General features: G+C 64.9%; 229 protein-coding genes, 6 tRNA genes, 1 pseudogene and 2 riboswitches (2 of these 238 running past the window's edge). Of the genes and pseudogenes, 130 read left to right on the top strand and 106 right to left on the bottom strand.

Features of this window, described 5'->3' with window-relative positions; all coding sequences use genetic code 11:
* The 4 genes in view from VF34_RS23110 to VF34_RS23095 are tightly spaced (at most 9 nt apart) and all read left to right on the top strand, a layout consistent with a single transcriptional unit that may run on beyond the window.
* Window positions 1-771, top strand: the 3' portion of a protein-coding gene (locus VF34_RS23110; RefSeq protein ID WP_027495855.1) for a cytochrome ubiquinol oxidase subunit I. The gene continues 699 nt to the left of window position 1, outside the view; 771 of the gene's 1470 nt are visible here — the last part of the coding sequence; its start codon lies beyond the left edge, outside the window; it ends in the stop codon at window positions 769-771.
* A gap of 9 nt (window positions 772-780) precedes the next feature.
* Window positions 781-1818 (top strand): cytochrome d ubiquinol oxidase subunit II, encoded by a 1038-nt coding sequence (gene cydB, locus VF34_RS23105; protein ID WP_032367493.1) that lies wholly within the window; start codon window positions 781-783, stop codon window positions 1816-1818.
* Window positions 1815-3515 (top strand): thiol reductant ABC exporter subunit CydD, encoded by a 1701-nt coding sequence (gene cydD, locus VF34_RS23100; protein WP_032373758.1) that lies wholly within the window; start codon window positions 1815-1817, stop codon window positions 3513-3515. Before cydB ends, cydD begins: the two co-directional genes overlap by 4 nt.
* A complete protein-coding gene (locus VF34_RS23095; protein ID WP_032373757.1) occupies window positions 3508-5139 on the top strand; it encodes an ATP-binding cassette domain-containing protein in 1632 nt (543 codons plus the stop codon). The genes cydD and VF34_RS23095 overlap by 8 nt, the downstream gene beginning before the upstream one ends.
* Before the next feature lie 193 nt (window positions 5140-5332).
* Here VF34_RS23095 and VF34_RS23090 read toward each other — a convergent pair whose 3' ends face one another.
* Window positions 5333-5998, bottom strand: coding sequence for a heme-binding beta-barrel domain-containing protein (locus VF34_RS23090; protein WP_027495859.1), 666 nt, complete (start codon window positions 5996-5998; stop codon window positions 5333-5335).
* Window positions 5999-6374: 376 nt separating this feature from the next.
* On the opposite strand from VF34_RS23090, the gene VF34_RS23080 reads away from it, so the two are divergent.
* Complete coding sequence (locus tag VF34_RS23080) at window positions 6375-7904, top strand: cutinase family protein (protein ID WP_032373756.1); 1530 nt, start codon at window positions 6375-6377, stop codon at window positions 7902-7904.
* Window positions 7905-7971: 67 nt separating this feature from the next.
* Here the strand turns inward: VF34_RS23080 and VF34_RS23075 are convergent, their stop codons facing one another.
* From VF34_RS23075 to VF34_RS23055, 5 genes are all read right to left on the bottom strand, one after another.
* Window positions 7972-8277 carry a DUF1416 domain-containing protein gene (locus VF34_RS23075; protein ID WP_008719402.1) on the bottom strand — a complete coding sequence of 102 codons (306 nt, stop codon included), beginning with the start codon at window positions 8275-8277 and terminating at the stop codon, window positions 7972-7974.
* Between the two features lies 1 nt (window position 8278).
* Complete coding sequence (locus tag VF34_RS23070; protein WP_027495862.1) at window positions 8279-9115, bottom strand: sulfurtransferase; 837 nt, start codon at window positions 9113-9115, stop codon at window positions 8279-8281.
* 42 nt (window positions 9116-9157) lie between these two features.
* On the bottom strand, window positions 9158-9634 hold the full coding sequence (locus tag VF34_RS23065; RefSeq protein WP_027495863.1) for a DUF4395 domain-containing protein: 477 nt from the start codon (window positions 9632-9634) through the stop codon (window positions 9158-9160).
* 254 nt (window positions 9635-9888) lie between these two features.
* On the bottom strand, window positions 9889-10302 hold the full coding sequence (locus tag VF34_RS23060; RefSeq protein ID WP_032367498.1) for a thioredoxin family protein: 414 nt from the start codon (window positions 10300-10302) through the stop codon (window positions 9889-9891).
* Window positions 10299-11078: an LmeA family phospholipid-binding protein gene (locus VF34_RS23055; RefSeq protein WP_027495865.1), complete on the bottom strand. Its 780-nt coding sequence runs from the start codon at window positions 11076-11078 to the stop codon at window positions 10299-10301. Before VF34_RS23055 ends, VF34_RS23060 begins: the two co-directional genes overlap by 4 nt.
* 130 nt (window positions 11079-11208) lie before the next feature.
* On the opposite strand from VF34_RS23055, the gene VF34_RS23050 reads away from it, so the two are divergent.
* The 6 genes from VF34_RS23050 (at window position 11209) to pstB (ending at window position 17056) form a co-directional block, all read left to right on the top strand.
* Complete coding sequence (locus tag VF34_RS23050; RefSeq protein WP_027495866.1) at window positions 11209-11967, top strand: winged helix-turn-helix transcriptional regulator; 759 nt, start codon at window positions 11209-11211, stop codon at window positions 11965-11967.
* Window positions 11968-12906 carry a mycothiol synthase gene (mshD, locus tag VF34_RS23045; RefSeq protein ID WP_032373755.1) on the top strand — a complete coding sequence of 313 codons (939 nt, stop codon included), beginning with the start codon at window positions 11968-11970 and terminating at the stop codon, window positions 12904-12906. It begins immediately after the preceding gene.
* Window positions 12907-13105: 199 nt separating this feature from the next.
* Entirely contained in the window at window positions 13106-14206 is a 1101-nt protein-coding gene (pstS, locus tag VF34_RS23040) for a phosphate ABC transporter substrate-binding protein PstS (RefSeq protein ID WP_032367500.1), read from the top strand.
* Between the two features lie 87 nt (window positions 14207-14293).
* A complete protein-coding gene (gene pstC, locus VF34_RS23035) occupies window positions 14294-15331 on the top strand; it encodes a phosphate ABC transporter permease subunit PstC (RefSeq protein ID WP_027495869.1) in 1038 nt (345 codons plus the stop codon).
* Between the two features lie 3 nt (window positions 15332-15334).
* Window positions 15335-16243: a phosphate ABC transporter permease PstA gene (gene pstA / locus VF34_RS23030; RefSeq protein ID WP_027495870.1), complete on the top strand. Its 909-nt coding sequence runs from the start codon at window positions 15335-15337 to the stop codon at window positions 16241-16243.
* A gap of 36 nt (window positions 16244-16279) precedes the next feature.
* Complete coding sequence (gene pstB, locus VF34_RS23025; RefSeq protein WP_027495871.1) at window positions 16280-17056, top strand: phosphate ABC transporter ATP-binding protein PstB; 777 nt, start codon at window positions 16280-16282, stop codon at window positions 17054-17056.
* 127 nt (window positions 17057-17183) lie between these two features.
* Here pstB and phoU read toward each other — a convergent pair whose 3' ends face one another.
* From phoU to VF34_RS22995, 6 genes are all read right to left on the bottom strand, one after another.
* Window positions 17184-17858 carry a phosphate signaling complex protein PhoU gene (gene phoU, locus VF34_RS23020; protein WP_027495872.1) on the bottom strand — a complete coding sequence of 225 codons (675 nt, stop codon included), beginning with the start codon at window positions 17856-17858 and terminating at the stop codon, window positions 17184-17186.
* A gap of 66 nt (window positions 17859-17924) precedes the next feature.
* A complete protein-coding gene (locus tag VF34_RS23015) occupies window positions 17925-19901 on the bottom strand; it encodes an LCP family protein (protein ID WP_032373753.1) in 1977 nt (658 codons plus the stop codon).
* Between the two features lie 118 nt (window positions 19902-20019).
* On the bottom strand, window positions 20020-21159 hold the full coding sequence (gene dusB, locus VF34_RS23010) for a tRNA dihydrouridine synthase DusB (RefSeq protein WP_027495874.1): 1140 nt from the start codon (window positions 21157-21159) through the stop codon (window positions 20020-20022).
* Between the two features lie 94 nt (window positions 21160-21253).
* Window positions 21254-22210: an acyl-ACP desaturase gene (locus VF34_RS23005; RefSeq protein WP_045842053.1), complete on the bottom strand. Its 957-nt coding sequence runs from the start codon at window positions 22208-22210 to the stop codon at window positions 21254-21256.
* Window positions 22211-22445: 235 nt separating this feature from the next.
* Window positions 22446-22521 (bottom strand) — tRNA-Lys (locus VF34_RS23000).
* 68 nt (window positions 22522-22589) lie between these two features.
* Window positions 22590-23813 carry a lipase family protein gene (locus VF34_RS22995; RefSeq protein ID WP_032373750.1) on the bottom strand — a complete coding sequence of 408 codons (1224 nt, stop codon included), beginning with the start codon at window positions 23811-23813 and terminating at the stop codon, window positions 22590-22592.
* 622 nt (window positions 23814-24435) lie between these two features.
* On the opposite strand from VF34_RS22995, the gene VF34_RS22985 reads away from it, so the two are divergent.
* From VF34_RS22985 to VF34_RS22960, 6 genes are all read left to right on the top strand, one after another.
* The gene (locus VF34_RS22985; RefSeq protein WP_027495877.1) at window positions 24436-25104 is read left to right on the top strand and encodes a TetR/AcrR family transcriptional regulator; all 669 of its coding nucleotides are present in this window, start codon (window positions 24436-24438) and stop codon (window positions 25102-25104) included.
* Window positions 25105-25183: 79 nt separating this feature from the next.
* Window positions 25184-25256: transfer RNA gene (locus tag VF34_RS22980), tRNA-Glu, on the top strand.
* 123 nt (window positions 25257-25379) lie between these two features.
* Window positions 25380-25453, top strand: a tRNA-Asp gene (locus tag VF34_RS22975).
* A gap of 56 nt (window positions 25454-25509) precedes the next feature.
* Window positions 25510-25586 (top strand) — tRNA-Phe (locus VF34_RS22970).
* 119 nt (window positions 25587-25705) lie between these two features.
* The gene (locus VF34_RS22965; RefSeq protein WP_032373747.1) at window positions 25706-26278 is read left to right on the top strand and encodes a DUF6584 family protein; all 573 of its coding nucleotides are present in this window, start codon (window positions 25706-25708) and stop codon (window positions 26276-26278) included.
* Between the two features lie 101 nt (window positions 26279-26379).
* Window positions 26380-26676: a hypothetical protein gene (locus tag VF34_RS22960; protein WP_045842052.1), complete on the top strand. Its 297-nt coding sequence runs from the start codon at window positions 26380-26382 to the stop codon at window positions 26674-26676.
* Between the two features lie 12 nt (window positions 26677-26688).
* Here VF34_RS22960 and VF34_RS22955 read toward each other — a convergent pair whose 3' ends face one another.
* Window positions 26689-26988, bottom strand: a complete 300-nt coding sequence (locus VF34_RS22955) for an ANTAR domain-containing protein (RefSeq protein WP_045842143.1) — start codon at window positions 26986-26988, stop codon at window positions 26689-26691.
* A gap of 88 nt (window positions 26989-27076) precedes the next feature.
* On the bottom strand, window positions 27077-27661 hold the full coding sequence (locus tag VF34_RS22950) for a helix-turn-helix domain-containing protein (RefSeq protein ID WP_045842051.1): 585 nt from the start codon (window positions 27659-27661) through the stop codon (window positions 27077-27079).
* A 111-nt stretch (window positions 27662-27772) separates the two neighbouring features.
* Between VF34_RS22950 and VF34_RS22945 the strand changes: the two genes are divergently transcribed.
* Window positions 27773-28897, top strand: coding sequence for a hypothetical protein (locus tag VF34_RS22945; protein WP_230593516.1), 1125 nt, complete (start codon window positions 27773-27775; stop codon window positions 28895-28897).
* On the opposite strand, the gene VF34_RS22940 is transcribed toward VF34_RS22945, so the two are convergent.
* The 5 genes from VF34_RS22940 to VF34_RS22920 form a co-directional block, all read right to left on the bottom strand.
* Entirely contained in the window at window positions 28827-29741 is a 915-nt protein-coding gene (locus VF34_RS22940) for a pseudouridine synthase (protein ID WP_045842050.1), read from the bottom strand. The genes VF34_RS22945 and VF34_RS22940 overlap by 71 nt on opposite strands.
* 92 nt (window positions 29742-29833) lie before the next feature.
* A complete protein-coding gene (locus VF34_RS22935) occupies window positions 29834-30829 on the bottom strand; it encodes an NADP-dependent oxidoreductase (RefSeq protein ID WP_032365871.1) in 996 nt (331 codons plus the stop codon).
* A gap of 11 nt (window positions 30830-30840) precedes the next feature.
* Window positions 30841-31266: an organic hydroperoxide resistance protein gene (locus VF34_RS22930; protein WP_032365872.1), complete on the bottom strand. Its 426-nt coding sequence runs from the start codon at window positions 31264-31266 to the stop codon at window positions 30841-30843.
* Window positions 31263-31721: a MarR family winged helix-turn-helix transcriptional regulator gene (locus tag VF34_RS22925; protein ID WP_032373743.1), complete on the bottom strand. Its 459-nt coding sequence runs from the start codon at window positions 31719-31721 to the stop codon at window positions 31263-31265. The genes VF34_RS22930 and VF34_RS22925 overlap by 4 nt, the downstream gene beginning before the upstream one ends.
* Window positions 31722-31818: 97 nt before the next feature.
* Window positions 31819-32871: an iron-siderophore ABC transporter substrate-binding protein gene (locus tag VF34_RS22920; protein WP_032373769.1), complete on the bottom strand. Its 1053-nt coding sequence runs from the start codon at window positions 32869-32871 to the stop codon at window positions 31819-31821.
* 182 nt (window positions 32872-33053) lie between these two features.
* Here VF34_RS22920 and VF34_RS22915 point away from each other — a divergent pair, with 182 nt between their 5' ends.
* Window positions 33054-34253 carry a DDE-type integrase/transposase/recombinase gene (locus tag VF34_RS22915; RefSeq protein WP_231578261.1) on the top strand — a complete coding sequence of 400 codons (1200 nt, stop codon included), beginning with the start codon at window positions 33054-33056 and terminating at the stop codon, window positions 34251-34253.
* A gap of 89 nt (window positions 34254-34342) precedes the next feature.
* Here VF34_RS22915 and metE read toward each other — a convergent pair whose 3' ends face one another.
* Window positions 34343-36610 (bottom strand): 5-methyltetrahydropteroyltriglutamate--homocysteine S-methyltransferase, encoded by a 2268-nt coding sequence (gene metE / locus VF34_RS22910; RefSeq protein WP_032372965.1) that lies wholly within the window; start codon window positions 36608-36610, stop codon window positions 34343-34345.
* Between the two features lie 130 nt (window positions 36611-36740).
* Window positions 36741-36950, bottom strand: a riboswitch (cobalamin riboswitch).
* Between the two features lie 238 nt (window positions 36951-37188).
* Between metE and VF34_RS22905 the strand changes: the two genes are divergently transcribed.
* Entirely contained in the window at window positions 37189-38280 is a 1092-nt protein-coding gene (locus tag VF34_RS22905) for a 3-deoxy-7-phosphoheptulonate synthase (protein ID WP_032372964.1), read from the top strand.
* An 11-nt stretch (window positions 38281-38291) separates the two neighbouring features.
* Here VF34_RS22905 and VF34_RS22900 read toward each other — a convergent pair whose 3' ends face one another.
* Entirely contained in the window at window positions 38292-38912 is a 621-nt protein-coding gene (locus VF34_RS22900) for an alpha-ketoglutarate-dependent dioxygenase AlkB (protein ID WP_027495887.1), read from the bottom strand.
* 58 nt (window positions 38913-38970) lie between these two features.
* Between VF34_RS22900 and VF34_RS22895 the strand changes: the two genes are divergently transcribed.
* On the top strand, window positions 38971-39396 hold the full coding sequence (locus VF34_RS22895; protein WP_032372963.1) for a VOC family protein: 426 nt from the start codon (window positions 38971-38973) through the stop codon (window positions 39394-39396).
* A gap of 12 nt (window positions 39397-39408) precedes the next feature.
* Here the strand turns inward: VF34_RS22895 and VF34_RS22890 are convergent, their stop codons facing one another.
* Together VF34_RS22890 and VF34_RS22885 are read right to left on the bottom strand one after the other, a co-directional pair.
* Window positions 39409-40428, bottom strand: a complete 1020-nt coding sequence (locus VF34_RS22890; RefSeq protein WP_027495889.1) for an AraC family transcriptional regulator — start codon at window positions 40426-40428, stop codon at window positions 39409-39411.
* Complete coding sequence (locus VF34_RS22885; protein WP_032372973.1) at window positions 40425-41597, bottom strand: pyridoxal phosphate-dependent aminotransferase; 1173 nt, start codon at window positions 41595-41597, stop codon at window positions 40425-40427. The genes VF34_RS22890 and VF34_RS22885 overlap by 4 nt, the downstream gene beginning before the upstream one ends.
* Window positions 41598-41659: 62 nt before the next feature.
* Here VF34_RS22885 and VF34_RS22880 point away from each other — a divergent pair, with 62 nt between their 5' ends.
* Complete coding sequence (locus VF34_RS22880; RefSeq protein ID WP_027495891.1) at window positions 41660-42646, top strand: LLM class F420-dependent oxidoreductase; 987 nt, start codon at window positions 41660-41662, stop codon at window positions 42644-42646.
* Here VF34_RS22880 and VF34_RS22875 read toward each other — a convergent pair.
* The 3 genes from VF34_RS22875 to VF34_RS22865 form a co-directional block, all read right to left on the bottom strand.
* Window positions 42627-43352 (bottom strand): DUF3239 domain-containing protein, encoded by a 726-nt coding sequence (locus tag VF34_RS22875; RefSeq protein WP_169879424.1) that lies wholly within the window; start codon window positions 43350-43352, stop codon window positions 42627-42629. The genes VF34_RS22880 and VF34_RS22875 overlap by 20 nt on opposite strands.
* 40 nt (window positions 43353-43392) lie before the next feature.
* Window positions 43393-45048 carry a DNA repair helicase XPB gene (locus VF34_RS22870; protein WP_027495892.1) on the bottom strand — a complete coding sequence of 552 codons (1656 nt, stop codon included), beginning with the start codon at window positions 45046-45048 and terminating at the stop codon, window positions 43393-43395.
* An 89-nt stretch (window positions 45049-45137) separates the two neighbouring features.
* Window positions 45138-47429, bottom strand: coding sequence for a helicase-associated domain-containing protein (locus VF34_RS22865; RefSeq protein WP_032372962.1), 2292 nt, complete (start codon window positions 47427-47429; stop codon window positions 45138-45140).
* Between the two features lie 61 nt (window positions 47430-47490).
* On the opposite strand from VF34_RS22865, the gene VF34_RS22860 reads away from it, so the two are divergent.
* The gene (locus VF34_RS22860; RefSeq protein WP_008719333.1) at window positions 47491-47679 is read left to right on the top strand and encodes a hypothetical protein; all 189 of its coding nucleotides are present in this window, start codon (window positions 47491-47493) and stop codon (window positions 47677-47679) included.
* Window positions 47680-47756: 77 nt separating this feature from the next.
* On the opposite strand, the gene VF34_RS22855 is transcribed toward VF34_RS22860, so the two are convergent.
* The 3 genes from VF34_RS22855 to VF34_RS22845 all read right to left on the bottom strand — a co-directional run bounded on the left by VF34_RS22855 (window position 47757) and on the right by VF34_RS22845 (window position 49452).
* Window positions 47757-48368 (bottom strand): transglycosylase family protein, encoded by a 612-nt coding sequence (locus VF34_RS22855; protein ID WP_027495894.1) that lies wholly within the window; start codon window positions 48366-48368, stop codon window positions 47757-47759.
* A gap of 8 nt (window positions 48369-48376) precedes the next feature.
* A riboswitch (cyclic di-AMP (ydaO/yuaA leader) is annotated at window positions 48377-48585 on the bottom strand.
* A 270-nt stretch (window positions 48586-48855) separates the two neighbouring features.
* Window positions 48856-49230, bottom strand: a complete 375-nt coding sequence (locus VF34_RS22850) for a YccF domain-containing protein (RefSeq protein WP_027495895.1) — start codon at window positions 49228-49230, stop codon at window positions 48856-48858.
* A 3-nt stretch (window positions 49231-49233) separates the two neighbouring features.
* Window positions 49234-49452: a hypothetical protein gene (locus tag VF34_RS22845; protein WP_027495896.1), complete on the bottom strand. Its 219-nt coding sequence runs from the start codon at window positions 49450-49452 to the stop codon at window positions 49234-49236.
* 190 nt (window positions 49453-49642) lie between these two features.
* Between VF34_RS22845 and VF34_RS22840 the strand changes: the two genes are divergently transcribed.
* Window positions 49643-50059 (top strand): cold-shock protein, encoded by a 417-nt coding sequence (locus VF34_RS22840; RefSeq protein ID WP_167327283.1) that lies wholly within the window; start codon window positions 49643-49645, stop codon window positions 50057-50059.
* 3 nt (window positions 50060-50062) lie between these two features.
* Here VF34_RS22840 and VF34_RS22835 read toward each other — a convergent pair whose 3' ends face one another.
* Genes VF34_RS22835 through VF34_RS22825 form a run of 3 tightly spaced genes read right to left on the bottom strand, consistent with a single transcriptional unit; the run spans window position 50063 to window position 53143 of the window.
* Entirely contained in the window at window positions 50063-50575 is a 513-nt protein-coding gene (locus VF34_RS22835) for a DUF2771 domain-containing protein (RefSeq protein WP_032372961.1), read from the bottom strand.
* Window positions 50572-52290 carry an MFS transporter gene (locus tag VF34_RS22830; protein WP_196249508.1) on the bottom strand — a complete coding sequence of 573 codons (1719 nt, stop codon included), beginning with the start codon at window positions 52288-52290 and terminating at the stop codon, window positions 50572-50574. Before VF34_RS22830 ends, VF34_RS22835 begins: the two co-directional genes overlap by 4 nt.
* 4 nt (window positions 52291-52294) lie before the next feature.
* Complete coding sequence (locus VF34_RS22825; protein WP_032372960.1) at window positions 52295-53143, bottom strand: glutaminyl-peptide cyclotransferase; 849 nt, start codon at window positions 53141-53143, stop codon at window positions 52295-52297.
* Window positions 53144-53184: 41 nt separating this feature from the next.
* Between VF34_RS22825 and VF34_RS22820 the strand changes: the two genes are divergently transcribed.
* From VF34_RS22820 to VF34_RS22810, 3 genes are read left to right on the top strand one after another with little or no spacing between them, the layout of a single operon-like run.
* Complete coding sequence (locus tag VF34_RS22820; protein WP_080733191.1) at window positions 53185-54318, top strand: DUF3027 domain-containing protein; 1134 nt, start codon at window positions 53185-53187, stop codon at window positions 54316-54318.
* Window positions 54315-57041: a sacsin N-terminal ATP-binding-like domain-containing protein gene (locus VF34_RS22815; RefSeq protein WP_032372959.1), complete on the top strand. Its 2727-nt coding sequence runs from the start codon at window positions 54315-54317 to the stop codon at window positions 57039-57041. Before VF34_RS22820 ends, VF34_RS22815 begins: the two co-directional genes overlap by 4 nt.
* Window positions 57031-57582, top strand: a complete 552-nt coding sequence (locus VF34_RS22810) for a phosphatase PAP2 family protein (protein ID WP_230591092.1) — start codon at window positions 57031-57033, stop codon at window positions 57580-57582. The genes VF34_RS22815 and VF34_RS22810 overlap by 11 nt, the downstream gene beginning before the upstream one ends.
* Here the strand turns inward: VF34_RS22810 and VF34_RS25390 are convergent.
* Together VF34_RS25390 and VF34_RS22805 are read right to left on the bottom strand one after the other, a co-directional pair.
* On the bottom strand, window positions 57551-57694 hold the full coding sequence (locus VF34_RS25390; protein WP_167327272.1) for a hypothetical protein: 144 nt from the start codon (window positions 57692-57694) through the stop codon (window positions 57551-57553). The genes VF34_RS22810 and VF34_RS25390 overlap by 32 nt on opposite strands.
* A 141-nt stretch (window positions 57695-57835) precedes the next feature.
* On the bottom strand, window positions 57836-58075 hold the full coding sequence (locus tag VF34_RS22805; protein WP_027495903.1) for a DUF2530 domain-containing protein: 240 nt from the start codon (window positions 58073-58075) through the stop codon (window positions 57836-57838).
* A gap of 59 nt (window positions 58076-58134) precedes the next feature.
* Here VF34_RS22805 and VF34_RS22800 point away from each other — a divergent pair, with 59 nt between their 5' ends.
* The 3 genes and pseudogenes from VF34_RS22800 (at window position 58135) to VF34_RS22790 (ending at window position 61397) form a co-directional block, all read left to right on the top strand.
* Window positions 58135-59586, top strand: coding sequence for an NCS2 family permease (locus VF34_RS22800; protein ID WP_027495904.1), 1452 nt, complete (start codon window positions 58135-58137; stop codon window positions 59584-59586).
* Window positions 59587-59638: 52 nt separating this feature from the next.
* The gene (locus VF34_RS22795) at window positions 59639-60067 is read left to right on the top strand and encodes an Rv0880 family HTH-type transcriptional regulator (RefSeq protein WP_027495905.1); all 429 of its coding nucleotides are present in this window, start codon (window positions 59639-59641) and stop codon (window positions 60065-60067) included.
* Between the two features lie 57 nt (window positions 60068-60124).
* Window positions 60125-61397 (top strand): annotated as a pseudogene (locus VF34_RS22790) (MFS transporter).
* A gap of 6 nt (window positions 61398-61403) precedes the next feature.
* Here VF34_RS22790 and VF34_RS22785 read toward each other — a convergent pair.
* From VF34_RS22785 to VF34_RS22765, 5 genes are read right to left on the bottom strand one after another with little or no spacing between them, the layout of a single operon-like run.
* Window positions 61404-62009, bottom strand: coding sequence for a response regulator transcription factor (locus VF34_RS22785; RefSeq protein WP_027495906.1), 606 nt, complete (start codon window positions 62007-62009; stop codon window positions 61404-61406).
* Window positions 62006-63142 (bottom strand): sensor histidine kinase, encoded by a 1137-nt coding sequence (locus VF34_RS22780; RefSeq protein WP_045842048.1) that lies wholly within the window; start codon window positions 63140-63142, stop codon window positions 62006-62008. The genes VF34_RS22785 and VF34_RS22780 overlap by 4 nt, the downstream gene beginning before the upstream one ends.
* A 36-nt stretch (window positions 63143-63178) precedes the next feature.
* Complete coding sequence (locus tag VF34_RS22775; RefSeq protein ID WP_032372958.1) at window positions 63179-63952, bottom strand: ABC transporter permease; 774 nt, start codon at window positions 63950-63952, stop codon at window positions 63179-63181.
* Window positions 63949-64899, bottom strand: a complete 951-nt coding sequence (locus VF34_RS22770; protein WP_032372957.1) for an ABC transporter ATP-binding protein — start codon at window positions 64897-64899, stop codon at window positions 63949-63951. The genes VF34_RS22775 and VF34_RS22770 overlap by 4 nt, the downstream gene beginning before the upstream one ends.
* Entirely contained in the window at window positions 64896-65123 is a 228-nt protein-coding gene (locus VF34_RS22765; protein WP_176457023.1) for a hypothetical protein, read from the bottom strand. Before VF34_RS22765 ends, VF34_RS22770 begins: the two co-directional genes overlap by 4 nt.
* Before the next feature lie 167 nt (window positions 65124-65290).
* On the opposite strand from VF34_RS22765, the gene VF34_RS22760 reads away from it, so the two are divergent.
* From VF34_RS22760 to VF34_RS22750, 3 genes are read left to right on the top strand one after another with little or no spacing between them, the layout of a single operon-like run.
* Window positions 65291-65845, top strand: coding sequence for a CcdC protein domain-containing protein (locus VF34_RS22760; RefSeq protein ID WP_027495911.1), 555 nt, complete (start codon window positions 65291-65293; stop codon window positions 65843-65845).
* Window positions 65842-66960 carry a sensor histidine kinase gene (locus tag VF34_RS22755; protein ID WP_080733190.1) on the top strand — a complete coding sequence of 373 codons (1119 nt, stop codon included), beginning with the start codon at window positions 65842-65844 and terminating at the stop codon, window positions 66958-66960. The genes VF34_RS22760 and VF34_RS22755 overlap by 4 nt, the downstream gene beginning before the upstream one ends.
* Before the next feature lie 21 nt (window positions 66961-66981).
* Window positions 66982-67629 (top strand): response regulator transcription factor, encoded by a 648-nt coding sequence (locus VF34_RS22750; RefSeq protein ID WP_032372956.1) that lies wholly within the window; start codon window positions 66982-66984, stop codon window positions 67627-67629.
* Between the two features lie 5 nt (window positions 67630-67634).
* Here VF34_RS22750 and VF34_RS22745 read toward each other — a convergent pair whose 3' ends face one another.
* Window positions 67635-68834: a GNAT family N-acetyltransferase gene (locus tag VF34_RS22745; RefSeq protein ID WP_032372955.1), complete on the bottom strand. Its 1200-nt coding sequence runs from the start codon at window positions 68832-68834 to the stop codon at window positions 67635-67637.
* Window positions 68835-68909: 75 nt separating this feature from the next.
* On the opposite strand from VF34_RS22745, the gene VF34_RS22740 reads away from it, so the two are divergent.
* On the top strand, window positions 68910-69713 hold the full coding sequence (locus tag VF34_RS22740) for a TrmH family RNA methyltransferase (RefSeq protein WP_032372954.1): 804 nt from the start codon (window positions 68910-68912) through the stop codon (window positions 69711-69713).
* Complete coding sequence (locus VF34_RS22735; protein ID WP_027495916.1) at window positions 69710-69973, top strand: DUF2537 domain-containing protein; 264 nt, start codon at window positions 69710-69712, stop codon at window positions 69971-69973. Before VF34_RS22740 ends, VF34_RS22735 begins: the two co-directional genes overlap by 4 nt.
* Before the next feature lie 95 nt (window positions 69974-70068).
* On the opposite strand, the gene VF34_RS22730 is transcribed toward VF34_RS22735, so the two are convergent.
* From VF34_RS22730 to VF34_RS22710, 5 genes are all read right to left on the bottom strand, one after another.
* On the bottom strand, window positions 70069-70776 hold the full coding sequence (locus tag VF34_RS22730; protein ID WP_442970699.1) for a DUF6928 family protein: 708 nt from the start codon (window positions 70774-70776) through the stop codon (window positions 70069-70071).
* A gap of 123 nt (window positions 70777-70899) precedes the next feature.
* Window positions 70900-71799, bottom strand: a complete 900-nt coding sequence (gene sepH, locus VF34_RS22725; RefSeq protein ID WP_032372953.1) for a septation protein SepH — start codon at window positions 71797-71799, stop codon at window positions 70900-70902.
* A 111-nt stretch (window positions 71800-71910) separates the two neighbouring features.
* Window positions 71911-72582: a rhomboid-like protein gene (locus tag VF34_RS22720; protein WP_032372952.1), complete on the bottom strand. Its 672-nt coding sequence runs from the start codon at window positions 72580-72582 to the stop codon at window positions 71911-71913.
* Between the two features lie 91 nt (window positions 72583-72673).
* Window positions 72674-73795, bottom strand: a complete 1122-nt coding sequence (serC, locus tag VF34_RS22715) for a phosphoserine transaminase (RefSeq protein WP_027495920.1) — start codon at window positions 73793-73795, stop codon at window positions 72674-72676.
* 69 nt (window positions 73796-73864) lie between these two features.
* A complete protein-coding gene (locus VF34_RS22710; RefSeq protein WP_032371300.1) occupies window positions 73865-74983 on the bottom strand; it encodes a citrate synthase 2 in 1119 nt (372 codons plus the stop codon).
* 134 nt (window positions 74984-75117) lie between these two features.
* Here VF34_RS22710 and pdxH point away from each other — a divergent pair, with 134 nt between their 5' ends.
* From pdxH to VF34_RS22685, 5 genes are all read left to right on the top strand, one after another.
* The gene (gene pdxH, locus VF34_RS22705) at window positions 75118-75735 is read left to right on the top strand and encodes a pyridoxamine 5'-phosphate oxidase (protein WP_032372951.1); all 618 of its coding nucleotides are present in this window, start codon (window positions 75118-75120) and stop codon (window positions 75733-75735) included.
* A gap of 5 nt (window positions 75736-75740) precedes the next feature.
* Window positions 75741-77063, top strand: coding sequence for an MFS transporter (locus tag VF34_RS22700; RefSeq protein WP_045842142.1), 1323 nt, complete (start codon window positions 75741-75743; stop codon window positions 77061-77063).
* Window positions 77047-77976: an aldose 1-epimerase family protein gene (locus VF34_RS22695; RefSeq protein ID WP_045842141.1), complete on the top strand. Its 930-nt coding sequence runs from the start codon at window positions 77047-77049 to the stop codon at window positions 77974-77976. The genes VF34_RS22700 and VF34_RS22695 overlap by 17 nt, the downstream gene beginning before the upstream one ends.
* On the top strand, window positions 77973-78944 hold the full coding sequence (locus tag VF34_RS22690; RefSeq protein ID WP_032372950.1) for a carbohydrate kinase family protein: 972 nt from the start codon (window positions 77973-77975) through the stop codon (window positions 78942-78944). The genes VF34_RS22695 and VF34_RS22690 overlap by 4 nt, the downstream gene beginning before the upstream one ends.
* Before the next feature lie 70 nt (window positions 78945-79014).
* Window positions 79015-80313, top strand: a complete 1299-nt coding sequence (locus VF34_RS22685; RefSeq protein ID WP_027495925.1) for a citrate synthase — start codon at window positions 79015-79017, stop codon at window positions 80311-80313.
* A 198-nt stretch (window positions 80314-80511) separates the two neighbouring features.
* Here the strand turns inward: VF34_RS22685 and VF34_RS22680 are convergent, their stop codons facing one another.
* A complete protein-coding gene (locus VF34_RS22680) occupies window positions 80512-81129 on the bottom strand; it encodes a TetR/AcrR family transcriptional regulator (protein WP_032372949.1) in 618 nt (205 codons plus the stop codon).
* A 38-nt stretch (window positions 81130-81167) separates the two neighbouring features.
* Between VF34_RS22680 and VF34_RS22675 the strand changes: the two genes are divergently transcribed.
* On the top strand, window positions 81168-82004 hold the full coding sequence (locus VF34_RS22675; protein ID WP_322544514.1) for an alpha/beta fold hydrolase: 837 nt from the start codon (window positions 81168-81170) through the stop codon (window positions 82002-82004).
* A gap of 61 nt (window positions 82005-82065) precedes the next feature.
* Here VF34_RS22675 and VF34_RS22670 read toward each other — a convergent pair whose 3' ends face one another.
* Window positions 82066-82866 carry a carbon-nitrogen hydrolase family protein gene (locus tag VF34_RS22670; RefSeq protein ID WP_027495928.1) on the bottom strand — a complete coding sequence of 267 codons (801 nt, stop codon included), beginning with the start codon at window positions 82864-82866 and terminating at the stop codon, window positions 82066-82068.
* A 46-nt stretch (window positions 82867-82912) separates the two neighbouring features.
* Here VF34_RS22670 and VF34_RS22665 point away from each other — a divergent pair, with 46 nt between their 5' ends.
* On the top strand, window positions 82913-83554 hold the full coding sequence (locus VF34_RS22665) for a GntR family transcriptional regulator (RefSeq protein ID WP_032365894.1): 642 nt from the start codon (window positions 82913-82915) through the stop codon (window positions 83552-83554).
* On the opposite strand, the gene VF34_RS22660 is transcribed toward VF34_RS22665, so the two are convergent.
* Complete coding sequence (locus VF34_RS22660; RefSeq protein ID WP_032372947.1) at window positions 83526-84875, bottom strand: MFS transporter; 1350 nt, start codon at window positions 84873-84875, stop codon at window positions 83526-83528. The genes VF34_RS22665 and VF34_RS22660 overlap by 29 nt on opposite strands.
* A gap of 130 nt (window positions 84876-85005) precedes the next feature.
* Here VF34_RS22660 and VF34_RS22655 point away from each other — a divergent pair, with 130 nt between their 5' ends.
* Both VF34_RS22655 and VF34_RS22650 read left to right on the top strand, forming a co-directional pair.
* Window positions 85006-85680 (top strand): DUF2848 domain-containing protein, encoded by a 675-nt coding sequence (locus VF34_RS22655; RefSeq protein WP_032372946.1) that lies wholly within the window; start codon window positions 85006-85008, stop codon window positions 85678-85680.
* A gap of 84 nt (window positions 85681-85764) precedes the next feature.
* Entirely contained in the window at window positions 85765-86124 is a 360-nt protein-coding gene (locus tag VF34_RS22650) for an FKBP-type peptidyl-prolyl cis-trans isomerase (RefSeq protein ID WP_027495932.1), read from the top strand.
* An 11-nt stretch (window positions 86125-86135) separates the two neighbouring features.
* On the opposite strand, the gene VF34_RS22645 is transcribed toward VF34_RS22650, so the two are convergent.
* From VF34_RS22645 to VF34_RS22635, 3 genes are read right to left on the bottom strand one after another with little or no spacing between them, the layout of a single operon-like run.
* Window positions 86136-87437 (bottom strand): sensor histidine kinase, encoded by a 1302-nt coding sequence (locus VF34_RS22645; RefSeq protein WP_032372945.1) that lies wholly within the window; start codon window positions 87435-87437, stop codon window positions 86136-86138.
* Entirely contained in the window at window positions 87434-88162 is a 729-nt protein-coding gene (locus VF34_RS22640) for a response regulator transcription factor (protein ID WP_032372944.1), read from the bottom strand. Before VF34_RS22640 ends, VF34_RS22645 begins: the two co-directional genes overlap by 4 nt.
* 9 nt (window positions 88163-88171) lie before the next feature.
* Entirely contained in the window at window positions 88172-88378 is a 207-nt protein-coding gene (locus VF34_RS22635; protein ID WP_032365896.1) for a hypothetical protein, read from the bottom strand.
* A gap of 151 nt (window positions 88379-88529) precedes the next feature.
* On the opposite strand from VF34_RS22635, the gene VF34_RS22630 reads away from it, so the two are divergent.
* Window positions 88530-89858, top strand: a complete 1329-nt coding sequence (locus tag VF34_RS22630; protein WP_032372943.1) for a cryptochrome/photolyase family protein — start codon at window positions 88530-88532, stop codon at window positions 89856-89858.
* Window positions 89859-89864: 6 nt separating this feature from the next.
* Here the strand turns inward: VF34_RS22630 and VF34_RS22625 are convergent, their stop codons facing one another.
* On the bottom strand, window positions 89865-90767 hold the full coding sequence (locus tag VF34_RS22625; RefSeq protein ID WP_032372942.1) for a DMT family transporter: 903 nt from the start codon (window positions 90765-90767) through the stop codon (window positions 89865-89867).
* Window positions 90768-90837: 70 nt separating this feature from the next.
* Window positions 90838-92694 carry a propionyl-CoA synthetase gene (locus tag VF34_RS22620; protein WP_032372941.1) on the bottom strand — a complete coding sequence of 619 codons (1857 nt, stop codon included), beginning with the start codon at window positions 92692-92694 and terminating at the stop codon, window positions 90838-90840.
* Between the two features lie 192 nt (window positions 92695-92886).
* Between VF34_RS22620 and VF34_RS25925 the strand changes: the two genes are divergently transcribed.
* The gene (locus VF34_RS25925; RefSeq protein ID WP_032372940.1) at window positions 92887-93318 is read left to right on the top strand and encodes a hypothetical protein; all 432 of its coding nucleotides are present in this window, start codon (window positions 92887-92889) and stop codon (window positions 93316-93318) included.
* An 18-nt stretch (window positions 93319-93336) separates the two neighbouring features.
* On the opposite strand, the gene VF34_RS22610 is transcribed toward VF34_RS25925, so the two are convergent.
* The 6 genes from VF34_RS22610 to VF34_RS22585 form a co-directional block, all read right to left on the bottom strand.
* Entirely contained in the window at window positions 93337-94830 is a 1494-nt protein-coding gene (locus VF34_RS22610) for a carboxyl transferase domain-containing protein (protein ID WP_032372939.1), read from the bottom strand.
* Between the two features lie 10 nt (window positions 94831-94840).
* Window positions 94841-96040: an ABC transporter permease gene (locus VF34_RS22605; protein ID WP_032372938.1), complete on the bottom strand. Its 1200-nt coding sequence runs from the start codon at window positions 96038-96040 to the stop codon at window positions 94841-94843.
* Complete coding sequence (locus VF34_RS22600) at window positions 96037-96930, bottom strand: ABC transporter ATP-binding protein (protein WP_032371290.1); 894 nt, start codon at window positions 96928-96930, stop codon at window positions 96037-96039. Before VF34_RS22600 ends, VF34_RS22605 begins: the two co-directional genes overlap by 4 nt.
* Before the next feature lie 16 nt (window positions 96931-96946).
* Window positions 96947-97501, bottom strand: a complete 555-nt coding sequence (locus tag VF34_RS22595; RefSeq protein WP_032372937.1) for a hypothetical protein — start codon at window positions 97499-97501, stop codon at window positions 96947-96949.
* Window positions 97498-97770 (bottom strand): helix-turn-helix transcriptional regulator, encoded by a 273-nt coding sequence (locus tag VF34_RS22590; RefSeq protein ID WP_032372936.1) that lies wholly within the window; start codon window positions 97768-97770, stop codon window positions 97498-97500. The genes VF34_RS22595 and VF34_RS22590 overlap by 4 nt, the downstream gene beginning before the upstream one ends.
* A 64-nt stretch (window positions 97771-97834) precedes the next feature.
* On the bottom strand, window positions 97835-98290 hold the full coding sequence (locus VF34_RS22585) for a MarR family winged helix-turn-helix transcriptional regulator (protein ID WP_032372935.1): 456 nt from the start codon (window positions 98288-98290) through the stop codon (window positions 97835-97837).
* Window positions 98291-98369: 79 nt separating this feature from the next.
* Between VF34_RS22585 and VF34_RS22580 the strand changes: the two genes are divergently transcribed.
* Window positions 98370-99200 carry an alpha/beta fold hydrolase gene (locus VF34_RS22580; protein ID WP_032372934.1) on the top strand — a complete coding sequence of 277 codons (831 nt, stop codon included), beginning with the start codon at window positions 98370-98372 and terminating at the stop codon, window positions 99198-99200.
* 51 nt (window positions 99201-99251) lie between these two features.
* Here the strand turns inward: VF34_RS22580 and VF34_RS22575 are convergent, their stop codons facing one another.
* Window positions 99252-100916, bottom strand: a complete 1665-nt coding sequence (locus VF34_RS22575; protein ID WP_032372933.1) for an ABC-F family ATP-binding cassette domain-containing protein — start codon at window positions 100914-100916, stop codon at window positions 99252-99254.
* Between the two features lie 57 nt (window positions 100917-100973).
* Here VF34_RS22575 and VF34_RS22570 point away from each other — a divergent pair, with 57 nt between their 5' ends.
* Window positions 100974-101822 (top strand): aldo/keto reductase, encoded by an 849-nt coding sequence (locus VF34_RS22570; RefSeq protein ID WP_032372932.1) that lies wholly within the window; start codon window positions 100974-100976, stop codon window positions 101820-101822.
* A gap of 26 nt (window positions 101823-101848) precedes the next feature.
* Here the strand turns inward: VF34_RS22570 and VF34_RS22565 are convergent, their stop codons facing one another.
* Entirely contained in the window at window positions 101849-102907 is a 1059-nt protein-coding gene (locus VF34_RS22565; protein WP_032375837.1) for an IS110 family RNA-guided transposase, read from the bottom strand.
* A 320-nt stretch (window positions 102908-103227) separates the two neighbouring features.
* On the opposite strand from VF34_RS22565, the gene VF34_RS22560 reads away from it, so the two are divergent.
* On the top strand, window positions 103228-104049 hold the full coding sequence (locus VF34_RS22560; RefSeq protein WP_032375363.1) for a uroporphyrinogen-III synthase: 822 nt from the start codon (window positions 103228-103230) through the stop codon (window positions 104047-104049).
* Here the strand turns inward: VF34_RS22560 and VF34_RS22555 are convergent.
* On the bottom strand, window positions 104046-105119 hold the full coding sequence (locus tag VF34_RS22555; RefSeq protein ID WP_032371564.1) for an NAD(P)-binding domain-containing protein: 1074 nt from the start codon (window positions 105117-105119) through the stop codon (window positions 104046-104048). The genes VF34_RS22560 and VF34_RS22555 overlap by 4 nt on opposite strands.
* Window positions 105120-105174: 55 nt before the next feature.
* Here VF34_RS22555 and VF34_RS22550 point away from each other — a divergent pair, with 55 nt between their 5' ends.
* The 3 genes from VF34_RS22550 (at window position 105175) to VF34_RS22540 (ending at window position 108104) form a co-directional block, all read left to right on the top strand.
* On the top strand, window positions 105175-105906 hold the full coding sequence (locus VF34_RS22550; RefSeq protein ID WP_032371283.1) for an enoyl-CoA hydratase: 732 nt from the start codon (window positions 105175-105177) through the stop codon (window positions 105904-105906).
* Entirely contained in the window at window positions 105903-107237 is a 1335-nt protein-coding gene (locus tag VF34_RS22545) for an ammonium transporter (protein WP_032375364.1), read from the top strand. Before VF34_RS22550 ends, VF34_RS22545 begins: the two co-directional genes overlap by 4 nt.
* A gap of 192 nt (window positions 107238-107429) precedes the next feature.
* Window positions 107430-108104, top strand: a complete 675-nt coding sequence (locus tag VF34_RS22540) for a DUF8020 domain-containing protein (protein WP_027495954.1) — start codon at window positions 107430-107432, stop codon at window positions 108102-108104.
* 67 nt (window positions 108105-108171) lie between these two features.
* Here VF34_RS22540 and VF34_RS22535 read toward each other — a convergent pair whose 3' ends face one another.
* Window positions 108172-109119, bottom strand: coding sequence for an alpha/beta fold hydrolase (locus VF34_RS22535; protein WP_032365970.1), 948 nt, complete (start codon window positions 109117-109119; stop codon window positions 108172-108174).
* Between the two features lie 196 nt (window positions 109120-109315).
* Between VF34_RS22535 and shbA the strand changes: the two genes are divergently transcribed.
* Complete coding sequence (shbA, locus tag VF34_RS22530) at window positions 109316-109897, top strand: RNA polymerase sigma factor ShbA (protein WP_045842047.1); 582 nt, start codon at window positions 109316-109318, stop codon at window positions 109895-109897.
* Window positions 109898-110010: 113 nt separating this feature from the next.
* Complete coding sequence (locus VF34_RS22525) at window positions 110011-111657, top strand: purine-cytosine permease family protein (RefSeq protein WP_032375366.1); 1647 nt, start codon at window positions 110011-110013, stop codon at window positions 111655-111657.
* 63 nt (window positions 111658-111720) lie between these two features.
* Here the strand turns inward: VF34_RS22525 and htpG are convergent, their stop codons facing one another.
* Window positions 111721-113646, bottom strand: coding sequence for a molecular chaperone HtpG (gene htpG / locus VF34_RS22520; protein ID WP_032373086.1), 1926 nt, complete (start codon window positions 113644-113646; stop codon window positions 111721-111723).
* 94 nt (window positions 113647-113740) lie between these two features.
* On the opposite strand from htpG, the gene VF34_RS22515 reads away from it, so the two are divergent.
* The 14 genes from VF34_RS22515 to VF34_RS22450 all read left to right on the top strand — a co-directional run bounded on the left by VF34_RS22515 (window position 113741) and on the right by VF34_RS22450 (window position 130600).
* Window positions 113741-114856 carry an MBL fold metallo-hydrolase gene (locus VF34_RS22515; RefSeq protein ID WP_032373140.1) on the top strand — a complete coding sequence of 372 codons (1116 nt, stop codon included), beginning with the start codon at window positions 113741-113743 and terminating at the stop codon, window positions 114854-114856.
* 54 nt (window positions 114857-114910) lie between these two features.
* A complete protein-coding gene (locus tag VF34_RS22510; RefSeq protein WP_032373085.1) occupies window positions 114911-117307 on the top strand; it encodes an HAD-IC family P-type ATPase in 2397 nt (798 codons plus the stop codon).
* A gap of 41 nt (window positions 117308-117348) precedes the next feature.
* Window positions 117349-117537, top strand: a complete 189-nt coding sequence (locus VF34_RS22505; RefSeq protein WP_032373084.1) for an antitoxin — start codon at window positions 117349-117351, stop codon at window positions 117535-117537.
* Between the two features lie 76 nt (window positions 117538-117613).
* A complete protein-coding gene (locus VF34_RS22500) occupies window positions 117614-119239 on the top strand; it encodes a Na+/H+ antiporter (protein ID WP_032373083.1) in 1626 nt (541 codons plus the stop codon).
* A gap of 29 nt (window positions 119240-119268) precedes the next feature.
* On the top strand, window positions 119269-120450 hold the full coding sequence (locus tag VF34_RS22495; protein WP_032373082.1) for an alpha/beta hydrolase family protein: 1182 nt from the start codon (window positions 119269-119271) through the stop codon (window positions 120448-120450).
* Window positions 120447-121619: a sensor histidine kinase gene (locus VF34_RS22490; RefSeq protein ID WP_032373081.1), complete on the top strand. Its 1173-nt coding sequence runs from the start codon at window positions 120447-120449 to the stop codon at window positions 121617-121619. The genes VF34_RS22495 and VF34_RS22490 overlap by 4 nt, the downstream gene beginning before the upstream one ends.
* A complete protein-coding gene (locus VF34_RS22485) occupies window positions 121616-122419 on the top strand; it encodes a LytR/AlgR family response regulator transcription factor (RefSeq protein WP_032373080.1) in 804 nt (267 codons plus the stop codon). Before VF34_RS22490 ends, VF34_RS22485 begins: the two co-directional genes overlap by 4 nt.
* A gap of 13 nt (window positions 122420-122432) precedes the next feature.
* Window positions 122433-122792: a hypothetical protein gene (locus tag VF34_RS22480; protein ID WP_027495968.1), complete on the top strand. Its 360-nt coding sequence runs from the start codon at window positions 122433-122435 to the stop codon at window positions 122790-122792.
* 6 nt (window positions 122793-122798) lie between these two features.
* Complete coding sequence (locus VF34_RS22475; RefSeq protein WP_032373079.1) at window positions 122799-124541, top strand: sodium/solute symporter; 1743 nt, start codon at window positions 122799-122801, stop codon at window positions 124539-124541.
* 201 nt (window positions 124542-124742) lie between these two features.
* On the top strand, window positions 124743-125042 hold the full coding sequence (locus VF34_RS22470) for a DUF485 domain-containing protein (RefSeq protein WP_032373139.1): 300 nt from the start codon (window positions 124743-124745) through the stop codon (window positions 125040-125042).
* Window positions 125039-126673 (top strand): solute symporter family protein, encoded by a 1635-nt coding sequence (locus VF34_RS22465; protein ID WP_032373078.1) that lies wholly within the window; start codon window positions 125039-125041, stop codon window positions 126671-126673. The genes VF34_RS22470 and VF34_RS22465 overlap by 4 nt, the downstream gene beginning before the upstream one ends.
* Before the next feature lie 84 nt (window positions 126674-126757).
* Window positions 126758-127189, top strand: coding sequence for a type II toxin-antitoxin system Rv0910 family toxin (locus tag VF34_RS22460; RefSeq protein WP_027495972.1), 432 nt, complete (start codon window positions 126758-126760; stop codon window positions 127187-127189).
* Between the two features lie 20 nt (window positions 127190-127209).
* Window positions 127210-128841, top strand: coding sequence for a VWA domain-containing protein (locus tag VF34_RS22455; RefSeq protein ID WP_032373077.1), 1632 nt, complete (start codon window positions 127210-127212; stop codon window positions 128839-128841).
* 103 nt (window positions 128842-128944) lie between these two features.
* Entirely contained in the window at window positions 128945-130600 is a 1656-nt protein-coding gene (locus tag VF34_RS22450; RefSeq protein WP_032373076.1) for a VWA domain-containing protein, read from the top strand.
* A 1-nt stretch (window position 130601) separates the two neighbouring features.
* Here the strand turns inward: VF34_RS22450 and VF34_RS22445 are convergent, their stop codons facing one another.
* Entirely contained in the window at window positions 130602-131339 is a 738-nt protein-coding gene (locus tag VF34_RS22445) for an energy-coupling factor transporter transmembrane component T family protein (RefSeq protein ID WP_032373075.1), read from the bottom strand.
* On the bottom strand, window positions 131336-133366 hold the full coding sequence (locus VF34_RS22440) for an ABC transporter ATP-binding protein (RefSeq protein ID WP_196249513.1): 2031 nt from the start codon (window positions 133364-133366) through the stop codon (window positions 131336-131338). The genes VF34_RS22445 and VF34_RS22440 overlap by 4 nt, the downstream gene beginning before the upstream one ends.
* Before the next feature lie 39 nt (window positions 133367-133405).
* On the opposite strand from VF34_RS22440, the gene VF34_RS22435 reads away from it, so the two are divergent.
* Complete coding sequence (locus tag VF34_RS22435) at window positions 133406-134662, top strand: MFS transporter (RefSeq protein ID WP_032373074.1); 1257 nt, start codon at window positions 133406-133408, stop codon at window positions 134660-134662.
* A 29-nt stretch (window positions 134663-134691) separates the two neighbouring features.
* Here the strand turns inward: VF34_RS22435 and VF34_RS22430 are convergent, their stop codons facing one another.
* From VF34_RS22430 to VF34_RS22400, 7 genes are all read right to left on the bottom strand, one after another.
* Window positions 134692-136074 (bottom strand): DEAD/DEAH box helicase, encoded by a 1383-nt coding sequence (locus tag VF34_RS22430; RefSeq protein WP_027495978.1) that lies wholly within the window; start codon window positions 136072-136074, stop codon window positions 134692-134694.
* A gap of 223 nt (window positions 136075-136297) precedes the next feature.
* Window positions 136298-137653 (bottom strand): HNH endonuclease, encoded by a 1356-nt coding sequence (locus tag VF34_RS22425; RefSeq protein ID WP_080733204.1) that lies wholly within the window; start codon window positions 137651-137653, stop codon window positions 136298-136300.
* Window positions 137654-137759: 106 nt separating this feature from the next.
* Window positions 137760-137835, bottom strand: a tRNA-Arg gene (locus VF34_RS22420).
* A 115-nt stretch (window positions 137836-137950) separates the two neighbouring features.
* Complete coding sequence (locus VF34_RS22415; protein ID WP_161631794.1) at window positions 137951-138577, bottom strand: isochorismatase family protein; 627 nt, start codon at window positions 138575-138577, stop codon at window positions 137951-137953.
* Window positions 138578-138729: 152 nt separating this feature from the next.
* Window positions 138730-141201, bottom strand: a complete 2472-nt coding sequence (locus VF34_RS22410) for an ABC transporter permease (protein WP_032373073.1) — start codon at window positions 141199-141201, stop codon at window positions 138730-138732.
* Entirely contained in the window at window positions 141198-141902 is a 705-nt protein-coding gene (locus tag VF34_RS22405; RefSeq protein ID WP_176456678.1) for an ABC transporter ATP-binding protein, read from the bottom strand. Before VF34_RS22405 ends, VF34_RS22410 begins: the two co-directional genes overlap by 4 nt.
* 74 nt (window positions 141903-141976) lie before the next feature.
* Window positions 141977-143209, bottom strand: coding sequence for a PucR family transcriptional regulator (locus VF34_RS22400; protein WP_027495984.1), 1233 nt, complete (start codon window positions 143207-143209; stop codon window positions 141977-141979).
* A 334-nt stretch (window positions 143210-143543) separates the two neighbouring features.
* On the opposite strand from VF34_RS22400, the gene VF34_RS22395 reads away from it, so the two are divergent.
* Window positions 143544-144449 (top strand): acyl-ACP desaturase, encoded by a 906-nt coding sequence (locus VF34_RS22395; protein ID WP_032373072.1) that lies wholly within the window; start codon window positions 143544-143546, stop codon window positions 144447-144449.
* Between the two features lie 103 nt (window positions 144450-144552).
* Window positions 144553-145413 (top strand): universal stress protein, encoded by an 861-nt coding sequence (locus tag VF34_RS22390; RefSeq protein WP_032373071.1) that lies wholly within the window; start codon window positions 144553-144555, stop codon window positions 145411-145413.
* Here VF34_RS22390 and VF34_RS22385 read toward each other — a convergent pair.
* Genes VF34_RS22385 through VF34_RS22375 form a run of 3 tightly spaced genes read right to left on the bottom strand, consistent with a single transcriptional unit; the run spans window position 145406 to window position 147093 of the window.
* Complete coding sequence (locus VF34_RS22385; RefSeq protein WP_027495987.1) at window positions 145406-145732, bottom strand: cupin domain-containing protein; 327 nt, start codon at window positions 145730-145732, stop codon at window positions 145406-145408. The two genes, VF34_RS22390 and VF34_RS22385, sit on opposite strands and share 8 nt — an antisense overlap.
* Window positions 145733-145786: 54 nt before the next feature.
* Window positions 145787-146296, bottom strand: a complete 510-nt coding sequence (locus tag VF34_RS22380; protein ID WP_032373070.1) for a dihydrofolate reductase — start codon at window positions 146294-146296, stop codon at window positions 145787-145789.
* The gene (locus VF34_RS22375; RefSeq protein ID WP_032373134.1) at window positions 146293-147093 is read right to left on the bottom strand and encodes a thymidylate synthase; all 801 of its coding nucleotides are present in this window, start codon (window positions 147091-147093) and stop codon (window positions 146293-146295) included. The genes VF34_RS22380 and VF34_RS22375 overlap by 4 nt, the downstream gene beginning before the upstream one ends.
* A gap of 29 nt (window positions 147094-147122) precedes the next feature.
* Here VF34_RS22375 and VF34_RS22370 point away from each other — a divergent pair, with 29 nt between their 5' ends.
* A complete protein-coding gene (locus tag VF34_RS22370) occupies window positions 147123-147989 on the top strand; it encodes a DNA-formamidopyrimidine glycosylase family protein (protein ID WP_032373069.1) in 867 nt (288 codons plus the stop codon).
* On the opposite strand, the gene VF34_RS22365 is transcribed toward VF34_RS22370, so the two are convergent.
* Window positions 147982-149526, bottom strand: coding sequence for a carboxylesterase/lipase family protein (locus tag VF34_RS22365; RefSeq protein ID WP_032373068.1), 1545 nt, complete (start codon window positions 149524-149526; stop codon window positions 147982-147984). The genes VF34_RS22370 and VF34_RS22365 overlap by 8 nt on opposite strands.
* A gap of 74 nt (window positions 149527-149600) precedes the next feature.
* Between VF34_RS22365 and VF34_RS22360 the strand changes: the two genes are divergently transcribed.
* From VF34_RS22360 to VF34_RS22340, 5 genes are all read left to right on the top strand, one after another.
* A complete protein-coding gene (locus VF34_RS22360; RefSeq protein WP_045842046.1) occupies window positions 149601-150161 on the top strand; it encodes a molybdenum cofactor biosysynthesis protein in 561 nt (186 codons plus the stop codon).
* Between the two features lie 125 nt (window positions 150162-150286).
* Window positions 150287-151678, top strand: a complete 1392-nt coding sequence (locus VF34_RS22355; RefSeq protein WP_032371557.1) for a GntP family permease — start codon at window positions 150287-150289, stop codon at window positions 151676-151678.
* Between the two features lie 29 nt (window positions 151679-151707).
* Complete coding sequence (locus VF34_RS22350) at window positions 151708-152919, top strand: CaiB/BaiF CoA transferase family protein (protein WP_032365946.1); 1212 nt, start codon at window positions 151708-151710, stop codon at window positions 152917-152919.
* Window positions 152920-153843 (top strand): beta/alpha barrel domain-containing protein, encoded by a 924-nt coding sequence (locus VF34_RS22345; protein WP_032365945.1) that lies wholly within the window; start codon window positions 152920-152922, stop codon window positions 153841-153843.
* Complete coding sequence (locus VF34_RS22340) at window positions 153840-154829, top strand: 2-hydroxyacid dehydrogenase (RefSeq protein WP_032373066.1); 990 nt, start codon at window positions 153840-153842, stop codon at window positions 154827-154829. Before VF34_RS22345 ends, VF34_RS22340 begins: the two co-directional genes overlap by 4 nt.
* On the opposite strand, the gene VF34_RS22335 is transcribed toward VF34_RS22340, so the two are convergent.
* Both VF34_RS22335 and VF34_RS22330 read right to left on the bottom strand, forming a co-directional pair.
* Entirely contained in the window at window positions 154817-155590 is a 774-nt protein-coding gene (locus VF34_RS22335) for an IclR family transcriptional regulator (protein ID WP_080733203.1), read from the bottom strand. The two genes, VF34_RS22340 and VF34_RS22335, sit on opposite strands and share 13 nt — an antisense overlap.
* Window positions 155587-156195 carry a TMEM175 family protein gene (locus VF34_RS22330; protein WP_027495998.1) on the bottom strand — a complete coding sequence of 203 codons (609 nt, stop codon included), beginning with the start codon at window positions 156193-156195 and terminating at the stop codon, window positions 155587-155589. The genes VF34_RS22335 and VF34_RS22330 overlap by 4 nt, the downstream gene beginning before the upstream one ends.
* Window positions 156196-156255: 60 nt before the next feature.
* Here VF34_RS22330 and VF34_RS22325 point away from each other — a divergent pair, with 60 nt between their 5' ends.
* A complete protein-coding gene (locus tag VF34_RS22325; RefSeq protein WP_032373064.1) occupies window positions 156256-157662 on the top strand; it encodes an APC family permease in 1407 nt (468 codons plus the stop codon).
* A 5-nt stretch (window positions 157663-157667) separates the two neighbouring features.
* Here the strand turns inward: VF34_RS22325 and VF34_RS22320 are convergent, their stop codons facing one another.
* The gene (locus tag VF34_RS22320) at window positions 157668-159098 is read right to left on the bottom strand and encodes a dihydrolipoyl dehydrogenase family protein (protein WP_032373063.1); all 1431 of its coding nucleotides are present in this window, start codon (window positions 159096-159098) and stop codon (window positions 157668-157670) included.
* 29 nt (window positions 159099-159127) lie between these two features.
* Between VF34_RS22320 and VF34_RS22315 the strand changes: the two genes are divergently transcribed.
* Window positions 159128-159886, top strand: coding sequence for an SDR family oxidoreductase (locus tag VF34_RS22315; RefSeq protein WP_032373062.1), 759 nt, complete (start codon window positions 159128-159130; stop codon window positions 159884-159886).
* 101 nt (window positions 159887-159987) lie between these two features.
* On the opposite strand, the gene VF34_RS22310 is transcribed toward VF34_RS22315, so the two are convergent.
* From VF34_RS22310 to VF34_RS22300, 3 genes are read right to left on the bottom strand one after another with little or no spacing between them, the layout of a single operon-like run.
* Window positions 159988-160233 carry a DUF2630 family protein gene (locus VF34_RS22310; protein WP_027496002.1) on the bottom strand — a complete coding sequence of 82 codons (246 nt, stop codon included), beginning with the start codon at window positions 160231-160233 and terminating at the stop codon, window positions 159988-159990.
* A gap of 16 nt (window positions 160234-160249) precedes the next feature.
* Complete coding sequence (locus tag VF34_RS22305; protein WP_032373061.1) at window positions 160250-161506, bottom strand: hypothetical protein; 1257 nt, start codon at window positions 161504-161506, stop codon at window positions 160250-160252.
* Window positions 161503-162267 (bottom strand): crotonase/enoyl-CoA hydratase family protein, encoded by a 765-nt coding sequence (locus VF34_RS22300; RefSeq protein ID WP_027496004.1) that lies wholly within the window; start codon window positions 162265-162267, stop codon window positions 161503-161505. Before VF34_RS22300 ends, VF34_RS22305 begins: the two co-directional genes overlap by 4 nt.
* A gap of 60 nt (window positions 162268-162327) precedes the next feature.
* Between VF34_RS22300 and VF34_RS22295 the strand changes: the two genes are divergently transcribed.
* Entirely contained in the window at window positions 162328-162930 is a 603-nt protein-coding gene (locus tag VF34_RS22295) for a TetR/AcrR family transcriptional regulator (protein WP_027496005.1), read from the top strand.
* Window positions 162917-164533, top strand: a complete 1617-nt coding sequence (locus VF34_RS22290) for an acyl-CoA dehydrogenase family protein (protein WP_032373060.1) — start codon at window positions 162917-162919, stop codon at window positions 164531-164533. The genes VF34_RS22295 and VF34_RS22290 overlap by 14 nt, the downstream gene beginning before the upstream one ends.
* Window positions 164534-164598: 65 nt before the next feature.
* On the opposite strand, the gene VF34_RS22285 is transcribed toward VF34_RS22290, so the two are convergent.
* Window positions 164599-165567: a type IV toxin-antitoxin system AbiEi family antitoxin domain-containing protein gene (locus tag VF34_RS22285; protein WP_032365934.1), complete on the bottom strand. Its 969-nt coding sequence runs from the start codon at window positions 165565-165567 to the stop codon at window positions 164599-164601.
* Window positions 165568-165721: 154 nt separating this feature from the next.
* On the bottom strand, window positions 165722-167371 hold the full coding sequence (gene pgi / locus VF34_RS22280; protein ID WP_045842045.1) for a glucose-6-phosphate isomerase: 1650 nt from the start codon (window positions 167369-167371) through the stop codon (window positions 165722-165724).
* An 83-nt stretch (window positions 167372-167454) separates the two neighbouring features.
* Here pgi and VF34_RS22275 point away from each other — a divergent pair, with 83 nt between their 5' ends.
* Window positions 167455-168906: an NAD-dependent succinate-semialdehyde dehydrogenase gene (locus tag VF34_RS22275; protein ID WP_032371555.1), complete on the top strand. Its 1452-nt coding sequence runs from the start codon at window positions 167455-167457 to the stop codon at window positions 168904-168906.
* Between the two features lie 44 nt (window positions 168907-168950).
* On the opposite strand, the gene VF34_RS22270 is transcribed toward VF34_RS22275, so the two are convergent.
* A complete protein-coding gene (locus VF34_RS22270) occupies window positions 168951-169241 on the bottom strand; it encodes a chorismate mutase (RefSeq protein WP_027496010.1) in 291 nt (96 codons plus the stop codon).
* Between the two features lie 328 nt (window positions 169242-169569).
* Here VF34_RS22270 and pcrA point away from each other — a divergent pair, with 328 nt between their 5' ends.
* On the top strand, window positions 169570-172059 hold the full coding sequence (gene pcrA, locus VF34_RS22265; protein ID WP_032371252.1) for a DNA helicase PcrA: 2490 nt from the start codon (window positions 169570-169572) through the stop codon (window positions 172057-172059).
* A 73-nt stretch (window positions 172060-172132) separates the two neighbouring features.
* On the opposite strand, the gene VF34_RS22260 is transcribed toward pcrA, so the two are convergent.
* Window positions 172133-173137 (bottom strand): M23 family metallopeptidase, encoded by a 1005-nt coding sequence (locus VF34_RS22260; RefSeq protein ID WP_032365931.1) that lies wholly within the window; start codon window positions 173135-173137, stop codon window positions 172133-172135.
* 232 nt (window positions 173138-173369) lie between these two features.
* Here VF34_RS22260 and VF34_RS22255 point away from each other — a divergent pair, with 232 nt between their 5' ends.
* The 3 genes from VF34_RS22255 to sucD all read left to right on the top strand — a co-directional run bounded on the left by VF34_RS22255 (window position 173370) and on the right by sucD (window position 177462).
* Window positions 173370-175232: a TrbL/VirB6 family protein gene (locus VF34_RS22255; protein ID WP_156158551.1), complete on the top strand. Its 1863-nt coding sequence runs from the start codon at window positions 173370-173372 to the stop codon at window positions 175230-175232.
* Between the two features lie 146 nt (window positions 175233-175378).
* Window positions 175379-176542: an ADP-forming succinate--CoA ligase subunit beta gene (gene sucC / locus VF34_RS22250; RefSeq protein WP_027496014.1), complete on the top strand. Its 1164-nt coding sequence runs from the start codon at window positions 175379-175381 to the stop codon at window positions 176540-176542.
* Window positions 176543-176550: 8 nt separating this feature from the next.
* Window positions 176551-177462, top strand: coding sequence for a succinate--CoA ligase subunit alpha (gene sucD, locus VF34_RS22245; protein ID WP_027496015.1), 912 nt, complete (start codon window positions 176551-176553; stop codon window positions 177460-177462).
* Window positions 177463-177580: 118 nt separating this feature from the next.
* Here sucD and VF34_RS25130 read toward each other — a convergent pair whose 3' ends face one another.
* Window positions 177581-177754, bottom strand: coding sequence for a hypothetical protein (locus VF34_RS25130; RefSeq protein WP_155288490.1), 174 nt, complete (start codon window positions 177752-177754; stop codon window positions 177581-177583).
* Window positions 177755-177909: 155 nt separating this feature from the next.
* On the opposite strand from VF34_RS25130, the gene VF34_RS22240 reads away from it, so the two are divergent.
* The 8 genes from VF34_RS22240 to purH all read left to right on the top strand — a co-directional run bounded on the left by VF34_RS22240 (window position 177910) and on the right by purH (window position 186371).
* Window positions 177910-178398, top strand: coding sequence for a hypothetical protein (locus VF34_RS22240; protein ID WP_045842044.1), 489 nt, complete (start codon window positions 177910-177912; stop codon window positions 178396-178398).
* Window positions 178399-178407: 9 nt separating this feature from the next.
* Window positions 178408-178749, top strand: a complete 342-nt coding sequence (locus VF34_RS22235) for a DUF2200 domain-containing protein (protein WP_045842043.1) — start codon at window positions 178408-178410, stop codon at window positions 178747-178749.
* Window positions 178750-178814: 65 nt separating this feature from the next.
* The gene (locus VF34_RS22230; RefSeq protein WP_045842042.1) at window positions 178815-180038 is read left to right on the top strand and encodes an acyl-CoA dehydrogenase family protein; all 1224 of its coding nucleotides are present in this window, start codon (window positions 178815-178817) and stop codon (window positions 180036-180038) included.
* Between the two features lie 108 nt (window positions 180039-180146).
* Complete coding sequence (gene sfnG, locus VF34_RS22225; RefSeq protein ID WP_027496019.1) at window positions 180147-181271, top strand: dimethylsulfone monooxygenase SfnG; 1125 nt, start codon at window positions 180147-180149, stop codon at window positions 181269-181271.
* Between the two features lie 93 nt (window positions 181272-181364).
* The gene (locus VF34_RS22220; protein WP_052718707.1) at window positions 181365-182573 is read left to right on the top strand and encodes a DUF5336 domain-containing protein; all 1209 of its coding nucleotides are present in this window, start codon (window positions 181365-181367) and stop codon (window positions 182571-182573) included.
* 171 nt (window positions 182574-182744) lie between these two features.
* Window positions 182745-184124, top strand: a complete 1380-nt coding sequence (locus tag VF34_RS22215; RefSeq protein ID WP_045842134.1) for a cell division protein PerM — start codon at window positions 182745-182747, stop codon at window positions 184122-184124.
* 79 nt (window positions 184125-184203) lie between these two features.
* Entirely contained in the window at window positions 184204-184818 is a 615-nt protein-coding gene (gene purN / locus VF34_RS22210; RefSeq protein WP_032365923.1) for a phosphoribosylglycinamide formyltransferase, read from the top strand.
* Complete coding sequence (gene purH, locus VF34_RS22205; RefSeq protein ID WP_032365922.1) at window positions 184815-186371, top strand: bifunctional phosphoribosylaminoimidazolecarboxamide formyltransferase/IMP cyclohydrolase; 1557 nt, start codon at window positions 184815-184817, stop codon at window positions 186369-186371. The genes purN and purH overlap by 4 nt, the downstream gene beginning before the upstream one ends.
* A gap of 67 nt (window positions 186372-186438) precedes the next feature.
* On the opposite strand, the gene VF34_RS22200 is transcribed toward purH, so the two are convergent.
* Window positions 186439-187302, bottom strand: coding sequence for a DUF559 domain-containing protein (locus VF34_RS22200; protein WP_032373053.1), 864 nt, complete (start codon window positions 187300-187302; stop codon window positions 186439-186441).
* A gap of 227 nt (window positions 187303-187529) precedes the next feature.
* Here VF34_RS22200 and VF34_RS22195 point away from each other — a divergent pair, with 227 nt between their 5' ends.
* Entirely contained in the window at window positions 187530-188915 is a 1386-nt protein-coding gene (locus VF34_RS22195; protein WP_032373052.1) for a sigma 54-interacting transcriptional regulator, read from the top strand.
* Window positions 188915-190861: a vWA domain-containing protein gene (locus VF34_RS22190; protein ID WP_032388655.1), complete on the top strand. Its 1947-nt coding sequence runs from the start codon at window positions 188915-188917 to the stop codon at window positions 190859-190861. The genes VF34_RS22195 and VF34_RS22190 overlap by 1 nt, the downstream gene beginning before the upstream one ends.
* Here VF34_RS22190 and VF34_RS22185 read toward each other — a convergent pair whose 3' ends face one another.
* The 7 genes from VF34_RS22185 to rpmB all read right to left on the bottom strand — a co-directional run bounded on the left by VF34_RS22185 (window position 190862) and on the right by rpmB (window position 193959).
* A complete protein-coding gene (locus VF34_RS22185; RefSeq protein WP_032407587.1) occupies window positions 190862-191434 on the bottom strand; it encodes a DUF1707 SHOCT-like domain-containing protein in 573 nt (190 codons plus the stop codon).
* A 25-nt stretch (window positions 191435-191459) separates the two neighbouring features.
* Window positions 191460-191924: a hypothetical protein gene (locus tag VF34_RS22180; protein WP_027496026.1), complete on the bottom strand. Its 465-nt coding sequence runs from the start codon at window positions 191922-191924 to the stop codon at window positions 191460-191462.
* 46 nt (window positions 191925-191970) lie between these two features.
* Window positions 191971-192897: an AEC family transporter gene (locus tag VF34_RS22175; RefSeq protein WP_032373049.1), complete on the bottom strand. Its 927-nt coding sequence runs from the start codon at window positions 192895-192897 to the stop codon at window positions 191971-191973.
* An 80-nt stretch (window positions 192898-192977) separates the two neighbouring features.
* Window positions 192978-193232 carry a 30S ribosomal protein S18 gene (rpsR, locus tag VF34_RS22170; protein WP_008719028.1) on the bottom strand — a complete coding sequence of 85 codons (255 nt, stop codon included), beginning with the start codon at window positions 193230-193232 and terminating at the stop codon, window positions 192978-192980.
* 14 nt (window positions 193233-193246) lie between these two features.
* Window positions 193247-193552, bottom strand: a complete 306-nt coding sequence (gene rpsN / locus VF34_RS22165; RefSeq protein ID WP_027496028.1) for a 30S ribosomal protein S14 — start codon at window positions 193550-193552, stop codon at window positions 193247-193249.
* 3 nt (window positions 193553-193555) lie between these two features.
* On the bottom strand, window positions 193556-193726 hold the full coding sequence (gene rpmG, locus VF34_RS22160) for a 50S ribosomal protein L33 (protein WP_170944568.1): 171 nt from the start codon (window positions 193724-193726) through the stop codon (window positions 193556-193558).
* Complete coding sequence (gene rpmB, locus VF34_RS22155) at window positions 193723-193959, bottom strand: 50S ribosomal protein L28 (protein ID WP_032365915.1); 237 nt, start codon at window positions 193957-193959, stop codon at window positions 193723-193725. Before rpmB ends, rpmG begins: the two co-directional genes overlap by 4 nt.
* Window positions 193960-194096: 137 nt before the next feature.
* Between rpmB and mrf the strand changes: the two genes are divergently transcribed.
* From mrf to VF34_RS22135, 5 genes are all read left to right on the top strand, one after another.
* Window positions 194097-195329, top strand: coding sequence for a ribosome hibernation factor-recruiting GTPase MRF (gene mrf, locus VF34_RS22150; protein WP_032373129.1), 1233 nt, complete (start codon window positions 194097-194099; stop codon window positions 195327-195329).
* A complete protein-coding gene (locus VF34_RS22145) occupies window positions 195326-195586 on the top strand; it encodes a type B 50S ribosomal protein L31 (protein WP_032365913.1) in 261 nt (86 codons plus the stop codon). The genes mrf and VF34_RS22145 overlap by 4 nt, the downstream gene beginning before the upstream one ends.
* Window positions 195587-195589: 3 nt before the next feature.
* Window positions 195590-195757, top strand: a complete 168-nt coding sequence (gene rpmF, locus VF34_RS24800) for a 50S ribosomal protein L32 (protein WP_027496033.1) — start codon at window positions 195590-195592, stop codon at window positions 195755-195757.
* A gap of 77 nt (window positions 195758-195834) precedes the next feature.
* Window positions 195835-196899 (top strand): VIT1/CCC1 transporter family protein, encoded by a 1065-nt coding sequence (locus tag VF34_RS22140; RefSeq protein WP_032373048.1) that lies wholly within the window; start codon window positions 195835-195837, stop codon window positions 196897-196899.
* Between the two features lie 315 nt (window positions 196900-197214).
* Window positions 197215-198396: an RtcB family protein gene (locus VF34_RS22135; RefSeq protein WP_032373047.1), complete on the top strand. Its 1182-nt coding sequence runs from the start codon at window positions 197215-197217 to the stop codon at window positions 198394-198396.
* An 88-nt stretch (window positions 198397-198484) separates the two neighbouring features.
* On the opposite strand, the gene VF34_RS22130 is transcribed toward VF34_RS22135, so the two are convergent.
* Window positions 198485-198781, bottom strand: a complete 297-nt coding sequence (locus tag VF34_RS22130) for a hypothetical protein (RefSeq protein ID WP_032373046.1) — start codon at window positions 198779-198781, stop codon at window positions 198485-198487.
* A gap of 444 nt (window positions 198782-199225) precedes the next feature.
* Here VF34_RS22130 and VF34_RS22125 point away from each other — a divergent pair, with 444 nt between their 5' ends.
* Complete coding sequence (locus VF34_RS22125) at window positions 199226-200944, top strand: metallophosphoesterase (RefSeq protein WP_032373045.1); 1719 nt, start codon at window positions 199226-199228, stop codon at window positions 200942-200944.
* Between the two features lie 64 nt (window positions 200945-201008).
* Here VF34_RS22125 and VF34_RS22120 read toward each other — a convergent pair whose 3' ends face one another.
* Window positions 201009-202025, bottom strand: coding sequence for a magnesium and cobalt transport protein CorA (locus VF34_RS22120; RefSeq protein ID WP_027496037.1), 1017 nt, complete (start codon window positions 202023-202025; stop codon window positions 201009-201011).
* A gap of 78 nt (window positions 202026-202103) precedes the next feature.
* On the opposite strand from VF34_RS22120, the gene VF34_RS22115 reads away from it, so the two are divergent.
* Complete coding sequence (locus tag VF34_RS22115) at window positions 202104-202532, top strand: VOC family protein (RefSeq protein ID WP_032373044.1); 429 nt, start codon at window positions 202104-202106, stop codon at window positions 202530-202532.
* Here the strand turns inward: VF34_RS22115 and VF34_RS22110 are convergent.
* Window positions 202529-202810 carry a PASTA domain-containing protein gene (locus VF34_RS22110; protein ID WP_032373043.1) on the bottom strand — a complete coding sequence of 94 codons (282 nt, stop codon included), beginning with the start codon at window positions 202808-202810 and terminating at the stop codon, window positions 202529-202531. The genes VF34_RS22115 and VF34_RS22110 overlap by 4 nt on opposite strands.
* Before the next feature lie 114 nt (window positions 202811-202924).
* Here VF34_RS22110 and VF34_RS22105 point away from each other — a divergent pair, with 114 nt between their 5' ends.
* The 7 genes from VF34_RS22105 to VF34_RS22070 all read left to right on the top strand — a co-directional run bounded on the left by VF34_RS22105 (window position 202925) and on the right by VF34_RS22070 (window position 210096).
* Entirely contained in the window at window positions 202925-203539 is a 615-nt protein-coding gene (locus VF34_RS22105) for a trimeric intracellular cation channel family protein (RefSeq protein ID WP_032373042.1), read from the top strand.
* Window positions 203540-203615: 76 nt separating this feature from the next.
* Window positions 203616-204302 (top strand): response regulator transcription factor, encoded by a 687-nt coding sequence (locus tag VF34_RS22100; RefSeq protein WP_027496041.1) that lies wholly within the window; start codon window positions 203616-203618, stop codon window positions 204300-204302.
* A gap of 56 nt (window positions 204303-204358) precedes the next feature.
* The gene (locus tag VF34_RS22095) at window positions 204359-205753 is read left to right on the top strand and encodes a HAMP domain-containing sensor histidine kinase (protein ID WP_230595145.1); all 1395 of its coding nucleotides are present in this window, start codon (window positions 204359-204361) and stop codon (window positions 205751-205753) included.
* Window positions 205754-205853: 100 nt separating this feature from the next.
* A complete protein-coding gene (locus tag VF34_RS22090; protein WP_080733202.1) occupies window positions 205854-207377 on the top strand; it encodes a trypsin-like peptidase domain-containing protein in 1524 nt (507 codons plus the stop codon).
* 89 nt (window positions 207378-207466) lie between these two features.
* The gene (locus tag VF34_RS22085) at window positions 207467-207964 is read left to right on the top strand and encodes a MogA/MoaB family molybdenum cofactor biosynthesis protein (RefSeq protein WP_197077495.1); all 498 of its coding nucleotides are present in this window, start codon (window positions 207467-207469) and stop codon (window positions 207962-207964) included.
* A gap of 764 nt (window positions 207965-208728) precedes the next feature.
* Window positions 208729-209526, top strand: a complete 798-nt coding sequence (locus VF34_RS22075) for an MspA family porin (RefSeq protein ID WP_032373040.1) — start codon at window positions 208729-208731, stop codon at window positions 209524-209526.
* A 120-nt stretch (window positions 209527-209646) separates the two neighbouring features.
* Window positions 209647-210096, top strand: coding sequence for a hypothetical protein (locus VF34_RS22070; RefSeq protein ID WP_032373039.1), 450 nt, complete (start codon window positions 209647-209649; stop codon window positions 210094-210096).
* A 109-nt stretch (window positions 210097-210205) separates the two neighbouring features.
* Here VF34_RS22070 and mscL read toward each other — a convergent pair whose 3' ends face one another.
* From mscL to VF34_RS22050, 4 genes are all read right to left on the bottom strand, one after another.
* Window positions 210206-210685, bottom strand: a complete 480-nt coding sequence (gene mscL, locus VF34_RS22065; RefSeq protein WP_032371230.1) for a large conductance mechanosensitive channel protein MscL — start codon at window positions 210683-210685, stop codon at window positions 210206-210208.
* A gap of 94 nt (window positions 210686-210779) precedes the next feature.
* A complete protein-coding gene (locus tag VF34_RS22060) occupies window positions 210780-211442 on the bottom strand; it encodes an RcpC/CpaB family pilus assembly protein (protein WP_032373038.1) in 663 nt (220 codons plus the stop codon).
* 89 nt (window positions 211443-211531) lie between these two features.
* A complete protein-coding gene (locus VF34_RS22055) occupies window positions 211532-211876 on the bottom strand; it encodes an FmdB family zinc ribbon protein (protein ID WP_032373126.1) in 345 nt (114 codons plus the stop codon).
* A gap of 143 nt (window positions 211877-212019) precedes the next feature.
* Entirely contained in the window at window positions 212020-212616 is a 597-nt protein-coding gene (locus VF34_RS22050; protein WP_045842041.1) for a 5-formyltetrahydrofolate cyclo-ligase, read from the bottom strand.
* 106 nt (window positions 212617-212722) lie between these two features.
* On the opposite strand from VF34_RS22050, the gene VF34_RS22045 reads away from it, so the two are divergent.
* From VF34_RS22045 to VF34_RS21980, 15 genes are all read left to right on the top strand, one after another.
* A complete protein-coding gene (locus tag VF34_RS22045; RefSeq protein ID WP_027496052.1) occupies window positions 212723-213676 on the top strand; it encodes a UTP--glucose-1-phosphate uridylyltransferase in 954 nt (317 codons plus the stop codon).
* A gap of 33 nt (window positions 213677-213709) precedes the next feature.
* Window positions 213710-214969, top strand: coding sequence for a molybdotransferase-like divisome protein Glp (gene glp, locus VF34_RS22040; protein ID WP_027496053.1), 1260 nt, complete (start codon window positions 213710-213712; stop codon window positions 214967-214969).
* A gap of 37 nt (window positions 214970-215006) precedes the next feature.
* Window positions 215007-215654 (top strand): GNAT family N-acetyltransferase, encoded by a 648-nt coding sequence (locus VF34_RS22035; RefSeq protein WP_032364078.1) that lies wholly within the window; start codon window positions 215007-215009, stop codon window positions 215652-215654.
* Between the two features lie 149 nt (window positions 215655-215803).
* Window positions 215804-216676 (top strand): divisome protein SepX/GlpR, encoded by an 873-nt coding sequence (gene sepX / locus VF34_RS22030; RefSeq protein WP_032373037.1) that lies wholly within the window; start codon window positions 215804-215806, stop codon window positions 216674-216676.
* 56 nt (window positions 216677-216732) lie between these two features.
* Window positions 216733-216805: transfer RNA gene (locus VF34_RS22025), tRNA-Ala, on the top strand.
* Between the two features lie 111 nt (window positions 216806-216916).
* Window positions 216917-218050, top strand: coding sequence for a hypothetical protein (locus VF34_RS22020; protein WP_196249511.1), 1134 nt, complete (start codon window positions 216917-216919; stop codon window positions 218048-218050).
* Window positions 218051-218311: 261 nt separating this feature from the next.
* Window positions 218312-219154, top strand: a complete 843-nt coding sequence (locus tag VF34_RS22015) for a glycosyltransferase family 2 protein (RefSeq protein WP_052718706.1) — start codon at window positions 218312-218314, stop codon at window positions 219152-219154.
* 65 nt (window positions 219155-219219) lie between these two features.
* Window positions 219220-219771 (top strand): acyltransferase, encoded by a 552-nt coding sequence (locus tag VF34_RS22010; protein ID WP_045842040.1) that lies wholly within the window; start codon window positions 219220-219222, stop codon window positions 219769-219771.
* 167 nt (window positions 219772-219938) lie between these two features.
* Entirely contained in the window at window positions 219939-220823 is an 885-nt protein-coding gene (locus VF34_RS22005) for a glycosyltransferase family 2 protein (protein WP_196249510.1), read from the top strand.
* A gap of 221 nt (window positions 220824-221044) precedes the next feature.
* Entirely contained in the window at window positions 221045-221917 is an 873-nt protein-coding gene (locus VF34_RS22000) for an SGNH/GDSL hydrolase family protein (protein ID WP_052062882.1), read from the top strand.
* Between the two features lie 163 nt (window positions 221918-222080).
* Window positions 222081-222533, top strand: a complete 453-nt coding sequence (locus VF34_RS21995) for an effector binding domain-containing protein (RefSeq protein ID WP_032373036.1) — start codon at window positions 222081-222083, stop codon at window positions 222531-222533.
* A gap of 116 nt (window positions 222534-222649) precedes the next feature.
* Window positions 222650-222967: a GyrI-like domain-containing protein gene (locus VF34_RS21990; protein ID WP_230595142.1), complete on the top strand. Its 318-nt coding sequence runs from the start codon at window positions 222650-222652 to the stop codon at window positions 222965-222967.
* A 190-nt stretch (window positions 222968-223157) separates the two neighbouring features.
* Window positions 223158-223832 (top strand): ScbR family autoregulator-binding transcription factor, encoded by a 675-nt coding sequence (locus VF34_RS21985; RefSeq protein ID WP_027496059.1) that lies wholly within the window; start codon window positions 223158-223160, stop codon window positions 223830-223832.
* Window positions 223833-223889: 57 nt separating this feature from the next.
* The gene (locus tag VF34_RS25385; RefSeq protein WP_167329154.1) at window positions 223890-224045 is read left to right on the top strand and encodes a hypothetical protein; all 156 of its coding nucleotides are present in this window, start codon (window positions 223890-223892) and stop codon (window positions 224043-224045) included.
* A 74-nt stretch (window positions 224046-224119) separates the two neighbouring features.
* Entirely contained in the window at window positions 224120-225022 is a 903-nt protein-coding gene (locus VF34_RS21980) for an SDR family oxidoreductase (RefSeq protein WP_032407705.1), read from the top strand.
* On the opposite strand, the gene soxR is transcribed toward VF34_RS21980, so the two are convergent.
* Entirely contained in the window at window positions 224938-225438 is a 501-nt protein-coding gene (soxR, locus tag VF34_RS21975; RefSeq protein WP_027496060.1) for a redox-sensitive transcriptional activator SoxR, read from the bottom strand. The two genes, VF34_RS21980 and soxR, sit on opposite strands and share 85 nt — an antisense overlap.
* Window positions 225439-225502: 64 nt before the next feature.
* Between soxR and VF34_RS21970 the strand changes: the two genes are divergently transcribed.
* Window positions 225503-226741: an arginine deiminase gene (locus VF34_RS21970; protein ID WP_032373118.1), complete on the top strand. Its 1239-nt coding sequence runs from the start codon at window positions 225503-225505 to the stop codon at window positions 226739-226741.
* A gap of 13 nt (window positions 226742-226754) precedes the next feature.
* On the opposite strand, the gene arsC is transcribed toward VF34_RS21970, so the two are convergent.
* The gene (gene arsC, locus VF34_RS21965; RefSeq protein WP_027496062.1) at window positions 226755-227102 is read right to left on the bottom strand and encodes an arsenate reductase (glutaredoxin); all 348 of its coding nucleotides are present in this window, start codon (window positions 227100-227102) and stop codon (window positions 226755-226757) included.
* 63 nt (window positions 227103-227165) lie between these two features.
* On the opposite strand from arsC, the gene VF34_RS21960 reads away from it, so the two are divergent.
* The 3 genes from VF34_RS21960 (at window position 227166) to VF34_RS21950 (ending at window position 228702) form a co-directional block, all read left to right on the top strand.
* Window positions 227166-227834 (top strand): SDR family oxidoreductase, encoded by a 669-nt coding sequence (locus VF34_RS21960; RefSeq protein ID WP_027496063.1) that lies wholly within the window; start codon window positions 227166-227168, stop codon window positions 227832-227834.
* 7 nt (window positions 227835-227841) lie between these two features.
* The gene (locus tag VF34_RS21955; protein WP_027496064.1) at window positions 227842-228210 is read left to right on the top strand and encodes a GntR family transcriptional regulator; all 369 of its coding nucleotides are present in this window, start codon (window positions 227842-227844) and stop codon (window positions 228208-228210) included.
* Between the two features lie 69 nt (window positions 228211-228279).
* A complete protein-coding gene (locus VF34_RS21950; RefSeq protein ID WP_027496065.1) occupies window positions 228280-228702 on the top strand; it encodes a DoxX family protein in 423 nt (140 codons plus the stop codon).
* A gap of 24 nt (window positions 228703-228726) precedes the next feature.
* Here the strand turns inward: VF34_RS21950 and VF34_RS21945 are convergent, their stop codons facing one another.
* Complete coding sequence (locus tag VF34_RS21945; RefSeq protein ID WP_032371542.1) at window positions 228727-230238, bottom strand: dolichyl-phosphate-mannose--protein mannosyltransferase; 1512 nt, start codon at window positions 230236-230238, stop codon at window positions 228727-228729.
* Window positions 230239-230345: 107 nt separating this feature from the next.
* Here VF34_RS21945 and rsmI point away from each other — a divergent pair, with 107 nt between their 5' ends.
* Window positions 230346-230686 carry the 5' portion of a 16S rRNA (cytidine(1402)-2'-O)-methyltransferase gene (rsmI, locus tag VF34_RS21940; protein WP_230593395.1) on the top strand. Its footprint extends 484 nt past the window's final position, so the window shows 341 of its 825 coding nt (coding positions 1-341); the start codon lies at window positions 230346-230348; its stop codon lies beyond the right edge, outside the window.

The following is a 230686-nucleotide window of genomic DNA, read 5'->3' as shown; positions in this document are numbered from 1 at the left end:
TTCATCGTCATGATTGTCGCGGGTGGGGCGCTCGCCATCACCGGAGACATTCAGGGCAAGCTCATGTTCGAGCAGCAGCCGATGAAGATGGCCTCCGCAGAATCGTTGTGCGACACCGAAACCGGAGCCAGCTTCTCGCTCCTGACCGTGGGTACCCACAACAACTGCGAATCCGTGGTGCACCTCATTGCGATCCCCGGCCTCACCTCGTTCCTGGCGGAGAACGACTTCGGTGCCACTGTGCAGGGCGTCAACCAACTACAGGATCAGTACGAGCAGCAGTTCGGACCGGGCAATTACAAGCCCAACCTGTTCGTCACCTACTGGGCCTTCCGAATGATGATCGGTCTGGCCGCAGGCTCGGCGCTGCTCGCTGTCGCGGGACTGTGGGTCACCCGAGGTGGCCGGATTCCCGACCAGAAGTGGTTCTCCTGGCTGTCACTGCTGGCCATTCCGACGCCGTTCCTGGCCAACAGCGCCGGCTGGATCTTCACCGAAATGGGGCGTCAGCCATGGGTTGTCGCGCCCAACCTCTCGGGAGTCGATCAGATCCGGCTCACCGTCGACCAAGGCGTCTCCGACCATCCCGTCGGCCTCGTCGTCGCCTCGCTGGTGACGTTCACACTGCTGTACGCCGCTCTCGGAGGTGTCTGGTTCTATCTGCTTCGGCGCTACGTCATCGAAGGACCTCTCGACCACGACGCGCACCCGCACGTCGACCCACCGGAATCGGAAGACGATGAGCCCAAGCAGCTCTCGTTCGCGTACTAGGGGATAGCAATGTCACTGCCCGAATTCTGGTTTTTCATCATCGCTTTCTTCTTCGTCGGCTACTTCGTGCTCGAAGGCTTCGACTTCGGCGTCGGCATGCTCATGCCCATTCTGGGTAGGCACCCCGACCCCGTGACGGGGGAGAAGCGTCGTCGCGCAGTTCTCAACACCATCGGCCCGGTCTGGGACGGCAACGAAGTCTGGCTCATCACGGCAGGCGGTGCCCTGTTCGCGGCGTTTCCCGAGTGGTACGCCACGTTGTTCTCGGGCTTCTACCTGCCGTTGCTGTTGATCCTGGTGGCGCTCATCCTGCGCATCTGCGCCATCGAATGGCGCGGCAAGATCGACGACCCGGTGTGGCGTCGACGCTGCGACATCGGCATCGGCATCGGCTCGTGGGTTCCGGCTGTGCTGTGGGGCGTCGCGTTCGCCAACATCGTCCGCGGAGTCGCGATCGACGAGAACAAGAAGGTCACCGCAGGGTTCTTCGACCTCCTCAACCCGTACGCACTACTCGGCGGAGTAACGATGGCCGTGGTGTTCGCACTGCACGGTGCCGTGTTCATCGCGCTCAAGACCTCAGGCGACGTCCACGAGGACTCGGTGAAAATGGCAGCGTGGCTGTCGGTTCCGGCAGTGCTCGTCGGTGGTGCCTTCGCGCTGTGGACCCAACTCGCGTACGGGAAAACCTGGACGTGGGTACTGGTCGCGGTGGCAGCAGTGGCCCTGCTGCTCGTCGTCGCGCTGACGGCGAAAGTACGTGAAGGCTGGGCCTTCGTCTTCACCTGCATTGCCATCGTCGCCGTCGTCGTGCTGCTGTTCGCGTCCCTGTTCCCCAACGTGATGCCGTCCAGCACCGACGCCGCCTTCGATCTCACCATCGCCAACGCGTCGTCCAGCCCGTACACGTTGACGGTGATGACGTGGGCTGCGGCCTTCGCTGCACCCGTCGTCCTCGGCTACCAGGCGTGGACGTATTGGGTCTTCCGGCAACGTATTTCGAGCGCCCAGATCCCCGACTCGATCGGGCTGTCGGTGAAGTCGTGACCGCACCCACCACTTCGCGGACACGGCCGAAGGGCCCGGTCGATCCGCGACTGTGGAAGTACTCGCGCTCCGCCCGCGGCTACGTGCTCGTCACGGTCGCGCTGTCGACCGTGGTCACCCTGTGCATCATCGTGAGTGCACTGGCAATCGGACGCGTGCTGGCCGGCGTCATCACCGACCCGTCGGCCAGATCGTTGTCCGCATGGACGACGGAACTGGTCGTCCTGGCCGGTGCAACAGTGGTTCGGGTGCTCGCGACCGGAGCTCAGTCTCGTTACGCACACCGGTCGGCGTCGCGGGTCGTCGCCGAGCTGGAGATCGAAGTACTCACGACGGCAACGCGATTCGAGCCTCGCGAGCTGGACGCCGAGCGCGAGGAACTGGCCGTCGTCGTGACCCGCGCCATCGGCGGACTACGGGCGTACCTGACCGGCTATTTGCCGGCGCTGGTGCTGGCCGTCATCGTCACCCCGTTGGTCCTGATCGTCATCCTCACACAGGATCTGACGTCGGCCGCCATCATCGCCGTGACCCTGCCGCTCATCCCCGTCTTCATGATCCTGATCGGCTTGCTGACCAAGGGCCGGGCGGCCGCCACGCTCACCACGATGACCAGGTTGTCTGCGCAACTGCTCGATCTGTTGGCAGGCTTGCCGACTCTGCGCGCGCTCGGGCGCGAGCACGGACCGGCCGCTCGTGTTCGTGCATTGGGCGACGCCCATCGTCGAACGACCATGCGCGCACTGAAGATTGCGTTCCTGTCGTCGATGGTGCTCGAGTTGCTCGCGACGCTGTGTGTAGCGCTGGTTGCCGTCGGCATCGGGCTGCGGCTGGTGTTCGGCGAGATGACACTCGAAGCCGGCATCATCGCGCTCGTCCTCGCGCCCGAGGTGTACTTTCCACTGCGCGCGGTCGGCACCCAGTTTCATGCGGCCGAGGACGGCGTCGAGGCAGCCGATCGTGCATTCCGGGTGTTGGACCGGCGAACAGCGCGGCCGACCGGTGGCCGCACCGTCGACACGACAGCCGTCGACATCGAGCTGGACGGGCTCGGCGTTGCAAGTCGGGACGGAGCGGCACCAGCGGAGCTGAGTGCGCTGTGCCGGGCGGGCACCGTCACGGTCCTGACCGGACCGAACGGCGCAGGTAAAACGACTGCGCTGCACGCGATCCTGGGGTTGACTCCGCCGTCGACCGGCGCGGTGAGCGTCGGGGGAGTGCCGATCGCCGAACTCGATCTCGAACAGTGGTGGGCGCAGGTGGCCTGGCTCCCGCAGCGGCCGGTGTTGGTGCCGGGCACGCTCTACGACAACGTGACCCTGCACGGAATCCCCGACTCGGCTGCACTGGAACTCGCCTGCCGCGCAGCCGGATTCGACGAGGTGCTTCGAGAACACCCCGAGGGCTGGGACACCCGCGTCGGGCAGGGTGGGGTGGGGCTTTCGCTCGGCGAGCTACAGCGCCTCGCACTGACACGTACCTTCGTGTCCGATGCTCCGGTGATGCTGTTGGACGAGCCGACGGCACACCTGGATCCGGTGAGTGAAGCGACTGTGCTGCAGGCGGTTCGAGATGCCGCCGACCGCGGCGTCACCGTGGTGATGGTCGGTCATCGGCGTTCGGTGCTGCATGCCGCCGACCGCATCGTCGAGGTCCGCAGCGACTCGACCACGAAGCGGGAGTTCGAGCATGTCTGATCTGCGACGAGCGCTGGCGCTGCTCGAGCTGTCTCCGCGCAGAGTCGTACTGGCCGTGTTGGCCGGAGTGGCGACGCTGGGCAGTGCGCTCGCCCTGGCGGCACTGTCGGCGTGGTTGATCACCCGGGCGTGGCAGATGCCACCGGTGCTGGACCTGTCGGTTGCCGTCGTAGCCGTTCGGGCGCTGGGTATCTCGCGCGGGGTGTTTCGGTATCTCGAACGCTTGACCACCCATGATGTGGCGCTGCGCGGAACGACGGCGGCCCGCACGAGGATCTACGAGAGACTGGCGAACGGGAACGGCGCGGTCGCTCTGCGACGGGGTGACGTTCTGGCGCGCACCGGTGCGGACGTGGACGTTATCGGTGACGTCGTCATCCGGGCCGTCGTTCCCATCTGTGTGAGCGTGCTGATGATGCTCGCGGCCGTGGGCCTGCTCGCGGGAATCGCACCTGCCGCCGCATCGGTTCTGGCGGTGGCATTGCTGATCGCCGGCGTGGGTGCACCGATACTCGCGGCCCGGTCGGCGAGGATCGCCGAGGAAGCCGGTGCCGAAGCCGACGTGCGCTTCGCCGAGACAGCGGTCCGCGCACTCGACCATGCGGCGGAACTGCGAGTCGCCCGTCGTCTGGACGCGACACTCGCCGAAGCCGAGGGCGCAGCACACGACTCGGTGGTTGCCCGAGATCGTGCGGCGCGTCCGTCGGCACTCGCGGATGCCGCGCAGCCCTTGGCGATCGGAGCTTCGGTGATCGGGTCGTTGCTGATCGGCATCGCGCTGTACGGCCCGGACGGAGGCACGGCGGGCGGTATGACGCCGATGGCGTTGGCGATCATCGTGTTGGTTCCACTGGCCGCATTCGAGGCGACCGCAGCTCTGCCCGCAGCGGCAATCGCACTGATGCGCGGCCGAATCGCGGCCACCCGAATCATGACCATGCTCGATGCGGCTCCCCATGTGAGTGGCAGCCTGAACGGGTCGTTCCGCGGGCTCCACTCCTGCCCGACCCCTGCTACGAACTTCCGCGCACATGCGCGGAGCGCAATCATCGGGCCCAGTGGATCGGGAAAGACGACGATGCTGCGCGCGCTCGCCGTCGAATTCGGCTCGGATGCAGCGCTGTTCGCCGAAGACGCGCACCTGTTCGACACCTCGATTCTGGAGAACCTGCGAGTGGTGCGCGGCGACGTGGACGAAGACCAGGCAACGCAGGCATTGCGACGAGTGGGTCTCGGACCGTGGCTCGACGCGTTGCCCCAGGGCGTTCACACGACACTGATCGGTGGGGCGCAGGCGGTCTCGGGTGGCGAGCGTCGTCGACTCCTTCTCGCACGCGCACTGCTGAGCACCGCGCCCGTCGTGCTGCTGGACGAGCCGACCGAACATCTCGACAGAATCTCCGGCGAACGGATTCTGCGCGAGCTGCTCACCACCGACGACGGGCTGTTCGGTGCCGAGCGAACGGTGGTCGTCGTCACTCACCAACTGCCCGAGAACACCGACGCCGACCAGGTGATCGACCTCGGAGACCGGACTGCGAAAAAACCCTTTGCCGACTCCCGATCGCGGGCGTACGTTGGGAGTACACGAGAGAGGAGGTGGTCTGAAGTTGATGAACTCTAGGACGCGTGAGGTGGCTGTCAGCTAGCCGCAATCGCTGACGGATTCACTGCGAAGACCGCGCGAGCGGCAGGCGAATCCCAGGCAGCTACCCGGCCCCCGAGCCCCCGACCTGTCCGGTCGGGACCTGACATCAGGTATGGCTCGGGGGCCGTTCGCATGCGAACGGCCCCCGAGATCCGAAAAAGATTCTGCGTCAGCCGATGTAGCGGGTGAGGCGGGCCGACAGACGCGGTGCGAGCGGGCCGTCGGCGACGACACGTTCCTCGACGTACGCCAGATCCCCGCCCTCGACGATTCCGTACAGGCGGCGAGCTCCGCCTACCAGTGCACCCGAGGTGCTGCGGATGACGACGTCGGTGGCAAGTTCCCAGGACGACTGGGTCAGGGCGTGACCGTAATACAGTTCGACGACGCCGGTGCTGTGCGTCAGCAGCAGCTCGACGACTTCTTCGTCCTTGGACCCCTTGACTCCGTCGCCGCCGCTGATGCGCCAGAACCCGGTCTCCCGAAGGTCGGGGTGCGCGTAATTGCCGTCGGAATCGAGTCTCCAGGAGCGCGATTCCCAGCTGAGGTAGCTGCCGCCGTCATGGGAAACGACGATCTGCTGACCGAAGGGATAGTCGGTGTCCGTTTCGGGATCGTGCCCCTCGCCTTGACCACGCCACACGCCGACGAGTGGCAGCAGCGCCAGCATCGACGGGTGCAGATCGGGGCCGAGCCGCAGGTTTGCGGTGTCGTCCGGGTGAGGGATGTCGGGCAGCACCGGGATGTTGCGCGCCGACGCCTCGGCGAACTTCTGCTCGGCAGCCGAAATGGCTTGGTCACCGCTGGTGATAGGGGTGCCCAGTCCGTCGTCGATGCTGTCGGGGTTGCCCGCGCCCGGTTCCGTCACGACTCGTCGTTGACCAGTCGGTAGACGACATAGAGCGAGAACGCGATGATGGCTACTGCCGCAAGCGCCAGCAATACCTCGAAGAAGATGACCACGGAACCGAGTTTAACCCGCGGCGAGACCGGTCGACGACAACGGTCCGTTTCCGCGCTGTGGCATTGGTGACACACCATCATTTTTGCGGCCCACAGTGCCCTGGATCACTCGTAGTGATGGCGAAACCGACGCGAGCAGGTACCTTCTTCCCGGGGGCGTCGGGCTCTCGACTTCGAGAGCGCCGACGAATTCACTATGTGTGTCGAAAAGGCTGTTGTCTTGTAAGGCTGGGGAGGTCTCTGCAGAAATGCTGCGTCGTAAGCGTGTTCTGACATCGTCGTTCGGTTCCGTATTGGTTCGATCGGCGGTTGTCACAGTGGCGTTGGCCCTTGCAGCTCCCGCTGCTGCGCTGGCCGCGCCCGACTCGGGATCGTCCGATTCGGGTTCGGCAGAGTCGGGTTCGGCCGACTTCGGTTCGTCTCAGGGCCCGAATATCGATCCGAACAACTACGCGCAGGACTGCCCGGACGTACTGCTGTTGGCGGTGTCCGGAGCCACCGACTCGGACTCCGATCGCAATCCGCTCAACGAAGAAGCGCAGACGATCGCGTCGAACTGGGTCGGCAACGTCACCGTTCCGGTCGGTGAGGCGAACGCGGACAGCCCCGGCACCGTCGGCTGGCTCTACGTCCCGTATTCCTCCACCTACGGCTTCGACGTACTCGACAACGTGCCGACCTACCAGGAGTCGATCGCCGACGGCATCGCGTCGACCAATCGGTTGATGGACGAGTACAAGACCAAGTGCGGTGAGAAGACCAAGTTCGCGCTGCTCGGGTACAGCGTCGGCGGCGAAATTCTCGATCGCGTGACGATGGAACTCGGCCACCGTGATCCCAATGCTCTCGTCACGTCCGACGACGTCGTCGGTGTCGTCATGGTGGGGTCGCCCTACCGCCCGGCCGGCGTGCCTAATTTCGGTGACGAGGTGGGCCAGTCCCTCGGCGGCTTCATGGATCAGTCGCCGCGGGACTACGGGTCGATGACGGACAAGGTCACCTGGTCGTGTCGTCCCTACGATCTGGCCTGCGACTCGCCGGACAAGATCGAACTGCTGCAGCTGGCGCTCGGTGTACTCGGTCAAATGCGGTTGACGCTGCTCAACCCGGTGCAGACCGTCTCCGACTTCGGTCGGACGGTTGCCTCCATTGCCACCCGCGCGATCATCGATATCGCCACGAACAAGTCGTGGCTCGAGTCGGACGAGACGCTCCTGCAGGTTCTCGTCAAAGTCTCCGACCGGCAGTATCAGGTGGACGACGCAAAGGCTGCAGCAGCGCTGTCGCCCGATCAACTACTTGCCGATCTCAACTGGGCCCTCGGTCCGGGTGCCGAAACGGTGAAGGCGAAGTTGCGTGCCGAGGGCGAGGGCCTGGTGGAGAACAACAAGGGCATCGTCGACGTCGTCCTCGGCCCCTACCTGGCGATCGGCTTTCTGCAGCACCTGTCCTACTGGTACAACGACCCCAACGACGGGGTCGAGTGGGAAAGCGAAAAGATGGTCGCGTGGGTGACCGATCTCGCCCGAACCGAACGCGAGAAGAAGAACGCGCCTCCCGCGGTCGACCCGGCCACCCCCGAGACCCAGGCACCCCAGACCCAGCTGCCCGAGACGCCCGCGCCCGCCCCGGAATCCCGGGTGCTGCCGGAGCCGGGGACGCAGACTCGCGTCAGCGACCTCGGAGCCTTCCTCGAATCCCAGGGCATCCCGGTACCTCCCGGCATGTTCCCGCCGCAGTACTCCACGGTCCCCGAGCCGGCGCGACAGGTCGGCTAGAGCAACGAAAAGAACCCCGCACCTGGTTGCCAGGTGCGGGGTTCTTCTATGTGATCGAGTCGGTGACTCAGACTCCGACGGTGACGTCGGCCGAGTGCACGCCCGCGCCCTCGGGCGTGATGACGGTGTCGCCGTTGCCCGATGCGGACAACGCCCGCAGCGTCCACTGTCCGGGGGCAGCGAAGAAGCGGAAATCGCCGGTTCCCGACGCGACGACCTCGGCGGTGAATTCGCCGGTGCCGTCGAGGAGACGGACGAATGCGCCCGCTACCGGCTCACCGTCGCCGGCGAGGACACGGCCGGTGATGACCGTTTCCTTCTCGACGTCGACGCCTGCGGGGATGGTCTGACCCTGTACGGGTGCTCCACACATATCAGTGAACCTCCAATTCGATGGGTGCTCCGACGAGGGAGCCGTATTCGACCCAGCTGCCGTCGTAGTTCTTGACGTCTTCCTTGCCGAGGAGTTCCTTGAGCACGAACCAGGTGTGGCTCGAGCGCTCACCGATGCGGCAGTAGGCGATGGTGGCCTTGCTGTCGTCGTAGCCCTTGGTCTTGTACAGCTCTTCGAGTGCCTCGTCGGACTTGAACGTGCCGTCCTCGTTGGCGGTGGTGCTCCACGGGATGTTGATCGCGGACGGGACGTGGCCACGCTGCTGAGCCTGCTCCTGCGGGAGGTGTGCCGGCGCGAGGATCTTGCCGGAGAACTCGTCGGGGGAGCGCACGTCGATCAGGTTCTTGTTGCCGATGGCGTCGATGACCTCGTCGCGGAACGCGCGGATCGACAGATCCGGTGCCTCGGCGCGGTACTGCGTGTTCTCCCGGCTGACGACGTCCTTCGACAGCGGGCGGCCGTCGAGCTCCCACTTCTTGCGGCCGCCGTCGATCAGCTTGACGTCCTTGTGGCCGTACAGCTTGAAGTACCAGTAGGCGTAGGCGGCGAACCAGTTGTTGTTTCCGCCGTAGAGCACGACGGTGTCGTCGTTGCTGATGCCCTTGGCCGAGAGCAAGCCGGAGAACTGCTCCTGATCGAGGAAGTCGCGGCGAACCGGGTCCTGCAGGTCCTTGCGCCAGTCGAGCTTGACCGCACCTTCGATGTGTCCGCCGTCGTAGGCGCTGGCGTCTTCGTCGACCTCGACGAAGACGATCTTCGGTGCGTTCAGGTTCTGCTCGGCCCAGTCGGCAGAGACCAGGACGTCGGAGCGAGCCATGGTGTTCCTTTCGGTCTTTCTTGTCGGATCAGGGGGTAGTTGTCACGCTGCGGTGCGCGAGTTGCCGCGCAATCGAGCTGCGAGGGGGTAGATCATGCAGCCCAGGCACACTGCGAACGCTGCGTTGAGAAACGCCGCGAAGAGCGCGAAGCCTGTCGCTACGGTGCCGACGACGGGAGCGCCGAGAGCGAATCCGAGGACTCCGACGGCGGCGAACACGAAGCCCACCAGTTGGGCGAACTTCAACGGGGCCACCGGCTCACGTTCTGTGGTCGGTGAGCGCCGCGGCGCGACGAATGTCGCGTAGATCGTGCCGTACGGACTGTGCTTGGGTCCGCGGACGGCTCCGATTCCGAACACGATCGCCTGGAGCCCCAGCAGGATTGCCGCTGCGGGAACCGAGACCGTGCTCGCGAGGAGGACGACGACCAGAACTGCAGTGGTGATCCACGCGGCGAAGCGCGGACCACGGACGTCGACCTGGTCGATCGTGGTGGTGTGGGTGTCGGATGTCGACATCGAGAGGTACTCCTGTGCGAGGCCGGGGCACGGCTTGTCGCCGGTGCTCGGATGTGGATTTCGATCATCGGGCCGGCATCACGCATGGGCGTGGCGGCAGACGGAAATCAGCAGCAGCGACAGCAACAACCGCCCAGTCGGCACAGATCAACCGTGCGTCGACTGGTGAGCATGAGCTCGCGGCGGGAGAACACGAAGTGCATCCTACCCGTTACCAGGGGCGCGTCGTACCGCCCACCTGAGTAGCTCTTGCCCTACAGCGCGTCGAGAGCCTCGCGCAGGGCTGCGGCCGACGGCACGCCGGCAATTCTCGAACGCCGACGCAGTTCTCCGTCGAGGACGAAGGTCGTCGGCAGCGAGAGCACTCCGAGTTCACGGGCGAGAACAGGCTGAGCATCGATGTCGAGTTCGACTTCGCGTGCGTCGGTGCGGTCGGCGAGAACCTGATGCACCACACGACGCACGGCAGCGCACGGACCACACCAGTCCGCCGAGAAGTGCAAAATCGTCGGAGTTCCCGAGGTGACGCCCGCATCGACGAGCAGCGGGAGAAGGTCGTCGGAATCGGTGGACGCGATGGTGCGTACGGCACCGGAACGACGACGCAGAATCAGTCCGACAGCAACGGCAAGGACCGCCACGACAACCAGAACTGTGATCCCTGTCATGGCTTTTCGATCTCGTTGAGGTCGATGTTCACGTTCTCTCCCGACCCTTCGACGACGATCTGTGAACCCTCCGCGTAGACGTCCGTCGGCAGCAGTCCGAACGGCAGGCTCTGGCGTTCGATGGTCTTGGTGAACAGGCCGAGAACTGTGGGCTTGGCGAAATCGGGAATCGTGAAGTCGGCCTGCCCCTCCGGTCCGAAGTAGAAGTCCGATGCCACGATGGCGACACTGTCACCTTCGAGCAGAAGGTCGGCCTGCACGCTGACGGTGGTCTGCAGCGGTCCCACCGGAACCGTTCCCGTCAGTACGACGCCACCGGCGGTGGTCTTGCCCGACCCGCCGGAGCCGCCCGTGCCGTCGGACTTGTCGGCCGGAGGTGCGGAAACCTGCAGGTCGACGATGCCGAGGAACCGTCCGAGATCGGTTGCCTCGATGCGGACGCGGCCGTCGAGCTCGTCCACCGGGATGTCGCGGACGTTGTTGTCGATCAGGTCGGACAGGGCGATGTGGACGCCGCGCAGATTGGCTTCGATGGTCGTCGAGCCGACGTATTCGGTCGGGACGTCCTGGGCCCGGATCTCGATGTTCTGATAGCGGCCGTCGGCGGCCTGGGTGAGGAACGGAAAACCGTGCACAATCACCTGGGGGTCCGAGGTGAGTTCGCCGCCGTCGCGGATGGCGCGCGAGACGCGATATTCGGAGTAGGCCGCGGCCCCGAAATCGACGACGAGCGCGAGGGCCAACAGGCTGACGAGTCCGATGAGAAGTGTGCGCACCGGTCCATTGTGACCGAAGCATCGCGTACTGCCCGCTTCGACCGGTTGTACGGACAAGCTAGTCTGTGTCCTTGACGATCACTCGATTCCAGCGTCGGCTGGACCGGCCAGCGGTAAGAACGGAGACGCAGTGGAGCTCCTGTTACTGACCTCCGATCCCAATCCGGAGGGCGTACTCCCGTCTCTCGCGTTGCTGGCCCACCACATCCGGCCGGTACCGACCGAGGTGTCTTCTCTTCTCGAAGCCGGTTCCGCCGACATCGCGCTGGTGGATGCACGTACCGATCTGGCTGCTGCTCGCGGTCTGTGTCGGCTGCTCGGTAGTACCGGCTCGGCCATCCCCGTGGTCGCGGTCCTGACCGAAGGCGGCCTGGTCGCAGTCAATTCCGACTGGGGGCTCGACGACATCCTGCTGCCCGGCACAGGTCCCGCGGAACTGGACGCTCGGCTACGTCTGTTAGTCGGCCGGAGCGGCGGGGTTGCGAGTCCCGAGACGTCGGGCAAGATCACGCTCGGTGAGTTGGTCATCGACGAGGGCACGTACACCGCCCGGTTGCGCGGTCGCCCACTCGATCTGACCTACAAGGAATTCGAGTTGCTGAAGTACCTGGCTCAACATGCGGGCCGCGTCTTCACGCGTGCCCAGTTGCTGCAGGAAGTGTGGGGCTACGACTTCTTCGGTGGCACTCGCACCGTCGACGTCCATGTTCGACGCCTCCGCGCCAAGCTCGGTACCGAGTACGAGTCGCTGATCGGAACGGTGCGGAACGTGGGCTACAAGGCCGTGCGTCCGTCGCGTAACTCCAAGGGCGGTACGGCTCCGGACGCCATGGCCGGCGATTCCGACGATGCGGATTTCGAGTTCGAGCAAGAGAGTACGCTCTCGTAGATGAATTCGGATACTGCGTTCGACGTCCACCCCCTCGACGGCGACGCACCGTCCTCGCGCGTCAGCGACGAGATTCACCGGATCCTTTCGCGTGCAACCGAAGTCGACGGTACTGCGCCGCTCTCGGAGCAGGCCGTCAAGGCCGTCGACGCGGGTGAGAGCGTCGTTCGATTCGTTGCCACCGACGGAGATCGAGTCGTCGGGTACGTCGGCGCCGCCGACGGTATGGCCGAGGCAGTGGTCGATCCGGGGTATCGCGGTCGCGGCATAGGTCGGCGATTGGTCAGCAGCGCACTCGATCTCGGCTCCGGCACGCGGATCTGGGCGCACGGAAATCTGCCCGCAGCACAGTCCGTGGCGCGTGCGCTCGGGCTGACGGTGGCCCGGGAACTGCTGCAGATGCGACGGGCCGCGGCAGAGCCCGAACTGCCCGATGTGGTTGTACCACAAGGTATTTCGCTGCGAACCTATCGCGGGCACCAGGACGATGCCGAATTGTTGAGGGTGAACAACGCGGCATTCTCCTGGCATCCCGAGCAGGGCGGCTGGACCGACCGCGACATCGCGTCGCGGCGAGACGAGCCGTGGTTCGATCCCGCGGGTCTCTTCCTGGCCTTCGAGGAAGGCAGCGACCACCTGCTCGGATTCCACTGGACGAAAGTTCACGCCGCTGAGGATCGGGTCGTTCCGCAGGCTCCACTCCCTGGGGGCAACGACCCGGCCATCGGTGAGGTGTACGTGGTCGGTATCGATCCGCAGTCGCAGGGTCGCGGTCTCGGACGGGTACTGACCCTGGCCGGGCTGCATTATCTGCGCGGTCGCGAACTGGACCAGATCATGCTGTACGTCGAGGCCGACAACACCGCGGCGGTGCACACGTACACCAAGCTCGGGTTCGCGAATTACCACGTCGACGCCGCGTACGCGCGGACCGCGTAATCGGACATTTCCAGCACGGTGTTCATCTTCCGTTCACCCACGCGGGGGTAAACGTCTACCACCTGCCTTTACCTTTCTCTCTGGGCGGCAACCTACGCTGCCTGGTGCGAGGGTTCTTCTGAGCCGGCACCTTCACAGTCGCAGCGCGAACCTCGAGTTCGCGCCGCGATCACGGCCCAAGATTCCTCGGAGGAAACAGGTGAACCTCAAGCGCAACGGTGCTCTCATGAGTGCAGTGGCAGTCAGTGCCATGTTGCTGGCCGCATGCGGTAGCGACGCGAACGTCGCCACCACGGACGGTGCATCGCAGTCCTCGGCTTCGTGCGAAGGCAAGTCCCCGTTGACCGGTGAAGGCTCGTCCGCACAGCAGAACGCCATGTCCAACTTCACCTCGATCTACTCCGGCGTTTGCGCGGGCAAGGCCGTCGAGTACACCACCAGTGGTTCGGGTAACGGCCGCACGCAGTTCGTCGCGGGCCTCGTCGACTTCGCCGGCTCCGACTCGTCCATCAAGGACGACCAGGCCGCACAGGCCGCCGTGCGCTGCGCCAACAACCCGGCGTGGAACCTGCCGCTGGTCTTCGGCCCGGTCGCAGTGGCCTACAACGTCGACGGTGTCGACAACCTGGTGCTGAACCCCGACGTCATCGCGCAGATCTTCACCGGCAAGATCACCACCTGGAACGACCCGGCCATCGCCGCACTCAACGAGGGCGCAACGCTCCCGTCGACCGCGATCACCCCGGTCTACCGCTCCGACTCGTCGGGCACCAGCGACAACTTCCAGCGCTTCCTCGCCGCATCCGCTCCCGAGGCGTGGACGCTGAACCACAGCTCCGATTGGGCCGGCGGCGTCGGCGAAGGTGCCAACGGATCCTCGGGCGTCGCCCAGGCCGTCGCCGCCACCCCCGGTGCCATCACCTACGTCGAGAAGGGCTTCGCCGACCAGGAGTCGCTGGGCAAGGCCGCTGTCGACTTCGGTAACGGACCGGTCGAGCTGAGCAGCGAGACCGCAGGCAAGGCAATCGACGCCGCGAAGTTCAAGGGCGAGGGCAACGACCTCGTCATCGACATCGACGGCCTCTACGCCAGCGACGCAGCGGACACCTACCCGCTGGTCCTCGCGACCTACGAGATCGTCTGCTCGAAGGGCTACGACGCCGACACCACGGCAGCAGTCAAGTCCTTCCTGCTCAGTGCAGCCAACGAGGGCCAGCAGGGCCTCGAAGAAGCCGGCTACGTGCCGCTGCCCGACGCATTCAAGGAACGCCTGGTCACCGCCATCGAAGCGATCGCCTGATCCTCGATAAACCCGGTTTCGCCTTCGGCTCGCGGTGACGCGGGCCGAAGGCGGACCACCCTGCATCGACACGAGACAGTGAGCGGTATGAGCGACACCCACTCGATCACCGGCATCCCCTCGGCGGCTACCGTGCCTACCACAGGTGCCGCCCACGAACCGGAAGAACCACAATTGTCAGACTCGAAAACATCGGGGACGGTCACCCGTCCCGGTGACAGGATCTTCTCCGGCCTGGCCAAGGGCTCGGGCATCTTCATCATCGCCCTGATCGCTGCGGTCGGCATCTTCCTGCTCTGGCGAGCGATTCCCTCACTGTCCAACAACACGGTCAACTTCCTGACCTACAACGGCGCGTGGGACACCTCGAACACCTCGGCAATGGTGTTCGGTGTACTCGACCTGTTTCTGGTCACCGTCACCGTGTCGTTGTTCGCTCTGATCCTGGCGATGCCCGTCGCGCTCGGTATCGCGATCTACCTGACGAACTACGCACCCAAGCGTGTTGCCGGACCGCTCGGCTACGTCATCGACCTCCTCGCCGCCGTCCCGTCGATCGTCTTCGGCCTCTGGGGCCTGTACGTCCTGGCCCCGGCGATCAGCCCGTTCGCCGAATGGCTGAACTCGTCGCTGAGCTGGTTCCCGCTGTTCAGCACCGGCTCGGTATCGATCGCAGGCGGCGGCACCATCTTCACCGGCGGCATCGTGCTCGCCGTGATGATCCTGCCGATCATTGCCGCCGTGACCCGTGAGGTGTTCGTCCAGACGCCCAAGGGCCAGGTCGAGGCGGCTCTCGCGCTCGGAGCCACTCGCTGGGAAGTTGTTCGCACCACGGTCATTCCGTTCGGCAAGTCCGGCTTCGTCAGCGGTTCGATGCTCGGCCTCGGACGCGCACTCGGTGAGACCATCGCGCTCTACATCATCATCCGCAGCACCCAGGCGACCTTCGGCGGAACGTTGTTCGACGGCGGTTCCACATTCGCGACCAAGATCGCGCTGGCAGCAGGCGAGTTCAACAACCCGCTGCAGGCCGGTGCCTACATCGCCGCCGGTCTGGTGCTGTTCGTCCTGACCTTCGTCGTCAACGCCGGTGCCCGCGCCGCCATCGCCGGAAAGAAGGACTGACCCATGACCGCAACCATGGACAAGCCCGTCAAGGAGCCCACGTTCCAGGGCGTCAGCGCCCGGCGCAAGGCGTCGAACCTCGCGGCGACGATTCTCGTCAGCCTGTCGGTGCTCGTCGCCCTCGTACCACTGATCTGGGTGCTCTACACGGTGATCTCACGTGGACTGTCCGCTGTGGTCGCACCGGCCTGGTGGCAGAACTCGCAGGCCGGAATCACCCAGTTCATCGCCGGCGGTGGTGCGTACCACGCGATCGTGGGAACCCTCCTGCAAGGACTGTTCTGCGCCGTCATCTCCATCCCGATCGGCATCTTCGTCGCCATCTACCTCGTCGAGTACGGCGCAGGGACCAAACTGGCCAAGGTCACGACGTTCATGGTCGACATCCTCACCGGTGTTCCGTCGATCGTCGCGGCCCTGTTCATCTACGCGCTGTGGATCGCCACCTTCGGGTTCCAGCGCTCCGGTGTCGCCGTTGCTTTCGCCCTCGTGCTGCTGATGATTCCGGTCATCGTGCGGTCGGCCGAGGAGATGCTGCGCATCGTTCCGCAGGACCTGCGTGAGGCGTCCTACGCACTGGGCGTGCCGAAGTGGAAGACCATCGCCAAGATCGTCATCCCCACCGCGCTCTCCGGCATCGTCACCGGCATCATGCTGGCGCTGGCCCGCGTCATGGGTGAGACGGCTCCGGTGCTGATCCTGGTCGGCTCGGCCACCGCCATCAACTTCAACATTTTCGAGGGGCCGCAGACGTCACTGCCGCTCATGATGGTCGACCTGCAGAAAGCAGGAACCGGCGTGCTCACCGCGGAGCGCATGTGGGGAGCAGCCCTGACGCTGATCCTGATCGTCGCAATACTCAACATCGGCGCGAAGTTGGTCTCGAAGTTCTTCTCGCCCAAGAACTTCTGACCCACCCGACTCCAGAGAATCCTAAGGAATCAGAACATGGCAAAGCGTCTCGATCTCAAGGACGTCAACATCTACTACGGCAAGTTCCATGCCGTCTCCGACGTCACTCTGGCAGTCCCGCCGCGCAGCGTCACCGCGTTCATCGGACCGTCCGGCTGCGGTAAGTCGACCGTCCTGCGTTCGCTCAACCGTATGCACGAGGTCACGCCCGGCGCTCGCGTCGAAGGTTCGGTGCTGCTCGACGGCGAGGACATCTACGGCAGTGGCGTCGACCCCGTCGGTGTGCGACGCACCATCGGCATGGTCTTCCAGCGACCCAACCCGTTCCCGACCATGTCCATCAAGGACAACGTCGTCGCCGGGCTGAAGCTGCAGGGTGGCCGCGGCAAGAAGGAGCTCGACGAGATCGCCGAGCGTTCGCTCAAGGGTGCCAACCTGTGGACCGAGGTCAAGGATCGCCTCGACAAGCCCGGTGGCGGACTCTCCGGTGGTCAGCAGCAGCGTCTGTGCATCGCCCGCGCCATTGCCGTCTCTCCCGACGTGTTGCTGATGGACGAGCCGTGCTCGGCCCTGGACCCCATCTCGACACTGGCGATCGAGGACCTGATTCAGGAACTCAAGCAGGACTTCACGATCGTGATCGTCACGCACAACATGCAGCAGGCCGCGCGCGTGAGCGATCAGACCGGCTTCTTCAACCTCGAGGCAACGGGCAAGCCCGGCAAGCTGATCGAGATCGACGACACCGAGAAGATCTTCTCCAATCCGACGCAGAAGGCCACCGAGGACTACATCTCCGGCCGCTTCGGATAACCGCACACCGCACAGAGAACCCCCGCCGAGCGAAAGCTCGACGGGGGTTCTTTTTGTGCGCCTGCCCTGGGGCCGAGATCGAGTAGCGTTGTCGCGCAGCGCTACTCGACCTCGAGCGAAGTGGGTGCTACGAGCTGGGAATGTTCTGCTGGTGGAGGTCGGCGGGAAGCTGGCCGGTGACGAGGAAGATGACTCGGCGGCCGACCTCGACGGCGTGATCGGCGAAGCGTTCGTAGAAGCGGCCCAGCAGGGTCACGTCCACCGCGGCGGCGACGCCGTGGCTCCACTCACGGTCCATCAGCACCGTGAAGAGGTGACGGTGCAGATCGTCCATCGCCTCGTCCTCTTCCTGCAGCTTCGCAGCGCGCTCGGGATCGCGGGTCTCGAGCACCTCACGGGCCGACGCACCGATCTGCACGGCGAGGCGTCCCATCTCGGCGAAGTAGCCGTTGACGACCTCGGGGAGGGCATGGTTCGGGTGCCTGCGACGGGTGATCTTGGCGACGTGGAGTGCGAGTGCGCCCATTCGGTCGATGTCGGCGACGATCTGGATGCCGGCCACCACCGAACGGAGATCGCCCGCGACCGGAGCCTGCAGCGCAAGAAGCGTGAATGCCTTCTCCTCGCAGATCGCGCTGAGCTCGGTGATCTTGTCGTGCTCGGAAATGACCTGCTCGGCGAGAACCAGGTCTGCTTGGAGGAGAGACTGCGTGGCCTTTTCCATGGCCGCACCAGCCAGGCTCGCCATTTCTCCGAGGAGATCGGCGAGCTCGTTCATCTGTTCGTTGTAGGCGACGCGCATGAGCGCAGTTTAGTAGGTCACACCGACCAGTTCTCTGTCCCGAGGGTTAACGGGGAATGAATGGAGTCAGGCGCACGTGTCGTCGGCCGCGTTGGTGAACGACAGATCCTCGGGCAACTGTGCACTTTCGGTCGTTCCCTCCACCTGGGTGGGGTCGATCTGCGCACCGACCTCGGCCGGGTACTGGGTGTAGCCCGGGTAGTTGGAACCGAGGACCACTTCCACGACGTTGTTCAGGCTCGGAGCCAGTTCGATGGCAGCACCGGGTATCGCCGACGCCACCGTCGCCGCAGCGGCTTCCTGATCCTGGGAGTACCGAACGACGGTCTGAGCGGCGGAGCCGGAGAAGTTGCCGACCGTGAGGATCTGGAACCCGTACGTCGCCAGCTGATCGGATGCGGTCTGTGCCATTCCCGCGATGTCCGACGCGTTGGACACCTGCAGCGACACGGTGCCCGGATCGACGGCCAGCAGCGGGGCGTCGGGAGCGGCGGGCGGCGGGGTCGGTTCCGGTGTCACCGGTTCGGCCCGTTCTTCGCCGGGCAGGGGTAGGTCGTCGATGATCGCCTGGAAGATGGCACCGATGGAGTCTTCGTTGGGGATCTCGTTGCCGTAGTCGTTGGTTCCGGTGGTGGGAATGGTCAGGAAGGTCACCGCGCCGGCGTCGACGTTCTGCAACGATCGGCCGAGTGTCACCAGATCCTGGGTCTTGACGTTCTCGACGAAGGTGTCGGAGGTGAACGCGTTGACGAATCCGTTCAGTTTGCCCGGGTCGAGAAGCACCTTGTTCGACAACGCCGATCGCAACAGCGACGACAGGAAGCGCTGCTGGCGCTTGATCCGGCCGTAGTCGCCGTTGCCCTCCGATTCGATGTTCCGGGCTCGGACGTAGTTCAGTGCGGTGCGTCCGTCGATGCGTTGGGTACCGGCGTTGGGCAGCACGTCTCCGAGTTCGTAGTCGACGAGAGGCTGAGCGGTACACACCTCGACACCGCCGACCTCGTCGACCATGGACTCGAAACCGGCGAAGTCCATGCCGACGAAGTGTCCGATCCGCAGTCCTGAGATCTTCTGAATGGTCTTGACCAGGCATTTCGGGCCGCCGAGGGCGTAGGTGGCGTTCAGCTTGTCGCCGTACGCCTCCGGGAACATCTCGCCCGTGTAGGTATTGGTGACGTTGTCGAACTGCTCGCACTCGGGTCGGGTCACGTCCAGGTCGCGAGGAAACGACACGGCGACGACGCGGCTGCGGTCGGCTGGAATGTTGACGAGCATGACGGTGTCCGATCGAGATCCCTCGGCATCGGCAACGGTTCCTGCGCCCACCTGCCCACTGGCACCGGCGCGCGTATCGGTGCCGACGATCAGGTAGGTCTCGTCTCCGTACTGGCCTGCGGCGTCGACGACGTCGGTCGAATCGGGGTCGAGCGCGGCGACTTGGAGGAATCCCTGATCGGTGTTGCGTAGATAGCCCCACACCACTCCGGTGAGTGCCACGGCGAGGATGGCGACGATCGAGACCAGACTTCGGCCGATCATGCGTATCCGTCGTCGTCTCCGTACTCGGCTCATCGCCAGACGCGTCAGTGCCGGCCGGTCGGCGGCGGGTGCTCCGACGGGTTCGGGGGCAGCGTGCGGCGGCGGGGTGGGCATCGGACGGTTCGCCCGAGCCGGCGGGGGAGTGGAGTCGGTGATCGGTGAGATGACCTCGGTGGGCTCTTCGACGTCCGGCCGTTCGGGGGGATCACGTCGGGTGGCACCCGAACGAGACATCTTGTCGACCAGCTCGGCGACCGACACCGTGTCCGCGTTGCGCGGGGAGCGTTTACCCAGTCGGCCGCTGTCACCCGGCTTCGGTGGAGAATCGGAGTCTGTCGAGTCGGGTTCCGAACCAGAGGGGTCGGGTGTGGCGGGGTCGTCGGACCGAGGAGGACGTTGTCCGGAACGTCCGCCTGCGCCGGTTCGTCCGATAGAGGACAGCGGGCGCTCCCATGGGGCGCGACCCTCGGGCACAGACGGGCCCGACTCTCGATCGTCTCCCACGAATTCGAACCTGGCCTTCCATCACACGCATGTGCCGTCTACTCGGCAATCCAAGCCATAGTACTGACTCGAGCGGCGCGGTCCACTTCGTGCGAGACGGGCCCTGGTGAGGGGTCGATCAGCCGCCGGAATGCATCAGATCTGCACCGGCGGGGACACACAGGTCCTCCGGATCGTCGAGCCATCCGTCGGGCAGCGACACTGCGCCGGGCGAGCCCTGCCGGCCGCGGGGACCTTCGGCGTCCTTGGGAAACGGAACGGTTGGATCCAGTTGCGCCAGAAGGTCGTCCAGTTCGGCGAGGGTCGACACCAGTGCCATCGACACCCGAAGATCCGAGCCGGCGGGAAAGCCGCGCAGGTACCAGGACACGTGCTTGCGCAACTCTCGGAGGCCTTTGCCCTCACCGTGGTGCTGCGCGAGCAACTCGGCATGGCGCGCGATGATAGTGGCCACCTCACCCAGGGTCGGCGGCGTCGGCTCTGGCCGCCCGTTCAGGCGGGCACTGAGCTCGGCGAACAGCCATGGACGACCGAGGCAGCCACGCCCGACGACGACGCCGTCGCATCCGGTTTCCGCCATCATGCGGACGGCGTCGGACGCCGAGAAGATATCGCCGTTGCCCAGGACGGGAATCCCGGTGACGTGCTCCTTGAGTCGAGCGATCTCGTTCCAGTCGGCGGTGCCGGAGTACCGCTGCGAGGCAGTGCGGGCGTGCAACGCCACGGCCGCTGCACCCTCGTCGGCGGCGATCCGGCCGGCATCGAGATGGGTGTGATGGTTCTCGTCGATTCCGACACGGAACTTGACCGTGACGGGGATGTCGGTGCCCTCGGTGGCCTTGACCGCCGCAGCCACGATGCGGCCGAACAGGTTTCGCTTGTACGGCAATGCGGCACCGCCGCCCTTGCGGGTGACTTTCGGGACCGGGCAGCCGAAGTTCATGTCGATGTGATCGGCCAAGTTGTCGTCGACGATCATTTTCGCCGCGGCGTACGTGGTGTCCGGATCGACCGTGTAGAGCTGCAAGGACCGGGGGGTTTCGGTGGGCCCGAACGTCGTCATGTGCATCGTGGCGGGTTGCCGTTCGACGAGAGCGCGTGCGGTGACCATCTCGCAGACGTACAGACCGGACGTGCTGCCCGCGCGCTCGAGTTCCTGCTCACGGCACAACGTGCGGAACGCCACATTGGTGACGCCGGCCATCGGTGCGAGGACGACGGGGCTGCGCAACTCCAGGGAGCCGATCTGCAATGTCATGGAAAACAAGCCTTTGGAACGAAGGGAGAACTTTCAGGAGAAAAGGCAGTGCCCGGCACCGAAGTCGGTACCGGGCACACCAGTCGATCGAAACTCAGGACGCGCGTGCTTCGGCCTTGGCGCGTTCGCGGGCCAGCGAGCGATCTCGCATCTCCTCGAACTTGGTGGCCTGACGTTCGAGGTCTTCGAGGAACGCGGCGAGTTCTTCGCGCTTGTTCTCACCGCGGGCGGTGAAGTCGTTGCGCTCGAAGACGCTCCACTTGCGCAGCACGGGCCAGACGACGTCTTCGAGGTGCTGACGCAGGTCGTAGATGCCGTGCTTGGCCATCAACACACCGTTGCGGCGGAAGTTCGGCATGCCGGCACCGGGCATGACGAAGTTCGTCACGATGTCGGAGACCGCGTCGAGGGTCTGGTCGGGTGCGATGTCCATCGCTGCGCCGGTGATGTTGCGGTAGAAGATCATGTGCAGGTTCTCGTCGGCGGCGATGCGCTGGAGCATGCGGTCGGCGATCGGGTCGTCACAGACCTTGCCGGTGTTGCGGTGCGAGACGCGGGTCGCGAGTTCCTGGAACGTCACGTACGCCACCGAGTGGAGCAATCCGGTCTGCGAACCTGCGGGCGAGGCGAAGCCGTTGGTCATATGGATCATGCGGGCTTCTTCGAGGGCGACGGGGTCGACGCCTCGGGTGACGACGAGGTAGTCGCGCATGACGATGCCGTGACGGTTCTCTTCGGCGGTCCACCGGCCGACCCAGGTTCCCCAGGCACCGTCCTGGGAGAAGTTCTCGGCGATCTCACGGTGGTAGGACGGCAGATTGTCCTCGGTGAGCAGGTTGGTGATCATCGCGGCCTGCGCGACGTCGGAGAGCTTGGACTGCCCCGGGTCGTAGTCCGTACCGCCGAGGGCGGCGAAGTTACGGCCTTCGTCCCACGGCACGTAGTCGTGGGGATGCCATTCGCGCGCCATCGAAATGTGACGGTTCACGTTGTCCTCGGCAGTGGGCACCAGCTCTTGCAGAAGCTCGAGCTGTGTCAGATCCCTCGCCATTAGATCGCCTCCATAGATTGCGTACGACCGGTCCAGCTTACGGCACCGTAGGTTCGGTGTGAACCGTGTCGCGGCTGTTCACTTGCTGTTCGAGCAGTCGTGACGACCGACATCGGCCGATGTGGGGATCTTCGCGACTGCTGCAGTTCTCCCTGCACGTCGCTGCGGACGGGCCGATCGTTACCCCGAGTGTACGGACCGGGTGCCGCCGAATGCAGTTCGGCGGAAGGGTGTGTGGTGCCCCCAGTAGGACTCGAACCTACGACCTGCGGATTAAAAGTCCGTAGCTCTACCAACTGAGCTATAGGGGCGCGGATCGAAAGTGTAATGGGCAGTGCAGCCGTGTCGGTCATGCACCCCCGGCACCGCGTTTCGGGGGTCAGCGCCCGAAACTGCTGCAGCCTTGCGGCGCGGGGATACCGGCCAGGCGGTCGTCGATCCAGGAGTACGCACCGGGAATGCCGCTGATCGCGACGACGAGGTGTTCACCGAAGTACTCCTCGAGGCGTACGTCGGCACCGTGTGCGCACCACTCGTCGTACAGCGTTTCCGCACCTTCCCGGGGGATCCAGAATTCCTGACGGCCTTGGTAGATCATCGTGGGCACGGTGGGGGCGAGATCACCGCCCATCCGGGTCGCGGCGATGATGCGTTCGGCGATCTCGGTCCGGTCGACGTTCGGCACGTCCGAGAGGGCCTGGGCCGGTATCGGTGCCACCAGTCCGCCGGGAGCGAGCAGTGTGATGCAGAGATCTTTGGCCACGGTCGCCAGACGCAGTCCGTTGGCGTTCATCAGGGAGAACAGCTCGGGATACTCGCGGGCAACTCCGAGCGCTGCGGACAGGAACAGCGTCGACGCGACGTTGCCGTTCATCGACGTCAGCAGAATCCGGTAGTCGGTCGGTGGACCGCCGAAGGCCGCGCCCACCAGATTGACCTCCGGCGCGTACGACGGGGCGAGTTGAGCGGCCCATCCGGTGGCGATCGCCCCGCCCGAATAGCCTGTGACGGCAATCGGGGAGGACGCGGGCAACCCGAGTTCGGGGAGGCGCACCATCGCGCGCAACGCGTCGAGCACCGCATGGCCGGCCATGCGCCCGGCCGCGTACGCCTGCCGAGGACCCTCGTGATCGGTGACGACCACTGCATAATTCTTGGCGAGGAACGCCTGCACCGCTGGAATCTCGCGGGCAATACCTCGGGGCAGGGTCCACGACGGTGCACAGGTGTTACCCAGTGAGTTGATGGCCATGTTGTACGCGACGACGGGACGCGTGCCGGGACCGGCCCAGGGCGCGTCGGGCACGATGACGGTCGTCGCCGCTGCGACGGGTCGGTCTTTGGAATCGCTTGTGCGGTATAGGATCTGGGTCGATATGACCGGGGTGAACAGCGGCCCGACGCGCACGCGTCGGGTGCCGAGAACCGATCCGGGCGGGAGCTCCTCGAATCCTGCCGGCGGGTCGAAGAACGGCTCGCCGAGTGGGGTCGGCAGGTAGAGGGCGGGATCGGCGACGGGATCGAGGAAGTTCGTCAGTGGGTCGGCGGCGACGGTGTGCGCGGTCGACAACGTCAAGGCCGCCGACACGAGTAGTGCTGTCATCGAACGACATACGCGGATCGATAGATTCATGGCGTGCACCCGTCCCCGATCGGCCGAAGCAACATGTGTGATGCGCATCACGCTATGCCCGAGGTGGTCTACGTCTTCGGCTATTCCGAGAATGTGTCGAAACCGTTACCGTTTCGCCGCTGATATCGATTATGAGACAGTGCTTTTGGTGACCTCACGGAGCGGGTTTGCCGTATTCGATTGATCAGCAACAGTTTTCATGCGCTAAGGAGCGGTGCAAACGAAGGTGCCTCGAGAGATGCTCGTGCAGAATGTAATTCGATATTCAACTGCTTTCCGGCTCTGGGAGACCGGCGGCCATTCGGCGGAATTCGTACGCATGCTCGGTATCGGCGTTGTGGCTCGAACGGCGGTGCCGACCTGGCCCGAGCGGACGTACGTGAGCGGCTCGAGTGCGCACCCCCTGCAGCGCACTCGAGCCGGGTGAACAATACCATTCGGCTTGTTTCAGTTACCCAACCGAATTTTCTGTCGGCTGCACGCGTCGTAGCGGACCGCAGGTGAGTCGAGTCGCATGTCGTTCGGGTGAAGTACTCTCTACTTGTACTACCTGTGGATATGCAGGGCGCTTGGGCTCGGAGGCACGGAGTAAATGGCACAACAGGAGCGCGCACGGCGGACCCGGGCGGCAATCGTCGAGGCAGCGGCGGCGGAATTCGCCAAGCGCGGATATGCGGCTGCGTCCGTCAACACCATCTTGGAAGGATCGAACGCCACCAAGGGGGCGATGTACTTCCATTTTCAGTCCAAGGAAGACCTGGCCCGAGCGGTGCTCGCGGCCGGACTCGACCGTTATGTCGCAATCTCCGAGAAATGGGCGGATTCGACCGCGCATCCCTTTTACGTCATCAAGGGAATCGTCGACGACATCGCGCAGAACTTTCAGAACGATGTGATCGTGCGTGCAGAATTCCGGCTGATCGTCGAGCCCGAGTTCTACGCGGAGGTGCACTCCGGTGGTGGCCGGGTGTGGGGCGCTCAGGGGTACGCGCAGGCCGAGAGAGCGCTGGCGATGGGAGACCTCAAGCCGCAGTTCGACGCGGCCAAGTTCGTGCGGGTACTCGCCGCGTCGATGGCGGGTCAGCGTTACATGTCGGATCTGGTGGCCGACAACGCAGATCTACGCGAGCGGTTCGAGGAGTCCGTCGAGATCGTGCTCCTTGCCATGGCGTCGGATAGTTGGTTGGCCGAGTTCGAACTTCACGGGTGGGAGCAGTTCGGCGAAAACGAGGCAAAAACTGCCTCTGACCTGCCGGTTTGAGATTTACAGCGAAAGTGTCCTAAGCTATCCCAGCTCCCAACGGAACGCCGTTGAGGGTAGCGTCGAAGCAATTCGGCGGGCCCCCTTCGTCTAGCGGCCTAGGACGCCGCCCTTTCAAGGCGGTAGCGCGGGTTCGAATCCCGTAGGGGGTACGCAGGAAAGCATCGGATTGACAATCCGATGTGCAGTACAGCATTCTTCATCTCGCTCCGGCGAGAAGCAGATTTGCAGTTCGGAGAGTTGGTGCGCTAGAAATAGCGCGGCAACAACAGCAAGGCCCTGTGGCGCAGTTGGTTAGCGCGCCGCCCTGTCACGGCGGAGGTCGCGGGTTCGAGTCCCGTCAGGGTCGCAGAATCGGTGTGAAAGCGCCGAAATTGCGATGGCATTGTTTCACCGGTGCCGCCCGGCCAGGTAGCTCAGTTGGTACGAGCGTCCGCCTGAAAAGCGGAAGGTCGCCGGTTCGATCCCGGCCCTGGCCACCACGGTTGTGATCGACAAGCACTGACAAAGCCCCTCTCGACTTCGGTCGAGAGGGGCTTTGTCGTCTGCGGAGTATTCATTGTCCCGTGACGGCGCTCGATTGCAACGTTAGGCTCGACAGGTGGATGTGATCGCTCGCGCGCAAGCCGATCTCGCACGTGGAGACACCAACGCCGCACGAAACGGGCTCCTCGACGCCTTGCCGCGCAACCCGTCGTCGCCGGCGGTTCTGGAACTGCTCGCGTACACATATCTCCTTCTCGGTGATCGTGCGGCGGCCGGTGCCGTGTGGTTTCTGACCGACAAGGCAGACGACGATCCGACGGCGTCGGCTGCGTTCGCGGCACTGCAGAAGCAGTACCGGTCGCCGCTGATGCTCGCCCGAGCGCTCCCCATCCATGCGCCCTCGGATTGGTATCCGGTGCGGGCTCAGATGCGCCTGGAGCGACTGGGAGCCGCAATCGCAGCCAATGGGCAGAGCTGGATCCCACCGCGCGATGTCGTGTATTTCGACGAGGACGGAGTCGACTCCGACGACTTCTATGCCGCGCGTACCGCCGACGAGGACGATGCCGACGACGGGTTGAAGACGTCTGGTTACCGCACCGTCCGGCAACGTGCGATCGCAGCAACCATTGTCCTTGCCATCGTTGCCACCTCTGCGTCGGTGGTGTTGGCACTCGTCTTCGGGTGATGGCGATTCTCGGAGGGGCGGTTCTCGAACGGGTCGCTCGAATCCGAGCGTAGAGTTCGTCGGAGGATATCGAGGCCGACGACCGAGGGCGACTTCATTTCATGGGCACAGCGAACGGCGCACCGTTACCGCGCGACGACAATTACGACGTCAATCTTGCCCAGGCGAGAGTGTTCGCGCGAGGACTGGCCGAACACATTCGGACGTGTTCGGCGGCCATCGAAATAGCGCAATCCAAAGCATTTCGGGCTCGCGCCGATCGTGCCGAATCTCGCGCGAGGCAATTCGAGTCCGAGGCATCCACTCTCCGCACCGAGCTCTACGAGATGTATCGGCACATCGACGCGATGACGGCTCGATTCCCGGAACTGCGGACCGACCCGGCAGTCCGCGGATAGCGAGCGCCCGAATCAGACTGCGGCGGAACCGGTGACCAAGCCGAACGTGGTCTCGGCTCCACGCCGGCCCAGCGCCGAACCCCACACCGAGTACACCGCGTCAGTCGTCGTGGACTGCTCGACGTCGCGCCCCTCGGCGACAGTGATCAGCGTGCGGGAGAGCTCGAACAGACTTACCCGGTGATTCTTCGCCGTGGTGAACAACTCGTCGATGGCGTCGGCCACCGAGCCGCCGTGGATCCCGATGAGCACTCCGGTCGCGATGTCGACGTCGGTACGAGAGGCGGGTGAATCGGGCAGTCTGTCGGTCATCTTTTTCCTCGAGATGGTGTTGTCGGTGCGGATGACCGAGTGGATTCTGCGTCGAGCGGGCTTCACTGTCTCACACCGACATGACTTTTCATACAGTCGGTTTCGCGCGGACGTGCATGCGCTCGCCCTGAGGTCCGAACAGGCTCAGCAGCTCGACCGGTCGGTTACCGACAGCGCCGAACCAGTGCGGTACCCGGGTGTCGAATTCGGCGGCCTCACCGGCCTTCATCGTCAGATCGTGTTCGCCGAGAATAAGTCTCAGGGTGCCGTCGAGAACGTAGAACCACTCGTACCCCTCGTGCACCCGCGGGCGCGGCTCCTTGTCGTCCGGACGAATCAGCAGTTTGAAGGCCTGCAGTCCGCCGGGGCGGAGCGTCAGCGGAAGGATGGTGACGTTCTCGCGCACGGTGGCTGTGGTGCGTACCCGGGGATCGGCGACGGGGGGAGTCGTCACCAGATCGTCGAGCGCCATCTGATGCGCGCGGGCGATCGGCCACAGCAGTTCGAGACTGGGTTTGCGGTCACCGGATTCGAGCCGTGAGAGCGTGCTGATCGAAATTCCGGTGGTGTCGGACAGCGCGGCGAGGGTGGTGTTCTTTTCCATCCGGATGCGCTTGAGGCGGGGGCCGAGGCCGGCGATGAGCTCGTCGAGGGTGGTTTCTGCGTCCGTCATCGATCCATTGCAGTTTCGGCAAACGAATTTGTCAAGTCGCCCCATGTGGCGCGCGGGAATGCAGAGGCGAAAACAGCCCGGAGGCGACGGCGGGAAGCTCATACTCGGTTCATGATCGCTCGTCCGGGGCACCCGCAACGTACCGGCGTGGTCCGCGATGCCTACGGCAGTTCCGCGTCCGAGGCCTTCATGGTGGTGGCCATTGCCACGATTCTGGTCACCAGGGCGTATTTGGAACTCACTCACTACCCGCAGGTCGGTGGCAAGTCGCTGCACATCGCGCACGCCCTGTACGGCGGGGCGGCGATGATGCTGGCTCTGCTGATCGGGTGGATGTTCATCGGGTTCGGCGTTCGGGTCTTCACCGTGGTGCTCGGCGGAATCGGGTTCGGGTTGTTTCTCGACGAGGTCGGCAAGTTCGTCACCAAGGACAACGATTACTTCTACGGCCCGTCGTCGGAGATCATGTACGTCCTGGTGGTGCTGCTGTTGGTGTTCAGCAGGATCGTGCGGGAGTTCCGCAGGCCGTCGCGGGACGAGTCGCTGGCGAATGCGGCCGCGATCGCCGCGGATGGCGTCGCGCACGGTCTTCCCGAGCATCGGCGCGACTGGGCGCTGCGGATGGTTGCGCGAGCGGAGTCGGACGGAGCCGACCCGGACACCGTAGCCGGAATCAGATTGTTGCTCGGCACCTGCCGCCGGTCGACATCGCGTACCCACTCGATGCGCCAGTTCGTTCCACGGCTGATTCCCGCGTTCTTCACCAGTCCCCGTTGGGTTCCCGTCGTCGGCTGGGGACTGGTCCTGATCTCCGGGGCGGGAGTCGTGTTCGGGATCGTCGAGCTCGTCCTGGGTGACCTGCTCATCGATCGCCGAGACCTGACGATCGACGTCGACAGGATGGGCATCGCCAGCGGCATCCTGTTCGTCAGTGCCTGCATCACTTTCGCCACGGCGCTGCCGGCGATGCTGCGGTTGCGAACGGACGGTCCCGTGTGGCCGTTGCGCACTCTCCGCGTGTCCGCACTGGTGTTCACGTTGCTCAACGCGCTCGTGGATTTCGCCCAGGAGGGGTTCGCTGCGCTGGGAAATGTAGCGGTCGGTCTGTTCGCGCTCGCGGTCATCTCGCACCGCATCACCGTCCGAGCCGACGAAATAGCCGGTACTACGGAATCGGTTGCGCTGCAGGAGGATCGAGACTCCGATTGCTCTCGAACCGTCGAACCACGCCGCTGAGCGGATCGACGAACTCGATGGAGCGAGCAAGTAGGCGGAGCGGATCGGAGTAGTCGTCGTCGGCGACCTCGCGGAACGACGGATAGAAGTTGTCGCCCACGATCGGGATTCCCAACGAGCACAGATGAACCCGAAGTTGATGCGTCTTCCCCGTGCGCGGGTGCAGCCGATATCGACCGTACGACCCGAGAGTGTCGACCAGTTCGATGCGTGTCTCGGCATTGGGCTCGCCCGGTACCTCCCGTGCCTGAAGAACGCCGCGTTCCTTGACGATTCGACTGTGCACTGTCAGTGGGAAGTCGACATTCTGGGACAGTGGGGCAATTGCCTCGTACTGCTTGGTGACCGTGCGCTGAGCGAACATCTCCTGATACGGCCGGCGCGCCTGCCGCTGCACGGTGAACACCAGGACACCCGCGGTGAGTCGATCCAGTCGGTGAGCAGGGCTCAACTCGGGGAGATCGAATTGTCGTCGCAGCAGAACCAACGCCGAGCGTGCGATGTACGCGCCTCGCGGCGTCGTGGCGAGGAAGTGCGGCTTGTCCACCACGAGCAGGTTCTCGTCGCGGTGCAGCACATCGAGGGAGAACGGCACGGCCGATTCCACCGGCGGGTCACGGTAGAGGTAGATGTCCGCACGCGGGCCGGCGATCGTCGACGGGTCGATCGGTACGCCCGCTGCATCGACGACCTCCCCGCCGGACACCTTCTCGGTCAGCCTGGCCGCATCATGCGGGAAGCGGGCACACAGATATTCGAGCACCGTTGCGCCGGTCGCGACGTCGGGCATCCGCACCCTGGTGGGGTCGAGGCCGTCGCGCAACGGAAGTGGGGCGGCAGGCATGCAACGACTGTAATCGGTGCACGCATGGAAACACCCCGGTCGGAATTCCCGACCGGGGTGTGGACTGCGGTGACGCGCCGTGCCGGCCCGACCTAGATGGTGACGACCATCTTGCCGGTGTTCTCGCCCTTCATCAGTCCGATGAAGGCGGCCGGGGCATTGTCGAGGCCTTCGACGATCGTTTCGTCGAATTCGATTGCGCCGCTGGCGAGCCAATCCGTCATCTTCGCGCGGAATTCCTCGGTGAGGTGCGCGTACGAGCCGACGATGAATCCCTTCAACGTCAGCTCCTTGCCGATGGCGAGGGCGAGGTTGCGCGGGGCCGGGGTCGGTTCGGTCGAGTTGTACTGAGCGATGGCTCCGCACATGGCGATTCGGCCGTGCTTGTTCATCGACCCGATAGCAGCTTCGAGATGGTCACCGCCGACGTTGTCGAAGTACACGTCGATGCCGTCGGGAGCTGCCTGTCGGAGCTGTTCGGCGACAGGGCCGTCGTGGTAGTCGAATGCCGCGTCGAACCCGAGCTCGAGCAAGCGCGCAACCTTGGCGGGGGATCCGGCGCTACCGATGACGCGAGATGCGCCGAGCGCCTTGGCGATCTGTCCGACGAGCGAGCCGACGGCTCCGGCGGCGCCGGAGACGAACACGACGTCGCCCTTCTGGAACGACGCCACGGCCGTCAGGCCCGCATACGCTGTGGTGCCGGTCATTCCGAGTGCGCTCAGGTATGCCGATGCCTTGGCTGCGCCGAGGTCGACCTTGCTGGCTCCCTGTGCCGGGACGATGGCGAGATCGCGCCATCCCTTGCCGTGCACAACAGCGTCGCCGACTGCGAAACCGTCGGCCTTGGACTCGACGACCTCGCCCACGGCACCGCCGTCGAGCGGCGCATCGATCTGGAACGGCGGGACGTACGACTTCACGTCGTTCATCCGGCCACGCATGTACGGATCCACCGACATCACGATGTTGCGAACGAGGATCTGCCCGTCCTGCAGTTCGGGGAGGTCGACGACCTCCGCGCGAAAGTTGTCTTCGGTCGGCCAGCCTTCTGGGCGGGACGCGAGGTGAATTTCGTGTGCCTTCATGGTGTTTCCTCTTACTCGTCTTCGGTGACGGTGACGGTGACGTCGATGTTGCCGCGGGTGGCGTTGGAGTACGGGCAGACCTGATGTGCCTTGTCGGCCAGTGCCTGTGCGTTCTCGCGGCTGAGGTTCGGCAGAGTCACCTCGAGGGTGACTGCGAGCTGGAAGCCGCCTTGGTCGTTCGGGCCGATGTCGACGCGAGCGCCGACAGCCGAGTCGGTGACGTCGGCCTTGTCCTGACGCGCCACCATCTGCAGTGCGGAGTGGAAGCACGCGGCGTAGCCGGCTGCGAACAGCTGCTCGGGGTTGGTGCCGTTTCCGCTGCCGCCCATGGCCTCCGGGATGGCGAGATCGAGGTCGAGACGTCCGTCGGAGGTGCGGGCGTGGCCGTTACGGCCTTCGCCGGTGGCGAGTGCCTCTGCGGTGTAGATGGTTTTCATGATTCTCCTTCTGTCGTGCTCGAATCGGTGTGATGCAAAGCGCTCGTCAACGCGTCGAGCGATTCCTTGAGCTTGACGAGATCGCCGACGTCCATGCCGGTCTTCTCGGCCAGCTTGCGCGGGATGTCGAGTGCCTCAGCGCGTAAGTCGCTTCCGGTCTCGGTGAGATGGATCTCGACGCGGCGCTCGTCGCTGCTCAGGCGTCGACGCTCGATGAAGCCGAGCCCTTCGAGTCGCTTGAGCATCGGCGAGAGCGTGCCGGTGTCGAGATCGAGTTCGGCACAGATGTCCTTGACGCCGCGCCCGTCCTTCTCCCACAGCACCAGCAGAACCAGGTACTGCGGGTACGTGACGCCCAACTTGTCGAGCATCGGGCGATACACCGCGGTGGTAGCCCGCGAAGCGGAGTACAGCGCGAAGCACACCTGACGATCGAGTGCGAGTTCGTTGGTCACGAGAAGAACAGTAGTGCACGTTTAAGTTGTGCGCAACCTATCCGCCCGATGTGAGTGGAACTTCGTAGCCTGCTACGAAGTGCCACTCACATGGGGGTCAGCTTTGCAGAGCGTTTCTCAGGCCGTCGAGCACGATGGTCGCCGCCGTGGGGCCGGCGTTGAGGTACCACGGGTCGTCGTCGACGCGCACGATGTGGTTCTGCGTTGCCGCGCTCATCCCGGTCCACAATGGATTGGTGGTGTACGACGCAGCGCTCGAATCGGCTTCCGCGTCCTGGCTGGAGACGAATACCCAGTCGGCGTTCGCCAACTGGATCTCTTCCTCGCTGAAGTCCTGCGAGGTCTTGTCGAATTGCTGGCTGGGCGGGCGCGCCAGCCCAGCGTCCGAGGCGATGAATCCAGCGAACGACGCGACGCCGAACACGCGTGCCCGGTCTGCGGTGAAGCGGACGAACGACACCGTCGGAGCGCCCCCGGATCCGCCGCCGTTGGAGACCGAATCACCCAGTGCGCGAGCGTCGGACGCGAATGTGTCCAGGAACCCTTGCGCCTGCTCGGTGCGTCCCAGTGCATCCGCGAGAAGAAGGAAGTCCTGCTTCCAGTTCACGCCGGTGCCCTCGGTCAATACGGTCGGCGCGATGGCCGACAGCGTCGGGTAGATGTCTTCCGAGCCGGTCTTGTTGGCCAGGATGAGGTCGGGTTCGGCGGCGGCGACGGCCTCGATGTCGACGCTCTGGCGGTTGCCCAGATCTGCCATCTGCGTCAGTTGGTCCGCGTACTGGGGGAACGAGAAGCTGATGTAGTCGGGCACCAGATCGGCTCCGTCGCCGTAGGCGGCACCGGTGGGGGTCACGCCCAGGGTCAATGCGGCGTCGAGCTGGCCGGTGGCGATCACCACGATCTTCTTCGGCTCGGCGGGGATGTCGGTGGATCCGCCGAAATGCCCGACGGTGCGCGGGAACTCGCCGTCGGCGGCACCCGAACCCATTCCGTCGGGAATGCCGGTGGGGCCCGGTGAGTCCGATGCGGCGTCGGTGTTGGAGGTGGGAGAGGTGGCGGTGCTCGGTGCCTGCTCGCCGCTGTCGCCGCACGCGACGGTGGTCAGAGCTGCGACTGCGACGAGGGCAGTGACGACGAGCAGACGTTTCACTTCGATCTCTTTCACCGAGCGGGCATGGATAGGTAACCCTAGCCTGGCGACCACGTGAGCGGAACTTCGTAGCAGGGGTCGTGTTCAGTCCGGGGACATATGAGACACGAGATGTCCACGGACATGTGACACACGGGCTGTGATGATGCTGCGGGGCACTGTGACCGGCTATGGAGTAATCCATGGCCAGATCGGATGCCCGGATGAACCTGCTCGACGCCACCTTGACCGCATGGATCATCGAGGGAGCCGACGTCTTCGACGAACGAGGCCTGTCAGGCTTCTGCGCCGACCACGGGCTCTCCCGCAGTACCGCCAACCGTCACGCCGCCCGGATCCGAGAACGGGGCCGGTGGGAACTCGACTCCCGCCGGCCCCGCTCGAGCCCGACACGCACCCCCGACACCATCGAAGCCCGCATCATCGCGCTCCGCGGCAAATTGGGCCGCGACAACGGTGCCGACAACATCCGCTACGAGCTGACCAAGATTGCCGCCGAACATGATTGGGCCGGCAAAGGCTGGAAGGTCCCGGCCCGATCGACCATCAACAACATCCTCACCCGCCACGGCCTGGTGACCCCGGAACCCAAGAAGCGACCCAAATCGTCCTACCGCCGGTTCCAATACGCCCGGCCCCGTGACTGCTATCAGATCGACGCCACCGAAGTCGTACTCTCCGGCGGCGGGAAAGCCACCGTCTTCGAAGTTCTCGACGACTGCACCCGCACCCTCGTCGCGACGTACGTCTGCCACGCCGAGACCACCGCCGGAGCCATCACCGCCATCGGCAGAGCGTTCACCGACTACGGAGTACCGGCAATCGTGTTGTCCGACAACGGAATGGCATTCTGCGCGACCGCGTCGAAGGGCCGCTCGAAGTTCGGCGCGTTCGTCACCGGGTCCGGTGCCAGGCTCATTCACTCGAGCCCGTACCACCCTCAGACCAACGGCAAAGTCGAACGCCACCACCGCACCTTCAAACAGTGGCTCACCGACCAACCCACCCGGCCCGCCACCACCGCCGAGTTGCAGACATCGTGCAACCGCTACCAGAAGTTCTACAACAACGACCGCCGCCACAGTGCCGTGAACATGCCCCCGCAGCAGGCATGGAACCGCGCTGCAACCCTGGGCGGCCCGCAGCACCTACCCACCCAGGTCGACGCCACAGTCGGCACCCACTCCGTCTCCGGCTCCGGCGTGATCTCCGTCGGCGACCACACGATCTCGGTCGGACGGCCCCACGCACACACTCGCGTGACCGTCCTGCGCGACGGCAACCACATCACCACCTACACGGCCAGCGGAGAAGTCCTCGGCCACTTGCACCTGAACACCGACAAGCGCTACCAAGGACAACTCCACCGCCCCGCAGCCTAGAATCGTGTCTCACATGTATCGAGACACCCGTGTCCCACATGTATCAAGACAGCACACGTAGCAGGGGTCGAAGTTCCGCTCACATGGGGTCAGCGCAGCGCTGCCGCGGCCAGGACCATGTTTCTCAACGACTGCTCGACCTCGGCCGGGCCTCGTGTCTTCAGTCCGCAGTCCGGATTGACCCAGAGCCGTTCGAGGGGAACTGCCTCGGCCGCCGCGCGGAGCGACTCGGTGATCTCGGCAACCGTCGGAACTCGCGGCGAATGGATGTCGTAGACACCGGGTCCCACGTCGAGTGCGAAGCCGACCGCAGTGAGGTCGTCGAGCACCTCCATGCGCGAGCGTGCGGCCTCGATGGACGTCACGTCGGCGTCCAGGGCGACGATGGCGTCGATGACCTCACCGAACTCGGAGTAGCACAGGTGCGTGTGGATCTGTGTCGCGTCGTCGACGCCGGACGTCGCGATCCGGAACGAGCGGACGGCCCAATCCAGATACGCTGCAGTGTCTTTCGAGCGCAGCGGTAGCAGTTCGCGGAGCGCGGGCTCGTCCACCTGGACGATGCGGATCCCCGCCGACTCCAGGTCGATCGTCTCGTCTCGAATCGCCGAGGCGATCTGAGCTGCCGACTCGGCCGCCGGGATGTCGTCTCGGACGAACGACCACGCGAGAATGGTCACCGGACCGGTCAGCATGCCCTTGACCGGTTTGTCGGTCAGTGACTGCGCGTACGTCGCCCATTCCACCGTCATCGGTGCCGGGCGGGAGACGTCGCCGTACAGGATCGGTGGTCGCACGCACCGTGACCCGTACGACTGCACCCAGCCGTTGGCGGTCACGACGAAACCGTCGAGTTGCTCGGCGAAGTACTGCACCATGTCGTTTCGTTCGGGCTCGCCGTGGACGAGCACGTCCAACCCCAGACGCTCCTGCAGTGCAACGACATCGGCGATCTCCGCGCGCATCTGCCGCACGTACTCCGGCTCGTCGACGGTGCCGCTGCGCAGCGCCGCCCGCGCGCGGCGGATCGTGCTCGTCTGTGGGAAGGAGCCGATGGTCGTCGTCGGCAGAACAGGGAGCGAGAGATGCTCGGCCTGCACGACGCGGCGGACGTCTCCTGGGCTGCGGTCACGGCCGGCAGCGCTGTTCACACGCGCACGGATTGTCGGATCGTGCAGTCGTGCATCGTGTCTCCGCGAATCCAGAGCCGCGCGGGCCGACTCGAATCGGCCCGACACGAATCGATCGGTTTCCCCGGCTGTTCCGCCCTGGAGTGCGCGCGCGAGCACCGAGACCTCGGTGATCTTCTCGTTCCCGAACGCCAGCCACGACCGCAGTGTCGGTTCGAGCTGAGGTTCGGCGTCCAACGAATAGGGAACGTGGAGCAGCGAGCACGACGACGACACCGCCACTGCGCGCGCATGTCTGCCGACCTCGTACAGTGTCTCGAGCGCGGCGTCGAGATCGGTGCGCCAGACATTGCGTCCGTCGACGACGCCGGCCACGACGAGCATCGTCGAGGTAGCGCGAGTAGCTGCAAGTTGCTCGGCCACACCAGGAACGGTCAGATCGACGGCCAGGCCCTCGATCCCGGTGGACGCCACTGCGGGCAGCGCGTCGCCCAGGTCGCCGAAGTAGGACGCCAGCAGAATGGCCGGGCGGGTCTGCGAGGCTGCGAGTTGCTCGAAGCATCGGGTCGCCGCTGCGACGGTCTCGTCGTCGAGATCGCGCACCAGCGCCGGTTCGTCGATCTGGACCCACTCGGCTCCGGCTGCGGCGAGGAGTTCGAGCAGACGGTCGTAGAGCGGTATCAGTTCGTCCACCCGTCCCAGCAGCGAATCGGAGGAGCCGACGGACTTGGACAGCAACAGGAAGGTGACCGGTCCGATGATCACCGGACGTGCCGGGATCCCCAGTGCACGAGCCTCGTTCACCTCGCCGAGCACCTTGTCCGGGTGCAGGGAGAACGTGGTCTCCGGCGAGATCTCGGGCACGAGGTAGTGGTAATTGGTGTCGAACCATTTGGTCATTTCGAGCGGGACGATGGTCTCGGTGCCGCGGGCGGCGGCGAAGTACCGATCGAGTTCACCTTCGACCGCCTCGACTCGCGGTGGCAACGCTCCGAGGAGGGCCGCAGTGTCGAGCATCTGGTCGTAGTACGAAAAGGTGTTCACCGGAACGGAATCGAGCCTGGCTGCGAGTGTGTGCCAATCGTTCTCGCGAAGATTCTTCGCGACCGATTCGAGGGCCTCGGCGTCGATCTTTCCGGCCCAATAGGATTCGACGGCTTTTTTCAGTTCTCGGTTGGGTCCGATGCGAGCCGAACCGAGCACGGTGGCGGTGAAATCGTTGTTCACAGTTGATCTCCAGGGTGACTACACGTGGGTGGTGCACCGTCTTCACGGGCGCGCAGATCCCGGTGAGCCCTGACTACAGCCGTACCAGGGTTACGCGCCCATTCCACGAGGCGGTGAACCGCTGCACACGGCGTGCACAGCACAGAGGGCAGGTATTCGGACTTGCAGGCGCGCGGACGAAGAGCCCACTCCTACTGGCCGTCGCTTCCCGAAGAGGCTTCTTCAGTGCGTGATGACGGCGGTCGTTCCTGCATACCGCTGCGGGACAGTCCCGGATTCTCACCGGGTTCCCTCTCGCGATGCGCCGTGACTGCACGCACCGCTCGACGCCGAGGTGAACTTCGGGGCTCCTCATGACCACCTGGCGAACCGACTGCAGGGACGAGCATAGATGCATCACGGGAGAGTCTGTTACGGTGCTCTTCATGCAGCGCACGTATTTCTGGTTTAGCAGGCCGGCCCCGGGTGGGTCAGCCAGCGACGCCATGCGCTGACCCTCCACCCCACGAGCCGGATACAGACCGGCTCGAAGTGCGCGTGGAGCATGCGGAGCCGGCCTGGGAACAGGAAACCCTCTCATGACGCTCTCCCTCGACACCCCGTCACTCGACGATCAGCGCACGATCAGCATCAGTCCGCTGGTCGCGCCGTCGGTCGTACGCCGCGAGCACGCGGTGGACGACGCGATCTCGGCGAGTGTTCGTACCGGACGCTCCGGTGTCGTCGACATTCTCGACGGCCGTGACGACCGACTGATCGTCGTGGTCGGCCCGTGTTCGGTGCACGACACCGACGCTGCCCTCGATTACGCCCGACGCCTCGCCGCCACGGCAGCCGAGCTGGGCGATCGACTGCACATCGTCATGCGGGTCTACTTCGAGAAGCCGCGGACGACGCTCGGCTGGAAGGGTCTGATCAACGATCCGCACCTCGACGGCAGCTTCGACATCAACGAAGGTCTTCGAGTGGGACGCCAGCTGCTGCTGGACATCTCGGCGCTCGGCCTGCCCGTCGGCTGCGAATTCCTCGACCCGATCACCCCGCAGTACATTGCGGACCTGGTCAGCTACGGTGCCATCGGAGCACGGACCGCAGCCAGCCAGGTGCACCGGCAGCTGTGCAGCGCCTTGTCGATGCCGGTCGGCATCAAGAACTCGACCGAAGGTGACATCCAGGTCGCCGTGGACGGAACCCGCGCCGCCGCGGCGAGCCACGTCTTCCCCGGAACCGATCTCGACGGCAAGGCGGCCTTGATCAGGACCGTCGGAAACCCCGATTGCCACGTCATCCTGCGCGGCGGCGTCGACGGACCGAACTACGACGCCGAGTCCGTGGCCGATACCGTTGCCCGCCTGCGTAAGTCGGGGTTGCCGGAGCGAGTTGTCATCGATGCCAGCCACGGCAACAGCCGTAAGGACCACAACAAGCAGGTGGACGTCGTCACCGACGTGGCCACCAGGGTCGCGGCCGGCGAGCACGGAATTGTCGGGCTGATGCTCGAGAGTTTCCTCGTCGCAGGGCGTCAGGACCTCGAAATCGGCCACCGCGACGAGCTCGTGTACGGCCAGTCCATCACCGATGCATGCCTCGACTGGGACACGACGGCAACGCAATTGGCCACTCTCGCGGCGGCCGTCGAGACGCGTCGGGCCTCGAACGCCGCGCGCTGACGCGTCGTGCGTTACCGAACCCCGCGCGGTCGAAATTGCACGCTGATGCGTGGGCCGACCGCGCGGGTCGATTTGGGAATTGCATGCTCCCAGGTCCGTTGACAGGACCCGCCCATCACCACCAGGTCGCCGTGACCGAGGGTGAATTTCAGAGAGGTCCCGCCGCCGCGGGGACGGAGCATGAGTTGTCTTGTAGCACCGAGCGATACGATCGCCACCATCGTGTCCTCGGTGGCGCTGCGGCCGATGTTGTCGCCGTGCCAGGCGACGCTGTCGGACCCGTCGCGGTAGTAACACAGTCCCGCGGTGGCGAACGACTCCCCGAGCTCGCTTCGGTAGTGGTCGTCCAGTGCATCGCGGGCCTCGTACAGTGCCGCATGCGGCCAGTGCTCCCGCTCGGCGTAGTACCGAACCAGGCGCGGCACATCGACCACGCGGTCGTACATCTGCCTGCGTTCGGCGCGCCAGTCGACGTCGGTGACCAGCGAATCGAAGAGGTCGCTGTCGGACAACCAGCCCGGCCGCACATCGACCCAGGCACCGAGCGTCAGCTCGCGGCGGGTGACGGACTGCAGCGACCCGACGCCACCGTCGTCGTCACCGAACAGCGAACCTTGCATCGCGAGCGACATGACTCGACTGTATCGAACAGGTGTTCCCATTGCCAGCTCCCGGCGGTATCGTTCTCGCATGGGTTACCGATTTCAGGTCGTCGTGGACAGCGTCGACCCGCATGCGCTCGCGGCATGGTGGGCACAGACTCTCGGCTGGCAGGTCGAACCCAGCAACGAGGAGTTCATTCGCGAGATGGTTGCGGCAGGCCACGCCCGAGAGGAGGACACAACCGTGTTCGACGGCGTTCTGGTGTGGCGAGCAGGCCAGGGCATCACCGATCCGGAATCTCCGGGCACCCCGCGGGTGCTTTTTCAGGCGGTACCCGAATCGAAGTCCGTGAAGAACCGACTCCATCTCGACGTTCGTGTCGGTGACGGACGCGAGGCGGTGGTGACCGCACTCGAAGGTCGAGGCGCGTCGGTACTGCATCGCGGGCAGCAAGGGCCCAGCACCTGGATCACCATGACCGATCTCGAGGGCAACGAGTTCTGCGTCAGCTGATCGCGCTGAGCTCTATCGATACGCGCCGGGAGTTTGGCCGGTCCAGCGCTTGAAGGCTCGGCGGAATGCGCTCGGTTCGGAGAAGCCCAGGCGGGCCGAGATGTCGTCCACGCTGTCGCCGCGGCTCAACCCCGAGATGGCCGCGTCGCGCAGAACCTCCTCGCGGAGCTGATTGATGGAAGTGCCTTCCTGGCGAAGAACGCGGCGCAGATGCGGCGGGCTGATGTTGAGCATGGCCGCAATCTCTTCGGTAGCCGGCGTACCGCCTCTGAATCCGGTCTCCAGGGCTCTTCGGACCTGACTCGACGCAGTGCTGTCGTAGTCCCTCGACGAGAACAGCAGGTTGGGTGACTCCGCGAGGTACTCGGCCAGTGTCGCCTCGGTCTGCACTATCGGGGCGCGCATGAGCGCGGTGTCGAATTCCAGTGCGGCGCGGTCGGATCCGAACTGCACATGAGTTCCGAATATGGTGTCGTACATCTTCCCGGCCTCGGGCCCGGGCAGTGCATAGGGCAACTGAACCGACAGGAGTTTGACCCGGTTACCGATCAGCCACGCCGCGAACCGATGCAGCAGAATCAACAGGAAGTCGGTCAGCAATCGCTCGGCGAGCTCGTTCGCTTCGGGGCTGAGGTCGGTCGTGGCTTCGACGTGCACCGTCAGGACCGTCGACTGCTCCGTTCGATCCAGCGTCATCGGTTTCACCGGAATGAGCACGCGCATGGTCTCGGACATTCGAATCAGCGCTGCCCACAGGTTCTCCGTGTGTATCAACGTCTGACACACCACCCGAAAACTGCCGCGCCGCACGGGAACTGCGGCGAGTCCGAAGAGTTCGTCGCCGGTCATCGCCCAGACGGCCTGGGTGAACGCGGTGACCTGTCGGGTGGTGAGCCGCTCCGCCGGGTCGTCGAGAATGGTGGTTCCGATCCCGGCCATCGACAACGGGTACGTCAGGTCCACTCCGCCGTTGGCCGCGAGGTCGACGGCTTGCCTGACGAAGTACGCCGGAATCGTCGGTTGCGCAGTCACAATCGCCGTAACCTCTCGGCGGCATCGGCGAGCACGTGGTCCTGCTTGCAGAAAGCGAAGCGCACCAACGAATTCCACGGCGCGGGCTCGTCGACGAAGGCAGTCACCGGTACCGCGGCGACGCCCACGAGATCGGGCAGGGAGCGACAGAACTCGTACGCATCACCGCGGCCGATCGGTGCGATATCGGCGCACACGAAATACGTTCCGGCGCTGTGCTTGACGTCCGCACCCGCCTCGGTCAACGCCGCGGACAGCGTGTCTCGCTTGTGCTGCAGACCGTCGCGCATGGCGGCGATCCACGCCTGCTCGTGACCGAGTGCGTACGCGACGGCGGGCTGGAACGGGGTGCCGCCGACGAAACTCATGAACTGCTTGGCGGCGCGCACCGCATCGATCAGCTCTTTCGGTCCGAGCGCCCACCCGGTTTTCCAGCCGGTGGCGTTGAACGTCTTCGCGGCACTGGACACGGTGACGGTTCGCTCGAACATGCCCGGCAGCGTCGCGATCGGGGTGTGCACACCGTCGTCGAAGATCAGATGCTCGTACACCTCGTCGGTGAGCACGAGCAGGTCGTGGGCGATCGCGATCTCGGAGATACGGATCATCGTCTCGCGATCGAACACGGTGCCGGTGGGATTGTGCGGCGAGTTGACGATCAGCATGCGCGTTCGCGGCCCTACGGCGCGTTCGAGGGCGTCGGTGTCGACGGTCCATCCGTTGCTGTCGGTGACCAGGGGTACGGCCGTGCGAGTGGCTCCGGCCAACGCCACAGCGGCCGCATAGGAGTCGTAGAACGGCTCGATCAACAGCACGTCGTCGCCCGCCTCGATCAAGCCGAGCAGCGTCGCCGAGATGGCCTCGGTGGCACCCACGGTCACGAGAATCTGCGAATCGGGGTCGTACCGAAGTCCGAACCGGGCGAGCCGGTCATCGGAGATGGCTGCGCGCAGCACCGGCATCCCCGGGCCGGGGGAGTACTGGTTGAGACCGTTCGCGATGGCGTCACGCGCGGCCTCGAGCATGGCCGACGGTCCGTCCGTGTCCGGGAATCCCTGCCCCAGATTGACGGCGTTCTTCGCCACCGCGAGCGCGGTCATCTCGGCGAAAATGGTCGATGCGAACGGGCGCAACCGGGTCACTGTGCGCGACGGCAACATCTCGGACATTCCTGCAGCGTAGTTCACACAGCCGGCGCGAGCGTCGGACCTGCGTCTGTACTGTGCCTGTCATGCGATTCGGAATGTTCGTGCCTCAGGGTTGGCGGCTGGATCTGGTCGGGATCGATCCGGCCCAGCAGTGGAGTGTGCTGCGCGAGCATGCCGTTGCCGCCGAAGCCGGACCGTGGGAATCACTGTGGGTCTACGACCACTTCCACACCGTTCCCGTCGCGACGGACGAGGCGACGCACGAGGCCTGGTCGCTGATGTCCGCACTGGCCGCGTCCACCTCGCGTATCCGACTGGGTCAGATGTGCACTGCGATGTCCTACCGCAACCCCGCCTATCTGGCGAAAGTTGCTGCGACAGTGGACATCATCTCCGGCGGTCGGGTCGAGATGGGTATCGGCGGCGGTTGGCACGAGCACGAGTTCCGCGCCTACGGCTACGGATTTCCCTCTGCCGGTGAACGATTGGGCCGCCTCGACGAGGGCGTACAGATCTTCAAACAAGCGTGGACCACCGGCGAGGTGTATCTCGACGGCAAGCACTACGAGATCGACGGTGCCGTGGTGCGCCCACTGCCCCTGCAGGAGGGCGGCATCCCACTGTGGATCGCCGGTGGCGGCGAAAAAGTGACACTGAAGATCGCAGCGAAATACGCGAACTACACCAACTTCGATGGAACCCCTACCGGTTTCGCCGCCAAATCGGCTCTGCTGCGCGATCATTGCGCAACCGTCGGCACGGACTTCGACGCCATCGTCCGCTCGGCCAACTACAACGTGGCCATCGGCTCCACGGAGGCCGAGGTGCAGGAGCGGTTACGCGCTCTCGAGGCTCGACTGACCGAACACGTCGGAGCCGAGAAGGCACACGAGGCATTGGGCGCATACCGCGGAATGCCCGCCGTCGGAACACCCGAGCAGATCGTCGAGAACCTCACCGAACTGCAGCAGCAGGGCATGACGTACGGAATCTTCTACTTCCCGGAAGCCGCCTACGACCGCTCCGGCATCGAACTCTTCGAGCGCGAGGTCATCCCGGCTCTTCGGTAGGTCGTTCCGCAGGCTCCACTCCCGGCTCTTCGGTAGGCCGCGTCAGGTCCTCGGGCAGATCGGCGGGGTCGACGAGCAGCTGCTGGTTCTTGGCCTTGCGTACCTTCTCCGACAGTCCGATGTTGGCGTGCAGCAGTGCCCATTCGCCCTCGGTGATCTCGGCGGCGGCGCGTGCCAGGACGGCCGCGTCGGTGGTGCCCCAGGCGATCGGCATCGCCGACACCAGCTGCCAGGTGCGTCCACCGGTGTTACGGCCGCGATCGGCGAGCACCGACACCGCAGGCACCTCGGCACCGCGTTCGACGGCGTGGCCGGGCAGCGCACGGACGACGCGCGTGATCAGGACGTAGTGCGGCTCGTCGACTCCTGGTTTCGCGACATCGACCAGCGACAGCAACGTCGCGCCGCTCGGCATCGTCTCGGCCACCACCGCCGGAACCAGATCGCCCCGGGTGTAGAGCGATTCGATGGACCCCATCTTCTTCGGTGCCCACACCATGACCCACAGGGACGTCGCCGCCCCGATGCAGAACACGCCGCCGAGGATGTACGACCACGGCGTCGCGATCCAGAAGAACCAGATCCCCAGTGCCAGCAGGACCGCTGCCGTGAGCGCCGCGGACATCCGCAGCCGGCGAAGTTCGGTGAACGTCTCGTTGACCGACTTCGCGTGGGCTACGTCTACAGGGAACTCGAATCGGCGCACACTGCTATTCCTAGCATGCCGCCGATCCCGACACGAAGCGTCAGATTGCCGGGCCGAGCAGGTCGTCGGCGTCGGTGATGCGGTACGCGTATCCCTGTTCGGCGAGGAACCGCTGCCGATGCGCGGCGTATTCGGCGTCGAGGGTGTCGCGCGAGACCACCGAGTAGAAGTGCGCCTGACCACCGTCGTGTTTCGGCCGAAGCAATCGGCCCAGTCGCTGGGCTTCTTCCTGCCGGGAGCCGAACGTTCCCGAAACCTGGACTGCCACCGACGCTTCGGGAAGGTCGATCGAGAAGTTCGCCACCTTGCTCACCACCAGAGTCTGGATCTCACCCTTGCGGAAGGCGTCGAACAGCACCTCGCGTTCCTTGTTCTTGGTCGAGCCCTGGATCACCGGCGCGTTCAGGGCTTCACCGAGTTCGTTCAGCTGATCGAGGTACGCGCCGATCACCAACGTTGGAGCATCTTGGTGTTTCGCCAGAATGGACTTCACGACGGCGATCTTGGTGTGCGCCGTCGAGCAGAGCTTGTAGCGCTCCTCGGGTTCGGCGACCGCGTACGACATGCGCTCGGCGTCGGTGAGGGTGACGCGCACCTCGATGCACTCGGCCGGTGCGATCCACCCCTGCGCCTCGATGTCCTTCCAGGGCGCGTCGTAGCGCTTCGGCCCGATCAGCGAGAAGACGTCGCCCTCGCGTCCGTCCTCGCGGACGAGCGTGGCCGTCAAGCCGAGTCGACGCCGTGACTGCAGGTCGGCTGTCATGCGGAACACCGGTGCGGGAAGCAGGTGTACCTCGTCGTAGATCACCAATCCCCAGTCGCGGGAATCGAACAGCTCCAGGTGCTTGTACTCACCCTTGGTTCGACGGGTGATGACCTGGTACGTGGCGATTGTCACAGGGCGGATCTCTTTGCGCTCGCCCGAATACTCGCCGATTTCCTCCTCGGTGAGCGACGTGCGAGCGATGAGCTCGCGCTTCCACTGCCTGCCGGCGACGGTGTTGGTGACCAGGATCAGCGTGGTGGCCTTGGCTCTGGCCATCGCCGCCGCACCGACCATGGTCTTACCCGCACCACACGGCAGCACGACGACGCCGGAGCCGCCGGCCCAGAACGAATCCGCGGCCATCTCCTGGTAGTCGCGCAGCGTCCACTTGCCACCCTCGGTATCGAGCTCGATCGGGTGCGCTTCGCCGTCGACGTAGCCGGCGAGGTCCTCGGCGGGCCAGCCGATCTTGAGCAACATCTGCTTCACGTGGCCGCGTTCGCTCGGATGCACGATGACCGTGTCCTCGTCCACCATCGCGCCGAGCATGGGCGCAATCTTCTTGTGCCGCATCACTTCGGTGAGCACGGCGCGGTCCAGGCTGATCAGCACTAGACCGTGGACCGGGCTCTTGACCAACTGCAACCGGCCGTATCGGGCCATCGTGTCGACGATGTCGACCAGCAACGGCTGCGGTACCGCATAGCGCGAGAAGTTGACCAACGCGTCGACCACCTGCTCGGCATCGTGACCGGCAGCGCGCGCGTTCCACAGCGCCAGCGGGGTGATGCGGTAGGTGTGCACGTGCTCGGGCGCACGTTCGAGCTCGGCGAACGGTGCGATCGCCGCCCGCGCTGCGCCCGCGAGTTCGTGATCGACCTCGAGCAACAGCGTTTTGTCGGACTGGACGATCAGCGGGCCGTCGGTCACGGTTCCTCCTAGAGACTTCTGCTGCGCCCGAAAGAGCGCAACTTCTCCATTGTCCACAGGTAGGGGCCCGCGTGCACGTGAGCAGTGACTCAGTCCACCAAGGCGACGGAGGTGATGCGGTGCAGAGTGAACCGCCGCACGCCCCCGGTGGCGGGGTCGAATGCGTCGAGTTGACCGCCACCGATGCTGATCGGATCGACGATGCGGTGGGTCGCGACGCCCTGTGCGTCGACGTACCCGATGCTGACGCTGCGCTTGACCTTCGCTGCTGTCTGCAGCAGCGTCATCGTCGCGGTGCTGCTCGCGCGAGATCCGTCGGCGCGCACCACCGCACCGCCGTTGCCCGCAGCGCGGTCGGCGGCTCGCATTCCGCGTACCAACGACCCGAGCTGCTCGTCGGTGGGAACGGCCGGGGTACGGAAGGTCTGGCGCGGCCGCCGCGCCGACACCCGGGAGCCGCGGGCTCGAAGATCGACGATGGTGCCGGACGAGTCTTCACCCGCGGGCGCGAATCCGGCCCCGGCGAGTACCGACAGCACCTCGGCCAGCGGTGCCTGGGAGATCGCGACGGTCGGGGCAAGGGCGCGCAGGGCCAGCGACTCGGCGGCCGGAGAGGCCATCACCTCGGCGAGCAACGCCGGGTCCTCGCACCGGACGAACGACGCGGCCACGCCGGCGCGTAGCCGGCCGTGACGCCTGGCCACGTCGTCGATCAGATACGTCAGGGCCTGCGGAACCGGAGTGCGGGAATGGGTCGCGAACAACGAATGCAACTCCGAGGCCGTCAGGCCCACGTCGAGGGCCCGGCGCAGGCTCGTGTCGCTGATGCGATACATCGTCGCGGCACCCGCCGACTCGACGTCGGCGACGAGCGCGATCCGATCCTGCAGATCCGGTTCGAGCGGTCCCGGTGCCACCAGCGTCAGGTCGGCCTGCACCAACACGTAGTCGATCGGCTCGGGGAGTGCCGCGCGCATGTCGGCCTCGGCATTACCGTCGTGCAGCAGCGAGCGTCCCGGCGTCGACATCGCGCCGCGCGCGACCACTCCCAACGCGGTCGCCTCGGCGATCACGTGCCCGACGGGTGTCACGCCGAACCGTCCGGACCACCGGGGTCGACGCCACGTCAGTGTGCGGGTGAGGTCGGTGGGCGTCGCGGCGTGTCCACTGCCGAGCTCGGCGAGCAGCTCCAGGATCATGCGACGGTCGCGGGGCGCGGCAGGCGAGCGGACTTCGTCGGACAACGCGGCGATGGGCTTGTCGTTGGGGTCACGCATGCCGATCACCCACGGGGCTCGCGGCGTCTCGAGCCAGGCGGAGGCGAGGGTGTGCCACCGGGCGGCCGGGGCCGCGGCGAGCCACGCGTCGACGGCGGGCGTCGGTGCCCAGTAGTCGTCGCCGGTGTCGGCAGAGGGGACAGGGTCCGGGGTTCCGCTGGAGATCAGATGGGCGGCGGCGAGCAGTTCGACGAGGATGCTCACGCGGTCGTCGTCGAGTCCGGTGGCCTTGGTGATCTTGCGCAGCTCGCGCACTCCGAGCCCGCCGGCCTTGAGGGCGGGAGCCGGCGACGCGGACAGCGCCTCGATGATGGCCACACAGTGCCGCCCGAGCTCCAGTGCCTCGCCCGCCGCAGCAGCGTCGACGTCGGCGAGCGCATGTGCAGTGGTCGTCAGCTTCGGCTCGGCGAGTGAGCGGGGATCCGTCATGGGCTCGCCGCGCAATATCTGACCGACCTGGACGGGGAGTTCGACGGTTTGCTCGTCCAACCAGATCAGCAGGCCTGCGGCGAGCAGTTTCTGCACGGGCCGATCGGGTGGGGTGCCCGGCGCGGCGTCTCGGGTACGGCCGGTGGGCGAAGACCTGGCCAGGGTGTCGAGAAGATTGCGTTCGCCGTCTTCGAGTGCGGCCAGCGCTGTGGTGATGTGGGTTTCGGTGAGGGTGTCCACCGGGTCGAGAGCGCGGCCGATGCGCCACGGCACGGCGTCCGCAGCGGTTGCGCTGATCCGGAACCCAGCGGCGTCGCCCCAGACGAGAAAGCGTTCGCGCAGTTGGGACAGCGCTCTGTCCACGGCTTTGGCCGGGGCGCGCTTGGCGATGACGGACAGCAGCGTGGCCCTGGTGACCGGACGCTCGTAGGCCTCTTCGATGGCCAGGATCTCGAGCACGGTCAGGGCCAGGGTGTCGAGGGTGTCCGCAGTGTGCAGGATCGACCGGCGTTGCTCTGCCCGGCCGGCCAGCACTGCCAGCGAGGCGGGCGGCGGCGCAGTCAGATCCGGACGCAACGACATGGCCTTGATCAGCTCCGCGTCTGTGCGAGCTGCGATCCACTGAGGCAGATCGGGAGGCATGTCGGTGTGTCGGGGCGCAGTCGTGTCGGTCATCGTCTATCAGATTAGAGACCTGGGCTGGTGCTCGCCGCAGGGCAGGTGTCAAAATGGGCCCATGGTGAACAAGTCGAAGAAGCCCTATGTCGATCCAGGCTGGCCGGAAACCGCTCGCGGTGACCACGCGGTGACCGAACTCTCGTCCGCTCGATCGGGTGGCTTGTCGCCCTTCGGTGAGGACACCGAGTTCCCGCTGCCCGTCGAAGACCTGCCCTACGCCCATCCGGTGACCGTCGTCAATCGCTGACAACGGCGCCCGAACACGAGAAAGCCCCCGACATCTTCGCGATGTCGGGGGCTTTTCTCGTATAGCGGCGGTTCTTGCTACTGGGGCAGGAACGCCTTGTTCGCCTGGTAGAAGCTGACGACCTGCGGATCGAGCTGGATGCCCTGAGCGGCGTTCTGGACGAACGACGCGATCTGGGGATCGTTGGTGATGTTCTGGACGGCGGTGACGATGCCGTTGACGACCTCGGCCGACGCATCGATCGACGGGATCGACGTCAGATCGGGGAGGGCGGGAACTTCCGGTGCCTTGGGAGTGGCCGGAACGCTGCGCTCGGTGGGTGCGCTGCTCAGACCGAGGCTCGAGGAGCAGGAGGGCCATGCGCCCCAGCCCTGCGAGTCGAGGACCTTCTCGGCGACTGCGATCTGCTCTTCACGGCTGGCCTGGTTGGCCGTTGCCGCGTACTGCTGTCCACCGTGTGCGTTCCAGGTGCTGGGGGAGAACTGCAATCCGCCCTGGAAGCCGTTGCCGGTGTTGATGCCCCAGTTGCCGCCTGCTTCACACTGCGCAAGGCGATCCCAGTCGGAATCCGGTGCCGCGTTGGCGGTACCGGTGAAGGCGATGCCCGCGGTGCCCATGATGGCACCGGTGACGGCGACCTTTGCGACGGTCTTGCCAGTGGTGCTCGGCTTGCGATGACGTCCGCTCATACGAGTTGAAATCCTCTCCACACGCGCCTGCGAGGTCAGCTGTCGGGTTCGGGCTGAGAGGTAGCCCGGCCTTCTTGCTCTTCCATATCGGATGAGCAATTGGGCTTCACCCCAAGGGAACTCGGTGCGGCTTCGTGAGTCGCTACAAGTTCCCGGTTGTCCGTGGAGGACGTGGGTCCCCCGTCCTCGTCCCCTGGGTGATCGTCGAGGGTTGTTCCGGTTCCCGCGGGACGAGGTTTGGCGCTGCGGGCCGGAATTCGGCCGAACTTTCCGGCCGCTGCTGACCGTACTGAAATTCCCGGGTTACGTCACTATTTGGTAACTGTCGATTTTTTCGTGTGTCAGCGACCGTCCCGACGGTCTGATTCCGGTCGCTCGAATAGGCCCAGCTAGTGGCTGTTCTCGGTGATCGACCCCGTGCTGTTGCCGGTCTGTTACCGAAGCGTGATGTGACGGAAGTCACATCACGCGAGGGGGCCTCGAAAGGTCACCGAACCGCAACGATGTCTTTCCCCAGCGGCATGAGCGAGACCGGAATCAACTTGAGGTTCGCGATCGCGAGCGGAATACCGATGATCGTGATGGCCATCGCGATCGCCGTGACGACGTGTGTCAGCGCCAGCCACCACCCGGCGAGGACGAGCCAGAGCACGTTGCCCACGAGGGCACCCGAACCCGCGCCGGGCTTGTCGACGATCGTCGACCCGAACGGCCACAGGGCGTAGACGCCGATGCGGAACGACGCGATCCCGAACGGAATGGTCACGATCAGGATGCACAGCAGGAGTCCCGCGAAGAAGTAGCCGAGTGCGAGCCACAGTCCACCGAACACGAGCCAGATGACGTTCAGGAGCAGTCGCATGATCTATCGCGCCCGTCGGCCGGAGAGCAGCGCGTACACCAGAGCGAGCACGAATCCGGCGGGTGCCGAGAACATCGCCGTCAGGTACAGGCCCAGCGGCGGCTTGGCGTCGGAGAAGACCGGGAAGAACAGGATCGCGACGATGGCAACGAGGCCGATCGCGAACAGCACCAGCGCGATGCGCAGCAGTGCAGTACTTCGCTTGCGAGTAGATGAGTCCACACCACCACGGTAGTGCGCGGCGGTGCGTCGTGCGAAAAACCGGAATGCCCTATTCGGGGCCTGCGCGCTAGACTGGCGTATTCGCGTCCTGCGTTTTCGTGGGGCGCGAAACTTGTGCACACCGCAGGGTCCCGACATCGGGCGTGCGGATACGAAACCAACGACAGCAACAGATGAACGGGTGAGCTCAGTGCCGACCGGCAAGGTGAAGTGGTACGACGTCGACAAGGGATTCGGATTCCTCTCGCAGGAGGAAGGCGAGGACGTGTATGTGCGTTCGTCAGCGCTGCCCGAAGGCGTCGACGGCCTCAAAGCCGGCCAGCGCGTCGAATTCGGCATGGCCGCGGGCCGTCGTGGCCCGCAGGCACTGAGCCTGAAGGTTCTTGAGCCTGCCCCGTCGATTCGCCAGAACAGCGGCAGCACCCGCCGCGAGCCCGTCGAGCGCAAGCACACACCCGACGAACTGCACGGCATGGTCGAGGACATGATCACGCTGCTCGAAGCGACGGTGCAGCCGGAACTCCGCAAGGGCAAGTACCCGGACCGCAAGATCGCTCAGCGCATCTCCGAGGTGGTCCGCGCCGTCGCTCGCGAGCTCGACAGCTGATCGTTACGGACGCGTGCCGATGGACCAGATCGCGTGGCTGACGAAGCTCTCGGTATTGGTGTCGGTGTCGATGATTCCCGTGGGTAGCCGAACCTCGATTCCGAGCAGGGTTCGGCCGCCGTCGTCCGTCGTCGGGACGGTGACGCTCAGCCGGGTTCCCGGCTGATTGAACTGGCTGCTCTCGACGACCGCCCCGGTGTCGTCGCCGTAGACCAATGCCAGTTCCCACGGCGCGGAGTAGACGGCCTCGGGCATCGACAACTGCACCGTCGGGGCAGATCCCACCTGGATCTCGGCGGTCTCGCCGACGTTGGTGCACAGCGGGTCGCTCACGGCGCAGTACAGGTAGGGCTCGACTTGTACGGCTCGACCGTTGGAGTACGCCGTGACGACCGGTTCCTTGTCGGGGGCATTGCCGATCAGGACGGCGAGTACCCCGACGAACGCGACCGCGATCACGAACAGGCCGGCGGCGATCAGCGACGCGATCTTCTTGGTGCGGGGAGCCAGGTTCACTTGGTCACGTTTTCGCCGTAGGAGCTGTCGGATACTTCTTGTTCGACATGGTCGGGCCGGTTGCCACCGAACCCGGGTAGCAATGATCGACCGCGGTAGGTCAGGAAGGTCTGCACGAGGCCGATCGTAAGCAACACCGACACGACCGTGAAACCGAGCCAGTACTCGGTGGGAAGCAACACCCCGAGCGTTCCGCCGAGAACCCAGCACAGCTGCATGACGGTTTCCGAGCGGCCGAACCCGGATGCAATGGACTCCGGAGGCAGGTCGGACTGCAGAGACGCGTCGAGCGAGACCTTGGCCAGTGCGCTCGCGCTCGACGCGACCAGGGCGGCCACGGCGGCGGTGAGCAAACTGTCCGTGACAGCTGCGACGACGGCGACGACCGTCACCGCGACCGTGCACCGCAGGACGACCACCGATGGTCGGCCGAGCTTGATCCTGGCACCGAGTGCGTTGCCGGCGAAGTTGCCGAGACCGGCGGCGGCTCCGACCAGTCCGAGCATTGCGGCCTGCTGCAGCGGCTCGTGTTCGGTGCGGGATTTTGCGACGAACGCGATGTACAGCGTGAGGAAGCCGGTAAGAATTCTGATCGTGCCGTTGCCCCAGAGTCCGACGATCACCGCACGGCCCAGTGGCTGCCTGCGGTTCTTGGCGGCGGTGGCAGGCGGTGGGGTGCGCTTCAGCTTCTCGGTCGGGGCACCGCTGCCGGGGTAATCGCTGCTGTGATGCTGGTCGGCGTGGTAGCCGAGGGTGGCCGGAACTTCGCCCTCGGTCACTTCCACCCAGGACGGGATGCGCATGCTCAGGTATGCGCCGAGCACGGTGATCGCGGCGACGAACCACAGTGCGCCGGGCGAATCGGCGACGAAGGCGATACCGCCGGCGACAGCGCCTGCGGCGATGGTGCCCCCGAGCAGTCCGAAGACGGTGAGCCTCGAGTTGACGCGGACGAGGTCGATCTCCGGTGGCAGTACCCGCGGCGTCACCGCACTCTTGAGTACCGCAAACGATTTGCTCAGGACGAGCATGCCCAGCGCCGCTGGATAGAGCACCCAACTGTCGAAGTTGAACACCAACACCACCGCCAGCACGGTACGCAGGCCGAACGAGGTGGCCAGCGCGATGCGTCGGCCGTGCTGCAACCGGTCGAGCAACGGGCCGATCAGCGGCGCGATCAGCGCGAACGGAGCGATGGTGATCACCAGGTACAGCGCAACCTTCGTCTTGTCCTCACCGGTCGCCGCGGAGAAGAACAGCGTGTTGGCCAGTGCAATCGCCAGGGCAGCGTCCGATGCGAAGTTCGCCATCGTCGCGTAGGTCAGCGCGGTCAGCCCGGACTTGTCCGCCCCATCGGCTTTCGCAGCCCGCTGGAACGACGCGATTCCTTTGCCGGTCAGCTCGCGCCCACGCATCGCCGCGACGCGGGTGACGGTGAGCTTCTTGGGCATCGGTGGTGGCTTACGGCCGCCGGTTCGGCCGCGCGCGGCAGTGATCTGCTGCGTGCGCGCCGGGTGCAGCGGCGGCAACGGTTGGCGGCGGCTCGGAACGTGGCCGCCGGCACCGGATTGGACAGCACGGGGGTCGGCCGGTGGATAGTTGACGAAACCGGGATGCTCCGAGCTCTGTTCGTCAGCAGTGGAGTGACCGGTTTCGTTGCCAGCGCCCGAGTTTTCCGCACCTGGCGTGGGGTGGGGGAGTCGCGGATCGGTCACGTGATCAATTCTGTCCTACGGCCGCGGGATCGGTGAATCGCACCTCGAAGATCTTTGGCCAGAATTTGCCGGTCACGAGGAATCTGTCGGTCCCGGGGATCTGGGCGATGCCGTTCAAGACGTCGGCTCCGTTTCGCTCGGTGGCCGACATCGAATCCCACATCGGCTTGCCGTCGACGACGGCGGTGACGCGGCCGGTGGTGGGGTCGATGCGCATGATGTCGAAGGTCTGCCAGACGTTGGCGTAGATCGAGCCGTCCTCGGCACATTCGAGTTCGTTGAGCCGTTCCACCGGATTGCCGTCGAGTGTGACGTCGACGGTGTTCACGGCGTCGAAGGATGTGGGGTCACGGAAGGTCAGGGTGGACGTGCCGTCGCTCATGACCAGTCGGTCGTCCGGGGTTCCTTCACCCTGCGTGCACAGCCCCCATCCCTCGCCGTCGTAGTCCACTCGGCGCTGTTCGGCCAGGGTGTCTCGGTCGCGGGCGATGGCGACTCCGTCTTGCCAGGTGATCTGCCACAGGGTGTCGCCGTCGACGGTGATGCCCTCGCCGAACAGGTCGGACGGCAGATCGACCCGCCCCAGCTCGGTCATGTTCTCGAGCGACGTGCGGCGGACGAAGGAGGAGCCCTCCAGCCCGGTGCCCTCGTAGAGCACATCACCGTCGATCTCGAACCCCTGAGTGAAGGCGTCGTCGGCGCGATCGTAGGAACGCAGAACCTCGGCGCCCAGCGTGGGTACCGAGTCCGACGTGATGGGGGCCGAGTCGCCTGGACCCGACGTCGAAGAGCAGGCGGTGACGGTCAACAGGGACGTCACGAGTGCAGCGAAGGTGCGAGCGCGGACGGTCATTGCATCCATGATGGCAGCCCGAACTGGGCGTCACCGAGTTGATGCGGCAAACTGAATGTGTGAGTGTCGTATCTTCTCCAGAGCTCGGATCCATCCGCCCCGTCTTGGCCGATGCCGTGGATCTCGCGCGGCAGGCTCTGCTCGAGCTGGGAGAGGGCGGTGTCGGCGAGTACCTCGGCGTGACCGTGGAGGACGACAGTGCTGCCACCCACCGCTTCGCCAGCGATCTGGACGGCTATCGCGGATGGCAGTGGGCCGTTGTCGTCGCTGCTCCCGACGACGCCGATCACGCCACCGTCAGCGAACTCGTGCTGCTACCCGGTCCCGATGCTCTCGTGGCACCGTCCTGGGTGCCCTGGGACGAGCGCATCCGACCCGGTGATCTCGGGCCGGGCGATCTGCTCTCTCCACGTCGAGACGACCCGCGACTGGTGCCGGGATACGTCGCGTCCGGTGACCCCGCCATCGACGAGGTGGCCGGCGAGATCGGGCTCGGCCGCACTCAGGTCACCAGCCTCGAAGGACGGCTCGATGCCGCCGAACGATGGCACGACGGCGACTTCGGCCCGGACAGCGAGATGGCCAAGGCCGCGCCGTCCACGTGCGGACTCTGCGGTTTTTACCTACCCCTCGCGGGATCGCTCTCCGCAGCGTTCGGAGTGTGCGGCAACGAGTTCGCCGCCGACGGTCATGTGGTGCACGTCGAATACGGTTGCGGCGCGCACTCCGATACCGAGCTGCCCACCGGAGCGGGCTCGCCGCAGTTCGAGCCGTACGACGACGCAGCACTCGACGTCACTCCGTCGCCGACCGGTGCCGCACAGTCGAACGAGCCTACCGCGAACGACGCTGTTGCAGAAGATGATTCGGAAGCGATCGTCTCGTCGGCCGAGACGGTAGCGGTAGCGGAGTCCGAGGTGCCCCAGCCCGACGCGGCAGCACCTGAATCGGCAGCACCCGAGTCGGCAGACTCCGCACCGGCAGAGCCCGAGGTGGTCGAGACCGGGAACGATGCCACTGACGCAGCCTCTTTGGCCGGCGACGCTTCTCCGGCCGACGACGCTTCGTCCGCAGTCGCAACCGAGACGCCGGCTGTCGGTACCGGTGTCGATCTCGTCGCCGATTCCAGTGTCGACGATGGTGTGCAGCATGAGGATTCGGCATCGCCGAGCTGATCGATCCTTTCGGTACCGGGTCGCTTCGCGAGTCCATTCTCGCGTCCTGGGGTTCCTCGCCCACGCGGCTGCGGGAAGATTCGGCATCCGAGGTAGATCTGGTGCGCGGGGGATACCGCGATCGTTTGTCGACCGAGTTGGCGCAGAACGCGGCTGATGCTGCGCAGCGAGCCGGCGTCCCGGGTCGGCTCTCGGTGTGGACCGACGAGGCGGGTGCACTGCATGTCGCCAACACCGGTGCTGCGCTGGATGTGTCGGGTGTACACGCTCTCACCGCGCTGCGGGCGTCGGCGAAGGCTGCGGCCGATCCGGGTGTCGGACAGTTCGGGGTCGGCTTCACCGCGGTGCGATCGGCGTCCGACGAGATCGAGGTCCGCTCGCGCGGTGGCGGGGTGATCTTCAGCGCCGAGCGCACTCTGACCGCGTTGCGCGAGCGGGACATGACAGTGCCGGAGTCGGGTGTGCCGGTGCTTCGGTTGGCGTGGCCTACTTCCACACCGCCCGCTGCCGGGTTCGATACCGAGATCGTGTTGACGCCGCGACCCGATGTGCAAGCGGAATCCTTTGCCGGGGGGTTCCTCGACGAGGCCGTCGACTTGTTGCTCGAGCTCGACGCGTTGGATTCCATCGAGATCGATGGTGTCGTCGTCGACTGTGTGAGAACGGAACTCGACGATGCACGCGTCGAGATCGCCATCGGTTCGCGAACGTGGCTGCAGTACACCACCTCGGCTGCGCGGTGGATCGTTCCGATGGTCGACGGTCTACCCGTTCCCGCAGCGCCGGATGTGTTGCGGGCCCCGACGCGGTCGGACGAGCTGTTGTCGTTGCCCGCGTTGGTCGTTGCCGATGTACCCATGCAGCCGGATCGTCGACGAGTGTTGCCCGGCGTCTCTGTCGCCGAGGTGGCCCACGGTTATCCCGATTTCGTGGCGTCGTTGCCTGCGTCCGCGCGAGTGTCGTTCGTACCCGAGGTCGGGTTCGCGCGCAGTGCGATCGACGGAGAGCTACGTGAGCTGATCTTTCGCCGATTGTCCACCGCACCATGGCTTCCCGCTGCCGATGGGCCCGATCTCGTACCCGAACGTGCCCATGTTCTGGCCGATGCCACCGAGGAACTCGCCGCGGTGTTGCTCGATGTGGTCCCGAATCTGGTGGACGCCACTCTGTCGGGCGCGCGGCACGCGTCGGCGTTGTCGGCGGTGGGAGTGCACCGCATCGGGTTGGCGCGGTTGGCCGAGATGCTCGGCGGGCAGGCCCGTGAGCCGGCCTGGTGGCGGCGACTCTACGACGCGTTGACTCCGCTCGTCGTCGACGGGGTCGCAGCGGAAGAACTTGCTGCGCTGCCGGTTCCGCTTGCGGACGGTCGTACGGTCACCGGTCCACGGACTACCGTCGTCGGGTCGGACGCGTCGGCCGAGGTCACGTGGGTACGCCTGGTGCATCCGGATGCGGTGAGTCCGTTGTTGATTCGGCTGGGTGCGCGGGAGGCCACTGCGGCCGAGCTGTTGTCGGATCCCGCCCTCGAAGCGGCCCTCGACGATCTCGATTGGGACGGCGACGAGGTGGATGGCCTGGTGTCTGCAGTGCTGGCGCTGGCGGGGGAGGCGGGAGCGCTTCCGGGGTGGCTCGGGAGTCTGCCACTCGAAGACGACGAGGGCGAATTGCGCAGTGCGGACGAACTGTTGCTGCCCGGTGCACCGTTGGCGAGGCTGTTGGTTCGGGATTCGCCGTTCGGTGTTCTGTCGGCGGCCTCCGTGGCCAGGTTCGGGAAGCGGGCCCTGCGCGCGGTGGGCGTCGGCTGGGGGTTCTCGGTGGTGCGCGACGAGTGTCCGACGGGGCCGGATCACGACCTGGACGACGAGCCCGCCTGGTGGTCGAGTCTGGCCACGGAGCCGGAAACCCTTGTTGCGGTTCGTGATCTCGACCTGGTCCGGTCGGATGCCTGGGCCGAAGCTCTGACGATTCTGCTCGACGAACCGAGTACCCGTGCAGCCTTGACCGACCGGGACGGCTACACGGCATGGTGGCTGCGACGTCATGCGCTGATCGACAACCGCTCGCCCATCACGTTCCGGGCGCCGTCGGACGAGACGTTCGCCGGTCTGCTCGATCCGTTGGATCATCCGCGCGCCGACGAACTGCACGCGGTGCTCGCCGCGTCGACCTGTGAGAGCGTCGAGAGCGCGCGGGTGTTGTTGCGTGCACTCGAGGACCCGCAGCGACATCCGACGGCGGCGGTGATCGCGCGCACGCACACGCTGATCGCCAGTGCCGTCCTGGATCGACGCATCGACGTGGCGGATCTCGATCCACCGGATCGCGTGCGCACTCTCGGCGGCACCGTGGCCGATGCGTCGGACGGGTTGGTCGTCGATGCGCCGTGGCTGGCACCGGTCGTGCCACCGGAGGTGGCGGTGCTCTCGGACATGACCACGGCAGCCGCGCTGGCCGACGTCCTCGACATCAGGCGGGCGTCGGAGGCCATCACCGGCGAGGTTCGCGGAGTCGGGCGCGTCAGTTCGTGGGATCGAGAGCCCGGGGCCGTGCTGGCCTGTGCGGTGCTCGGGCTACCGCTGCCGACAGGTTCGGTGGTGGTGCACCGCGAACTGGTGGTGCGGTTGTCGGGAGCTGTCAGCGGTGACCGCGCTGTGCCGTGGTGGGTGACACCGGACGGAACAGTGCATTGTGTGGAAAGTTGGGAGCGACCTCGTGGGGCCTGACCATGCCGTGTTGGAGTGGATGGTCGAGCATCGAGTCGGCTGGGTCACGACGATGTTCTGGATCATCACCACGGTGGGGAACACCTTCATGATGTTCGTGTTGTCCGCGGGGGCGTGGGGCGCGTTGCTGACGTCCAAGAGGACTGTCGACGCGTGGATGGTCGCGGGTTCGATGCTCACCGGGTGGGGGCTGATGAATGCGCTGAAGTTCGCGTTCGCGCGGGAACGTCCACCGATTCCCGAACGGCTGGTGGAGATTTCGAGCCATTCGTTTCCGTCCGGCCACGCGACGATGTCGATGTTGCTTGCCACGGTGGCGATCGCGGTGATGCTGCGATCGTCCACTCCGTGGCTGCATCGGCCGGTGCTACTGACGTTGCCTGTGGTCGCGGCCCTGCTGATCGGATTCTCTCGGATCTATCTGGGTGCGCACTGGACGACGGACGTGCTGGCCGGCTGGGTGTTCGGTGCCCTGTGGGGGCTGGGTTGGATCTACGCCGAAAAAGCGATCAGCGCGAGAAATCCGAGCGCTGCGCGATGACGAGGAGCTCGTCACGCATGGCCGGGCTGGAGACAGCGTTGGCGCGTGCGTAAAGGGCGCGGAGCGAGCGGACGTGGTTGCGGCGGTTGCGGTACTGAGCGACGAACTTCATGGCCTGTGCTTTCGTGGATCAAAGGTTATCGAAACTGACATAACCTATGCTCCACGTTAACTCTGTGTTACTCAACCGGCTGAGGGGTTAGTTTGCCCACGTCAGAAGGGTTTTCGTGATCGGGCTAACGTGATCCTGATCTCAATCGAGGCCGCGTTGGGCGGTTCTGCTGCCGCGTCGTGACGCGGCTCTCTGCGCCAGGAACAGAGCGAACCCGACAGCGCCGACCGCGATGCCGGACCAACACGTCGCCACCGCGTCGTCGCTGCGGTCGCCGGTGGCGGTGAACACGACCAGCGCAACGATCCAACCGAGGATGCCGATCGTCAACACCGGCACCGGATCGGTGAGGCGGGGCGGGATCTGCGGGACGTCGGCCACGAATTCACGCTACGCCACCATATTTCGCCAACCCTCGCGGTGTGCTTTATCTTTCACTCATGCCTATGTCGTCGCGATTACTCGACAACTACTTCAAGATCACCGAGCGCGGCTCGACTGTGGGTTCCGAGGTTCGCGGCGGTGTCGTCACTTTCGTGGCGATGGCCTACATCGTCGTGCTCAACCCGCTCATCCTCGGTAGCTTCTCCGCCGACGACGCGGCTGCCAAGACCGACGTGCTCGGCAACATCCTGCCCGTCGCCCAGGTTGCCGCCGTGACGGCACTGGTCGCCGGCTTCATGAGCATCGCGTTCGGCATCATCGCGAACTACCCCTTCGGTATCGCGGCCGGCCTCGGCATCAACACTCTCCTGGCCGTCACCATCGCTCCTCAGGTCAGTTGGCCCGAGGCCATGGGCCTGGTCGTCATCGACGGCATCATCATCGTTCTGTTGGCCGTCACCGGCTTCCGGACGGCGGTGTTCAACGCGATTCCGCCCGAACTGAAGGCCGCGATCGCCGCAGGCATCGGTGCCTTCATCGCGTTCATCGGCTTGGTCGATTCCGGCTTCGTACGCCGGATCCCCGACGCCGCAGGCACGACGGTTCCCGTCGGCCTCGGCATCGACGGGTCCATCGCGTCGTGGCCGACGGTGATCTTCGTGTTCGGGTTGTTGCTGATGGGTGTGCTCGTGGTGCGCAAGGTCCGCGGCGGTCTGCTGATCGGCATCGTGGTCACGACGGTGTTGGCGGCCATCATCGAGGCGGTCACCGACGTGGGGCCGTCGAACGGCGTCGACCCCAAGGGCTGGAACCTGTCCGTGCCGCAGCTGCCCAGCGTTCTCGTACAGTCGCCGGACCTGTCGCTGGTGGGCAACGTCGACCTGTTCGGTGCGTTCACCCGCATCGGTGTGCTGGCCGCGAGTCTGTTGGTGTTCACGCTCGTCCTCGCGAACTTCTTCGACGCGATGGGAACGATGACGGGTCTGGGTAAAGAAGCGAATCTCGACAAGGACGGCACGCTGCCCAACATCGGCAAGGCGTTGGTCGTCGAAGGTGCCGGAGCCATTGCGGGCGGCGGCGCGTCCGCATCGTCGAACACGGTGTTCGTCGAGTCGGCCTCGGGAATCGCGGAAGGCGCACGCACCGGACTGGCCAACGTCGTCACCGGCCTGCTGTTCCTGCTGGCGATGTTCTTCACCCCGCTCACGGCTGTCGTGCCCATCGAGGCGGCTGCTCCGGCGCTGGTGGTGGTGGGTGCCCTGATGATCGGTCAGGTTCTCCACATCGACTTCAAGCGCTTCGATTACGCGCTGCCGGCCTTCCTCACCATCCTGGTGATGCCGTTCACTTACTCCATCGCGAACGGTATCGGCGTCGGTTTCATCACGTGGGTCGTGCTCGCCGTCGGTTCGGGCCGAGCGAAGACGGTACATCCCCTGTTATGGGTCGTCGCGTTGCTGTTCGTGGCGTTTTTCGCAGTCGGTCCCATCACGGATGCGGTTACCTGATGCTGGGTCGGTACCAGGGCGTATTCTCTGCGCTGTGACGTCGGGAAACAGTGTGAAAGACAATCGGGAATTGGCAAGCGACCTGTCGCTTGCGGTGGTGAGGTTGACTCGCCACCTTCGAGGTAGGCGAGTGGACTCGCAAGTGTCGCTCACTCAGCTGTCGGCTCTGGCCACGCTGAGTAGGGAGGGCGACATGACGCCTGGCGCGTTGGCGGCTCGGGAGCGGGTTCAACCCCCGTCAATGACGCGGGTGATCGCGTCGTTGGCCGAGCTGGGTCTGGTGGAGCGCACGCCGCATCCCACCGATGGCCGTCAGGTGATCGTGTCGTTGTCGGCGGCCGGCAAGGAACTGATCGCGGACGAGGCGAGTGCTCGCGAGGCGTGGATGACCGCACAGCTGGCAGGCCTCGGACCCGAGCAGCTCGCGACGCTGCGAGATGCGGTGAGCATCATCAGCGCATTGGTCAGCGACTCCGAGTAGTTACCTAGGTTTATTATTTGACCTGTGGCTCCAGTTTCACGTACGTCCGGCGCGACGATGTTCGCTGCTCTGAAGACTCGCAACTACCGATTGTGGGCGTCGGGGCAGATCGTCTCGCTGGTCGGAACGTGGATGCAGCGGGTGGCCCAGGACTGGCTCGTGCTGACGCTCTCCGGCGGCAACGGCTTTGCCGTCGGAATCGTCATGGCCCTGCAATTCGGGCCGACGCTGTTTCTGTCGGTGTGGGGCGGAGTACTCGCAGACCGGTACGACAAGCGCAAACTCCTCATGATCACCCAGGTGTTCGCCGCAGTCTGCGGTCTGGTGCTGGGTGTGCTCGATGTCGGCAACATGGTCGAGCTCTGGCACGTCTATGTCATCGCCTTCATCCTCGGCTGCTCGTCTGCCATCGACGCGCCGGTGCGGCAATCGTTCACCATCGAGATGGTGGGCAAGGAAACTCTGTCCAACGCGATCGCGTTGAACTCGATGACGTTCAACATGGCGCGGATCGTCGGGCCTGCGGTGTCGGGAGTGCTCATCACCCTCGTCGGTACCGGCTGGGTGTTCCTGATCAACGCGGTGTCGTTCGCCGCGGTGTTCGGTGCCCTCTTTGGCGATGAACGTCGGTCAACTCTTCCGTGTCGAACCGGCACCGCGCGCCAAAGGGCAGGTACGGGAGGGCTTTCGCTACGTCTGGGGGCGGGGAGACCTACGAGTGTTGCTGGCGACGGTGTTCATGGTCTCGACGTTCGGTCTCAATTTTCCGCTGAGTCTGTCGGTGCTGGCGCGCAACACGTTCGGCAGCGGAGCCGACGCATACGGGTTGCTGTCGACCACCCTCGCGGTCGGCACGCTCGCGGGAGCGACCCTGGCGGCCCGGCGCGCCACCGCCCCTCGATTGCGGCTCTTCATCGGTGCGGTCATCGCGTTCGGTCTGTTCGAGTTACTCGTGGGATTGATGCCCAATTACGTTCTCGTGGCAGTGCTGTTGGTGCCCACCGGCGCATTGACGCTGACGTTCACGACGTCGGCGATGAACATTCTGCAGATGTCGGTGCCGTCCGACATGCGCGGCCGCGTGATGGGCATCTACATGCTGTGCTTCCTGGGCGGAACTCCGCTGGGCAGCCCGGTGCTCGGCTGGCTCGCCGACGCCCTCGATCCACGCGCACCGCTGTTGTTCGGCGGTGTCATCTCATTGGCGACGGGACTCTTCGCTGCCGTGTATCTGCTGCGGCACAACAACTTGCGGATCACCGTGGTACCGCCCGCCGACGGTCACCGGCTGCCCACCCTCGACACGGTGGCCGCAGCCGCCAAGGTCTGACGCTCCTCAGATCCACCCGTGGCGTCGGGCCAGTGCGCAGGCCTCGTGCCGGTTCGCCGCCCCGAGTTTCGCGGCCGCCGCAGACAGATAGTTGCGGGTGGTCCCGGGTGACAGATGCGCGCGCTGCGCGATCTCCGCGATCGATGCGCCGTCGGCGGCGAACTCGAGCACATCGGCTTCCCGCGGTGTGAGCGGTGAGTCCCCGGCCCCGATGGCTTCCGCGGCGAGCGTCGGGTCGACGTACCGCCCGCCGCCGTGCACGGTGCGCACCACCTCGGCCAGGGTGGCGGCCGAGGTGGTCTTGGGGAGGAACCCGCGCACGCCGGCCTCGAGCGCCTTCTTCAGGTAGCCCGGCCGACCGTGGCTGGTGACGATGATCGACGCGCAGGTGGGCAGTGTCTCGGCAATTTTCTGCGCCGTCTCGATGCCGTCGATCCCGCCCATCTGCAGGTCCAGCACTGCCACATCGGGTGCCAGGGCCGCGGCAACCGTCAGGGCCTTCTCGCCCGAATCGGCCTGTCCGACGATCTCGATGTCGTCCTCCAGATCGAGCATGGTCGCCAGCGCAGATCGAATGAGGTTCTCGTCGTCGGCCAGTAGAACTCGAATCATGGTGTGGTCCTCGGGTTCTGGGGCGATGTGGGCAACACTGCGATGAGGGTGAATTTCTCGGTTGTCTGCTCCGTGCGCAGTTCCCCTCCGACCGCGACCAAGCGTTCCCGTAGGCCGCTCAGACCCGTGCCGTCGTTGCGGCCGTTCGGCGCACCGGGGTGGTCGTTGGTCAGTCGAATACTGCTGTCGGTCAGTTCGATTCGGCAATAGGTGGCCGCGGAGTGACGCAGTATGTTCGTCACGCCTTCACGAACCACCCAGGCGGCCGCCTCGGCCCCCCGCTCGGACAGTGCCGAGGTCTCACCGGTGAGCTCGGTGGATATCCCGGCCGCCGACAGGAGCGAGCGGGCACCGTCGAGTTCGCCTGCGACATCCACCGATCGATAGCCGCGCACCAGCTTTCGGGCGTCGGTCATCGATTCCTGCGCCAACGCGCGCACCTCGTCCATCTGCGTCGCGGCGCGGTCGTCACCCCTGCGGGCCAGCGTCGCGGCAAGTTCGCTCTTGACCGCGATGGCCGAGAGTGCGCGCCCGACGACGTCGTGCAGATCGCGCGAGAACCTCAGGCGCTCCTCTGCGACGGAGAGAGCTGCGGCTGCGTCGCGGGTGGCGTCGAGTTCGGTCACGATGCGCAGCAGCCACGCCGACAGTTGCACGGTGAAGGCCATGAAAGCGATGAAGACGCCGAGTATTACCGTTTCCAGCGCCGGGGTTCCCACGGCCGCGGCAATCGCGGCGGCGGCCACGGCTGCCGCGAGAGACCAGCGCAATCGAATCAGGGTCGCGACCGCGGTGGTCACGAGTACGGCGGCCCAGAGCGCGTTGCTCGTCGTCCCTCCGGCAACCAGCACCACAGCGGCGACGGACATGATCGCCAACGGGATTCGAGGGTTGGCCGTCGACTCGCCGCCGAGTGCCGGGGTGCGCTGAACGACCACGAAAGCGGCGGCGGCACACACCGCTGCCGCCACCGTCGATCGATAGTCGTCGTACTGAAGCGTCGTCAGCATCGCGCCGACAGCGACACCGACGGTGATCAGCAGGAACGATTGGCGGGTGTAGACGCGTACCTTCTCCACTGCACTGCTGTCGTTCCAGCCGTGCAGTGGATTGAGGTACTCGTACAGCTTCATGATCTCCAGCCTTGCAGACGGACGACGACAGTGTGATCAGGACCGCGGTTCCCAGCGGAAGTGGGTGCGGGCGATCAGCAGGCTGCCGAGAATCCAGGCCAGCATCACCGCCACCGGCATGGCGGCCTCGCCGAAGGTGGCGGCGAACCCGACCGACGCGTCGCCGGGGGTGGTGGTACCGAACCAGCCCAGATTCAACAGGTCCGACACCGCGGCCATGGGAGTCAGCTCGACGACTCGGCTCAGTGAATCCGGGAGAACGTCGCGCAGCATGGCCGAGCCGGCCATGGCGATCAGAATGACCGGCAGACTGGTGATCTGCGCTGCTTCCGCATTACGGGTGAAGGCAGACGTGATCAACGCCAGTGCGGCGAACAGTGCCGCGCCGCCGAGGAGGGCAACAGCGACGAGCAGGACGTTGGTGGGAATGGGCCCACCGAAGGCCAGCACTACAGCTCCGACGATCAAGCCCAGTACGACGGTGAGGACGAACGAGGGGACCGCCGGCCCCAGCAGAATCTGAATGTCCGAGCTTTCGCCGGTGCGAAGTCGCTTGAGTACCAACTCGTCTCGACGTGTGGCGTAGATCGAGAGCATGTTGTAGTAGACCATGAACACCAGCAGGAACAGCGCGAAGAACTCGAGTGCCGCTCCCACGCCCACGTCGGTCAATCCGTCGTCGCCCCGACTGCTGATGATCAGCATGACCACCGGTAGCACGAGAGGTATGACGGTCGCGTTGAACAGTAGTACTCGGTTGCGTCCGAGCAGTGTGAATTCTGCTCGCGACAGGGCGGTCATTGTGCTCATGCGCTCATCACCTCGGTCTTGTCATCGGCTGGTTCGTCGATAGGGGAATTGTCGAATTCGTCTGCGATGGAGAGGAACACGGTTTCGAGCGATGCCGCGCGGGCGTCCAGTCCGTGCAGGGTCACCCCGTTGTTCCGAGCCCACAGCAGCAGATCGGTCAACGTCTCCTGAACCGAGGACGTCTGGATCGAGACCGTCTCTCCCGAGACGTCCATGGATGTGCCCGGCAGCGACGGCAGTGCCGTTCCAGGGGCCTTCAGTTCGATCTTCGCCGGATGGTCGGCGACCACCTCGTCCACCGTGCCGCTCCGAACGACTCTGCCGCGGTGCATGATCGCGAGTCGATCGCACAGTGACTCGGCCTCGTCGAGGTAGTGCGTCGTCAACATGATCGTGACGCCGGAGTTCTTCAGTTCCTGGATCAACCGCCATGTGTTGCGGCGACTTTCGGGATCGAGACCGGTGGTCGGCTCGTCCAGGAACAAGACGCGCGGACGGCTGATGATCGCGCATGCCAGGTCCAGCCTGCGCTGCTCGCCGCCGGACAGGAATTTGACCCGCGTATCGGCACGGTCGGCCAGGTCCACGCGACCGAGTACCTCCGCCACCGGCAGTGGATGGCTGCAGGTGCCCGCCCACATCCGAAGACTCTCGGCGGTGGTCAGATCCTGAGGCAGGCCGCCCTTCTGCAGCATGATTCCCAGAGCAGGTCGGACCTTACGGCGATCGGCCACCGGATCCATTCCCATGATCCGCACCGTGCCCTTGCTGGGTCGCGAAAGGCCCTGAATCACTTCGAGAGTGGATGTCTTGCCCGCACCGTTGGTGCCCAGTAGGCCGAACAGTTCACCCTCCGCGACATGGAGATCGAGAGCCTGGACGGCCTCGTAGGCGTTCTTGCCCGATCCGTAACGGCGCGTCATCCCGTCGACGTCGATGATGGTCATGATTGCGTCCCCCAATGGCGCAGTCCGATGACGAACCGGACACCCATGAAGGCGACGATGACGCCCAGTGCGACGAACGCCGGAAGGGACGGGCCGACAATCGCGAACAGCACGGCGATGATCGCGATGCTGATGACGATGACGACGATCTCACGCGCCATCGTCGGAGCAGGCCCGAGCTCCATCAGATCGGTGAACAGATTTCCTTCGTCTGGTTGCTTCATGACTACGATCCTGCTGCGCGTCGAGCCCCGAAAACAGTGCAGCGCATCATGACCTGAGGTGACACCGTCACGGTCCAGCCATGACAAACGTCATGCGCGCGTGTCTCCACCCGATCTCCACCCGTGGGTCGATGTGCCCCCACCGCGATCTTCGTAGCGTTGCTGCCATGAACATTGCAACGATTGCTCTCGTAGTCCTTCTGGTCGGGTACCTGCTGGTGCGGCGCATGACCGGCCAGCTCATGGAAGCTCGGCGCATGCTGGTGCTTCCGGCGATCCTCGCCGTCGCCGGACTGGCGTCACTGAATTCGACGGCGCTCTCGGCCACGGCGATCGGGTTCTTGCTCCTCGGCTGTGTCGTCGGAGCCGTGTTCGGGGTGGTCCGTGGCTACACCGTCCGGATCGCCGAGCGGGACGGAGCGGCATGGATGCGTTACTCGTTGGCGTCGGTCGGCCTGTGGGTGGCCGCGATCGCGGTGCGCCTCCTCCTCGTGCCGGTGGAGAATGTCGTGGATCCGGCAGCAGCGTCGGTCGCCGGCCAGGCCACCATGTTGGCCGTGGGGGTCGGATTCCTCGCCGAGTCGGTCGTGGTGCTCTATCGAGCCATGCATTCCGAGGCCACCATCGTGTGGCGAGCCGACAAGTCCGGCAACCACACGTTGTCGCCTACGCTGGCCGACATGCACAGTCGGGTTCGCGAAGGACGGGCGAAGATTCGGTGACGTCGGCACCCACGCCGGACGTACGGTTACCCGCACTCGACAGCTTCCGGCTGTCGAGTCGGCCGTATGTCACGGCCGTCGTCGTCGTGGCGGCGTTCGCGACGTCGGACCTGCACGATCCGCTCGTGCTCACGCTGCTCGTCGTCAACAGTCTCGTACTGGCGGCCTCGACGGTGTCGCGACGGTCGACCGGTCTCCGGCTCTCGCTCGCCGGGGCCGGCATCGCACTGGTCGCCTCCGCCGCGATTCTTCCTCTGGGCGGAACCGGGGTCGCAGCAGCGTTTCCGTTCCTGTTCGCCGGACATGCCGGGTGGCGGTTCAAGCCGTCGATTGCGTTTCCGTATGCGGTGTCGCTCAGCGTGGCGTGCGCGTGCGCGCTGTGGATCGCCGATCACCATGGTGTCGACGGGTGGCCATGGGCCGCCGGTCTTTTCGCCGGGTGGCCGGTACTGATCGGGTATTCACGACGCAGTCGTCTGGACGCACTGCGCAATGCCCGGCGCGCCACCGACGCCGAATTGCGCGAGCATGCCCTGGCCGAGCGGGCCCGTATCGCACGCGACATCCACGACGTTCTTGCGCATTCGCTGTCCGGGGTCAACATGCAGCTCGAAGTCGCCGACGCGTTGCTCGACGCCGGTCGCGCCGACGAGGCCAGAGCCGCGGTGAGCAAGGCGCAGAGCCTCGTTCGCGAGGGCCTCACCGAAACCCGCAGGGCCGTGCAGACTTTGCGTCAGGACGTGCTGCCCCTGGTGCCGACGATGGCCGCGTTGGTGGACGCGGACGGGAACTTCCGGGTCGAGGGCGAGGCTGTCGATCTCGATACGCCGCAGTCGCAGTTCCTTGTTCGGTGCGCGCAGGAGGCGCTGACCAATGCCCGTACTCATGCTCCCGGAGCGGCAGTCGACGTAGTGCTTCGCTTCGCGGCAGAACAGGTGGAGCTCTCCGTGACCAACGGCCCGGCTCCGTCGCCGCCGAAACCGGTCGACAGTACCGGAATGGGTTTGGTCGGCATGCGCGAGCGCGCCGCACTGGTCGGCGGGTCGATCGCGGCGGGTCCGGACGGGCGGGGTTGGACGGTCCGTGCCACAGTTGCTGTGCCGCAACCACACTGAAGACAACACGAAGGTGAGGTTATGAGCATTCGGATAGTGATCGCCGACGATCAGGCGTCGGTGCGCGAGGCGCTGGCGACGATGCTCGATCTGATCGACGACATCACCGTCGTCTCGACCGCGACGGACGGCGACAGCGCGGTCGCCGAAGTGCAGGCCGCGATGAGTACCGAATCCCTCGATGTCGTGCTGATGGACCTGCGGATGCCGGGTACCGACGGGATAGAGGCGACCCGAATCCTGAAGGGGCTCTTCCCCGATCTACCCGTGGTGGTGTTGACGACCTTCTCCGACGAACGCTCGATACTCGATGCACTCGGTGCGGGCGCACGCGGATATCTCACCAAGGACGCCGGAAGGGTCGAGATAGCGGCGGCATTGCGGGCGGCGGCAGCCGGGCAGTCCGTACTGAACCCGGAGGTACAGGCGCGGCTGCTCGGAGCCGTCGAGCACTCCCGTCCGCCCGAGATCCCAGCTGGTTTGACCCCGCGTGAGGTCGAGGTCCTACGCGCGATCGCCGCCGGCCTGTCGAACCGCGAGATCGCTCGGCAGATGTTCGTCAGCGAGGCAACGGTCAAGACACATATCAACCATCTGTTCGCGAAAGCCCGACTGCGAGATCGAGCGCAGGCCGTGCACTTCGCCTTCACGCACGGGCTGGCGGGATAGTCGCGTCAGAAACCCCAACCCATGACGGCGGGACGCGCTGTTCCGAACGTCAGATCGAGTGCGTGCAGTGATTCTTCGTTGCGGGCGGTGAGGCGATTGGCCGCGGCGAACAATCGGGCTCGGTGGGTACCGAAGTAGATGCTGGCGAGTACGTCGATGTCGAGTTCGATGTCCGGTTCGGATTCCACCCGGGTGCAGGTGGCTTTGCCGTCGGTGACCGTCAGCGAGTAGGTACCGCCTGCGTCGAGGAGGGGGTCGCGGACGGCGATGATCAGTGATGTGTCGAGGGCATAGGTGCGCGCCTCGAGGGCAGCCTCGACATGCATGATCCGGGCCCACAGAGCGTCGTGGTGAGCCGTGACCTTCGGCAGCCGGTTGTTGGTCAGCAGGAACGGCAATGCCTCGTCCCGTGCCTGCCGTACCTCGATGGTGTCGACCAGGTCCACGCCGACGAGGATCTGCCACAGCGCGGCGTAGGCGTCGTCGGTCACCGCGATGAATTCCTCCACCACGACCCGGCTCGGGTTGCGTCCGCGTCGGTAAGCGACGTAGCCGTCGGGATGTACGACGAAGAACAGTGCGGTCAGTCCGCCGCGTCGGTTCTCGCGATCGGCGAAGAAGCGCTCCCAGCGGATCGGCGGCTTGGGCTGCGCGCCTGCGGTCTGCTGCTGCCACCGGTGGTAGATGTCCGGGAGCAGTTCGGTGGCCTCGGCCGATTCGATCAGCCGCACACCCGTCGCCGGGGGAGCGTCCTTGCGGAACTGAGCGAACCGACGGTCGATCGAGACGCTGATCTCCTCGGTCACCGGCCCGTACCCGAAGCGTCCGTAGATCGTCGCCTCGCTGGCCGTCAGCAGAGACAGCGGCGCACCCGCGTCGTTCAGAGCGCGGTGCTGCTGGGTGAACATCGATCGCAGAATGCCGCGTCGGCGATGTGTCGGCGCGACGGACACCCAGGACACTCCCGATGCCTCGACCTGAGCTCCGCCGGGAACGGTCACCGACATCGGGAAGTGCATGGCCACACCGACCGGGGTCTCGCCGTCCCACGCCAGGTAGACGTGCTCGGACTTCGTCAGGATCTGCGTCTCGGCCAGGTCCTCGGCGTTCTGGTGCTCGCCGAACGCATGGGCGTCGAGCAGCGCGACGGCATCCCAGTCGTCGTCGGTGGCGGTACGGATGGTGATCGATTCGTCGGTAGTCATCGCTCACAACTTTTCCATACCGGGGTGGTGGTTCGCCGAGGGACTGCCAGAAATGCCGGGTGAGAAGATGAGCAGGTGGTGCATGTAATCGACATCGACGATCCCCTCGACCCGCGGCTCGACGACTTCCGCGACCTCAATTCCTCGGACAGGCGCCCCGATCTACCCGAGGGCAAAGGGTTGGTGATCGCGGAGGGCGTGCTCGTCGCGCAGCGCCTGCTGAGCTCGCGTTTTCCGATGATCAGCCTGCTGGGTGTGGATCGACGGCTCGACGCGTTGCGCGAGGACCTCGCCGATTCGGACGTTCCGTTCTATCGGACGTCGGCCGAGGTGATGGCCGAGGTCGTCGGCTTCCACCTCAACCGTGGTGTGTTGGCGGCGGCGAACAGGCCGCCGGCCCTCGATCTGGACGAGGTGCTGGCGGGCGCGAGCACGGTCGCGATTCTGGAAGGCGTCAACGATCACGAGAATCTCGGGTCCATGTTCCGCAATGCGGCCGGTCTCGGGGTGGACGCGGTGTTGTTCGGGGCCGCCTGCGCCGATCCCCTGTACCGACGGTCTGTCCGGGTGTCGATGGGGCATGTGCTCCGAGTGCCGTTCGCGAAGGTGCCCGAGTGGCCTCGTGGCCTCGATCGGGTGCGGCGGCACGGTTTTCAGCTGATCTCGCTGACGCCGAACCCGGAGGCGGTGTCTCTGGCGACGGCGATGACGGGGGAGAAGGTCGCGTTGCTGCTCGGTGCCGAGGGGCCGGGTCTGACCGAACACGCCATGCGCGCCACCGACATTCGCGCTCGTATTCCGATGGCGCCCGGTACCGATTCACTCAATGTCGCGACGGCCGCGGCGATGGGCTTCTACGAACGGGTGCGTCTGACGTGAAGGATCCGGACGTTCGCTGGACCGGTGTCCCGGTTGCCGTGATCGCGGCGATCCTCGTCGCGGTGGCACTGACGGCGTTCGGCCTGGAACTGGCCAGAGTTCATCCGCTGCTCGCGATCGGCCTCAACCTCGTCGTCGTGGCAGGCGCAGCCCCGACGGTAATGCGGTGGTTCGGCGTTCCGGTATGGCGTTGGGCCGTGTACGGAGCGAGCGCCGGTGCGCTTCTGAGTTTCGTGGCACTGGCGGCTCTGGCGTTCTGACCGACCGGCCCGGACAGGGGTGCGCACTACCGGCGACGATCGGCGGAATCCCGTCGGCCGGCGGTCGTTGTGTGCAACGGTGCCCACCCGAGCCACTATTTGCGGGAGAACCAGCGCTTCTTCGGTCGCGGTGCGGGCTCGGCCGAGTCCGCTGCGGGCGCATTCTGGACCGGAACGTTCTGGGGCTGCGGCTCTTGGCCCGGCACGTACATGGTGAAACCGCAGACAGGCAGCGCATTCGGGTCGAGCTCGCCGGGCTTCGGGCCACCGGTGTAGCGGAAGCCGAGCCATTCGGCGTTTGCGGCTTCGGCGAATTCCTGGGGGTGGAACGGCAGTGACTGCGGATCCGGCATCACTCCGGGCGGATAGATCAGCGGGTGGTCACCGGCCCAGAACGGACGCTCCCACACCAGAGGCAGCCCCACGTCCTCGTAGATGTAGACGGGGGTGGCGCTGAACGAGCGTCGGAATTCACCGCGCTCCCAGTAGGCGAACGCACCCCAGGCATGCTCGGGGTCCGAGGCGACGAGGTAGGTGTGCTCGGAGGCCAGTGGGCGGGTGACGGATTCGGGAAGGGTCGACGGCGTGGGCACCGACAAGTTGGATCCGCAGACGACGGTGACGCCGGGGTAGCACCCGATGAACACGTGATCGTCGTCCACACCCGCCGAGGTCGAGATGGGACCCTGCTCGAGAGGGACGGCCGTGAGATGGGGGTAGAGCCGTCCGACGAGCGCACTGGCGGCGTTCCAGTCGGAGGTGGTGGCTTCTCGCAGTACCGATATGGGATCCGGTGCGTCCACGTACCAGATCGTTGATGCTTTGGCCCCCACTACCGGCACCTCTCTCTCCGTGACTTCCATCGAAGCCTACGGTGTGGGTGTCGACACTCCGACATCGCGCGGCACATCGGTCACACGAATAACTCAGTTGTGACCGCTGCTGCGCACACCGAGCAGGACGTCTTCCCACGATGGCATGGCCGGCTTGCCGCGCTTGTCCTTGCCGCTGGTGTGACCGGCGGCAGGCTTGGGTGCGGGCCTGGGCTCCCTCGCCACAGGTTCGCGCGGCTGCTCGGGCTCGGGAGTCGGCGCATCGTCCACCTCGACGTCGATGGTCTCGGCGTCGATCTCGCTGTCGGCGGTGGTGCCGTAGTACTCGTCGAAACTCTGCTGCGAGGTCTCGTCGTCGGAGTCCTCGGCGGAGGCAAGTGCACGTACCGGGGCCAGGCCGCGAAGTTGACGTCCGAAGTCCGGGTCGATCAGTTCGCGTGCGGTGTCGTCGAGTGGAGCGATGGTGCCGCCGTGACCGTCGGGCAAGAACTGCCAGTGCGCTTTGTTCGTGGTGCGCCCTGCCTGCCACTTCAGCTGGGCGACCCACTTGTTGTCCTCGTCGCGCCAGGCGTCCCAGGCCGCGTCGTCGAGGTTGTGTCCGCGAGCGCGGAAGGCGAGGGTGACGATGTCGAGCAGGGTCTGCACAGCCGGGCCGTCGTGCCGCAGCGGATGTCCGGCCTGGGCCATCGACGCTGCCTGCGAACGCTCGAGCAGTACGGGGTGCGCGAACACCTCGACTCGGCTGATGGCCATTCCGGAATCTGCGGCGACCTGTTCGATGGTCGCGCCGCTGCGGATACGGGCCTGGATTTCCTTCGGCCGGAGCAAACTGTCCATTTCGATCTCAATCTGTCCTAGTCGAGCGATGTCTCCGCGTGAGGCTGCGCGGAGTTTGTCGTCGGCTGGAAGCCGGAATCTGTCGCCGGTTTTGGGATCTGCGCACACGACGAACTTTCCGTCGGCCTCGAGACCCACCACACGTAAGTCTCGCACCTTGACCTCCTCATCGCGCCGGCTCGCGATACCGTCGAATTCGAGCCTAGTTCACCTACCGTATTCGGCGGGTGTCCGACACGCCTCGCGGCGGTGGCGTCGGTTTCTTTCTCAGAGAGTAGACAGCTGCGCGCTCGGTTGCACCCGATCGGCCGAAGTCGAGTCGATTCGATTGCGCGACAACGGCATTGAATCTCGACGAAGAAAGAATACGCCGAGTCCGAGCCCGATGATCAGCGCCAGTGCGTGGCCGGCAGCGGTGAACGAGGGATCGGTGATGGCTCCGGCGGCGACAACGGCGATCCACAATGCGCCCCACACTGCGCGCCACGGCATCGTCAGGTATCGAATCAAGGACCCCGCCACCGCAGCTGCGGCATAACTGACCCCGACGTCGACGGCTACGGCCAACGAGTCGGCAAACCAGTCGACGTGGATGCCGACGAACAACCCGACAGCCACCAGTGCCGTCGCGCCGATGTGCCCGGCGGAGAACGTGAGCAGAAACCGGCGCCACCCCGAGACCCACTCGGCGACGGCGAACAGGATGGCGACCGAGGCGAGCCACCACCAATCGGGCCGGCCTTCGGTGAGGAAGGCGCTGGTGACGAGCGTGGCGAGATGACCGTCCGTGAGATTATGCAGGTTGGTGCTCGCGGCGTGCAGCACATGCCAACGATCGTGCGGCCCGATCTGCCCGAGAGTGACGGTTCCTGCGGCTGTGAGCAGGCAGAACGCGAGAGTCACCCGCAGTCGTAGAACGACGGACAGGAGCCTGGACATACGAACGCTCCCTCCGAGGTCGTTACGCTTGCGTAATTGATAGCAAGTGTAGGCCTCGAAGGGAGCGCTGTAGCTGTGAGTTGGCTGCCGACTAGCTCAGCGTGGAGACGACCCAGTCGATGCTCTTGGTCAGTGCGGTGATGTCGTCCGGCTCGATGGCCGGGAACATACCGACACGCAGCTGGTTGCGGCCGAGCTTGCGGTACGGCTCGGTGTCGACGACGCCGTTGGCGCGCAGGATCTTCGCAACCTGGGCCGCGTCGACCTTCTCGTCGAAATCGATGGTTCCGACGACCTGGCTGCGGTGATCCGGGTTCGTCACGAACGGCGTTGCGAATTCACTGTTCTCGGCCCAGTCGTACAGGCGTGAGGACGAGTCCGCAGTCCGCTTCGTGGCCCAATCCAGGCCGCCCTTGCTGTTGAGCCACTCGATCTGGTCTGCGAAGAGCAGAAGCGTCGCCACTGCGGGGGTGTTGTAGGTCTGGTCCTTGCTGCTGTTGTCGACGGCGATCGGCAACGACAGGAAGTCCGGAACCCACCGGCCACTGGAGGCGATCTCGTCGACGCGGGCGAGAGCGGCCGGGCTCATCAGCGCGACCCACAGGCCGCCGTCGGCGGCGAAGCACTTCTGCGGAGCGAAGTAGTAGACGTCGGAATCGGCGACGTTCACCGGCAGTCCGCCGGCACCGGAGGTGGCGTCGATCGCGATGAGGGCGTTCTCCGAGCCGGCCGGACGGCTGACCGGGATGGCCACGCCCGTCGAGGTCTCGTTGTGGGCCCAACCGATGAGGTCCACGGACGGATCCGACGTGGGCTCGGGCGCGCTGCCGGGCTCTGCCTTGACGACGATCGGATCGCCGATGAACGGGTTGTTCTTGGCCACCGAGGCGAACTTCGAGCTGAACTCACCGTTGGTCAGGTGCAGCGACTTCTCCCGGATGAGACCGAACGCAGCGGCATCCCAGAACGCGGTGGTACCACCGTTGCCGAGGACGACCTCGTAGCCCTCGGGGAGCGAGAACAGGTCTTTCAGACCACTGCGCACGCGTCCGACGACGTCCTTGACGGGCTTCTGCCGGTGGCTGGTGCCGAACACGGACGCACCGACGTCGACCAGGGACTGCAGCTGCTCGGGGCGAACCTTGGACGGGCCGCAACCGAAGCGTCCGTCGGCGGGAAGAAGATCGGCGGGAATGATCGGCAAATCGGCCATGGAGTAGCGCGTCCTAGCGTCGATGGAATATGGCCTCCACAGGCTAGTCGGGTGTCATGACACCGTCGACTACCGGATCAGCTCCCAGCCGTCGACGGAGTCGGGGGTGCGCGGTTCGGGGCCGGTGTAAAGGGCTGCCGGGCGCACCAACTTGCCCAGGCGTTTCTGCTCGAGAATGTGAGCGCACCAGCCGGCGGTGCGTCCGCAGGTGAACATCGCGGGCATCATGTGCGCGGGTACCTCGGCGAAGTCGAGGATCACGGCGGCCCAGAACTCGACGTTGGTCTCGATGGCACGATCGGGGCGGCGTTCGCGCAGTTCCGTCAACGCGGCTTGTTCGAGCGCGGCGGCAACCTCGTAGCGCGGAGCGTTCAGGCGCTTGGCGGTGGCGCGCAGGACGCGGGCTCGGGGGTCCTCGGCGCGGTAGACGCGGTGCCCGAAGCCCATGAGCTTTTCCTTGCGGTCGAGGATTCCGGTGATCAGCGCGCGGGCGTCGCCGGTCTTCTCGACTTCTTCGATCATGGGCAGTACGCGGGCCGGCGCGCCGCCGTGCAGTGGGCCGGACATCGCGCCGATGGCTCCGGAGAGGCATGCTGCGACGTCTGCTCCGGTGGAGGCGATGACGCGGGCGGTGAACGTCGATGCATTCATGCCGTGTTCGGCGGCCGACACCCAGTAGGCGTCGATGGCGGCGACGTGGGCGGGGTCGGGCTCGCCCTTCCAGCGGACCATGAAGCGCTCGGTCACGGTGGCCGCCTGATCGATGCGGCTCTGGGGCACAGCGGGCTGGTAGATCCCGCGAGCGGACTGCGCGACGTAGGACAGCGCCATCACCGAGGCGCGGGCCAGGTTGTCGCGGGCGGTGCTGTCGTCGATGTCGAGTACCGGCTGATACCCCCAGATCGGAGCGAGCATCGCCAGGCCTGCTTGCACGTCGACGCGGACGTCACCGGTGTGGATGGGCAGGGGGAACGGCTCGGCCGGTGGCAGGCCGCGGCCGAATTCCCCGTCGACCAACAGCGCCCACACATCGCCGAAGGTGACGCCCTGTGCAACCAGTTCCTCGATGTCGACTCCGCGGTAACGCAGTGCGCCGCCGTCCTTGTCGGGCTCGGCGATGTCGGAGGTGAAGGCGACCACACCTTCGAGACCGGGAACGAAATCTTCGGGAACGTGTTGAACAGCCATGGTCTGTGGACTCCCTCGTCGCGACTGCGCCCGGCTCTGCGCCGCATCCGGGCGTGCTTGCGGAAACCATAGCGAGCTTTTACGCGGGAGTAGCGTCTGGGTTCGTGTCTGCAGACGAACAGCGCCTGGCCACCATGCGAGTGGACTACGGCGAGCCCAAGGATCTCGACGTCGACGCCCTGAGCGACGGCTGGTTGCCACTGGCCCGGCAGTGGCTCTCGGACGCCGTTGTTGCGAATCTGCCCGAGCCCAACGCGATCGTGCTCGGGACGGTCGACGCTGCCGGTAGGCCCGCGACCCGCACCGTCCTGTGCAAGGACCTCGACGCCGAGGGCGTGGTGTTCTACACCAACTACGACTCGGACAAGGGCCGCGCATTGGCGTCGACGCCGTACGCGTCCATCACCTTTCCGTGGATCGGCATCGCCCGTCAGCTCACCGTCCGCGGACCGGTCATTAGAGTCGACCGCGACACCACCGAGGCGTACTGGCGGACGCGACCGCGCGGCTCGCAGCTGGGCGCATGGGCGTCGGAGCAATCGCGAACCGTCGTGTCTCGCGACGCTCTCGCCGCGCAACTGGCCGAGGTCACCGCGACGTTCGACGGACGCGAGGTGCCGGTACCGCCGAACTGGGGCGGCATCCGCGTCGAACCGGAGATCGTCGAATTCTGGCAGGGTCGAACCAGCCGGATGCACAACAGAATTCGAGTGATGCCGGCGAGCGGTGTGATCGAGCGACTGCAACCGTGAGCGGGCTGCGCGGCATCCTGGCCGACACGACCCCGCTGAAGACTCCCGCATATCGCCGCCTGTGGCTGGCGAACATCGTCACCGTCATCGGCGCGCAGCTCTCGATCGTCGCTGTGCCGCAACAGGTTTATCAGATCACCTTGAGCTCGGCCTACGTCGGCTTGACGGGCGTGTTCGCCCTGGTGCCCCTCATCGTGTTCGGGCTGTGGGGCGGGGCGCTCGCCGACGTGATGGACCGCCGAACCTTGTTGATGATCACCACGTTCGGTTTGATCGGAACATCGGCCCTGTTCTGGTTGCAGGCGTTCCTGGAACTGAACAACGTGTGGGTCGTGTTGGTGCTGTTGGCAATTCAACAGGCCTTCTTCGCCGTCAATCAGCCGACCCGCAGTGCGGTACTGCCGCGAATCCTGCCCGCGGGGCAGCTGCCCGCCGCGAACTCTCTGAACATGACGGTGATGAACTTCGGCGCCATCGCCGGTCCGCTCAGTGCAGGCATCCTCATCTACTACATCGGACTGGAGACGCTCTACCTGATCGACACCATCGCACTGTTCGCCACGCTGTGGGCGGTGATCAGGCTGCCGGGCATTCCGCCGGCCAAGTCCGGTCAACGCGCCGGATTACGTTCGGTGTTCGAGGGTTTCGCGTATCTCGCGACCCAGAAGGTGCTGCTGGCGTCCTTCGTCGTCGACATCATCGCCATGGTGTTCGGAATGCCCCGGGCGCTGTTCCCGCAGATCGCCCACGACAGTTTCGGGGACCCGGCCTCGGGTGGGCCCGTGCTCGGCATGCTGTTCGCGGCGATGTCCGCGGGAGCGGTGCTCGGTGGAGTGTTCTCCGGTTGGCTACCGCGCGTGCGGCGTCAAGGCCTTGCGGTGTTGATCTGCATCGTCGTCTGGGGCGTGGCGATGATCGGATTCGGGCTCGCCGTCGGTGCGGCGACCGACGGAGCGACGACGGTTGCCCTGTGGTTCGCACTGGCGTTTCTGGCGCTCGGTGGTGGTGCCGACATGATCTCGGCGGCGTTCCGCAGCACGATGCTGCAGACGGTGGCGACCGACGAGATGCGCGGCCGACTGCAAGGCGTCTTCATCGTCGTCGTCGCGGGAGGGCCCCGGATCGGCGATGTTCTGCACGGCGCGGCAGCGGCCTCGGTGGGGACGGCCGCGGCCGCCGCAGGAGGCGGTGTGCTGGTGGTCATCGGTGTCTCGATCGCGGCCCTCGCGCTACCGGCATTCATTCGCTACCGAGTGGGCGCAATCGTCGGTAGCAAGACGGTGGACGACACCGTGGTGGACAATGGCTCGCATGGCTCCCACAGCTGAGGCGCAGACGTATTCGTTGACGAGCGGCAAGTATCGCGCCGACGTTGCTGCTGTCGGAGCGGGCCTGCGGGTCCTCGAGTACGACGGCTCACCGCTCACCGAAACGTGGGAGGCGGGCACCAAGCCGCCGCTGTCGGCGGGACTGGTGTTGGCCCCGTGGCCCAATCGAACGGCCGACGGAACGTTCACGTTCGAAGGCGTCGAACATCGGTTGGAGATCACCGAACCGGCCCGCAACAACGCGAGCCACGGTTTCGTCCGACGGGTGGAGTGGACTCTCGACGAGCACACCGAGTCTCGCGTCGAGCAGAGCGTGGACATCGGTACGCACGAGGGTTGGCCGTTCTCGTTGCGATTGACGGTGGCACACGAGCTGTCCGACGACGGTCTGACGGTGACCGCGTCGGCGACGAACACGGGCGAATCGGCTGCGCCGTACGGAATGGGATTCCATACCTACGTGCGTGTGGGGGACGTACCCCTCGACGAATGCACGCTCGAACTGTCCGCGGGTACGCGGCTGCCGCTCGATCCGGTACGCAATCTGCCCGTAGGGCTTTCGGTGCCGACGGCCGATACCGAGTACGACTTTCGGCAGCCTCGGAACCTCGAGGGCGTGCAGCTCGACACTCCGTTCAGTGCCGCGGTGCCGGACGTAGACGGACGCGCGAAGCACACACTGCGTGGTCCCGACGGCACCGCGACGGTGCTGTGGACCGACAGCAACTTCGGGTGGGTGCAGGTGTTCACCGCCGATCCCGCCAACGATCAGGCGTACCCGGATCGGGGACGCGCGTTGGCCATCGAACCGATGACGTGTCCGCCCGATGCGTTGAACTCCGAGATCGATCTGGTCGTGCTCGAGCCGGGGCAAACCTGGTCGGGCACCTGGGGAATGAGGTACGAGAAGTGACGATTCTGGTGTGCGGCGAGGCCCTGGTCGATCTGGTCCCGGTGCACGAGGGGCCGCTGCTCTCGCCCAAGCTCGGCGGTGGACCGTTCAACGTCGCGATCTCGATCGGTCGGTTGGGTTCGCCCGTGGCGTATCTTTCGCGCATCTCGCGCGACCCCTTCGGTGAGCAGATCCTGGCGAGTCTGCGCGACGCAGGCGTCGACATCTCGTGGGTGCAGCGCGGCGACGAGCCGACGACGCTGGCGATGACCACTCTCGCCGAGGACGGCAGCGCCGAGTATTCGTTCTATGCCGACGGCACCGCCGATCGCCTCGTCGCCGATCCCGGTGATCTGCCGGACGAGATCAGTGTTCTCTCGTTCGGCACGTTGTCTCTGCTCTACGAGCCCGGCGCGTCGATGTACGCGGGCTTGCTGCACCGGGCGCGGGCGGCGGGCAAGCTCACGATGCTCGACCCCAACATTCGGCCGGCCGCCATCGACAGCACCAGTGGAGATATCACTGCCGACGGCTTCCGTGACCGCTTCCGTTCGTGGCTGCCGAGCATCGACATTCTCAAGGTGTCCGAGGACGACTCGTACTGGTTGGGGCTCGGAACCCAGGGGACAACCGTCGACGACTGGCTCGCGGCTGGAGTCACCGCGGTGGTCATGACCCGCGGCGGCGACGGCATCTCCGTGTTCACCGCACCCGAGGAGGCCCCGGCGTCTGGGGTTGTCGCAGCCGACGAAATCTCGGTGCCTGGAGTGGCCGTCGACGTCGTCGACACGATCGGCGCTGGTGACACCGTGCACGGCGCACTGTTGAGCTACCTGGAAAAAGAGACCATTATCACATCGAAAGCGGTACAGGAGATGACCGGGGAGGATTGGCGGCAAGCTCTTTCGTTCGCTGCCACGGCAGCCGCGATCACGGTTTCACGACCCGGTGCCGACCCTCCCTGGGCGTCCGAGGCACCGAGAGACTAGTTTCACTAGCGACGTTAGAACTGTCCGTTTTAAGTACGTGTCCGTTACACGAGTTCGAGAGGGACCATTCGTGCCCGCTGAGAATGATGCCAAAGCCACCCTCACCTACCCCGGTGGCGAATATTCCATGTCGATTGCCGAGGCCAGTGAAGGCAACAACGGTATCGAGCTGGGAAAGCTGCTGGCGACCACCGGCTACACGACGCTGGACGGCGGGTTCGTCAACACCGCGTCCACCAAGTCGGCCATCACGTACATCGACGGTGACGCGGGGATCCTGCGCTACCGCGGTTACCCGATCGAACAGCTTGCGGGCAAGTCGTCGTTCATCGAGGTCAGCTACCTGTTGATCTACGGGGAGCTGCCGTCCGAGGACGAGCTCGAGACGTTCACCGACCGCATCCGTCGCCACACGTTGCTGCACGAGGACCTCAAGCGTTTCTTCGACGGCTTCCCGCGCAACGCCCACCCGATGCCGGTGCTGTCGAGCGCGGTCAACGCACTGTCGGCGTACTACCAGGATTCGCTCGAGCCGAACGATCCCGAGCAGGTCGAGCTCTCCACCATCCGTCTGCTGGCCAAGCTGCCGACCATCGCGGCTTACGCCTACAAGAAGTCGGTCGGTCAGCCGTTCCTCTACCCGGACAACTCGAAGAGCCTGGTCGAGAACTTTTTGCGCATGACGTTCGGCTTCCCCGCCGAGCCGTACGAGGTCGATCCCGAGATCGTCAAAGCACTCGACATGCTGCTCATCCTGCACGCCGACCACGAGCAGAACTGCTCGACGTCGACGGTCCGCCTCGTCGGATCCTCGCAGGCCAACCTCTTCACCTCGATCTCCGGCGGCATCAACGCGCTGTGGGGCCCGCTGCACGGCGGTGCCAACCAGGCCGTGCTCGAGATGCTCGACAAGATCAAGGCCGAGGGCGGCGACGCCACCGACTTCCTGCGTCGAGTGAAGAACAAGGAAGACGGCGTCAAGCTCATGGGCTTCGGACACCGGGTGTACAAGAACTTCGATCCGCGCGCGACGCTGGTCAAGGAAACCGCACACACGATCCTGGGCAAGCTGGGCAACGGCGACGAACTGCTCGAGATTGCACTCAAGCTCGAAGAGACCGCGCTCACCGACGACTACTTCGTCGAGCGCAAGCTGTACCCCAACGTCGACTTCTACACCGGCCTGATCTACCGCGCGATGGGCTTCCCGCCGCGCATGTTCACGGTGTTGTTCGCGATGGGCCGTCTCCCGGGCTGGATCGCGCACTGGCGCGAGCAGAACGAGGACACCACGGGCAAGATCGGCCGTCCGCGCCAGATCTACACCGGCTACACCGAGCGCGACTACCAGGACGTCAGCTCCCGCTAGTTCTTGCTGCACGACAACGCCGCCGACTCCCTCGGGAGCCGGCGGCGTTGTCGTTGTCGGCCTGCGTATCCCGCCGAGTTCGCAGTTACGCAGGCGATATGGGCTGTTTCGTCGACACAACTGCGAACTCGGCGCGTGACGGGGCTTGGTGTCCCGGCGAACTCGAAGTTATGGACGAGATTCGGCCGGAATTCGTCCCTAACTTCGAGTTCGCGGCCGCAATTCTGTCCGAGCGTGTGCGATGAACCACTGCTCCCATTGCTCGGAGGTCCATCCGCGCTCGCGGGTCAATCTCAGCCACACCGAGCGAGCCGTGAGCAACCACATGGCGTCGACGACGATGTCCGGCGGAGGACCGTCGAGAATCAGCCCTGCTGCCCAACGGTTCTCGTCCCATCGCGTTTTCTCTCGGACCGAGAGCCGCTGCGCAGCAACTGGATCCACTACTGCGGCCTCGTCCAGCACGTGTTGTATGGCCGCGGATCGCTCATGTGCCCCGCGGAGCCACGCCGCGCCGGCGACGAGTCGTTCCTCGAACGTTCCGGTGCCCATCTTCTCGTAGTCCGGCAACTGGCGGACGGGCGAGTCCAGGCCGTTCGAGAGCGCACTGTCGATGCATCCGTCCAGTAACGCGAGCTTGCCGTCGAATTGTTGGTAGACGGTCTGCCGGGTCAGACCGGCCTCCGACGCGACGTTGGCCATGGTGGTGGCGACCCATCCTCGACTCAAGAACATCGCATGTGCGGCGTCGATCACTGCGGCGCGGTTGAGTCGAGCGCGCTCGGTGCGCAGGTCCGACGAGTAAGTCCTGGCCATGAGATGCAGTCTAGACATAATTGAGATTACGCTGTGTAATGTTAAATATGAACGAATACCACTTTCCTACTCGACTCGGTCGGTTAACCGTCCGAGTGACGGGCACGGGACCGCCGGTTGTGCTGTGGCACAGCATGTTCGTCGACTCCTCGAGCTGGGATCGCGTCCTGTCGGAGCTGGCTGCAACTCGGACTGTGCACCTGGTCGACGCCCCATCCTGTGGTTCGAGCGACCCGTTGAGCGAAGCCGCCGATATCTCGGCGTGTGCCGATGCCGCTGTCGAACTACTCGAAGAGATGCAGCGCCGATGGGGATTCGGCAGCGTCGATTGGGTCGGAAATGCCTGGGGTGGTCATGTCGGTATGGAGGTAGCCGCGCGACGACCGGATCTGATCTCGACCCTCGTTGCGATCAGTGCGCCGACGCATCCCATCGACGAGGCGTTGCGTCGCAAGGTCCGCATGCTGCTGCCGCTGTATCGCCTTGTCGGGCTTCGTGGCCCGGTGCGATCGGCCATCGAGGAAACCATTTTCACCGATCATTCCCGAGCTCACGACCCCGAGGCGGTGCAGTTGCTGCGCGACACAATCGGGCGGGCGGGCCGTCGGGCGACCATCCTGGCCATCAAAACGGCGATTCTGAATCGAACGGACTTGAATTGGGCTGCACAGGCCTTGACGTGTCCGACGCTGTTCGTCACCACCGACGATCGTGGTGAATGGACGCCGGAGGAGGCCCGCGCCGTGGTCGCCACGATGGTCGATGCGCGCGAGGCCACCGTCAGCGGCGCGCGGGTGATACCGGCGTTGGAGCAGCCGGATCGATTGGCCGAGGTGGTCGACGAGTTCTGGTCCAGGCGCGCAGATCCTCGCTGAACTCGAGGTTATGGACGGATTTGGGCCAGAATTCGTCCATAACTTCGAGTTCGCGGCGCGCTCAGGCGTCGAAGTGCTTGCGGTTCTTCAGCACTGGCAGGTTCTTGCGCACGGCGTCGACCAGCTCGGTATGGATGTCGATCGTCAGCATGCCGGGTGTCGCGTCGAGTTGGCCGAGGATCTCGCCGGTGGGGGAGCAGACGATGCTGTGGCCGACGCCCAGTGGGGCATTGCCTTCGGCGGCAGCAGGTTCGGCTTGATCGCAGGCCGCGATGAAAGTGGTCGAGTCCAGGGCGCGTGCGCGGGCGAGCAGGGTCCACTGCTCCACTTTGCCGTCACCCGATCCCCAGGACGCCGGTACCACGACGAGTTCGGCACCGAGGTCGCCGAGTTTCTGGAACAGGGCAGGGAAGCGAATGTCGTAGCAGGTCGCGAAGCCGACGCGGACTCCCGCGATGTCGAGCACGAGCGGGTCGGAACCCGGTGCGACGGTATCGGATTCGGCGAATCCGAACGCGTCGAACAGATGAATCTTGTCGTAGCTCGCCTCGACGCCCGGGCCGGTGACGAGCAGTGTGTTGGTCACTCTGTCGTCGGGCGCGGGAGTGAACATTCCGGCGACGACGGTGATGCCGGCGTCGGACGCGATCCGACGAACGGTCTGTGCCCATTCGCCGTCCAGTGGCTGCGCGAACTTTCGGATGGGTCCGCCGAAGCAGCGCATCATCGCCTCCGGGAACACGACGAGGTCCGAGCCTGCGTGCGCCGCGGCGCGGGTGTGGGTCTCGATGAGTTCGAGGTTCTCGGTGGGGTTTTCGCCACTGGTGATCTGGGCCAGGCTGATGCGGATAGTCGAGCTCACGGTGTGACTCCTGGTTTCGTCGGGGGAAGACAGGTATACATATCGTATGCAACCACTGTCGGGGAGGGACAAGGCGTACCAGTTCGTCCGTGATCAGGTGTTGTCGTCACCGGCCGCCACCGGCACTTTTCTGAACGAACAGGAACTTGCGACTCGAATCGGCGTATCGCGCACGCCGGTCCGTGAGGCGTTGCTGATGCTGCAGTCCGAGGGTCTGGTCGAGATGGTGCCCAAGCGCGGTGCTCATGTGCCGGCGATGTCCGGACGGCAGATCGCCGAATTGATGGATCTGCGAGGCGTTCTGGAACGGCACGCGGCGTCGCGGGCGCTGCGTGCCGGTGACGCTCCGATCGCGGCGATGCAGCATGCGTTGCATCAGCAGGAGCTGCTGATGAATTCCGACAGCACCGACGCTCCCAAGGAATTCATCGACTGGGACGGGACGTTCCATCAGAGTTTGATCGATTCGGCGGGCAGTGATCTGCTCTCGCGCACGTATGCCGGTTTGCGGGCGCGTCAGCTCCGAGTGGGCTTGAGTGCGTTGTTCACCGCCGCCAACCGGCAACACCGAGTGTGCGCCGAGCACCAGGCCATCATCGACGCACTGAGTGCCGGCGACGAGGGCCTGGTGCACGAGAAGATCGACGCTCACCTCGAGGTCACGCTTCAGACTCTGTTGCGCGCGTAGCATTTTCGTGCTGCTGGCCCAGCAGCACGTAGTGCTCGTCCTCGGTGGGGTCCGGGTTGCGTCCGAGGGCGAGGCCGACGAGTGTCACGGCGCCGACAACGACGATGTACCCGGCGATCGGCACCCAGCTGTCCGTCTTGTCCAACAGGTAGACGAAGATCAGCGGAGCCATCGCACCACCGAAGACACCGGCGATCGTGTACGCCAACGAGCTGCCGGTCGAGCGCAATCGAACGCTGAACTGCTCGGTGACGAATGCTGCCTGTGGCCCGTACATGAACGAGTGGAACGCCAGGCCCACCACCACACCCAGGATCAGCAGCGGTAGCGATCCTCCGCCGATGACGAGGAAGAAGATCGCACTCCACGCGACACCGCCCACGGCTGCGACGCCGTAGACGAGGCGTCGGTTGATGCGGTCGGACACTGCTCCGGCGAGCGGGATCAGGCCGAGTTGGCATGCCGACCCGATCAGAATGGCGGTCAGTACCTCACTGCGCTCGAAGCCCAACTTCTGTGTGCCGTAGGTGATCGAGAAGACGGTGAACAGTGCGTAGATGACGTCCGGCGCGACACGAGACATGATGCCTGCCACCAGGGGTCGCAGTTCGGTCTTGAACACTTCGCTGATCGGTGCCTCGGAACGTTCGCCGCTTTCCTGCAGCGCCTTGAACACCGGGGTGTCCTCGAGCTTCAACCGGATCCACAGACCGAATCCGACGAGTACCGCGGAGAACAGGAACGCCACGCGCCATCCCCAGGACTCGAACTGCTGGTCGGTCAATGTCAGCGTCAGAACGGCAAGTGCACCGTTGGCGAGCAGGTTGCCCGCGGGTGGTCCGATCTGTGCTGCGGAAGACCAGAATCCGCGTTTGCGGGGATCGCCGTATTCGCTCGACAGGAGAACGGCTCCGCCCCATTCGCCGCCGACGGCAACGCCCTGACAGAAGCGCATCGTGACGAGAATGATCGGTGCCGCGATGCCGATGGAGTCGTATCCGGGGATCAGACCGATGGCGAAGGTCGTGACGCCGATCAACATCAGGGTGATGACGAGGAGCTGTTTTCGTCCGATGACGTCGCCGAGCCGGCCGAAGACGAACCCTCCGACCGGACGGGCGACGTACCCGACCGCGTATGTCGAGAAAGCCAGCAGAGTCCCGGTCAGTGGGTCGCTGTCCGGGAAGAAGACCAGCGGAAGCACCAGAGCTGCGGCGGCCGAGTAGACCGCGAAGTCGTACCACTCCAATGCCGTTCCGGTGAGGCTGGCCGCAAAGGCCTTGGCCAGGCCTTTTCTATCTACCGAAACAGGTTCGGTCATGACGACTCCTTCGTGTGCCTGGGATCACTCTATCCGTTGTACGTGCTCCATACTTGCTGTATACAAGACGTATGCGCAAGCCTTTGTGCGCATCGGAAACAGAAAATTTACGAGGAGAGGGTCCTTACTGATGCTCACATTCACGCTGCCCGACGGCACCTCCGAATCGGTCGAGGTGAACGCGTTGCTCAACGCCGGGTACGCCGGACGCAACCAGGAGGAGGTGGCGTCGCACATCGCGGAGCTGGCCGAACTGGGCGTTCCGGCTCCGACGGTGACCCCGGCGCTGTATCCCATTTCGCCGTACCTGGCGCAGCAGACGGACGCCGTTGCCGTCCAGCACGGCCGTACGTCGGGCGAGGCCGAGTGGGCGCTGGTGATCCTGGGCGACACGATCGACGACGTGCTGCTGACGGTCGCCTGCGATCACACCGACCGTGACCTGGAGGTGCACAGTGTCGCGTGGAGCAAGAACGCGGCTCCCGATGTGCTCGGCACCGGCGCGTGGCGTCTGTCGGAGGTCGCCGATCGGCTGGACGAGATCACCTTGACCGCGTGGGCGGACGGCGTCGCAATTCAGACCGGAACACTCGGTGATCTTCTCGCTCCGCACTACTGGCTCGACGTGCTCGCCGACCGTGGACTGTTCACCCGTGGAACCGTGTTGATCTCCGGCACCATCTCGATGCACCCCGGTGTGAACCAGTTCGCCGACACCTGGAAGGTCGAGATGGCCGACCCCGCAACCGGCAATACGCTGACCTGCGAATACAAGACGATGTCGATGCCAGCTCCGATCGGCTGACCGTGACGACGTAAAATCGGTGCCGACCATGCCCAGAACACCGCAGTCGGCGTCGGCGGGCCGGCACAACCGCAGGAGACTTCAGTGACGAAGCCAGTGATCGAATTTCAAGCCGGACCGGCACCGTTGGATCTGGTGACGGTCGACCTCGTCGAAGGTGACGGCGCAGAGGCAGTACCGGGCGGAAACGTAGAGGTGCACTACGTCGGCGTCGAGTTCGACACCGGCGAGGAGTTCGACTCGTCCTGGAACCGCGGCGAGTCCATCCAGTTCCCGCTCCGAGGCCTCATTCAGGGCTGGCAGGACGGCATCCCCGGGATGAAGGTCGGCGGACGCCGCCAGCTCACCATCCCGCCGGAGCTCGCATACGGCCCCGCCGGCGCAGGTCACCGTCTGTCCGGCAAGACGCTCGTCTTCGTCATCGATCTGCTCGACGTCAAGTAGCAGATCTCTCGTCAGCGGTCCTGTAGCTCGAGCACCAATCGGGCACCCCCGAGGGGGCTGTCTGCCAGATATGCGCGGCCACCGTGCAATTCGGCCTGCTGGGCCACCAGCGCGAGACCGAGGCCGGAGCCGCCCTTCGCGGCTCCGGCTCCACGCTCGAAGCGTCCGAACACCGACTCGCGTTCGTCCACCGGAACGCCGGATCCGTTGTCGTCGATCAGGATTCGGACCAGCGCGTCCGCGCGCTCGACGCGAATGACGACGGTGCTCGCCCCGCCGTGCCGGACGGCGTTGCCGATCCCGTTGTCCACCGCGAGTCGAACTCCGGTGGGGAGTGCGCGAATCGTGATCTCGCACTCCGGTTCCGACTCCACCCGAACGTCCAGACCCGGGTGCTGACGCTGCGCATCCTGCGCGGCGACGTCGCAGATGTCGATGATGTCGGTCTCGACCCGGTCGCCCTCGCTGGACAATTCACCCGATGCCAATCGTTCGAGCGCGGTCAGGGTCGTCTCGACTCGGCCCTGAGTGCGCTCGAGGTCGGTCAGAATTTCCTGTTGCTGCGCGCGTTCGAGATCGAGGGTGCGCAACACTTCGATGTCGGTACGCATCGCAGTCAACGGGGTGCGCAACTCGTGGGCCGACACGGCCGCAAAATCGCGCGCCGTGTCCAGGGCGGCATTGGTGCGTTCCTGTGCCTCGTTCAGTCGAGTGAGCATGCCCCCGATCGCGACCGCGAGCTCGTCGGCCTCGGTGACTCCGGTTCGGGTCTGCGGCGCCGACGGAGGCTGAGCGCTGACCTGCCGCGTCAGCGTCACCAGCGGTCTGACGGCACGTCCTCCGAACAGCCAACCCAGGCCCGTCGACACGGCGACCGCAGCCAGCCCCAGCAGGATCACCTGTCTCTGTTGCTCGTCGGTCACCTGCTGCGCCTCGATGGCCGGGACACCGATGGAGATGGACACGGACGAGACCACGGTCGAGGTCGCGGTGTAGACCCGAAACCGCTGACCGTCCACATCCACTGTCTGAGAACCGGTGTCGAGGGCGGGCAACCGCGTAGGAGTCGAGGCGACGACGATGTCTCCGCTGCGAATGGTGACAGCGAACGCTCCGGACAGCTGATCGATGAAGGCTTCCAGCGTCGACGAGTTCGGGACCAGCACCTGCGATGCCGTCGTCAGACGCTCGTCGAGCTGGTTGACGTTGTTGCGGGAAATGGCCACCGACGTCACCACGGCCAGGGCCGCCACGACAAGGGTGGCACCGAGGGCCGTCGCCGCCGCGACCCGGGCGCGAAGCGAGAAACTCATACCGACTCCCGCACGACGAAGCCCACACCGCGGACGGTGTGCAGGATGCGCGGCGAGCCGTCGCTCTCGAGTTTGCGGCGTAGATAGCCGACGAACACGTCGACGACGTTGGTGTCGGCGACGAAGTCGTAGCCCCAGACCAATTCGAGGAGTCGCTCACGCGTCAGTACGACGCCCTTGTTGCGAGCAAGAATGGCCAGCAACTCGAACTCGCGCTTCGTGAGATCGATGTCGACGCCGCCGCGGTGCACTCGGTACCCCGCGATATCGACAACCAAAGTGCCCACGGCGACAGCCGAATTGGGGATACCGGGATCGGCTGCCGGAAGGACAGGACTGGTGCCGCGCCGTCGGAGCATGGCCCTGATGCGGGCCACCAGCTCGGCGAGCACGAACGGTTTGGTGAGGTAATCGTCGGCACCGGATTCGAGACCCGCGATGCGATCGTCCACAGAGCTGCGGGCGCTGAGAACACAGATCGGAATGTCGTTCCCCATGGCGCGCAATGCAGTCACGACGCTTGCGCCGTCGAGCACCGGCATGTTGATGTCCAGCACGATCGCGTCGGGCGAGGTGCGCGACACGACGCCGAGCGCCTCGGCCCCGTCCGACGCCGTGATGACCGTGAAGCCGGACAGGCGTAGGCCGCGCTGCAACGACGACAACACATCGGTGTCATCGTCGACGACGAGGACGGTGGCGGGGGTGCTCGGCGATTCGGTCACCTCCCAATGCTAGGCAACCCAGCTGTCGACGGTGGTACGCCGCTCCTCGGGCGTCTTGGCAAAGAATTCTTCCAGGGCCGTGCGGCGATCGACGTCGGCGTCGAGGGTCCAGGCGAGGGCGGGTGCCTTGGCATAGAGCTGCTCGTAGTACTTCTCGAACGTGCAGGTGCTCTCGACGAGGGAGAGGGCACCGGGGAAGGGGCGGATGTTCGTCATGATGTTCTCTCCTCTGCTCGCGGCTGATCGGCGTATTTCCCAAGGTAGGGGCCGATGTTGCGGCGGCGGTGAGCATGGATTGGCGATTCTCTGAGAATCCCCGAAACAGCGATGGGGGTTGCTCGTAGCCGGGTTGGGTAAGACTGACGGCATGTCGCTCGTTTGGTTTCGCCGTGATCTCCGACTGGGGGATCTGCCCACCCTCACCGCCGCTGCCGAGTCCGGGGATCCGGTACTGGGGCTCTTCGTACTGGACGACCGTTTGCTGAAGCCCTCCGGCGGGCCGCGCAAGGACTTCCTGTTCCGGTCGCTCGAGGCACTGAACGAGCAGCTCGACGGCAGGCTGATGGTGGTGCACGGCGACCCCGAGACGGTGGTGCCGAAAGTGGCGAAGGCGATCGACGCCGACGAGGTCCACATCAGCGCCGATTACGGTCCGTACGGCCGGGAGCGGGACCAGCGCGTCGGCGAGAAGGTGACGCTGGTCGAGACCGGGTCGCCGTATGCCGTTGCGCCCGGACGGATCACCAAGAACGACGGTGAGCCGTACAAGGTGTTCACGCCGTACTCACGGCAGTGGATGGAACACGGTTGGCGCGGACCGGCCGATACGTCCGCGAAAACCGTGACGTGGATCGACCCCGACCACGTGAAAGGCGTGAAGAGGGCGAAAGTTCCGAGCGAGAACGAGACCTCCGACGCCGATGCAGGCGAGCAAGCCGCACGGGCGCAGTGGAAGGATTTTCTAGACGACGTCTCGAAGTACGACGACGAACGCAACCGCCCCGACCTCGATTCGACGAGCCGGATGTCGGTGCATCTGAAGTACGGCACCATTCATCCGCGAACCATGCTGGCCGACCTGGGCAAGCTCCGCAACGAGGGTGCCGCTGCGTATCGGAGGCAGATCTGCTGGCGAGACTTCTACGCCGACATCCTGTTTCAGCGCCCCGACAGTGCGCGCGAGAACTACGTCAAGAAGTTCGACAAGATCGAACTGGACTCGGGCAAGCACGCCGACGAGCTGTTCGAGGCCTGGTGTAAGGGCGAGACCGGCTTTCCGATCGTCGATGCCGGTATGCGGCAATTGAACTCGGAGAAGTGGATGCACAACCGAGTCCGTATGATCGTCGCGTCGTTCCTCGTCAAAGACCTGCACCTGCCGTGGTGGCGAGGTGCCCGCTATTTCATGCAGCATCTCGTCGACGGCGATCTGGCCAACAATCAGCACGGCTGGCAGTGGACCGCGGGCACCGGTACCGACGCCTCGCCGTACTTTCGAGTGTTCAACCCGATCACCCAAGGTGAGAAATTCGATCCGACGGGCGATTACGTACGGCGCTGGGTGCCGGAGCTACGCGGTGAGGAGGGAAAAGCCGTGCACACGTTGAAGTTCGGCCGACCCAAGGAGTACGTGGATCCGATCGTCGACCACAAGCACGAGCGTGAGGTTGCTATCGCTCGGTTCAAGGCCCTGTGACGGCTGCTATCTCCTGCGGGACAATCCGACACCCACGAGGCAGATGACACCGCCGACGACGGCGAGAATGTGCGGTATCTCGCCGAGCAACAACCAGGCCAGAGTGATGGTGATCGGCGGCACCGCATACGTGGTGATGCCGAGCTTGCCTGCGTTCATGCGCGTCAGCGCATAGGCCCAGGTGCTGAACGCCAGCGCGGTGGGAACCAGGCCGAGGTAGAGCAGTCCGCCGGTGGCTCCGGCCGAGGCGGTGGACAGGTCGTCGAGCAGAGCAGGCGCGAACGGGAGTGTGCAGACCGCCCCGATGGTGCAGGCCATCCAGGTGACCTGCAGGCCGGGGACCGTGCGCAGTACCGGCTTCTGGCTGAGTACTCCGATCGCATAGGTCACTGCGGATACGAGACACAGTGCGATGCCGAGGAAGTCGGCGTCCGTCCTGGTGGTCGAGGTGGTGGTGACGGCGGTGACGACGCCGACCATGACGGCACCGGCGAACGCGATACCGGCACCGATCACCAACCACTTCGGAAAGCCCTCGCCCAGAAGCAGACCGGCGAACAGCGCCACCAGGATGGGGCCGATCTGAATGATCATCGACGTCGTTCCGGCGTCGACACGTTGCTCGGCGGCGTTGAGGGCGACGTTGTAGACGCCGAACCAGAACACGCCGACGCTGGCGATCTGTAACCACTGCGTGCGGTTCGGCTTGACCCACTGTCTCCTGACCAGCACGATCGCGCCGAGGGCGCACGATCCGATGAGGAGCCGGCCCAGAGCGAGTGGGCCGGCACCGAACGACTCGCCGACGCCGCGGATGGCGACGAAGGCCGAGGCCCACGAGATCACCGTGACGGTGACCGCACCGAGTGCGAGCCAGTCGACGGCGGGGCGGGTGTCGAGATCTGTCATGCCGAGGACGCTATCGTGCGGGAGTGCCCCATGGCGCGCGGGTTTCGGCCATGGTTGCTTCGGTTTCCGCCTATCTGCCGAGTAGCTTCTCCAGTGCATCGAGGACTGCGGGATCCTCAATGGTCGACGGCACGCCGTATTCCTCGCCTGCGACGATCTGACGCATCGTCTTCCGCAGGATCTTGCCCGATCGGGTCTTCGGCAGCGCTCCGACGATCGTCACGTCGCGGAACGTTGCGAGCGCACCGATCTGATCGCGAACCATGGCCACCAATTCGGTGCGCAGCTGTTCCTCGGTGATGTTCTCGCCGGCCTTGAGCACTACATAGCCGCTGGGACGCTGTCCTTTGAGGTCGTCGTGAATACCGATGACGGCGCACTCGGCGACGGCCGGATGGCCGGCGAGTACCGCCTCCATCGATCCGGTGGACAGACGGTGTCCGGCGACGTTGATGACGTCGTCGCTGCGACCGAGTACGTAGACGTACCCGTCGGCGTCGATGTAACCGGAGTCGCCGGTGAGGTAGTAACCGGGGAAAGTATCGAGATACGAACGCTGGAAACGTGATTCGTCGTTCCACAGTCCGACCAGTGCACCGGGCGGCAGTGGCAGCTGCACGACGATGTTGCCCTCCGAGCCTGCGTCCACGGGATTACCGGACGCGTCGAGGATACCGACCTGAAATCCCGGTACCGGCACGGTCGGCGATCCGGGTTTGATCGGAAGTGGTTCCAGCCCGCGAAGGTTGGCGCAGATGGCCCACCCGGTCTCGGTCTGCCACCAATGGTCGACGACGGGTCGATCGAGGGTGCGTGAAATCCACTCGTACGTATCGGGATCGAGGCGTTCACCGGCGACGAACAGTGTCTCGAGCGAGGACGTGTCGTATTTCTCGAGCTCGGCGGCGTGCGGATCGACCTTGCGAATGGCGCGTAGCGCGGTCGGTGCGGTGAACAGGGCCCGCACACTGTGGTCCTGAATCACCCGCCAGAACGCGCCTGCATCGGGAGTCCCGACAGGCTTGCCCTCGTAGAGAACCGTTGTGGCACCGGCGAACAGCGGGCCGTAGACGATGTACGAGTGTCCCACCACCCACCCGACGTCGGAGGCCGTCCACATCACCTGACCGGCATTCACGTCGTAGATGTTGCGCATCGACCACGTCAACGCGACGGCATGACCGCCGTTGTCGCGCACCACGCCCTTGGGCTTGCCCGTCGTACCAGACGTGTAGAGGATGTACAGCGGATCCGTCGCCGCCATCGAAACCGGTTGTGCGGCGGATGCGTCGGCGATGAGGGTGTCCCAATCCAGCCACTCGTGTTCGCCGGGAATGCCCTCTCGTGATTTTACGATCACGGCCGGTGTGTTCGCGGTCGTGAGCGTCAGGGCGCGCTGCACCAAGGGGAGGTATTCGATGACGCGACCCGGCTCGAACCCACCGCTCGCGGTGATCAGCAGCACCGGCTCGGCGTCGTCGATTCTCGCTGCGAGCTCCTTGGCCGCGAAGCCGCCGAACACCACCGAGTGCACCGCACCGAGTCGCGCACACGCGAGCATCGCGATGACGGCCTCGGGAATCATCGGCAGATAGATGACCACGCGGTCGCCCGGTCCGACGCCCTGCGCGCGCAGCACCCCGGCGAAGCGCGCGACCTGGTCGAGAAGTTCGGCGTAGGTGTAGCTCCGGGTGAGCCCGAGCATCGCCGAGTCGTAGATCAGTGCGGTCCGATCCCCGTGGCCGGCGTCGACGTGCCGATCCAGGGCGTTGACGCACGTGTTGAGACGGGCTCCGGGAAACCACTGCGAACCGTCGAACGCCGTGGTGGGAGGGGTGTCCCAGTCGACTCCCGACGCGGCCGCCAGCCAGAAATCCTCGCGGTTCTCGATGCTGCTGTCGAATGCCTGCCGATACTCGCCACTCATGTCTGCGAGCGTAGTTCGAGGTGGGGTGGTCCGGGCCGGGTTGCGCACTACCGGCGACGACCGGCGGAATCCCGTCGACCGGCGGTCGTTGTGTGCACTGGTGCCCACACGCCGTCAAGATTCACGGCCGAGGCGTCAAGATTGCGTCAACACCCCTGTTCGACGCCACCGCCCGGCGCAAGACTTCTTCTCATGACTCTTGTGGACATTCTTCCGTCTCTCGGTGCCGCCTATGTGTCGCGGTGCGATCCAGCGCTCTGGCCAGAGGACACTCACTGTGTGTGCGGCCGCATCACCGTCGACGGCGTCGCGCTCGAGGATGTGGCCGATGCCGAGGGCACTCCGGTGCAGTGGGGTCGGATTCTGATCACTCGCGTGCGGTCGGTCATCGCCGGCGAGGTGGGCGTCGATGCGGAGTTCGGTGATCTTCAGCAGGCAGTAGTGGTCAACCGGCACTCGGTGGGCCCGGTGGTCAAGGTCGACGTGCACGGTCCGGGGCGCAGTTGCGTCAGTCCGGTCGAGTTGCCAGCCGACCTGCGTGCGGGCGACGTAGTAGCGCTCGTGACCTCGCACGTGCACGGCGGAGCCTGCGGTCGTTCCGCAGGCTCCACTCCGGTCTCGTAGCAGGGGTCGAGTTTCCACTCACAAGGCGACCCCGAGAGTGCGGTAGCGGCCGAGTCTCGCACTCGTCCGAGCTGCCGCTTCGAGGGTCGACAGCTCGCGTAGTTCGCGGACAATGGCATCGGCGATGCGACCGGAGAACGCGGCCGGTTCGTCGGCTGCATCGGGGAGTTCGGGAACGATGGCGTCGACGATGCCGTCGCGCAGTAGGTCGACCGACCGAATGCCCTGAGCCTCGGCCATGTCCGGTGCATGGGCGGTATCGCGGTGCACGATGGCGCTGGCTCCCTCGGGTGGAAGTGGTGCGAGCCAGGCATTCTGGGCACACAGGACGCGGTCCGCGGGCAGCAGTGCGAGTGCTCCGCCGCCGGTGCCCTGGCCCAGTAGTACCGACACCGTCGGGGTGTTCACGGTGACCAGGTCGGAGATCGACCGCGCGATCTCGGGAGCGAGACCACCCTCCTCGGCTTCCTTGGACAGTGCTGCGCCGAATGTGTCGATGACGAGCACCAGAGGTAGCCGGAGTTCCTCGGCCAGGCGCACGCCGCGGCGAGCTTCTCGTAGTGCTGCCGGACCCATCGTTGCCGTGGCGGTGCTGCTGCTTCGGTCGTTGCCGAACAGCACGCAGGAGACACCGCGAATGCGGCACAGGGACAACAGGATCGAGGTGTCGGCCTCGCCCTGGCCGGTGCCGCTGAGCGGAACATGTTCGGCCGCAGCATGTTCGATGATCTGCCGAATCCCTGGACGATCGGCGCGGCGCGACGACTGCACCAAGTGCCAGGCCGATTGCTGGGGAATGCTCGTACGTTCGACTTCGGGAACGTCCGTCCACACGGATGCGTCGACGATCACTCGCAGCGTGCGGATCAGCAAGTGACGCAATTGCTCGACCGGCACCACACCGTCGATGACACCGTGCTGGTACAAATTCTCGGCGGTCTGGACGCCATCGGGAAATGGCTTGTCGTACAAAGCCTGATACACCCGCGGGCCGAGGAACCCGATGAGGGCCTCGGGTTCGGCGACGGTGACGTGGGCCAGTGAACCCCAGGATGCGAAAACGCCTCCCGTCGTCGGATTGCGGAGATACACCACATACGGCAGGTGCGCCGCTTTGTGTGCGGTGACGGCGGAGGCGATCTTGACCATCTGCACGAAGGCCAACGTTCCCTCCTGCATGCGCGTGCCGCCGGAGGTGGGGGAGGCAATGAGTGGCAGGCCCTCTGCAGTGGCGCGCTCGATGGCGGAGGTGATGCGCTCGGCCGCCGCGACTCCGATCGATCCGGCGAGAAACGCGAACTCGCAGGCGATGATCGCGACGCGTCGGCGGTCGATGGTGCCCTCGCCGGTCAACACCGATTCGTCGACGCCACTCTTCTCGCGAGCCTTGGCCAGATCCTTCAGATAGGACTCCCCAGGATGGACGTCCACGGGCGTGGAGTCCCACGACACGAACGATCCGCCGTCGAGAACGGAATCGAGAATCTCGGCGGCGGATGTCCGTGGGCTCATGGCGCGAACTCTATCGAGCGAATGCTTCCTTCCACGAGACGGTCTTGCCGATTCGGAGAATGGAACGCTGGTAGATCTTTGCCGCGCCCATGGCCAGAATCGCGGTGGTGACGATCATCAGGACCGCCGAGCCGACGATCTGCACCGGCGAGGTCACGCCGGCCGCAATCCGCAGCGGCATCATGATCGCGGAGAACGGAGGAATCCAGCTCAGCGTGTTGGCGAGAGTGCTCTCCGGATCGCTGACGGAATAGAAGGCCGCGAAGAACATGGCCATGATCAGGATCAGCAGTGGCATGGTCGTCGAGTTCACGTCCTCCTGCCGCGAGACCATGGATCCGCCCGCTGCGTACAGCACCGCGAAGAACGCGAAGCCGAGAATGAACCACGCGAGTGTGGCCGCGAAGACACTCACCGCGGCACCGGTGACGGTGAGTACGCCTGTGCCCAATCCTGCTCCCACACCGGCGATTCCGTACAGAGCGAGCTGCAGGATGCCGACCGCACCGATGCCCAGAATCTTGCCCCAGAGCAACTGCAGGGGGCGAACGGTGGAGAGCAGCAGTTCGACCACGCGCGAAGACTTTTCTTCGACGACGCCCATCGCGACGTACATGCCGAAGCCGATGATCTGTGCGTACAACAGGAACACGGCCGACAGGGCCAGGGCTGTCCGCTGACCGGCCTCGGGGTCGGGCGGATCGATCGCGTCGACGGTGACCGTCGCGGCACTCGTCGCTGCCCCGAGCTCGTTCTGGTCGACACCCTGTTGCGCCAGTGCAGCATTCGTGGCCTGCGTCGCGACACTGCCTTCGACGACGGCGCGCAACGTGCCGGTCAGATCGGACTCGGTGACGGCGGTGTACGCGCCCGCAGTGCCGTCGGGAACCAGCGCCACATCGAGATCCCCGGATTCGACGCCACTGCGCGCGGCCGCCGCGTCGGCAACGTCACGGACTTCGACGGGACTTCCGACGGCGTCGCCGGTCGCCTCCAATACAGCCGCGATCGACTGATCTCCGGCGACGCCGATCACGTCGCGTTCCTCGTCGCCGCTGCCGGAGAAGATCGAGAACGCGATGATGCCGCCGACGATGACGGCCAGGATGATCACGTTGCTGATGACGAAGCTCTTCTTCATCACCTGAACGGTGAACTCGCGCTTGGCTATCAAGGACACTGCGCTGAAGGAGTTCAGTTGGGAGCTCATGCCACTACCGCCTCTCGGAACAGGTCGCTCAGGGAAGGTTTCTGGATGGAGAATTCGTGTACCGGTCCGGTCGCGAGCGCGGCCCGCAGGACTTCTTGATCATCGGCTCCCGGTGCCAGCCCGAGAACGGTGATGCCGTCGCTGTGCCCGAGTGTGCTCACTCCGGCGATGCCCGACGCCCATCCGGGCGCAGCGTTCGGTGCGTGGACGTGCAGGTGCGAATCTCCTGATCCGCGTAGTTCGTCGACGGTACCGACGGCTTTCATCGAGCCGGCGGCGATGATGCCGACGCGGTCGCACAGGCGTTGCACCAGATCGAGTTGGTGGCTCGAGAACACCACCGGCACTCCGGCAGCGGCCTTTTCGCGGAGAACTTCGCTCATGACGTCGACGGCGATCGGGTCGAGGCCGGAGAACGGTTCGTCCAGCACGAGCACTGCGGGGTCGTGCACCAGCGCTGCTGCCAACTGCACGCGCTGCTGATTTCCCAGGCTCAATGCGTCGACGGTGTCGTTGACGCGCTCGTCGATGCCGAGGCGTTCGGTCCAGCGAATCACTGCGGCTTTGGCATCCTTCGACGAGAGGCCGTGCAGCTCGGCCATGTACGCCAGTTGCGGGCCGACCTTCATCTTCGGGTACAGCCCGCGTTCCTCCGGCATGTAACCGATGGTGCGGCGGACATCGAGGTCGACGGGCTTGCCGCCCAACAGAACCTGGCCGGAATCTGCCGACAGCACTCCGAGCGCGATGCGCATCGTGGTGGTCTTGCCCGCGCCGTTGCTGCCGACGAAGCCGAACAGCTCGCCCGGCCGGACGTCGAAACTCAGGTTGTCGAGGGCGATCTTGTCGCCGTATCTCTTGGAGACGGAGTCGATCGTGAGGGTGCTCATGGTGCCCTTTCGGTCGTTACTGCTGGTCGAACTCTTCGGTGTCTTCTGGTTCGGGGTCGGGGGTGATCCACGCGAGAATCAATGCGGGGGAGCAAATGCCGGTCATCAGTGCGGCGAGAGTCCATCCGCCACCTGCGTAGGCCAGGCGCGGCATCTCGTCGTTCGCCGTGGACAGGAAGATGGACGCGAACGCCGCCGCCATCACCAGGGTCTGCGTGACGGTGAGGCCGATGGATCGAGCTTCGTTGCGCTGCTGCACTTCCCACTCGTCGAGTGCTCCTACCGGTGCGTCTCCGTGCCGGCCCGAGACCGTCTGGAGAACAGTCCACACCGGTATGAACACCAGGGCCGCCGGTATCCATCCGATCGCGAACCACTTCGAGAACAGGCTGCCGATACTGACGACGAAAAATGTGAAGAGGAGTACAGCCACAGCGACAACGAGGATTCGGCGTCGATGCTGGGTTCGCCAGGCGGGTAGCCAATGCCGTGTTCTGGCGTCGTTCTCGAGAAACCGCCGGGTGCGATACGCCTGATAGCGGGTGAGGATGTCGGAGCCGGGCGTGGTCATCGATCCTTCTCCCTTCGGAAGAGTTCTGCCGACAGTGGTCCGAGTTCGGTGCGCGAGAACACTGCTTCGATCGGCAGATCGAAGACGTCGCAGATGCGCATCGCGAGGTCGAGGCTCGGGTAGTGGTCTCCTCGTTCGAGGGCACCCACTGTCTGGGGATTCACTTCGACGAGTTCGGCCAGTTGCGCGCGGCTCATCTTTCGTTCTGCCCGCAGAACACCCACCCTGTTGAAGATCGGGAGCGCGGTACCGCGCTTGACGGGGCTCATGACAATGAAGTGTTGTATAAACCCAACGATGTGTCAACCGTTAATAACAAAACTGCTGATTTGTCTACGGTGTCTGCTGCTCCCGAGCGGAGGCGACGATGGCGCGCATCGTGGTCAGAAACTCATCGATCGTTGCCCGCTGCTCTGGCGTGAAGCGGGCGAGCTCGTCGACGGCCTGGCCGATGACGGGGCCGAAGAACGTTGTCCCGAGTTGCGACGCGTGCGCAGTCACGCGCAGCAGTACTCGCCTGCGGTCGGACGGGTCGGGTTCGCGTAACACCAGTTCACGCTTGGTCATTCGATCGATCAGGGCCGTGACCGACGCGGATTCCAGGCCCAGCTGGGTTCCTAGCCAACCGGGGGTAGCGCGCGTTCCGGCTCGGTCCGCGTCGAGGAGGCAGATCAGCGCCCGGATATCCGTCGGGTGGAGCGCATGTCTCTGCGCGAATTCTGCGCCCAGAAGATCGAGGTCGACCGTCAGTGCACGTAGTTGGTGGACGGCAGAGATGGGCTCGGTCATGTGCTGGTCCCTCGGGAGATGCTGGACGAGAAGTCTCTCTATTGTCTACTATCTCGATCATCGAGAGATAGGGGCACCAGTGACGCTCGCCGGATTCTTCACCGCCTACGACCGGGTGCTGCGGAAGTGGCCGGTACCAGCCCAGGCCATCGACGTGAACACGGTGCACGGCTCCACACGAATCAACGCCTGCGGACCCGTCGACGGTCCGGCATTGGTGTTGCTGCCGGGTGCGGGTGCGACGTCGACCGTCTGGTTCGCCAATATCAACGCGCTTTCGCAGCACTATCGGGTCTACGCGGTCGACCTCATGGGCGACGTCGGACGGAGTGTTCCCAGTGAGCAGTCCGTCGACTCCGTGGACGAGCTGCTGAACTGGGTGACGGCGGTGCTGGATGAACTGGGCCTTCGAGCTGTGGCACTGTGCGGCCATTCCTACGGCGCGATGATCGCTCTGGCGTACGCCTTGCGCAACGAGAGCCGCGTCGATGCGCTGACGCTACTCGATCCCAACGCATGCTTCGGCTCCATGAGTCCGCGCTACCTGCTGCACGCCCTACCGATACTGCTGTCTCCCAACGAGAAACGGCAGCGTGCTTTCGTCCGATGGGAAACCGATGACGCGCAGTTGGATTCGGATTGGCTCGACACTCTCGCTCTGGGGGCCGCGCACGCCCCGACCACAAAAACCATTGTTCCGAAACGGCCGAAACCTGCTGCGTTCGCGAACTTCGGTGTAGCGACAACCGTGGTACTGGCAGGGAATGGCAAGGTGCACAATGCCGCTCGGATCGAATCGGCGGTCCGAACCGTCCTGCCTGCAGCGCGGACCGTGATACTCGACGGAGCCACGCATCACACGTTGCCGATGCTTCCCGCCGCCGAGGTGAACGAAATTCTTCTCAGTTGACGAAAATCGGGTGCAGCTAGCCGCGCTCAGCTGCACCCGATTCAGCGCGACCTACTTCTCGCTCAGCTGCCCATCGTTCATCGTCCAGTGACGAGTGCTGCGAACGGTGTCGAGCATGCGGCGATCGTGCGTCACCAGCAGCAGGGTGCCCTCGAAGTTTTCCATCGCGCGTTCGAGTTGTTCGATGGCGGGCAGGTCGAGGTGGTTGGTGGGCTCGTCCAGCACCAGCAGGTTCACGCCGCGGGCCTGTAGCAATGCGAGTGCCGCACGGGTTCGCTCACCGGGCGAGAGGGATGACGCCGGCCGGAGTGCGTCGTCGCCGCGTAGTCCGAACTTGGCCAGCAGTGTGCGGACCTCGGCGTCGGGCCACTCGGGAACTGCTGCACTCAAGGCGTCGGACACTGTTCCGTCGCCGACGAAATATGCTCGTGCCTGGTCTATTTCGCCGATCGCCACACCCGAACCCAGTGATGCCGTTCCCTCGTCCGGCGTCAACCGACCCAGCAGTACCGAGAGCAACGTCGTCTTGCCGGAGCCGTTGGGTCCGGTGATGAGGATGCGATCGCCCCAGTCGATCTGCGTCGTCACCGGACCGAAGGTGAACTCCGATCGGCGAACGACGGCTCCGCCCAACACCGCGACAACGGTCCCGCTGCGAGGAGCCGCCGCAATCTCCATTCGCAGCTCCCATTCCTTACGGGGTTCCTCGACCACCTCGAGTCGCTCGATGCGGCGCTGTGTCTGTCGAGCTTTCGCGGCTTGCTTTTCGGTCGACTCGGCGCGGGTCTTGCGGGCGATCTTGTCGTTGTCGGTGGCCTTGCGTCGCGCATTACGGACGCCCGATTCCATCCAGTTCCGCTGCATCTGAGCGCGAGACTCCAACGCCGACTTGGTGTCTGCGAACTCGTCGTACTTCTCCCGTGCATGCTGTCGCGCAATTTCCCGTTCCGCGAGATAGGACTGGTAGCTGCCGTCGTACACATCGATGCGACGCTGCGCTCGATCGAGCTCGACTACACCGGTCACCGTCCGCGCCAGAAACTCGCGATCGTGACTGACGACGACGATGGCCGCCCGCGTCGCGACGACGAATTGTTCGAGTTGCTCGAGGCCCGCGAGGTCCAGGTCGTTGGTGGGCTCGTCGAGCAGCAGAATGTCGTAGCGAGCGAGGAGAATCGCGGCCAGCCCGGCGCGGGCGGCTTGCCCACCGGACAGCGCCGTCATGAGCGCAGACCCGTCGACATCGAGGCCCAGATCCGCGAGTACCTTCGCCGTCCGCTCCGCCAGGTCGGCACCGCCGAGCGCCAGCCACTTCTCGAGCGCAGGGGTGTAGAGGTCCTCGTCGGCAGGAGCGGAGCCTGCGGAGTGACCGGAGTCGCTGCCACCCAACGCCTCGGCGGCTGCGTTCATGGAAGCTTCGGCCGAAGTGACCCCGGTCCGCCGGCCGAGGAAATCCAACACAGTCTCCCCGGCGATGCGCTCGGGCTCCTGCGCCAGATACCCGACGGTCGCGTCGGGCGGGCTGGTGTAGATCTCACCCTCGTGATCGGCCGTTCCCACGCCCGCCAGCAGCGTCAACAGCGTCGATTTACCGGCACCGTTCGCACCGACCAACCCGATCACATCGCCCTCGGCCACCGTCAGATCGAGGCCGGAGAACAGGGTTCGATCGCCGTGAAAGGCGGCCAGATCGTCGATGCGGAGCGTGGCAGTCACCGGACCAGTATCCCCGGGACCGGGAACAGATTCACCGCGCCGTCCGTTGGCATTCGTATGACGTATTCAGCCGAGACCAGTACTGTCCCGACCATCGTGCTCAACGACGGCACGTCGATTCCCCAGCTCGGGTTCGGTGTGTGGCAGGTTCCCGACGACGGTGCCCAGGCCGCCGTGTCCGAGGCGCTGAAGGTCGGATACCGCAGCATCGATACCGCCAAGGTGTACGAGAACGAGGCCGGCACCGGCAAGGCCATCGCCGAGTCCGGCATCGCGCGCGACGAGCTGTTCGTCACCACCAAGCTGTGGAACGACGATCAGGGCTACGACTCCACCTTGAAGGCCTTCGACGCCAGCATGGATCGTCTGGGCCTCGAGTACCTCGACCTGTACCTGATTCACTGGCAGCAGCTCGATCGCGACAAGTACATCGACACGTTCAAGGCGTTCCAGAAGCTGAAGTCGGACGGCCGCATCGGTTCGATCGGCGTCTCCAACTTCACCATCCCCACGCTCGAGAAGCTGATGGACGCCGTCGGTGAGGTCCCGTCGGTCAATCAGATCGAGCTGCATCCGCGCTTCATCCAGGAAGAACTGCGCGCTTTTCACACCTCGAAGGGCATCGCCACCGAGGCGTGGAGCCCGCTCGGTTCCGGTACCGTGCTGGAGGACCCGGCCTTCGCGCCCATCGCCGAGGCACATGGCGTCACCCCGGCGCAGGTGATTCTGCGCTGGCACATCCAGCTCGGCAACGTCGTGATCCCCAAGTCGGTCACCCCGGAGCGGATCGCGAGCAACTTCGACGTGTTCGGCTTCGAGCTGAGCAACGACGAGATTCAGCAGATCAACGCTCTGGACACCGCCGACGGCCGCACCGGCCCGGACCCGGACAAGTTCAGCAGCTGACCCGCCATGTGATGCTCCTATGAGTGTCAAGTGGCAGTTTTCTGGGTGAGAAGTTGGAACATTTCGCGGGCGACGGCTCGTTTGAGGCAGCGGATTATGTCGCGTTTGCTCTTGCCTTCAGCGAGTCGCCGGTCGCGGTATTGCTGGGTGCGGGTGTCGTATTTGAGGCGGGCCATGACGATGACGTGCAACGCTCGGTTGGCCTGCCGGTTGCCGCCGCGGTTGAGTCGATGGCGAGTGGTTTTGCCCGAGGACGCGGGTAGGGGTGCGACACCGCAGAGGCTGGCGAATGCTGCTTCGGAGCTGACGCGGTGGGGGTTGTCACCGACGGTGATCAGCAACTGTGCTGCTGTTTCGTAGCCCACCCCGAACCGGCCGACGAGGTCTTCGGCGGCATCGTCGATGAGCACTGCGAGATTTTTGTCCAGTGCTTTGATGTCGGCGTCGAGGAGCTGGATCCGTCGCGCCACCGACCGCAGTGCAGTCTTGATCGCCGCGGTCAGTGCACCTGGAGTGACGGCGGTCGGCCGCAGTGCTGCGCATGCGTCGATCAATGCGACTGTTGTCAGACCCCGGAGCTGTTCTCGAATCGGTTCGGGCGCGTTGACGACGGCAGATTTGAGACCTGTGATCGCCTCGGCGCGAGCTTTCACCGCGGAGCGACGAGCGTTGTGCAGGAACCGAATCGCCTCGACGTCCCCGTCGTGGGTCTTCGGAATCGTGCGAGCCAGCCCGGCCGCAGCGATGCGAGCAGCACTGTAAGCATCGAGCGGATCGGACTTGCCGTGAAAGCGCCGCGAGCGGCGGTCGGTGCGGTCGACATCGACGACCTCGAGGCCCGCTGCGAGCAGGACCGTGGTCAGCGCGGAGCCGTAGCTTCCGGTGCCTTCGATTCCGACTCGGACGACGATGCCGGTCCCGATCAACCATGCCAGCAGTGCGCGGTAGCCGGCGCCGGTTGCCGGGAACTCTCGGTCGCAGATTTTGCGGCCGAGGTGGTCGATGATCGCCGCGTGGTGGGTGTCTTTGTGAGTATCGATGCCTGCAATGACGGCGAGGCTGACATCGGGTGGGTTTTCGGTCATGCTGGACACTGGTTATCCCTTCGACAGGTGACCACGCACCGGCCGGGACGGCGGACAACACAGTGACGGGACTCTTTGGTCAGGCTCCTATCAAGTCACTCCGCCCACCGGTCGCGTGTGAACGATGTCCGTCGAGGCGAAGGCCGACACATCACATGAAAGACAGCCATCGGCGTCAGAGCGGAAACGAGTCATACCTTCCACCTCGACGAACAACTCCAGTATCACTGAGTGGAACTTCGTAGTGGACTACGACGTCCGGAGTGGAGCCTGCGGAACGACCGCGGGCACAGCGCGCACATGGGGCCTAGTCTGTATCCATGTCGGAACCGCTCGCAGGCAAGACCGTTGCCCTCACCGCCGAGCGGCGTGCAGACGAATTGGCCACCATGCTCGAACGCCGCGGCGCGAACATCGTTCACGCCGCGGCGATTCACGTTCTACCCCTGATCGACGACTCGGAGCTGAAGTCGGCTACCGAAGGCATTGTCGATCGTCCCCCGAAGATCGTGGTGATCAGCACCGGTATCGGCTTCCGTGGCTGGCTCGACGCGGCGGCCGAATGGGGTGTGCGCGACGACCTCCTGGCAGCGCTCGGGCACACGCGAATCATTGCGCGTGGCCCCAAAGCGCGTGGTGCGATCCGGGGTGCCGGGCTGCGTGATGAATGGTCGCCCGCCACCGAAGCATCGCAGGAAGTCGCCGATCATCTTGCTGCCCAGGGTATTTCCGGTGCCGACATCGCCGTGCAACTGCACGGCGTCATCACCGAATGGGAACCGACGATTCACCTGAGCGATGCTCTGAGCGAACTCGGCGCGCATGTACGCCCGATCCCCGTGTACCGCTGGATCCGCCCCGTCGATCAGGCCCCGCTCATGGACTTGTTGGCACAGATCATCGAGCATCGAGTGGACGCAGTGACGTTCACGAGCGCTCCCGCCGTCGCCTCCCTGCTGTCGACGGCCAAGGACAACGGCATGCTCGACGCCTTCCTCGCCGCACTTCGAGGCCCCGTCGCCGCGATCTGCGTGGGGCCGGTGACGTCGGCCCCGTTGGATGCGTTGGGCGTTCCGACGTCGATGCCGGACCGTGCGCGTCTCGGCTCCCTGGCCAAGTTCGTCGTCGAGCAGCTGGGTTAACCCAGAGTCTCGAGCAACTCCGTCACCGCTGCTCGCCCGGCCCGGTTCGCCCCGATCGTGCTCGCGGACGGGCCGTACCCCAGCAGGTGGACGCGATGGTTCGCGGCCACCCGGGTGGTCAGCCTGCCGTCCATGACGATTCCGCCGCCGTGCCCGCGCAGTCGCAGCGGGGCAAGGTGATCGAGGGCGCTGCGGAATCCGGTGGCCCACAGGATCACGTCGGCGTGCTGGGTCGAACCGTCCTCCCAGACAACGGAATCGGCGGTGATCGAGGAGAACATCGGCTTGCGTTCGAGAGCGCCACGTTCGCGGGCGGCAGCCAGCGACGGGGTGAGCAACAGGCCGGTCACCGAGACGACCGAGCCCGGCGGCAGGCCCGCACGCACCCGCTCCTCGACCATGGCGACGGCTTTGCGTCCGGCGTCGTGGTCGAACTGGCTGTCCCGGAACACCGGTGGTCGACGCGTCACCCATGTTGTTGTGGTGACCTGCGAGATCTCGTCGAGTAGCTGCACGGCCGAGATTCCGCCGCCGACCACGACGACGTGTTTGCCGACGAACTCGTCCGCGGTTCGGTAGTCCTTGGTGTGCAGTTGTCTACCGGTGAAGGTCTCGGCTCCGTCGTAGTGCGGAACGAATGGCTTCTCCCACGTTCCGGTCGCATTGATGAGGCCCTCGGCCATGACGACCGTGTCCCCGGCCTCGACCCGAAAGAGTGGTTCGCGGTCGCACACGACCGTCACCGTGACGGGGCGTCGGACATTCAGTTCGAACCGTTTCTCGTACGCGCGGTAGTAGCGGGGAACCGCGTCGGCTGCCGCGATGGATTCGGGTGGCTCGTCTCCCAGCGTGTCGGCGAACGGCATCCCGGGCAGATCGTGCACTCCGTTGACGGTGCTGAGCGTCAGCGACGGCCACCGGAACTGCCAGGCACCGCCAGGTCCGGGGGAGCGGTCGAGCATGACGAAGCCCGCACCTGCGGCAAGTCCGGCCCGCCTGAGGTGGTAGCCGGCCGAGAGCCCGGCCTGGCCGGCACCGATGACAGCAACCCGAGTGTCGATCACGAGTATCAGTAGATCAGGCCCCGCCCTGTGACCGCCGCTACCAGCCGGTAACCTGCTCGGCGTGATCGGACACACTCGTGACGGCGATGTCGTCATCCTGGAATTGCAGCGACCGGACAAGCGCAATGCGCTGAGCACGGATCTCTGTGTCGCGCTACGACGCGAAGTCGAGCAGGCGGATGCCGACGGCGCGCGGGTCGTGGTGATCACCGGGCAGGGCAGTAGCTTCTGCGCCGGTGCCGACCTGACCGGAGATGCGTTTCCTGACGCATTCGGCGAGACGCTGGAAGGCATGCTCACCGCCATCGAGAGAGTGTCCGTTCCAGTCGTGGCGGCGATCAACGGGCCTGCCGTCGGAGCCGGGACGCAACTGGCCATTGCCTGCGACCTGCGGGTGGTCGCACCCGAGGCATTCTTCGAGATTCCCTCCACGCGTCTCGGAATCGCAGTGAGCAACTGGACGATCAAGCGGCTGGCGGCATTGGCCGGCGGCGGCGTGGCGCGCACGATCCTGCTCGGCGGCGAACGGGTGCACGCCGATCAGGCCTATACATGCGGTCTGGCCAACAAGCTCGGCGATCGCGATGTTGCCGTGCAGTGGGCGCACTCGATCACTGCCCTTGCACCCCTGGCGCTGCGACACCTCAAGCTGGTGTTCAACGACGACGGCGCGCACGACGATCCGACGCCCGCACAGCGCGCGGCATTCGAGGCCGCGTGGAGCAGTGCGGACATGAAGGAAGCGCGCCGCGCGCGAGCCGAGAAGCGCGCACCGAAATTTGTGGGCAAGTGATCAACGGAGCGCCCGACGCGGGCGACACGGCCTGGTTGCTGGCGAGCACCGCGCTGGTCTTGCTGATGACGCCAGGCCTGGCCTTCTTCTACGGCGGCATGGTGCGCTCGAAGAGCGTGCTGAACATGATGATGATGAGCCTGTCGGCCATCGCCGTCGTGTGGTTGCTGTGGTTGGTGTTCGGGTTCTCGATGGTGTTCGGCGACAACGTGATCGGCGGCTGGATCGGAAACCCGTTGCAGTACGCCGGTTTCGAGGGTTTGCTCGGCGGCGTGTACACCTCGGCGGCGGGCACGGTGTCGATTCCGTTGGTGGGAACCGTCCCTGCGTTGGTGTTCGCAGCGTTCCAAGCGGGATTCGCCATGGTGACGGTCGCGCTGATCTCCGGTGCCGTCGCAGACCGGATGCGCTTCGTGCCGTGGGTGCTGTTCGCGGCCCTGTGGTCCACGCTGGTGTATTTCCCTGTGGCGCACTGGGTTTTCTCGCTCGACGGGCTCACCAGTGAGTTCGGCGGGTGGATCACCAACAGGCTCGGCGCGATCGACTTCGCCGGTGGCACGGCCGTGGAGATCAACGCGGGTGTGGCCGGGCTGGTGCTGGCCCTCGTGGTCGGCAAGCGGAGCGGGTGGCCGCGAGATCCCATGCGTCCGCACAATCTTCCGGCCGTCATGCTCGGAGCCGGACTGCTCTGGTTCGGCTGGTTCGGTTTCAACGCGGGCTCGTCGTTGGCGGCCGACGGCGTCGCCGCAGTGGCGCTGGTGAACACGATGGGCGCGGGCGCGCTGTCGATGGCGGCGTGGCTCGTCGTCGAGAAATGGCGGGACGGGCACGCGACGTCGTTCGGCGCGGCGTCCGGAGTGGTGGCCGGACTCGTCGCGATCACGCCGTCGTGTACTGCCGTCACACCGATCGGTGCAGCCGCGATCGGCATCGTCTCGGGTGCGTTGTGCGCGTTGGCGATCGGCCTCAAATATCGCTTCGGCTACGACGATTCACTCGACGTCGTCGGTGTGCATCTCGTCGGCGGTGTCGTCGGAACGCTGATGATCGGACTCGTCGCCAGTGCGCAGATGCCGGCGGGCAAGGACGGTTTGTTGTACGGCGGCGGTCTGCATCAACTCTGGGTGCAAGCCATCGCCGTCGTGGCGGTGTTCGCGTACACGGCAGTCGTCACCACCGCTATCGCGTTCGCAATCAAGGCCGTCATGGGCGTGCGCGCCGACGCGCAGCACGAGGCCGACGGCCTGGACGAGCACGAGCACGCCGAGTCCGCCTACGACTTCGGAGTGGGCCACGGAGGCAGCAACAAGCCTGGTCTTTTCGGTAAGTAGGCGCAAACCCTGCGCGTCCTTTACGAACCGATCAGTCGCTGAAAGTCGTTCTGTCCCTTTCGCGTTGATGCGATCGATCGTTGTTCGGTTCGACCCCTCTCGTTCATCTTCGGTTCGCTCTTCACGCTCGTTGTGCCCATAGCTTTTCGCTGCTCGGTATCGAGAGATGGACACGACGAAAGACTGAGGAACATGAAGCTGACTCGATTCGCGGCAACGTCCGCATTGGTCATTGCAGCGATGACGACCGCCATGGGCACCGCCTATGCGGATCCGGCCCCGGCTCCCGCCGCTGCCGTCGGGTGGAACGTCACCCAGGCCGGCAACCAGGTCCTCGTCGACACGACGGCCGGCACCCTGAGCAACGAAGACAACCACCTGGTCGTCCGTGACGCCAACGGCGCACTCGTCGACTCCGTACCGCTCGCCATCGCCGCCGACGGATTCTCGCACCCCGTCGCTGCCGACATCGACGGCAACCACGCCACTCTGACCGCTGATGTCTCGCCTGCCGCGGCAACCCCGGTCTCTACCTCCCTTCCCGGCCTGCAGCAGGTCGACCTGCCCGCCGCAGTCGCAGGCGTCAAGGACAACCTCAGCCTCACCGCCTCCGTCGGTGGATTCCTCGGTGCTGCAACCGGAATCGTCGGCGGATGCATCCTCGGAATCATCACCGGAGTCGTCGTGACCGCACCGGTCGCGACTCTTCTCGGAGCAGGCCCCATCGGCGGCTGCGTCATCGGCGCAATCGCCCTCGGTGCCATCGGATCGCTCGCCGGCACCTCTGCCGGTGGCCTCGGCGCAGTCATCGGTAACGCCGGACAGTTCATCCAGCTGCTCAACGCTCCTCCCGCAGTGAAGAAGTAACACCGCCTCGACAACAGTGCTGTGGCCCGCATCGGATATCCGGTGCGGGCCACAGTCGTCGAAAGGTCTAGCGAGCCAAGGCGAGATCCCCCACGTGAGCTCGCCGAGCTGCCGTCACGAGTTCGACGATGGCGTCCGCCACCTCGTGTGCTCGTTCGAGAATCACCATGTGTCCGGCCTGCGCGATACGTACTAACCGTGCATCGGGCAGGTGGGATGCAAGGGTTTCCGAGTGTCGCATCGGCGTCATCAGGTCGTCCGAACCGCACAGCACCAGCGTGGGAATCGAGGCCAGCGCGGCCAGACCGGCCACTTCGTCGAGTCCGCGGAACGCGCCGAGGAAGCCGGCCATCGTCACGATGGACGTGTCGCCGAGCATCGCCGTCGCCAGAGTGACCACCCGCGGGCTGACTTTGTGGGAGCCGCATCCCGCCGTCCTGACGATGGGCGCGCAGACCCCGCGACTGAGCCTCTTGGCACCCGACATCAGTCGAGGGGCCCGTCGAACAGCTGCTTGAAACGCCGACACGGCCGGATGCGCGAGGCAGCGACCGAGCCCGTCGTCGGTGATCCCGCCTGCGGATGTCGCGATCAACCCGACCCCGACGAGGCGCGAGCCGACGGCATCCGGGTACTGACGCGCGTAGGAGAGCGCCGTCATGCCGCCCATCGAGTGTCCGATCAGAACGAACGGCCCGACCGGTACGACAGCGCGGATCACGTCGGCCAGGTCCTCGCCGAGCTGATCGATGGTGCAGCTGTCGGGCGTTGCGGCACCGGATTCGCCGTGGCCGCGGTGGTCGTACAGAACGATTCGCGTGTTCTCGCCCCAGACATCCTCGACGTGGGTGCGCAGCTCGGTCCACGACTGCATCCGCAGGCAGTGTCCATGGACGAACACCACGGTCAGAGCCGCATCGGGCCGTCCGAACTCGCGCACTGCGAGCGTGGTGCCGTCCCCTGCGGCGACGGTGCTCCGGCGACCGACCAGGTGGTTCTGCTCACTGGTAATCATGTGCGCTCCGCGGTGTCAGGGTCACGTGACGCGACGTGGATGTTGTCCGGTACGTCGCTCGGACGACACGCCGTGTTACCTGAGTCACATTTTTCTCGAATGTGGTAGCCGATTCGACCAAGCCGAACGGTCGGCTGTGCCGAAGTACTGGTGAGCGTTCAGGTGAGGGCGCGCGTTGCCAAGAAGGAGATCGGCCATGAGCACTTCCATGGACACGCTCGAAGACGTCGTACCGCGGGCCGTCGCGGGTGACCGCGCCGCACTCGAACGCGTACTGGTGTTGATCCAGCCTCCGATTCGCCGGTACTGCGCCTCTCGAATCGGCAATCTCGATGTCGCGGCCGACGACGTGGTGCAGGACGTCTGCCTCGCTCTGGTCACCGCGATTCCCAAGTACCGCGACATGGGCAAACCGTTCATGGCATTCGTCTACGGAATCGCTGCTCACAAATTGGCCGATGCCGGCCGACGATCGACTCTGCGGCAGACGTTCTCGACGGCCGAGCTGCCCGAGGAAGTGTCGGCCGAAGACGGTCCCGAGCAGGTCGCGCTCGGCGACGAACTCCGCTCCCATGCGCAGGCCCTGATGAACACCCTGCCCCCGAAGTACAGCAAGATCATCCTGATGCGAGTGGTGTGGGGCCTGACCGCACCGCAGACCGGCGAAGCTCTGGGAATGACGGCCGGTGCAGTGCGGGTCGCCCAGCACCGGGCGATGAACATGCTGCGCGCCGAACTGTCGAACTTCTCGCTACTGGCGGCCCGCACAGCTGCCTGACACCGCCCGGTGGATGGGTGTCCGAGACGTATGTCCGAATCGCCGGATTGAGTAACACCAGCTACATCGGCTCAAGACACGTCGGCAACGTGGCGGTTCTACGTTGTTGATCCATGACCGCCGTACAGCCAGCGCCGACAGATACCGCGCTGAAAGAGACGCTCGAGGACTACACGCTGCGCTTCGCGCCGCGTAGCTACCGTAAGTGGGGGACCGGTGTTGTCGCGACGTCCGCGCTCGGCGGCATCGCGTATCTCGCGGATTTTGCCATCGGTGCCAATATCGGAATCTCGTACGGAACCGGCAATGCACTGTGGGGCATTCTGGTGTTCGCCGTCGTCATCTTCCTGACCGGCCTTCCGCTTGCCTACTATGCGGCCCGTTACAACATCGACCTCGACTTGATCACGCGTGGAAGCGGTTTCGGCTACTACGGGTCAGTCGTCACCAACGTCATCTTCGCGACGTTCACGTTCATCTTCTTCGCGCTCGAAGGTTCGATCATGGCGCAGGGACTCGAACTCGGGCTGAGCATCCCGTTGCCCATCGGGTACGCGGTCTCGACGATCATGGTGATCCCGCTGGTCATCTACGGCATGAAAGCCCTTGCCAAACTTCAGGTCTGGACCACCCCGCTGTGGCTCGTCCTGATGGTGCTGCCGTTCGTGTACCTGGTGATCAGCAATCCCGACTCGGTGGGGGAGTTCTTCGCCTACGGCGGTCAGGACGGGGCCGACGGCAAGGGCGTCAACGTCGGGTCGGTGATGCTCGCGGCAGGTGTGTGTCTTTCGCTCATCGCGCAGATCGCCGAGCAGATCGACTACCTGCGTTTCATGCCGCCCAAGACTCCCGAGAATTCCCGACGCTGGTGGACGGCAGTGCTTCTCGCCGGCCCCGGCTGGGTCATCTTCGGTGCCCTTAAGCAGGTCGTCGGCCTCTTCCTCGCCGTGTACCTGATCGCCAACGTCGTCGACGGATCCAGCATCGCCAACGAACCGGTGCACCAGTTCCTGGAGATCTACGAAAACTTCATGCCCGGTTGGCTCGCCATGACTCTTGCGGTGATCCTGGTCGTCATCAGCCAGATCAAGATCAACGTGACCAACGCGTATTCGGGGTCGCTGGCGTGGACCAACTCCTACACCCGCCTCACCAAGACGTATCCGGGCCGCATGGTGTTCGTGTTGTTCAACCTCGCGATCGCACTGATCCTGATGGAAGCCAACATGTTCGACTTCCTCAACAGCATCCTCGGCTTCTACGCCAACTGCGGTATCGCGTGGATTGCTGTGGTGGCCTCGGACATCGTCTTCAACAAGTACATCCTGAAGCTCTCGCCCAAGGTGCCCGAGTTTCGACGCGGCATGCTCTACAACATCAACCCGGTGGGCTTCGGATCCATGGGGGTCTCGGCAATCCTGTCGATTCTGGTGTTCTTCGGGGCATTCGGGTCTGCGATCAAACCGTATTCGCCCATCGTGGCTCTCGTTCTCGCACTGGTACTTCCGCCCATCCTGGCGGTGGCGACCAAGGGCAAGTACTACCTGCGACGCACCGATGACGGCATCGATCTACCGATGTTCGACGAGCACGGCAATCCGTCCGACGAGCTCGTGATGTGCCACGTCAGCGGCATGGAATTCGAGCGACCCGACATGATCGCGTCCAACGTGCCGGGGCCCAACGGGGAGAAGCAGTACATCAGTTCGCTGTCACTGAGCACCGACAAGACGGGGGAGCACATTCTCCCGCCTCAGTGACCCAGCATGTGAGTGGAACTTCGTAGCAGGCTACGAAGTTCCACTCACATGGGGCGAAGCCGCTCAGATGGTGCGCGTCAACCGATCGGCGAGCAACTTGGAGAACTTCGCCGGATCCTTCAGCTCGGTTCCCTCGGCGAGAAGTGCCGTCGCATAGAGCAATTCGGCGGTCTCGGCGAGGTGCGGATCGTCGCTGCGATCCTCGCGGGCCTTCTTCAATCCCGTCACCAGGTCGTGGTTCGGGTTGAGTTCGAGGATGCGCTTGGAGGTCGGCACGAACTGGCCCGAGGCCTTGTACATCTTCTCGAGCTGCGGGGAGAAGCTGAACTCGTCACCGACGACGCAGGCCGGTGACGTCGTCAGGCGCGTCGACAGACGTACCTCCTTGACGTCCTCGCCGAGCGTGTCGGTCAGCCAGGTGAGCAGGTCGGCGAATTCCTTGTCCTGCTCCTCGCGCTTGGCCTCGGACTCCTTCTTCTCCTCTTCGGTGTCGAGGTCCACCTCGCCCTTGGCGATGGACTGGAACGACTTTCCGTCGAAGTCGGTGACGTTGCCGACCCACACCTCGTCGACCGAATCGGTGAGCAGCAGCACCTCGAGACCGCGAGCCTTGAACGCCTCCATGTGCGGCGAGCTCTCGATCTGCTGACGCGATTCGCCCGTCATGTAGTAGATCTGCTGCTGGCCGTCCTTCATCCGGTCCACGTACTCGGCGAGGGTCGTCAGACCCTCTTCGGAGTGGGTGGACGCGAACGACGAGATGCCCAAGAGGGTTTCGCGGTTGTCGGAGTCGGAGATCAGGCCTTCCTTGAGGACCGTGCCGAACTGCGACCACAGCGTCTTGTACTTGTCGGGCTGCTCGCTCTGCAGCTCCTTGACGGTCGAGAGCACCTTCTTGGTCAGGCGACGACGGATCGCGCGGATCTGCCGGTCCTGCTGCAGGATCTCGCGAGAAACGTTGAGCGAGAGGTCCGCTGCGTCGACGACACCCTTGACGAAGCGCAGGTACTCGGGCAGCAGTTCCTGCGAATCGTCCATGATGAACACGCGCTTGACGTACAGGTGTACGCCGGCCTTGCTCTCGCGCATGAACAGGTCGAACGGTGCCTGCGACGGAATGAACAGCAGCGCTTGGTATTCGAACGTGCCCTCGGCCTTGAACGGAATGACCTCGAGCGGCTCGTCCCAGGCGTGGCTGACGTGCTTGTAGAACTCCTTGTATTCCTCCTCGGACACCTCGTCCTTGGAGCGGGTCCACAGCGCCTTCTGTGAGTTGATCGTTTCCGTCTCGATCGTGACGGTGTCCTCGCCGCCTTCCTCTTCGCTCTTGACGCGCTTCTCGACGTCGATGCGAATGGGCCAGGCGATGAAGTCCGAGTACTTCTTGATTAGTTCCTTGATCTTGCGCTCGGACGCGTAGTCGTGGAGGTGGTCTTCCTCGTCGGCGGCCTTGAGAGCCAGCGTGACCGAGGAACCCTGCGGGGCGTCGTCGACGTCGGTGATCTCGTAGGTGCCCTCGCCGGTGGATTCCCACTTGGTGGCGGTGCTCTCGCCGGCCTTGCGGGTGAGGAGCGTGACCTTCTCGGCCACCATGAACGTCGAGTAGAAGCCGATGCCGAACTGGCCGATCAGCTCCTCGGAAGCCGCTGCGTCCTTGGCTTCCTTGAGCTTCTTGCGGACCTCGGCGGTGCCGGACTTGGCGAGCGTGCCGATGAGGTCGATGACCTCCGAGCGCGACATGCCGATGCCGTTGTCCCGGATGGTGAGGGTACGAGCGGAGGAGTCGATGTCGATCTCGATGTGCAGATCCGAGACGTCGACGTCCAGATCCTTGTTGCGGTACGACTCCAGGCGCAGCTTGTCCAGCGCGTCCGAGGAGTTCGAGATCAGTTCACGGAGAAAGCTGTCCTTGTTGGAGTAGATGGAGTGCACCATCAGATCCAGGAGCTGACGCGTCTCCGCCTGGAATTCGAGCTGTTCGGTACTCAATGTCTCCCCTTCTAGCAGCAAAACCGACGCAAATATTCTACGGCAAGGCTACGGGTGAGCTGCGAAGACGTCGGCGCCGCCTACTGTGGTGCCCGTGACGAAGACGAAGTTGGCAGCAGGAGCAACCGCAGCGTTGGGCGGGGCATGGTTGGCGCGTGCGCTGTGGGGGCTTCCGTCGGCCATCGGTGCCAGGAGAGCGCACATCACTCCGTACGCGGCCGGGTCTCCGCGCTACCGCGACCGCCGATTCCACAACTCCGACCCCAGCTCCAGTTACGTCCCGGGTCGCGGCGAGAAGGGGCAGAAGAACATGCTCGTCTCGCTGTTCACCGAGCGAGGTAAGGGCAGGCCGCAGCGGCCGATCCCACTGGCACCGCCGATCGCGCCGGTGGACGCGGGCGAGCTGGCGGTCACCTGGTACGGACATTCGAGTGTGCTCGTCGAGGTCGACGGGTATCGCATTCTGGCCGATCCGGTGTGGAGCAATCGTGTGTCCCCGTCCTCGGTGGTGGGCCCGGCACGGCTGCATCCGACGCCGGTCGACCTGACGGACCTACCTCGGGTCGACGCCATCGTGATCTCCCACGATCATTACGACCACCTGGACAAGGCGACGGTGCAGAAGCTGGCGAGCACGCAGTCGGCTCCCTTCGTCGTGCCCCTGGGCATCGGCGCGCACCTGCGCAAGTGGCGGGTGCCGGGTGAGCGCATCATCGAACTCGATTGGGACGAGCAGACGGCGATCGGTGGCCTCACCGTCACGTGCACCGAGGCTCGTCACTTTTCCGGACGCGGCCTGACTCGCGATTCGACGCAGTGGGCGTCCTGGGCGTTCGCCGGTCCGGTACGACGCGTCTTCTTCGGCGGCGACACCGGTTACACACCGAAGTTCGCCGAGATCGGCAGCAAGTACGGACCCTTCGACCTGACGCTTCTTCCGGTCGGGGCCTACGACGTGCGGTGGCCGGACATCCACATGAATCCCGAGGAGGCTGTCACGGCGCACGTCGATCTGACGCCGTCGGGGGTCTTCGTGCCGATCCACTGGGCGACGTTCAACCTGGCGTTCCACCCGTGGTCCGAGCCGATCGTGCGGCTGCACGCCGCCGCGCAGGACGTCGGAGTGCAGGTGGCGGTGCCGATGCCGGGTCAACGCGTCGACGGTACGAGGACCGTGCCCGACGATCGCTGGTGGACCCGTCTGGGCTGAGCCCCACTAGGCAAGGAGTGGAGCCTGCCGGAACGACCCAACTAGGCTGCACGCATGTCTATCGACGCCGATGCACAGCGGGACACCGGGCTGACCGAGGCGGAGGTCGCCGCACTGCGGGCCGAGGGGAAATCGAACGACGTTCCCGCTCGCGCTTCACGCTCGGTTCGCGACATCGTCCGGGGCAATGTGTTCACCCGAATCAACGCGATTCTCGGTGTGCTGCTGATCATCGTGCTCTCGACGGGCTCGGTGATCGATGGCATGTTCGGCCTGTTGATCGTCGCGAACAGTGGCATCGGAATCATTCAGGAGATCCGCGCGAAGCGCACGCTGGATCGGTTGGCCATCGTCGGTCAGAACAAGCCGCAGGTGCGACGCGACGGTGTCTCGCAACAGATTCCGCCCGACGAGGTCGTCCTCGGTGACATCGTCGAACTTGGACCGGGTGATCAGATCGTCGTCGACGGCGAGGTCATCGAGACGGCAAGCCTGGAGATCGACGAGTCGCTGCTCACCGGTGAGGCCGATACGGTGCACAAACTCGAAGCAGCGCAGGTACTTTCGGGCAGCTTCGTCGTCTCGGGCAGTGGGGCCTACCGGGCAACGAAGGTCGGACGCGACGCCTATGCTGCCAAGCTCGCCGAAGAGGCCAGCAAGTTCACCCTGGTCAAGTCCGAGCTGCGCAGCGGTATCGACAAGATCCTGAAATTCATCACCTACCTGATGATTCCGGCCGGGGCGCTGATCATCTACAACCAATTGTTCTCCAGCGGGCAGGCTCTGCGGCCTGCCTTGAACGGTATGGTCGCGGCGCTGGTCCCGATGGTCCCCGAGGGTCTGGTGCTGATGACGTCGATCGCGTTCGCGGTGGGTGTCATCAGGCTCGGGCAACGGCAGTGCCTGGTGCAGGAATTGCCTGCCATCGAGGGGCTCGCGCGCGTCGACGTGGTGTGCGCCGACAAGACCGGCACTCTCACCGAGAACGGCATGCGGCTCTCGGAATTGGTGTTGATCGACGAGCACGACTCCGACTCGGTGCCAAAAGTATTGGCGTCTCTGGCGTACGACGACCCGCGGCCCAATGCCAGTGTGCAGGCCGTAGCCGAGGCGTACCCCGACGCGCCGGGGTGGACGCAGAGCGCGGTGGCCCCGTTCTCCTCGGCCAAGAAGTGGAGCGGTCTGTCGTACGGCGAGCACGGTAACTGGCTGCTCGGTGCCCCGGACGTGTTGCTCGACCCGACCTCGGAGACCGCTCGACAGGCCGAAGATGCCGGCTCCAAGGGTCTGCGGGTACTGCTGCTCGCCAGCAGTGACCTCGCCGTCGACGACACCGCGGCGCCGGGAGTCGTCACCCCGCGGGCTCTGGTGATTCTCGAGCAGAAGGTGCGCGAGGACGCCCGAGACACGTTGGAGTACTTCGCAAGTCAGCACGTTCAGGTCAAGGTCATTTCCGGGGACAACGCCGTGTCGGTCGGCGCGGTCGCCGGCTCGCTCGGACTTCCCGGTGGCGACGCCCCGATCGACGCACGTGACCTGCCCGAGGATTCCGAGCAACTGGCCGACTCCGTGCAGAACTCGACGACGTTCGGCCGCGTTCGGCCGGACCAGAAGCGTGCGATGGTGGGCGCGTTGCAGTCTCGAGGTCATACCGTTGCGATGACCGGTGACGGCGTCAACGATGTGCTCGCATTGAAGGACGCCGATATCGGTGTCTCGATGGGCTCGGGTAGTGCGGCCACGCGTGCCGTCGCGCAGATCGTGTTGTTGGACAACAAGTTCGCCACGCTGCCCTATGTCGTAGGGGAGGGGCGACGCGTCATCGGCAACATCGAGCGCGTGTCCAACCTGTTCCTGACCAAGACCGTGTACTCGGTGTTGCTGGCGTTTCTGATCGGGCTCTCGGGAGTGCTGTCGCAGGTCTTCCATTTCGAGCCGATCCCGTATCCCTTCCTGCCGAGGCACGTGACCATCGCCGCGTGGTTCACCATCGGCATTCCGGCGTTCGTGCTCTCGCTGGCCCCGAACAACGAACGGGCACGCAGCGGGTTCGTCTCGCGGGTGATGCGGTTGGCCGTTCCGTCCGGGTTGATCGTCGGCTCGTGCACGTTCGTGTCGTATCTGCTGGCCTACGCGGGTCCGAACGCCACCGAGACACAGGTGACCCAGGCGAGCACCACCGCACTGATCACGTTGATCATGATCGCGCTGTGGGTCCTGGCCGTCGTCGCGCGGCCGTACACCTGGTGGAAGGTGGTGCTGCTCGCGGGATCCGTCGGCGGATACCTGTTGTTGTTCGCAATCCCGTTCTGCCGCACCTTCTTCAAGCTCGATCCCTCGAACGTCGGTGCCACCACGAGCGCGTTGATCATCGGCGCTGTCGGTATCGCACTCGTCGAGGTCGCCCACCGATTCGGATCGGTACTGCGCAACCGGCAGGAGCGAACGTAAACTGCAGGTGTTCCGTTTCACCCGACTGGCAGGAGAGTTTCATGGGCTTCGCAGACAATTTGAAGGGCATGGTCGACAAGGGCAAGGACCTTGCGGCAGAGAACGCGGACAAGATCGACGACGTCGTGGAGAAGGCCGGGGACTTGATCGACAACAAGACCGGCGGCAAGTACGCGGACAAGATCGACAAGGTGCAGGAAGCAGCCAAGAAGGCAATTCCGGACAAGTAGGTCGATTCGGACCGTCCACCCGGTGTTCGGGTCGTCGGTGGTGCCGTAGGGCGCTGCGGGCGGCAGAATCGGGCGGGTGGACGGACCGGTACTTCTTCTCGTAGTCATCTTCGCGATCGCGGTCGCGGGATTCGCCAAGCGTCTGGACCTGCAGGTCCCGCTCGTTCTGGTGACCGTCGGATCCATCGCATCGTTCGTGCCCGGCGTACCGCACATCAGTCTCTCGCCCCAGCTCATCCTCGGTGTCGTGCTGCCGCCGTTGCTGTACTCCGCGGCGCTGAACTACTCCTTCGTCAGTTTTCGCCGCAACATCGGTCAGATCCTGCGCCTCGGTCTGGTGATGGTGATCGTGACGACCGTGGCCGTCGGGTACTTCGCCAACCTGCTCGTTCCCGAGCTGACCCTGGGCGCGGCCCTCGTGCTCGGTGCCGTCGTGGCCCCACCCGACGCGGTCTCTGCGATCGCCGTCGGCCGCAAGCTCGGCCTGCCCGCGAGAATGATGGCCATCCTCACCGGGGAGAGCCTGGTGAACGACGCGGCTGCGTTGACCCTGTTCACCTTGACCGTTGCGTCGGTGACGGGCAGTCGTATCGAACTCGGCTCACCGGTTCTGTTCTTTCTGTACGAGATCGTCGGCGGCGTGCTGGTCGGATTCGTCCTCTCGCGCATCGTTCGTTTCGTGCGAAACCGGATCGCCGACTCGGCGCTCGAGACGGTGCTCGGACTCGTCCTGCCGTTCGCGGCGTATCTGGCAGCGGAAGAGATCCACGCGTCCGGCGTGTTGGCCGTCGTCACCGCAGGTTTCGTACTGGGCCGTGTCACGGCCGACGTGTCGGTCTCGACCCGGGTGCAGGAGCGCCAGGTGTGGCCGACGGTGGACCTGCTGCTGGAAGCATTCGTGTTCGCGTACATGGGTTTACAGCTGAAGTTCGTCATCTCCGAGGTGCAGCGCGAGGGTCTTCCGGTGCATCACATTTTCGGGTACGCGCTGCTGGTGCTGCTCGTGGTCATCGTCGTTCGTCCGGCCTGGATCTTCTTCAACTCGGGGAGAAACCTGCTCTTTCGCACGGTGTTTCGCCGCGAGGGGGTGGCCGACGGCCTGACGTGGCAGCAGAACCTGGTGCTGTCGTGGGCCGGGATGCGCGGGGTGGTGACTCTCGCCGCAGCCGCGGGTGTTCCGTTCACCACCGTTCTCGGCGACGAATTTCCCGGGCGGGCGGTGATTCAAGCCGTCGCGTTCGTCGTCGCAGTCGGAACGTTGCTGCTGCAGGGCCTGACGCTCCCGCTCCTTATTCGGCGGTTGGACGTCGCCGATCCACTCGAGCAGCAACGCAACGACAACCAACGATTGCTCTCGCAGGCCATCGCCCGCACGGCTGCCGAGACCTACCTCGAGCGGGCCGCGAAGGACGGCATCTCCGGCGTCGACAGTGACCGGGTAGCCGAGGTGATCGCGCGCGTGCGACGGTCGGTGCGGGCCCGGATGGACGCGGACGAGACCGAGGACCGGGAGAAGCGAATCGCGGCGGCCGGCGCGCTGTTCGACACCCTGCGGCACAATGTCCTGGTCGCGCAGCGGGCAGCACTGATCGCCGCCCGCGACTCGGGGGAGTTGGACGACGAAGCCCTCCGCGCAGTGTTGAATGGTCTGGACGTGGAAGAGATCGCGGCCGAGGCACGCATCGAACGACGCACGACGTAGACGACGAACACCATGGGAGCGCTGAGACAGTGAGGTCGACCGGACTGGTGGCCGCCGCGGCACTCGTGTTCGCCCTCGCCGCGTGCAGTTCGCCTGCCGTGCCTCCCGTGGCTCCGGCACCCACGTCGAATCCGGCACCCGAGGGCTCCGGCCGCGGGTCGATCGTGTCGTCGATGCCGCTCGGTCAGGTCGACATCGGTGTTGCATTTCTGGGCGGATCCGCCACGAAGATCGTCTACCGCACCACCGACGGCGTCACCGGTGGCGGAACCGAGGCATCGGCAACGGTGTTCGTGCCCAAGGGTTCTGCGCCTGCCGGTGGCTGGCCGATCGTCTCGGTCGGGCACGGCACCACCGGTGTCACCGACGAGTGTGCGCCCTCGCTGTATCCGAACCTGTTGGGCACCATCGGCCTGGTGACGCCCTTCCTCGAGCGCGGCACCGTCGTGGTGGTGACGGATTACCAGGGTCTGGGGACTCCGGGGGATCCGGCGTATCTCAACATCGATGCTGCGGCCTACGACGTCATCGATGCCGTGCGCGCCGCGCGTACCGTGGTGCCCGACGTCGGAACCCGATGGGGTGCCATCGGCACTTCTCAAGGGGGACAAGCAGTCTGGGCCGCTGCCGAGCGCAATGCGGAGTACGGCGACGGTTTGGAACTGGTCGGAGTCGCCGCGCTGTCGCCTGCAGCCGATCTGACGCGGTACTTCGCAGCCGACACCGAACAGACCCTGTCCCGTCAGTTGCTGGTGCCGTTTCTCTACGAGGGTCTGCACGTCACGGATCCGAGCGTCGAGCGCTCCGACTACATCCGCGGCACCTTCGCCGACAACGTGACCGCGCTGACGGCGTGCAGCGATCTGCTCGGTTTCTCCAAGGCCGACGCGGGTGCCGTCATCGATCCGGCCGATGCTGTCCCGGCCGATGACCGGGCCGCGAATCGTATGACGGACTGGCTCCGATCGGTGGCGCTGCCGACGTCCCGCACCGATGTTCCGCTGTTCGTTCTGGTCGGCGAGCGCGACGACCTGATCGATCCGCAGTGGACTCGCGACGCCGTGGCGAAAGCCTGCGGACTCGGCGACGACGTGGAACTGCGTTCGGAACCCGAGCAGGGGCACGCGGATCTGGCCGCCAACGCGATCGGCGTCGACTGGCTCGTCGAGCGTTTCCTGAACGTGCCCAACTCGACCACCTGCGCACGATGACCGCGGCACTGGCGTGGATGGCGGTGATCGTGGCGGCGATCGTCACCGCCATCGCGCTGATCAGCCTGCGTGGCCGACGCGATCTGACCACCCCGGAGGAGCGCGCGGTTCATGCCACCCTGCATACCGCGTCGTTGGCGGCGAAGCCGCTGCGGAACGGTCTCGATGCCCGCTCGGCTGCCGCCGCTGCTCCCCATCTTCGAGTCCTGACCGGGGCGGATGCATTGGGTATCTGCGATCCGAGTGCGTCGCTGCTGGCCTGGGACGGGCCGTGGCCGGAGTTGACTCCGGCGTTCGTGGAGGCGGCCAGACGCGCCGTCGACGGGCAGCGGCGAGTGCTGGTGCGGCTTCCGCTCGGCTCGATCCACGAGGTCAAAGCACTGGTGGTGCAGCCGTTGATCGACGAGGATTCGCCGGTGGTGGGGGTGCTCGGTGCCGCGGTGGTGGCCGAACCAGGGCCGGGGATGCTCGGGGCCATCGCCGAGGTCGCGCGCTACGCGTTCGGTCAGATCGAACTCGCCGAACTCGACGCATCGCGGGCGCGGTTGGACCGAGCCGAGGTGCGTGCACTCCGGGCCCAGATCAGCCCGCATTTCATCTACAACGCGCTGGGCACCATCGCGTCGTTCGTCCGTACCGACCCGGATCGGGCACGGGAACTGGTGCTCGAATTCGCCGATTTCACCCGGTACTCCTTCCGCAACGCCGGGGAATTCACCGTGCTCGCCGACGAGCTACGCAACATCGATCGGTACCTGACGCTCGAACGGGCCCGGTTCGGCGATTCGCTGCAGGTCACCCTGCAGGTGGCTCCCGAGGTGCTCGGGGTGGCCCTGCCTTTTCTGGCACTGCAGCCGCTGGTGGAGAACGCCGTCCGGCACGGGTTGTCGGGCAAGGCCGACGGCGGTCGCGTCACGATCATCGCCGCCGACGAGGGCACCGACGCCGTGATCAGCATCGAGGACGACGGAGTGGGAATGGACCCCGAGGTACTGCGATCGGGCAGCATGCACACCGAGGATGCGGCCCACGTCGGACTGGCGAACGTGGACGATCGGCTGCGGGCGGCCTTCGGAAACGACTACGGTCTCGTCGTGGACACCGCACCGGGAGCAGGCACGAAAGTGAGCCTTCGGGTGCCCAAGTTCAGGCCGGGGGTGCGGGCATGACGCATCCAGCGAACTCCGGTGCCGCGCGCGGGCTGGTCGTGCTGGCGGTCGACGACGAGCGGCCCGCCCTGGACGAGCTGGCTTTCCTGCTGCGCGAGCAGGAGGCCGTGTCCGAGGTGTACACCGCGCAGGACGCGACCACCGCCCTGCGCCAACTCAAGCAGACCTCCGGTCAATCCGTGGTCGATGCAGTGTTCCTCGACATCAACATGCCCGGCCTCGACGGCCTCGAGCTCGCCGGAATCCTGTCGGCGTTCGCTCGGCCACCTGCGGTCGTGTTCGTCACCGCGCACGACGATCGGGCACTGGCTGCCTTCGATCTGGGCGCGGTGGACTACCTCCTCAAGCCGTTGCGCGACGACCGCTTGGCCGAGGCCGTCCGACGGGTTCTGCTCGCCCGTCGTCGGCCCGCCGAGTCGGGCGAATCGGCTGCCGACGAGGTCATCCCGGTCGAGCTCGGTGGAACCACCACGCTGGTGCACCGGTCGTCGGTGGCGTGGGTGGAGGCCGACGGTGACTACGCGCGGCTGCATACCGCCACCGGTTCGCACCTGGTGCGTATTCCCATCTCTGCTCTCGAAAGTCGTTGGGCCGATGCCGGTTTCCTGCGAGTGCATCGTTCGTATCTGGTTTCGCTTCCGTTGGTCACCGGAATCAGAAGCGTCGGTTCGGGCTTGGTGGTGTGTCTGCGCGCCACCGGCGCGCTGCCGGCCTGCGAGCTACCGGTGAGCCGGCGGCACACCAGAGAACTCAAGGACCGGCTCGTGCGCGGTCCGCTGCAGTCGTGGTCGTCGCGGTGACGAGAGGTGCGCGGTGAGTCAGCCGCACCGGGAGCGGGTGGTGCTCTCGCAGCGCCGCGGCGCGCGCCTGGTGCGCACCCGCGTCGAGGTGCAGGAGCAAACCGAGGTGGGCGACGCGCTGGTGCGCAGCCTGGTGCGTGCGCAACTCCTGCTGTCGCTGCGCCTGGCAGTGATGACGTTGTCGATCCTGTTCGCGATTCCCCTGCTGGGCATGCTGCTCACCCGTTTCACCGATGTCGCGCCGTTCGGTATCGGGTTGCCGTGGTTGCTTCTGGGGGTGGCCATCTATCCGTTGCTGTTCGGCGTCGGCCGCGCGTACGTGCGCCGCGCCGAGCGTAACGAGGCCGAGTTCGTCGGCCTGGTCGAGGACTAGGCGCCGGTGAACGGATCGATACCCGTCGCGACATTGATTGCGTTGATCGTGGCCGCGCTGGCCACCGTCGGCATCGGTGTCTACGGAGTTCGGTTGGCGCGCACCACCTCCGACTTCCTGGTGGCCTCGCGGACCGTCGGACCGCGGTGGAACGCCGCGGCTATCTCGGGTGAATACCTTTCTGCCGCATCGTTTCTCGGTGTCGCGGGGCTCATCGCCAAGTACGGTGCCGATGCGCTGTGGTATCCCGTCGGCTTCACCGCAGGCTATCTCGGTCTGCTGCTCTTCGTCGCCGCCCCACTGCGCAGGAGCGGTGCGTACACGGTGCCCGACTTCGTCGAATTCCGGCTCGGCGCACCATGGTTGCGTACCGTGGCCATGCTCGTGGTGGTGGTGATCTGCGCGCTGTATCTGGTGCCGCAGTTCCAGGGCGCAGGCCTGACGCTGAACATCCTCCTCGGGGTGCCGGGCTGGGTGGGAGCACTCGCGGTCGGTCTGATCGTCATCGCGAACGTCGTCGGCGGCGGAATGCGCTCGATCACCTTCGTGCAGGCGTTCCAGTACTGGCTCAAGCTCACCGCGATCGCCATCCCTGCGCTGGTGTTGACCGTCCACTTCGTCGCCGACGACCGCAGCGTCGGTACCGCGGCCCCGCCGACCGTCGCCGAGCAGACCCGGGTCGACATCACCACCGACGTGCTCGTGCAGGTCGACTCGCCGATCGTGGTGTCCGTGGCAGGAACCCTGGACGAGCAGAGCGTCGACGGACGTGTGACTCTCGATGCCGGCGAACACCGGCTCGGGTCCGGGACACTGCTCACCCTCGACGCAGGCTCGCCGGTTCCGGTAGTCGCCGGCGCGCCGACCACCGACCGCGCCTGGGCGATGCCCGGCGGGGGACTGGGCGGTCAGCACCCGCTCTACCAGGTGTATTCACTGATCCTGGCCACGTTCCTCGGCACCCTCGGGCTGCCGCACGTGCTGGTGCGGTTCTACACCAACCCCGACGGCCGAGCCGCGCGATTGACCTCGCTGACCGTGCTGGCGCTGCTCGGCACGTTCTATCTGTTCCCGACGGTCCTCGGAGTGTTCGCCCGGCTCTACGTGCCGCAACTGCTCATCACCGGTGCCTCCGACGCCGCAGTGTTGCTGCTGCCCGGCTCCGTGCTGTCGGGGGTACCCGGCCAGCTGCTGGCCGCACTCGTCGCCGCCGGTGCTATCGCCGCCTTCCTGTCCACGTCGTCCGGCCTGCTGGTCAGCATCGCGGGTGTCCTGAGCACCGACGTGCTCTCGGGCAAGGTCCGAGACTTTCGTGTCGCGGCCGTCCTTGCCGGCGCAGTGCCACTTGCACTGTCGATCGGCGTTGTCTCACTGGATCTCTCGCGTACCGTCGGGCTCGTGTTCGCCGTCGCCGCGTCCACGCTGTGTCCGCTGCTCGTGCTCGGCATCTGGTGGCGCGGACTCACCGCAGCAGGAGCCGCGGCCGGGCTGTTCCTCGGCGGCGGACTCTCCCTCGTCGCCGCGTCGATCTCCGTCGTCACCCCCATCTCCGACGGCGTCCTCGGGGGCTGGGCGGCAGCGATACTCGGCTACCCGGCCGCGGTCAGCGTTCCCGTGGCCTTCGCCGCGATGATCGTCGTCAGCCTCGCCACCCGGCGAACAGTGCCGTCGGACATCTCCCGAATCTTCGCCCGATTGCACCTGCCCGAAGGCCTCGACATGGGCAAAGACCGAGAGCGCGAGCTGTAGCGAGAGGAGGCCGTTCGTCGGGTCTGCGCTACCGCTCGTCGCACACTCCCGCAGCCCGTCGTGTGATCGACGCCACCCCCTGATGTTGTGACCTGACTCTCACTACTGTTCCGAGTCAGCTACAGCTCACATCTACTTCAGGAGTCCAAGGTGACCGCACCGGAAACCAATTCGCCACCGGACGCGCAAGCGTTCGTCGACATGCAGGCCAGTCCCGAGTTCCAGGAACTCCGGCACCGCCTGCGTAGCTTCGTGTTCCCGATGGCCGGGTTCTTCCTGGTCTGGTACGTCATCTACGTGCTGCTCAGCACCTACGCCGTCGACTTCATGTCGACCAAGGTGTGGGGCAACATCAACGTCGGTCTGCTGCTCGGCCTCGGCCAGTTCGTCACCACGTTCGCCATCACCGGCATCTACGTGCGGTTCGCCAACCGTGAACTCGATCCTCGCGCCGCAGCCCTGCGCGCCGAGATGGAAGCCTCCCAGGGAGCGAAGTCGTGAATGTACTAGCCCAGGCCGCCGACACCACCGTCGGTGAACCGCTCGTCAATATCGCGATCTTCGGCGCGTTCGTCCTCATCACGATGGCCGTCGTCATTCGCGCCTCCAAGAAGAACGCGACGTCTGCGGAGTTCTTCACCGCGGGCGGCGGATTCTCCGGACCGCAGAACGGCGTCGCCATTGCCGGTGACTACCTCTCGGCCGCAAGCTTTCTCGGTATCGCCGGTGCCATCGCCGTCTACGGCTACGACGGCTTCCTGTACTCCATCGGGTTCCTCGTCGCCTGGCTCGTCGCGCTCCTGCTCGTTGCCGAATTGCTCAGGAACACCGGCAAGTTCACGATGGCGGACGTGCTGAGCTTCCGGCTCAAGCAAGGCCCGGTTCGTACCGCGGCCGCACTGTCGACGCTGACGGTGTCGCTGTTCTACCTGTTGGCTCAGATGGCAGGCGCAGGCGGACTCGTCGCACTGCTGCTCGACATCTCCGACCGCACCGGACAGTCCATCGTGATCGCCATCGTCGGTGTGCTGATGATCGCGTACGTGCTCATCGGCGGTATGAAGGGCACCACGTGGGTGCAGATCATCAAGGCCGTTCTGCTCATCGCCGGTGCCGCATTCATGACCGTGCTCGTGCTCGCCAAGTTCGGCCTGAACTTCTCCGAGCTTCTCGGCAGCGCGCAGGCGATGGTGTCGAGCTCGGCCGACCCGATCGTCGGTGCTCGTGACGTCATCGAGCCCGGTGCCCAGTACGGCGGCAGCGCCACCTCGAAGATCAACTTCCTGTCGCTCGGCATCGCACTCGTCCTCGGTACGGCAGGTCTGCCGCACGTGCTGATGCGCTTCTACACGGTGCCCACCGCCAAGGAAGCTCGTCGCAGTGTCGTGTGGGCCATCGCGCTCATCGGTGCGTTCTACCTGTTCACCCTCGTGCTCGGCTACGGCGCCGCAGCGATCGTCGGACCCGACCGCATCCTGGCCTCCGCCGGCGGTCAGAACTCCGCAGCCCCGCTGCTGGCCTTCGAGCTCGGCGGCGTCATTCTGCTCGGCGTCATCTCTGCGGTCGCCTTCGCGACCATCCTCGCCGTCGTCGCCGGATTGACGATCACCGCGTCGGCGTCGTTCGCTCACGACATCTATGCGAGCGTCATCAAGAAGGGCAAGGTCGACGACAAGAAGCAGGTCAAGGTCTCGCGGATCACGGCCGTCGTCATCGGCATCCTGGCCATCGGCCTCGGCATCCTCGCGAACGGGCAGAACATCGCCTTCCTGGTGGCGCTGGCGTTCGCCGTCGCGGCAGCAGCGAACCTGCCGACCATCCTGTACTCGCTGTTCTGGCGTCGCTTCACCACCACGGGCGCACTGTTCAGCATGTACGGCGGCCTGATCTCGACGATCGTGCTGATCATCTTCTCCCCGGCCGTGTCGGGATCGAAGACGTCGATGATCCCCGGCTCGGACTTCGCATGGTTCCCGCTGTCCAACCCCGGCATCGTGTCGATTCCGTTGGCATTCATCCTCGGTATCGTCGGAACGCTGATCTCGAAGGACACCGAGAACACCGACAAGCAGGCCGAGATGGAGGTTCGCTCTCTCACCGGCATCGGTGCGGAGAAGGCCAGCGCCCACTGATCCACCTGTAGAACTGTTCGCGAAGTGCCCGTGTGAGCAAGGCCTCACACGGGCATTTTTCGTCCAGCGGTTACCATCCCTGCTGTGGCCAAGCTGAAGGTTTCCCTCGACGTCCCGCTGACTCCCGAGCAGACGTGGGCGCATGCGTCCGATCTGTCCGGCTACGAGCAGTGGCTCTCCATCCACGAAGCGTGGCGCGGTGAGCTGCCCGAGCAGCTGGCCGTCGGCACCACCCTGGACTCCATCGCCAGCGTGAAGGGCATGCGCAACCGCGTCTCGTGGAAGATCGAGTCCTACGATCCGCCCCGGAAGCTCGAGCTCAAGGGCAACGGTAAGGGCGGAGTGAAGATCGGTCTCGACCTGTCTGTGAAGTCCAAGGGTGACGGGTCCGAGATCACGATCGACGTCAACCTGGGCGGTGCCCCGTTGTTCGGACCCATCGGGTCCGGTGTCGCTCGCGCGCTCAAGGGCGACATCGAGAACTCGCTGAAGACGTTCGTCAAGATCTACGCCTGACGGTGTAGGAGTGGAGATACATGCCCGGTAGGCACAGTGCGCCGTCGTCCGCGACGGGCAACAGAGGGTTCGCCAAGTACGTCGTCGTTGCCGTCGTCCTGCTTCTGATCGTCGCAGGCGGAGTGTTCGTGGCGCAGAAGGTCTTCGGCAGCGACTGCGGTGACCCGTCGAACTACACGTTGGCTGCCGACCCCGCGATCGCGCCGGTACTGCAGAAGATCGTCGACGACTCCGCGCCCGAGGATCTCGGTTGTGCCGAGGTGGCGGTGACGGCGATGGAGTCGGGTCAGGTGTCGGCCGCAGTGGCCAAAGGCGACGACGTTCCCTCGCTCTGGATTCCCGATTCGTCGCTGTGGGTCGGCAAGACAGTGCGATCGACCGCCTCGCTGATCGACCTGGCGAGCCAGTCGGTGGCGAGCACCCCGGCCGTCCTCGCAACCCGCAAGGACGAGGTTCCGTTCTTCGACACGTGGCTCACCGCACTGAAGCTCGAAGGTTTGCGCATCGGTAATCCGTTGGCCAACACCATCTCCGACGCGGCGATCCTCGGGGCGGTAGCCGAGGCGGGTGGAGACAAGAAGGCCCTCGATGCGGTGTCCACGGCGCTCGTGCCGATCGCTCAGGCTCAGGCCGCCACCCGAGGCGAAGCCGATCCCACCACCCGGTTGGACGATCTGGTGGCCGACGGCGGCGTGGCCGTGGTGTCCGAGCAGACCATGTTGCAGTACCGAAACGACACCGGTGCCGAACTCGGTGCGACGGTGCCGCCGACGGGCAGCATCTTTCTGAACTTCCCGCTGGCCGTCACCGAGCCTGCAGGCGAGCGGCACGACAGCGCGAAGTCGGTCGGCACCGCACTGGCCGCGGTCATCGAATCCGATCGAGGTCGGGAGATGTTGTCCGAGGCCGGTTTTCGGTCGGAAGACGACGCGCCCCTCGATTCGGATCGTGGTATCGGTGCCGTCGAGAGTCTGGCGATCGGCGACCAGCAGGCTGCCGAATCGGTGCTGCGTCAATATCAGGTGCTGGCGCTCCCGTCGCGAACGCTCGTGATGGAAGACGTGTCCGGCTCGATGAACTACAGCGCCGGGGCGAACACCCGGATCGCGATGACGGTGCAGGCCAGCGAGACCGGGAATCGACTGTTTCCCGACAACGCGTCGATGGGATTGTGGGCCTTCTCCATCGGACTCGGCGGCGGCGATCAGGATTACCGTGAGCTGGCACCGATCCGGCGCATGGACGAGAAGGTCGGCAACACGACCCAGCGGGAAGTGCTGCTGCAGCAGACCCGCACCCTTCCGTCCCTGGTCGGTGGTGGAACCGGACTGTACGACACCACGTTGGCCGCGTTCCGCACCGTGCAGCAGGGCTACGACCCCGACGCGGTGAACAGCGTCATCATCCTCACCGACGGTGCCAACGAGGACCCGAACAGCATCTCGCTCGACGAGCTGCTGGCCACACTGCGTACCGAACAGGACCCGTCTCGTCCGGTCGTCATCGTCACCATCGGTATCACCGACGACGCCGATGCGGGTGTGCTGCAACAAATTTCTGCTGCCACCGGGGGTACCAGCTTCGTGGCGCGAAACCCCGCCGAAATACCGAACGTCTTCGTCAATGCACTGAGAAGCCGTTCCGGTCGCTGACGGGAGCGGCTATGCTGTGCGCCGCGTGCTCTCCGTCACGTGGGGTAGTGCGGAGAAGTCCCGCAACACAGTCGTCTCGGGGGTATAGGTAGGGGAGCCAGCGATGTCGGGACGTCACAGCGGCAGTAGTCGCAGGTTCAGTCCTGCCGTGACCTGGGGCGCGGCCGCGCTGGCAGTAGTCGTGGTCGCGGCCGGAGGCTGGTTCGGCGTCCAGGCCGTACGCGCAGCGGGTTCGGACTCGTGCGAATCGCTGGACACGGTCTCGCTCGCGGTGGACACCTCGATCGCCGAACCGGTGCAGCAGATCCTGGCCCAGGCGGGCGAGGTGGACCGCGGCTGCGTCGACTTCGAGGTGCGGGCCGAGCGCCCCACCGACACGGCGACCGAGATCGCAGGTACCGACGAGAAGCGCCCCGACCTGTGGATCCCGGACTCGACGTTGTGGCTGCTCAAGACTTTGCGTTCGACCGGAGCCCTGCCCGAACTCGCCAAGACATCGGTGGCGAACACACTGCCCGTGCTGGTGTCGGCCTCCGAGGCCGCTCCGGTGACCGACACCTGGCTCAGCGTGCTGCAGATGCCGGGCCAACGCATCGGCGATCCGCTCACCAGTAGTGCGTCCAACGCTGCGATCCTCGGTGCGCTGGCCGAGTCCGAGGTCGCGATCTCCGACGCCAAAGCCGTGTCCGCCGCTCTGGTGCCCATGGCACAGGACTTCGGCCGGATAGCCGACACGCCCCACGACACCCCGGACCTCGTCGCCCAGGTGGCGACCGAGGGCGGAACCAGCGTCGCCACCGAACAGGCCGTGCTGGCCTACGAGGCAGCGAACCCCGGATCGTCGCTCACCGAGTCGGTGCCGCCGACGGGCAGCTACTTCCTCAACTACCCCCTCGCCGTCACGGCTCCGGCCGGGCCGGAGTACGACCGCGTCAAGGCCGCCGGGGCCGCGTTGGCGTCGGTGCTGGCCTCGCAGTCGGCGACGGACACACTCGTTGCAGCCGGCTTCCGAACGTCGAGTGGAACCCCCTTGGCCGACGGCAGAGGCGTCGGCTCGGTCGCCGCGTTGGAAATCAAGAATCCGCTGTCGATCGAGACGACGCTGCGCGACTGGGCGGTGCTCGCGTTGCCGCTCCGGACCCTCGTCGTCGAGGACGTATCGGGTTCGATGGCGGCGAAATCCGGCGACTCCACCCGCATCGCGTTGACCGTCGATGCCTCGCTCGGTGCCAACGATCTGTTCAGCGACCAGACGCAGATGGGGCTGTGGGCCTTCTCCATCGGACTCGGTGGTGGAAAGCAGGACTATCGAGAACTGGTGCCGCTCGGCCCGGTCAGCAACACGTTCGACGGTAAGCCGCAGCGTCAGGCCATTCTCGATGCAGTCCGTGGGCTACCGGCTCTGGTCGGAGGCGGGACCGGACTCTACGACACGACGCTGGCGGCGTTCCGACGTGTCAAGGAGGGCTACGACCCCGATTACGTCAACAGCGTCATCATCCTCACCGACGGCGCGAACGAGGACAACGGCAGTATTTCCCTGGACCAGCTTCTCGCCGCCCTGCAGAAGGAGCAGGATCCGGTGCGTCCCATCGTGATCATCACGGTCGGCGTCACCAGTGATGCCGATCCGGTTGCGCTGCAGCAGATCTCCGCGGCCACCGGTGGTACGAGCTATGTCGCGGAGGATCCCCGCGATATCCCGGACGTGTTCGTCAAGGCGTTGAACTCACGCACCGAGCGTCTCGCGGGGGAGTAGCTCACCGCAGCAGGAAGCTGATCGCGATCGCGGCCGCGCAGGCCAGCGTCACCACCACCAGAGTCGCCGCGTCCGAGGCCTTGAAACGTGCCTCGGTGGCGGTGATCATGCCGGTGCCCCCGCGTGCGGTGATGGCTTCACCCATCTCGTCCGCGCGCCTGATGGCCACCGACATCACCGTGGTCACGATGTCGACCAGCGAATTGTCCGACGCACTGTTGACCACGGGTTTCGGTCGCAGCCGTCGGGCGGCGTTGAGGGTGCGCATCTCCTCGATGAGCAGCGGAAGCGACCGCAGGCTGAGCGCCACGGCGATCGCCCACTCGTCGACCGGCAGCTTCAGCTTCTTCAGCGGTGCACCGAGTTTCGACACCGCCGGAGCGATGTCGCTCATCGACGTCGTCCACCCGATCATCATCGATGCGCCGAGCAGAACGAACACGAACAGCGTGGCACGGAAGTACAGCAGAACCGCTGCGCCGCCGATGGGCAGATTGATCAGTGCTCCGACACCGAAGAGCGCCCAGATCCACCACGGTGGCCGAGGTAGAGCCGTGATCGGAATGTGGGCGATGACAGCCGCGACGACCAGCAGCGCGAACACGATGCCGAGGGCAGGCCACGTCGGAGCCACGACGAGGGTGATGCTGAGCAGCAACACCACGATGAGCTTGGTGCCCGCCCACAGCCGGTGAATGGGTGAGAACCGCGGAACCTGGCGCAGTACGACGGTCGTCACGAATGCACGCTCCCATGAATCGAATCGGAGACGATGTGGCCGTCGGCCATCGTGATGGTTCGACTGCAGACGGCGTCCATACCGTCCACGTCGTGCGAGATGACCACGATCGATACGCCGCGCTCACGCAGGCCGGCGAGGACGCCGATGATGTCGTCGCGTCCGGGCGGGTCGAGTCCGGCCAGCGGCTCGTCGAGCACCAAGATGCGGGGTCGACGAGCGATCAGACCGGCCAGCACCACGCGTCGCATCTGCCCGCCGCTGAGCGAGTCGACGTCGCGGGCGGCCAGTGACCGGTCGAGGCCGACGGCATCCATCGCGGCCGACACTGTGGCAGAGCCGGTTTCGGGTCCCGCGGCCGCGGCGATGTCCTCGGAGACGGTGCGCCGCTGCAATTGCAGGCGCGAATGCTGAAAGGCCAGCCCGACGTCGCCGACTCGCGACGTCATCGCCTTGCCGTCGAGCTGCGCGCCGCCGGTGGTGGGCCCGGTGAGCCCGGCCATGATCCACGCCAAAGTCGACTTGCCCGAACCGTTTCCGCCGAGAACGAGAACTCCCTCGCCTCGCTTGACGGTGATGTCGACGCCGTTCAACGCCGATTGTGCCCACGGGGTGCGCCTGTTGTAGACGTGCCGCACGTCGCGTAGTTCGAGCAGGCGCGGGCTCGAATTGTCGTGCAGCACAGCAGCGTTGCCGGTCCTGGTCTGCATCCACAGAGTGTCGTGCTGCACCTGCATGCCCTCGTGCAGATGTACGACGCGATCAGCGGCAACAGTTTCCGAGACATGATGGGTGACGAGTACGACCGACATCCCGTGCCGACGGGGCAGTGCCGCGAGTAATGAGACCAGATGTTCCCGGCCCGAGGCGTCGATCATGGCGGTTGCCTCGTCGGCGATCAGCAGAGCGGGGCGACGAGCCAGGGCCGCGGCGACGGCAAGTCGCTGCATCTCGCCGCCGGAAAGCGAGGCCGTGTCGCGAGCACCCATGCCGCTCAACCCCACCTCGTCGAGCAAGGCGTCGACGTCGGGACGAGAGTCGCCGGGTGGCAGTCCCCATACGACGTCGTCGGCGACGCGGGTGCCGAGGATCTGACTTTCGGGTCGCTGCAACACCACTGCGGTGCCGCCGTACCGGCCGAGTCCGGTGGAGCCGGGACGAGTCACCGAGCCCTCGGAGGGTTCACGGCCTGCGAGGATGCGCGTCAGCGTGGATTTGCCGGATCCGTTGTGGCCGACGATCGCGACGAATTCTCCCGGTTCGATGTGCAGGTCGATGCCGCTCAACGCTGCCGATCTGCTACCGGGATACCGGTAGCCCACGGCGGTCAGGGTGACGGGCAGTGGCACGATCTCGTCGTCGATGCCCGAGACGAACGGCTCCGGTGTGGGGATGGCCGAGAGGCGATCGAGGATGGCGGTGAGGATCAGCCACGCGAACAGAGTTCCGGTGACGATGCCGAATGCGATGGACCCGCCGACCCACCACCACCAGTTGTCGAGTACCGCTGTGCTGCTGCTGCGAATGACATCGGGGATGGCCTGCGGGGCGGATACCCGCTCGAACAGTCGGGAGATGCCTTCGATGGTGTTGCGGAGCGTCTCGAGAAACAGCTGCCGTAGCGGGACGAGGATCAGCAGCAACAGCACCGCGAGGGCTCCGAGTGCCGGTCCGACGATTGCCGACGTGACGAGCACGCCGAACAGGCCTTGTTTCCGGCGCTTCGCCCGGCCGACCAGACCGCCCAGCAATGCCGCACTGGCCACGGTGAGCGCCGTCTGAGTGCCGGCCGCGACGAATCCTACGAGTATGCCCGCCACCGCTGAGGTGACCAATGCTCGCGTGCGATAGCGAAGGGCCACCACCGACATGGGAATAGCGGCGACTACCTGCAGAATCGCTGCCATCGGCACCAGCACGCCGATCACCGTCAGCGCGACGGTGAAGCTGCTCATCACCGCAGCGGTCGCCAATTCTTGCGGACCGAGGGGCCCGGACTCGGGACGGTGGGCAGCGCTGACGGTCACCGCTCCAGTGTGCCAGCTCGACTGAGGCACACTGTCTGCGTGACTTCCGAGATCGCGAGCCGCAGGCTACTTCATCCGGCATGGATCGTCGCCGCGGTGGCCTTCCTCGCTCTCGTCGGTGCGGCGGGGTTCCGGGCCGCACCGAGTGTGTTGATGGTGCCGCTGCAGGAGGAGTTCGGTTGGCCGCGGTCGATGCTGTCGCTGGCGGTGGGCGTCAACCTGGTGCTGTTCGGTCTGACGGCACCGTTCGCCGCGGCGTTGATGGAGCGTTTCGGGATCCGAGCTGTGACGTCGACGGCGTTGGTCGTCGTGGCCGCGGGCAGCGCTCTGAGTGTGTTCGTGACCCAGGCATGGCAGTTGGTGTTGACGTGGGGCGTCATGATCGGGTTGGGCACCGGGTCGATGGCTCTGGTGTTCGCGGCGGTGGTGACGAATCGATGGTTCGTACAGCGTCGAGGGCTCGTCTCGGGCGTGTTGACCGCGGGCAGCGCGACGGGGCAGTTGATCTTTCTGCCGTTGATCGCTCAGCTGGTCGACCGATCCGGTTGGCGCGCAGCGTCGTTCCTCATCGCCGGGGGCTCGCTGATCGTGGTGCCGTTCGTGTTGCGGTGGCTGCGCAACATGCCGGCCGATGTCGGTGTGACTCCGTACGGCGCACCCGCCGACTACGTCCCGCCGGCGGCGGTGTCGACCGTGAACCCCGCGCGCGCAGCGGTGCAGGCTCTACGCGACGCGAGCCGAGTACGAACCTTCTGGGCGTTGGTGCTCGGATTCGCGATCTGTGGCGCAACGACCAACGGGCTCATCGGAACTCACTTCATACCGTCTGCGCACGACCACGGAATGCACGAAACCACCGCAGCGGGTCTGCTGGCGGTGGTGGGAATCTTCGACATCGTCGGGACGATCGCATCGGGTTGGCTGACCGATCGAATGAATCCGCGGTATCTGTTGGCGGCCTATTACGGCTTTCGCGGAATCTCGCTGCTGTTTCTGCCGTGGTTGCTGTCGGCGACCATCCAACCGTCGATCGTCATCTTCGTGGTGATCTACGGACTGGATTGGGTGGCAACGGTTCCGCCCACGATTGCTCTGTGCCGAGAGGTGTTCGGCGACAAGGGTTCTCTGGTGTTCGGGTGGGTCTTCGCCTCACACCAGATCGGAGCGGGCATCGCGTCCGTCGTCGCAGGCGTCGTGCGCGACGCCACCGGCGCATACACGATGGCGTGGTTCGGTGCGGCCGGCTTGTGCGCGGTTGCGGCCGTGGTGAGCATCAGAACAGGAAAGCCCTCGTAGCGAGGGCTTTCCTGTTTCCGAACTTCGGGTCAGCGGCTGCGCTGGCTCGTGGCCGGGCCTGCTGCGCGACGGCTGTGGCCGCCGCCACCGCTACGCGGCTGTCCACCACTGCGCGGCTGACCACCACTGCGCGGCTGACCACCCGAGCGGGCCGGGCCGCCGCGTCGCGCGTTGTTGTTGCGCGGGGCTCCGGTGCGTGCCGGAGCCGGCTCTGCTTTCGGTGCAGGCTCGACGTAGCGGGCCTGCTCGCCGACGAGGTTCGCCACTGCGGGCGAGTCGGCGGTGACGCGGATCGGGGTGACCTTGATGTCGGCCTTGCGCAGCAGAACTGCGGTGTCCTTGCGCTGCTCGGGCAGAACCACGGTCACGACGTCGCCTGCGCTGCCGGCGCGCGCGGTGCGGCCGGAGCGGTGCAGGTATGCCTTGTGCTCGGCCGGGGGATCGACGTGGACGACCAGCTGAACGTCGTCGACGTGGACGCCGCGGGCTGCGACGTCGGTGGCGACGAGCACGCGGGCCTGGCCGGAGGAGAAGGCCGCGAGGTTGCGGTCACGTGCGGCCTGCGAGAGGTTGCCGTGCAGGTCGACGGACGGGATTCCGGCGTCGGTGAGCTGTTTGGCGAGCTTGCGGGCCTGGTGTTTGGTGCGCATGAACAGGATGCGGCGTCCGGTGCCGGAGGCGAGCTGGTGGACCAGCTTCTTCTTGGCTTCGACGCCGTCGACCTCGAACACGCTGTGAGTCATGGCCTCGACGTGTGAAGTGGCCTCGTCGACGGAGTGCGTGATCTGGTTGTGCAGGAAGCGCTTGACCAGTTTGTCGACACCGTTGTCCAGGGTCGCCGAGAACAGCATCCGCTGACCCTTGTCGGGGGTAGCGGCGAGGATCCGGGTGACGACGGGCAGGAACCCGAGGTCGGCCATGTGATCTGCCTCGTCGAGGACGGTGATCTGTACGCCGTCGAGCGTCAGGTGGCGCTGCTTCATGAGGTCTTCGAGGCGTCCGGGGCAGGCGACGACGATGTCGACACCCGACTTGAGTGCGGACACCTGGCGAACCTGCGAGACACCGCCGAAGATCGTCGTGACCTTCAACGAGTATGCGGCGGCGAGGGGTTCGATCGCGACGGCGATCTGGGTGGCGAGCTCACGCGTCGGCGCAAGGATCAGTCCGCGCGGGCGGCCGGGCTTGCGGTTGCCGGGGAGTTGGCCGGCGAGGCGCGCGACCATGGGGATGGAAAATGCGAGTGTCTTTCCGCTGCCGGTCTTTCCGCGTCCGAGTACGTCGCGTCCCTGCAGTGTGTCGGGGAGCGTGTCGGCCTGGATGGGGAAGGCCTCGGTCTTGCCCTGGCTCGCGAGTACGTCTGCGATGGCCTGGGGTACTCCGAGTGCAGCAAAAGTCTGTGGGGTCGTCATTGTGATGAAAAGTGCCTTTCGGGCAGGGTGTTGCACCTGCGGGCCTTCGGGCCGAGATGCAAGGTGGCGAGACTGCCGGTGGGCAGTTTCGATCGCCGTAAGAGAAGCCTGTGCGGGGTGCACATGGTGATTCGGGAGCATTCCACGACGTCTGACGTGCAGTTACGCGCGTCGATACCGAGTGTAACCGAGTGCGGACCCGATCTCTTCCCGCGGTCGACGGTCACGCGGCGTCGGAGCCGAACAGTCCGTCGATGTAGACGTTCTCCGCCGGCGAGCTGTAGAGCTCGACCACCGGCATCGGCGGCGCGCTCGAATCGTACGTGTGCCCGGTGGGTGAGATGAGCCTGTACCGATGTCGCGCGTTCCGTTTGTCTCGTAGTGCTTCGGCCGTCCAGCCTTCGCCTTCTTTCGCGTAATTGCATGCGGCACAAAGACCTGCGCCGTTTTCGGCGCTTGTCGCTCCGCCCGCGGTGTGTGCGGTGATGTGGTCGTGGTGCCGGATGGGCGCGTCGCACCACGGGGTGCGGCACGTGCGATCGCGGAGATCGATGAGGCGTCCCAATGCGGTGGGAAATGCGCGGGATGTGGATTCGACGGCTGTCAGTGCGCCGGTTTTCGGGTGGGCATAGAGGCGACGTAATGCGACGCGCGTCTCATTGCCCTGTGCGCCGTCGAGTGCGTCGCGCACGAGTTGGCGTGCGACGTCCGACGGGATGTCGCCGTAGCCGTGCAGATATGCGGACGTGTCGCCACCGGCGAGCAGGGTCGAATCCGAGATGACGATGTCGACGGTGACCGGTGGACCTTGAGCGGCCGATGTGCCGGTGACTCTCTCGAACACCAGGTCGGCCATGATCTGGTCGCGGCTGCGTGTGTCGCCACCTGCGTTGATGACGGTGTCGGCGTCGCGTCGCAGGGTTGCCCACATGCAGACGGTCTTCTCCATCGAGGTGAGCGCGGTGAAGAATCCCATCGATTCGGGTGCGGGTCGCGTACTGACTCGCCGTGCTGCGTATGCCTTTGCGCGTCGCTTGACCTGGGAGGCGGCGTCCAGTTCGTTGGCCAGTGCGCGGGCGCGACCTTCGATGGCGCGATTTCCTGCGCCGGCGAGGGTGGCGGGGTCTGCGCACAGGCGTTCATCGATGGTCCGGCGATCCTCGACGGTGAGGCATGCGGTTTCGCGAGCGAGGATCATGACGCGCCACTCGTTCAGTTCGCCGGCTTTCAGGCGCGCCAGGGTGTGTGGCATTTCGTGGACGAGTGCACGAGCGAGACCGAGATGAGTGCCGCCGCGGTTGGGTGACTCGCGTCGAGCCAGGCCGATCTGCGACGCAATTCCTGTGCGCCACTGCGCTTTCGGTTTGCCACGTTCACGACGTTCGGTGCTGATCACGGTTGCAACGGCATCGGTCACCACGGCTTGGGTTGCCACACTGACGCATTTGACGGTTTCGAGAGCAGAGATGAGATCGATGCCTGCTGCTGCGTCGACGACTATGTCGGACGCCTGAAGACGCGCAACGAACCTCAACACCTCAGCGGGTGTGAGCGGTGATTCTGGTATAGCTGTGACCACGAGTTCCTCCCCAGTACTCGAATGCATGTTCGAATGTACGCCGGTTCGGGAGGTAGTGCAACAGGGCGGGGTGTGAAATCTGAGAGTGCGCGCCGAAAAGCGATGCTGGTGCCCTCGGCAGGATTCGAACCTGCGACCTACCCTTTAGGAGAGGGTTGCTCTATCCCCTGAGCTACGAAGGCTGGTGATCGAACGAGTGCTCCAAAGTCCCTGTGCGGCAAGGTCTTTCGATCAGTCGAACAATCGGGTCGCGGGTGGGTCGCTGTCGTACTGCACAGCGGGCCCACATCGCGGTCGTCAGTCTAGCGGTCCGCACCGCAGATCGTGAAGCAGGTTCGCGCTGCTGGTCACCACACCGGTCAGTGATGTGATCAGATTCAGGGCGGTGCGGTGCTGGTGGGCGGTGTAATCGGCGACCGATTCGATGCCGACGAAGCACTGAATGTCGCGGGCAAAAGCGTCGAACGTCGTCGCGAGAATTCCCGCCGAGGCGAAGACACCCACAATGACCAGCTGGTCACGGCCTCGTCGGCGTAGTTCGACCTCGAGATCGGACGCGTAGAACGCGCTGTAGCTGCGCTTCGCGATCGGAACGAAGTCCGATTCGGTGACCGCCACGTCCTCGGCAGACGGGCCCAACCCCCACATCGGCCCCAGCAGTCCACGCTGTTCGATCGCCTCAGCCGCCCGCGGACCGCTCGCCAGAATCGGCACTCCGGCAGACCTGGCGCACGCGAGCACCGCCGACGCTTCTGCGGCCACCCGCGCACGAACCGAGGAGTGCAGCACGTTCAGGTAGTACGGCTGCATGTCGTGGACCAGAAGTGCCGCGCGCTCGGGCCGCAACTCCCACTCGGGACCACCCACACAGTCGCGCAGAGTCTCGACCGCGTACTTCTCTACTTCGACGCTGAATGTGGCCACGTCGGTCATCCTCGTACAAACGCGCGCGCATTTGCCAGACGCGCGCAGAGTCGTCAGCCGCTGGCTGTCTATTTCGCTCGCACCTGACAAAAGCGCGCGCGTTTGCGGATCCCTAGGCCCCAGCACCGCAGAACGAGCCCGATCTCCACCACTCAATCCGCGGCAATAGCATCCACGATGTTCAAGCGTGATGCGTGTACCGCAGGCGGAGCCGATCCCAGTAGCGAGAGGCCCAACGCGACGAGTCCGTACAGCAGCACCGTCCAACTGGCGTTGTACTGCACGGGGATTCCGATGCTGGCACCGAGGATCAGGGTGCTCAGGTATTGCAGGCCGGCACCGATGATCAGGCCGAGCACACCGCCGACGATGCCGACCGACAGTGCCTCCGCCAACACCATGCGCGCCAGGGTTCCTCGGCCGCCGCCCATGGCGCGCAGTACTCCGAGCTCACGTCGACGTTCGAGTACCGACAGCGTCAATGTGTTCAGCAATGCGACGGCAGCGACCAGTGCGACGATCCACTGCAGTGCGATGGCCAGCGCACCGGATTGGCGGATGGCCGCGCTGGTGCCCTCGAGTGCCGCGGCACCCGTGTACACGAATGCCTCGGGCGGCAGAGTAGATCGCAGCGAATCCTGCACGGCGGCAACGTCTCCATCGACGGTGATCTCGAGGTACGTCGCACCCGGGCGGTCGTAGAAGCGCTGCATCGACTCCAGCGAGATCGCCATCGTGCCGCCGGCGGCGTTGATGTAGTCCACGAGATCGAGCACGCGTACGTTCTGCACTCCGGTCGGCGTCGGTAGATCGATGGAGTCTCCCGCCGTCACTCCCAGCGTCGTACCGAGCGCCTTCGAGAGCGCCACCCCGTCGCCCGCGAGCAATCCCGCGCGTACGTCTGCGGGGAGCGAGGCCAGTGTCACTGCGTTGCTTCCGTCGGCGACGCCTTGGATGGAGACCAGCTCGTCGTCGATGGTCGCGTAGGCCCACTGTCCTTCGACGACGCGGGAGACGCCGGCCGTCGCCCGCACGGCCTCGTCGACCGCGGTGGGAACGATCGGGCCCGACGGTATGGCGTCGGGTGAGCTCATCGATACGTACAGGTCCGTGTCGGCGAGCGAGGACAGTGATTCGGCGGCGGAGTCGGTCATGTTCGTCAACGAACCGGACACCCCCACACTGACTCCCACGGCGATGACGATGGTCATCACCGTCGCCCAGATGCGCCGCGGAGCGCGTTCGATGGTCGCGGTGGCAAGGCGTCCGGCACCACCCCATCGGCGGGGCACAGCGCCGGTGGCCCAGACGATCGGCCCGGTTCCGCCGACGCACAGTGCGACGACTCCGAACATGAACAGGGCACCGGCACCGAGGGGCAATTGCCCGTCCACGTTGACGGCGAACACGAACGATCCGGCGATGGCGAGCAGACCGAACACCGTGGCGGCCAACGTGAACGACAGCTTCGGACCGCCGGTTGTTTCTCCGCCGCCGACCGCCAATGCTTCGATCGGCGAGATGCGATACACCTGAACGGCAGCCAGAGCGGACGCGCCGACGCAGGCCAGCACGCAGGCCACGATCGCGACGGGAATGGCGAAGCTCGGCAACACGTATTCGATTCGCGCATCGAATGCTTGCGACAGGAACGGTGGCAGGCTCTCGATGGCGATGCGGCCCATGATGATTCCGAGAGGTACCCCGACGGCACCGCCGACGAGACCCACCAGTACCGACTCGAACAACAGGTCGCGGACGATGTCGGCGCGCCGACCGCCGACTGCTCGGAGCAGGGAGATGGTGGGGCGACGCTTGGCGATGGCCATGTTCATGACGTTGAACACCAGGAACGCCGCGACGACGAACGCGATGAGGGAGACCATCAGCGTCGCATTACGCGTCAGGCTCATGGCCTGATCGGCTCTGTCGGCCCGAAATTCCGGATTCATCACCGACACTCGGCCGGCCAACGCCGCGTCGAGGTCCGATCGCAGGTCGTCCCCGCCACCGAGAACGAAAATCGAGTCGAGCTGGCCCGGCCGGTCGGTCAACGCCTGCGCGGTGGGCAGCAACGTGACGGCGAACATGCCTCCACCGATACGCTGCGTGCCAGGGCCGTCGATCACGCCCACTACCGCAGTGGGTCTGTCGGCGATCGTGACCGTGTCACCCTGCGTCAATCCCGTTGCTGCTCCGACCAATACGCCCGACGGGTCGGACAGCAGACCCGCTGCGTTGCCGACCGCACCCTGCAGATCTGACTGCAGTGCCGTGATCGATGAATCGACACCCAGTACCGTCAGCTCGCCGACATCGGATCGCACGATGCTGCGGAGCAGGGGTACCGCCGCATCGACGCCCGCAACACCGCGTACGACGTCGAGTTCGTTCTGGTCGAATCCCGAATCGGTCACGCCGACCACTTCGTACTGCGCGTTGCCTGCGATCGACACCGCCAGACGTTCGACGGATCCGGTCAGCGATCCGTAGGTGCCGAGGACGGCGATGAGCAAACCCGCGGCGACGGCCACGACTCCCGCCGAGACCAGCGAACGCACCCAGTGCATTCGGAGGTCTCGGAGGCTGATGACGCGAAATCTGCTGAGCGCGGTACCGATCACCGAGGTGTACCAGCGGTGTCGGTGTCGACGCGGCCGTCGATCATGCTGACGACGCGATCGGTCGACCGAGCCGCCTCGAGGTCATGGGTTGCCATCACCACTGCCCGACGCCCCTCGCTGCCGTGGGCGACGTCGGCAAGTATTTCGAGGACGTTGTGGGAGGTCTTGGAATCGAGGTTGCCCGTCGGTTCGTCGGCGATCAGCAGCGCCGGGTCCATCATCAGGGCTCGCGCGATGGCGATGCGTTGAATCTGGCCGCCCGACAGTTGTGCCGGGCGGTGTTCGGACCGCTGCGCCAGCCCCACCATGTCCAACAGCCGCATCGCGTCGGCTTTCGCCTTCTTGATGGGGGTGCCGTCGAGCAGCTTCGGGACGGCCACGTTCTCCCACGCCGACATGGTCGGCAGCAGGTTGAAGAACTGGAAGACGAAGCCCACCTGATGGCGTCGGAAATCGGACTGTGCGTTGTCGTCGAGGGTGGTGACCTCGACGTCGTTGAATCGAATGGACCCGGCCGTCGGGGTGTCCAGGGCACCGAGCATGTGCAGCAGTGTCGACTTACCTGCTCCGGACGGCGCGACCAGCGACACGAACTGACCACCGTCGATCGTGAGATCGATGCCGTCCAACGCACGGACCGGTTGTTCGCCGGTGGGGTACTCCTTGACCACGCCGGACAACTGGAGCTTCAACTTCGTCATGCATGATCCCCTGCTTCTCGAATACTTCCGACGCTACCTGCCGTCGGGTCGAGAAACCGGTCGGAGTTCTCAGATCACGCTGCGCCGCGCGAAGATTCGAGCCGTCTGGCCACCAGTGCCGCCTGGAGGTGGCGGATACCGGAGGGACGAGTCGGGTCGAACCCGGTCAGTTGTGCGATCCGCTTGAGGCGATAGTCGACGGTGTTGGTGTGCAGATGGAGTTGCCGGGCGGAGCGCTGACGGTTGAGGTCGTGCGAAATGTGGATCTCGAGGGTCTCGAGCAATTCGGGTGACGAATCGAGTGGTTCGAGGATCTGGGTGAGGTGGCGTCGACCCGGTCCGGGACGAGTGAGCTGGTACTCGAGCACCAGGTCGTCCATCCGGTACAACCCGGACGGGCGGTGCAGCTGATGAGCCAGGGACAGCAGTTCGTGGACCTGGTCTGCGGCGGTGGGAATGTCGGCTGTCGCAGCCTGCTCGGCGGTGGCGGTGACGGGGACTTCTGCGGCTGTACCGATGCGGTGCACCAGCGCCTCGACCCACTCGTCGTCGTGGACGCCGGGGATCAGGACGGTTCCGCCCTCGGTGCTGAGCAGCGACAGGGGAGTGCGTCCGCACACGGTTGCTAGTTCGGCCTGCACGCGACGCAGCTTGCGTCGTGCAGCCACCGTCTTCTGGATGTTGGGGTCGTTCTCGTCGGGGTGCGGCGGTACCGACAGTGCGAGCACGAGGTAACTGTCGGCGAGTTCGATGCCCGACTGGCGGGCCATCGAGACGGCGTTGTGTCCGCTCAGCAACGAGGTGACCAGCGTGTGCGCGGCTGTGTGATGCTCGCTCGCCACCGCCTGAAGCTCTTCGACGTAGCTCTTGCTGGCCGCGATCGAGACCTTCTCCGACAGCAGCACGAACATGCGCGCAGCCTCGATCAACTGGGCGGCGTCGCCTTCTCCTGCCCGCTTGGACACCAGATTCCAACCGATCTGAATGCCCTCGTGGTAGACGCTGAGGACGGACTCGAGCGGGACACCCTCACGAGCCCATTGACTGGCCTTGGCGCGCAGTTCGGCCAAGTCGGACTCGGCAGGTGCGCGGCGCTCGTCGAGCATCTGCACGGCGATGCTGATGCACTTGACTGTGAATTCGGTGACGTCTCCGTGGAGTTGTTCACCGGGAAGTGAACCGCAGGGAGTGTTGGCGGCGAAGTGGCCTACCAGGAGGCGCGCCACTGCGCGAAAATCGCGAAGGGGAGCCGAAGCAGGCTGCCCTGCGACCATGATTCCGAGGCCAGTCGAGTTGTGAACCGTCACAGATCAACCCTTCGTGTTGGATTCTTCAGGTTTTGAGAGAGCTAACGTACTCACGCGTAGAAACGCGCTTCCTGTCGTGAATCTATGCAACTTCAGCCGAAATGGCAGGTTTTTCAAACTTTGAGTTTGTTTCCTGGCCTCTAACAGGATCGATCATAGGTTGTTATCTACGTGTGATCCATGGTTTCGGCAAAACTCGTTGTGATTTATCTCGAGCGGGCCACGAGGGGCCTTGCGACTTGCCCTAAACAATGCAGAAGGCGGTCCCATCGCCTGCGCTACGCGCCTACTTTGATCTCGGATCGGTCCGGACGAGCGGGGTGAGAGGACGAGTATGCGCAGCGACATCGGGCAGTTCACGGTTCTACGGAAACTGCAGCCGACGATCGACGACAACCTCGCGCGCCACCGCTCGACAGCTGTCGCCTGGCAGCCCACGGATTTCGTCCGGACCGAGATGTACTGGGGAACGCGTACGTCACCGCTGACCGAAGCCGCCAAGGCTGCACTGGTCACCGATCTCCTCACCGAGCAGAACATTCCGCTGTATCGGTGCGAGGTCGCGGCGTCGGGCACCGGCTCGTGGCCTGCCTGGCTCGCCGAGTGGAGCTCCGAGCGCACCCGGCATGCTGCAGCCGTCACCGACTATCTGGTCGCCACCCGCAGTGTCGATCCGACGGCACTCGGTCGAGCTCGCGCACAGTGCAAGACGGTGGGATTCGACTCCCCGATGAACGGCGCTCACCTCCTTCGTTCTCTGGCGCAGGTGACCCTCGACGAATCGATCAGTAGCGTCTGCCATACGAATACCGCGCACCAGTGCCACGATCCGGTTGCCGATCGCTTGCTCGGCCGGATAGTCGACGACCAGAAACTGCACGTCACCTTCTTCGCGAATCTGGTGTCGGCAGCGCTCGACGTCGCCCCCGCTCCGACCGTCACGGCAATCACCGAAGTAGTCATGAACGCGCAGTTGCCGGGTACCAACCTGCCCGGCTTCGGTCGGAGCGCCATGCTCATCGAGCGGGACGGGATCTTCGATCTTCGACGTCATCTCGACGAGGTGCTGCTGCCGACGCTCGCTCGGTGGCGCGTCTTCGAGCGGACCGACCTGGGCGTCGGTGTCCGCAGCCGCGACCAATTGGCCGACTACCTGGTCCATCTCGACACCCGGGCCGCGGCAGCCGAGGCGAACCGCACCCGAACTCCGGGGTACGCAGACGCGCTGCGCGCCAGCTGACGTGAGTGCATCACGCCTTCGGCGACCATTCATCGACTAGCCTGAACCCCTGTTCGTCATTCACCGAGCCACCGGGCTCGGGGCTACTACCGGAGGCCGACACGTGACAGGGCATCGACCGATCATCGTCGGCATCGACGGTTCCGCTGCGGCCGACAAGGCTGTGATCTGGGCGGCCCTGTGCGCTCGGCGACGGGATCGGCGATTGCACATCGTGACGGCCGTCGACATGCCGGGCGTTGTCGATCTGAGCGAATTCGCAGGCGAGGCAACGGAATTCGTCGCCACGGCTAAATCGCGTCTCGCAGCGGCCGAAACGCTGGCCGTGTCGGTCGTCGACGACCCGACGTTCGAGGTGACCTCGAGTGCCGTCGAGGGCGGCGTGATGGACGTACTCATCGGCGTGTCGGCCCAAGCCGAGCTCCTGGTGATCGGAGCGAGCGAAACGGGCGCTGTCACACTCTCTCTGGCCGCCCACAGCGTGTCACCCGTCGCCGTCGTACGCGGCCGGGACATCGACGGCCGTCCCGTCGCCGAGGGCCCGGTCGTCGTCGGCGTGGACGGATCCGACGTCAATCAGGCAGCGGTCGAGTGGGCGTTCGCCGAGGCCTCGGCACGTGATGCTCCGTTGATCGCGGTACACGTGTGGTCCGACGTGGATCTGACGCGCTCGTTCGGTCGCGCGCCCGCGGATTGGCAGGCCATCGCCGACACCGAGGAAGCCTTGCTGGCGGAAAGTCTCGCCGGGTGGCAAGAGCGATTCCCGGAGGTCGACGTCCAACGCGTCGTCGCCCAGGATCGCCCCGTTCGAGTGCTCAGCGGACTGTCCGAAACGGCAGCGCTGATCGTGGTCGGTAACCGGGGTCGCGGAGGATTCGGAGGAATGCTGCTCGGGTCGACGAGCTTCGCGCTGGTCAACACCGCAGATTGCCCGGTGTTGGTCGTCAGGAAAGCGGTCACATAGCGACGGTCAGCAAGAAGCTGACGTCTTCGAGGGCTTCGACGCTGTGCCGTGCGTCGGGGATGACGAGGAGATCGCCGGTGGAGCCCTTCCAGGTCTTCTCACCGCTGATCAGTTCCAACTTGCCGCTGAGGACGAGGACGGTCGACTCACCGCTGAGATCGTGTTCGGCCAGCTTGTTACCCGCGGCCAGCGCCACGACGGTCTGCCTCAATTTGCGACTGTGGCCGCCGTACACCGTCTGCGAACTGCGGCCACTCGACGCGCCGACTGCGAGCTTGAGTTGCTGACGGGCAAGTGCGGTGAGTGACTTCTTGTCCATAGCCGCCAGTATGACGCACCACCCGCAGCCGCGATGGGGGAATCATGAACGCGCTCAAACAGTTTGGGTAGGCTTCCCGTACTCCACATATCTGAACTGTCTACCGTCCACTCTGCTGGTGAGCCAGTCACCCGTCTTCTTGATCCAATCGCCTTCCACCGTTGGCGCATCCGTATCGCCCGGTACCTCGACATCGATCTCGGTCACATGCAGGGTTGTGGCGAATGGCATTGCCGATCGGTAGATTTCACCGCCGCCGATGATCCACGCGGTCTCGCCTCCGGTCAGCGCCAGGGCTTCGTCCACCCCGCCGCAGGTCTCGGCGCCGGGTGCGTCGAACGAGCGATTGCGAGTGACCACAATATTGCGTCGGCCCGGGAGCGGTCGAAATCTTTCGGGCAGAGACTCCCACGTTTTGCGCCCCATGATGACCGGATGATTCATCGTCACGGCTTTGAACCGGGCCATGTCCTCCGGTACTTCCCACGGAATCCTGCCGGCTTCGCCGATTTTGAGGTTGGAACTCTGCGCCCAGATCAGGCCGACCTCTCTCGATGCATTCACACCGCTACCGGGGCCTTGATTGCAGGGTGGTGCTGATAGTCGACGATCTCGACGTCGTCGAAGGTGTAGTCGAAGATCGAATCCCGCTGTGCCAGTTTCAGAGTCGGGTAGGGGTACGCCTCGCGGGAGAGCTGCTCGGCAACCTGGTCGCGGTGGTTGTCGTAGATGTGGCAGTCGCCGCCGGTCCACACGAACTCGCCGACGTCGAGGCCGGTCTGTGCGGCGACCATGTGGGTCAGGAGTGCGTAACTCGCGATGTTGAAGGGGACGCCGAGGAACATGTCTGCGCTGCGTTGATACAGCTGGCACGAGAGCTTGCCGTCGGCGACATAGAACTGGAAGAACGCATGGCACGGCGGCAGGGCCATCTGCGGGATTTCGCCGACGTTCCACGCCGAGACGATCATTCGCCGCGAATCCGGATCGGTCTTCAAAGTCTCGATGACCTGGCTGATCTGGTCGATGTGCTCGCCCGACGGGGTCGGCCACGAACGCCACTGCACTCCGTAGACGGGGCCGAGTTCGCCGTCCGGCGCTGCCCACTCGTCCCAGATGCTGACGCCGTGTTCCTGCAGCCACGTGACATTGGAGTCTCCGCGCAGAAACCACAGCAGTTCGTAGACGATCGACTTGAGATGGACCTTCTTGGTGGTGATCAACGGGAAGCCCTCAGCCAGATCGAAGCGCATCTGATGCCCGAACACGCTGGTCGTCCCGGTTCCCGTCCGGTCGGATTTGGCTGTACCGGTGTCGAGGATGCGGCGCAGCAGATCTTCGTACGGAGTCGGAACCATCACGACGGCCATCGTAGCTGCATACTGGACGCATGCCGGAATTACCCGAGGTGGAGGCCCTTGCCGGCTTCTTGCGCGAGCATGCCGTCGGTGCCGTGATCGGCCGCATCGACATCGCGGCGCTCAGTGTTCTCAAGACCTTCGATCCGCCGATCACCGATCTGCAGGGTCGCGACGTCACCGATGCCGCGCGGTTCGGAAAGCATCTGGCGCTGCAGGCGGGTGACCTCTGGCTGATCACCCACCTGTCGCGTGGGGGTTGGCTGCGATGGGTGGACAACCCCAGTGTTGCTCCGCCGAAACCAGGCAAGGGGCCGCTGGCGCTGCGGATCCACTTCTTCACTCCCGAGGGCGCAACCCCGGCGATCGACCTGACCGAAGCCGGTACCAAAAAACGATTGGCGGTCTGGGTGGTCCGTGATCCTCAGCAGGTTGCGAGCATCGCCCGGCTCGGGCCGGACGCGATGACGGTCACCGAGCTCGAATTCGCCGAGATACTGGGCAGCACCACAGCTCGTCTGAAGACCTCGTTGGTGGACCAATCGTTGCTTGCCGGAATCGGCAACGCCTACTCGGACGAGATTCTGCACGTCGCCAAGCTCTCGCCATTCGCGTCGTCGAGCAAGCTCGACGCGGAATCCGTTTCGATTCTTTATGCCGCGATGCGTTCGGTCCTGTCCGACGCGGTGGACCGCTCGGCCGGGCAGGATGCGGCGCGGCTGAAGGGGGAGAAGCGATCCGGCATGCGGGTGCACGCCAGAACCGGGCTGCCGTGCCCGGTGTGCGGAGATCCGGTGCGCGAGGTCGCCTACGTGGACCGCTCTTTTCAGTACTGCGCGACGTGCCAGACGGCCGGCAAGATTCTTGCCGACCGCCGGATGTCGCGGTTGCTCAAGTAGCGGGTTCGAGCGTCTGGCTGGCGTAGCCGCGATAGCCTTCCCACGCTTTGCGGCGATCGCTGCGCGGATCTTTCTGCACCCGAGTGCGCGTGTCGAAGATCAGCGTCTTGCGCTCGGCTTCGTCGTAGGCCGGCCACGATTCCAACGGCTTTCCGTTGGTGGCGAACGCAATCCAGTGTGACTGCACCTGCTCGGTGACCTCCGCGAACGACTTTCTTCCCCCTGTCGCGGTCAGAGCTTTACCGAACAACGTCTCGTTGATGCCGAAGACGGCGAACAACTCGAACCCGTGGGTGGCGTCGAGGCCCAGCAACTTCATCGACCGAGGGGCGAAGTCGAAGCGATAGAAGTACGTCGGTGCGTGACGCGAATGTCCTTCGGCCACTTCGAGAGACGGCTTCCAGAACGTGAAATCCCCGCCGAAGTCGATGGCGGCCCGCTCGCTCGGGTATCCACGGTATCCGCCGGTGACAACCGGTTCCGCCGCGGGATCGGTAAGGGAGAAGAGTTTGGAAATGCGTTCGGGGTTGGTGGGCAACGCGTCCAGAAACTTCGGAAACAGTGTTCCCTCACGGGCATTGGTGCCGATGATCAGCGGCACGTTGTGTGCGGTGCCGTTCGCGTACGCCTCGACCGGATCGACAGGAAGGAAATCACCGTCGATCACCGGGCCGAAGGGGAGCAGGCCGGGAGTGCGGTGCAGCGTGGTGAGTCCGAGCTTGGTGCCTGCTCGGCCAAGCGCCAGTACCTCGGCGTTCTCCAGGGTTTCCACCGCGGTCTCGGCGGTGCCTCCGAGGTACCCGACGTACTCGCTCGCCCACTGGTCCGCCCGGTGCTTGGCGGTCGTCATGCCCGGTGCCGAACTCTCGGCAATTGCTTGGGCGAAAAGGCCTTTCGCGGCGGGCACTGTCATCAGGGTGGTGACGGCATTGCCGCCTGCGGACTCGCCGAAGACGGTGACGTTGTCGGGATCTCCGCCGAACTCGGCGATGTTGCGCTTTACCCACTCCAATGCCGCCACCTGGTCGCGTAGTCCCAGGTTGGAATCGAACGGCCGCTCGGGGGTCGAGAATCGCGACATGTCGAGGTAGCCCAAAGCGCCGAGTCGGTAGTTGACCGACACGTAGATGATGCCGTCGCCGTCCTGCAGCGAGCGCCGGACCAGCGAACCTCCGCCGTACAGCGGGGTGGCCGACGTGCCGAGGGTGTACGCACCGCCGTGGATGAAGACCATGACCGGTCTGGGTGTCGTGCTCGGCGTGCTCGGTGCCAAGACGTTGAGTGTCAGGCAGTCCTCGCTCGACGGTTGGTACTTGCCGACTGCGAGCATCGTGCCCCGCTTGTGCTGAACGGATGCGTTGCCCCACTCGGTCGCGTCGCGCACGCCCTGCCACGGCTGGGTGGGTTGAGGTGCGCGAAACCGAAGCGGACCGACGGGAGGGGCGGCGTAGGGAATGCCCCGCCAGGTGGTGAGATTGCCGACCGGCTTTCCCTCGATCATGCCGTCCGTCGTGGTCACGCGTGTTTTCACAGCCATTTCGCGATACTACCGGGCGCTTCTTACCCGGTGGTAAGAACCGGCAGGGTCGGGTACCGGGCAGACTCGAAAGCATGCCTTTCGAGTATCGAGCCGAGATAGTGGAGCTGCTGCGAGCGCCCTCGCACGCGTACTTCGGGAGATCCAAGGACGGCCCGGCCGACGTGCCGACCGAATTGCCGGACAGCGTAGAGATCGTCGCCCACAAGGGCATCCGCGGCGATCGGTTCTTCGGGGTCAAGGCTCATACCGAGGCAGCGGTGAGCTTCCTGGCACTCGAAGCCTGGGACGCCGTCGGCGAGGTTCTGGGCGTCGACGTTCCCGACCCGGCCGTGGCCAGGCGAAACGTTGTGGTCCGCGGTTTGGAGCTCGACCCACTGCGCGGACTGGAATTCGAGCTCGATTCCGGTGACGGCTGGATTCGCTTCCGGGGCGGGCGACCTGCCCATCCGTGCGCGTGGATGGACCGCATGGTGGTCGACGGCGCTCGCAAGGCACTGATCGGTCGCGGTGGATTGCGGGTCGAGCCGCTCTCGGACGGAATCCTGCGAGTCGGGCCGCTGTCGGTGCGTTCCCCGGTCGAACTGGATGCCTCGCGAGCTGCGCTGTCGATTCGGCGCGCACAGCCCATCTGACGCAAAGCTGGGGGTCACTCTTGCTCACAAAGTAAATCTGTGCCCATAATGTGAGCAATGGTGCGACGCATCACACCGGCCCGTCATGCATGGCGGCGGTCACTCTCTGGTGGAAAGACCTACCGATGTCCGATTTGTGGATCGTGATCAACACCGTCGTCGCAGTACTGGCGGTGGTGGTCTTCATCGTTCGTTTCCATTTCAACCCGGTGATCTCGCTGGTGCTCGGGGCTGCGTACCTGGGCCTGGCGACCAAGCTGGGAGTGTCGACCACTGTCGACACGATCACCGGCGGATTCGGCGAGATCATGGCCGAGGTCGGATTGCTCATCGCGTTCGGCGTCCTGATGGGTTCGGTGCTGCAGGAGATGAGCGCCATCCAGCGTCTCGTCGGCACTTTGCTGAGAGCCTTCGGCCCCAAGCGGCTCCCGTACGCGCTGTCGCTGACCATCGCGACTCTGTTGCAGTCCATCTTCCTCGACGTGTTGCTCGTGATCTCCGCACCGCTCGCACGCAACCTCGCCCCCAAGATCGGCAAATACGGCACGGCGAGGATGGCCACGGCGCTGGCCATCGCCCTGGAGTGCGGCATCGTGTTCATGGTTCCCGGAGTCGCGACGCTCGCGCTGGCCGGATTGCTCGGCGTGCCGCTGGGCAAGATGATGATCTACGGACTGATCCTCATCGTTCCTGTCGTCGTGCTGTCGGTGGCCATCATGTCGTTCGTCTTCCGGCACGGTTGGTGGAACGAGGAGAAGGACGAGCAACAGATCACCGTAGTCACTGGGCCCGGGGGCCCGGAGCCTGTCGAAACCGACGACGAGCCACTCGAAGCCGGCGGCGGCGTGGCCCAGAAAGTGCGCACCGAGAAACAGACCTCGCTGCTGGTGTTGCTCTCGCCGTTGCTGCTCGCGCTCGTCCTGATCGCGATCGGTGCCGTTCTCGAAGTCGCCGAGATCTCGGTTCCGGTGGTCGAATTCATCGCCAGCCCGGTCATCGCGTTGCTCCTCGGACTGGTCGGGACGTGCCTCATCGGCCGTTACCACGTCGGTCAGGAGCGGGTGGAGAAAGCTCTCGCTCGTGGTTTCGCCGAGAGCGGTCAGATCCTCATCCTCACCGGTGTCGGCGGATCGCTCGCAGCCGTCATCAACGAGGCGGGTCTCGGCGACATATTGGGCCAGTACTTCACGGCCAGTACCGCGGCTCCACTGTTGATGGTGTGGGTCATTGCGGCCGCGTTGCACATCGCCGTCGGATCGGTGACGATCTCCGCCATCACCTCGGCCGGCATCCTCGCGCCTGTCGCGCCGCTGATCGGTCTCGACCCGGTGTTCATCGCGCTCGCCGCCGGTGCCGGATCGCTGTTCGCCGTGCACGTCACCAGCAACACGTTCTGGCTGCTGCAGTCCTTGATGGGCCAGTCGACGAGGGGCACACTCAAGACGTGCTCGGTGGGTGTGTCGGTGGCATCGGTCATTGCCATTGCCTTGATCGTGCCGATGAGCTGGATCCTGTGACCTCTTCCGCGAATATCGAAAGGAACACAATGGCATTGCCGCTCAGTGGAGTTCGAGTTCTCGAACTCGGCAACTACATCGCCGCACCCACGGCGGCCAGGATGCTCGCCGATTTCGGTGCCGAGGTGATCAAGGTCGAAAGGCCGGGTACCGGCGACGAATTGCGCAATTGGCGGCTGTATTCCGGTACGACGTCGATGCTGTACCGCACGATCAACCGGAACAAGAAATCGATCGTGTTGGACCTGCGCACCGAGCAGGGCCGCAAAGATGTGGTCGACCTCGCCGCGCACTGCGACATCGTGCTGGAGAACTTTCGGCCCGGCACACTCGAGAAGTGGGGGATCTCGCCCGAGGTTCTAAGTGCCGCCAATCCGGAGCTGATCATCACGCGCATCTCGGCATTCGGGCAAACCGGTCCGATGTCGCAGCGACCCGGATTTGCCGCTGTGGCAGAGGCGTACGGCGGTTTCCGCAACCTCGTCGGTGATCCGGACAGGCCGCCCGTGCGGGTCGGTGTGTCGATCGGCGACTCGATCGCCGGTCTCTATGCGGCGTTCGGATGTGTCATGGCGTTGTTCCAGCGACAGACGCAGCGCGCAGCAGAGAAATCGGACCCGTTGTCGCTCGAACAGCGTTCCATCGACGTGGCCTTGAACGAATCCATCCTGTCGATGATGGAGTCGCTGATCCCGGATTATCTGGCCTACGGCGTCGAACGTGAACGGACGGGCGGCCGGATGGAGGGCATCGCGCCCTCGAATGCGTACCCGTGCAACGACGGTCACTCGATCATCATCGCCGGTAACGGCGACGCCATCTTCCAGCGTTACATGGAAACCATCGACCGTCCCGATCTGGGAGCCGATCCGGACCTGGCGACCAACGCCGGCCGGTGGCGTCGCCGGGACGAGCTGGACGCCGCGATCTCGGCTTGGACCGGATTGCGTTCGCGCGCCGAGGCATTGAAGATACTCGATGCCGCGGGGGTGCCGTCGGGTCCGATCTACACCGCTGCGGACATCGTCGCCGACGAACAGTACGCGGCCCGCAACATGATTCAGCACTTTCCGGTCGACACCGGCCAGGGAGAGCCCACCGACGTCGGGTTCGTCGGAGTTGTCCCGGTGATCGGTGATGCATCCCTGCCGATCCGTTCGGTCGGGCCGGATCTGGGCGAGCACACCAGAGAAGTACTGTCGACGCTGCTCGGCCGGACCGACGAAGAGATGGGCCTGTAGATGTACCGATTCACCCCCACCGCGGAGCTACGCGACGTCACGATGCGCGACGGGCTACAGCTCACCGGCAAGATGCTCCCCACCGAACGCAAACTCGAGATCATCAGGGCCCTCATCGAACTCGGCGTGCCGGCACTCGAGGTCGGCTCGATGGCACGCGGCGACAAAGTGCCGCCCATGGCCAACACCCTCGAGGTCATCGGCGAGCTGACCGCCGAGGAACTCGAGCGATGCTGGGTGTGGGTCGCCACTCCACGCCACGTCGAGAAGGCCGCTGCTGCAGGGGCTCGCAACTTCCAGTACTGCTTCTCCGCGTCGGACTCACACAACCAGGCCAACATCGGGCGCACCACCGAGGTGTCGCTGGCCGCGATGCCCGATGCCGTCGACATCACCCGCTCGGTGGGCGGACAGATCGAGCTGTGTATCGCAACGTCGTTCACCTGTCCTTTCGAGGGACAGGTACCGCCGGATCGGGTCATCGAGATCGCCAACGACGAACGAGCCACGGGCGCAACGGATATTGTCATCTGCGACACCCTCGGACAGGCAGTACCGGTTCAGGTGTCGTCGCTGATCTCACGGGTGCGCGCGGAAACTCCGGACCGCCGGGTGGTGTTCCACGGTCACGACACCTGGGGTCTGGGCGTCGCGAACACTCTCGCCGCCATCTCGGCCGGAGCCGCGATGGTCGACGGTTCGCTCGGCGGACTGGGCGGCTGCCCCTTCGCCCCCGGTGCCAGTGGCAACACCTCGTCCGAGGACATTCTCTTCGCGACGAGGCCGGATTGGTTCGAGCCGAAGACGCTGGCACGCATGGTCTCTCTGTCGGAGGGCCTGCTGGTCGAACTGGAGGAGCCCATGCGATCGAAAACCGTGCAGGGTGCCAGGTCCGAGGCGCACGTGTTCGAGTGGGTCGTATGAGCCGCATTCTCGTCACGTCGGAAATCCCGGCTCCCGGCATGGACATTCTGCGGGCCGCCGGCGAGGTCGACCTCCGCGAGTTGGACCACGAGCAGTTGGTCGAGGCATGCGCCTCGGGGGATTACTCCGTCGTGGTCTCCCAGCTACGCGACCGGTTCGATGCGAAGCTGCTGGCCTCGGCATCACTCGTCGGGATATCCAACTATGCCGTCGGATTCGACAACATCGACATCGCGGCCGCCACACGCTACGGAATCACCGCCGCGAACACTCCAGGTGTGCTGACGGATTCGACCGCAGACATCGCGATGCTCCTCATCCTGTCCACGGCCCGCCGTGCCGTCGAGGCCGATGCCTTCGTTCGGTCCGGATCCTTCACCGGGTGGGAGCCCGAACTGCTGCTGGGCAGCGATGTCTCGGGCCGTGTGCTCGGCCTTGCCGGTTTCGGTCGTATCGCTCGGGCCACCGCTCGGCGGGCACTGGGTTTCGGCATGACGGTGAAGTTCTGCCCCCGGCCGCCCGGCGACCGCGAGGTCTCCGACGACGAACTCGGTGAGTTCGCCGGCCGCGTCGAACAGGCGGCGTGGGACGACATCGTCGCAACGAGTGACTTTCTGTCGCTGCACGTCCCGTTGTCGGACTCCACCCGGCATCTGGTCGATGCTGCCGTGTTCGAGGCCATGAAGCCGTCGGCGATTCTGATCAATACCGCGCGAGGGCCAGTGGTCGACGAGGCAGCGCTGGTGATTGCTCTACGTGAGAAATCGATCGCTGCAGCAGGATTGGACGTCTACGAACGCGAACCTGCGCTCGAACCGGGCCTGGCCGAACTGTCCAATACCGTGCTCCTACCGCACGTGGGCAGCGCGACGGTCTCGGTGCGCTCGGAGATGGCGCGCCTGTGCGCCACCAATGCCGTGGCGATGCTGCGCGGTGAGCTCCCGCCGCACCCGGTCAATCCCGAGGCCTGGGGTCACGCGGGGTAGCGGCCGCCGAGGGTCCGGGTGATCTGTTCGGCATGCGAGATCAGCAGGTCCACCCAGGCCTCGCACTGCGACTGCGGCATCCGTAATGTCGGGCCGCTGATGGTGACGGCACCGACGATGTCCGAGGCCGAATCGAACACCGGAGCGGACAGCCCCGATGCGCCGGTTTCGCGCTCACCGGTGGTGATCGCGTAGCCGTCGGACCTTGTCTGCGCCAACAGTTCCCGCATCGTCTCGGCCTCGGTCACCGTCTGCTCGGTCAACGATTCGAGTTCGCGGGACAGAACACGCTCGGCCAGGTCCGAGTCCCAGGCCAGTAGGACACGGCTGGCCGATCCTGCGCTGAGCGGAATGACCTTGCCGACGTACATGTCTCGTCGCAACGCATGCCGCGTCTCGGCAATGGCCACGCACACGCGGTAGTTCTGCTCGGGCCGAAAGAAGCACGCTGTCTCGGTCGTCAGATCGCGAATGTCCTTGAGGATCGGATTGACGACCGACAACACGTCGAGATCCTTGGTCGCCGTCGCGGCCCAGTACGCCATCCGCACCCCGATGCGGATGCGATCGCCGCCTCGATCCAGAAAGCCCTGTTGAACCAGGTTGGTGACCAGACGCTGCACCGTCGAGGTGGGCAGCCCGGTGCTCTGCTGAATCTCGCCCAGCGTCATGGCCGGGCGATCGAACGAGAACGCATCGAGAATCTCGGTGATCTTGCCCAGCACGAGAAGCGGCTGCTGCTTCGGCGAATTCTCGGTCACTCGACCAATCTACGTGTAGTGCGTCGATCGGCGAAGTGGTTGATCGGCTTGGCCAGCAGCAGGATCAGCAGTGACCACAGGCCGAGTGGTGTGAACGCCAGACCGAACGCGATCAGGATCAACGCCGAGCCGACGGCGCCGGTGCGGACTCGTTCCACGTCGCGAGAGTCAGCGGCCACGATCGACGGGTGCCGCGAGACGACGACGTCCGCGACGAACATGGCGATGACGGAGACAGCGATTGTGGCGACGTACAGCGTCGACGAACTCGAGTCGTATCCGTTCTTCTCGGCGATCAGCTTCGTCGGAAAGGGGAGGAACACGATGGACAGTAGCCACACGAAATTGATCCACATCAGTGCAGGTGTGTAGCCGATCAGATTTCGGAAGACGCGGTGGTGGCTGAGCCATTGAGTGAAGATCACCAGAAAGCTCAGGACGAATGCATAGAATTCCACACCGTGCTCACGAAAGACGTCCACGAAGCTGTCGCTCCGGCCAGGGTCGGCCAACTCGACGAGCGGTAGAACCAACAGCGTGGCCGCGATGGCTACCACGGCATCGCTGAAATTGACCAGTCTCTCGAAACCGCGTTGATATTCCATGTCAGCCCATCTCGTATTCCATGTCAGCATTGTGCTCCCAGTACGGGTAGCGTCCCAACGATGTCCGAGCGACGTACTCTGACCACCGGGCGAGTGGTGTTTCTGGTGGTTGCTGCCGCAGCACCGATGGCGGCCATGATCGGTAATGTGCCACTGGCATTGATTCGCGGAAACGGGGCGGGATTGCCTGCCGCCTACGCGATCAGTGCCGTTGTGTTGCTGTGTTTCTCGGTGGGTTTCGCGGCGATCGCACAGCAGGTGTACAGCACCGGGGCGTTCTACACCTACATCGGTCTCGCGTTGGGTAAACCGCCCGGAATTGCTGCCGCATATGTCGCAGTTGTCGCATATACGTCACTTGCATGCGGGCTTTCGGGCGCATTCGGCTACTTCACCCATTTGGTCTTCGCCGATTCGGGCATCGATATTCCGTGGTACGTCTTCACCGGCGTTGCCGTGGTGATCGTGGCAATTCTCGGGTTTCGAAATGCCGACCTCTCGGCCAAGGTCTTGGGGACATTGATGGTGCTGGAGTTCGCTTTTCTGGTGGTGTTCGACGGCTTGGTCGTCGTGCAGAAGGGTGCTGCCGCAGTGCCACTGGAGTCGTTCACACCCACTCAGGTGTTCTCCGGTTCGCTCGGTATCGCCATGATGTTCGCCTTCTCGAGCTTCATCGGGTTCGAATCCGCAGCGTTGTACGGGGAGGAGACCAAGGACCCGCGGCGAAGTATCCCGCGTGCGACGTTCATTGCGGTGTCGATCATCGCGGTCTTCTACGTCACGACGAGCTGGATCGTCGTCGGTGCGGCAGGCGGCGTCGACGCTCCGGCGCTGGCCCAGACCGAACTGGGCAACCTACTGTTCACGCTGGCGCGTGAGTACGGCGGAACAGTGCTGTACGACGGAACCGCAGTGCTGCTGTGCACCAGCGTGCTCGCGTCGTATCTTGCGGTGCACAACGCCGCCAGTCGTTATCTGTTCGCGCTGGGGCGTGAGCGTGTACTTCCGGTGTGGCTCGGCCGAATTCACCCGCGGCACGCGAGCCCGCATATCGGTAGCATCACCGCATCGGTGGTGGCAGCGGTATCGCTGACGGGCTTCGCGGTGGCCGGTGCCGACCCCTACCTGAGTTATGCGGCCGGTGCCATCGGCCTCGGCACTCTGGGTGTCATTGCGCTGCAGGCCGCCGCGGCACTGTCGGTGGTCGTGTTCTTCATCGGCCATCCAGATCGATCCGTGTGGCGCACCGCGATTGCCCCGGGCATCGGATTTCTCGGGTTCACGACCGGATTGATCCTCGCCGGAACGCATTACAGCGTGCTCACCGGATCCGATTCTGCCGTCGTCAACGCGGTACCGGTGGTGCTCATCCTCGCAGCGATCCTCGGGGTCCTGGTTGCTCTACGCCTGAGGCGAACCGACCCGACAACCTACGCAGGCATAGCTGCGGCATATGCGCGGAGCTGAACCTGTCACCGGCGCGATTCGAGTAGCCGGAGCCAGATCTCGCTGACCGTCGGATACGACGGCACCGCATGCCACAGATCGTCGAGCGATACCTTCCCGACCACGGCAACGGTGGCCGCGTGCACCAATTCCGCCACCCCCGGCCCGACGAAGGTCGCCCCGACGAGAGTGTCGGTGGCCCTGTCGATCAACAACTGCGCACGACCCGAATAGTCGTCCTGCTGTAGGGAGGAACCCGCGACGGCGATGTCCTGGGCCGCGATCTCGACGTCGATACCGGCTTCGCGCGCCTTGGCCTCGGTGATCCCGACCGAGGCGACCTCGAGGGGCGTGAACACGACCTGGGGAATCTGTCCGTGATCAGCGGTGGCGCGAAACTTCTTGTGATCGAGCGGCTTTCCCTCGGCCCGGGCGGCGATGACGTCACCGGCCACCCGTCCCTGATACTTGCCCATGTGCGTCAACGGTGCCCGGCCGTTGAGATCGCCGACGGCATAGAGCCAGTCGTGGTCCCCCACCGTGAGGTGGTCGTCGACGTCGACGTATCTGCCGTCGGGAAGACCGACGGAGGACAGTCCCAGATCCGAGCTCGCCGGGGAGCGGCCCGCCGCGACCAGCACCTCGTCCACGACGAGGTCCTCGCCGCCGACCGTGAGAGTGACCGGACCACCGTGGATTCGGCCGACGCCGGTGTCGGCGGGATCTTGCCGCGACACAGCCGTCAGGGACGCGTCGAGCATGATCGTTGCGCCGCGTTGTTTCAGTGCATCGGCGACGAGCTGCCCGGCGAACGGCTCGGAGCCGGCCAGCAGGGACGAGCCGCGCACGATCATCGTGACTTTCGCCCCCAGGGACAGCAGCCACGTCGCTGCCTCGCTCGCCACGACACCGCCGCCGATGATGGCCACGTGGCCGGGGGTCTCGTGAATGTTCGTGGCGTCGCGGGAGATCCACGGTCGGGCATCGCGAAGGCCAGGCGTGTTCGGCACCGACGCGGTGGTGCCGGTGGCCAGCACCACCGCATGCCGAGCTGTGAGCGTTCTGCCGTCGACCTCGACGGTCTTGACCCCGCTGAGCCGTCCGTGGCCACGGATCACCGAGATGCCCGCGGACTCGGCCCACGACACCTGAGACGAGTCGTCGAGGCCGTGGGTGAAGGATTCGCGTCGAGCCAATACGGCGTCGGCGTCGAGGGGCTGATCGCCGACCAGTTCTTTCACGCCCGGCATGTTTCGGGCGGTATCGAGCACCTCGCTCGGCCGCAGGAGCGCCTTGCTGGGCATGCATGCCCAGTACGAGCATTCGCCGCCGACGAGTTCGTGTTCGACAATGGCGGCGGTGCGGCTGCTGCCTTGTATCGCGTACTGCGCGGCATTCTCACCGACGGGTCCTCCGCCGATGACGATCACATCGAATTCCGAGCTCTCTGGGGCCATTGCTCCACAGTGACATAGGCTCCCCGCTTATGGCGACCACTCGGAGCAAGATTCTGATCACCGGCGCGAGTTCAGGACTGGGCGAGGAGATGGCGCGCCGCTTCGCAGCCATGGGCCGTGATCTCGCGCTCTGTGCGCGACGGGTCGAGCGGCTCGACGAGCTCCGCTCCGAACTGATGACGCAGCATCCCGGGATCACCGTTGCGGTACGCGCCCTCGACGTCACCGATCACGATGCCGTGGTGACGGTGTTCGGCGAACTGCGCGACGAGTTGGGCGGCCTGGATCGAGTTGTCGTCAATGCCGGACTCGGCAAGGGTGCGAAGATCGGAACCGGTCGCGCGGACGCCAATCTGCAGACCGCGCGCACCAATTTCGTCGGTGCGCTGTCGCAGGCCGAGGCCGCGTTGGCGATATTCCGGGCCCAGAAGCACGGGCACCTGGTGTTCGTCTCGTCCATCAGCGCCGATCGGGGTCTGCCCGGTGCCAAGGCGACCTACTCGGCCAGCAAAGCGGCGGTGGCCTCTCTGGGAGAATCGTTGGCCACCGAGTTGGCCCGAACCGACATCGTCGTCACGACGCTTCTGCCGGGCTTCATCGCCACCGACATGTCGGCCGGCGCAGGTGACAGTGCTGCTCTCACAGCCACTCTGGACGAGGGCGTCACCGCGATGGTCCGGGCCATCGAAAGCGAAACGCGCCGCGCCGCGCTGCCCGGCCTGAAATGGCGAGGCATCGACGCGGCGCTGCGGTTCCTGCCGAACGTGCTGACGGATCGAATGGTCTGAGCGCAGGACTGGAGCTTGGGGAATGACCCGGTTACTGCAGGAGTGGAGCCTGCGGAATGACCCGGTTACTGCAGGAGTGGAGCCTGCGGAATGGCCGGACGTTACTGCAGGTATCCCTCGACCTGGTTGACGCTGTTGGCCGTCGCGGAGTCGGGGTCCTTGCCTGCGTCGATGCGTGCGCGGCGCTGCCGGAGCAGGTCCCAGCACTGATCGAGAGCGTGTTCGAGTGACGCGAGCTGCGCCTTTTCGGTGTCGGGGTCGATCTCCCCGGCCTGGGTGTCGGTGCGCAGCTTGTGCTCGGTGGCGATCAGCTGCTGAATCTTGGTGTGGATATCGTGCTCGTTCATGGCTGCAACGGTAGACCTACCAGGGTGTACCGGCCAGGTTTCGGCGCGCCAGAGCGCGGTGCACCGCTGCGGTGAGCTCTGCCGCCGATCCGACCAGCGCGTCGTCGGTGCACACCAGGGAGAGTGTGTAGCGCCCGTCCATCCGGGACAGGTAGGTCGACAGCCTGATCGTCGACAGCGGGATCGGTCCCGTCGGTGCGGGGTGGATCGCGCGGGTCGCCAGACCGCAGGATCGATGCGACCCGAGGGTCGTCAGCGCGTGCGGAATGTCGCCGATGTTGGAGCACAACACTTCTCCGCGACCCGGCGTCGAGGTCAACTTGGCCGCAAGGCGGTGGGGGAGCAGTTGGACAACCTCGGGCGGGTACCCCGCGGGCGCTCCGACGGGCGCGGCGAAAGCAGCTTTGCACGCCGCGCGCACTGCCGCCGGTGAGTCGTCTCCGCGAACGTCGACGGTGGCCATCCCGATCGAGTTCGCGTCTCCGGATCCGGTGCGGAAGGGGATGTCGACGGTCACCGTGGGTGAGCCGAGTTCTGCCATGGTCGCGGCGACGACGCACACGAACAACGAATTGGGTGAGCCACCACCGAGCTCGGCAGCCGAATCCCACTGCGCTGCATCGACGTCCACGACCACCGAGAAGGCCCGTCGAACACGGTGGGGGCGTGTGCGATTCGGGTCGGATGCCGTGAACGCGCGCAGCTCGGCCCGAGCCTTCGCGCTCACCCACAGTCGAGCGGTCGCGACGATCGACCGCACGAGCACGGTGACGACCATGCGCAGAGCGTCCGCTGCATCCGAACCGGGGGAGGCGATCGGTTCGGTTTCTACCGAGCCCGAAAACGACTGTGCGGCAGCGTCGATGAGCCCACGGGCATCGGCGAGCGCATGCGAGCACACCAGCGATACGACGGTACCGCCGCCGGTCAGCGGAGCTGCCGTCAACCGCCAGCCCGGTCCGTATTGCGGATCCAACTGCACATCGGCCTGGTGGTCGGCCCACTCGATGGCGTCGTCGACCGGCTCGGAGGCGACCGTCAGCGGCAGCGAGGTGGAACAGACGTCCCATCGGAGCCTGGCACCGGGGATGCGAGGCACGCCGACCTGTCGACCCAGCTGCCCACGTGCGAGCGCAGCGTGTACCCGATCGAGTTCGTCCTGGGTCACCGACTCGGCAGTACGCCAAATACCCTGCAGTGCAATCGGTGTGCCGTACCCGCGGTGTGTGCGGAGAAAGATCTCGTCGATCACCGACAGGCGGGTCGAGGTCACGGACTGGGGGTACCGTGGCGCCCCGCGCCCGAGGCGAACCGACTCGCTCCGGTGAGCGCGTCGGCGGTGATCGAGATGGCACCGTGCCGAAACTCGTTCTTCAGCGCGGCTTCCTCGTCGAGGCCGTCCTGCTCGAGGACGGACAGCCGATCCTCGCGCATGCAGGTCTGGGGCAGCAACGCCAGTTCGGCGGCCAGCGCCTCGGCCTCGGATCGGGCACGGCCGACCGGAACCACCCGGGTGATCAGGCCGATGTCCAACGCCTCCTGGGCGGCCACGGCGCGTCCGGTGAGAATCATGTCCATTGCGCGTCCGGTGCCGATGATGCGCGGCAATCGCACTGTGCCGCCGTCGATCAGGGGCACGCCCCAGCGCCGACAGAACACGCCGAACGTCGCGTCGTCCTCCGCGATGCGTAGGTCGCACCACAGGGCGAGTTCGAGCCCGCCCGCGACGGCGTATCCCGACACCGCGGCGATGACCGGCTTGGACAACCGCATTCGTGTCGGGCCCATCGGACCGTCGCCGTGTTCGGTCGCGTGGTTCGACCTGGGCGTGCCGAGCGCCTTCAGATCGGCACCCGAGCAGAAGGTCCCGCCTTCGCCCCACAACACGGCAACCGACGCGGATTCGTCGGCATCGAATTCCTCGAAGGCCTGAGTGAGTTCCTGAGCAGTGGGCCCGTCGACCGCGTTGCGAGCCTCCGGGCGTGAGAGGACCACGGTGGTGACGGGGCCTGATCGTTCGATCCGTACCGGCATGGTTACGAACCTACTCGAGTCCCCTTGCGTGAAGCACTGAATCAGTGCTTCAATCCTTCAATGCCCTACCGGCGAACACCCGCAGTGCAGGCCCGGCTCGATGCCGGCCGAACGAAACTGCTTGCTGCCGCCGTCGAGGTCCTGTCCACCAAGGGATACGCGGGCCTGTCGGTGGCCTCGGTCGCCGCGGCCGCAGGCGTGTCCGCGGGCAGCGTCTACACGCACTTCGACGGCAAATCCGACCTGGTCGTCGAGATCTTCCGGCAGGTCTGCACCCGAGAAGTGGCTGCGGTGGTCGCCGTCGCCGCACACGGCAGCACATCCGAGCGAGTCGCCGCTGTGGTCCAGACCTTCGCTGGGCGGGCCCTGAAGAACCGCACGATGGCCTACGCGCTGCTCGCCGAACCGGTCGATCCAGCAGTGGACGCCGAGCGGTTGGTGTTCCGGCGCAAATTCACCGCTGCGTTCGCCGACGCGATCGTGGCAGGAATTGCGGCCGGGGAAATTCCCGATCAGGACGCGGCGATCTCGGCCGCCGGCCTCGTGGGTGCCGTCGGCGAAGTGCTGGTCGGTCCGTTGTCCTCGCACGAGTCCGTGGACGTGGTTCCCGGTCTCGTCGCTTATTCGTTGCGTGCGTTAGGAGTTCGAGATGAACACACATGAGGTCTTCAATCAGGCGACCGACCTGACGCCCTACGACGTGTCCGACGACGCCTCGCTGCTGGACGGTCTCGACCGAGCCGGCGGCGGCTGGGCGCGCGACGAGGTGCGTCAATTGGGCGCTCTCGCAGGCGGAGTCGAGGCCCAGGAGTGGGGCAGGCTCGCGAACGAGAACCCACCGGTGCTCAGGACACACGATCGGTACGGCCATCGCGTCGACGAGGTCGAATTCCATCCGCACTGGCATGATCTGATGACCGTCGCGGTGCAGCACGGACTGCACGCCAGCCCGTGGACGGACGACCGAGTGGGTGCGCACGTGGCCCGCGCCGCGAAATTCTACGTATGGGGACAGGCCGAAGCGGGCCACATGTGCCCGATCTCGATGACCTACGCCGTCGTACCGGCGTTGCGGCACAACCCCTCTCTCGCCGCGCAGTTCGAGCCTCTGCTCGCGTCCCGGGAGTACGACTTCGGGCTGCGCGAACCGTCGAGCAAACGCGGACTGATCGCCGGTATGTCGATGACGGAGAAGCAAGGCGGCTCGGACGTTCGCGCCAACACCACCACGGCCACCCCGTCGTCGGACGGCACCTATTCGATCGTCGGCCACAAATGGTTCACCTCGGCACCGATGTCTGACATGTTCCTGACGTTGGCCCAGGCACCCGGCGGGCTCTCGTGCTTCATGTTGCCGCGGGTGCTGCCCGACGGCACCCGTAACCGAATGATGCTGCAGCGCCTGAAGGACAAGCTCGGCAACAAGTCCAACGCCTCGGGAGAACTTGAATACGACGGTGCGACCGGCTGGCTCGTCGGCGAGGAGGGCCGCGGGGTGCGCACCATCATCGAGATGGTGAACATGACCAGGTTGGACTGCGTCATCGGCTCGGCTGCCGGTATCCGCAACGCCACCGTCCGCGCGGTGCACCACGCACGTCACCGAGCTGCCTTCGGTGCGCAACTGATCGATCAGCCTCTGATGCGAAACGTATTGGCAGACTTGACCATCGAATCCGAAGCGGCGACCGCGGCCATGATCCGCCTGGCGCAGGCCACCGACGGTTCCGCTCGCGGCGACGAGCAGGAGAGTGCGCTGCGCCGAATCGCGTTGGCCATCACCAAGTACTGGGTGTGCAAGCGCGCACCCGCACACGCCGCCGAAGCACTCGAATGCCTGGGCGGCAACGGCTACGTCGAAGAATCGGGCATGCCTCGGTTGTTCCGCGAATCGCCGCTGATGTCGATTTGGGAAGGCTCCGGCAACGTCGCCGCACTCGACTCGCTGCGTGCACTCGCGCGTCAACCCGACAGCGTCGAGGCCTTCTTCGGTGAGATCGGCAAGGCGTCGGGCGTGGACTCTCGACTGGACGACGCCATCGCCCGCGTCGGGAAAGAGCTCTCCGACACCTCCGACATGGAATACCGCGCCCGCCGCGTCGTCGAACTGATGGCGCTGACCTTCCAGGGTGCGCAACTGATGATGCACGGAAATCCCGCAGTGGCCGACGCCTTCTGCGCGAGCCGACTCGACCGAGACTGGGGCATAGCCTTCGGCACCCTGCCCGTCGGAGTCGATACCTCAGCTGTGTTGGCGCGGGTGTGACGATTTGGCTCCTGTCCTGCGGATCAGCTCCCCACATTCGTAAATGTGACGCCGATCGGAGTCGGTTATCCAAAACTGGGGAGCTGATCCGCCGCCATCCGCTGGTCGCCGAACCATCCGCTGGGTGCCGGTAGCGCAGCTGCGCGGGCGAAGGCCTGCTCGAAGCGGCGAAGCAGTGCTCGGGGATCGTCGAGTTCACGCCAGTTCCACCGCACGATGACCCAACCCAGTTCGCGAAGTCGGTCCTCGCGATACTTCTCATCCAACAGAACGCGTTTCGAGTCGTACTTCGATTCGCCGTCGAATTCGCCGATGACACCCAGCTCCCAGAACAGGAAGTCGACTCTTCCCACGAAGCGGCCGGCTCCGTCGTGCACCCATTGGTTGAGCAGAGGTGTGGGGAGCGGGAGGGTTTCGAACAGCACTCGGCTGCGCGATTCGCCGACGCTCTCACTACGCCCGTTCATAAGAGACACCGCGCGGCGGGCGGCTGCGATGCCGGTTCGGAATCGTGCGGATTCGACCGCGTGGGCCAGCGCGTCCGAGTCCGTGTGGCCGGATCTCAGTGCACTGTCGCCGACGCATACCGATCGATCCACACTGCTGGTGCGAGCGATGTCCACGACCGTTCGAGCCGCGGTGGTGACCGGGTAGCCGTTGACGGTTGTGCGTTCGGCGGGGTCCAATGTAGTCCCGTGGAGAATTCGGAGCGGGCGACGCTTGCTCGCGTAATCGAGACCGTGTGTCATGTGTACCTTGTCGAGCGGCAGCTTCCAGACGTCGAAGCCCCAGGCGATGGCCGCCGAGACGTGGCTGAGCACTTCGTCCGCCGGTGCGGACATCAGATACGACCGCGCCAGCAGGAAATGACGTTCGGTCGGGCTGGCCTCGTGCATCAGCGTGGTGGGCACATAGAAGCCCGGTCGCAGCACCGACAATTCACCGGCGCGGCGCAGCCTTTTCAGGTCGTCGTCGGTCAACCCGAAAGTAAGTGCGTCAGCTCTGGTGAACAGGTCGGTGTGAGGTAGGTCCATGGATGCTTGGACGCGCCGACCGTCGATTCGGATCCGTATGCAGCGAAAAAGCTCCCCAGTTTCGGATATCCGACGCCGATCGGAGGCATAAATCCGAAACTGGGGAGCTGATCTGCGTCCCGGCCGGGCCCGACCGACCTCAGGCCGACCGACCTCAGACCGAACGACCTCGCTGCGATCGGTACCAGCGCACCAGGGCGTCGGTGGATGAATCCGATTGCACGGCAGGGGCTTCGGCGTCGGTGAGCACCGGTGTCAGTTCGAGTGCCTGGGTCTTGCCGAGTTCGACGCCCCACTGGTCGTAGGAGTCGACACCCCAGATGACGCCTTCGACGAAGACCTGGTGTTCGTACAGCGCGATCAATTGTCCGACGACGGACGGGGTGAGTTTGGGGGCGAGGATCGAGGTGGACGGTCGATTGCCCGGCATCACCTTGTGCGGCACCACATCTGCCGGGGTGTCCTCGGCGGCGATTTCCTCGGCCGTCTTGCCGAAGGCGAGCACCTTGGTCTGGGCGAAGAAGTTGCTCATCAGCAGGTCGTGCATCGAGCCGCTGCCGTCGCGGGTGGGCAGATCGTCGGTGGGCTCGGCGAAGCCGATGAAGTCGGCGGGCACCAAACGTGTTCCCTGGTGCAGCAATTGGTAGAAGGCATGCTGTCCGTTGGTGCCCGGTTCGCCCCAGAAGATCTCGCCGGTCGGCGTGGTGACGGGAGAACCGTCGGCTTTGACGGACTTGCCGTTGGACTCCATGGTCAGCTGCTGCAGGTAAGCCGCGAAACGGGAGAGGTCATTCGAATACGGCAGCACCGCACGGGTTTCCGCACCGAAGAACGAGCTGTACCACAGGCCGATGAGGCCGAGCAGAACCGGTGCGTTCTCGGCGAGAGGCGTCGACCGGAAGTGCTCGTCGATCCGATGGAAACCGTCGAGGAATTCGGCGAATGCCTCTTTGCCGACAACGGCCATGACCGACAGTCCGATTGCCGAGTCCACGGAATAGCGTCCGCCCACCCAGTCCCAGAAGCCGAACATGTTGGCGGTGTCGATGCCGAAGTCCGCGACGCGTTCGGCGTTGGTGGACACGGCGACGAAGTGCTTGGCGACGGCGTCCTCACCGAGCGCGTCGACGAGCCAGCGTCGGGCGGCGGTGGCGTTCGTCAGCGTTTCGAGAGTGGAGAACGTCTTGGAGGCGATGATGAACAGCGTCGATGCCGGGTCGAGTCCGTCGAGTGCGCCGACGAGATCGGCGGGGTCGACGTTGGAGACGAACTTCGCCGAGATCCCCGCGTCGGCGTAGTGACGGAGTGCGTTGTAGACCATGACCGGGCCCAGATCGGATCCACCGATACCGATGTTGACGACGGTGGAGATCTTCTCGCCGGTGGCACCGACCCATTCGCCCGAACGCACGCGATCGGTGAATTCGCCCATGGCCGTGAGGACTTCGTGCACATCGGCGACGACGTCCTGGCCGTCGACGGTCAACGACGCATCGGCGGGAAGGCGCAGCGCGGTGTGCAGAACAGCGCGATCCTCTGAGGTGTTGATGTGCTCGCCTGCGAACATGGCGTCGCGCTTTCCTTCGACGTCTGCGGTGCGGGCCAGTTCGATCAGCAGGGCGAGAGTCTCGCTGGTGACGCGGTGCTTGCTGTAGTCGATGTGAAGATCCGCGGCGGCGAGGGTGAAGGTGCGCCCTCGGTCGGCGTCATCGGCGAACAGAGTTCGGAGATGAGTATCGGCAATCTCGGAGTGGTGATCGGTCAGTTTCTGCCAGGCATCCGTGCCGGTGATATCGACGCTCATACGAACCAACAGTAATGCGGGCCGGTGCCGCGCGCGCGTCGTTTGTCGTTTGCGACGGGCCTCGCGGAGGCATCATGGACGGTATGGACCAACGTGCATTGATCGATTCGATTCCGGCAAAACTGTGGATCGGCGGTAAGGCCGTCGATGCCGAGGGAGGCAAGACGTTCGCGGTGAACGATCCCGCTACAGGTAAGCCGTTGACCGAAGTGGCCGACGCATCACCGGCCGACGCGATGAAGGCCCTCGACGCGGCCGCTGCAGCGCAGAAGAGTTGGGCGGCAACACCTGCCCGCGAACGCAGTGAAATTCTTCGAGCGGCGTTCGAGAAGGTCACCGAACGTGCCGACGACATCGCGCTGCTGATGACCCTGGAGATGGGCAAGGCCCTCGCGGAGTCGAAGGCCGAGGTGAAATACGGTGCGGAGTTCTTCCGGTGGTTCGCCGAGGAAGCGGTGCGCATCGGTGGTCGCTACACCCCGGCCCCGGCGGGCAACGGCCGCATTCTCGTCACCAAGGCTCCGGTCGGCCCGGTACTGGCGATCACCCCGTGGAATTTCCCGTTGGCGATGGGCACCAGGAAGATCGGCCCTGCCCTGGCCGCCGGCTGCACCATCGTGGTCAAGCCGGCCCGGGAGACCCCGCTGACGATGCTGCTGCTCGCGCAGATCTTCGACGAGGTGGGTCTACCGGAGGGCGTGCTCTCAGTGCTGACGACGTCGAAGTCCGGTGACGTCACCGGGCCGCTGCTCGAAGACCCGAGGCTCCGCAAACTCACCTTCACCGGATCCACCGGCGTCGGCAAATCGCTCGTCGAGAAGTCCGCGACGAGGTTGCTGCGGACATCGATGGAACTCGGCGGCAATGCCCCGTTCGTGGTGTTCGACGACGCGAACATCGACGACGCGGTGGACGGCGCGATGCTGGCGAAGATGCGCAACGGCGGCGAGGCCTGCACGGCGGCGAACCGTCTGCACGTGCACAACAGCGTGCGTGAGGAATTCACCACCAAGTTGGTGGCGAAGATGTCCGAGATGAAGCTCGGGCCCGGCGTCGACCCCGACACCAAGCTCGGACCGCTGATCAACGCAGACCAGCTCGAGACCGTGCAGGAGCTCGTCGACGATGCCGTGGAGAAGGGCGCGACGGTAGCGCTCGGCGGTAGCGCACCGGGTGGCGACGGCTACTTCTACCCGGCGACCGTACTCACCGACATGCCGACGTCGGCCCGCATTCTGAAGGAAGAAGTGTTCGGCCCGGTGGCCCCGATCGTCGGATTCGATACCGAACAGGAAGGAATCGACGCAGCCAACGCCACCGAGTACGGCTTGGCGTCGTACATCTACACCGAGAGCCTGGATCGCGCGCTACGAGTGGCCGACGCGATCGACAGCGGCATGGTGGGTGTCAACCGCGGAGTGATCTCGGACGCGGCAGCACCGTTCGGTGGAGTCAAAGAATCCGGATTCGGCCGTGAGGGCGGATCCGAGGGAATCGAGGAATACCTCGAAACCAAGTACATCGCACTGAAGTAGAGCATCGGTTGGGCGTGCATCCTGCGCGCCCAACCGGGGTTCGGTCAGTGGCCGAGGCGACCGCGGCCGAGGCGGAGCAGGAGCATGGCCAGTGTGTGGCCTTCCTGACCGAGGCTGCTGAAGCGCTCGAGAACTTTCATCTCACGGCTGTGCACGAGGCGCGGGCCGCCGGACGCCATGCGGGTGCGTCCGATGATCTGCGAGACCTCGGAGCGACGCCGCACTGCCGCGAGGATCTCGGCGTCGAGACGGTCGATCTCCTGACGCAGGTCGTTGATCTCGGCTTCGCTGGAAGGCAATGCAGTCTCTGAATCGATCTTCGTCGTCATAGCCATCGTCTCTCCTCGGGTCACATCTTGGATCGTTGCGTCGTCCGGCACCGTTACGCCTTTCGTATTCGGAACTGCAGCGGCTGTCGGCTGGGTTTCGTCTCGAAGGACCGAGATCGACGAGATTCCCGCCGGGAAAGCTGGGGCGTTACGACTGTCGACAGGCTCCCGCTCGTCCGGCTGCGCAGTGGCCGATCCGACGCAAGCGATGACGCACGACTTTTTCGATCACCGATCCAGTGTGCCACGGGGTAACCGTCCTGAAAAGTCGGAGATGACGCCGACGACCACGGGATGTGGGTTTGTCGGTACGCGCCGGTAGCCTGGCCAGACGATGAACACATTCCTCCAGGGCCTCGAGTCCCGTAAGAAAACCTCGTCCGACGCGCTGCTGGAGGGGCTCAATCCTCAGCAGCGCGAGGCCGTCGTGCACACGGGATCGCCGCTGCTCATCGTGGCCGGTGCAGGCTCGGGCAAGACAGCGGTGCTGACGCGTCGCATCGCGTATCTGCTCGCGGAGCGGGGGGTGTCGCCGGGGCAGGTCCTGGCGATCACGTTCACCAACAAGGCCGCCGCCGAGATGCGCGAGCGAGTGGCAGGTCTGGTGGGGCCGCGGGCGAACGCCATGTGGGTGTCGACGTTCCACTCCAGCTGCGTGCGCATCCTGCGCGCCCAGGCGGCATTGTTGCCGGGATTGAACTCCAACTTCTCGATCTACGACGCGGACGACTCACGCCGGCTGCTGACGATGATCTCCAAAGACCTGCAGATCGACACCAAGAAGTTCTCGGCTCGTCTGCTCTCGACGGCGATCTCCAACCTCAAGAACGAGCTGATCGGCCCGGACAAGGCCGCCGAGGACGCCGACGGCGACCCTGCCGAGCTGCCCCGACTCGTCGCGAAGGTCTACCGCATCTATCAGCAGCGTCTGCGCGCAGCCAACGCCATGGACTTCGACGACCTCATCGGCGAAACGGTGGGAATTCTGCAGGCCTTCCCGCAGGTGGCGCAGTACTACCGACGCCGGTTCCGGCACGTACTGGTCGACGAGTACCAGGACACCAACCACGCCCAGTACATGCTGGTTCGCGAACTCGTCGGCACGCCCGATGCAGACGGCGCGCTCGAGGGCACCGTCGCGCCGGGTGAACTCTGCGTGGTGGGTGACGCCGATCAGTCGATCTACGCATTCCGCGGCGCGACCATTCGCAACATCGAGGAGTTCGAACGCGACTACCCCGACGCTCGCACCATTCTGCTCGAGCAGAACTACCGATCGACGCAGAACATTCTGTCGGCGGCCAATGCCGTCATCTCGCGCAACATCGGACGGCGCGAGAAGAAGTTGTGGACCGACACCGGTGAAGGCGAACTGATCGTCGGGTACGTCGCCGACAACGAGCACGACGAGGCGTCGTTCGTCGCGTCGGAAATCGATCGTCTCGTCGACAGCGGGGATGTGCGTTTCGACGAGGTGGCGGTGTTCTACCGGACCAACAACTCTTCGCGCGCGCTCGAAGAGATCTTCATTCGTCTCGGCCTGCCGTACAAGGTCGTCGGCGGCGTCCGGTTCTACGAGCGCAAGGAGGTCCGGGACCTCGTTGCGTACCTGCGCGTGCTGTCCAACGAAGACGACACCGTCAGCATGCGGCGCATCCTCAATACCCCCCGACGCGGCATCGGAGACCGCGCCGAGGCATGTGTGGCCGTGCACGCCGAGCAACGCGACATCAGCTTCTCACGAGCGCTGCACGACGCGGCCGCGGGCAAGGTGGCGTTGCTCAACTCGCGGCAGCAGAAGTTGATCGCTCAGTTCATGGAGCTGCTCGACGAGTTGCGTGCCGTACTGACGGCCACCGACGGAGACGGCAACGACATCGCCGATATCGGCGACGTGGTCGAAGCAGTTCTGGACCGCACCGGCTATCGCGCCGAGCTCGAGGCCAGTAGCGACCCGCAGGACGGTGCTCGCCTGGACAACCTCAACGAATTGGTCAGCGTCGCACGGGAGTTCACGTCCGAGGCGCGTAACCAGGCCGCAGTGGCCGAAGAGGCGCTCGAGACAGGTGACGACCGAAACGATGACGACGGCGGGGTCGACGGTCTGGCCGAGCCGGGTTCGTTGGCCGCGTTCCTCGAACGGGTTTCTCTGGTTGCCGATACCGATCAGATCCCCGACTCGGGCACCGGCGTCGTGACGTTGATGACGCTGCACACCGCCAAAGGGCTGGAATTTCCGGTTGTCTTCGTCACCGGGTGGGAGGACGGCCAGTTCCCGCACATGCGTGCGCTCGGTGATCCGAACGAGCTGTCCGAGGAACGACGGCTGGCGTACGTGGGCATCACTCGCGCGCGGCAACGGCTCTATCTCACGCGCGCGATCATGAGGTCGGCGTGGGGTCAGCCCATCGCCAACCCGGAATCACGCTTCCTGCAAGAGGTTCCGCAACATCTGATCGACTGGCGTCGCGAAGACCCGGGCACCGGCGGCGGCCGCGCAATCGGCGGCGGTAGATCCGGCAGCTACGGATCGAACAGTTACGGCTCGGGCGGCGGTTACGGCTCGGGCAACTACGGCTCCGGTAGCTACGGCGGGTCGTCGAGTCGTGGCCAGAGTTCGTCTCCGAGCTTCGGTGCCGCGAAGGGCCGAAACTCCAATCTGGTTCTGGCTGTAGGTGATCGAGTCAGCCACGACAAGTATGGACTGGGTACGGTGCTCGAATCCACGGGTGCCGGAGTCAAGGCGATGGTGCTGATCGATTTCGGCTCGGCAGGTCGCGTCAAGATGATGCTCATCGGCGGCGTTCCGATGACCAAGCTGTAGTAGTCCCGACAACGCGAAAGCCGGGCCCTGCGAAAGCGGGGTCCGGCTTTGTTGTGAAGCGGTGAAGAAGGACTCAGTCCATTTCGGGTCCGAGGGAGATTCCTCGGGACGCGAGCCAGGGGAGGGGATCGATCTTGACCTCACCCGGGAGATGAACCTCGAAGTGCAGGTGCGGGCCGGTGGAGAAGCCACGGTTACCCATGGTTGCAATCTGGTCGCCGGCCATGACGTCCTGGCCCACGGTGACTGTCGAGGTGTCGATGTGGCCGTAGACCGTGATCGTGCCGTCGGCGTGCTGCAGGCGAACCCACATTCCGAAGCCCGACGCGGGACCGGAATCGATCACCTTGCCGTCGGCGACGGCGTAGATGGGGGTTCCGATGGCATTGGCGACGTCGACGCCGGCATGCAGGACGCCCCATCGAGTGCCGAAGTTGGAGGTGTACGTGCCCTGAGCCGGGAGGGAGAACAGCGGGCGACGGGCTGCGGCCTCGCGGGCGGCACGCTCTTCGCTGAAACGCTGGCCCTTGGCGAGCAGGTCGTTGAACTGGCTGAGGTCGACCGGTGCGGCGACGCTGAGGATCTGCGGTGCTTGCGAGGGAGTTGCGCTCGAAGCGTCGGCTACCGGCTCGTCGGCCTGCGGTGCGGTGGTGGCTGCGAGTGCTGCGGCGGCCGGTGCTTCACCCGCGGCGAGTGCGTACTCGGAGGTGGCGACTGCGGTGGGCGCATCGTCGTTGATGACGGCTTGCCCTGCGGCAACAACGGCACCGGCGGCCACGGCCAAGACGGCGGCGCGACCCTTCAGTGCAGTCGGAGGAACGGGGATGCGGTGCGCTCCGCCGCGACGAGCCACGGGTGCGGCGTCTGCGGTGGTTGCGTAGGTCGTGACGACGGTCGGTGTCTCGTCGGCTGCTACTGCACCGGCGAAATCGGCTTCGACGTACTCGTACGTGGGGTAGGAATAGGCCTCGTATGCACTCGGCTCGGTGGTGGGCTCGTAGCTGTACACCGTGGTCGCGTCGTCCGCCGTCGGGCGAGAGAATCGGCTGGAAGTAAAGGACGCGCGGTGCTGCTGCAAGACCTACAACCTCCGATATCTGTGACCTGGCCGTTACTGAAAGACTCGGCAGACGGTAACGAAATGGTTGCGGCGCGCGCAAGTTAACAGCCGAAACCTGGGCAATATGTGAGATGGCTCACAGGGTGACCAGGGTCTATGTGGTGACACGCCACATCCGTAATCGGACACGAGTGCGGCACGCACCGTGACCGACGGCTCGGGGCGCGACCGAGCCGATACCGTCCTACGGGTGCCGACCCCCACCTTCGACGACTCGTCCGCCCACGGCTCCGACCGAGCCGAACCGCAACGTATCGCGCCGCAGGATGCCCGCGGCGGCGTGGAGGATCATTCGCCCACGTCGCGCATCGTCGCCGCCGTCGTGCTCGCTGTCGTCGCCGCACTGTGTGCCGCTGCAGCTCCGTTGATCGGCGTCGTCCAGGCCGTCGACGGTTCGCCGGTGGGCGGCGGAGTCTCGTCGGCCGCTGTGCTGGCCGTTGCGCTCCCGGTCGTGGTGGCGGTTGCCGCCGCCGTCAGTGCTGCGATGCGACGCGTCGAATTCGGTGCCGCTCTGCTCTCAGGCTTCGGCGCGGTGACGCTCGGAATCGCGATCCTCGATCTCGCTGTGCTGTCCGATCCGATCGATGCGAACCGGCTCGAGCTGTTCCGTCCCCTGAGCGCCGCGATGCTCGACGCCACCCTCGGCTCTCATGTTCTGCTCGCCGGTCACGCTGCGTCGGTTCTGGCGGGTGCGGCGGGGTGGTCGGCAGTGCATCGTGCAGCGCTCGGTGACGGGTACGGACATTCGGTCTACTCGGAGCACGTGGGACGAGCGACAGCGGGCCGGGTGGGTCCGCTGTTGTCGATCCTGCTCGGAGCGTTCGGTGTCGTGGCCGCCGCAGCGGCGTTCGCCTCGCTGTACCGGTCGGCCGATCCGGTGGTGATCGTCTCGGCGGTGGTGGAGTCGCCGGTGTTCGTGGCGGTGGGGTCCGCGCTGGTCGGAATCGGCGCACTCGTGGTCACGGCCTCGGCGTTGGCGTCGCTCTCGCCGGTGGTCGCGTCCGGTGCCGCCGTCGGCGCGGGTCTCGGGGTCCTCTCGTTCGCGGGTGTCGGTCTGCTCGCTGGAGTGGCTACCGGTGCTCGGATCGAGGCCGGCCTCGGGGCATACCTCGGCACCGTTGCCGGGCTCGGATTGACCGTCGGAGGCGCTGTACTCGCACCTGTTGCCTCCGGCCGTGATCGCCGCGCTCTGGCGGCGGCGCGATCCGTCGCCGAGGGTGGTCGGGGTCCGCGCGGGGTCGCCGGGCCCGGCACCACGAGGTGGCATGCGGCAGCAGGCAGTGCGGGCGTACTTGCCGGCGTACTGCTGGTGGTGGGGTCGCTGTTGCCGATTCTCGAGACCGACGCCGCGGGAACTGCGCCCACGATCCTGGCGACCCGCGTGGTGCTCATAGCGGGCTTCGTCTCGATTCTGGCCTCGGTGCCGCTGCTGTTCTCCGAGTTCGCTGCGGCGGCTCGTCCGTTCTTGTCCGTCTTCTGGCTCGCCGCGGTGTCGGCCGCGGCGGCCGTGTTGCAGTCGGTGGTGCTGGCCGAGGACCTCGCGGGCGTCGATACCGGGACGGGTGCCCTGCTGATCATCGCGGGAGTCGTGTTCGCGGCCGTCACCGGACTGCTGGCCCTGTTCGCCGGATCGGCCGAGCGTGACGACGTCGACACGTCCGAGGATGCGGCCACCTACTTCCCGGTGCTGGGAACTGCGCTCGTCGGGGCCCTTCTACTGGCAGTCGGATTGGCCCTGCCCCTGTATCGAGGCAGCGATCTGACCGCGGCGACCATCACCGAGTTTCCGTGGGGTTGGGACACCTGGGGGCAGCTGCTGCTCGCTGTCGGCGTCGTCGTCGCCGCCCTCGTTGCCGCCCGGGCCCGCCCCGCGCGTGGCAGCGTTCTGCTCGTCGGTGCGGCCGTCGCGGGCGTCGTTCATCTCGCGTCGTGGCCACTGACGTCCGCTCGCGCAGCCGACCCGGAGCTGGGACCCGGTGTGGTGCCATCGGTCGCCGGAATCGTCGTTCTCGGTGTCGCGGCGGCACTTTCGGCTCGTCGCACCGATCGGTGACGCCGGTTTCACTGCGGCCACAGCGGTGAGATAGACCACATAGCATCCATGCGCCCGATGCGCCGTCGGGGCACCTGGATAAAGTCCATGCTCAGACCCGCTCACACCCCTGGAGCGGGCGTCAACGTAGACGAGACGGTGAGCTGATGGATCTCTTCGAATACCAGGCGAAGGAATTGTTCGCCAAGCATGGCGTACCCACCTCCGCCGGTCGTGTCACCGACACGGTCGCCGGAGCAACACAGATTGCCGAAGAAATCGGCAAGCCAGTAATGGTCAAGGCGCAGGTCAAGGTCGGCGGCCGCGGCAAGGCCGGCGGCGTCAAGTACTCCAAGGACGTCGCAGCAGCAACCGAGAACGCCGAAGCGATTCTCGGACTCGACATCAAGGGCCATGTCGTCAAGAAGCTTCTCGTCGCAGAAGCCTCCGACATCGCCGAGGAGTACTACATCTCCTTCCTGCTCGATCGCACCAACCGCACCTACCTCGCGATGTGTTCGGTCGAAGGTGGAGTCGAGATCGAGGTGACGGCGGAGGAGAACCCCGACGCACTCGCACGTATCCCCGTCGACGCAGTCAAGGGCGTCGACCTCGCGTTCGCTCGTGAGATCGCCGAGAAGGGCAAGCTGCCCGCCGAGGTGCTCGACGCCGCTGCGGTGACCATCCAGAAGCTGTGGGAGGTCTTCATCAACGAAGACGCTCTCCTGGTCGAGGTCAACCCGCTGGTTCGCACCCCCGACGATCAGATCCTCGCCCTCGACGGCAAGGTCACGCTCGACGCCAATGCAGACTTCCGCCAGCCCGGCCACGCCGAGTTCGAGGACAAGGACGCAGCCGATCCCCTCGAGGCCAAGGCCAAGGAGAACGACCTCAACTACGTCAAGCTCGACGGACAGGTCGGCATCATCGGAAACGGTGCCGGACTGGTCATGTCGACCCTCGACGTGGTGGCATACGCAGGCGAGGCACACGGCGGCGTCAAGCCGGCCAACTTCCTCGACATCGGCGGCGGCGCTTCGGCCGAGGTCATGGCCGCAGGCCTCGACGTCATCCTCGGTGACGAGCAGGTCAAGAGCGTGTTCGTCAACGTCTTCGGTGGCATCACCGCGTGTGACGCAGTCGCCAACGGCATCGTCGGCGCGCTGAAGAAGCTGGGCGACGACGCCAACAAGCCGCTGGTCGTCCGTCTCGACGGCAACAAGGTCGAAGAGGGCCGCAAGATTCTCGCCGACGCCGCGCACCCGCTGGTGACGCTCGCCGGAACCATGGACGAGGGCGCCGACAAGGCCGCCGAGCTGGCAGCGAAGTAGAGGAAACAATGTCTATCTTTCTGAACAAGGACAACAAGGTCATCGTCCAGGGCATCACCGGCGGCGAAGGCACCAAGCACACCGCCCTGATGCTCAAGGCCGGCACCCAGGTCGTCGGCGGCGTCAACGCACGTAAGGCCGGAACCACGGTCAAGCACGTCGACGCGCAGGGCAACGACATCGAATTGCCGGTGTTCGCTTCGGTTTCCGAGGCCATGGAGAAGACCGGAGCCGACGTGTCCATCGCGTTCGTGCCGCCGGCATTCTCCAAGGACGCCATCGTCGAAGCGATCGACGCGGAGATTCCGCTGCTCGTCGTCATCACCGAGGGCATCCCCGTGCAGGACTCCGCATACGCGTGGGCCTACAACGTGGAGAAGGGCAAGAAGACCCGCATCATCGGGCCGAACTGCCCCGGAATCATCACTCCCGGTGAGGCATTGGTCGGCATCACGCCCGCCAACATCTCGGGAACCGGCCCCATCGGCCTGGTCTCCAAGAGTGGCACCCTGACCTACCAGATGATGTTCGAGCTCCGTGACTTCGGATTCTCGACGGCCATCGGCATCGGCGGCGACCCCGTCATCGGAACCACCCACATCGACGCCATCGAGGCGTTCGAGGCGGACCCCGACACCAAGATCATCGTCATGATCGGCGAGATCGGCGGCGACGCCGAAGAGCGTGCAGCCGACTACATCAAGGCCAACGTGACCAAGCCGGTCGTCGGCTACGTCGCAGGCTTCACCGCTCCCGAGGGCAAGACCATGGGCCACGCCGGCGCCATCGTCTCCGGCTCGCTGGGAACGGCACAGGCGAAGAAGGACGCACTCGAGGCCGCAGGCGTCAAGGTCGGCAAGACGCCGTCCGAGACCGCTGCCCTCGCGCGCGAAATCCTGGAATCGCTGTCCGTGAAGTAGGACTCGCTTCTGAAAGAGCCCGCCACCGATTCGGTGGCGGGCTTTTTCGTGCCCCAATCCCTTGTGCGCGTTTTGCGTACCTGAAGGTACGCAAAACGCGCACGACGTATGGGCAGCGCTATTCGGTCTCGAACTTGTCCACTCGCCACAGGACGAACACTGTCATCGCTCCGAACAGCGCCGCCGCGAGTGCGTAGTAGAGCGATTCGAAAGTTCCTGCAGCCCATGCCAGGACGATCGCGGACATCAGAAACAACGCGACTTTGAAGTACTCGAACCTCTTGCGTGTCATGTCTTGCCCTCCCGTTCGACGATGTCGCTGCTCATTCTTCCTGAAAAGTGTTGTGTTGCATAGTAATTGAAATTCACAATGAAGGTAAAGGGGAGTCAATAGCTAAAGTAACGACATCATGTCACAATCTCTGTGACACCGTTCGGGGAGGGCTGATGTCGGAATTTCTGCACCGTCTGTATCGACAGGGGTGGCACGCGGACCCCGCTGTACGACCGGTCGGCCGGTTGATGATCGCGGCCATGGTGGTCTCGTGTCTGTATGCACTCGCCTCGGTGGCGCTGGCGAAGTCGCTGGCGGATTTCCAGATGCATCGACAGGGCATGGACGACGGCTCCCTTCCGGCCTCGGCGAAAGCGATCGTCTACGGGGCCTACTCGCTGCGGGTGATCACCGTGGTCAGCCTGATCTTCGGCTACTCGTATCTTGTCCAGCGACTTTCCAGGCGCAGTCCATCCGAACATCGACTCTTGTTGAGCTGGAGCATCTTCGGAGTTGCTGCCTACTCCTACCTGATCTTCACCCCGAATCTTCCGTGGACCCACGTGGTGCAAGCGATTCAAGTGGTCATCCTGCTGGCGGTCGCAGTGCTGCTGTTCACGCCTCGTGTGCGGGCCTACTTCGAAGGCGCGTCGGTGGACTAGATTGGCCCCGTGCACAACATCTACACCACCGCCTTCGTGACGGTCCATCGGCTCTACATCAACAAGGTGGAGCGAAAGGGCCGCACTGCAGCGGAGGTCGACGAGATCGTCCGGTGGTTCACCGGGTTCGATCAAGCGACCCTCGATCGACATCTCGAGGCCGAGACGACATTCGAGGACTTCTTCGCGGCGGCGAACCTGAACCCGAACGCGACGCTGATCACCGGAGTTGTCTGCGGCATCCGCGTCGAGAATGTCGAAGATCCCCTGATGAAGAAAATTAGATTGCTGGACAAGCTGATCGACGAGCTGGCCAAGGGCAAGAAGATGGAGAAAATTCTGCGTGGGTGAGCCCGTTAGAATCACGCTGAATCGAACTGTGGTCATTGCTTCGACGCGGGACTTCACTGTGCGTCATGACAACTACCGAAAATCGTGCACTTACCAAGGACTGGCCCGACGCTCCTACCACTGCCGCCGGATGGGTGTCCCGCGCAGGTGAAGTAGCGCAGCTTCTCGCTGTCGACGCCGTTGCCCGTGACAAGGGCCGCGAGCTTCCGTCCGCCGAGGTTCAGTTGCTCAAGGACGCCGGGCTCGTCACGCTGCTCGGTCCCGTCGAGCACGGTGGCGGCGGCCAGGATTGGCCCACGGCCTACCAGGTGATTCGCACCGTCTCGAAGGCCGACGGCTCGATCGGTCAGCTGCTGGGCTACCACCTTCTCTGGTTCTGGGCCGCGCGTCTGGTCGGTACTCCCGAGCAGATCGAGGCCGTCGAAGCCGATGCCACGAAGAACAAGTGGTTCTTCGGCGGTGCCGTCAATCCCCGCGACAACGACGTGTCGGTCACCGACGAGGGCGACACCATCGTGTTCGACGGTTCCAAGACGTTCTCCACCGGCAGTCGTGTCTCGGACGTGACCGTGCTCGAAGGTGCGCTCGAGGGCAGCACCGATCACGTGTTCGCGATCGTGCCGTCGAACATCGAGGGTCTGTCCTTCCACGACGACTGGGACAACATCGGCCAGCGTCAGACCGAAAGTGGCAGCGTCACGATCGACAAGGTTCGCGTCGACTGGGCAAGTGCAGCGGGGTTCGTGGACAAGGTGTTTCAGCCACGCGTCTACAACACCCTCAACGTGCCGACCATTCAGTTGGTGTTCGTCAACTTCTACCTCGGAATCGCGAGGGGTGCTCTCGAGGAAGCCGCGTCGTACACCAAGGACAAGACTCGCGCGTGGCTGCACAGCACGGTGGACAAGGCCGTCGACGAGCCGTACATCATCGACATCTACGGCGATCTGACCGCCAAACTGTGGGCCGTCGAAGCTCTGGCCGACGCAGTTGCGTTGGAAGGACAAAAGATTCACGACAACGCGTGGAACGTCACCGCCGAGGAGCGCGGTGACCACGAGGTGCGGGTGGCCGCAGTCAAGGCTCGCGCCACCGACGTCTCGCTCGAGATCACCTCGACCGTGTTCGAGGCCCTCGGTGCCCGCGCCACGGCCAGCAAGTACGGGTTCGATCGCTTCTGGCGCAACGTCCGTACCCACACCCTGCACGATCCGGTTGCCTACAAGCGACGCGAAGTCGGCCGCTGGGTGCTCACCGGTGAGCTGCCCGAGCCCACCTGGTACTCGTAGTCCCGACATTTCCGGCCCCGATCCGACCCCCGATTTCCGGATGAATGTGCCATCCACGCCATCTGAGAGCGTGGATGGCGCATTCATCCGATGAAGGATGACGCACACATGAGCACCGAAAAGATCGCCGACGCAATCAAGTTCGCGTACTGGGTTCCCAATGTCTCGGGCGGCCTGGTCACCAGCACCATCGAGCAACGGACCAGTTGGGACTACGAGTACAACAAGAAGCTGGCGCAGACCGCCGAGAACAACGGCTTCGAGTATGCCCTCAGTCAGGTCCGTTACGAGGCGAGCTACGGGGCCGAGTTCCAGCACGAGTCGACGAGTTTCTCGCTCGCGTTGCTGTTGGCCACCGAACGTCTGAAAGTCATTGCCGCCGTGCATCCCGGGCTCTGGCAGCCTGCCGTGTTGGCCAAGCTGGGAGCGACGGCTGACCACCTCTCGAACGGCCGTTTTGCGGTCAACGTCGTCAGTGGTTGGTTCAAGGACGAATTCACCCACCTCGGTGAGCCGTGGCTCGAGCACGACGAAAGATACCGTCGCAGCGCCGAATTCCTGCAGGTGCTGCGCAAGATCTGGACCGAGGACGACGTGGATTTCCGAGGCGATTTCTATCGGATCCACGATTTCACGCTCAAGCCGAAGCCGCTCAACACCCCGGAACGGCCCAATCCTGAACTCTTCCAGGGTGGTAACTCGTCCGCCGCGCAGGAGAATGCCGGCCGGTACTCGGATTGGTACTTCAGCAACGGCAAGGATTTCGACGGCGTCACTGAGCAGCTCGACAACCTGCGTCGGGTCGCGCGCGATCACCGACGTGAGGTCAAGTTCGGGCTCAACGGCTTCATCATCGCGCGAGACAGCGAGAAGGAAGCACGAGATACGTTGCGAGAGATCATCGACAAGGCCAACAAGCCTGCCGTCGAGGGTTTCAGGGGTGCGGTGCAGCAGGCGGGCAATTCGACGGCCGACAAGAAGGGGATGTGGGCCGACTCGACGTTCGAGGACCTCGTTCAGTACAACGACGGGTTCAAGACGCAGTTGATCGGCACCCCGGAGCAGGTTGCCGAACGCATCGTCGCCTACCGACGCCTCGGCGTCGACCTCGTTCTCGGTGGCTTCCTGCACTTTCAGGAGGAAATCGAATACTTCGGAGCGAAGGTGCTGCCGTTGGTGCGGGAGCTCGAAGCGGCCGAATCGAACGACCACGAGTTGGTCACGTCCCACTGACCTGGAGTTCCTCGAGCGGTCGGGTCCGTGCAGTAGCGTGAGATCTCGGACCCGACCGACCTGGGTACGGCACTATCAGGATGAGGAGACGCGATGACCTACTCGCCCGGCAGCCCTGACAACGGGGGCTCCAACTCTGGTGGCTACGGCGGAGGCGGACCGTCCTACGGCCCCCCGTCCACGCCGAATCAGTCCACGCCCAATCAGCCGTCGTCCGGTGCCTACACACAGCCCGGTCAGAACCAGCCGTTCCACCAGCCGTCGGTATCCAACCCGTTCGGCCCGCCAGTGCCAGGAACGTCCGCACCGAGCGGGTCCGCGCCGGGCACGTCCGGGCACTCGACGAAGTCGTCCGGTGCCGGGCTCGCAAATCTGCCGAAGATCCTGACCTTCGTGGTGCTCGGTCTCGGTGTCGTCAACTTCTTGCTCGGCCTGCTCGATTTCGTCACCGCCGAAGTGTCGTCGTCCGAGCAACTGCCCAGCGGCATCCAGACCTCGTTCAGCACCAACTTCTTCGAGTCCGGCGGAAGTGCGGCGTCGATCGCGTTTCTGCTCGCCGCCGGTCTGATCGCAGGTGCGTCGCTGCTGCAGAAGGACGCCCGGAACCAGGCCGTGATCGCGGCACTGGCCATCGCCGGATTCCTGGTGCTCGTCTTCCAATCGTTCAGCCTGCCCAGTGCCGAGGGCAACGAGTTCGCCAGCACCACCAGTTCGCTGGGGATTGGCGCGATCCTGGTACTCGTGTTGGGCTTCGTGCAGGCAGCTGCCGCTGTGGTTGCGCTGCTGCTCGATGCAGGCATCGTCAAGGCCCCGGCACCCAAGCAGTCCGGCTTCGGGAACCAGGGTCAGCAGTCCGGTTACGGCCAACAGAATCCCTACAACGCGCCGACGACGTCGTTCGGTGGACCGTCCGGACCGCAGAACTACAGCAACCCGCCGGCCTACGGTCAGGCCCCGTCGAACACAGCAGGCTCGTCGAACTTTGGGCAAGCACCGAGTGGACAGGCGTCCGGCCAGCATTCCTACGGTCCCGGCGCACAGTCGCCGTACGGCAATCAGCCTGCGCCCAGCACCGGATCGCAGGGTGGCTATTCGCCGCCGCCCTACACCGGTCCGAGCGGTCCGCCCGCAGGGCAGGCCTACCCGCCGAACCAGTACCAGTACGGTGGCCAGCCGTCCGGTTACGGTCAGCCGTCGAGCACTCCCGACGAGTCCGAGTCGGGCTCACAGTCGACGCCGTACGGCGCACCGACTCAATCGTTCGGCGCGACTCCCGCGGAAGACGACAACAAGCGCGACTGATTTCGCACGTCACACTCGACTTCGCGGCGCGCCTGACCGGCGTGCCGCGTCGTTGATGCGAATCTCGTAGTGATGAGCGATCTATTGAACCGAGATACTCGACGCGCGGCCGCACGCAGTTCCCGTGTGAGCACCGGGCCTACGCCCGATCAGTCACGAACGCTCGCTGCCGTGGCCTTCAAAACCTCCGGGCTGGTGGTGGTCATCGCCACGACTCTGGTCCTGATCACCCTTGTCTCGGTCAACAGCGATCTCACCGGAACCCTCGGTGCCATCGCCGGTTCCTGGTTCGCGGTGCACCTGGTGCCGCTGAGTATCGGTGGCACGTCGATGGGCGTCGCCCCGATGCTTCCCACCCTCGTCGTCGCCTGGTCCGTCGCACGCACGGTTCACCACGCGGTGGACGAGACCACCGACCGCCGCATGGTCAGGTGGGTGTTCGCCGCGTCGATGGCCGGACCCCTCGCTTTCACGGCCATCGCTCTGGCCGTCGCCAAGGATGCGTCGACAGTTATCGGACTGTCGAGCCCCAACGCACTCGTCGCCTTCTCGTGGGTGGCGGGAGTACACGCAGCGGCGTCGGGCACCGGCCTGATCCTCGCTCGCTGGGATTCCCTGGTGATCGATCGACACCTTCCAGACTGGGTACGCGCACTCGTCGCACCACTCGTGCGGTCCGTTTCGGTGCTGACGGCAGGCGGTGCCGCCATCGTGCTGCTGGCTCTGCTCGCTTCCTGGGACACCGCCGGTTCACTGCTCGACAACGGACGCACCCTCGTCGGCATGCTGGGACTGACCGTGCTGTCGGTGCTGTACCTGCCGAACATCGTCCTCGGTGCCCTCGCCGTCGCGACGGGGTCCTCAGCGAGTTTCGGAGACGCATCGGTCAGCCTGTTCTCGACGACCGGCGGGCCGCTCCCACCGCTCCCGATCCTCGCCGTCCTCCCCGAGGGCTCCGCGCAGACGATCTGGGTCGTCATGCTCGTCGTTCCCATCGCAGCCGGGCTACTCCTGGGACGCGACTGCGCGATCCGAAGCGTGGACGTCCAGGTCGCGGTCTCCTCGGTGTGGGCGGTAGCCGCCGTCACCGGAGCCCTCGCCGCGGTGTTCGGCTACGCCGCAGGCGGGAACCTCGGCACGTTCGGAACAGTCGAAGTCACCGTGTGGAGCTTCGCACTGTTGACCTTCGCCTGGCTCGGCGTCGTCGGATCCGTTTCGGCGGCCATCGTCGTGTGGCGTCGAGCAGACCCGGAACCCGACCACGAACCCCACGACCGATCCGGTACCGAGCAGCAGCCCGTGCCGGCGACCGTGCCCGCAGTAGACCTGGCCATTCGAGCGCCTGCGTCGGAGCCGGACGAGGCTGTCGCGGACACCGTCGTCGAGGCCGAGGCCGAGGTCGTCGACGAGAAGCCGGTCGCGACAGTGGAAGCAGACGATCCGATCGCGGCAGACGCCGAATCCGAGGAACCGCTCGAGGCCGAGATCGTCGCTCCGCCCCCGGCCCAGGACGACGCGTCGAGCACTGCGGAGGACGGACCTGCCCGGTAGGGGCGCGGGTCGGAGCGACTAGGCTTTCTGCTGGCTCGAACGATCCCCTCGATACCTCAGGAGTAGTGCGCTGACTGCCTTGCGTGAGACACCCGCGCGGGTCGTCGTCCTCGCGTCGGGGACCGGCTCGCTCCTGCAGTCGCTCGTCGCCGCGACAACTGCCGAGGACTACCCGGCACGCATCGTGGCCGTCGGAGTCGATCGAGAGTGCGCGGCCGCTAGTCATGCCGACGATGCCGCGATCCCACATTTTCGTATCGGCTTGCGAGACTTCGCCGATCGGTCTGCCTGGGATGAGGCGCTCACCGACGCTGCACTGGGGTTCGAGCCCGATCTGATCGTCACCGCAGGGTTCATGAAGATCCTCGGTCCTCGATTTCTCGACGCGTTCGCCGGCCGAATCGTCAACACGCACCCCGCGCTGCTGCCGTCGTTCCCCGGTGCGCACGCCGTTCGAGACGCGCTGGACCACGGCGTGAAACTGACCGGTTCGACGGTGCATCTGGTCGATTCCGGTGTCGACACCGGGCCGATCCTGGCTCAGGAAGCCGTGCCCGTTCTCGACGGCGACGACGAAGCGGCATTGCACGAACGCATCAAGACTGTGGAACGACGGTTGCTGGTCGACGTGATCGCAGCGGTCGCAGCCAAAGGTGTCACCTCCGATGGACGAAAGGCTCAGATAATCCGATGAGTGAACGTAAAGCGGTGCGCCGCGCACTGGTCAGTGTCTACGACAAGACCGGACTGATCGAACTTGCGACCGGTTTGCATGCCGCGGGCGTCGCTCTGGTGTCCACCGGATCGACGGCGAGCAAGATCGCCGACGCCGGAATCCCGGTCACCAAGGTCGAGGACCTCACCGGATTCCCCGAAACCCTCGAGGGTCGCGTCAAGACGCTGCATCCTCGCGTCCATGCCGGGGTCCTCGCCGACACCCGCAAGCCCGAGCACCTGGCTCAGCTGGATGAGCTTGGCATCGAGGCGTTCGAGCTCGTCGTGGTCAACCTGTACCCGTTCACCGAGACCGTGGCCAGCGGTGCGACACCCGACGAATGCGTCGAGCAGATCGACATCGGTGGCCCGTCGATGGTGCGCGCCGCAGCCAAGAATCACCCGTCGGTCGCGGTTGTCGTAGACCCGAGTCGGTACGACGACGTACTCACCGCTGTCTCCGGTGGCGGATTCACGCTCGCCGAGCGCACATCTCTTGCCGCGCAGGCATTTCAGCACACCGCGGCGTACGACGTCGCAGTGGCGTCGTGGATGTCGAGCGTCCTGACCCCCGACACCGAGACCGTTTTCCCGGAGTGGATCGGCGGCACCTGGGACCGCTCCGCAGTACTTCGGTACGGCGAGAACCCGCACCAGAAGGCTGCCCTGTACGTCGACTCCTCCGCTGCTGCCGGCATCGCGCAGGCCGAGCAGCTGCACGGAAAAGAGATGTCGTACAACAACTTCACCGATTCGGATGCGGCCTGGCGGGCAGCGTTCGATCACTCGGAGCCCACCGTCGCGATCATCAAGCACGCAAACCCGTGCGGAATCGCCGTCGGCACCGACATCGCCGAGGCGCACCGAAAGGCGCATGCGTGCGATCCGGTGAGCGCCTACGGCGGCGTCATCGCGGCCAACCGTGAGGTCACCGTCGAGATGGCCGAGCAGGTCGCCGAGATCTTCACCGAGGTCATCATCGCGCCGTCCTACGCCGACGGTGCACTGGGAGTGCTGCAGCGCAAGAAGAACATTCGAGTTCTGCTCGCAGAAGCGCCGCCCACGTCGGGTGTCGAACTCAAGCCGATCTCCGGCGGGGCACTGCTGCAGCAGCGCGACGTCATCGACGCCGACGGCGACGATCCGGCCAACTGGACCCTGGCCGCCGGCGAACCCGCCGACGAGCAGACCCTCAAGGATCTCGAATTCGCTTGGCGCGCAGGACGAGCCGTCAAGTCCAACGCAATTCTGCTCGCTCACGACGGCGCGTCGGTCGGCGTCGGAATGGGCCAGGTCAACCGCGTCGACGCCGCCCACCTGGCAGTCCAGCGAGCCGGGGATCGCGTCGTCGGTTCGGTCGCGTCCTCCGATGCCTTCTTCCCGTTCCCCGACGGCTTGCAGGTCCTCATGACGGCGGGCGTCAAAGCCGTTGTGCAGCCCGGTGGTTCGGTCCGCGACAACGAAGTGATCGCAGCTGCACAGGACGCGGGTGTGACACTGTATCTGACAGGTTCGCGGCACTTCGCGCACTAGCTGTTGCTGCCGAACTCGAAGTTATGGATGGATTTGTGTAGAAATCCGTCCATAACTTCGAGTTCGGCTAGACCTTCGCACCGGCAGCACGTAATGTGTACCGAACCCGGGCCGCAACGCCCCACGGGTCGGTGCGAAGCTGCCTGGCGCTGACTCGGATCACAACCCATCCGAGTGCCTCGAGAAGGAACTGGCGCTCGATGTCCCAGGCGCGTTGTTTCTCGTCGGCCCAATGCTGTTCACCGTCGTACTCGACCGCAACTTTCCACTGTGCCCAGCCGATATCGATGCGCGCGAACACTTTTCCGTCGGGGCCGATCACTTCTATCTGAGTCTGCGGTCGCGGTAGACCCGCGGCAAGCAAGGCCAATCTGGTGCGTGTTTCCTGAGGAGACTCAGCACCGGGATCCACAACGCCGAGCACCTCGCGCAGCTGAACGATGCCGCGGGCTCCTCGATGATCCTCAGCGAGTCTGCCGATCTCATGGGTGCCCACCCCGGTGGCACGGCACAGTGCGTCGAGCCTTGCTACAGCAGTACCGAAGGGTCTGCGACGGCCGAGGTCATAGGCAGTGCGCGCCGCTGTTGTGATGACCACACCGTCGACGGTCTCGGTCTCGTTCGGCGCCAGCTCATCGAAACCGATGCGAAGGCCGTCGAACTTCTTACGATGCTCTGCCCACAGGAGTTCGGCGTCGTCGTCGCCGGAGATCCATTTCGACCCGTGGAGTGCGGCAGCACTCAGGCCGGACACGACGGCGTTCCCATGCGAGTACAGCCAGGCTGCCCGCGCTCGGGTCGGTGCGTCCAGCTCGCTGTCCGGGTCGATGTAGACATCGCGATAGATCCGTCGAAAGTGGCCTCGAAGCTGCTGGCGGGTCACCAGACCGTTCGCCAGTGCCTCGGATCCGACGAACGGTGCGCTGTCCATGCACGCACTGTGGCATCGAATTCGGGCGGAAAGCGGAGTAGGTGCCGGCTGTGGATGAACAAAATTGTTGTGCACAGTTACCCAGCTGTGATCGATCGTCAGCCGAAGGTGTGCATACCTTGCCGAACTCGAAGTTAGGGACGAAATGCGCCCGGATTTCGTCCATAACTTCGAGTTCGGCGGAAGACTAGATGGCAGCAATCGTCAAACGCTCGTAGCGTGGAGAAGTGACCTCCACCAAACCTGGCATCTCCACTCTCGGCGAACTCAAGGCATCCGGACATCGGCAGCGGTCGATCAAGGAAGAGCTCCGCGAAAATCTTCTGACGGCGTTGCGTGACGGCAAAGATCCGTGGCCGGGGATCGTTGGCTTCGGGTCGACGGTGCTGCCGCAATTCGAGCGCGCGATTCTGGCCGGTCATGACGTCGTTCTGTTGGGTGAGCGTGGGCAGGGCAAGACGCGTCTGCTGCGTACCCTTAATCTGCTGCTCGACGAGTGGGTGCCGGTGATCGCCGGTGCCGAACTGGGCGAGCATCCGTACGAGCCCATCACCCCCGCGAGCATTCGCAGAGCGAAGGAACTGGGCGACGACCTGCCCATCGAGTGGCGGCACCGCAGCGAGCGGTACGCAGAGAAGCTCGCCACCCCGGATACCTCGGTCGCCGACCTCGTCGGCGATGTCGATCCGGTGAAGGTCGCGGAGGGCCGCAGCTTGGGCGACCCGGAGACTATTCACTTCGGTCTCGTTCCGCGGAGTCACCGCGGCATCGTGGCGATCAACGAACTTCCCGACCTCGCCGAGCGCATCCAGGTGTCGCTGCTCAACGTCATGGAGGAGCGCGACATTCAGGTCCGCGGCTACACCCTGCGGCTCCCGCTCGACGTCATGTTGGTGGCCAGCGCCAACCCCGAGGACTACACCAATCGCGGACGCATCATCACCCCGCTCAAGGACCGCTTCGGTGCCGAGATCAGAACGCACTACCCGCTCGAGCTGGACGACGAGGTAGCCGTCATCGATCAGGAAGCGGACCTGCAGGCCGAGGTCCCGGCATACCTGCTCGAGGTGCTCGCTCGGTTCACTCGACTGCTGCGCGAATCGCCGTCGGTCGACCAGCGCTCCGGTGTCTCGGCACGATTCGCGATCGCCGCTGCCGAAACGATCGCTGCCGCAGCGGTTCACCGCGCCGCGATACTCGGCGAAGCGGACGCCGTGGCGCGGCCGGTGGATCTGGGAACGATCATCGAGGTGCTGCGCGGCAAGGTCGAGTTCGAGTCGGGCGAAGAAGGCCGCGAAATCGAGGTCCTCGAACACATGCTTCGACGCGCGACGGCCGATACCGTCCGGGCACACTTGGGTGGCCTGAACCTCGCGGCGTTGGTGACGGCCGTCGAGACCGGCGACCCGATCGTCACCGGCGATCGCATCACCGCGAAGGCTCTGCTCGACGAGCTGCCCGACGTGGCCGTGATCGGGGACATCACCGAGCGGTTGAAGGCGACCTCGGACGGCGAGAAAGCAGCCGCCGTCGAACTGGCACTCGAAGGTCTCTACCTCGCGCGGCGAATCTCCAAGGATCCCGACGACGACGGCCAGACGGTGTACAGCTGATGCGTCGTTCCAGGTACGGGCGCTATCACGAGGGCCCGGATCCACTGGCTCCTCCCGTCGATCTGCGGGAGGCGTTGGATGCGATCGGCGAGGACGTCCTCGAGGGGGCGTCGCCTCGCCGGGCGTTGCAGGAGATGCTGCGGCGCGGAACGAAGAACATGCGCGGGCTCGACGACCTCGCGGCCCAGGCCGCCAAGCGTCGCCGAGATCTGTTGAAGCAGAACAACCTCGACGGCACGCTGCAGGAAGTGCGTGAGCTGCTGGACAAGGCGGTGCTCGAGGAGCGTAAGGCGTTGGCGCGTGCCCTCGACGACGATGCGAGGTTCCAGGAGATGCAGATCGGCGATCTGTCGCCGTCCACCGCCCAGGCGGTGCAGGAGCTCTCGGATTACGACTGGCGTTCGTCGGAGGGGCGCGAGAACTACGAGAAGATCAAGGATCTGCTCGGCCGCGAGATGCTCGATCAGCGATTCGCCGGCATGAAGCAGGCTCTCGAAGGTGCCACCGAGCAGGATCGCCAGGCCATCAGCGAGATGCTGAAGGACCTCAACGAACTGCTCGACGCCCACAACAAGGGCGAGAACACCGACGAGCAGTTCGACGAGTTCATGAACAAGCACGGTCAGCATTTTCCGGAGAATCCGAAGAATGTCGACGAGCTACTCGATTCACTGGCGGAAAGGGCTGCCGCCGCGCAGCGACTACGGAACTCTCTGACTCCCGAGCAGCGAGCCGAGTTGGATGCGTTGGCCCAGCAGGCCTTCGGTGATTCGAACCTGCTGGATCAGCTCGATCAACTGGATCAGAATCTGCAGCAGGCCCGGCCCGGTGAGGACTGGGACGGTTCGCAGAACTTCCGCGGCGAGAACGGAATGGGCCTCGGTGACGGTACCGGGGCACTGCAGGACATTGCCGATCTCGAGAACCTGGGAAACCAGCTCTCGCAGCAGTACAACGGCGCGGCGCTGGACGATATCGACGCCGATGCCCTGCTGAAACAGCTCGGACCGGAGGCTGCGGCCGACGCCCGGATGCTCTCGGAGCTCGAAAAGGCCTTGCAGCAGCAGGGTTTCATGGACAAGGGTGCCGACGGTCAGTGGCGTCTGTCGCCGAAGGCCATGCGTCAATTGGGGCAGTCGGCGCTGAAGGATGTCGCGGGAAAGCTGTCACGACGCGGCGGCGAGCGAGACACGCGCAAGGCCGGCGCGATGGGCGAGCCCACGGGAGCGTCACGCGCGTGGGAGTTCGGCGACACCGAACCGTGGGACGTGACCCGCACGGTCAACAACGCGGTACTGCGTTCAGCTGCACAAGGATCGGGCTTTCCGGTGCAGCTACAGGTGACCGATGTGGAGATCAGCGAGACCGAGACTCGGACGCAGGCTGCGGTTGCGTTGTTGGTCGACACGTCGTTCTCGATGGTGATGGACGGCCGCTGGGTGCCGATGAAGCGCACCGCACTGGCTCTCAATCACCTGGTGAGTACTCGTTTTCGCGGGGACGACCTACAACTCATCGGATTCGGCAGGCACGCACAGACATTGACCGCCTCGGAGCTGGCGGGGTTGGACGGTGCCTACGATCAGGGCACCAATCTGCATCACGCGTTGATGCTCGCAGTGCGGCATCTGCGTCGTCATCCCAATGCACAGCCGGTGGTCTTGATCGTCACCGACGGTGAGCCGACGGCTCATCTCGAGCCGGACGGCCATGCGTATTTCGATTACCCGCCGTCGTCGAAGACGTTGGGGTTGACGGTGCGCGAGCTCGATACCGTCGCGAAACTCGGTGCGCAGGTGACGATTTTCCGTCTCGGTGACGATCCCGGTCTGGCCCGGGTGGTGGACAAGATGGCCGAACGGGTCGGCGGCAGGGTCATCGCGCCGGATCTGGACGGATTGGGTGCTGCAGTGGTGAGCGACTACCTCAAGCGTCGACGGTCGTAGTCACTTCTCTGCTGCCTTGATGTCCACCGAGACTCCGCCCCAGAAGGCGAGTCCGGTGATGACCACCCGGGGCGCACCGGGGTGCGTGGCGCTGACGTGCTCGAATCCGCCCATGATCCCGGTGCCGCGGACCTCGACGCCGATGCCGGGCGGCACTGTGATCTCGATGCCGCCCATGATCGCGACGCAGTTGATCGTGGTTTCCTGGGCCGAGAACGTCGCTCGGCGTAGGTCGAGTTCCACTCCGCCCCAGAAGGCGAGGGCGTCGATGCGTGCGGCGACGGTCCATTCGCCTTTGCGAACCGAGCCGCTCATGATCGCGATGGCCCGATCGGTCTGGGGCGCACCGGTCTGCGTTGTCTGCGGAGGTGGGGTGAGGGCCAGATCGTCGGTCAACAGGTCCAAGTCGCCGTAGGTCTTCGCTCGGTACGCCGCGGCCGTCCGCTCGTCGTACTCGGTGACGGTCAGTTGACCGTTGGCGAACGCGTCGCTCAGCAGCTGCGCCACGAGGTTGCGATCGGCATCGGCAGCGCGCACCGTACTTCGATTTCGGTCGGGTAGTTGGTCGCTCACCGGTCGGACATTACCGGCGACCGGGTCAGGCCGCATTCAGGATTGCGCGATGACCCAGCGGCGACGCCAGCGTGATCTGCATGGTGGCGTAGACGGCAACCATGATGCAGGACTTGTCCTCGGCGTCCGGTCTGGTCCCGGTACGCAGTTCGATCGTGACGGCCGTATCGGTCTCGGTCACCGTCGCGTCGGCTCCGTAGCACTCGGGCGTGCCGGTGACGAAGTGCACCGCGATGGTGTTGGGGGACACCTGGCTCCACGACTCGAACGGAGTGGTCGTCGCGCGGATCAGATCCGGGGTCGACTCGAACATCGTGCCGACGTCGCCGACGGGAACCTCGTGGGGGACGGGCGGCGCGCTGGGTTGCTGGACGAACCCGATGGGGGTGGTGGAGTTCGTTGTCGGTGTCGTCTCGTCGTCGTCACCGGCGGCGGTGCTGCAGCCGGCCAAGAGCAGGCACAGCATGACACCTGCAGCGAGAAACCTCATGAACCCAAAGTAGCGCTGGGAGCTGAGGAGAACCTTTGTGTTCGTCTCATGCCAGCAGCACCGTGACGAGTGCGATGACGGGAATCGAGACCAGGGTCGTGACGAATGCCGTGTCGCGGCCCAGAACGACCCCTCGCTGGTAACGGCTCGCGAAGACGAAGACGTTCTGCGCTGTGGGCAGTGCCGAGACGACGACGATGGCGAACAGGTCGTGCCCGTCGAGGCCGAAGACGAATCGGGCCATCAGATACCCGAGCAGGGGCTGCAGCGCCATCTTGAACAGGGTCGCCAGAGCCACGTCCCGTCGCGGGCTGATGCCCTTCTGCAGCACCCGCGCGCCGTACAGCGACAGTCCGAACGCGAGCAGTGCACCCGGAACGGACAGGTTGCCGACGAGTTGGAACGGCTGCATGAGCGCCTCGGGGAGCTCGAATCCGGTGATCGACAGTACGAGACCCGCAGCCCCGGCCAGCACGATCGGGTTTCGGAACGGCGTCGTGATCGTCTTGAACAGTGAGACCTCGTCGATCTTGGTGGAGATGTCGAGGACGGTCACCGCGATCGGCGTGTAGATCATGATCTGGAACAGCAGCAGGGGTGCGACGAAGTTGGCGTCGCCCAGCACGAACACAGCGATCGGGATACCGAGGTTCGCGGCATTGACGTAGGAGCTCGCGAGTGCGCCGACGGTCGCGTCGGGCACGGCGCGTTTCAGCGCGAGCTTCGCGATGACGAAGTAGATGGCCCCGACGAGTAGCGCAGTGGAACCGGCGACGGCCAGTACGGGGGACAGGATGACCGACAGATCCGACCTGGCCAACGTGATGAACAGCAGTGACGGCGTCGCCACGAAGAAGACCAGTCGGCTCAGAACGAATTGGCCGTGTTCGCCGAGAATTTTCAGATGGGCGAGCAGGTAGCCCAATGCGATGACGACGAAGATGACGGTGAAGCCTTCGAGAACGCCGGACATCGTAGAACTGCTCGTTTCTTGCTAGGAACGACAGAAAGGCCACGTAGCCCAGGGCTACGTGGCCTTTCTCGAAAGCTGATTCAGCGGCTGGTGAACGGCAGCAATGCCATTTCACGAGCGTTCTTCACTGCGACAGCGACCTGGCGCTGCTGCTGCGGGGTGAGCCCGGTGACCCGGCGGCTACGGATCTTGCCGCGGTCGGAAATGAACTGACGAAGAAGGTTGATGTCCTTGTAGTCCACCGTGGTGACCTTGGCGGCGTTCAACGGGTTCTTCTTCGGTCGACGACCCGCCTCTGCGCGGACCTTCTTCGACGGTGCTCTCTTGACTGCCATCTCTACCTTTTCCCTTACCAGCTCGACTTGTGGACGCCTGGCAGCTCCCCGCGGTGAGCCATCTCGCGCATCTTCACGCGGGACAGCCCGAATTTCCGTAGGTAACCGCGCGGACGTCCATCCGCAGCGTCACGATTGCGCAATCGTACCGGACTCGAATCGCGTGGCAGACGCTGCAGTGCCGCCTGGGCCTCCGCGCGCTCGGAATCGCTGCTCGAGGGCTTGCGAATGATCTCCTTGAGCTCTGCGCGACGCGTTGCCCAGCGGGCGACGACGACCTTGCGTTGCTCGTTCTTCGCGATCTTCGATTTCTTGGCCACCGATCAGCGCTCCTCTCGGAAATCGACGTGCTTGCGCACGACCGGGTCGTATTTCTTCATGACCAGTCGGTCCGGGTCGTTGCGGCGGTTCTTGCGGGTGACGTAGGTGTAGCCGGTACCCGCGGTCGACTTCAGTTTGACGATGGGCCGGACGTCGGTGCTCTTGCCCATCAGATCTTCTCCCCACGTGCGCGGATCTTGGCCACCACGGCGTCGATGCCGTCGCGGTCGATGGTCTTGATGCCCTTGGCCGAGAGCGTGAGGGTGACGCGGCGTCCGAGGCTGGGGGCGTAGTAGGTCTTGCGCTGGATGTTGGGATCCCACCTGCGGCTGGTGCGCACGTGGGAGTGCGAGACCGACTTTCCGAAGCTGGGGGTGCGGCCGGTGACTTGGCAGTGCGCTGACATGAGCACTCCTTTCTTGCTGTTATGACAATCGTTTTCGACAAAGCGTTCAAGCGAATGTAGCGTGCATCTTCAGAGAATGACAATCGTTGTCGAGAAGAAAGGTGCTCGTGAACACATCACCGGACGATCGAACCCCGATGGTCCTCGTCTCCGGCTGGACCGGAGCCATGGACGCTGTCGTGACATCGCTGCTCGCGCCGGGAACTGTCGCAGTCCGCCACGACCTGAGCCGCGTCACCGAGGGCGTCGTACGCCGAACGTTGTTCGTCCTGGGTGAGAACCCGCGCGAGACGATCTTGGAACTGGCGCACGGCTGTGTCTCCTGCACGCTGCGCGAGGACCTGCTGCCGCTGCTACGTGCACTGTCGACCCGCAGCAGTGTCGATCGCATCGTGCTCGTACTGGACCCTGCTCTCGAGCCCGAGGCGTTGTGCTGGGCGGTGGACAACGTCATCGTCGCCGACGTGGTGGGGCAGATCGACGGACCGGCCTCGAGGGACGTACGTATCGAGGCCGTGATCGGCTGCCTCGACGCGGCAACCTGGTTGGCCGACGCCACCGGCGACGACACCTTGGCCGACCGCGGCATCGTCGCCAGCGGTGACGACGATCGAACCGTCGCGCAGCTGGTAGTAGGCCAGGTGGACTACTCCGACTCGCTCGTCGTCACCGCAGGTCCCGAAATCGACGCCTGGGAGCGTGCCAGGCTCGCGGCTGTCCTCGCGCGGTTGGCACCGAACGCACCCGTCGTCTGGGTTTCTCAGGACTCGATGGTCGACGGCCCAGCAGTTCTCGCGTCCGTTCCCTTCGATGCCCGGCGCGGTGAGATCACCGACGCCCACTCTCCGCTGTTGCGCGGCCAGCCGCCCTTGTCCGTCGACTGCGGAGTCGCACTCGTGGAGTTCACCGCAACTCGGCCGTTCCATCCCGAACGACTGCACGAGGCCATCGACGTGTTGCTCGACGGCGTCGTCACCGCCCGCGGACGGGCGTGGGTGGCCACGCAACCCGACGAAGCGCTCTGGATCGAATCGGCCGGCGGCGGACTACGGGTGGCGAGTGCCGGAAAGTGGCTTGCGGCAATGACTCCGGTGGAACAGGATCGCGTCGACACAACCAGGCGAGCGATGGCTGCGCTGCGGTGGGACGAGCAGTTCGGCGATCGAGACACGTCCTTGGTGATCTTGGTACACCAGGCCGACCCCACCGAGATCGACCGAACTCTGCAGTGGGCGTTGGTGTCCGACGACGAGATGACCGATCCCGCTCAGTGGGCCACGTGGACCGACCCGTTCGGCCAGTGGCACGAAGACCCCTGCGAGAGCAGCGAATCCCCGTACGCAGACCAGTCACGAGAGGCAACAGAATGAAGCCAGGCATCCACCCCGATTACCATCCGGTGGTGTTCCAGGACTCGAGCACCGGGAACAAGTTCCTCACTCGATCCACCGTCACGTCCGCCCGCGAGACCGAGTGGGAAGACGGCAACACCTACCCCCTGATCGTCGTCGACGTCTCGTCCGAGTCGCATCCCTTCTGGACCGGGGCGACACGCGTCATGGACACCCAGGGACGCGTCGAGAAGTTCGAGAAGCGCTACGGCCGTCGAAGCCGAAAGGAGGCGTGAGACATGGCTGTTCCGAAGAGAAAAATGTCGCGTTCCAACACGCGTAGCCGACGGGCACAGTGGAAAGCCGTCGCCCCGGATCTCGTGACCGTGCGTTTTCAGGGCCGCGAGTTCAGAGTGCCGCGCAGGTTGGTCAAAGCGGTCCAGGCCGGGGTGTACGACCCGAGCTGACCCCCCGCTCGTGCGCGTTGTGCGCCCTTCCAGGTACGCACAACGCGCACGAGGGCGGAGCCCGGTACGTTTGCTCGATGGACGGAACGGAACCTTCGTCGAAGGACGTCAAGCGATGGCGGCAGTACCTCGCCGACGAGCGGGCCGAGGCCGCCGTCTATCGCGACCTGGCGGGTAGGCGCAGCGGTGAGGAACGCGACATTCTGCTCGAGTTGGCCGACGCGGAAGGCCGCCACGAACAGCATTGGCGCAATCTGCTCGGCGATCGCGTCGGGATGCCACTCAAAGGCGACATTCGTACCCGGATCCTCGGCGTGCTGGCGCGCCGCTTCGGATCGGTGTTCGTGCTCGCCCTCGCGCAACGCGCCGAGACCCGCTCGCCCTACGCGACCGACGCCGACGCAACGGACGCAATGACGGCCGACGAGCAAATTCACGCCGAGGTCATCCGGGCTTTGGCTGCCCGCGGCCGTAATCGGCTCTCGGGAACCTTCCGCGCCGCGGTGTTCGGTGCCAACGACGGCTTGGTGAGCAACCTCGCCCTGGTGCTCGGCATCAGCGGATCCGGGGTGTCCAACCAGATCGTGTTGGTCACCGGACTGGCCGGCCTGCTTGCCGGTGCGCTGTCGATGGGAGCAGGCGAATACGTCTCGGTGCGCTCGCAACGCGAGCTGCTCGAGGCGTCGTCGCCCGACAGCGCCGCAAATGAGGCCGTTCAACACCTCGACGTCGACGCCAACGAACTCGCACTCGTCTACCGCGCTCGCGGAATGACCCACGAGGAAGCCGACGCGAAAGCCGCGGACATCATCCGACTGCTCCCCGCCGTCGAAGAACCGGCCACCGACATCGACGAGCACGAATCCATCGGAACCGGACTCGGTGCCGCCGCAGCGAGCTTCTGCTTCTTCGCCTCCGGTGCCGTCATCCCGGTGTTGCCGTACCTGTTCGGTCTCGAAGGCTATGTGGCCCTTGCCGTTGCTGCGGTGCTCGTCGGACTGGCGCTGATCTGTACGGGCCTGATCGTCGGACTGCTCAGCGGCGGTCCGCCCGTCAAACGTGCACTGCGACAACTCGCCATCGGATACGGCGCGGCCGGGGCGACGTATCTACTGGGACTCGCATTCGGTGGGGGAGTGTAGGTTCCGCTCTGCGTTCTGGGCAGGAATGCACAAATGCGACGTACCTCGACGGGATCCCTTCTGAGCGGCGCACTTCTGTGCATTCTGTCCCGTCTCCCATCCTCACGGTCGAATTAATTAGCTCGCGTCGGAGACTTTCAGCTCGATAGGGTCATCGCCATGCGCGCCACTTGTCTGCCCTGCGCGGCTCTCGACACGAGAGTCCGTCCGAGCATTGTGCTGCGCGCATATTCATCCGAGCTGTGTGCTGCTCTCACCGGCAAACAGCGACCCATCGAATAGCTCTCTCTCGCCGAGGGGGCAGAAAGGAACATCATGCCCCCGAACAAGGTGGGCTTACGGCTGCTCAACTGGGCGTCACAACTCGAGGACAAGACACTCGAGCAGGCCCGCGAAACAGCATCGATGCCGTTCGTGCATCCGCACGTCGCGTTGATGCCCGACGCGCACAGCGGCATGGGAAGTGCTGTAGGAACAGTCATTCCGACGTTGGGTGCTGTCATTCCGGCTGCCGTCGGTGTCGACATCGGCTGCGGAATGATCGGTGTTCGAACAGAATTCACACTCGATGACCTCGACGGACGGAACCTGAAGGATTTGCGACTCGCCATCGAGGCCAGCATCCCCCTCTCGCCCGGCAACTACAACGTCGGTGTCGATCGATGGCAGTTCACTGCGCCAAAGCTGCTCGAACTCGAGGAGTTGGCGGCCAGGGACGGTGTAGAGCTGAACCACTCACCGCAGTGGCGGGAGCAGCTCGGTTCGTTAGGCGGCGGCAATCACTTTGCCGAGTTGTGCCTCGACGAGACCGATCGAGTGTGGCTGTTTCTGCACAGTGGGTCGAGGGGCGTGGGGAACAAGATCGCGAAGAAGCACATCGCGATTGCGCAGCGATTGTGTGCCCAATGGTGGATTTCGTTGCCCAACAAAGATCTCGCGTACCTGCCCGAGAGCTCGACTGAATTCGCGCAGTACATCAGAGATCTGAAGTGGGCGCAGCGGTTCGCGTACCTGAACCGGGCCGAGATGATGGACCGGTTCGGCGCGGTGTTCGCCGAGTGGATGGGAACGGACGACCATCGCGAAGTCGAGCGAATCAATTGCCATCACAACTACACGGTGAAGGAAACGCACTTCGGCAAGGACGTCTGGCTCACCCGTAAGGGTGCAATCGACGCACACGAGGGTGTGAAGGCGATCATCCCGGGGTCGATGGGGACGCGTTCGTACGTGGTCGCCGGTAAGGGTTCCAAGGCCGGCCTGTGCTCGGCTCCTCACGGTGCCGGTCGGCAGTTCTCTCGGACCGAGGCCAGGAAGCGGTTCACCCACGAGAACCTGCAGGAGCGGATGAAGGGGATCGAGTTTCGCGACAGTGCAGACTTCATCGACGAGATTCCCGACGCCTACAAGTCCATCGACGTCGTGATGGAGGACGCCCGCGACCTGGTGAGCGTCGAGCACGAGCTACGCCAGATTCTCAACGTCAAGGGGACCTGAGGGTGCAGGGCCCTGTTGAACGACGAAGGACGCGCACCGAGATCACTCTCGGTGCGCGTCCTTCGTGTCGTTCAGGGGAGGAGAAGACTCACTCCTCTTCGGGGCACGAGAAGGTGATGGTCACGTTGCTGCGGTCGATGGGCGCGAAGTACACCGAGCGCAGGGCAGTTGCTGTGCGATCTGCGAGTGCGCAATCGTTGATGGGGCCGTCGAGCTTGACCAGCATCAGGTTGCCGCTGTCCTTGATGATTGCTCGCGCGGCGGAGATCGACTTGCCCTCGATCTTGTCCTTGAAATCGGGCACATCGGCGGCCTGCGCCAGCGGGGCGAATCCGAGCGCACAGGCAATGGACAGTGCAGCTACGGTCAACGACTTCTTCAACATGACATCTCCTCGGTTTTCAACTGTTGGCTCCCGCTGACTGGCTGCAGCCACAGGGGCGCGTGCAATCACCGGAGGTGTATAACTCACGTCGAACTTCAGCCAACGGGCGCTGACCTCAAGTTTCGTGCTCACAGTAGCAGTGCGTACGGCCATCGGCGCGCTGGTTGTCCACTGAATGGGCAAGCAAATTGTCGCGATTATCCACTCGGATATCTCAAGAGCTCTGACTGGCGCTCGTGTGGCTGGATATCTACCGATCTTTACCGCAGTGTTGCGTGAGGTTGCGGCCTTTCTGAACCGCCGTTGCCCTTGGTCCGGTGGGGCCTTCCTTCTCGACGGGATTGTCCCCGTTCGTCCTGTTGTGCCTCGCTGTTCTCCGTCTGTTCACCTGCAATGTGCTCTGCTGTTCAGCGTCCGAGGGGGCTCGGCGGTCACCATCGATTCATGACGCTCAATCCCGCAGGCGAGACCGTCGCGACCGGAATTCCGGGGACGCTCGCCGAGAACATGACGATGGCCGAGCAACACGACTGGCATCGGTCGTTCCTGCGGCGGCACCCGGTGAGTCGACGCAACTTCCTGGTCGGTGCCGCAGCCACGGCAGCCGCGGTGGGCGTCGGTAATTCGGCGTTCACGCGCACCGCCTATGCGCAGGACGCCCCGCTGGCGGTGGCCGGTCGACACATGGGCTTCGGCAACGACCCGGCGACGCAGTTGCGATTCTCCGCTCAGCTTTCCCGTAATCCCGGCATCACCGGTGTCTTCCTCGATCACGGCCCGACGCCTGCGTTGGGAGCCACGACCTCCGCCGAGGTGCGCAACCTCGTCAGCCAGGTTCCGCAGACCGATGGCGGCATCCTGTCGGCCGAGCAGTACTACGTGCACGTGCCCGTCGACAATCTGACGCCCAAGCTGCCGCACTATTACCGATGGCGTACCGCGGACGGTTTCGTCAGCGACATCCGCAGCGCATCTCCGGCGCTGCCGACCGGACGCATCGCTCCGTTCCGCTTCACCATGATGGGGGACCAGGGCGTCGACGAAACCCCTTCGCAGCCAGCCGGTCTGGTGGCCGGTGATTACGACGACCTGTACTACAAGGCCGACAACGAACCGTCGGTCAAGCACGCGCGCAACATCAATCGCCAGATCGAGGCGTCGCGTCCGGACTTCCACATTCTCGCCGGCGATATCGCCTACGCGGACCCGTCGGGTGCCGGTCTGCCACCGCAGTTCGCCGGCCACGGCAAGACGCCGCCGAAGGGATTCGACAAGTTCAATCCCTTCGTCTGGGACGGCTACTTCCAGGCGATCGAGGCCAGCGCGTCGACGACACCGTGGTTGTTTGCCACCGGCAACCACGACATGGAGGCGCTGTACAGCCCCAACGGATACGGCGGCCACGCGGCACGTCTCGATCAACCGAGCACCGGGCCGAAAGGCTGCCCGTCGGCATATTCGTTCGTGTACGGCAACACCGCGGTGCTCTCGCTCGACGCGAACGACGTCAGCTACGAGATCAAAGCCAACACCGGCTACAGCGGCGGAGCCCAGAACACCTGGGTGGAGCAGACTCTCGCCAAGTATCGGGCGGACCCGAACATCGACTTCATCGTCTGCTTCTTCCATCACTGCGCCTACTCGACCACCTCGACGCACGCGAGCGACGGCGGCGTACGCGACGCGTGGGTATCGCTGTTCGACAAGTACGAGGTCGACGTGGTGCTCCAGGCGCACAACCACGTGTTCGAGCGCACCGATCCGATCCGCTCCAACCGTGCGACGCGGGTCGCCGGCGACAACGCCACGGTTCGCGGAAAGACCGACGGCACCGTGTACTACACCGTCGGCGGGGGTGGTCGTCCGCGTTACACGTTCCAGGACGGCGAGGGCGTCAGCTACCGGGGCCACGAATTGCCGGACACGGCTGTTCCGAACAGCTACGTCTGGGCGCCCGACGGCACCAAGTCGGCGGAGTCGATCACGTGGTCGCGAGTGAGATTCCTGAACTACTCGTTCGTGAGAGTCGATGTGGTGCCGGGTATTCCGGGCATCAAGGCCAGCGCGATGTCCATCGGAGCGATCGACGAATACGGCAACGAATTCGATCGCCTCACCTTCGAGCGCGATATCCCGGTGGGCCCGATCTTCGGTTCCTCCTGAGTGCCCATGTGAGTGGAACTTCGACCCCTGCTACGAACTTCCACTCACGTGCGGCGCAGCCGCTCTACAGCCACTTCTGACGTTTGAACACCACGTAGAGCGCGCTGGAGCAGATCACCATGGCGACCAGCGCCAGCGGATAACCCAAGTGCCACTTCAGTTCCGGCATGTCCTCGAAGTTCATGCCGTAGATCGCGGCGATGAGCGACGGCGCGAACAGGATTGCGCCCCAGGACGAGATTCGTTTGACCTGTTCGTTCTGCTCGAGGCTGACCTGCGTCATGTTCCGCATCTCTTCGTTCTGCTGCTGCGCCACCATGGTGGAGTGCACCGTCATCGCGTTCTGCAGGTTGGATCGGAACGATTCGATGCGGTCGGAGATGCGAATTGCGTGGTCCAACACGTCCCGAAGGTTTCGTTGCAGCTCGACATCGACGTGATACTTGTCGGACCCGCGCTTGAGGGATTCGATCATCTCCACCAGAGGTTTTGCCGCACGGTCGAATTCGGACACCTCACGCAGCAGTGAGTAGATGCGCCTCGATACGCTGGGATCGCCGGTGAACAGCTGATCCTCGATTTCGTCGATGTCGGTCTGCAGTCCCTTCACCACCGGGACGTACTCGTCGACCACCTGGTCGAGGATTCCGTACAGGATGGCCTCGGGCCCGAGCGCGAGCAACTCGGGCGATTCCTCCAGTCGATGTCGGACGAGACCGAGTTCGGGTGATTCGGCGTGGCGGATCGTGACGACGAAATCGGCTCCGAGAAAAATGTGCAATTCACCGAATTCGACCTTTTCGGTCTCGTCTATGTACCGCGCGGGTCGCAGAACGACGAACAATTGCTCGGCGTAGCGTTCGAGCTTCGGCCGCTGATGCGCCGCGATGGCATCCTCGACGGCGAGTCGGTGCAGCCCGAATTCCGTTGCTACTGCGTTGATTTCGCTGATCTCGGGACGGTACAGGCCGATCCACGCCATACCGTGGCGGTCACGCATGCACTCGAACGTGATGTCGAGACTCTCCGGATTCGCGGTCCGCTTTCCCTCGACATAGACGGCATTGTCGACGATCGGCACTTCGGGTCACCTCGGTTCGAGAACTTCTAATGTGCCGGACGGCACCCGACCGAGACTATCGCCTGAAACAATGGGGCGATGCAGCAGCAAGTTCATTTCACCACTCTGGCCACTGCGGATCTCGATGCCGCTCGAACGTTCTATTGCGACGGCCTGGGGTGGACGCCGTTGCTCGACGTTCCTGGCGAGATTCTGTTCTTCCAGATCGGGCCCGGTGCGGTGCTCGGTCTGTACGACGCCACCGCGTTCGACGGGGATCTGGGACGGCCGCCGCGCGAACACGATCTCGGCTCGGTCACGTTGGCGCACAACGTCGACGACGCGGCGGCCGTCGACGCGATGTTCGCGGCCACTCTCGCGGCCGGCGCGACACCGATCAAGGCACCGGAGCGGACATCGTTCGGTGGCTATCACGCCCACATCGCCGACCCCAACGGAGTCATCTGGGAAATCTGCCACAACCCCGGTTGGCGCGTCGACGACGACGGGACGGTTCGGCTGACTTAGCCGGCACCGACTATCAGTAGAAGGGAGGCGTTCTCACTGACCTTGTCGCCGGCTTGAAAGTTGGTTCCGACAACCGTCGCGTCAGGACGGTCGTAGTCACTGTTCACGTCGGAGAAGCCTGCATCCGACAATGCCTGCTCCGCGTCCGATTCGGTCAGTCCGGACACTGCGGGAAGCGTCGCGCGGTCGGGCGCTGCGTCGGCGATGGCACCGCCGCCGAGAGTGAGTGCCCCAGCCACCGCGAGGGTGGCGATCGTCTTCTTGAATCCGATGCCCATGTCTTCGTCCTTACTCGTCGGCCCTGTATGACAACGCAACCGTGCTCCCGAAGGCTGTGACGCCGTTTCGATGTTGCTGTGAAGCTGCTGTCAGTCGCATGACATGCTCGTTCGGTGCTTCTCGACCTCCTCGGATACATCGGTATCGCAGTCTTCGCGGCGTCCGGTGCCTTGGTCGGCGTACATCGACGACTCGACCTGTTCGGGGTCTGCGTCGTCGGAATCACGACGGGTATCGGGGGCGGCATCGTTCGCGATCTGCTGCTCGGTATCCATCCACCGACGTCACTGGACACCTGGCCGAACGTCACCGTCGGCTTCTTCGCCTCGCTGGTGGTGTTCGTCGCGCATCGGCAGATGGGCAAGGTGCGCCGAGGCGTGCTCGTGCTCGACGCGTTCGGGATGGGCCTGTTCGCGTCGACCGGCGCGACGATCGCCTTGGGTGTCGGCGGTAGCGCCCTATCGGGAGCGCTGATCGGGACGACGACGGCCGTGGCCGGTGGCGTCATCCGGGACGTCCTCGTCAACGACGTTCCCCTGCTGCTGCACCGCGACCTGTATGCCCTACCTGCGCTGCTCGGTGCGACGGCCGTCGTGGTGGCCGAGGCGCTCACCCTGCCGGAGAACGTCGGGTTGGTCGCGGGGACGGTACTGGCGACCGGCCTGAGATTGCTGGCCCTGTGGCGTAAATGGAACCTGCCCCAGGCTCGGAACCTACCTACGTTGTGAGCTTCGACTGCCGGTGCGCGTACCGACCGACCACCCCTCTCAGCCGTGTCTCAGTCGACCAGGACAAACTGTACCGATGCGGATACTGGTGGTCGACGACGATCGAGCGGTGCGCGAATCGCTGCGCAGGTCGCTCACGTTCAACGGGTACACCGTGGACCTGGCGGTCGACGGCCTCGATGCCCTGGAACAGGTAGCTGCGGCGCGTCCCGATGCGTTGGTGCTCGATGTGATGATGCCGCGTCTCGACGGCCTCGAGGTGTGTCGGCGATTGCGCAGCGTGGGCGACGACCTGCCGATCCTGGTGCTGACGGCGCGTGATTCGGTGTCCGAGCGCGTAGCCGGTCTCGACGCCGGTGCAGACGACTACCTGCCCAAGCCGTTCGCGCTCGAGGAGCTCCTGGCTCGGCTGCGGGCATTGTTGCGGCGCACAGCTATGGAAGCCGGCATCGACTCGGAGACCATGACGTTCGCGGACCTGTCGCTGGACCCGGTCACCCGTGAGGTCTCGCGCGGCGAGCGTTCGATCAGCCTCACCAGGACCGAGTTCTCGTTGCTCGAGATGCTCATGACCAATCCGCGCCGAGTGCTCACCAGAAGTCGCATTCTCGAAGAGGTCTGGGGCTACGACTTCCCGACTTCCGGCAACGCGCTCGAGGTGTACGTCGGGTATCTGCGGCGCAAGACCGAGGCCGAAGGGGAGTCGCGACTGATCCATACCGTTCGCGGTGTCGGATACGTCCTGCGCGAGACGCCCCCGTGATAGGCAGTTCGTTCGGGCGCAAGACGCCCGACGGCGGCGCACTTCCGCCTCCGCCGATGCGGCCACCGACGCCGTTGACGAGATCGGTGTCGTTGCGGTGGCGGGTGACGCTGTTGGCTGCGTCCGTCGTGGCGATCGCGGTGGCCGTCATGGCCATTGCGGCCTACACCGTGGTCTCGCGCGCGTTGTACGGCGACGTGGACACCCAGTTGCGTTCTCGCGCATCGGCATTGGCGGAATCGGACCTGGTGTCCTACGACCCACGGTTCGTGGCCGGTGCCACGTTGTACAGCACCGACGTCAGTGTGGCGTTGATCTACCCCGACATGACCAGTTACAATCCGCCCGGACCCAAGGTGCCCGTCGGCGATTCGGAACTTGCTGTGGTGCGCGGAGAGCAGGCCTCGTCGCTGCGCACACTCGACGATCAGCGAGTGCTCGCGCTGCGCACCAAGGACGGCAGCACCCTGATCGTGGCGCAGCGACTGCTGCCCACCGGGGAAGTGCTGGATCGATTGGCGTGGGTTCTACTGGTCGTCGGTGCGTGCGGTGTGGTGTTGGCGGCGGGTGCCGGCATGGCCGTGGCGCGCACCGGGTTACGGCCGATTGCACGATTGACCGCGGCCGCAGAGCGGGTGGCGCGTACCGACGATCTGACGCCGATTCCGGTGACCGGCGACGACGAATTGGCCCGATTGACCGAGAGTTTCAACACGATGCTCCGAGCCTTGGCCGAATCTCGCGGCAGGCAGAGCAGATTGGTCGCCGACGCCGGGCACGAACTTCGCACGCCGCTGACGTCGCTGCGCACCAACATGGAACTGTTGATCGCGGCGGGACGTCCGGGTGCACCGTCCATTCCCGACGAGGACATGGCCGAGCTGCGAACCGACGTGGTAGCTCAAATTCAGGAATTGTCCACGCTGGTAGGTGATCTGGTGGATCTTGCACGCGAGGACGCACCCGAGACGGTGTTCGAGCGGGTCGATCTGGCCGATGCCGTCGAGCGCAGCCTCGAACGAGCTCGCCGTCGCCGCAACGAGATCGACTTCGATGCCACGCTCATGCCGTGGTTCGTCTACGGAGATCAGGCGGGCCTGTCGAGGGCAGTGCTCAATGTGCTCGACAACGCGGCCAAGTGGAGCCCCAGTGGCGGAGAAGTGCGAGTTGCCATGCGGCAGATCGGTGACGGCCTGCTCGAGCTGACAGTGGACGATGCGGGCCCCGGCATTCCGGAGGAAGACCGCGAACTCGTCTTCGAGCGCTTCTATCGCTCGACGGCATCGCGTTCCATGCCCGGATCCGGTCTGGGACTTGCCATCGTGCGGCAGGTGGTCGTCAAACACGGCGGCACGATTGCCGTCGAGGTGTCCGAGCGGGGTGGAGCTCTCATTCGAATCGTGTTGCCCGGTGAGGGTGCCGCGGACCCCGAGACACTCTCGGCAAACTGATAGGCGAGTCTCAGCGCGCTCTCAGTACCGCCCTGCACAGTGAGTAGCAAGAAGGCGGGCGACCTCGAAGCCGAGGTCTCTATCGAAGGAAGCAACAGCGATGAGCGACGACCGTAACGAACCAGAACAGCCCGGACGGGATGCCGGTGCACAGCATCATCCTGCGGACCGGGCTTCACACGGCGGCGAGCACGATCCCTCGACTCAGCACCAGCCCACCCAACACCAGCCCACCCAGCAGCAGCCGGCTCAGCAGAATCCGACGCATCAATTCCCGCCGCAGCAGGCGCACCCCCAGCAGAGCTACCCACAGCAGTACGCGGGCTACGGGCAGAATCAGTACCAGCCCGGCTACGGCCCCTACGGTCAGCACGGCGACTCGCAGGCCGGTCAACACAACCCCGGTCAGCATGCGCAGCCCCAACAGGTTGCGCCGCAGCCTCATTCGGCATCGGGCACCGTCAAGTCCCGGCCGGGCCGTTCCGCTCTGGTGGCCGGAGCGATTGCTCTTGTCCTCGTGGGCGGCGGAATCGGCGGCGCGGTCGGTGCCATCGCGACCAACAACGCCAACGGCAACAACGCCGGTGTCACCAATTCGCTGAACTCGCCGATCACCGCCGCGCAACCGGCCGCCAACTTCCCCGACGGTTCCGTTCAGGCCGTCGCGAACAAGGTGCTGCCGAGTGTCGTGCAGATTCAGGTGAAGGGCTCACAGCAGGAAGGTGAGGGCTCCGGCGTCATCCTCAGCAGTGACGGCCTGATCCTGACGAACAACCACGTCGCCACCGGCGCAGGGGCCAACGGCAAACTGACCGTCGCGTTCGCCGACGGGTCGGTGGCCGACGCCACCATCGTCGGTGCGGACTCGGTCTCGGACATGGCCGTCATCAAGGCCGAAGGAAAGACGAATCTGACCCCGATCGAGTTGGGCAGCTCGTCCAACCTCGAGGTCGGCCAGCAGGTCGTCGCCATCGGCTCGCCTCTCGGTCTCGCCGGAACGGTCACCACCGGCATCGTTTCCTCACTCAACCGCCCGGTATCGACGTCCGGTGAGTCCGGCAACCAGAACTCGGTGATCGACGCCATTCAGACCGACGCGGCCATCAACCCCGGCAACTCCGGCGGCGCTCTCGTCAATACCGATGGCCAACTGATCGGCATCAACACCGCCATCGCCACTCTGGGCGGCAGTGAGGGCTCCGGCGCACAGAGCGGCTCGATCGGTCTCGGATTCGCGATCCCGGTCGATCAGGCCAAGCGGATCGCCGACGAGCTGACCACCACCGGCAAGGCCACCCAAGCGATGATCGGTGTGCAGGTGCCGTCCAAGGACGATGCCAACGGCGCAACCGTCGTCGAGGTCACCGAGGGTGGCCCGGCTGCGTCGGCAGGCATTCCGAAGGGCGCGGTCATCACCAAGGTCGACGATCGGATCGTTGCCAGTGGTGACGCGTTGATCGCCGCCGTGCGTTCGCACGCACCCGGCGATTCGGTGAAGATCACCTACACGGACGGCGGCAGCGAGAAGACCGTCGACGTGACGCTGGGCACGGCCGAGCCGGCTGCGGCACCGGCTGCGCAGGTTCCTTCACTGCAGATCCCGTCGTTCCCGGGCGGTCGCTGATGCTCAGGGAAGCCGGCAGGCACGGCACCATTGCAACTATTTACGCACAGCGTGAGCCGGGTACGGGCCTTACTACTACGGTGAGCGGTATGGAACTCGACGCACCCTTGGCCGGCCGCGCGTTGGTCGTCATCGTGGACGACCGGACAGCTCACAGCAACGAGAAGGATTCGACGGGTCCGCTGGTGACCGAACTGTTGACCGAGGCCGGATTCTTGGTCGACGGTGTGGTGGCAGTGACGGCCGACGAAGTGGACGTGCGGAACGCGCTGAACACCGCGGTGATCGGCGGTGTCGATCTGGTGGTGTCCGTCGGCGGCACGGGTGTCTCGCCTCGCGACGTCACTCCCGACGTCACGGCCGAGGTGCTCGATCGCGAGATACCGGGAATCAGTGAGGCGCTGCGCTCTTCCGGCCTGGCAGCCGGATCGTTGGACGCGGGCCTGTCTCGGGGACTGGTCGGAGTATCGGGCAGCACGCTGGTGGTCAACCTTGCGTCGTCCCGTGCGGCCATCCGTGACGGCATGGCGACGCTGACTCCGCTGGCGAGTCAGGTCATTGCCGAGCTGTCGGGATTGGACGCGTAGTCACTGCGATGAACGACGAGCCGATCGAGAATCGACCGGACGACGAAGCGAGCCGGGCCCGAGCAGAACGGGCCCGGCTCGCTCGTATCTTCGGAGACGTGTTGCCGGACGCGACGGGAGACGACCGGGGCGACGGTCCCGATGGCGACTCTTTGTCGGTCGATTGGTTGAAGCAGCAGCGACCACCCCATTACTTTTAGTGTGATCCACAACACATTTCGCTGCCTGGAATGACAGCTCTGTTAGTTAGTCGTTTACCTGTCGTTAGCGACCTACCGGGCGGTATCGCTGGGCGAAGCCGCCGAAAACGGACACCACAGACCGGGTGTGGGCCGGGCTTATCGCGCAATCCGGACAGGGCTCTCGTCACGTCTTCCCATATCAGGGTCGTTTTACTCCTGATCGGCACCTGTAACGGTTTCGACTTCTCGGGAGATGCTGTGACGCAGGTTATCGCTAACACGGGTGTGAAAGATGTTCACGCCGACGAAACACATCACGAGATGGCAACGTTTGAGCGTCGATCGTAGGGATTGTCACGGTCAGGCATCTCCTCTAATGTTCCCCTCAGCTTCCAAGGGATCAGGGCGTGGGACCAACCGGTGCCGCGCCCTTCATCTCGGAACTGAACAAACGAGGATGTGGCCTTCAGGCTCCATCCGGCTCGGGCTCGCACACACTGACGCGTGCGATTCAGTTCGAGGGTGAAAGCCACAAGCTTCCCCGTGCGACACCGCGCTGGGACTGAACATGATGAGGAATAAATGACGGAGATCCAGAAGTCGCGGCGCAGCCGGGGACTCAAGTCCATGAGCGTCGCAGTTGCTGCCAGCGCTTCGGTAGTCGGCCTGGTGCTCGGTACCGGGACCGCTTCTGCCGCTGTCGACAGCGCGAAGTCCATCGTCGACGCCGATGGCAACACCGTGACGTTGACGCTGTCCGACTCCTTCGTCAGCGGCGTTGCGCCTCTCGACGGAAACCCGCTCACCCGTGAGTGGTTCTACGACGGCCGCGCATCCTTCGACGTTCAGGGACCCACGGCTGACGACTTCGAGGGCACCCTCACCGCCGGCCTGCAGATCGGCTACCCGTTGAGCCTCGATGGCGGCGTGTCGGTCGAGTGGGCTTCGCCTTCGGCCAACTTCGGCATCGGCTCGAAGAACACGACCACCGGAACGCTCGCGACGACTGCGGGCGACCTGCTCGACCCCACGGGCGCTCTCGAGGGTCTCGCTGACGTCCCGCTGACAGGCGTTGCAGAGAGCAAGTCCAACCTCGACGTCGGCGTTCAGCTGATCCCGCAGGCAACTGCGACCATCGATCTCGCTCCCGGCGGCGGCGTCGTTCAGTCCGAGAGTGCAATCGCCACCTTCAACGAAGAGGCGAACATCTCCAAGACCGAGGGTGACGCTGCAGGCGCTCAGGGCTCCATCCAGCTCGCCGGCGTCCACGGCACCGCTACGGGCATCCTGGGCAACGTCACGGTTCGTCCGTACGTCACCCTGCTCAGCGCAAAGGGTGACTCGATCACCACGTACGGCCCGGCAACTCGCCTCAACTGATCTCGATCGGTTGATTCTGGTTTCCTAGTTCTTCCGGTTCAGGCCCGCACGGATTCTCCGTGCGGGCCTGAACTATGTTCGGCTCGAACGCAGTTCGACATGTAGAGAGGCGCAGAAGCAGTGACTTACCCGAAAGCCCGTTTCACAGTGTTCGCCGCCGGAGCCGTCGTTGCTCTCGGGTTGCTCACCGGTTGCAGTGGTGGTGACGACTCGGCAGCCACCGATCAGAACACCGACGTGTGCAACTCTTTCGCCGCCGACCACAATGCGTTCGTCGGTCTGGTGAAGGCGGGCCCGGGGTCGGCAGCCAACATCGAGCAGTGGACTGCGGACAAGCAGGCGGCCGTCGACAAGGTGAAGTCACTGTCCGGCACCGCGTCCGGTGACGTCGCCAGCGCGATGACGACGTTCGCGGACGCCATTCCGGCTGACACGCTCGAACTGTCGGAACCCGACAGCGAGTCGGGCAAGGCGTTCGTCGACAACGGCGCAGCAGTGAAGTCCGCCTGCGAGGCGGATGGCACCTCGATCACGCTCGACGAGCTACCGCTGACCACGTTCACCAACTGATCGCCTGACGGGCCCTCTCGGCCTGTCGCACGCCCCACAACGAATGAATGCGCCATCCACGCTGTCAGACAGCGTGAATGGCGCATTCATTCGTTGAAGCAGACCGGTGTCAGTCCTTCGAGTGCTTGCCGAGGTCGGGGGAGGAGGAATCGATTGCTTCGCCGCTGCCGCCGGTGGTGTCGGCCGCGGTCGAAAGCTTCTGTCCTGCAGTGGTTCCACCCGCGAGAATGTCGCGGATCTGCACCAGCACGTCGACGTCGCTCAGTTCCTTCTCCGGCTGGCTGACGAAGCGCTTCTTCGCGGTGTTCACCGGCAGGATCAGCACGAAGTACACGACCGCGGCGATGATGATGAAGTTGATGATCGCCGTGATGACCGCGCCGATATTGATGAACGTGGCGTCGTTACTACTGAGGATCTTGATTCCCCACCCGAGTTCGTTGCTGCCACCGACAGCGGCGACCAACGGGTTGATGATGTTCGTGGTGAACGCCGTGACGATCGCAGTGAATGCTGCGCCGACGACGACAGCGACCGCGAGGTCGACCACGTTGCCTCGCAACAAAAAGTCCTTGAATCCCTTCAGCATGAGCCGCTCTCCGATCTCTTGGTATGTTTCGGTCTCGCCAGACGTTAACCCAGATCGATCGACTTCGGACTCCGTGAACCGCCCGGGCACCGGCTCAATGCAATGTCACCGTCAAAGCGCTCACCAGCGACGCGGCTGCCACCGTCGTCGCATCCTCGGTCGGTAGGGCGAGCAGCACCACCCGATCTCGTTGCCGACCTCCACCGGCCTCGGCGGAGACGAGCACCACCATCGCCCCCGATGCCAGTATCCGAGCCGCAGGTGGGGCGTCGGGATTCTCCTGAGTCTCGACGGTCAGGACGTCCACCCGATCGCCTTCTCTGAGTAGGTCGGTCACGCCCGCATCGGCGAGATGGACCGGTACGACGCGTGCCTCGGCCCCCAGCGCCGCGGAGGCTGTTCGCGAGCCCAACAGCCGGACGTCGGTGAGCAATTCGCCTGCTCGAACCGGTCCGGTCAGTGTCCGTCCGTCCACGTCGGCGGAATCGAGCACTGCGCCGTTGGGCACCGTGGCCGAATCCCATTCGGCGACGGCAACATCGGCCGGCGTCAGTATCGTTCCCGGCGTCAGGTCGCGGCCGGCCGTGACGACGCGGACGCGATCGTCGCCTGCGGCGTCGTCGACGAACAGCAGGACTGCGACGGCCACCAGAATGCCCGCTGCGATGCGTCGAACTTTCACCGATCCCACCCACGCGGGACGCTGAGCGAAGCGGTCGAGCAGCGTCGAGTCCAGTCGGTTCTTGCGGGCAGCCATGACCGGAACGGTAGCGGTCCCAACTGGCCTGAATAGACCGAAAAGGCCGGCCTGTGGATAACAGACCGGCCTGTGGATGGATCCGAAAACTACTGGCTGGCAGCAGCTTTCGTGGAGGAGGACGAGGAGGAGCTGCTCGACGAGGACGAATCCGACGACTTCTTCTCGGCCGGCTTCGAGTCGCTCTTGGTCTCCGACTTCGTGGCCGCGGCGTCGGACTTCTTCTCGCTCGCGCCTTCGCTGGCGGTGCCGGAGTTGCCCCGACTGTCGGTGCGGTAGAAGCCGCTGCCCTTGAAGACGATGCCGACCGAATTGAACAACTTGCGGAGCTTGCCGGAGCATGCCGGGCATACCGTCAACGTGTCGTCGGTGAAGGACTGGACGATGTCGAAGCGGTTGTCGCACTCGGTGCAGGCGTATGAGTAGGTGGGCATCGTGTTTCCTCCGCGCTGGTCACCGAGGAGGTTCGCGCTCTGCTGGCCGAGGCCGAACACCGCCGGTGTCTTGTCTGTTCGTCGAAACTGGGGAGAGCATTAGCACTCTACAGTCAGGAGTGCCAACGAATCGAATCGTAGCGTTATTCCGTACTCAAGCGTACGAGCCCGCCCCCGGGAGTCAGCGCGTGCGTCACGCGGCGGTCGTGCGGTTCGGCCGGTAGCCGGGAGAACAGCTCCTCGTCGCGCACGATGGCGACCAGCATGGCCTCGGGACCGCACAGGTCGAGAGTCCGGTCGTAGAACCCGGCTCCGCGGCCCAGCCGGACACCGCGGCGATCGACGGCCAGCGCAGGTAGCAGCACCACCGAGCATTGCCCGACGGCGTCGGGCTCGAGTAGTGGACCCGACGGCTCGAGCAGCCCGTACGGTGCCCGCACCAACGCATCGCGACCCGCGTAACGCGCCCACTTCAGCGGCCCCGGCTCATGGGCACTCGGCAGCAGAACCGTGGCTCCGGCCGCGGCCATCGCGTCGAGCATCTCGATCGACCCCGGCTCCCGGCCGATCGGAACGTACGCCGCCACGACCGAGTGTTCGGCCGCCAATTCGCCGACGGCATGGCAGAGTGCGGAGGACTCCATCGCGCGTTGCGCATCGTCGAGCAGTCGGCGTTCGGCGAGGACATGCTCCCGCCACAGATCCTTCGGCGTGTTCTCCGAAAATTCGGGAACGCTCACAACGGTTCACTCTCCCTCTCGTGCTGTCGTTCAACGATATGCACTCGGGGGTCGAACGGGGCACACGCCGAGCCAATCTCCAGAAACCACGGATAGGGTGAGCACCATGACAGAAGCCGCTTCAGCGACGACCGCCGCCACGCCTGTGCACTTCCGCACGGCCATCGTCCCCGCCGCAGGCATGGGTACCCGGTTCCTGCCGGCCACGAAAACCGTTCCGAAGGAACTACTTCCGGTCGTCGACACTCCCGGTATCGAACTCGTCGCCGGAGAAGCGGCAGATTCCGGTGCACAACGGTTGGTCATCGTCACCTCTCCCGGCAAGGACGGCGTCGTCGCCCACTTCGTCGAGGACCTCGTTCTGGAAAAGAAGCTCGAAGCGAGCGGAAAGCTCGAAATGCTCGAGAAGGTACGCGTCGCCCCCAAGCTTCTGGACGTGCAATCGGTCATTCAGCACGAACCGCTCGGACTCGGCCACGCCGTCGCATGTGCCGAGGAAGCACTCGACGACGACGAGGATTCGGTCGCGGTGCTGCTGCCCGACGATCTGGTGATGCCGCGTGGTGTGCTGGACGTCATGGCCCGGGTGCGCGCCAAGCGCGGCGGCTCGGTGCTGTGCGCCATCGAGGTTCCCGACGACAAGGTCTCGTCCTACGGCGTCTTCTCCGTCGAAATCGTGCCCGATGCCGTCAATCCGAACGTCCTCAAAGTCACCGGCATGGTCGAAAAGCCGAAGAAGGAAGAGGCACCGTCCAACTTGGCTGCCGCGGGCCGCTATCTGCTCGACCGCGCGATCTTCGACGCGTTGCGACGGATCGAGCCCGGTGCCGGCGGCGAATTGCAGCTGACCGACGCCATCGCACTTCTGATCGAGGAGGGCCATCCCGTTCACGTGGTCGTGCATCGTGGATCGAGACACGACCTCGGAAATCCCGGGGGATACCTACGCGCTGCGGTTGACTTTGCTTTGCAGCGCGACGACTACGGTCCCGCGCTGCGTGAATGGCTGAACGAACGCTTGAGCGACAGCTGGGCACCGGAACTGACGACGTACGAATAGCATCGCGGGTCGATGCCATAGAGGAAGGGCCAGATGCGCTCGGTCGAAGATCAACAGACCAGGGTGACCGCAGCGGCGGTGGCTCCACGGCCTGTTCGGGTCGCCATCTCGGAAGCGCAGGGTCTGCTCTGCGCCGAGGAAGTGGTCACCGAGCGTCCCCTTCCCGGCTTCGACCAAGCCGCGATCGACGGTTACGCCGTACGCAGTGTCGACGTCGCTTCCGCAGGTACCGACCTGCGTAACGAGGAAGACGAGCGCATCGACCTGACGCTGCCCGTCGTCGGCGAGGTCTCCGCGGGTTCGCGTCAGCCCATCCGGCTGCAGCCGCGTCAGGCCGTGCGGGTCGATACCGGCGCGCCGCTGCCCACGTTGGCCGACGCGGTCCTGCCGCTGGATCGCACCGACAACGGCCGCGCCCGGGTCAAGGTGTTCCGTCCGGTGCGCTCGGGCGACTATGTGCGCAAGATCGGCGACGACGTCCAACCCGGCGACGTCGCCGTGCGGGCGGGAACGATCATCGGTGCCGCGCAGGTCGGCTTGTTGGCCGCCGTCGGACGCGACAAGGTGCTGGTGCATCCGCGTCCGCGATTGTCCGTCATCTCGGTGGGCGGGGAACTGGTCGATACCGATCGGACTCCCGGGCCCGGCCAGGTGTACGACGTCAACTCCTACGCGCTCGCTGCTGCAGCGCGCGATGCCGGAGCCGACGTGAACCGCGTCGGCATCGTGAGCACCGACCCCAAGCGACTGCGTGAAGTGGTCGAAGGCCAGTTGATCCGCTCCGAGATCGTCGTCATCGCAGGCGCGGTCGGCGGAGGTGCGTCCGATGGCGTCCGTGAGGCTCTGGGCGAACTCGGCGACATGGAAGTCGAGCGGGTAGCCATGCACCCTGGCTCGGTGCAGGGATTCGGTCAGCTCGGACGCGACGAGGTGCCCACGTTCCTGTTGCCTGCCAACCCCGTCAGCGCGCTCGTGGTGTTCGAGGTGATGGTCCGTCCGCTCATTCGCATTGCACTCGGCCGTCGCCAGCCGCTGCGCCGGACCGTCACCGCGCGGACCGTCGCACCCATCACATCGATCGAGGACCGCAAGGGATTCCTGCGAGGACAGCTGATGCGCGACGAGGGCACCGGCGAATATCTCGTCCAGGCTCTCGGCGGTGCACCGGGCTCGTCGTCGCATCTGCTCGCGACACTCGCGGAGGCGAACTGCCTGGTCGTGATCGATCCCGACGTCACCGAGATCCGCACCGGCGAAGAAGTGAAGGTCTCGTTCCTCGCTCAGCGCGGCTGACGCACGCGCTCACACGCGCAGCGCATACGATCGACTGATGCCGCGAACGTGGTCGAGCCACCCGGGTTGGCCGGCGAAATTGGGTCCAGTGCGAGTGGCCGGGGGAACGGTGACCGTCCGGCCCGTCCGCATGCGCGACGCAGCCTCCTGGAGTCGAATCCGCACCCAGGACCGCGCACACCTCGAGCCGTGGGAGCCGAGCGGTGAGGGCAGTTGGAATTCCCGACACCACATCTCCTCGTGGCCCACACTGTGCTCGGGCCTGAAGTCCGAGGCACGCAAGGGACACATGCTGCCTATGGTGATCGAGGTCGACGGCGAATTCTGCGGGCAGATCACCACCGGAAACATCGTGCGCGGCGCGCTCCGGTCGGCGTGGATCGGGTACTGGGTGTCCAAGGAAGTCAACGGCAAAGGCGTCGCCACCGCGGCGCTGGCGCTCGGACTCGATCATTGTTTCGGACCGGTCGGGTTGCACCGCGTCGAGGCAACGGTGCGTCCGGAGAACCTCGCCAGCCAGGCCGTGCTGCGCAACGTCGGTTTCCGCGAAGAGGGCCTGCTCTACAAGTACCTCGACGTCGACGGCGAGTGGCGCGACCACAAACTCGTCGCGATCACCTCGGGAGAGGTGCAGGGTTCGGTCGTCGATCGATTGGTCCGCGCGGGCAGGGCTGCGTGGGCATAGCGCTCACTCCACAGTGTTCGGTTGCAGATGTTGTCAAAGTGACAGGAGTGTAATTCGAGTCGGCGCGTCTGCGGGGTTCTCGCACCTGCTCCACATAACCTGAGGGCGTCTCGACTGTCGCTGTCGCCTGAGGAAGGAGAACATCGCCGATGCCGAACTCGATCATCTGGATCGGTCTCGTGGCCGTCTGGCTCTTCGTTCTTCTTCCCATGCTGATGACCAAGCGTCCGCAGATCATGCAGACCACGGACGCAGCACTCGCCACGCGCGTGTTGCATCGGGGTGGCACCAAGCGCAAGCAGCGCGGCCCCGCGACCGGCCACCGCAGTGATCCCGACTGGCGGCCGGAGGACGACCTGCGGGTCTCCGCGCCCGCCAGCGAGATCTTCGGCCCGAAATTCGCGTCGATTCGTTCGGACTCACCCGATCTACCCGGTACCGCGGAGGACCCCATGGACACTCACGCTGAAGAAGAAAACGACCTCGAACACGACGAACCGGTCCACGACGCACCTCGCGCGAGCTCTCCCGCACACGAGCCGGGAGTCGTCGACGACGACTTCGTGCCTCGCCGACGCGGCCGCGGCGGATTCGATCCCGAGGCCGACGCCATCGCCCGGGCCGCCCGATACGCCTTCCGTCAGCGCGCGGTTCTCGGCTTGGTGTTCGCCGCTATCACGACCGCGGCACTGGCGTTCATCATCTCCCCGACGGTGTGGTGGCTGTGCGGGTTGTCCGTCGCAGTCCTCGTCGGGTACCTGTACTACCTGCGCAGGCAGGTGCAGATCGAAGAAGAGATTCGTCGACGACGACTCACCCGCATGGGTCGCTCGCGCCTCGGTGTGGAATCGGAGACCGACGAAGAGCTCGAACTCGTGCCGCAGCGTCTGCGTCGACCCGGAGCTGTGGTGCTCGAGATCGACGACGAGGATCCGGAGTTCGAGCATCTCGATCATTACGAGGAGCCGTTCCAGGCACGCCGCGACGATGACGGCGATTTCCGTCGGGCACAGGGCGCGTAACAGCAGTCCCGAGGGGCTTTGCTAGAGTTGCCCAGCCGGTCGAGACGACGGCAAACGGGGCTGTGGCGCAGTTGGTAGCGCGTCTCGTTCGCATCGAGAAGGTCAGGGGTTCGATTCCCCTCAGCTCCACCCGAAACGAAAGCCGCCACTCACCTCGAGTGGCGGCTTTCGTTGTGAATCAAGGCAATACAGAGCTCGGAGCGGCGTTACGTCGCCGGCGCATGTGTCACACTTCATACGGTGACCAGCCAGATGACCGTGCATGTCGAGGACACCGAGGCTCATCGAATTGCGGCCCGGATAGTGACGCCTTTCGGCAAAGAGGCTGTGGTGACCACCGCGTCGAATTACGAGTTGGACCATTCGGCGACTCCGTGGCTTCCTCCGATGCTGGTAGCGGGAATGCGAAAGAACTGGAGTATCGCTTTCGACAGTCCGGTGGATTCGATGGCACTTCGAGGCGCTCCCGAGGCGCAGAGAGTGTTTCTCGACTGGTATCCCAGACGGTTTCATGGGATATCGGTATCGGCTGACCCTTCCGACGCATTGTCCGACGGCCGAGGGGTGGGTTGCTTCTTCAGTGGAGGCGTGGACAGCTTCTATTCGGCAATCACCCAATCCGATCGCATCACCCATTTGATATTCGTTCACGGTTTCGACATCTCCGCCGGGAACGAGGATTTGGCGTCTCGGGCACTGGCCAGTGCCCGAGACGCGGCCGCGGAGCTCGGCAAGCCGCTGATCGAGGTCAAGACCACGTTGAGGTCGGCGTTCGGAGACCGATTGCCGCTCGATTGGGGATACGACCTTCACGGAGCCGCCCTGGCTCACGTGGGGCTGGCGTTGTCGCAGCATGTGAGCACCGTCATGATTCCGTCGTCCAACAGTCGCTGGGATCTGCTGCCGTGGGGTTCCCATCCCGATCTGGACCCGCTCTGGTCGAGTAGCAGTGTCACGTTCGATCACCACGAGTTGGAGGTGAATCGGCTCGGCAAGCTCCGGCAGATAGGCCTGGACGAGACGGCGATGAAGCATCTACGGGTGTGCTGGGAGAATCGCGACGGTCGATTCAACTGCGGAGTGTGCTTCAAGTGCATCAGGACGAAGATCGGGTTGGCCGCCGCAGGTGCGGAGAGCGAGGCCCTTCCTGGACCCATCGATCTCCATGCAGTCAGGTCCCTGACGTTGACGAACCGTCAGTGCCACCACCTGCGAAACGGGCTTGCTGCCATGGAGGAAGCAGGCGTGACCGACGATGGTGTGGTTGCGGCAGTAGACACGGCAATCCGCCGAAGACACTGGCGACAGGCTGCGTCGTATTTACGACGCGCACGATCGATATCCACAGGCTTCATACGTCGTCGCGTGAGCTGAGGCATTTCCGGCAATATGGCGTATTCGGACAACATTCGATCATTAACGGGAATCGAATTCTTTCGAACGTCTTATGAGCACCATTGACCTGAAACGGTCTTTTGGATTGCTTAGCACCCGCGGACGAGTCACGCTGCCGTTTTCGGCGCTCTGAGCTGGGGCTACTTCTTCGGCTGACTTTAGTGTTCGCGTGGCTGATGTCGTATCTTTATACGCGTGCCTGCGCGTTCGGTAGGTGTCGAATTCAATCAGGGGATCGAAATGAACACTCTCAGTGTGGTAATTCCGGTGCTCGACGAGGTCGACCACATCGGCGAATGCTTGAATTTGCTGCTCGATCAGGGAAACTACATAGACCGTATCGTCGTGGTGGATAACGGCTCGACCGACGGGACGCTCGATCTGGTCGAGACCCTGTGCGAAGTCGATGACAAGGTCCAGTTGGTGCACGAGCCGAATCGGGGCGTCGTGCATGCCCGGAACACAGGCTTCGATCTCGTGCAGTCGTCCATCATCGGCCGCATAGACGCCGATACGCGCGTCCGGCCCGGGTGGGCCCGCTCCATCATCGAATTCTTCGGAGAGCACTCCACGGTTGCGGCAGCGGGCGGGCGAACCTACTTGTACGAGTCGCCGTGGGCCCGGCCTCTGGCGTGGCAACATGCACGAGCGGAGCAGCGTGACCCGTCGGTGCGCAGCGCCTTGGCGGTATCGGGCAACAATTTCGCGATCCGCGCATCTGCCTGGCACCAGGTTCGGAATGTGGTCAGCGACAAGACCTGCGTGCACGAGGACATCGATCTGTGCTTGTCGTTGGTCGGCAAGAAGTTGCCGCTTGCTCTGAACGGCCGTATGAAGGCTGCGGTATCCGGCCGGCGATCGGCTACATCTCCGGTGAAGTACGTGAACTACGCGATCGCGGGCTACCGCTCCTACAAGGAGCACGGGCTCGCGTCGGCCAAGCTGGCCCGGATCGTTGCGATCGATTGGCTCCTGCACACGCTGCGCTGGCCCATCTCGAGAATGTTCTCGGCGGTGCCCTCGCGCGCACTGCCCGTCGACGACCGTGCGCTCTCCGACGAACGGATGCGAGAGGCCGCGTGAACCTGCGCTCCCTGATCCCAACTTGGGCGAGCGACTCATCGAACGTCAAGTGGGCCCTCTTTCAAATGCGTCAGGCAACCCTCGTGTCGGTGGCGAACCTGCCGTTCGTTCCGGCGGTACTGCGGGCGACCTTGCTGCGGCCGGCGGGAGTCCGGACGGACGGGCCGTGCTTGATATACGGCGGCGCGATGATCCAGGGTCGCGGGTCGGTACGGATGGGCACCGGGGTCTTCGTGAATTTCGGGTGCCACTTCGACACTGTTGCCGACATCGTGATCGGTGACGATGTGTTCCTGGCGGACCACGTTCGGATCATCACCAGTACCCATGACGTCGGACCGTCGTGGCGACGGGCAGGCTTGCTGAGGGGCGAGTCGGTCACCATCGGGCGAGGCACGTGGATCGGGTCCGGTGTGGTGATCATGCCCGGGGTCCGCATCGGTGAGGGATGCATCATCGGGGCGAACTCGTTGGTGACCAAGGATTGCGAACCGGACGCGGTGTACGTCGGCAGCCCAGCCGTTCGTCGCCGGGAGTTGAACGATCTACCCGACGCGCGAGCCATAGCGGGCGCGACGCCTGATTTCGAGAGCAATACTCTGACGACCGATCGATAAAGCACTTGCCGATATCGACAAAAGACTATTATCGATCCGAAATTGGACGACTTATTTCGTCGAATTGATGATGTAGCATCATCTGCGTCAGAGGCTCGGCACCCTTTGTATTTGCTTTGTAAATTGCCGAGCTACGCATTGCCAAAAAGGTGTCAGGGGTTGGCGTTGTGAACACTCTTTCCGTTGTTGTGCCCGCATTCGACGAACAGGCGCATTTGGGTGGATGCCTGGATGCTTTATTGGCGCAACGTGAACACATTCACGAAATAATCGTGGTGGACAACAATTCCACCGACGATACCGCCGGCGTGGTAGCGAGCTACAGCCGCCGGTTTCCGGAGATAGTTCTGGTCCGGGAGTCGAAGCGAGGCGTCGTTCATGCGCGCAACGCCGGTTTCGATCGGGCCGAAGGATCCATCATCGGACGTATCGATGCGGACACTCGGGTAGCTCCGGATTGGGCCGAGTCGATTCTGGATTTCTTCGACCGCAGACTGGACTACGCGGCGGTGACCGGGCCGATCTACCTGTACGACTCCCCGTGGGCTGCACCGTACGGCGCGTACGTGGACTACTCCACCAAGCGCAAACCCGATGAGTTGCGGGTCTCGGCGGCCTCGGGCAACAACTTCGCCATTCGCCGCTCCGCTTGGGAAGCCGCCCGCGACCGCGTGAGTCTGCGTACCGACCTGCACGAGGATATCGATCTCTCGCTGTGCCTGTACCGCGTCGGTCTCCAGATCGCGCTGATCAAAACGATGTGCGTCGAGGTGTCGGGTCGCCGGCTGCTGACTCCGCCCCTCGAATATCGTCATTATGTGCTGAGTTCTTACCGAACGTGGGTCCACCATGATTTGGCGAACAAGGCGCTACGTCGACTGTTGATCGCCGACATGATTCTGCATACCGTGCATTGGCCGTTGACTCGAATATTGTCCGGATGCGAGTCGCGAATTCTGCCGGTTTCGCATTCGAACGAGGGCGTGACATCGGAACAGTATTTGTCACCTGTGCGCGATGGCGAATATGTCACTACGGCGTCGGCCGAGTAAATTCACGGCCGATTCGAGCGGTCCGCGACAATTGTCCGATCGGTCGTCCCGTTCGACTCGCTGTATCTGCTGACCTCCCGGAACCGGGCCCACGGTTCCGATACAGGACCGCGTCGTCACCGACGCGGTGTTACTGTCTCGTAGTTCTTCGACCCGCGGGCATCCGAGAGTCGAGTCGGGGTGGGCCGGTCGGGCGGCCGTGTAGCAGGCGGGGGCGTGTCGTGCGCTTCGATGTTCGGACGTTCGTCGTCGGTCTTGCCGTGTCTCTGCTGACGGGACAGCTCGTCGGGACTGCGTCGGCGGACGTCGTCGTCGACAACCCCGTCCACTACGTCGCTCTGGGCGACTCCAGGGCTGCCGGGCCCGCGTGGTTGTCCTATGCCGGCGGAGACGGTTGTGGACGATCCGACGCGGCGTATCCGGCCATGATCGCGAGCGCACTGCACCCTGTGTCCTTCGCCAGCGTGGCGTGCAGTGGGGCGACGAGCGCACACGTCGTGTCCACGCCGCAGAGCACGTACACGCCACTGCCTCATCGTGTCCCGGTTCAGATCGATGCGCTGCGGCCTCATACGACGCTGGTGACCCTCTCGATAGGCGGCAACGGCCTGAATTGGGCGCAGTTGATCGGGCCGTGCCTGCAACCTGTGCCGCAGGAAGATCCTCGGTGCCGAAACAACCCCGTGGTCCTCCAGGAGATAGACCGGAGGCTGGGGCAGCTGGGGCCGGTGTTGGACGGCGTACTCGACGCGATTACGCAGCGTTCACCACACGCCGTCGTCGTGCTGGTGGGTCACGGTGGTTACTTCGACCATCAGGGCTGTTTCCCGGACTCGAATCTGCACGGTGCCGACGCGGCGTTCGTGCAGGATTTCTTCGTCCGGTTCGATTCCGTGCTTCGAGACAGTGCCGTCAGGCATGGGGCGACGTTCGTCGATGTGGCGGGGCCGGCCGTCGGCCACGACGCATGCGCACCGATTGCAGAGCGCTGGTTCACGGGCTCGATGACGTTCGGTCCGACACCGTTCTTGCATCCGACCCCGCTGGGCAGCGCTGCGATGGCGGAATTGGTGCTCGACGCAATCGGTCGGTGACGTCGCTTCGTCGGTCACAATGCGCGGGGACAACACCCAGTGACACATCCTGTTGAACAAACGATCATCTGCGTACCGGTCGGCCCGGTAGATTGACGGGTTATATCGTGAACCGACGATCCGAGCGCTGGATCTGCCCCTGCAACTTCCATACGGAGTGTGAATGTCGTTCGAGATCGTCGACCTCCCCGAAACGTGGGTCGCCGGTCTCCCCGTTCGCAGTCCCAAACGAGCACTCGGGCGGTTGAACGATCCTGCCCTCAACCAGGCGTGGTCCGCAGTGCTCAATCAGGAGACTGCCGGACCGCTTGCGTCGATCTACACGGACTTCGCCCCTGGAATCGGATCGTACAATACACAGATAGTCGGTTACCAGTGCTCGTCGCTCGGGCAGGTGACGCGTGGGCATTTGATCGCAAAAGTGCTGTCTGCAAAATATGCCCGATTCTCCGCGGTGGGTTATTTTCCCGACGTTCTCACTCGATTGTGGAATCAGATCGATCACGCCGAGGAGAACGGGGAGATAGTGCGATCGTTCACCGGTGATTACGAGTGCTACCCGCACGCCTACAAAGTCGACCTGTATTTGGCCATCACGCAGCCCGGCGGTTCGTGATGAGCTTTCGGATCACCGCGCGCAGTGCCGAATTGTTCGGTGGGTTGGTGGCACCGCGGGTGGAGCCCGGTGCCGAGGCCAGTTGCAGCGAATGGATGGGATTCCTCCGAGATCGTGTGCGCGAGAAGAACATCGACGCCACGCAGGTGACCACCGTGTATGTCCCCGACGCGCACGGCACTGTCAATGCACTCGTCGGTGTCCCGCTGGACTCGCCGAGTGACGTCGCTGTGGGAGATGTGTTCGTATCCATACCGACTGGTGTGTTTGCCGTGTTCGTGCCCAGTGGTGGTCTCGCGGATCCGATCGAAGACGTCTGGGCGCAAGTCGACGAGTGCGTTCGATCCGGGACGCTATTCCGTGCTTACGCCGAGGAAGTAGAAGTCGTTACGAATGCTGGAGAAGTGGAACTTTTCGTTTCGATCGTTTTGTAAACGAGGTCTTCTTCATGTATTTGTCACTTTCGAATCACAAAATCGCCGACGAACCGGTTACTATTGGCAAGCGCTGACAAGCCCGCAATGGGAACGTGAATTCGAGTTCGTGGGTTCAGCACCCGGGAGCCAGCGCGGACCACAAGGTGTCGATGTCATCGCACGATCGACTGAGCAGGGGTGTAGCAATATGGTGAGACAACTCAGGGCCGAAGCCACTCGCGCGGCGGCGCTGCGCGCTGCAGCAGATCTCTTCCTCGACGTCGGGCATGCCAATGCCACGCTGAGTCAGGTGTCGGCGCAGTCCGGCGTGACCAAGGGCGCGCTGTACTTCCATTTCGCGTCCAAGGAAGAACTCGCTCGCGCCATCGTCGACGAAGGTCACGAGCGCGTGTCCACGGCCTGCGCGGGGCTGGTGGACAGTCGCAGCCCAGCCCTCGAGTCCGTCATCGGAATCTCGTACTCGGTTCTCGAACTGGCAGCGTCGGATCCGCTCGTTCGTGTGATGTACCGGTTGCAGATGGAGATCGACGGGTCCGACACCGCTCGCGGAAGCGTGTTCGGCACCTGGGGCAACATCTTCGAGCATCTTTTCGAGCGGGCCATCGAGCACGGCGACGTCGCCGACCACCTGGACGCCGGCAACGCGGCACTGCTGGTGTGCGAAATGCTGGCCGGGGTTCTGATGGTGTCCGAGGCGCAGTCGCGTCTGGAGGATGCGCCGTCTCGTATGGAGAAGGTGTGGAACACCGTGCTGCCGTCGTTGGTGCCTGCCGACAAGCTGGCCTACTTCCGAGAATTCGCAGCTCGCAGCCTCTCGAGCTTCGTGCGCGAGAACATCGATTCGAGCTCGGTCACCGTCTGACGTTCTCGTCGCCCGGGGTGCTTGCTGCGCGCCGACGTGAGGCGCACACTATGTGACATGGAACACAGAATGTCGGACAACGAGCTCCGGAAAGCGATCGGCACTCTGCAGCACCGCGCGGACGACGCGCGAAAGCGAGGTGCCGACGACGAGGCGACGCGTATCGAGAACACCGTCGCCGATTACCGAGACGAGATGTCGCAGAGATTGTGACGGCCCTGTCGGTCGTCACCGCGTAGGGTCGGAATCGACCTGACACGTGGCAACCGGTGGGGGAACAAGCTTCGATGGCTACATACGATCTGCGCGGCAAGAAGACGTTGATCACGGGAGCGGGCAGCGGAATCGGCCGGGCGACGGCCATCGCGGCTGCAGCTGTGGGAGCTGAACTGTTCCTGACCGACATCAACGCCTCCGGGCTTGCCGAGACCGTGGACCTGGTCGGTCGAGCGGGCGGAACGGTCAGCCACTCCTTGCCCTTCGACGTCTCCGATTTCGAAGCGGTCACCGCCTTCGCGGACGATATTCACGCCGAGTTCGGCAGCCTCGACGTCGTGATGAACGTCGCGGGCATCTCGGCGTGGGGCACCGTCGAGAATCTGGAGCATCGGCATTGGAAGTCCATGGTCGATGTCAATCTCATGGGTCCCATCCATGTCATCGAGAAATTCCTCCCGCCGATGATCGAGGCGGGCCGCGGTGGGCATCTGGTCAACGTCTCGTCCGCGGCGGGATTGATTCCTCTGCCCTGGCACGCTGCGTACAGCGCCAGCAAGTACGGCCTTCGTGGCGTGTCCGAAGTTCTTCGATACGACCTCAAACGTCACGGAATCGGCGTCAGCCTCGTCGTGCCCGGTGGGGTCAAGACCGGCCTGGTGCAGACGCTGCAGATCGCCGGTATCGATCGAGACGATCCTCGGGTGCAGAAGCTGCAGCACCGGTTCGAGAAGCGTGCTGTCGAACCGTCGGTCGTGGCCGATGCGATTCTCGCCGGTATCGCCAAACGCAAGTACCTCGTGTACTCCTCCAACGACATTCGCTTCGGTTACTGGATCTCGCGAAAGTTCGCGCCACCGTACGAGTTCGTGCTGCAACGAGCGAACGATCAGTTCTCCAAACTGCTCGAGCCGCGTCGCACCGACGGGGCGTCGAAGTCGACGTCCAGTGTGCGGGCACCGGGGCCGGAGTAGGAGAGCCGGTCGTGCGGGTTGGCCAGAGCGCAGCCGGCCAACGACAGACAACCACAGCCGATGCACCCGGTCAGATCGTCCCGTAAGCGAACCAACTGCTCGATACGCGAGTCCAGTTCGCGATGCCACCGCGTCGACAGCCTGGCCCAGTCCTCGCGGGTGGGCGTTCGCTCGTCCGGAAGTTCGCTCAACGCCTGACGGATGGTCGCGAGAGGGATTCCCACCTTCTGCGAGATACGAATGAACGCCACTCTGCGCAAAGTCTCGCGGTGAAACCTGCGCTGGTTGCCCGATGTTCGTCGACTGCTGATCAAGCCCTGCTTCTCGTAGAAATGCAACGCGGACACGGCGACGCCGCTGCGCTCCGACAGCTGGCCTGGAGTCAGTTCACGGACGTTCCACTCGGGCATCGGCACGACCTCGACATTACTTCAGGTCCGGATGCCAGCGCTGAACGAGGAATGGGTTTACCGTTCGTTCATGAGCGTCGACTCCGCTGCGGGCCCGTTGGGAGCCAATTCCGAGGTAGGTGTGCTCCGCACTGTGATGCTGCACCGCCCGGGCGACGAGCTGCGGCGCCTGACTCCGAGAAACAACGACCAACTGCTGTTCGACGGATTGCCGTGGGTGGACCGGGCACAGGACGAGCACGATGCGTTCGCGGAGCTGCTGGGCAGCCGCGGCGTGACGGTGCTGCTGCTGGGCGAACTCCTCACCGAAGCGATGACGGTCAGCGGTGCCGCTCGGATGCAGGGCATCTCGGCTGCCGTCGACGCTCGGCGGCTCGGACGGGCTCTCGCCGAGGATCTCGCCCAGTACCTGCGCGGTATCCCGGCAGCCGAACTGGCTCAGATCCTGATGGCGGGCATGACGTTCGACGAGTTGCTCGAAGCCGAGTCCGGTGAGGCCGAGCCCAGTGGTGCCTCGCTGGTTCGCCGCATGCATCACGGGGGCGACTTCGTCATCGATCCGCTGCCCAATCTGCTGTTCACCCGTGACTCGTCGTTCTGGATCGACAACCGAGTGGCGATCACCTCCCTCGCCTTGCCTGCGCGAGTACGGGAAACGTCGCTGACCGACTTGATCTACGCATTCCATCCCATGTTCAAAGGCGTGCGACGTGCGTACGAATCCCGTACCGCTCCGGTCGAAGGCGGTGACGTGTTGCTGCTCGCTCCTGGAGTGGTCGCGGTGGGTGTGGGGGAGCGCACCACCCCTGCGGGCGCAGAAGCGTTGGCACGCAGTCTCTTCGAGGACGATCTGGCGCACAGCGTGTTGGTGGTGCCGATCGCGCAGGAGCGTGCGTCCATGCATCTGGACACCGTCTGCACCATGGTCGACACCGACGCGGTCGTGATGTATCCGGCTATTCAGGACACGTTGTCCGCGTTCACGATTCACCGCGAGGATGCCGGCGTCAGTATTCGCGGCGCCGACCCGTTCCTCGAAGCCGCTGCCGATGCGATGGGAATCGGCAAACTCCGGTTGATCGACACCGGACTCGATCATGTGACCGCCGAACGCGAGCAATGGGACGACGGCAACAACACCCTCGCGATCTCCCCGGGGGTGGTCGTTGCCTACGAGCGCAACGTCGAGACCAATGCGCGGCTCGAGGCGTCGGGCATCGAGGTGTTGCGAATCTCCGGGTCCGAGTTGGGCTCGGGCCGGGGTGGCCCCCGGTGTATGTCGTGCCCGGTGTCTCGCGAAAGGCTTTGACCGACAGGCGTTTCTACAGGACGGCGAGGACCTTGTCGGCGGGGCGAGCCAACACGGTTCCCTTGTCGGTGACCACGATCGGGCGTTCGATCAGAATGGGGTGCGCCGCCATCGCCGCGATCAAGGTCTCGTCGTCGGCCTCCGCCAGTTCGAGTTCTTTGTAGATGCTCTCTCGGGTTCGAACAGCCTGACGTGGTGAGAGTCCCGCGTCGGCGAGCAGCGTGCGGAGTTCGTCTTCGGTCGGCGGCGTCTCGAGGTACTTGACGACCTGGGGGACGATGCCCGCATCCTCGATCGTCTTCAGAACGGTGCGGGAGGTGTTGCAGCGTGGGTTGTGATAGATGGTTGCGGCCCGGGTCATGTTTGCAATCCTGTCACGCGGGTAGCCAACGCGACAGATCACGTCAGGAACGGGAGTAGTCGCATGACCGACAAGCGCATTGTCATTGCAGGTGGGCACGGCCAGATCGCCCAACATCTCACGCAGGTTCTCACGGCGCACGGTGACCGCGCTGTGTCGCTCATTCGCAACAGCGATCACGTCGATGCCGTCACGGCCCTCGGTGCGCTGCCGCAGGTCATCGATCTGGAGTCTGCGTCCGTCGACGAGTTGGCCGACGTTCTCTCCGGTGCCGACGCAGTGGTGTTCGCGGCCGGTGCAGGTCCCAACAGCGGTCCCGAGCGCAAGGACACCGTCGACCGGGCCGGTGCGGTGTTGTTGGCCGATGCCGCCGAGAAGGCCGGCGTTCGCCGCTACGTGCTGATCAGTTCCTTCGGGGCCGGTGAGCCGGTCGCGGACGACCTCGACGAGGGATGGAAAGCATACATCCGGGCCAAAACTGCTGCGGAAGAAGATGTTTCGTCCCGCGCGGGCTTGGACTGGACCGTTCTTCGCCCCGGCAAGCTGACCGACGAGGATGCGACGGACTCGGTTTCGCTCACCGAGCCTCCACTCGACCCGGGCGAGGTGACCCGTGCCGACGTGGCAGCGGTCGTCGCCCGTCTGATCGACACCGGCAGTGCCATCGGCAAAACGCTGATGCTCACGTCCGGATCGACGTCCATCGCCGACGCTGTCGACGCGGTTCGATGAGGCGATCGTGCGCGTAAGCATCGATCCGTCGAACACGACCCCGGTGTTCGAGCAATTGCGGATGCAGATTCTGGGATTGGTGCGGTCCGGGGATCTCATCGCCGGAACAAAGATCCCCACGGTACGTGGGCTTGCCGAAGAGCTGAAGATCGCGCCGAACACGGTGGCGAAGACCTACCGGGAGCTCGAACAGCAGGGAATCATCGAGACGCGGGGTAGGTCCGGATCGTTCGTGGCGTCCGGCGGTGACCCGTCACGAGATATTGCAGCCAGGGCCGCAACGGAATTCGTCCGGGCCGTCAGATCTATCGGCCTCGACGACGACCAGGCGCGAACGTTCCTCGAAGCTGCTCTGAAAGGGGCAGGCGGCCGGTAAGTTGACGCTTCAACCTCCTTCTGTCAGGGTGGTGCTGCCCATTCAGCCGCGCCAGAAGGATGCCTATCAATGAACTCAACGCTCGTCCGTGACGCCGTCGCCCTCGTAGCTCGTATCGGCCTGGGAGTCGTCTTCATCGCCCACGGGTGGCAGAAGCTCAACACCTTCGGCCTCGACGGCACTGCTGCCAGCTTCGAGGCGATGAACATTCCGGTACCCACGGCGTCTGCCTACTTCGCAACGTTCGTCGAGCTCATCGGCGGCGGCGCATTGGTTCTCGGCATCTTCACTCCGATCGCCGGTCTGCTGCTGTTCGCCGATATGTTGGGAGCTGCATTCCTCGTCCACTTCGAGAACGGGGTGTTCGCCACCGAAAACGGCTACGAGCTCGTCGTCGCTCTCGGCGTCGGCGCACTGATGCTCGCGGCGTTCGGTGCCGGTCGCATCAGCATCGACGGAATCACCAAGGGCAAGACCGCAATTCTGCAGTAGTCGGTAGCGAGCCGAGTGGGGCGCTCAGCGCCAACTCGGTAACCACAATTGTTCCTGCCACATCTGCGGGGTGATCGGCATTGCGGTGAGGATCGGCCACAGCCACACGAAGTTGGCGATCACCACCGCGATGTACAGGCACACCAGAAGCAGTCCGGTGCCGCGTCTCTCGGCCGAGGCGCTGGCTTTTCCGATGATGTCGCCCAGTACCAGCGCGAAGCCCATCACCATGAACGGCGCGAGCGCCACCGCATAGAAGTAGTACATCTGCCGGTCGAGGGTCGCGAACCAGGGCAACAGTGCGGCACCGTAACCGACGAGAACCGTGGCGTAGCGCCAATCTCGTCGTACGAGAACGGACCACAGCGTCCAGGCGAGCATCGGCAAGGCCAACCACCACATCGCGGGCGTGCCGATCAGCATGATCGCCTTGACGCACGACGACGCCGAGCACCCCGACACGTTCTCACCGTCGGCGAAGTAGTACAGCATGGGGCGTAGGCCCATCGGCCACGTCCACGGCTTGGATTCCCACGGGTGCCGATTACCTGCCGAATTGGTCAGTCCCTCATGGAAATCGAGCACACTGCCGCTGTAGTACCAGAGCGACCGCAGGGCACCGGGAACGAAGGAGAACGGCCCGCCGAATCCGATTCCGTTGCCCACCTCGTGTCGGTCGACACCGGTCTCGGAGGTGAACCACGCCCAGTACGTCATCAGGTACACGGCGATCGGAACGATCACCAGCGCGTACAGCGCGGGTCCGATGTCGCGCACCGCAGTTCCCCGCCACGGTCGGCGAACCCCGTACGAGCGACGAGCAGCCAGGTCGAACGCCACGCTCAGCAAGCCGAAGAACGCGATGAAATACAGACCCGACCACTTGGTGCCACATGCGAGACCCAGCATGACGCCGGCCCCGAAACGCCACCACCGCACACCCATTCGAGGGCCGAGATCGCTGACGTCCATGCGGCCCTCGGCTCGCACCGTCCACAGTCGCTTTCGCACGTCGTCGCGGTCGACGACCAGGCAACCCAGAGCAGCGGTGACGAACAGGGCCAGAAAGATGTCCAGCATGCCGATGCGGCTGCTGACGAACGTGACGCCGTCGACGATGAGCAGGATTCCTGCGATCGCACCGATGAGCGTCGAGTGGGTGAGGCGTCGGACGATGCGAATCACCAGCAGTACCAACAGCGTTCCGGCGACCGCGGACGAAAAACGCCATCCCCAACCGTTGTAGCCGAACAACGCCTCGCCGACGGCGATCAGCTGTTTGCCGACAGGCGGGTGCACCACCAGTCCGTAGGCCGGATTGTCCTCGAGCCCGCCGCCGGTGAGCACCTGATAACCCTGCGGTGCGTAGTGCTTCTCGTCGAACACCGGCGTTCCGGCGTCGGTGGGGTACCGCAACATCGTGAAGCGGGTGATCGCACAGATGGCGGTGACGACGAGGGTGACGATCCAGCCGCGTCGTACATCGGTGTCGTGGAACCAGTCGCGCGCGGCAACGGTGGGCCCGGGACTGACCATCGACCGGTCGCCGGAGCGCTCAGAGGTCAGCAAGGTCACGTACCGATCGTAGGCGGTGTTCCGGAGTGGGCGGCAGGCCGCTGCACCGCATGGGAGACACTGGAGACATGCTCATCCTTGCTGCCACCCCGATGGGCGACGTCGGAGATGCCTCGCAGCGCCTGCGTGATGCCCTCGGTAGTGCCGATGTCGTGGCCGCCGAAGACACCCGACGCACCAAACAACTGGCGTCCTCCCTGGGCGTGACGATCGGGGGCAGGGTCGTCAGTTTCTACGACCAGGTCGAAACGGCGCGGCTACCCGCACTGGTCGAGGCCGTCGCCGAGGGAAAGACCGTACTGCTGGTGACCGACGCGGGCATGCCGTCGGTGAGCGATCCGGGCTACCGGTTGGTCGCGGCCTGCGTCGACGCCGACCTGCCGGTGACCTGCCTGCCCGGGCCGTCGGC

Origin of the sequence: Rhodococcus sp. PML026 (genome assembly GCF_000963615.1) — a bacterium.
Lineage (GTDB): Bacteria > Actinomycetota > Actinomycetes > Mycobacteriales > Mycobacteriaceae > Rhodococcoides > Rhodococcoides fascians.
The sequence above is the reverse complement of the archived record's forward strand: the minus strand, read 5'-3'. Positions and strand labels throughout refer to the sequence as shown.

Coding starts and splice junctions, on each gene's coding strand:
- VF34_RS22115 (WP_032373044.1), top strand. CDS start 202,104: ATGCAGCAGCAAGTTCATTTCACCACTCTGGCCACTGCGGATCTCGAT.
- VF34_RS22395 (WP_032373072.1), top strand. CDS start 143,544: ATGCGCAGCGACATCGGGCAGTTCACGGTTCTACGGAAACTGCAGCCG.
- VF34_RS21985 (WP_027496059.1), top strand. CDS start 223,158: ATGGTGAGACAACTCAGGGCCGAAGCCACTCGCGCGGCGGCGCTGCGC.
- sucC (WP_027496014.1), top strand. CDS start 175,379: ATGGATCTCTTCGAATACCAGGCGAAGGAATTGTTCGCCAAGCATGGC.
- VF34_RS22365 (WP_032373068.1), bottom strand. CDS start 149,526: ATGGCTGTGAAAACACGCGTGACCACGACGGACGGCATGATCGAGGGA.
- VF34_RS22455 (WP_032373077.1), top strand. CDS start 127,210: ATGCCCGGTAGGCACAGTGCGCCGTCGTCCGCGACGGGCAACAGAGGG.
- VF34_RS22270 (WP_027496010.1), bottom strand. CDS start 169,241: ATGGCTATGACGACGAAGATCGATTCAGAGACTGCATTGCCTTCCAGC.
- VF34_RS22450 (WP_032373076.1), top strand. CDS start 128,945: ATGTCGGGACGTCACAGCGGCAGTAGTCGCAGGTTCAGTCCTGCCGTG.
- VF34_RS25130 (WP_155288490.1), bottom strand. CDS start 177,754: ATGACACGCAAGAGGTTCGAGTACTTCAAAGTCGCGTTGTTTCTGATG.
- VF34_RS22770 (WP_032372957.1), bottom strand. CDS start 64,899: ATGACCATCATCGACGTCGACGGGATGACGCGCCGTTACGGATCGGGC.
- VF34_RS22630 (WP_032372943.1), top strand. CDS start 88,530: ATGTCGCTCGTTTGGTTTCGCCGTGATCTCCGACTGGGGGATCTGCCC.
- VF34_RS22340 (WP_032373066.1), top strand. CDS start 153,840: ATGAGCCGCATTCTCGTCACGTCGGAAATCCCGGCTCCCGGCATGGAC.
- VF34_RS23095 (WP_032373757.1), top strand. CDS start 3,508: ATGTCTGATCTGCGACGAGCGCTGGCGCTGCTCGAGCTGTCTCCGCGC.
- VF34_RS22355 (WP_032371557.1), top strand. CDS start 150,287: ATGTCCGATTTGTGGATCGTGATCAACACCGTCGTCGCAGTACTGGCG.
- pcrA (WP_032371252.1), top strand. CDS start 169,570: ATGAACACATTCCTCCAGGGCCTCGAGTCCCGTAAGAAAACCTCGTCC.
- VF34_RS22285 (WP_032365934.1), bottom strand. CDS start 165,567: ATGGACCTACCTCACACCGACCTGTTCACCAGAGCTGACGCACTTACT.
- VF34_RS22330 (WP_027495998.1), bottom strand. CDS start 156,195: ATGGAATATCAACGCGGTTTCGAGAGACTGGTCAATTTCAGCGATGCC.
- VF34_RS22510 (WP_032373085.1), top strand. CDS start 114,911: ATGTCTATCGACGCCGATGCACAGCGGGACACCGGGCTGACCGAGGCG.
- VF34_RS22645 (WP_032372945.1), bottom strand. CDS start 87,437: ATGAGTTTCTCGCTTCGCGCCCGGGTCGCGGCGGCGACGGCCCTCGGT.
- VF34_RS21945 (WP_032371542.1), bottom strand. CDS start 230,238: ATGGTCAGTCCCGGGCCCACCGTTGCCGCGCGCGACTGGTTCCACGAC.
- VF34_RS22660 (WP_032372947.1), bottom strand. CDS start 84,875: ATGACCGAACCTGTTTCGGTAGATAGAAAAGGCCTGGCCAAGGCCTTT.
- cydB (WP_032367493.1), top strand. CDS start 781: ATGTCACTGCCCGAATTCTGGTTTTTCATCATCGCTTTCTTCTTCGTC.
- VF34_RS22620 (WP_032372941.1), bottom strand. CDS start 92,694: ATGAGTGGCGAGTATCGGCAGGCATTCGACAGCAGCATCGAGAACCGC.
- VF34_RS22200 (WP_032373053.1), bottom strand. CDS start 187,302: ATGGACAGCGCACCGTTCGTCGGATCCGAGGCACTGGCGAACGGTCTG.
- VF34_RS22745 (WP_032372955.1), bottom strand. CDS start 68,834: ATGACTACCGACGAATCGATCACCATCCGTACCGCCACCGACGACGAC.
- VF34_RS22865 (WP_032372962.1), bottom strand. CDS start 47,429: ATGACCGACACGACTGCGCCCCGACACACCGACATGCCTCCCGATCTG.
- VF34_RS22675 (WP_322544514.1), top strand. CDS start 81,168: ATGTTAAATATGAACGAATACCACTTTCCTACTCGACTCGGTCGGTTA.
- VF34_RS22895 (WP_032372963.1), top strand. CDS start 38,971: ATGGGTTACCGATTTCAGGTCGTCGTGGACAGCGTCGACCCGCATGCG.
- VF34_RS23075 (WP_008719402.1), bottom strand. CDS start 8,277: ATGTGTGGAGCACCCGTACAGGGTCAGACCATCCCCGCAGGCGTCGAC.
- mrf (WP_032373129.1), top strand. CDS start 194,097: ATGGTCCTCGTCTCCGGCTGGACCGGAGCCATGGACGCTGTCGTGACA.
- VF34_RS22570 (WP_032372932.1), top strand. CDS start 100,974: ATGACGTATTCAGCCGAGACCAGTACTGTCCCGACCATCGTGCTCAAC.
- VF34_RS22800 (WP_027495904.1), top strand. CDS start 58,135: ATGCCTATGTCGTCGCGATTACTCGACAACTACTTCAAGATCACCGAG.
- VF34_RS22535 (WP_032365970.1), bottom strand. CDS start 109,119: ATGATTACCAGTGAGCAGAACCACCTGGTCGGTCGCCGGAGCACCGTC.
- VF34_RS22985 (WP_027495877.1), top strand. CDS start 24,436: ATGGCACAACAGGAGCGCGCACGGCGGACCCGGGCGGCAATCGTCGAG.
- VF34_RS22780 (WP_045842048.1), bottom strand. CDS start 63,142: ATGAAGCTGTACGAGTACCTCAATCCACTGCACGGCTGGAACGACAGC.
- VF34_RS22610 (WP_032372939.1), bottom strand. CDS start 94,830: ATGAGCCCACGGACATCCGCCGCCGAGATTCTCGATTCCGTTCTCGAC.
- VF34_RS22585 (WP_032372935.1), bottom strand. CDS start 98,290: ATGACCGAGCCCATCTCTGCCGTCCACCAACTACGTGCACTGACGGTC.
- VF34_RS22130 (WP_032373046.1), bottom strand. CDS start 198,781: ATGTTGAAGAAGTCGTTGACCGTAGCTGCACTGTCCATTGCCTGTGCG.
- VF34_RS22100 (WP_027496041.1), top strand. CDS start 203,616: ATGCGGATACTGGTGGTCGACGACGATCGAGCGGTGCGCGAATCGCTG.
- arsC (WP_027496062.1), bottom strand. CDS start 227,102: ATGACCCGGGCCGCAACCATCTATCACAACCCACGCTGCAACACCTCC.
- VF34_RS22175 (WP_032373049.1), bottom strand. CDS start 192,897: ATGTCCGGCGTTCTCGAAGGCTTCACCGTCATCTTCGTCGTCATCGCA.
- VF34_RS22930 (WP_032365872.1), bottom strand. CDS start 31,266: ATGAAAACCATCTACACCGCAGAGGCACTCGCCACCGGCGAAGGCCGT.
- VF34_RS22320 (WP_032373063.1), bottom strand. CDS start 159,098: ATGGCCCCAGAGAGCTCGGAATTCGATGTGATCGTCATCGGCGGAGGA.
- serC (WP_027495920.1), bottom strand. CDS start 73,795: ATGGCCGATTTGCCGATCATTCCCGCCGATCTTCTTCCCGCCGACGGA.
- VF34_RS22300 (WP_027496004.1), bottom strand. CDS start 162,267: ATGCCGGTACGGATCGAACGATCAGGCCCCGTCACCACCGTGGTCCTC.
- VF34_RS22295 (WP_027496005.1), top strand. CDS start 162,328: ATGCCCTACCGGCGAACACCCGCAGTGCAGGCCCGGCTCGATGCCGGC.
- VF34_RS22470 (WP_032373139.1), top strand. CDS start 124,743: ATGCAGGCCAGTCCCGAGTTCCAGGAACTCCGGCACCGCCTGCGTAGC.
- VF34_RS22240 (WP_045842044.1), top strand. CDS start 177,910: ATGTCGGAATTTCTGCACCGTCTGTATCGACAGGGGTGGCACGCGGAC.
- VF34_RS22220 (WP_052718707.1), top strand. CDS start 181,365: ATGACCTACTCGCCCGGCAGCCCTGACAACGGGGGCTCCAACTCTGGT.
- VF34_RS22635 (WP_032365896.1), bottom strand. CDS start 88,378: ATGACGAACATCCGCCCCTTCCCCGGTGCCCTCTCCCTCGTCGAGAGC.
- sepX (WP_032373037.1), top strand. CDS start 215,804: ATGCCGAACTCGATCATCTGGATCGGTCTCGTGGCCGTCTGGCTCTTC.
- mscL (WP_032371230.1), bottom strand. CDS start 210,685: ATGCTGAAGGGATTCAAGGACTTTTTGTTGCGAGGCAACGTGGTCGAC.
- purH (WP_032365922.1), top strand. CDS start 184,815: ATGAGTGAACGTAAAGCGGTGCGCCGCGCACTGGTCAGTGTCTACGAC.
- VF34_RS22060 (WP_032373038.1), bottom strand. CDS start 211,442: ATGGCTGCCCGCAAGAACCGACTGGACTCGACGCTGCTCGACCGCTTC.
- shbA (WP_045842047.1), top strand. CDS start 109,316: ATGAGCACTTCCATGGACACGCTCGAAGACGTCGTACCGCGGGCCGTC.
- VF34_RS22405 (WP_176456678.1), bottom strand. CDS start 141,902: ATGACGAAGTTGAAGCTCCAGTTGTCCGGCGTGGTCAAGGAGTACCCC.
- VF34_RS22230 (WP_045842042.1), top strand. CDS start 178,815: ATGACAACTACCGAAAATCGTGCACTTACCAAGGACTGGCCCGACGCT.
- VF34_RS22095 (WP_230595145.1), top strand. CDS start 204,359: ATGCGGCCACCGACGCCGTTGACGAGATCGGTGTCGTTGCGGTGGCGG.
- VF34_RS23005 (WP_045842053.1), bottom strand. CDS start 22,210: ATGGCGAGGGATCTGACACAGCTCGAGCTTCTGCAAGAGCTGGTGCCC.
- VF34_RS22750 (WP_032372956.1), top strand. CDS start 66,982: ATGAGCATTCGGATAGTGATCGCCGACGATCAGGCGTCGGTGCGCGAG.
- VF34_RS22995 (WP_032373750.1), bottom strand. CDS start 23,813: ATGACAGCACTACTCGTGTCGGCGGCCTTGACGTTGTCGACCGCGCAC.
- mshD (WP_032373755.1), top strand. CDS start 11,968: ATGAATTCGGATACTGCGTTCGACGTCCACCCCCTCGACGGCGACGCA.
- rpsR (WP_008719028.1), bottom strand. CDS start 193,232: ATGGCAGTCAAGAGAGCACCGTCGAAGAAGGTCCGCGCAGAGGCGGGT.
- VF34_RS22045 (WP_027496052.1), top strand. CDS start 212,723: ATGACAGAAGCCGCTTCAGCGACGACCGCCGCCACGCCTGTGCACTTC.
- VF34_RS22960 (WP_045842052.1), top strand. CDS start 26,380: ATGGGCACAGCGAACGGCGCACCGTTACCGCGCGACGACAATTACGAC.
- VF34_RS25390 (WP_167327272.1), bottom strand. CDS start 57,694: ATGAAGTTCGTCGCTCAGTACCGCAACCGCCGCAACCACGTCCGCTCG.
- VF34_RS22625 (WP_032372942.1), bottom strand. CDS start 90,767: ATGACAGATCTCGACACCCGCCCCGCCGTCGACTGGCTCGCACTCGGT.
- VF34_RS22710 (WP_032371300.1), bottom strand. CDS start 74,983: ATGGCTGTTCAACACGTTCCCGAAGATTTCGTTCCCGGTCTCGAAGGT.
- VF34_RS23065 (WP_027495863.1), bottom strand. CDS start 9,634: ATGTCGACATCCGACACCCACACCACCACGATCGACCAGGTCGACGTC.
- VF34_RS22590 (WP_032372936.1), bottom strand. CDS start 97,770: ATGAGCCCCGTCAAGCGCGGTACCGCGCTCCCGATCTTCAACAGGGTG.
- rpmF (WP_027496033.1), top strand. CDS start 195,590: ATGGCTGTTCCGAAGAGAAAAATGTCGCGTTCCAACACGCGTAGCCGA.
- VF34_RS22360 (WP_045842046.1), top strand. CDS start 149,601: ATGCCTTTCGAGTATCGAGCCGAGATAGTGGAGCTGCTGCGAGCGCCC.
- VF34_RS21970 (WP_032373118.1), top strand. CDS start 225,503: ATGAGCGTCGACTCCGCTGCGGGCCCGTTGGGAGCCAATTCCGAGGTA.
- VF34_RS25925 (WP_032372940.1), top strand. CDS start 92,887: ATGACTCTTGTGGACATTCTTCCGTCTCTCGGTGCCGCCTATGTGTCG.
- VF34_RS22820 (WP_080733191.1), top strand. CDS start 53,185: ATGCGGCAAACTGAATGTGTGAGTGTCGTATCTTCTCCAGAGCTCGGA.
- pstC (WP_027495869.1), top strand. CDS start 14,294: ATGAGCGACACCCACTCGATCACCGGCATCCCCTCGGCGGCTACCGTG.
- VF34_RS22595 (WP_032372937.1), bottom strand. CDS start 97,501: ATGACCACGCCCGGCTCCGACATCCTCACCCGCTATCAGGCGTATCGC.
- pstB (WP_027495871.1), top strand. CDS start 16,280: ATGGCAAAGCGTCTCGATCTCAAGGACGTCAACATCTACTACGGCAAG.
- pstA (WP_027495870.1), top strand. CDS start 15,335: ATGACCGCAACCATGGACAAGCCCGTCAAGGAGCCCACGTTCCAGGGC.
- VF34_RS22145 (WP_032365913.1), top strand. CDS start 195,326: ATGAAGCCAGGCATCCACCCCGATTACCATCCGGTGGTGTTCCAGGAC.
- VF34_RS22490 (WP_032373081.1), top strand. CDS start 120,447: ATGACCGCGGCACTGGCGTGGATGGCGGTGATCGTGGCGGCGATCGTC.
- VF34_RS22190 (WP_032388655.1), top strand. CDS start 188,915: ATGCGTCGTTCCAGGTACGGGCGCTATCACGAGGGCCCGGATCCACTG.
- VF34_RS22955 (WP_045842143.1), bottom strand. CDS start 26,988: ATGACCGACAGACTGCCCGATTCACCCGCCTCTCGTACCGACGTCGAC.
- dusB (WP_027495874.1), bottom strand. CDS start 21,159: ATGACATTGCAGATCGGCTCCCTGGAGTTGCGCAGCCCCGTCGTCCTC.
- VF34_RS22325 (WP_032373064.1), top strand. CDS start 156,256: ATGTCCGAGCGACGTACTCTGACCACCGGGCGAGTGGTGTTTCTGGTG.
- VF34_RS22940 (WP_045842050.1), bottom strand. CDS start 29,741: ATGCCTGCCGCCCCACTTCCGTTGCGCGACGGCCTCGACCCCACCAGG.
- VF34_RS22935 (WP_032365871.1), bottom strand. CDS start 30,829: ATGAAGGCACACGAAATTCACCTCGCGTCCCGCCCAGAAGGCTGGCCG.
- VF34_RS22900 (WP_027495887.1), bottom strand. CDS start 38,912: ATGTCGCTCGCGATGCAAGGTTCGCTGTTCGGTGACGACGACGGTGGC.
- VF34_RS22655 (WP_032372946.1), top strand. CDS start 85,006: ATGCTCACATTCACGCTGCCCGACGGCACCTCCGAATCGGTCGAGGTG.
- VF34_RS22560 (WP_032375363.1), top strand. CDS start 103,228: ATGTCGGAACCGCTCGCAGGCAAGACCGTTGCCCTCACCGCCGAGCGG.
- VF34_RS22665 (WP_032365894.1), top strand. CDS start 82,913: ATGCAACCACTGTCGGGGAGGGACAAGGCGTACCAGTTCGTCCGTGAT.
- VF34_RS22135 (WP_032373047.1), top strand. CDS start 197,215: ATGCCCCCGAACAAGGTGGGCTTACGGCTGCTCAACTGGGCGTCACAA.
- VF34_RS22385 (WP_027495987.1), bottom strand. CDS start 145,732: ATGGACAAGAAGTCACTCACCGCACTTGCCCGTCAGCAACTCAAGCTC.
- VF34_RS22760 (WP_027495911.1), top strand. CDS start 65,291: ATGAACATTGCAACGATTGCTCTCGTAGTCCTTCTGGTCGGGTACCTG.
- pgi (WP_045842045.1), bottom strand. CDS start 167,371: ATGAGCGTCGATATCACCGGCACGGATGCCTGGCAGAAACTGACCGAT.
- VF34_RS22035 (WP_032364078.1), top strand. CDS start 215,007: ATGCCGCGAACGTGGTCGAGCCACCCGGGTTGGCCGGCGAAATTGGGT.
- VF34_RS22315 (WP_032373062.1), top strand. CDS start 159,128: ATGGCGACCACTCGGAGCAAGATTCTGATCACCGGCGCGAGTTCAGGA.
- VF34_RS22430 (WP_027495978.1), bottom strand. CDS start 136,074: ATGACGACCCCACAGACTTTTGCTGCACTCGGAGTACCCCAGGCCATC.
- VF34_RS22540 (WP_027495954.1), top strand. CDS start 107,430: ATGAAGCTGACTCGATTCGCGGCAACGTCCGCATTGGTCATTGCAGCG.
- VF34_RS22915 (WP_231578261.1), top strand. CDS start 33,054: ATGGCCAGATCGGATGCCCGGATGAACCTGCTCGACGCCACCTTGACC.
- VF34_RS22825 (WP_032372960.1), bottom strand. CDS start 53,143: ATGACCGTCCGCGCTCGCACCTTCGCTGCACTCGTGACGTCCCTGTTG.
- VF34_RS22485 (WP_032373080.1), top strand. CDS start 121,616: ATGACGCATCCAGCGAACTCCGGTGCCGCGCGCGGGCTGGTCGTGCTG.
- VF34_RS22695 (WP_045842141.1), top strand. CDS start 77,047: ATGGCTCCCACAGCTGAGGCGCAGACGTATTCGTTGACGAGCGGCAAG.
- pdxH (WP_032372951.1), top strand. CDS start 75,118: ATGCGAGTGGACTACGGCGAGCCCAAGGATCTCGACGTCGACGCCCTG.
- VF34_RS22860 (WP_008719333.1), top strand. CDS start 47,491: ATGGTGAACAAGTCGAAGAAGCCCTATGTCGATCCAGGCTGGCCGGAA.
- VF34_RS22075 (WP_032373040.1), top strand. CDS start 208,729: ATGACGGAGATCCAGAAGTCGCGGCGCAGCCGGGGACTCAAGTCCATG.
- VF34_RS22345 (WP_032365945.1), top strand. CDS start 152,920: ATGTACCGATTCACCCCCACCGCGGAGCTACGCGACGTCACGATGCGC.
- VF34_RS22525 (WP_032375366.1), top strand. CDS start 110,011: ATGACCGCCGTACAGCCAGCGCCGACAGATACCGCGCTGAAAGAGACG.
- VF34_RS22055 (WP_032373126.1), bottom strand. CDS start 211,876: ATGCCCACCTACTCATACGCCTGCACCGAGTGCGACAACCGCTTCGAC.
- VF34_RS21995 (WP_032373036.1), top strand. CDS start 222,081: ATGTCGTTCGAGATCGTCGACCTCCCCGAAACGTGGGTCGCCGGTCTC.
- glp (WP_027496053.1), top strand. CDS start 213,710: ATGCGCTCGGTCGAAGATCAACAGACCAGGGTGACCGCAGCGGCGGTG.
- VF34_RS22565 (WP_032375837.1), bottom strand. CDS start 102,907: ATGACCGAAAACCCACCCGATGTCAGCCTCGCCGTCATTGCAGGCATC.
- VF34_RS22015 (WP_052718706.1), top strand. CDS start 218,312: ATGAACACTCTCAGTGTGGTAATTCCGGTGCTCGACGAGGTCGACCAC.
- VF34_RS22125 (WP_032373045.1), top strand. CDS start 199,226: ATGACGCTCAATCCCGCAGGCGAGACCGTCGCGACCGGAATTCCGGGG.
- VF34_RS23060 (WP_032367498.1), bottom strand. CDS start 10,302: ATGACAGGGATCACAGTTCTGGTTGTCGTGGCGGTCCTTGCCGTTGCT.
- VF34_RS21950 (WP_027496065.1), top strand. CDS start 228,280: ATGAACTCAACGCTCGTCCGTGACGCCGTCGCCCTCGTAGCTCGTATC.
- VF34_RS23080 (WP_032373756.1), top strand. CDS start 6,375: ATGCTGCGTCGTAAGCGTGTTCTGACATCGTCGTTCGGTTCCGTATTG.
- VF34_RS25385 (WP_167329154.1), top strand. CDS start 223,890: ATGGAACACAGAATGTCGGACAACGAGCTCCGGAAAGCGATCGGCACT.
- VF34_RS22855 (WP_027495894.1), bottom strand. CDS start 48,368: ATGAGCGGACGTCATCGCAAGCCGAGCACCACTGGCAAGACCGTCGCA.
- VF34_RS22765 (WP_176457023.1), bottom strand. CDS start 65,123: ATGAAGCAACCAGACGAAGGAAATCTGTTCACCGATCTGATGGAGCTC.
- VF34_RS22775 (WP_032372958.1), bottom strand. CDS start 63,952: ATGAGCACAATGACCGCCCTGTCGCGAGCAGAATTCACACTGCTCGGA.
- VF34_RS22180 (WP_027496026.1), bottom strand. CDS start 191,924: ATGAGGTTTCTCGCTGCAGGTGTCATGCTGTGCCTGCTCTTGGCCGGC.
- VF34_RS22275 (WP_032371555.1), top strand. CDS start 167,455: ATGGACCAACGTGCATTGATCGATTCGATTCCGGCAAAACTGTGGATC.
- VF34_RS22110 (WP_032373043.1), bottom strand. CDS start 202,810: ATGGGCATCGGATTCAAGAAGACGATCGCCACCCTCGCGGTGGCTGGG.
- VF34_RS22950 (WP_045842051.1), bottom strand. CDS start 27,661: ATGACGGACGCAGAAACCACCCTCGACGAGCTCATCGCCGGCCTCGGC.
- VF34_RS22850 (WP_027495895.1), bottom strand. CDS start 49,230: ATGCGACTGCTCCTGAACGTCATCTGGCTCGTGTTCGGTGGACTGTGG.
- phoU (WP_027495872.1), bottom strand. CDS start 17,858: ATGCGCGTCGCCTACAACGAACAGATGAACGAGCTCGCCGATCTCCTC.
- VF34_RS22290 (WP_032373060.1), top strand. CDS start 162,917: ATGAACACACATGAGGTCTTCAATCAGGCGACCGACCTGACGCCCTAC.
- VF34_RS22505 (WP_032373084.1), top strand. CDS start 117,349: ATGGGCTTCGCAGACAATTTGAAGGGCATGGTCGACAAGGGCAAGGAC.
- VF34_RS23070 (WP_027495862.1), bottom strand. CDS start 9,115: ATGGCTCGCTCCGACGTCCTGGTCTCTGCCGACTGGGCCGAGCAGAAC.
- VF34_RS22720 (WP_032372952.1), bottom strand. CDS start 72,582: ATGTCCAGGCTCCTGTCCGTCGTTCTACGACTGCGGGTGACTCTCGCG.
- VF34_RS22605 (WP_032372938.1), bottom strand. CDS start 96,040: ATGAGCTCCCAACTGAACTCCTTCAGCGCAGTGTCCTTGATAGCCAAG.
- VF34_RS22310 (WP_027496002.1), bottom strand. CDS start 160,233: ATGAACGAGCACGATATCCACACCAAGATTCAGCAGCTGATCGCCACC.
- VF34_RS22085 (WP_197077495.1), top strand. CDS start 207,467: ATGGAACTCGACGCACCCTTGGCCGGCCGCGCGTTGGTCGTCATCGTG.
- VF34_RS22090 (WP_080733202.1), top strand. CDS start 205,854: ATGAGCGACGACCGTAACGAACCAGAACAGCCCGGACGGGATGCCGGT.
- VF34_RS22350 (WP_032365946.1), top strand. CDS start 151,708: ATGGCATTGCCGCTCAGTGGAGTTCGAGTTCTCGAACTCGGCAACTAC.
- VF34_RS22600 (WP_032371290.1), bottom strand. CDS start 96,930: ATGAGCACCCTCACGATCGACTCCGTCTCCAAGAGATACGGCGACAAG.
- VF34_RS22140 (WP_032373048.1), top strand. CDS start 195,835: ATGGACGGAACGGAACCTTCGTCGAAGGACGTCAAGCGATGGCGGCAG.
- VF34_RS21960 (WP_027496063.1), top strand. CDS start 227,166: ATGACCGACAAGCGCATTGTCATTGCAGGTGGGCACGGCCAGATCGCC.
- VF34_RS22905 (WP_032372964.1), top strand. CDS start 37,189: ATGACGCTCTCCCTCGACACCCCGTCACTCGACGATCAGCGCACGATC.
- VF34_RS22785 (WP_027495906.1), bottom strand. CDS start 62,009: ATGATTCGAGTTCTACTGGCCGACGACGAGAACCTCATTCGATCTGCG.
- rpmB (WP_032365915.1), bottom strand. CDS start 193,959: ATGTCAGCGCACTGCCAAGTCACCGGCCGCACCCCCAGCTTCGGAAAG.
- VF34_RS22945 (WP_230593516.1), top strand. CDS start 27,773: ATGATCGCTCGTCCGGGGCACCCGCAACGTACCGGCGTGGTCCGCGAT.
- VF34_RS21980 (WP_032407705.1), top strand. CDS start 224,120: ATGGCTACATACGATCTGCGCGGCAAGAAGACGTTGATCACGGGAGCG.
- VF34_RS22680 (WP_032372949.1), bottom strand. CDS start 81,129: ATGGCCAGGACTTACTCGTCGGACCTGCGCACCGAGCGCGCTCGACTC.
- sucD (WP_027496015.1), top strand. CDS start 176,551: ATGTCTATCTTTCTGAACAAGGACAACAAGGTCATCGTCCAGGGCATC.
- VF34_RS22010 (WP_045842040.1), top strand. CDS start 219,220: ATGCGTCAGGCAACCCTCGTGTCGGTGGCGAACCTGCCGTTCGTTCCG.
- VF34_RS22370 (WP_032373069.1), top strand. CDS start 147,123: ATGCCGGAATTACCCGAGGTGGAGGCCCTTGCCGGCTTCTTGCGCGAG.
- VF34_RS22880 (WP_027495891.1), top strand. CDS start 41,660: ATGCGATTCGGAATGTTCGTGCCTCAGGGTTGGCGGCTGGATCTGGTC.
- VF34_RS22885 (WP_032372973.1), bottom strand. CDS start 41,597: ATGTCCGAGATGTTGCCGTCGCGCACAGTGACCCGGTTGCGCCCGTTC.
- sfnG (WP_027496019.1), top strand. CDS start 180,147: ATGAGCACCGAAAAGATCGCCGACGCAATCAAGTTCGCGTACTGGGTT.